This window comes from Arthrobacter sp. KBS0703 (genome assembly GCF_002008315.2).
In the GTDB taxonomy this organism is placed as follows: Bacteria; Actinomycetota; Actinomycetes; order Actinomycetales; family Micrococcaceae; genus Arthrobacter.
This window is the reverse complement of sequence record NZ_MVDG02000001.1, coordinates 283,436-509,051: the sequence shown is the minus strand read 5'-3', so window position 1 is coordinate 509,051 and position 225,616 is coordinate 283,436. Positions and strand designations below refer to the sequence as shown.

The 225,616-nt window shown below is 65.8% G+C and carries 214 protein-coding genes, 4 tRNA genes and 14 pseudogenes (1 of these 232 only partly in view); 89 read left to right on the top strand and 143 right to left on the bottom strand.

The features are described from left to right. A protein-coding gene (gene coaA, locus B1A87_RS02440) for a type I pantothenate kinase (RefSeq protein WP_185982208.1) crosses the window boundary here: on the top strand, window positions 1–461 show its final stretch. It extends 535 nt beyond the left edge of the window; the window shows 461 of its 996 coding nt (coding positions 536–996); its start codon lies off the left edge, out of view; the stop codon is at window positions 459–461. Window positions 462–466: 5 nt separating this feature from the next. Further along, window positions 467–652: a hypothetical protein gene (locus tag B1A87_RS02435; RefSeq protein WP_144275697.1), complete on the top strand. Its 186-nt coding sequence runs from the start codon at window positions 467–469 to the stop codon at window positions 650–652. Here B1A87_RS02435 and B1A87_RS23535 read toward each other — a convergent pair. Then, window positions 639–809: a hypothetical protein gene (locus tag B1A87_RS23535; protein WP_260680607.1), complete on the bottom strand. Its 171-nt coding sequence runs from the start codon at window positions 807–809 to the stop codon at window positions 639–641. The genes B1A87_RS02435 and B1A87_RS23535 overlap by 14 nt on opposite strands. 55 nt (window positions 810–864) lie before the next feature. Between B1A87_RS23535 and B1A87_RS02430 the strand changes: the two genes are divergently transcribed. Both B1A87_RS02430 and mscL read left to right on the top strand, forming a co-directional pair. Continuing rightward, window positions 865–1,413 (top strand): D-alanyl-D-alanine carboxypeptidase family protein, encoded by a 549-nt coding sequence (locus B1A87_RS02430; protein WP_144275696.1) that lies wholly within the window; start codon window positions 865–867, stop codon window positions 1,411–1,413. Between the two features lie 42 nt (window positions 1,414–1,455). After that, window positions 1,456–1,863, top strand: coding sequence for a large conductance mechanosensitive channel protein MscL (mscL, locus tag B1A87_RS02425; protein ID WP_078027200.1), 408 nt, complete (start codon window positions 1,456–1,458; stop codon window positions 1,861–1,863). Window positions 1,864–1,937: 74 nt separating this feature from the next. Here the strand turns inward: mscL and glmM are convergent, their stop codons facing one another. The 3 genes from glmM to rplM form a co-directional block, all read right to left on the bottom strand. Beyond that, the gene (glmM, locus tag B1A87_RS02420; RefSeq protein WP_078027201.1) at window positions 1,938–3,299 is read right to left on the bottom strand and encodes a phosphoglucosamine mutase; all 1,362 of its coding nucleotides are present in this window, start codon (window positions 3,297–3,299) and stop codon (window positions 1,938–1,940) included. Window positions 3,300–3,540: 241 nt separating this feature from the next. Next, window positions 3,541–4,047 (bottom strand): 30S ribosomal protein S9, encoded by a 507-nt coding sequence (gene rpsI / locus B1A87_RS02415; RefSeq protein ID WP_078027202.1) that lies wholly within the window; start codon window positions 4,045–4,047, stop codon window positions 3,541–3,543. 38 nt (window positions 4,048–4,085) lie between these two features. Further along, window positions 4,086–4,529: a 50S ribosomal protein L13 gene (gene rplM, locus B1A87_RS02410; RefSeq protein ID WP_078027203.1), complete on the bottom strand. Its 444-nt coding sequence runs from the start codon at window positions 4,527–4,529 to the stop codon at window positions 4,086–4,088. 307 nt (window positions 4,530–4,836) lie between these two features. Between rplM and B1A87_RS02405 the strand changes: the two genes are divergently transcribed. From B1A87_RS02405 to B1A87_RS02315, 19 genes are all read left to right on the top strand, one after another. Continuing rightward, the gene (locus B1A87_RS02405; RefSeq protein WP_260680606.1) at window positions 4,837–5,502 is read left to right on the top strand and encodes an A24 family peptidase; all 666 of its coding nucleotides are present in this window, start codon (window positions 4,837–4,839) and stop codon (window positions 5,500–5,502) included. A 272-nt stretch (window positions 5,503–5,774) separates the two neighbouring features. Continuing rightward, complete coding sequence (locus B1A87_RS02400) at window positions 5,775–5,981, top strand: Flp family type IVb pilin (protein WP_078027204.1); 207 nt, start codon at window positions 5,775–5,777, stop codon at window positions 5,979–5,981. Between the two features lie 93 nt (window positions 5,982–6,074). Next, window positions 6,075–6,464: a TadE/TadG family type IV pilus assembly protein gene (locus B1A87_RS02395; RefSeq protein ID WP_078027205.1), complete on the top strand. Its 390-nt coding sequence runs from the start codon at window positions 6,075–6,077 to the stop codon at window positions 6,462–6,464. Further along, entirely contained in the window at window positions 6,452–7,471 is a 1,020-nt protein-coding gene (locus tag B1A87_RS02390; protein WP_078027206.1) for a pilus assembly protein TadG-related protein, read from the top strand. The genes B1A87_RS02395 and B1A87_RS02390 overlap by 13 nt, the downstream gene beginning before the upstream one ends. A gap of 49 nt (window positions 7,472–7,520) precedes the next feature. Next, complete coding sequence (locus B1A87_RS02385; protein WP_260680605.1) at window positions 7,521–8,288, top strand: Flp pilus assembly protein CpaB; 768 nt, start codon at window positions 7,521–7,523, stop codon at window positions 8,286–8,288. Then, a complete protein-coding gene (locus B1A87_RS02380) occupies window positions 8,285–9,490 on the top strand; it encodes an AAA family ATPase (protein WP_078027207.1) in 1,206 nt (401 codons plus the stop codon). The genes B1A87_RS02385 and B1A87_RS02380 overlap by 4 nt, the downstream gene beginning before the upstream one ends. Next, window positions 9,487–10,983 carry a CpaF family protein gene (locus B1A87_RS02375; RefSeq protein WP_313902438.1) on the top strand — a complete coding sequence of 499 codons (1,497 nt, stop codon included), beginning with the start codon at window positions 9,487–9,489 and terminating at the stop codon, window positions 10,981–10,983. The genes B1A87_RS02380 and B1A87_RS02375 overlap by 4 nt, the downstream gene beginning before the upstream one ends. A gap of 2 nt (window positions 10,984–10,985) precedes the next feature. After that, complete coding sequence (locus tag B1A87_RS02370) at window positions 10,986–11,930, top strand: type II secretion system F family protein (protein ID WP_313902437.1); 945 nt, start codon at window positions 10,986–10,988, stop codon at window positions 11,928–11,930. A gap of 16 nt (window positions 11,931–11,946) precedes the next feature. Further along, the gene (locus tag B1A87_RS02365) at window positions 11,947–12,825 is read left to right on the top strand and encodes a type II secretion system F family protein (RefSeq protein WP_078027333.1); all 879 of its coding nucleotides are present in this window, start codon (window positions 11,947–11,949) and stop codon (window positions 12,823–12,825) included. A 270-nt stretch (window positions 12,826–13,095) separates the two neighbouring features. Continuing rightward, a complete protein-coding gene (locus B1A87_RS02360) occupies window positions 13,096–13,332 on the top strand; it encodes a Flp family type IVb pilin (RefSeq protein ID WP_078027209.1) in 237 nt (78 codons plus the stop codon). A gap of 72 nt (window positions 13,333–13,404) precedes the next feature. Further along, entirely contained in the window at window positions 13,405–13,641 is a 237-nt protein-coding gene (locus tag B1A87_RS02355; RefSeq protein WP_078027210.1) for a Flp family type IVb pilin, read from the top strand. Window positions 13,642–13,745: 104 nt separating this feature from the next. Then, window positions 13,746–14,120, top strand: a complete 375-nt coding sequence (locus B1A87_RS02350; RefSeq protein ID WP_078027211.1) for a TadE/TadG family type IV pilus assembly protein — start codon at window positions 13,746–13,748, stop codon at window positions 14,118–14,120. Further along, window positions 14,108–15,082 (top strand): TadE/TadG family type IV pilus assembly protein, encoded by a 975-nt coding sequence (locus B1A87_RS02345; RefSeq protein ID WP_078027212.1) that lies wholly within the window; start codon window positions 14,108–14,110, stop codon window positions 15,080–15,082. The genes B1A87_RS02350 and B1A87_RS02345 overlap by 13 nt, the downstream gene beginning before the upstream one ends. 1 nt (window position 15,083) lies before the next feature. After that, window positions 15,084–15,860, top strand: coding sequence for a Flp pilus assembly protein CpaB (locus B1A87_RS02340; protein ID WP_078027213.1), 777 nt, complete (start codon window positions 15,084–15,086; stop codon window positions 15,858–15,860). Further along, window positions 15,857–17,050: an AAA family ATPase gene (locus B1A87_RS02335; protein ID WP_078027214.1), complete on the top strand. Its 1,194-nt coding sequence runs from the start codon at window positions 15,857–15,859 to the stop codon at window positions 17,048–17,050. Before B1A87_RS02340 ends, B1A87_RS02335 begins: the two co-directional genes overlap by 4 nt. Beyond that, entirely contained in the window at window positions 17,051–18,670 is a 1,620-nt protein-coding gene (locus B1A87_RS02330) for a CpaF family protein (RefSeq protein WP_185982207.1), read from the top strand. 5 nt (window positions 18,671–18,675) lie between these two features. Next, window positions 18,676–19,608 (top strand): type II secretion system F family protein, encoded by a 933-nt coding sequence (locus tag B1A87_RS02325; protein ID WP_078027215.1) that lies wholly within the window; start codon window positions 18,676–18,678, stop codon window positions 19,606–19,608. Between the two features lie 7 nt (window positions 19,609–19,615). After that, entirely contained in the window at window positions 19,616–20,500 is an 885-nt protein-coding gene (locus tag B1A87_RS02320) for a type II secretion system F family protein (protein WP_078027216.1), read from the top strand. A gap of 105 nt (window positions 20,501–20,605) precedes the next feature. Then, on the top strand, window positions 20,606–21,070 hold the full coding sequence (locus B1A87_RS02315) for an Hpt domain-containing protein (protein WP_078027217.1): 465 nt from the start codon (window positions 20,606–20,608) through the stop codon (window positions 21,068–21,070). A 6-nt stretch (window positions 21,071–21,076) separates the two neighbouring features. On the opposite strand, the gene B1A87_RS02310 is transcribed toward B1A87_RS02315, so the two are convergent. Further along, a complete protein-coding gene (locus tag B1A87_RS02310) occupies window positions 21,077–21,865 on the bottom strand; it encodes a response regulator transcription factor (protein ID WP_078027218.1) in 789 nt (262 codons plus the stop codon). Window positions 21,866–22,201: 336 nt separating this feature from the next. Here B1A87_RS02310 and B1A87_RS02305 point away from each other — a divergent pair, with 336 nt between their 5' ends. Beyond that, entirely contained in the window at window positions 22,202–23,782 is a 1,581-nt protein-coding gene (locus tag B1A87_RS02305) for a HAMP domain-containing sensor histidine kinase (protein WP_313902436.1), read from the top strand. A 45-nt stretch (window positions 23,783–23,827) separates the two neighbouring features. Here the strand turns inward: B1A87_RS02305 and B1A87_RS02300 are convergent, their stop codons facing one another. From B1A87_RS02300 to rpsJ, 34 genes and pseudogenes are all read right to left on the bottom strand, one after another. Next, window positions 23,828–24,313: a sensor histidine kinase gene (locus tag B1A87_RS02300; protein WP_078027220.1), complete on the bottom strand. Its 486-nt coding sequence runs from the start codon at window positions 24,311–24,313 to the stop codon at window positions 23,828–23,830. A 99-nt stretch (window positions 24,314–24,412) separates the two neighbouring features. Next, window positions 24,413–25,261: a response regulator transcription factor gene (locus tag B1A87_RS02295; RefSeq protein WP_260680603.1), complete on the bottom strand. Its 849-nt coding sequence runs from the start codon at window positions 25,259–25,261 to the stop codon at window positions 24,413–24,415. A gap of 122 nt (window positions 25,262–25,383) precedes the next feature. Continuing rightward, entirely contained in the window at window positions 25,384–26,274 is an 891-nt protein-coding gene (truA, locus tag B1A87_RS02290; protein ID WP_185982206.1) for a tRNA pseudouridine(38-40) synthase TruA, read from the bottom strand. 31 nt (window positions 26,275–26,305) lie between these two features. After that, complete coding sequence (gene rplQ / locus B1A87_RS02285) at window positions 26,306–26,893, bottom strand: 50S ribosomal protein L17 (RefSeq protein ID WP_078027222.1); 588 nt, start codon at window positions 26,891–26,893, stop codon at window positions 26,306–26,308. 77 nt (window positions 26,894–26,970) lie between these two features. Next, window positions 26,971–27,981 (bottom strand): DNA-directed RNA polymerase subunit alpha, encoded by a 1,011-nt coding sequence (locus B1A87_RS02280; protein WP_056626606.1) that lies wholly within the window; start codon window positions 27,979–27,981, stop codon window positions 26,971–26,973. 130 nt (window positions 27,982–28,111) lie between these two features. Beyond that, entirely contained in the window at window positions 28,112–28,513 is a 402-nt protein-coding gene (rpsK, locus tag B1A87_RS02275; protein WP_011692779.1) for a 30S ribosomal protein S11, read from the bottom strand. A 102-nt stretch (window positions 28,514–28,615) separates the two neighbouring features. Next, the gene (gene rpsM, locus B1A87_RS02270) at window positions 28,616–28,990 is read right to left on the bottom strand and encodes a 30S ribosomal protein S13 (protein WP_003803743.1); all 375 of its coding nucleotides are present in this window, start codon (window positions 28,988–28,990) and stop codon (window positions 28,616–28,618) included. 173 nt (window positions 28,991–29,163) lie between these two features. Beyond that, window positions 29,164–29,277 carry a 50S ribosomal protein L36 gene (rpmJ, locus tag B1A87_RS02265; RefSeq protein ID WP_009358722.1) on the bottom strand — a complete coding sequence of 38 codons (114 nt, stop codon included), beginning with the start codon at window positions 29,275–29,277 and terminating at the stop codon, window positions 29,164–29,166. A 62-nt stretch (window positions 29,278–29,339) separates the two neighbouring features. Further along, a complete protein-coding gene (infA, locus tag B1A87_RS02260) occupies window positions 29,340–29,561 on the bottom strand; it encodes a translation initiation factor IF-1 (protein ID WP_011775571.1) in 222 nt (73 codons plus the stop codon). 210 nt (window positions 29,562–29,771) lie between these two features. Next, window positions 29,772–30,749 (bottom strand): P1 family peptidase, encoded by a 978-nt coding sequence (locus tag B1A87_RS02255; RefSeq protein WP_078027223.1) that lies wholly within the window; start codon window positions 30,747–30,749, stop codon window positions 29,772–29,774. Window positions 30,750–30,881: 132 nt separating this feature from the next. After that, entirely contained in the window at window positions 30,882–31,709 is an 828-nt protein-coding gene (map, locus tag B1A87_RS02250) for a type I methionyl aminopeptidase (RefSeq protein ID WP_078027224.1), read from the bottom strand. Window positions 31,710–31,836: 127 nt separating this feature from the next. Then, the gene (locus tag B1A87_RS02245; RefSeq protein ID WP_185982205.1) at window positions 31,837–32,406 is read right to left on the bottom strand and encodes an adenylate kinase; all 570 of its coding nucleotides are present in this window, start codon (window positions 32,404–32,406) and stop codon (window positions 31,837–31,839) included. A 5-nt stretch (window positions 32,407–32,411) separates the two neighbouring features. After that, window positions 32,412–33,722: a preprotein translocase subunit SecY gene (secY, locus tag B1A87_RS02240; protein WP_078027226.1), complete on the bottom strand. Its 1,311-nt coding sequence runs from the start codon at window positions 33,720–33,722 to the stop codon at window positions 32,412–32,414. A gap of 195 nt (window positions 33,723–33,917) precedes the next feature. After that, a complete protein-coding gene (rplO, locus tag B1A87_RS02235; RefSeq protein ID WP_078027227.1) occupies window positions 33,918–34,403 on the bottom strand; it encodes a 50S ribosomal protein L15 in 486 nt (161 codons plus the stop codon). After that, complete coding sequence (gene rpmD, locus B1A87_RS02230; RefSeq protein ID WP_078027228.1) at window positions 34,404–34,610, bottom strand: 50S ribosomal protein L30; 207 nt, start codon at window positions 34,608–34,610, stop codon at window positions 34,404–34,406. 3 nt (window positions 34,611–34,613) lie between these two features. Further along, window positions 34,614–35,345 carry a 30S ribosomal protein S5 gene (gene rpsE / locus B1A87_RS02225; RefSeq protein ID WP_078027229.1) on the bottom strand — a complete coding sequence of 244 codons (732 nt, stop codon included), beginning with the start codon at window positions 35,343–35,345 and terminating at the stop codon, window positions 34,614–34,616. Further along, entirely contained in the window at window positions 35,342–35,725 is a 384-nt protein-coding gene (rplR, locus tag B1A87_RS02220; protein ID WP_078027230.1) for a 50S ribosomal protein L18, read from the bottom strand. Before rplR ends, rpsE begins: the two co-directional genes overlap by 4 nt. A 2-nt stretch (window positions 35,726–35,727) precedes the next feature. Continuing rightward, window positions 35,728–36,264, bottom strand: coding sequence for a 50S ribosomal protein L6 (rplF, locus tag B1A87_RS02215; protein ID WP_078027231.1), 537 nt, complete (start codon window positions 36,262–36,264; stop codon window positions 35,728–35,730). 18 nt (window positions 36,265–36,282) lie between these two features. Further along, window positions 36,283–36,681 (bottom strand): 30S ribosomal protein S8, encoded by a 399-nt coding sequence (rpsH, locus tag B1A87_RS02210; RefSeq protein ID WP_056425243.1) that lies wholly within the window; start codon window positions 36,679–36,681, stop codon window positions 36,283–36,285. A gap of 82 nt (window positions 36,682–36,763) precedes the next feature. Then, entirely contained in the window at window positions 36,764–37,345 is a 582-nt protein-coding gene (gene rplE, locus B1A87_RS02205; protein ID WP_078027232.1) for a 50S ribosomal protein L5, read from the bottom strand. Continuing rightward, window positions 37,345–37,704 (bottom strand): 50S ribosomal protein L24, encoded by a 360-nt coding sequence (gene rplX, locus B1A87_RS02200; RefSeq protein ID WP_078027233.1) that lies wholly within the window; start codon window positions 37,702–37,704, stop codon window positions 37,345–37,347. Before rplX ends, rplE begins: the two co-directional genes overlap by 1 nt. A 3-nt stretch (window positions 37,705–37,707) precedes the next feature. After that, the gene (gene rplN, locus B1A87_RS02195) at window positions 37,708–38,076 is read right to left on the bottom strand and encodes a 50S ribosomal protein L14 (RefSeq protein ID WP_003803789.1); all 369 of its coding nucleotides are present in this window, start codon (window positions 38,074–38,076) and stop codon (window positions 37,708–37,710) included. Window positions 38,077–38,519: 443 nt separating this feature from the next. Then, a complete protein-coding gene (rpsQ, locus tag B1A87_RS02190) occupies window positions 38,520–38,825 on the bottom strand; it encodes a 30S ribosomal protein S17 (protein WP_078027234.1) in 306 nt (101 codons plus the stop codon). Next, the gene (gene rpmC, locus B1A87_RS24520) at window positions 38,822–39,157 is read right to left on the bottom strand and encodes a 50S ribosomal protein L29 (RefSeq protein WP_078027235.1); all 336 of its coding nucleotides are present in this window, start codon (window positions 39,155–39,157) and stop codon (window positions 38,822–38,824) included. The genes rpsQ and rpmC overlap by 4 nt, the downstream gene beginning before the upstream one ends. 2 nt (window positions 39,158–39,159) lie before the next feature. Then, window positions 39,160–39,576, bottom strand: a complete 417-nt coding sequence (rplP, locus tag B1A87_RS02180) for a 50S ribosomal protein L16 (RefSeq protein ID WP_078027236.1) — start codon at window positions 39,574–39,576, stop codon at window positions 39,160–39,162. Continuing rightward, on the bottom strand, window positions 39,465–39,776 hold the full coding sequence (locus B1A87_RS24850) for a hypothetical protein (protein WP_395940216.1): 312 nt from the start codon (window positions 39,774–39,776) through the stop codon (window positions 39,465–39,467). Before B1A87_RS24850 ends, rplP begins: the two co-directional genes overlap by 112 nt. A 19-nt stretch (window positions 39,777–39,795) precedes the next feature. Next, window positions 39,796–40,467 (bottom strand): annotated as a pseudogene (rpsC, locus tag B1A87_RS02175) (30S ribosomal protein S3); the annotation flags it as partial. Next, window positions 40,468–40,833, bottom strand: a complete 366-nt coding sequence (gene rplV / locus B1A87_RS02170; protein WP_003803798.1) for a 50S ribosomal protein L22 — start codon at window positions 40,831–40,833, stop codon at window positions 40,468–40,470. It lies immediately after the preceding pseudogene. A gap of 38 nt (window positions 40,834–40,871) precedes the next feature. Further along, window positions 40,872–41,153, bottom strand: a complete 282-nt coding sequence (rpsS, locus tag B1A87_RS02165) for a 30S ribosomal protein S19 (protein WP_011692805.1) — start codon at window positions 41,151–41,153, stop codon at window positions 40,872–40,874. Window positions 41,154–41,165: 12 nt separating this feature from the next. Next, on the bottom strand, window positions 41,166–42,005 hold the full coding sequence (gene rplB, locus B1A87_RS02160) for a 50S ribosomal protein L2 (RefSeq protein WP_078027238.1): 840 nt from the start codon (window positions 42,003–42,005) through the stop codon (window positions 41,166–41,168). Window positions 42,006–42,034: 29 nt separating this feature from the next. Beyond that, window positions 42,035–42,340 (bottom strand): 50S ribosomal protein L23, encoded by a 306-nt coding sequence (gene rplW / locus B1A87_RS02155; RefSeq protein ID WP_011692807.1) that lies wholly within the window; start codon window positions 42,338–42,340, stop codon window positions 42,035–42,037. After that, window positions 42,337–42,957, bottom strand: coding sequence for a 50S ribosomal protein L4 (gene rplD / locus B1A87_RS02150; protein ID WP_056626641.1), 621 nt, complete (start codon window positions 42,955–42,957; stop codon window positions 42,337–42,339). Before rplD ends, rplW begins: the two co-directional genes overlap by 4 nt. Window positions 42,958–42,961: 4 nt before the next feature. Continuing rightward, window positions 42,962–43,612, bottom strand: coding sequence for a 50S ribosomal protein L3 (gene rplC, locus B1A87_RS02145; protein WP_056626643.1), 651 nt, complete (start codon window positions 43,610–43,612; stop codon window positions 42,962–42,964). Window positions 43,613–43,629: 17 nt separating this feature from the next. Then, complete coding sequence (gene rpsJ / locus B1A87_RS02140; RefSeq protein ID WP_003803825.1) at window positions 43,630–43,938, bottom strand: 30S ribosomal protein S10; 309 nt, start codon at window positions 43,936–43,938, stop codon at window positions 43,630–43,632. Window positions 43,939–44,372: 434 nt separating this feature from the next. Between rpsJ and B1A87_RS02135 the strand changes: the two genes are divergently transcribed. Beyond that, window positions 44,373–45,821, top strand: a complete 1,449-nt coding sequence (locus tag B1A87_RS02135) for a GH1 family beta-glucosidase (RefSeq protein WP_078027239.1) — start codon at window positions 44,373–44,375, stop codon at window positions 45,819–45,821. Between the two features lie 8 nt (window positions 45,822–45,829). Here B1A87_RS02135 and B1A87_RS23525 read toward each other — a convergent pair whose 3' ends face one another. The 9 genes from B1A87_RS23525 to rpoB form a co-directional block, all read right to left on the bottom strand. Then, window positions 45,830–45,955, bottom strand: a complete 126-nt coding sequence (locus tag B1A87_RS23525; protein ID WP_260680601.1) for a hypothetical protein — start codon at window positions 45,953–45,955, stop codon at window positions 45,830–45,832. Between the two features lie 47 nt (window positions 45,956–46,002). Further along, window positions 46,003–50,067: a hypothetical protein gene (locus tag B1A87_RS02130; protein ID WP_144275695.1), complete on the bottom strand. Its 4,065-nt coding sequence runs from the start codon at window positions 50,065–50,067 to the stop codon at window positions 46,003–46,005. Next, complete coding sequence (locus tag B1A87_RS22780) at window positions 50,060–50,230, bottom strand: hypothetical protein (RefSeq protein ID WP_185982204.1); 171 nt, start codon at window positions 50,228–50,230, stop codon at window positions 50,060–50,062. The genes B1A87_RS02130 and B1A87_RS22780 overlap by 8 nt, the downstream gene beginning before the upstream one ends. Window positions 50,231–50,394: 164 nt before the next feature. Beyond that, on the bottom strand, window positions 50,395–51,585 hold the full coding sequence (gene tuf, locus B1A87_RS02125) for an elongation factor Tu (protein WP_078027241.1): 1,191 nt from the start codon (window positions 51,583–51,585) through the stop codon (window positions 50,395–50,397). Between the two features lie 247 nt (window positions 51,586–51,832). After that, window positions 51,833–53,947, bottom strand: coding sequence for an elongation factor G (gene fusA, locus B1A87_RS02120; protein WP_078027242.1), 2,115 nt, complete (start codon window positions 53,945–53,947; stop codon window positions 51,833–51,835). Between the two features lie 68 nt (window positions 53,948–54,015). After that, window positions 54,016–54,486, bottom strand: coding sequence for a 30S ribosomal protein S7 (rpsG, locus tag B1A87_RS02115; RefSeq protein WP_011692813.1), 471 nt, complete (start codon window positions 54,484–54,486; stop codon window positions 54,016–54,018). Between the two features lies 1 nt (window position 54,487). Beyond that, window positions 54,488–54,862 (bottom strand): 30S ribosomal protein S12, encoded by a 375-nt coding sequence (gene rpsL, locus B1A87_RS02110; protein WP_018773658.1) that lies wholly within the window; start codon window positions 54,860–54,862, stop codon window positions 54,488–54,490. Window positions 54,863–55,258: 396 nt separating this feature from the next. Continuing rightward, window positions 55,259–59,158: a DNA-directed RNA polymerase subunit beta' gene (locus B1A87_RS02105; RefSeq protein ID WP_078027243.1), complete on the bottom strand. Its 3,900-nt coding sequence runs from the start codon at window positions 59,156–59,158 to the stop codon at window positions 55,259–55,261. A 105-nt stretch (window positions 59,159–59,263) separates the two neighbouring features. Further along, window positions 59,264–62,770, bottom strand: a complete 3,507-nt coding sequence (rpoB, locus tag B1A87_RS02100) for a DNA-directed RNA polymerase subunit beta (protein ID WP_078027244.1) — start codon at window positions 62,768–62,770, stop codon at window positions 59,264–59,266. Window positions 62,771–63,169: 399 nt separating this feature from the next. On the opposite strand from rpoB, the gene B1A87_RS02095 reads away from it, so the two are divergent. Both B1A87_RS02095 and B1A87_RS02090 read left to right on the top strand, forming a co-directional pair. Then, window positions 63,170–64,369, top strand: coding sequence for an acetyl-CoA C-acetyltransferase (locus tag B1A87_RS02095; RefSeq protein WP_078027245.1), 1,200 nt, complete (start codon window positions 63,170–63,172; stop codon window positions 64,367–64,369). Further along, window positions 64,369–64,917 (top strand): aminoacyl-tRNA deacylase, encoded by a 549-nt coding sequence (locus B1A87_RS02090; RefSeq protein ID WP_078027246.1) that lies wholly within the window; start codon window positions 64,369–64,371, stop codon window positions 64,915–64,917. The genes B1A87_RS02095 and B1A87_RS02090 overlap by 1 nt, the downstream gene beginning before the upstream one ends. Before the next feature lie 135 nt (window positions 64,918–65,052). Here the strand turns inward: B1A87_RS02090 and rplL are convergent, their stop codons facing one another. The 9 genes from rplL to B1A87_RS02045 all read right to left on the bottom strand — a co-directional run bounded on the left by rplL (window position 65,053) and on the right by B1A87_RS02045 (window position 71,753). Next, window positions 65,053–65,427 carry a 50S ribosomal protein L7/L12 gene (rplL, locus tag B1A87_RS02085; protein ID WP_078027247.1) on the bottom strand — a complete coding sequence of 125 codons (375 nt, stop codon included), beginning with the start codon at window positions 65,425–65,427 and terminating at the stop codon, window positions 65,053–65,055. 78 nt (window positions 65,428–65,505) lie between these two features. Then, complete coding sequence (gene rplJ / locus B1A87_RS02080; protein WP_078027248.1) at window positions 65,506–66,093, bottom strand: 50S ribosomal protein L10; 588 nt, start codon at window positions 66,091–66,093, stop codon at window positions 65,506–65,508. Between the two features lie 351 nt (window positions 66,094–66,444). Continuing rightward, window positions 66,445–67,560 carry a GNAT family N-acetyltransferase gene (locus tag B1A87_RS02075; protein WP_078027336.1) on the bottom strand — a complete coding sequence of 372 codons (1,116 nt, stop codon included), beginning with the start codon at window positions 67,558–67,560 and terminating at the stop codon, window positions 66,445–66,447. 80 nt (window positions 67,561–67,640) lie between these two features. Then, on the bottom strand, window positions 67,641–68,732 hold the full coding sequence (locus tag B1A87_RS02070; protein WP_078027249.1) for a GNAT family N-acetyltransferase: 1,092 nt from the start codon (window positions 68,730–68,732) through the stop codon (window positions 67,641–67,643). Between the two features lie 177 nt (window positions 68,733–68,909). Beyond that, window positions 68,910–69,617, bottom strand: a complete 708-nt coding sequence (gene rplA, locus B1A87_RS02065; protein WP_078027250.1) for a 50S ribosomal protein L1 — start codon at window positions 69,615–69,617, stop codon at window positions 68,910–68,912. A gap of 178 nt (window positions 69,618–69,795) precedes the next feature. Further along, window positions 69,796–70,227, bottom strand: a complete 432-nt coding sequence (gene rplK / locus B1A87_RS02060) for a 50S ribosomal protein L11 (RefSeq protein WP_024365990.1) — start codon at window positions 70,225–70,227, stop codon at window positions 69,796–69,798. Window positions 70,228–70,358: 131 nt separating this feature from the next. Beyond that, a complete protein-coding gene (gene nusG / locus B1A87_RS02055; RefSeq protein WP_144275694.1) occupies window positions 70,359–71,198 on the bottom strand; it encodes a transcription termination/antitermination protein NusG in 840 nt (279 codons plus the stop codon). Window positions 71,199–71,312: 114 nt separating this feature from the next. Next, the gene (secE, locus tag B1A87_RS02050; protein ID WP_078027251.1) at window positions 71,313–71,597 is read right to left on the bottom strand and encodes a preprotein translocase subunit SecE; all 285 of its coding nucleotides are present in this window, start codon (window positions 71,595–71,597) and stop codon (window positions 71,313–71,315) included. Between the two features lie 83 nt (window positions 71,598–71,680). Next, window positions 71,681–71,753: transfer RNA gene (locus B1A87_RS02045), tRNA-Trp, on the bottom strand. 273 nt (window positions 71,754–72,026) lie between these two features. Between B1A87_RS02045 and B1A87_RS02040 the strand changes: the two genes are divergently transcribed. Continuing rightward, on the top strand, window positions 72,027–73,244 hold the full coding sequence (locus B1A87_RS02040; protein WP_078027252.1) for a pyridoxal phosphate-dependent aminotransferase: 1,218 nt from the start codon (window positions 72,027–72,029) through the stop codon (window positions 73,242–73,244). 85 nt (window positions 73,245–73,329) lie between these two features. On the opposite strand, the gene B1A87_RS02035 is transcribed toward B1A87_RS02040, so the two are convergent. Continuing rightward, window positions 73,330–74,016, bottom strand: a complete 687-nt coding sequence (locus tag B1A87_RS02035) for a response regulator transcription factor (RefSeq protein ID WP_078027253.1) — start codon at window positions 74,014–74,016, stop codon at window positions 73,330–73,332. Further along, a complete protein-coding gene (locus B1A87_RS02030) occupies window positions 74,013–75,470 on the bottom strand; it encodes an ATP-binding protein (protein ID WP_078027254.1) in 1,458 nt (485 codons plus the stop codon). The genes B1A87_RS02035 and B1A87_RS02030 overlap by 4 nt, the downstream gene beginning before the upstream one ends. A gap of 125 nt (window positions 75,471–75,595) precedes the next feature. Here B1A87_RS02030 and B1A87_RS24845 point away from each other — a divergent pair, with 125 nt between their 5' ends. From B1A87_RS24845 to B1A87_RS02005, 6 genes and pseudogenes are all read left to right on the top strand, one after another. After that, complete coding sequence (locus B1A87_RS24845) at window positions 75,596–76,414, top strand: PspC domain-containing protein (protein WP_395940215.1); 819 nt, start codon at window positions 75,596–75,598, stop codon at window positions 76,412–76,414. After that, on the top strand, window positions 76,415–77,170 hold the full coding sequence (locus tag B1A87_RS24840) for a hypothetical protein (RefSeq protein WP_395940214.1): 756 nt from the start codon (window positions 76,415–76,417) through the stop codon (window positions 77,168–77,170). A gap of 1 nt (window position 77,171) precedes the next feature. Further along, window positions 77,172–77,456 carry a hypothetical protein gene (locus B1A87_RS02020; RefSeq protein WP_078027256.1) on the top strand — a complete coding sequence of 95 codons (285 nt, stop codon included), beginning with the start codon at window positions 77,172–77,174 and terminating at the stop codon, window positions 77,454–77,456. A gap of 3 nt (window positions 77,457–77,459) precedes the next feature. Continuing rightward, window positions 77,460–77,714, top strand: a complete 255-nt coding sequence (locus B1A87_RS02015) for a PspC domain-containing protein (RefSeq protein WP_078027257.1) — start codon at window positions 77,460–77,462, stop codon at window positions 77,712–77,714. Between the two features lie 198 nt (window positions 77,715–77,912). Beyond that, the gene (locus tag B1A87_RS02010) at window positions 77,913–78,938 is read left to right on the top strand and encodes an ATP-dependent 6-phosphofructokinase (protein ID WP_078027258.1); all 1,026 of its coding nucleotides are present in this window, start codon (window positions 77,913–77,915) and stop codon (window positions 78,936–78,938) included. 161 nt (window positions 78,939–79,099) lie between these two features. Continuing rightward, window positions 79,100–79,843, top strand: a pseudogene (locus tag B1A87_RS02005) (GNAT family N-acetyltransferase). A 32-nt stretch (window positions 79,844–79,875) separates the two neighbouring features. Here the strand turns inward: B1A87_RS02005 and B1A87_RS02000 are convergent. From B1A87_RS02000 to B1A87_RS01975, 6 genes and pseudogenes are all read right to left on the bottom strand, one after another. Then, a pseudogene (locus tag B1A87_RS02000) lies at window positions 79,876–81,405 on the bottom strand (DHA2 family efflux MFS transporter permease subunit). A gap of 2 nt (window positions 81,406–81,407) precedes the next feature. Next, window positions 81,408–81,845: an ankyrin repeat domain-containing protein gene (locus tag B1A87_RS01995; protein WP_078027261.1), complete on the bottom strand. Its 438-nt coding sequence runs from the start codon at window positions 81,843–81,845 to the stop codon at window positions 81,408–81,410. Beyond that, a pseudogene (locus B1A87_RS24835) lies at window positions 81,842–82,965 on the bottom strand (YgfZ/GcvT domain-containing protein). The gene B1A87_RS01995 and the pseudogene B1A87_RS24835 overlap by 4 nt, the downstream one beginning before the upstream one ends. A gap of 91 nt (window positions 82,966–83,056) precedes the next feature. Then, the gene (locus tag B1A87_RS01985) at window positions 83,057–83,779 is read right to left on the bottom strand and encodes a flavodoxin family protein (protein WP_078027263.1); all 723 of its coding nucleotides are present in this window, start codon (window positions 83,777–83,779) and stop codon (window positions 83,057–83,059) included. A 122-nt stretch (window positions 83,780–83,901) separates the two neighbouring features. After that, window positions 83,902–84,534, bottom strand: coding sequence for an FABP family protein (locus B1A87_RS01980; RefSeq protein ID WP_078027264.1), 633 nt, complete (start codon window positions 84,532–84,534; stop codon window positions 83,902–83,904). Between the two features lie 170 nt (window positions 84,535–84,704). Further along, a complete protein-coding gene (locus tag B1A87_RS01975) occupies window positions 84,705–85,439 on the bottom strand; it encodes a permease (RefSeq protein ID WP_185982383.1) in 735 nt (244 codons plus the stop codon). A 368-nt stretch (window positions 85,440–85,807) separates the two neighbouring features. On the opposite strand from B1A87_RS01975, the gene B1A87_RS01970 reads away from it, so the two are divergent. From B1A87_RS01970 to asd, 13 genes and pseudogenes are all read left to right on the top strand, one after another. Next, on the top strand, window positions 85,808–86,506 hold the full coding sequence (locus B1A87_RS01970; RefSeq protein WP_078027266.1) for a response regulator transcription factor: 699 nt from the start codon (window positions 85,808–85,810) through the stop codon (window positions 86,504–86,506). 281 nt (window positions 86,507–86,787) lie between these two features. After that, window positions 86,788–87,759, top strand: coding sequence for a mycothiol synthase (gene mshD, locus B1A87_RS01965; protein ID WP_078027267.1), 972 nt, complete (start codon window positions 86,788–86,790; stop codon window positions 87,757–87,759). A gap of 105 nt (window positions 87,760–87,864) precedes the next feature. Continuing rightward, on the top strand, window positions 87,865–90,114 hold the full coding sequence (locus tag B1A87_RS01960) for an RNA degradosome polyphosphate kinase (RefSeq protein ID WP_078027268.1): 2,250 nt from the start codon (window positions 87,865–87,867) through the stop codon (window positions 90,112–90,114). Between the two features lie 10 nt (window positions 90,115–90,124). Next, window positions 90,125–91,091, top strand: a pseudogene (locus tag B1A87_RS24830) (NUDIX domain-containing protein). Continuing rightward, window positions 91,027–91,689, top strand: a complete 663-nt coding sequence (locus B1A87_RS01950; RefSeq protein WP_078027269.1) for a hypothetical protein — start codon at window positions 91,027–91,029, stop codon at window positions 91,687–91,689. The pseudogene B1A87_RS24830 and the gene B1A87_RS01950 overlap by 65 nt, the downstream one beginning before the upstream one ends. 145 nt (window positions 91,690–91,834) lie before the next feature. Then, a complete protein-coding gene (locus B1A87_RS01945) occupies window positions 91,835–92,266 on the top strand; it encodes a hypothetical protein (RefSeq protein ID WP_078027270.1) in 432 nt (143 codons plus the stop codon). Further along, window positions 92,244–93,047, top strand: coding sequence for a thymidylate synthase (locus B1A87_RS01940; RefSeq protein WP_078027271.1), 804 nt, complete (start codon window positions 92,244–92,246; stop codon window positions 93,045–93,047). Before B1A87_RS01945 ends, B1A87_RS01940 begins: the two co-directional genes overlap by 23 nt. Next, entirely contained in the window at window positions 93,044–93,628 is a 585-nt protein-coding gene (locus B1A87_RS01935) for a dihydrofolate reductase (protein WP_078027272.1), read from the top strand. The genes B1A87_RS01940 and B1A87_RS01935 overlap by 4 nt, the downstream gene beginning before the upstream one ends. 5 nt (window positions 93,629–93,633) lie before the next feature. After that, window positions 93,634–93,852: an NF038396 family protein gene (locus B1A87_RS01930; protein WP_078027273.1), complete on the top strand. Its 219-nt coding sequence runs from the start codon at window positions 93,634–93,636 to the stop codon at window positions 93,850–93,852. Between the two features lie 160 nt (window positions 93,853–94,012). Further along, the gene (locus B1A87_RS22775) at window positions 94,013–95,104 is read left to right on the top strand and encodes a WXG100 family type VII secretion target (protein ID WP_185982203.1); all 1,092 of its coding nucleotides are present in this window, start codon (window positions 94,013–94,015) and stop codon (window positions 95,102–95,104) included. 9 nt (window positions 95,105–95,113) lie between these two features. Then, a complete protein-coding gene (locus B1A87_RS01920) occupies window positions 95,114–95,767 on the top strand; it encodes a hypothetical protein (RefSeq protein ID WP_078027274.1) in 654 nt (217 codons plus the stop codon). Further along, window positions 95,754–96,155, top strand: coding sequence for a hypothetical protein (locus B1A87_RS01915; protein WP_078027275.1), 402 nt, complete (start codon window positions 95,754–95,756; stop codon window positions 96,153–96,155). The genes B1A87_RS01920 and B1A87_RS01915 overlap by 14 nt, the downstream gene beginning before the upstream one ends. A gap of 84 nt (window positions 96,156–96,239) precedes the next feature. Further along, window positions 96,240–97,370 carry an aspartate-semialdehyde dehydrogenase gene (gene asd, locus B1A87_RS01910; RefSeq protein WP_078027276.1) on the top strand — a complete coding sequence of 377 codons (1,131 nt, stop codon included), beginning with the start codon at window positions 96,240–96,242 and terminating at the stop codon, window positions 97,368–97,370. A 474-nt stretch (window positions 97,371–97,844) separates the two neighbouring features. Here asd and B1A87_RS01905 read toward each other — a convergent pair whose 3' ends face one another. The 9 genes and pseudogenes from B1A87_RS01905 to B1A87_RS01870 form a co-directional block, all read right to left on the bottom strand. After that, window positions 97,845–98,951, bottom strand: a complete 1,107-nt coding sequence (locus B1A87_RS01905) for a winged helix DNA-binding domain-containing protein (protein WP_078027277.1) — start codon at window positions 98,949–98,951, stop codon at window positions 97,845–97,847. 124 nt (window positions 98,952–99,075) lie between these two features. Then, window positions 99,076–100,142, bottom strand: a pseudogene (locus B1A87_RS01900) (UDP-N-acetylmuramate dehydrogenase). Between the two features lie 39 nt (window positions 100,143–100,181). Then, window positions 100,182–101,446 (bottom strand): annotated as a pseudogene (locus B1A87_RS01895) (MFS transporter). Window positions 101,447–101,460: 14 nt separating this feature from the next. Then, entirely contained in the window at window positions 101,461–101,898 is a 438-nt protein-coding gene (locus B1A87_RS01890) for a MaoC family dehydratase (protein ID WP_078027280.1), read from the bottom strand. A 2-nt stretch (window positions 101,899–101,900) separates the two neighbouring features. After that, a complete protein-coding gene (locus B1A87_RS01885) occupies window positions 101,901–102,362 on the bottom strand; it encodes a MaoC family dehydratase N-terminal domain-containing protein (RefSeq protein WP_078027338.1) in 462 nt (153 codons plus the stop codon). Window positions 102,363–102,406: 44 nt separating this feature from the next. Continuing rightward, window positions 102,407–102,631, bottom strand: coding sequence for a DUF3188 domain-containing protein (locus B1A87_RS01880; protein WP_078027281.1), 225 nt, complete (start codon window positions 102,629–102,631; stop codon window positions 102,407–102,409). A 19-nt stretch (window positions 102,632–102,650) separates the two neighbouring features. After that, a complete protein-coding gene (locus B1A87_RS24825) occupies window positions 102,651–103,031 on the bottom strand; it encodes a hypothetical protein (RefSeq protein ID WP_395940213.1) in 381 nt (126 codons plus the stop codon). Further along, the gene (locus B1A87_RS24820; RefSeq protein WP_395940212.1) at window positions 103,022–103,621 is read right to left on the bottom strand and encodes a hypothetical protein; all 600 of its coding nucleotides are present in this window, start codon (window positions 103,619–103,621) and stop codon (window positions 103,022–103,024) included. Before B1A87_RS24820 ends, B1A87_RS24825 begins: the two co-directional genes overlap by 10 nt. A gap of 27 nt (window positions 103,622–103,648) precedes the next feature. After that, window positions 103,649–104,512, bottom strand: coding sequence for a CoA ester lyase (locus B1A87_RS01870; RefSeq protein ID WP_078027283.1), 864 nt, complete (start codon window positions 104,510–104,512; stop codon window positions 103,649–103,651). Window positions 104,513–104,831: 319 nt separating this feature from the next. Between B1A87_RS01870 and B1A87_RS01865 the strand changes: the two genes are divergently transcribed. Continuing rightward, window positions 104,832–105,851: an ABC transporter substrate-binding protein gene (locus tag B1A87_RS01865; protein WP_078027284.1), complete on the top strand. Its 1,020-nt coding sequence runs from the start codon at window positions 104,832–104,834 to the stop codon at window positions 105,849–105,851. Window positions 105,852–105,913: 62 nt separating this feature from the next. Further along, the gene (locus B1A87_RS01860) at window positions 105,914–106,837 is read left to right on the top strand and encodes a TauD/TfdA family dioxygenase (RefSeq protein WP_078027285.1); all 924 of its coding nucleotides are present in this window, start codon (window positions 105,914–105,916) and stop codon (window positions 106,835–106,837) included. A gap of 104 nt (window positions 106,838–106,941) precedes the next feature. On the opposite strand, the gene B1A87_RS01855 is transcribed toward B1A87_RS01860, so the two are convergent. From B1A87_RS01855 to B1A87_RS22770, 6 genes and pseudogenes are all read right to left on the bottom strand, one after another. Next, window positions 106,942–107,910 (bottom strand): aldo/keto reductase family oxidoreductase, encoded by a 969-nt coding sequence (locus B1A87_RS01855; RefSeq protein ID WP_078027286.1) that lies wholly within the window; start codon window positions 107,908–107,910, stop codon window positions 106,942–106,944. Window positions 107,911–107,997: 87 nt separating this feature from the next. Next, window positions 107,998–109,736: pseudogene (locus B1A87_RS01850) on the bottom strand (glycoside hydrolase family 13 protein). 52 nt (window positions 109,737–109,788) lie between these two features. Beyond that, complete coding sequence (locus tag B1A87_RS01845; protein WP_078027288.1) at window positions 109,789–110,721, bottom strand: carbohydrate ABC transporter permease; 933 nt, start codon at window positions 110,719–110,721, stop codon at window positions 109,789–109,791. Further along, window positions 110,721–111,674 carry a carbohydrate ABC transporter permease gene (locus tag B1A87_RS01840; RefSeq protein WP_078027289.1) on the bottom strand — a complete coding sequence of 318 codons (954 nt, stop codon included), beginning with the start codon at window positions 111,672–111,674 and terminating at the stop codon, window positions 110,721–110,723. The genes B1A87_RS01845 and B1A87_RS01840 overlap by 1 nt, the downstream gene beginning before the upstream one ends. Before the next feature lie 25 nt (window positions 111,675–111,699). After that, window positions 111,700–112,857 carry an ABC transporter substrate-binding protein gene (locus B1A87_RS01835; protein ID WP_144275692.1) on the bottom strand — a complete coding sequence of 386 codons (1,158 nt, stop codon included), beginning with the start codon at window positions 112,855–112,857 and terminating at the stop codon, window positions 111,700–111,702. Window positions 112,858–112,924: 67 nt separating this feature from the next. Beyond that, complete coding sequence (locus B1A87_RS22770) at window positions 112,925–113,065, bottom strand: hypothetical protein (RefSeq protein ID WP_185982202.1); 141 nt, start codon at window positions 113,063–113,065, stop codon at window positions 112,925–112,927. A gap of 250 nt (window positions 113,066–113,315) precedes the next feature. On the opposite strand from B1A87_RS22770, the gene B1A87_RS01830 reads away from it, so the two are divergent. Then, window positions 113,316–114,518 (top strand): ROK family transcriptional regulator, encoded by a 1,203-nt coding sequence (locus B1A87_RS01830; protein WP_078027290.1) that lies wholly within the window; start codon window positions 113,316–113,318, stop codon window positions 114,516–114,518. A 25-nt stretch (window positions 114,519–114,543) separates the two neighbouring features. On the opposite strand, the gene B1A87_RS01825 is transcribed toward B1A87_RS01830, so the two are convergent. From B1A87_RS01825 to B1A87_RS01815, 3 genes are all read right to left on the bottom strand, one after another. Beyond that, complete coding sequence (locus tag B1A87_RS01825) at window positions 114,544–116,115, bottom strand: Na+/H+ antiporter (RefSeq protein WP_078027291.1); 1,572 nt, start codon at window positions 116,113–116,115, stop codon at window positions 114,544–114,546. A gap of 127 nt (window positions 116,116–116,242) precedes the next feature. Then, window positions 116,243–116,902 carry an NAD(P)H-binding protein gene (locus B1A87_RS01820; RefSeq protein ID WP_078027340.1) on the bottom strand — a complete coding sequence of 220 codons (660 nt, stop codon included), beginning with the start codon at window positions 116,900–116,902 and terminating at the stop codon, window positions 116,243–116,245. Between the two features lie 66 nt (window positions 116,903–116,968). Further along, window positions 116,969–117,529 carry a dihydrofolate reductase family protein gene (locus tag B1A87_RS01815; protein ID WP_078027292.1) on the bottom strand — a complete coding sequence of 187 codons (561 nt, stop codon included), beginning with the start codon at window positions 117,527–117,529 and terminating at the stop codon, window positions 116,969–116,971. Between the two features lie 247 nt (window positions 117,530–117,776). Here B1A87_RS01815 and B1A87_RS01810 point away from each other — a divergent pair, with 247 nt between their 5' ends. After that, complete coding sequence (locus B1A87_RS01810) at window positions 117,777–118,499, top strand: HNH endonuclease family protein (RefSeq protein WP_260680594.1); 723 nt, start codon at window positions 117,777–117,779, stop codon at window positions 118,497–118,499. Between the two features lie 92 nt (window positions 118,500–118,591). On the opposite strand, the gene yidC is transcribed toward B1A87_RS01810, so the two are convergent. From yidC to B1A87_RS01785, 5 genes are all read right to left on the bottom strand, one after another. Next, a complete protein-coding gene (yidC, locus tag B1A87_RS01805; protein ID WP_078027293.1) occupies window positions 118,592–119,419 on the bottom strand; it encodes a membrane protein insertase YidC in 828 nt (275 codons plus the stop codon). A gap of 127 nt (window positions 119,420–119,546) precedes the next feature. After that, window positions 119,547–119,620 (bottom strand) — tRNA-Met (locus B1A87_RS01800). Between the two features lie 61 nt (window positions 119,621–119,681). Next, window positions 119,682–119,753, bottom strand: a tRNA-Thr gene (locus B1A87_RS01795). Between the two features lie 223 nt (window positions 119,754–119,976). Next, complete coding sequence (locus B1A87_RS01790; RefSeq protein ID WP_078027294.1) at window positions 119,977–122,145, bottom strand: DEAD/DEAH box helicase; 2,169 nt, start codon at window positions 122,143–122,145, stop codon at window positions 119,977–119,979. Window positions 122,146–122,678: 533 nt separating this feature from the next. After that, a complete protein-coding gene (locus tag B1A87_RS01785; RefSeq protein ID WP_078027295.1) occupies window positions 122,679–123,332 on the bottom strand; it encodes an MOSC domain-containing protein in 654 nt (217 codons plus the stop codon). Between the two features lie 178 nt (window positions 123,333–123,510). On the opposite strand from B1A87_RS01785, the gene B1A87_RS01780 reads away from it, so the two are divergent. From B1A87_RS01780 to B1A87_RS01760, 5 genes are all read left to right on the top strand, one after another. Then, on the top strand, window positions 123,511–124,161 hold the full coding sequence (locus B1A87_RS01780; protein ID WP_078027296.1) for a Tat pathway signal protein: 651 nt from the start codon (window positions 123,511–123,513) through the stop codon (window positions 124,159–124,161). Further along, window positions 124,162–125,373 carry a glutathionylspermidine synthase family protein gene (locus B1A87_RS01775; RefSeq protein WP_078027297.1) on the top strand — a complete coding sequence of 404 codons (1,212 nt, stop codon included), beginning with the start codon at window positions 124,162–124,164 and terminating at the stop codon, window positions 125,371–125,373. Beyond that, window positions 125,370–126,899, top strand: a complete 1,530-nt coding sequence (locus B1A87_RS01770; protein ID WP_078027298.1) for an APC family permease — start codon at window positions 125,370–125,372, stop codon at window positions 126,897–126,899. Before B1A87_RS01775 ends, B1A87_RS01770 begins: the two co-directional genes overlap by 4 nt. A 9-nt stretch (window positions 126,900–126,908) precedes the next feature. Further along, window positions 126,909–128,129, top strand: a complete 1,221-nt coding sequence (locus B1A87_RS01765) for an acyl-CoA dehydrogenase family protein (protein WP_078027299.1) — start codon at window positions 126,909–126,911, stop codon at window positions 128,127–128,129. A gap of 102 nt (window positions 128,130–128,231) precedes the next feature. Further along, window positions 128,232–128,768 (top strand): isoprenylcysteine carboxylmethyltransferase family protein, encoded by a 537-nt coding sequence (locus B1A87_RS01760; protein WP_078027342.1) that lies wholly within the window; start codon window positions 128,232–128,234, stop codon window positions 128,766–128,768. Between the two features lie 34 nt (window positions 128,769–128,802). Here the strand turns inward: B1A87_RS01760 and B1A87_RS01755 are convergent, their stop codons facing one another. The 6 genes and pseudogenes from B1A87_RS01755 to B1A87_RS01730 form a co-directional block, all read right to left on the bottom strand. Further along, window positions 128,803–129,609 (bottom strand): SDR family oxidoreductase, encoded by an 807-nt coding sequence (locus B1A87_RS01755; RefSeq protein WP_078027300.1) that lies wholly within the window; start codon window positions 129,607–129,609, stop codon window positions 128,803–128,805. Then, window positions 129,606–131,009 (bottom strand): glycosyltransferase 87 family protein, encoded by a 1,404-nt coding sequence (locus B1A87_RS01750; RefSeq protein ID WP_078027301.1) that lies wholly within the window; start codon window positions 131,007–131,009, stop codon window positions 129,606–129,608. Before B1A87_RS01750 ends, B1A87_RS01755 begins: the two co-directional genes overlap by 4 nt. A gap of 204 nt (window positions 131,010–131,213) precedes the next feature. Then, window positions 131,214–132,607 (bottom strand): annotated as a pseudogene (locus tag B1A87_RS01745) (MFS transporter); the annotation flags it as partial. Further along, window positions 132,604–133,161: a helix-turn-helix domain-containing protein gene (locus tag B1A87_RS01740; RefSeq protein ID WP_260680593.1), complete on the bottom strand. Its 558-nt coding sequence runs from the start codon at window positions 133,159–133,161 to the stop codon at window positions 132,604–132,606. The pseudogene B1A87_RS01745 and the gene B1A87_RS01740, both read right to left, overlap by 4 nt. 62 nt (window positions 133,162–133,223) lie before the next feature. Then, entirely contained in the window at window positions 133,224–134,387 is a 1,164-nt protein-coding gene (locus tag B1A87_RS01735; protein ID WP_078027303.1) for a cystathionine gamma-synthase, read from the bottom strand. Between the two features lie 13 nt (window positions 134,388–134,400). Next, on the bottom strand, window positions 134,401–135,786 hold the full coding sequence (locus B1A87_RS01730) for a cystathionine beta-synthase (RefSeq protein ID WP_078027304.1): 1,386 nt from the start codon (window positions 135,784–135,786) through the stop codon (window positions 134,401–134,403). A gap of 119 nt (window positions 135,787–135,905) precedes the next feature. Here B1A87_RS01730 and B1A87_RS01725 point away from each other — a divergent pair, with 119 nt between their 5' ends. Together B1A87_RS01725 and B1A87_RS01720 are read left to right on the top strand one after the other, a co-directional pair. Further along, the gene (locus B1A87_RS01725; protein WP_078027343.1) at window positions 135,906–137,039 is read left to right on the top strand and encodes an SLC13 family permease; all 1,134 of its coding nucleotides are present in this window, start codon (window positions 135,906–135,908) and stop codon (window positions 137,037–137,039) included. 91 nt (window positions 137,040–137,130) lie between these two features. Continuing rightward, window positions 137,131–137,562 (top strand): VOC family protein, encoded by a 432-nt coding sequence (locus B1A87_RS01720; protein WP_078027305.1) that lies wholly within the window; start codon window positions 137,131–137,133, stop codon window positions 137,560–137,562. A 1-nt stretch (window position 137,563) separates the two neighbouring features. On the opposite strand, the gene B1A87_RS01715 is transcribed toward B1A87_RS01720, so the two are convergent. Beyond that, window positions 137,564–137,998, bottom strand: a complete 435-nt coding sequence (locus B1A87_RS01715) for a VOC family protein (RefSeq protein ID WP_078027306.1) — start codon at window positions 137,996–137,998, stop codon at window positions 137,564–137,566. A gap of 151 nt (window positions 137,999–138,149) precedes the next feature. On the opposite strand from B1A87_RS01715, the gene B1A87_RS01710 reads away from it, so the two are divergent. Continuing rightward, window positions 138,150–139,130 (top strand): DNA-3-methyladenine glycosylase, encoded by a 981-nt coding sequence (locus B1A87_RS01710; RefSeq protein ID WP_078027307.1) that lies wholly within the window; start codon window positions 138,150–138,152, stop codon window positions 139,128–139,130. Between the two features lie 82 nt (window positions 139,131–139,212). Here the strand turns inward: B1A87_RS01710 and B1A87_RS01705 are convergent, their stop codons facing one another. Continuing rightward, window positions 139,213–140,130: a hypothetical protein gene (locus B1A87_RS01705; RefSeq protein ID WP_078027308.1), complete on the bottom strand. Its 918-nt coding sequence runs from the start codon at window positions 140,128–140,130 to the stop codon at window positions 139,213–139,215. A gap of 131 nt (window positions 140,131–140,261) precedes the next feature. Beyond that, the gene (locus B1A87_RS01700; RefSeq protein WP_078027309.1) at window positions 140,262–141,938 is read right to left on the bottom strand and encodes an AMP-binding protein; all 1,677 of its coding nucleotides are present in this window, start codon (window positions 141,936–141,938) and stop codon (window positions 140,262–140,264) included. A gap of 103 nt (window positions 141,939–142,041) precedes the next feature. Here B1A87_RS01700 and B1A87_RS01695 point away from each other — a divergent pair, with 103 nt between their 5' ends. Beyond that, the gene (locus tag B1A87_RS01695) at window positions 142,042–142,320 is read left to right on the top strand and encodes a putative quinol monooxygenase (RefSeq protein ID WP_078027310.1); all 279 of its coding nucleotides are present in this window, start codon (window positions 142,042–142,044) and stop codon (window positions 142,318–142,320) included. Between the two features lie 102 nt (window positions 142,321–142,422). Here B1A87_RS01695 and B1A87_RS01690 read toward each other — a convergent pair whose 3' ends face one another. Continuing rightward, window positions 142,423–142,860 (bottom strand): co-chaperone YbbN, encoded by a 438-nt coding sequence (locus tag B1A87_RS01690; protein WP_078027311.1) that lies wholly within the window; start codon window positions 142,858–142,860, stop codon window positions 142,423–142,425. Window positions 142,861–142,960: 100 nt separating this feature from the next. Further along, a complete protein-coding gene (locus tag B1A87_RS01685; protein ID WP_078027312.1) occupies window positions 142,961–143,512 on the bottom strand; it encodes an acyl-CoA thioesterase in 552 nt (183 codons plus the stop codon). Between the two features lie 395 nt (window positions 143,513–143,907). Between B1A87_RS01685 and B1A87_RS01680 the strand changes: the two genes are divergently transcribed. Further along, window positions 143,908–144,840, top strand: a complete 933-nt coding sequence (locus tag B1A87_RS01680; protein WP_260680592.1) for a LysM domain-containing protein — start codon at window positions 143,908–143,910, stop codon at window positions 144,838–144,840. A gap of 58 nt (window positions 144,841–144,898) precedes the next feature. Next, complete coding sequence (locus tag B1A87_RS01675) at window positions 144,899–145,633, top strand: potassium channel family protein (RefSeq protein ID WP_078027314.1); 735 nt, start codon at window positions 144,899–144,901, stop codon at window positions 145,631–145,633. A gap of 127 nt (window positions 145,634–145,760) precedes the next feature. Here B1A87_RS01675 and B1A87_RS01670 read toward each other — a convergent pair. Both B1A87_RS01670 and B1A87_RS01665 read right to left on the bottom strand, forming a co-directional pair. Then, window positions 145,761–145,842, bottom strand: a tRNA-Tyr gene (locus B1A87_RS01670). 114 nt (window positions 145,843–145,956) lie between these two features. Further along, window positions 145,957–146,211 (bottom strand): hypothetical protein, encoded by a 255-nt coding sequence (locus B1A87_RS01665; RefSeq protein WP_078027315.1) that lies wholly within the window; start codon window positions 146,209–146,211, stop codon window positions 145,957–145,959. 204 nt (window positions 146,212–146,415) lie between these two features. Between B1A87_RS01665 and B1A87_RS01660 the strand changes: the two genes are divergently transcribed. Next, window positions 146,416–146,907 carry a YajQ family cyclic di-GMP-binding protein gene (locus B1A87_RS01660; RefSeq protein ID WP_078027316.1) on the top strand — a complete coding sequence of 164 codons (492 nt, stop codon included), beginning with the start codon at window positions 146,416–146,418 and terminating at the stop codon, window positions 146,905–146,907. A 154-nt stretch (window positions 146,908–147,061) separates the two neighbouring features. Here B1A87_RS01660 and htpX read toward each other — a convergent pair whose 3' ends face one another. Both htpX and B1A87_RS01650 read right to left on the bottom strand, forming a co-directional pair. Next, window positions 147,062–147,931: a zinc metalloprotease HtpX gene (htpX, locus tag B1A87_RS01655; RefSeq protein ID WP_078027317.1), complete on the bottom strand. Its 870-nt coding sequence runs from the start codon at window positions 147,929–147,931 to the stop codon at window positions 147,062–147,064. Between the two features lie 47 nt (window positions 147,932–147,978). Then, window positions 147,979–149,250: an MFS transporter gene (locus B1A87_RS01650; RefSeq protein ID WP_078027318.1), complete on the bottom strand. Its 1,272-nt coding sequence runs from the start codon at window positions 149,248–149,250 to the stop codon at window positions 147,979–147,981. A 76-nt stretch (window positions 149,251–149,326) separates the two neighbouring features. On the opposite strand from B1A87_RS01650, the gene B1A87_RS01645 reads away from it, so the two are divergent. The 6 genes from B1A87_RS01645 to B1A87_RS01620 all read left to right on the top strand — a co-directional run bounded on the left by B1A87_RS01645 (window position 149,327) and on the right by B1A87_RS01620 (window position 155,457). Next, window positions 149,327–149,794, top strand: a complete 468-nt coding sequence (locus tag B1A87_RS01645) for a Fur family transcriptional regulator (RefSeq protein ID WP_078027319.1) — start codon at window positions 149,327–149,329, stop codon at window positions 149,792–149,794. A 26-nt stretch (window positions 149,795–149,820) separates the two neighbouring features. After that, a complete protein-coding gene (locus B1A87_RS01640; protein ID WP_144275690.1) occupies window positions 149,821–151,329 on the top strand; it encodes a catalase in 1,509 nt (502 codons plus the stop codon). Between the two features lie 134 nt (window positions 151,330–151,463). Next, entirely contained in the window at window positions 151,464–152,669 is a 1,206-nt protein-coding gene (locus tag B1A87_RS01635) for a polysaccharide pyruvyl transferase family protein (RefSeq protein ID WP_078029270.1), read from the top strand. A 7-nt stretch (window positions 152,670–152,676) separates the two neighbouring features. Then, entirely contained in the window at window positions 152,677–153,615 is a 939-nt protein-coding gene (locus tag B1A87_RS01630; protein ID WP_144275689.1) for a DUF6541 family protein, read from the top strand. Between the two features lie 109 nt (window positions 153,616–153,724). Continuing rightward, the gene (locus B1A87_RS01625; RefSeq protein WP_144275688.1) at window positions 153,725–154,741 is read left to right on the top strand and encodes a DUF6541 family protein; all 1,017 of its coding nucleotides are present in this window, start codon (window positions 153,725–153,727) and stop codon (window positions 154,739–154,741) included. 77 nt (window positions 154,742–154,818) lie between these two features. After that, the gene (locus tag B1A87_RS01620) at window positions 154,819–155,457 is read left to right on the top strand and encodes a DUF2461 domain-containing protein (protein WP_078029272.1); all 639 of its coding nucleotides are present in this window, start codon (window positions 154,819–154,821) and stop codon (window positions 155,455–155,457) included. 37 nt (window positions 155,458–155,494) lie between these two features. Here the strand turns inward: B1A87_RS01620 and B1A87_RS01615 are convergent, their stop codons facing one another. The 6 genes from B1A87_RS01615 to B1A87_RS01590 all read right to left on the bottom strand — a co-directional run bounded on the left by B1A87_RS01615 (window position 155,495) and on the right by B1A87_RS01590 (window position 167,754). Next, window positions 155,495–157,048, bottom strand: coding sequence for an APC family permease (locus B1A87_RS01615; RefSeq protein WP_078029273.1), 1,554 nt, complete (start codon window positions 157,046–157,048; stop codon window positions 155,495–155,497). Between the two features lie 220 nt (window positions 157,049–157,268). Beyond that, window positions 157,269–162,758 (bottom strand): peroxidase family protein, encoded by a 5,490-nt coding sequence (locus B1A87_RS01610; protein WP_260680590.1) that lies wholly within the window; start codon window positions 162,756–162,758, stop codon window positions 157,269–157,271. 376 nt (window positions 162,759–163,134) lie between these two features. Continuing rightward, on the bottom strand, window positions 163,135–163,542 hold the full coding sequence (locus tag B1A87_RS01605; protein WP_078029274.1) for a DUF779 domain-containing protein: 408 nt from the start codon (window positions 163,540–163,542) through the stop codon (window positions 163,135–163,137). Further along, a complete protein-coding gene (adhP, locus tag B1A87_RS01600; protein ID WP_185982201.1) occupies window positions 163,542–164,564 on the bottom strand; it encodes an alcohol dehydrogenase AdhP in 1,023 nt (340 codons plus the stop codon). The genes B1A87_RS01605 and adhP overlap by 1 nt, the downstream gene beginning before the upstream one ends. A gap of 128 nt (window positions 164,565–164,692) precedes the next feature. Then, on the bottom strand, window positions 164,693–166,216 hold the full coding sequence (locus tag B1A87_RS01595; RefSeq protein ID WP_078029276.1) for an aldehyde dehydrogenase family protein: 1,524 nt from the start codon (window positions 166,214–166,216) through the stop codon (window positions 164,693–164,695). A gap of 140 nt (window positions 166,217–166,356) precedes the next feature. Further along, entirely contained in the window at window positions 166,357–167,754 is a 1,398-nt protein-coding gene (locus B1A87_RS01590; protein ID WP_078029277.1) for a helix-turn-helix domain-containing protein, read from the bottom strand. Between the two features lie 618 nt (window positions 167,755–168,372). On the opposite strand from B1A87_RS01590, the gene B1A87_RS23490 reads away from it, so the two are divergent. Together B1A87_RS23490 and B1A87_RS23240 are read left to right on the top strand one after the other, a co-directional pair. Further along, window positions 168,373–168,576 (top strand): hypothetical protein, encoded by a 204-nt coding sequence (locus B1A87_RS23490; RefSeq protein ID WP_260681015.1) that lies wholly within the window; start codon window positions 168,373–168,375, stop codon window positions 168,574–168,576. A 107-nt stretch (window positions 168,577–168,683) separates the two neighbouring features. Continuing rightward, window positions 168,684–168,866 (top strand): hypothetical protein, encoded by a 183-nt coding sequence (locus B1A87_RS23240; RefSeq protein ID WP_221937547.1) that lies wholly within the window; start codon window positions 168,684–168,686, stop codon window positions 168,864–168,866. Window positions 168,867–168,880: 14 nt separating this feature from the next. Here B1A87_RS23240 and B1A87_RS01575 read toward each other — a convergent pair whose 3' ends face one another. Then, entirely contained in the window at window positions 168,881–170,314 is a 1,434-nt protein-coding gene (locus B1A87_RS01575; RefSeq protein WP_078029280.1) for an FAD-dependent oxidoreductase, read from the bottom strand. Between the two features lie 143 nt (window positions 170,315–170,457). Next, complete coding sequence (locus tag B1A87_RS01570) at window positions 170,458–171,459, bottom strand: DNA topoisomerase IB (protein ID WP_078029281.1); 1,002 nt, start codon at window positions 171,457–171,459, stop codon at window positions 170,458–170,460. Between the two features lie 144 nt (window positions 171,460–171,603). Here B1A87_RS01570 and rarD point away from each other — a divergent pair, with 144 nt between their 5' ends. Next, window positions 171,604–172,653, top strand: a complete 1,050-nt coding sequence (gene rarD, locus B1A87_RS01565; RefSeq protein WP_395940211.1) for an EamA family transporter RarD — start codon at window positions 171,604–171,606, stop codon at window positions 172,651–172,653. Window positions 172,654–172,807: 154 nt separating this feature from the next. Here the strand turns inward: rarD and B1A87_RS01560 are convergent, their stop codons facing one another. The 3 genes from B1A87_RS01560 to B1A87_RS01550 form a co-directional block, all read right to left on the bottom strand. Beyond that, the gene (locus B1A87_RS01560) at window positions 172,808–173,647 is read right to left on the bottom strand and encodes a universal stress protein (protein ID WP_078029283.1); all 840 of its coding nucleotides are present in this window, start codon (window positions 173,645–173,647) and stop codon (window positions 172,808–172,810) included. Window positions 173,648–173,922: 275 nt separating this feature from the next. After that, window positions 173,923–175,296: a 4-aminobutyrate--2-oxoglutarate transaminase gene (gene gabT, locus B1A87_RS01555; protein ID WP_078029284.1), complete on the bottom strand. Its 1,374-nt coding sequence runs from the start codon at window positions 175,294–175,296 to the stop codon at window positions 173,923–173,925. A gap of 117 nt (window positions 175,297–175,413) precedes the next feature. Further along, entirely contained in the window at window positions 175,414–176,844 is a 1,431-nt protein-coding gene (locus tag B1A87_RS01550; RefSeq protein WP_078029296.1) for a gamma-aminobutyraldehyde dehydrogenase, read from the bottom strand. Between the two features lie 144 nt (window positions 176,845–176,988). On the opposite strand from B1A87_RS01550, the gene B1A87_RS01545 reads away from it, so the two are divergent. Then, a complete protein-coding gene (locus B1A87_RS01545) occupies window positions 176,989–178,422 on the top strand; it encodes a PucR family transcriptional regulator (RefSeq protein WP_078029297.1) in 1,434 nt (477 codons plus the stop codon). Between the two features lie 96 nt (window positions 178,423–178,518). On the opposite strand, the gene B1A87_RS24515 is transcribed toward B1A87_RS01545, so the two are convergent. The 3 genes and pseudogenes from B1A87_RS24515 to B1A87_RS24505 all read right to left on the bottom strand — a co-directional run. After that, window positions 178,519–178,839, bottom strand: a complete 321-nt coding sequence (locus B1A87_RS24515) for a CHAD domain-containing protein (RefSeq protein WP_313902435.1) — start codon at window positions 178,837–178,839, stop codon at window positions 178,519–178,521. 2 nt (window positions 178,840–178,841) lie between these two features. Next, window positions 178,842–179,654, bottom strand: coding sequence for a CHAD domain-containing protein (locus B1A87_RS24510; protein WP_313902434.1), 813 nt, complete (start codon window positions 179,652–179,654; stop codon window positions 178,842–178,844). A 161-nt stretch (window positions 179,655–179,815) separates the two neighbouring features. Further along, window positions 179,816–180,184 (bottom strand): annotated as a pseudogene (locus B1A87_RS24505) (metal-chelation protein CHAD); the annotation flags it as partial. 142 nt (window positions 180,185–180,326) lie between these two features. On the opposite strand from B1A87_RS24505, the gene B1A87_RS01535 reads away from it, so the two are divergent. The 3 genes and pseudogenes from B1A87_RS01535 to B1A87_RS01525 all read left to right on the top strand — a co-directional run bounded on the left by B1A87_RS01535 (window position 180,327) and on the right by B1A87_RS01525 (window position 183,077). Then, window positions 180,327–181,616, top strand: coding sequence for a CynX/NimT family MFS transporter (locus B1A87_RS01535; protein WP_078029286.1), 1,290 nt, complete (start codon window positions 180,327–180,329; stop codon window positions 181,614–181,616). Between the two features lie 6 nt (window positions 181,617–181,622). Continuing rightward, window positions 181,623–182,320: pseudogene (locus B1A87_RS01530) on the top strand (FadR/GntR family transcriptional regulator). Window positions 182,321–182,501: 181 nt separating this feature from the next. Next, window positions 182,502–183,077, top strand: coding sequence for a hypothetical protein (locus tag B1A87_RS01525; RefSeq protein WP_078029288.1), 576 nt, complete (start codon window positions 182,502–182,504; stop codon window positions 183,075–183,077). A 111-nt stretch (window positions 183,078–183,188) separates the two neighbouring features. Here B1A87_RS01525 and B1A87_RS01520 read toward each other — a convergent pair whose 3' ends face one another. Then, window positions 183,189–183,743: a hypothetical protein gene (locus B1A87_RS01520; protein WP_144275687.1), complete on the bottom strand. Its 555-nt coding sequence runs from the start codon at window positions 183,741–183,743 to the stop codon at window positions 183,189–183,191. Window positions 183,744–183,914: 171 nt separating this feature from the next. Between B1A87_RS01520 and B1A87_RS01515 the strand changes: the two genes are divergently transcribed. From B1A87_RS01515 to B1A87_RS23485, 3 genes are all read left to right on the top strand, one after another. Then, window positions 183,915–184,205 carry a hypothetical protein gene (locus tag B1A87_RS01515; RefSeq protein ID WP_078029298.1) on the top strand — a complete coding sequence of 97 codons (291 nt, stop codon included), beginning with the start codon at window positions 183,915–183,917 and terminating at the stop codon, window positions 184,203–184,205. A 76-nt stretch (window positions 184,206–184,281) separates the two neighbouring features. Further along, window positions 184,282–185,040, top strand: coding sequence for a DUF1206 domain-containing protein (locus B1A87_RS01510; RefSeq protein ID WP_260681013.1), 759 nt, complete (start codon window positions 184,282–184,284; stop codon window positions 185,038–185,040). Window positions 185,041–185,397: 357 nt separating this feature from the next. After that, entirely contained in the window at window positions 185,398–186,435 is a 1,038-nt protein-coding gene (locus B1A87_RS23485; protein WP_260680588.1) for an SRPBCC family protein, read from the top strand. An 85-nt stretch (window positions 186,436–186,520) separates the two neighbouring features. On the opposite strand, the gene B1A87_RS01495 is transcribed toward B1A87_RS23485, so the two are convergent. The 13 genes from B1A87_RS01495 to B1A87_RS01440 all read right to left on the bottom strand — a co-directional run bounded on the left by B1A87_RS01495 (window position 186,521) and on the right by B1A87_RS01440 (window position 200,614). Further along, on the bottom strand, window positions 186,521–187,987 hold the full coding sequence (locus B1A87_RS01495) for an FAD-dependent oxidoreductase (RefSeq protein WP_078029291.1): 1,467 nt from the start codon (window positions 187,985–187,987) through the stop codon (window positions 186,521–186,523). A 101-nt stretch (window positions 187,988–188,088) separates the two neighbouring features. Continuing rightward, window positions 188,089–188,886 (bottom strand): uroporphyrinogen-III C-methyltransferase, encoded by a 798-nt coding sequence (cobA, locus tag B1A87_RS23480; RefSeq protein ID WP_260680587.1) that lies wholly within the window; start codon window positions 188,884–188,886, stop codon window positions 188,089–188,091. Beyond that, on the bottom strand, window positions 188,840–189,322 hold the full coding sequence (locus tag B1A87_RS23475) for an NAD(P)-dependent oxidoreductase (protein ID WP_260680586.1): 483 nt from the start codon (window positions 189,320–189,322) through the stop codon (window positions 188,840–188,842). The genes cobA and B1A87_RS23475 overlap by 47 nt, the downstream gene beginning before the upstream one ends. A gap of 214 nt (window positions 189,323–189,536) precedes the next feature. Then, window positions 189,537–189,833 (bottom strand): putative quinol monooxygenase, encoded by a 297-nt coding sequence (locus tag B1A87_RS01485; RefSeq protein ID WP_078029293.1) that lies wholly within the window; start codon window positions 189,831–189,833, stop codon window positions 189,537–189,539. Between the two features lie 168 nt (window positions 189,834–190,001). Beyond that, entirely contained in the window at window positions 190,002–191,057 is a 1,056-nt protein-coding gene (locus B1A87_RS01480; protein WP_260680585.1) for an ABC transporter permease, read from the bottom strand. After that, window positions 191,047–191,772 carry an ABC transporter ATP-binding protein gene (locus B1A87_RS01475; protein WP_078029294.1) on the bottom strand — a complete coding sequence of 242 codons (726 nt, stop codon included), beginning with the start codon at window positions 191,770–191,772 and terminating at the stop codon, window positions 191,047–191,049. The genes B1A87_RS01480 and B1A87_RS01475 overlap by 11 nt, the downstream gene beginning before the upstream one ends. Window positions 191,773–191,836: 64 nt before the next feature. Next, complete coding sequence (locus B1A87_RS01470) at window positions 191,837–192,970, bottom strand: ABC transporter substrate-binding protein (RefSeq protein ID WP_144275906.1); 1,134 nt, start codon at window positions 192,968–192,970, stop codon at window positions 191,837–191,839. A gap of 147 nt (window positions 192,971–193,117) precedes the next feature. Next, complete coding sequence (locus B1A87_RS01465; RefSeq protein ID WP_078029981.1) at window positions 193,118–194,284, bottom strand: RtcB family protein; 1,167 nt, start codon at window positions 194,282–194,284, stop codon at window positions 193,118–193,120. A 491-nt stretch (window positions 194,285–194,775) separates the two neighbouring features. After that, a complete protein-coding gene (locus B1A87_RS01460) occupies window positions 194,776–196,197 on the bottom strand; it encodes a sulfate adenylyltransferase subunit 1 (RefSeq protein ID WP_260680582.1) in 1,422 nt (473 codons plus the stop codon). After that, entirely contained in the window at window positions 196,197–197,144 is a 948-nt protein-coding gene (gene cysD / locus B1A87_RS01455; protein WP_078029782.1) for a sulfate adenylyltransferase subunit CysD, read from the bottom strand. The genes B1A87_RS01460 and cysD overlap by 1 nt, the downstream gene beginning before the upstream one ends. Continuing rightward, window positions 197,141–197,929 carry a phosphoadenylyl-sulfate reductase gene (locus B1A87_RS01450; RefSeq protein ID WP_347032595.1) on the bottom strand — a complete coding sequence of 263 codons (789 nt, stop codon included), beginning with the start codon at window positions 197,927–197,929 and terminating at the stop codon, window positions 197,141–197,143. The genes cysD and B1A87_RS01450 overlap by 4 nt, the downstream gene beginning before the upstream one ends. Continuing rightward, window positions 197,926–199,665: a nitrite/sulfite reductase gene (locus B1A87_RS01445; protein WP_078029783.1), complete on the bottom strand. Its 1,740-nt coding sequence runs from the start codon at window positions 199,663–199,665 to the stop codon at window positions 197,926–197,928. Before B1A87_RS01445 ends, B1A87_RS01450 begins: the two co-directional genes overlap by 4 nt. A 157-nt stretch (window positions 199,666–199,822) precedes the next feature. Then, a complete protein-coding gene (locus B1A87_RS01440; RefSeq protein ID WP_078029784.1) occupies window positions 199,823–200,614 on the bottom strand; it encodes a sirohydrochlorin chelatase in 792 nt (263 codons plus the stop codon). Between the two features lie 60 nt (window positions 200,615–200,674). Here B1A87_RS01440 and B1A87_RS01435 point away from each other — a divergent pair, with 60 nt between their 5' ends. Then, the gene (locus B1A87_RS01435; protein ID WP_078029785.1) at window positions 200,675–201,346 is read left to right on the top strand and encodes a trimeric intracellular cation channel family protein; all 672 of its coding nucleotides are present in this window, start codon (window positions 200,675–200,677) and stop codon (window positions 201,344–201,346) included. Between the two features lie 14 nt (window positions 201,347–201,360). Beyond that, window positions 201,361–201,786 (top strand): hypothetical protein, encoded by a 426-nt coding sequence (locus B1A87_RS01430; protein ID WP_078029786.1) that lies wholly within the window; start codon window positions 201,361–201,363, stop codon window positions 201,784–201,786. Between the two features lie 151 nt (window positions 201,787–201,937). On the opposite strand, the gene B1A87_RS01425 is transcribed toward B1A87_RS01430, so the two are convergent. The 4 genes from B1A87_RS01425 to B1A87_RS01410 all read right to left on the bottom strand — a co-directional run bounded on the left by B1A87_RS01425 (window position 201,938) and on the right by B1A87_RS01410 (window position 206,416). Then, complete coding sequence (locus B1A87_RS01425) at window positions 201,938–202,777, bottom strand: type IV toxin-antitoxin system AbiEi family antitoxin domain-containing protein (protein WP_078029787.1); 840 nt, start codon at window positions 202,775–202,777, stop codon at window positions 201,938–201,940. A gap of 404 nt (window positions 202,778–203,181) precedes the next feature. Then, complete coding sequence (locus B1A87_RS01420) at window positions 203,182–204,282, bottom strand: polyprenyl synthetase family protein (protein WP_078029788.1); 1,101 nt, start codon at window positions 204,280–204,282, stop codon at window positions 203,182–203,184. 9 nt (window positions 204,283–204,291) lie between these two features. Next, window positions 204,292–205,626, bottom strand: coding sequence for a geranylgeranyl reductase family protein (locus tag B1A87_RS01415; RefSeq protein ID WP_139362931.1), 1,335 nt, complete (start codon window positions 205,624–205,626; stop codon window positions 204,292–204,294). A gap of 4 nt (window positions 205,627–205,630) precedes the next feature. Then, entirely contained in the window at window positions 205,631–206,416 is a 786-nt protein-coding gene (locus B1A87_RS01410; protein WP_078029789.1) for a demethylmenaquinone methyltransferase, read from the bottom strand. Between the two features lie 123 nt (window positions 206,417–206,539). Between B1A87_RS01410 and B1A87_RS24500 the strand changes: the two are divergent. The 4 genes and pseudogenes from B1A87_RS24500 to B1A87_RS01390 all read left to right on the top strand — a co-directional run bounded on the left by B1A87_RS24500 (window position 206,540) and on the right by B1A87_RS01390 (window position 210,738). Next, window positions 206,540–207,968 (top strand): annotated as a pseudogene (locus tag B1A87_RS24500) (isochorismate synthase MenF). Between the two features lie 252 nt (window positions 207,969–208,220). After that, the gene (locus tag B1A87_RS01400; RefSeq protein WP_078029791.1) at window positions 208,221–209,030 is read left to right on the top strand and encodes an ABC transporter substrate-binding protein; all 810 of its coding nucleotides are present in this window, start codon (window positions 208,221–208,223) and stop codon (window positions 209,028–209,030) included. 101 nt (window positions 209,031–209,131) lie between these two features. Next, a complete protein-coding gene (locus B1A87_RS01395) occupies window positions 209,132–209,923 on the top strand; it encodes an amino acid ABC transporter permease (RefSeq protein ID WP_078029792.1) in 792 nt (263 codons plus the stop codon). A gap of 11 nt (window positions 209,924–209,934) precedes the next feature. After that, window positions 209,935–210,738: an amino acid ABC transporter ATP-binding protein gene (locus B1A87_RS01390; protein WP_078029793.1), complete on the top strand. Its 804-nt coding sequence runs from the start codon at window positions 209,935–209,937 to the stop codon at window positions 210,736–210,738. Between the two features lie 107 nt (window positions 210,739–210,845). Here B1A87_RS01390 and B1A87_RS01385 read toward each other — a convergent pair whose 3' ends face one another. The 7 genes and pseudogenes from B1A87_RS01385 to B1A87_RS01355 form a co-directional block, all read right to left on the bottom strand. Then, window positions 210,846–211,811, bottom strand: a complete 966-nt coding sequence (locus B1A87_RS01385) for a type IV toxin-antitoxin system AbiEi family antitoxin domain-containing protein (protein ID WP_260680580.1) — start codon at window positions 211,809–211,811, stop codon at window positions 210,846–210,848. 189 nt (window positions 211,812–212,000) lie between these two features. Continuing rightward, a pseudogene (gene menD, locus B1A87_RS01380) lies at window positions 212,001–213,649 on the bottom strand (2-succinyl-5-enolpyruvyl-6-hydroxy-3-cyclohexene-1-carboxylic-acid synthase). 369 nt (window positions 213,650–214,018) lie between these two features. Beyond that, window positions 214,019–216,151: pseudogene (locus B1A87_RS01375) on the bottom strand (PhoX family protein). Window positions 216,152–216,311: 160 nt separating this feature from the next. Next, window positions 216,312–217,289 carry an o-succinylbenzoate synthase gene (locus B1A87_RS01370; protein WP_185982382.1) on the bottom strand — a complete coding sequence of 326 codons (978 nt, stop codon included), beginning with the start codon at window positions 217,287–217,289 and terminating at the stop codon, window positions 216,312–216,314. Between the two features lie 205 nt (window positions 217,290–217,494). Then, complete coding sequence (locus tag B1A87_RS01365; RefSeq protein ID WP_078029795.1) at window positions 217,495–218,154, bottom strand: class I SAM-dependent methyltransferase; 660 nt, start codon at window positions 218,152–218,154, stop codon at window positions 217,495–217,497. An 87-nt stretch (window positions 218,155–218,241) separates the two neighbouring features. Beyond that, window positions 218,242–219,618, bottom strand: a complete 1,377-nt coding sequence (locus tag B1A87_RS01360) for a sensor histidine kinase (RefSeq protein WP_078029796.1) — start codon at window positions 219,616–219,618, stop codon at window positions 218,242–218,244. After that, window positions 219,611–221,182: a BTAD domain-containing putative transcriptional regulator gene (locus B1A87_RS01355; protein ID WP_078029797.1), complete on the bottom strand. Its 1,572-nt coding sequence runs from the start codon at window positions 221,180–221,182 to the stop codon at window positions 219,611–219,613. Before B1A87_RS01355 ends, B1A87_RS01360 begins: the two co-directional genes overlap by 8 nt. A 533-nt stretch (window positions 221,183–221,715) precedes the next feature. Here B1A87_RS01355 and B1A87_RS01350 point away from each other — a divergent pair. From B1A87_RS01350 to B1A87_RS01335, 4 genes are all read left to right on the top strand, one after another. Then, window positions 221,716–223,314, top strand: coding sequence for a cell wall metabolism sensor histidine kinase WalK (locus tag B1A87_RS01350; RefSeq protein ID WP_078029798.1), 1,599 nt, complete (start codon window positions 221,716–221,718; stop codon window positions 223,312–223,314). Continuing rightward, a complete protein-coding gene (locus B1A87_RS01345) occupies window positions 223,311–224,144 on the top strand; it encodes a response regulator transcription factor (RefSeq protein WP_313902433.1) in 834 nt (277 codons plus the stop codon). The genes B1A87_RS01350 and B1A87_RS01345 overlap by 4 nt, the downstream gene beginning before the upstream one ends. A gap of 70 nt (window positions 224,145–224,214) precedes the next feature. Further along, on the top strand, window positions 224,215–224,679 hold the full coding sequence (locus B1A87_RS01340) for a hypothetical protein (protein ID WP_078029799.1): 465 nt from the start codon (window positions 224,215–224,217) through the stop codon (window positions 224,677–224,679). A 52-nt stretch (window positions 224,680–224,731) separates the two neighbouring features. Further along, window positions 224,732–225,052 carry a hypothetical protein gene (locus tag B1A87_RS01335; RefSeq protein WP_078029800.1) on the top strand — a complete coding sequence of 107 codons (321 nt, stop codon included), beginning with the start codon at window positions 224,732–224,734 and terminating at the stop codon, window positions 225,050–225,052. A gap of 38 nt (window positions 225,053–225,090) precedes the next feature. Here the strand turns inward: B1A87_RS01335 and B1A87_RS01330 are convergent, their stop codons facing one another. Continuing rightward, window positions 225,091–225,486 carry a hypothetical protein gene (locus B1A87_RS01330; protein WP_078029801.1) on the bottom strand — a complete coding sequence of 132 codons (396 nt, stop codon included), beginning with the start codon at window positions 225,484–225,486 and terminating at the stop codon, window positions 225,091–225,093. Between the last annotated feature and the right edge of the window lie 130 nt (window positions 225,487–225,616).

Sequence of the window (225,616 nt, the reverse complement as noted above, 5' to 3'; positions counted from 1 at the left end):
GCGGCGCCGAGGAAGTCCGCGCCCCCTGGTACTCGCACGTCACATATGACATCGTGCCCGGCAAGGAAGTGGTGGTCCGCCGCCCGGACGTCCTCATCGTCGAGGGGCTGAATGTCCTGGCCCCCGCGCGCCCCCGGCATGACGGCCGCCAGGGGCTGGCGCTGAGCGACTTCTTCGACTTCTCCATCTACGTGGATGCCAAGACGTCGTACATCGAGGAGTGGTATGTGGACCGCTTCCGGAAGCTCCGCTCCACCGCCTTCGCGCAGCCGGAGTCGTATTTCCACCGCTACGCGACGCTCTCCGACGACGAGGCCGAAGTCACGGCCCGCGACATCTGGAAGCGCATCAACGAACCGAACCTGGAAGAGAACGTGCTGCCCACGAGGGGACGGGCCCAGCTGGTCCTCACCAAGGAAGCCGATCATTCCATCCGCCGGATGCTGCTGAGGAAGGTTTAGCACACGTGTGCTACGACTGCTCCCCCACCATGGACCGGGATCCGCAACCGCCCAGCCGCCGGTCAATCGCCAAGCTGCTGGTCGCCGGCGCCGGGCTGTCCGCGCTGGCTGCGTGCACTCCGGAGGGCCAGGGCCCGGCATCCTCCGCCGCAGCGGGAACGGCCCAGGCCCTGTCTCTTATACACATCTAGATGTGTATAAGAGACACGCGCGCGCCGCGTCAGGCTCGGCCTCGGCGCCGGCGTCCTCCTCTGCGCCCGCGTCAGCACCGCCGTCGTCCGCATCCCCGGCAGCCTCCCCGTCAACGTCTGCGCCAGCGCCGCCGTCGGCCGCCTCCAGCCTGCCCAATCAATACTCGCTGACCGACCCCGCCAGCCCCTGGCTGTCTCTTATACACATCTAGATGTGTATAAGAGACAGCTATGTCCCCGCGGATCTGGTCCAGCCGCGCGTCGCCCTCGCCGTTTCCGGCGAGGCGGAACTGCTGAACCGCACGACGGCGGCTGCCGCGGAACGGATGTTTGCGGCAGCAGCGGCTGCGGGCGTGACCATGACGCTGGCGAGCGGATACCGTTCCTATGCCACACAGACCGCCACGTACAACGGCTACGTCAGTGCCCGGGGACAGGCGGCTGCGGACACCGCCTCCGCGCGGCCGGGCTATTCCGAACACCAGACGGGCTGGGCGTTCGACATCGGCGACGGCGGCGGCGCATGCAGCTTCCAGCCGTGCTTTGCCGAACAGCCGGCCGCGGTGTGGGCCAAAGCCAACGCCTACCGGTTCGGCTTCGTGGTGCGCTATCCGTTGATGCTGCATCCCATCACGGGGTACTACTACGAGTCCTGGCACCTCCGCTACATCGGGGTCGAGGCCGCCACGGACATGAAGAAGCGCGGAATCGGAACCCTTGAAGAGTACTTTGGGCTGAAGGCCGCGCCGGGCTACCCCTGACGGCCCGCCGCCAGGGCGCGGCTGTGCGGTAGTTTGGGTGCCATGCTTACTGGATTCAAGAAGTTCATTCTCAAAGGCAATGTCATCGATCTGGCGGTGGCGGTTGTCATCGGCACGGCGTTTAGCGCGGTGGTCGACGCCCTGGTCAAGAGCGTCATGATGCCGCTGATCTCGTTGCTGGTGGGGCAGCCTAAGTTTGACAATTTCCTGGCGTTCGGGGACGTGCGGATCGGCGTCCTGCTAACCGCGGTTGTTAACTTCCTGCTGGTTGCCGCCGCCATTTACTTTGTCATCGTCATGCCCATCAACCTCATGATCGAGCGCCGTAACCGCCGGCTTGGGATTAACCAGGACGTCAAGGAGGAAGCCGCCGAAGACCCGCAGATCGCGCTTCTCACCGAAATCCGGGATGCGCTGCGCAGCCAGTCCGGCGTCAATAAGGAACTTTAGCTACGAACGAAAAAGCGGTCCGCCTCCTGCAGTGAACTACGGGAGGCGGACCGCTTTTTGCATGCGCGGCTTTGTCAGTCGCCGACGAGCTCCAGGGCCAGCTCTGATTTAACAACCTGCGCCAGGCGCTCGGCGATGACCTGGGCGGTGTGCTGGTCGCCGGCCTCCACCATCACGCGTACAACCGGCTCGGTGCCCGAGGGGCGCAGGAGAACGCGGCCGGTGTCGCCCAGTTCCTCCTCGGCAAGCTTCACGGCTGCGGCAAGGGCTTCGTCGCCGTTGACGCGGGACCGGTCCACGTCCTTCACGTTGATGAGGACCTGCGGGAGCTTGGTCATGATCGTAGCGAGTTCCTTGAGCGGACGGCCGGTGAGTGCAACCTGCGCCGCCAGCTGCAGGCCGGTGAGGACGCCGTCGCCGGTGGTGGCGTAATCGGCCAGGATCACGTGGCCGGACTGTTCTCCGCCGAGGTTGAAGCCGCCAGCGCGCATTTCCTCGAGGACGTACCGGTCGCCGACGCCGGTTTCGCGGACGGCGATGCCGGCTCTGCGCAGGGCGATCTTCAGGCCGAGGTTACTCATGACGGTGGCCACCAGGACGTTGTCGGTGAGCTTGCCGGCGTCCTTGAGCGCGACGGCGATGATCGCCATGATCTGGTCGCCGTCCACTTCATTGCCTTCGTGGTCCACGGCGAGGCAGCGGTCGGCGTCGCCGTCGTGCGCAATGCCGAGATCCGCGCCGTGGGCAACCACGGCGGCCTTCAGGGGGCCGAGGTGCGTGGAACCCACGCCTTCGTTGATGTTCAGGCCGTCCGGCTCAGCGCCGATCACCACAACGTCCGCGCCGGCGTCCTTGAAGACCTGCGGCGAACAGCCACTGGCGGCACCGTGCGCACAGTCGAGGACAACCTTCAGGCCGTGCAGGTTGTGCGGCAGCGTTCCGAGGAGGTGGACGATGTAGCGGTCCTCGGCGTCGGAGAACCGCTGGATGCGGCCCACTTCGCCGCCCACGGGCCGGAAGGGCTCCTTGCCCATCTGTTCCTCAATGGCGTTCTCAACCTCGTCGGGGAGCTTCTGGCCGCCGCGGGCAAAGAACTTGATCCCGTTGTCCGGTGCCGGGTTGTGGGAGGCGGAGATCATCACGCCGAAGTCGGCATTCAGGTCGGCCACGAGATAGGCAGCTGCCGGCGTAGGCAGAACACCGGCGTCGTAGACGTCAATGCCGGAGCTGGAAAGCCCCGCTTCCACGGCGGCGGCGATGAACTCGCCGCTGGCGCGGGGGTCCCTCGCCACCACGGCCCGAGGCCGCGCACCGTCAGCGGTGCGTTCATGGCCAAGCACGACGGCGGCGGCCTGGGCCAGCTGCAATGCGAGCTCGGCAGTCAGTAGGCCGTTCGCCAGGCCCCGGACACCGTCTGTTCCAAATAATGTAGACATCGGGTCAAGTTTAGACGATGTGCGTGCCCGCCCCTGCCTCAGACGGCGCCAACACAGGGGTCCGCTGATGTTTGCCCAGCTCACCGCGACATCCGCCTTTTCACATCCGCCAGCCGCAGGGAGCTCGTTACGTAACCGAGGACGCGTCCCCTAAAAGCGAAGAAGCCCTTAACGGCAGAAGCCCGCCCCGCCAAATGGCGGGACGGGCTTCTGGAAGCGGTTGAACGCTTCGAAAGCGGATTTAGCGCTTCGAGTACTGCTGAGCCTTACGGGCCTTCTTGAGGCCGGCCTTCTTACGCTCGATGACGCGGGCGTCACGGCGCAGGTAACCGGCCTTCTTCAGGGTGGCGCGGTTGTTCTCGGTGTCGATCTCGTTCAGTGAACGGGCGATGCCGAGACGCAGGGCACCGGCCTGGCCGGAAATGCCACCACCGTGGATGCGGGCAATGACGTCGTAGGCGCCGTCAAGATCGAGGATCTTGAAGGGCTCGTTGACGTCCTGCTGGTGCAGCTTGTTCGGGAAGTAGTTGGCCAGCTCGCGGCCGTTGATGGTCCACTTGCCGGTGCCGGGCACGATGCGGACGCGTGCAACGGCTTCCTTGCGGCGGCCAACTGCTGCGCCGGCAACGGTCAGTGCCGGGCGTTCCTTCTTCGGCGCTTCTGCTTCCGCAGGACCGCTTTCCGAGGTGTAGCTGGTCAGGGTTTCCTCGGCCACGACGGCCTCGGTGGTCTCTTCGTTCTGAGCCACGGTTCTCCTTGTATAGATAAGTTGTTTGGTGGCCAGGACTACTGGGCGACCTGGGAAATTTCGAACGTCTTGGGCTGCTGGGCGGCGTGCGGGTGCTCTGCACCGCGGTAAACCTTCAGCTTGCCCAGCTGCTGTGCAGCGAGGGAGTTCTTGGGGAGCATGCCCTTGATGGCCTTCTCCACGGCGCGGACCGGGTTGGATTCCAGCAGCTCCGCGTAGGTGACGGAGGTCAGGCCGCCCGGGTAGCCGGAGTGGCGGTAAGCGCGCTTCTGCTCGAGCTTGGCGCCGGTGAGGGCAACCTTCTCGGCGTTGATGATGATGACGAAATCGCCCATGTCCATGTGGGGCGCAAAGGTGGCCTTGTGCTTGCCGCGCAGCAGGATTGCGGTCTGGCTGGCAAGACGACCAAGGACAACGTCTGTGGCGTCAATGACGTGCCACTGGCGGTTGATATCGCCGGGCTTCGGGGTGTACGTACGCACGGTGTTTGCCTCGTTCTTGTTCTGGCGTTCTTGTTTAGGTGTCACGAAAGGGTGTGCACCTACTATCTATGCGCTACCGGAACAGAGGTGAGGGCTCTATGAATCCAGTGGTCCCGGAGTCTCGAATGTGCCCGAGGAGTAGTTATCCTGCAACCGGATTCTCAGCGGGCACGCATCATCGAGAAAGGACACGCACAACGACTACCTAGAATAGCGCGAACCGGGCACCAGGGTCAAAATGGGGTATCCGGTGGCGGGGCTTGGACGCCCGCGCCAGCGCCGGGCCCGTTCCATGCCAGGAGTCTTTGTGTCCCTAGTAGGTATCACCAGCAGCGCCGCTCCTCTCTTTGTCCTCGCCATAGGACTGCTGGGCGTGCTCCTTGGAATGCTCTCCGAACGGCTCATCGCCAAGACCCTCCCCCGCCTTGGCGGGCTCCCTGGAATGAGGACAAGAATTACGACGGCGGTCCTCACCGGCGTTCTCTGCGCCGCCTTGGCGGTCCGGTTTGGAATGGACTGGTCGCTGCCGGCATTCCTGGTCCTTGGCGTGCTCGCCGTTCAACTGGCCCGCATTGATTTTGCCCACCATTTATTGCCGAATCCGCTCGTCCTGGCCCTGTTGTCGGCCGGTCTGGGCCTCTTCGTCCTCAGCAGCGCGGCCACTGCGGGCTGGGCCGAGCTGCTTCGCGCGGCCGCCGGCGCCGCCATCCTGTTCGTCGTCTACCTGATTCTGGCGATTATTTCGCCCAGCGGCATCGGAATGGGCGACGTGAAGCTTGCCGCCCCCGTGGGCCTGTACTTGGGCTACTTGGGCTGGAGCCAGCTGTTCTACGGCGGGGCCCTCGGGTTCGTAGTTGGCGGTATTTTCTCCGTCGTTTTGATTTCTTTTAGGCGCCCCGAAAAACCCGCCGAAGTGGCCTTCGGGCCCTCCATGCTGGCTGCCGCCCTGGGGCTGGTGCTGTTCACGTCCTAGCCGACCGCGGCACCCGGCTTTCGGCCGGCGATGGTGCCGGCCTAAAACTAAGTCCGGCTTAGTAATCCAAGTATTTTCCTGCTTGTAGATTCCCAATCTGAGTACCTTCTTTAGGGGCTACCTATGAGTCCCCCCGGAAACTCGGGTATGCCTACGCATTGTTGCCGGCGCGCCCCCGGTGGAATTCTTTAGCTATCGAAGCACCAACCCTTCGCGGAAATGGGGGGAGCCGGTGGTCGGTAATTAATTCCATCTACTCTAAGGAAAATACAATGACTACTCTCATGGTCTCGGTTCTTGCATTCGTCTCGGGAATCAAGGATCGGCTTGAATCCGAAAAAGGCGCCACCGCTACCGAGTATTCGCTGCTCGTGGCATTCATCGCATTCCTCATCATCGGTGGCGTCGGCGCCTTCGGTGGGGCCCTCAACACATGGTTCACGGATCTGGGCACCACCGTTTCCGGCTGGGCTAATTAGTAGTCGCCCAACGAACACCCCGTGTGCCGCGCCCGTCACGAACGGACGCGGCACACGACCCTAACCGGCTGTAACTATCACGGGGGGAATCCAGTGAACCGCAGCAACTTCAGAGCTAGAAGGCGCGATCGCGGCGCGGTTGCCGTCGAATTCGCCCTGGTGGCACCCCTTCTCCTGGCACTGATTGCCGGCATCGTGGAGTTCTCCCATGCTTACAACCTCCAGATCTCAGTAACCCAGGCTGCCCGCGAAGCCGCTCGCACCATGGCCATCGACAACAACCAGGGCGCAGCGGAGCTGGCCGCGGCCGCGGGCGCACCCGGGTTGAACACCGGGGACTTCGGATACTCCTTCACCCCGACCGCCTGCGCCGACGGCGAAAGCATTGCGGTGACCATCACGTATCCGGCAGCCACGCTGACCGGCATTTTTGGCAGCAGCCTTACAGTGACCGGAGTAGGAGCCATGCGATGCGGCGGCTGAAGAATTCCCGGACCGACCGTGAGCGCGGCGCGGCAGGCGTCCTGTTGGCCGTCATGATGCTCGTGCTCATGGGCGCGGGCGCACTGGCAGTGGACGTCGGCCAGATCTACGCCGAACGGGCGCAACTGCAAAACGCTGCCGATGCCGGCGCCATTGCGATCGCCCAGGCCTGCCACGCAACGGGATGTACGCAGTCCCAAGCTGAAGCCATCGCGCAGGACTTGGCCAACAGCAATTCAAACGACGCGTCGTCCAACGTGCTCCAGGTCGACATGTCCGTGGCCAACCAGGTCACCGTCAGAACAACCACCCGGGACGGCACCAGCGGGGCGGGCTTCCTGCGGCCCATGTTCAGTTCGGCGCTCGATGCGCCGCCTGCAACCGTGGGAGCTCACGCAACCGCAGCCCTGGAATTCCCTACACGCGGCTCGGGATTTCCTCTGGCCATTTCAAACCACTGCTACAACCTGTCGGACGCTGTTGCCACCGGAGCGGTGCAGAAGATCTCCTACAAGCCAGGCGGAACGTGCACCGGTCCGTCTGGGACTCAGATCCCAGGGGGTTGGGGTTGGCTGGACCGAAGCTCACCGTGCGTGGCAGTCACTCAAAACGGCAGCAATCACGTTGGATCGGACCCGGGCAACAATCCTCCCACTGACTGTCAAAACATCCTGACCGGATGGAAGGCCACCCTCCTTGCCGGCGGGGAGGTAGACGTCGCATTCCCCATCTTCGACAACGCCACAAACCAGGGACAAAACGGCCAATTCCACATTATTGGCTACGCAACCTTCAAGATCTGGGGCTGGAAGTTCGGCAACAACGGCGTTTACGAATTTCGCAATACGGCCGGCTCTCCGGGAATGACCGCATCTCTCGCATGCTCTGGAGGGAATAATCGCTGCGTTATCGGTCAATTCATTAAATTCGAGTCAATCGATTCCTTTAGCGGAGGGTCGGGTGGAGGAACGAACTTGGGAACCGTAATTATCAAGCTCATCGACTAAGGGCTAACGCATAGATAAACAATATTAGACAATTCTTAAGGGGAAAACCGTGAAAACTCGCCTACTGGGAGGCATTGCCGCGCTGATTGTGGCAATCATCGGAACCGTGTTGCTGGTCTCGTACGTGCAAAACGCTGACAAGCGCGCCATGGCCGATACCGAAACGGAAAGCGTCTACGTCGTCGAGAAGGCGGTCGCAGCCGGCACCGGCGTGGACAAGATGGCAGACGCCGTCGTCAAGAAGGAAGTTCCCAAGCTCGCCATCGCCGCCGGCGCCGTCACGGATCTGGGCGATGTGCACCAGAAAGTCACAGCCGTGGCCCTGATGCCAGGAGAGCAGCTTCTTTCAACGCGCCTGGTGGACGCCGACGCCTTCCTGGGGCCTTCCAGGGTGCAGGTACCCGCAGGCATGCAGGAGATCACCCTGAAGCTGCCCATTGAACGCGTGGTTGGCGGCAAGATTGCCGCGGGCGACACCGTGGGTGTCTTCCTGTCGGTAGGAGACTCCGGAGCGAAAGCCGGCGGCACACAGCTGACCTTCCACAAGGTCCTGGTGACGGCCGCCCAATTCAGCAACGGCAGCGCCGCCAAGCCGCAGGACTCGGCTGCCGAAGAGGAAGCCACCAAGGGTGCACTCACCGCGAAGAAGAGCAGTTCCTCCGACGACACCTACATGATCACACTGGCCCGCAACTCAGCTGATGCCGAACGAATCATCTTCGCCACGGAATTCGGCCACGTTTATCTCTCCAAGGAACCGGCGAACGCCGTCGAAGCAACTTCCGGCGTCGTGAACAGCGCAAGGCTGTTCCGATGAGCCGCTTCGTGCTCATCACACCGAATTCCGACTTCGAACGCCGGATGCAGCTGGCCGTGGCCGGCATGCACGGCTCCCTCCAAGTGTTCCAGGCGGACTACCTCCCCGAAGGGCCGCATGACTTCCTGCGGCAACTGGTCGGCGAACCTCCCGAGGTCCTGATTCTCGGCCCCGGGCTCCCTGTGGACGGTTCGCTGAAGCTGGCATCGGTGATGGATCTCCAGTACCCAGAGATCAGCGTGGTGCTGGTTGTTCCCGAAACCAAGGAAGTGGTGTTGCAGGCCATGCGCTCGGGCGTGCGGGACCTCCTGGATCCGGCGGCAGACCCCGATTCCATCCGCGTCATGCTGGAGCGAGCCAGCCTCGCGGCTGCCGGCCGCCGTCGGGGTTTGGCTCCCGGAACGTCCGAACACGCAGATCACGGCGCCGGCGGAAGGGTCATTGCGGTCATGTCCCCCAAAGGCGGGGTAGGTAAGACCACTGTGGCAACCAATCTGGCCGTCGGCCTTGGGAAGTCCGCTCCCATGGGCGTGGTTATCGTGGACCTCGACCTCCAGTTCGGCGATGTTGCCAGCGGGCTGATGCTGGACCCGGAGCACACCATCACCGATGCCGTGGTGGGAGCCGCCAGCCAGGACTCCATGGTCCTCAAGACATACCTCACGGTTCATCCGGCAGGCATCTACGCCCTCTGCGCGCCTCGGAACCCGGTGGAGATGGACAGGATTTCCGGTGAACACGTCACCAGGCTCCTCAACCAGCTCCGCGAGGAGTTTCACTACATCGTGGTGGACACCGCACCCGGCCTGGGTGAGCACGTCCTGGCGACGCTCGAGCAGGCAACCGATGCCGTCTGGATCTGCGGCATGGACATTCCGAGCATCCGCGGCCTCAAGACGGGTTTCCGCATCCTGGCCGAACTGAATCTGCTCCCGGAAAGGCGTCACGTGGTCCTCAACATGACGGACCGCAGGGCCGGCCTGACGCTGCAGGACATCGAAGCGACCATCGGCGCCCCCGTGGACGTCGCGCTCCCCCGCTCCAAAACGCTGCCCTTCTCCACGAACAAGGGTGTTCCCATCCTGCAGGACGGCAGCCGCGACGCCGCTAGCAAAGGGCTCCGCCAACTGGTGGAGCGATTCAAACCCAATTGGGAAGAAAGACCTCACAAAAAGCTGCACAGAAGGGCGGTAGTCCAGTGAAGAACCTCTCAGACCGGTTCCAGCACCTCCGTGGCGAGGCCCCGGCCCAACCCGAGGCGCCCAAGCCCTTCGAGGGCGTCTTCCATCCCAAGGTGGCGCCCGCCACCCTGGGGAAAAAGCACGAGGCCCAAACCGCTGAGGCCGCGGCAAGCGCGACGGCCGCATTGGAGATCCCACAGGTCGCATCTGTCGCAAGCGAGGCCCTGAACGCCCTCAAGGAGAGGGCTACGCAGACGCTCTTTGAGCGGTTGGGGTCACGCATCACGGATTCATCCCTTGAGGACGAGGAACTGCACCAGTTCGTCCGCGATGAACTGAAGGTCGTGGTCGACGAGGAGCAGGTACCGCTGTCCACGTCCGAGAGGCAGCGGCTCATCCGGGAAATCATGGATGACGTGCTGGGCCACGGGCCCATCCAGCGCTTCCTTGATGACCCCTCCATCACTGAGATCATGGTGAACCGCTACGACCAGGTGTATGTGGAACGCCAGGGCCGCCTCTTCCAGACCGACACGAAATTCGGTTCGGACGAAGCCTTGCGCAGGGTGATCGAACGCATCGTGTCCAAGGTGGGGCGGCGCATTGACGAATCGTCCCCGCTCGTGGATGCGCGGCTCGCCGACGGCTCCCGCGTCAATGCCATCATTCCGCCGCTCGCCGTCAACGGGCCTGCGCTCACTATCCGCAAGTTCGGCCGTGATCCGCTGACCGTCCACAACCTGATTTCGCTGGGGAGCCTCTCCCCGGAAATGGCGGAACTCCTTCAGGCATGCGTGCTGGCCCGGATGAACATCATCGTCTCGGGCGGTACCGGTACGGGCAAGACCACGCTCCTCAACGTTCTGTCGTCATTTATCCCAGTGGATGACAGGATCGTGACGATCGAGGATGCCGTGGAGCTCCAGCTGCAGCAGGAGCACGTGATCCGCCTCGAAAGCCGCCCGCAAAACATTGAGGGCAAGGGCGAGGTTTCGATCCGGGACCTCGTGAGGAATTCGCTCCGTATGCGGCCCGACCGGATCGTGGTGGGCGAAGTCCGCGGCGGCGAGTGCCTCGACATGCTGCAGGCCATGAACACCGGCCATGACGGCTCCATCTCCACGGTCCACGCCAACTCCCCCCGGGACGCCATTGCGCGCCTTGAAACGCTGGTCCTCATGGCCGGAATGGATATCCCGCTCCGCGCGGTCCGCGAGCAGGTCGCCTCCGCCGTGAACCTGATCGTGCACATCACCAGGATGCGCGACGGCTCACGCCGGGTCACCCACGTCACCGAGGTCCAGGGCATGGAAGGCGACGTTGTCACCCTCCAGGACGCGTTCGTGTTCGACTACTCGGCCGGCATTGACGCCAACGGACGATTCTTGGGCAAGCCGGTGCCCACCGGCGTACGCCCGAGGTTCACGGACCGTTTCGCCGAACTTGGCATCGAGATTTCGCCGGCAGTGTTCGGGGCATCCCTCCCCGGCGGTCCGCCGGCAAGGGGGCGATGACAATGTCAGGCGACACCGGCGTCTTCGTGGTCGCGCTGTTCCTGCTCTACCTCGCCATTTTCCTCACTTTTGGCGTGGCGCTCAGGCCCCGATCGGCACTTCCAATGTCCCGCCGTCGTCCGGATTCCCCCGCGCAGCCAACCGCCCTGACGCGGCTGACGGACCATGCAGTTGGGGCGCTGAACAAGGGCATCAAGAAGCGCGGCCCCGGTCTCTTGTCACGGCACCGGCTGGACGAATGCGGACTGAAGAAAGAGCCGGGCGACTACCTGCTCATGGCCGGCGTCATCACCCTCATGGCGGGGGTGTTCGGTTTCATGATTGGCGGCCTTTTCGCGGCTTTCCTCCTCACCCTGCTGACCCCGCTGATCCTCCATCTCCTGCTGAACTTCCTCGCCGGGCGGCGCCGGACGCAGTTCGACCAGCAGGTGCCGGACACCCTCCAGATGTTCGCCGGCGGCCTCCGCGCCGGGCACAGCCTTCTACGGGCTGTTGATGCGGCTGCCCAGGAGAGCCAACCGCCAATGTCCGAGGAGCTCAGCCGGATTGTCAACGAAACCCGCATCGGCAGGGACCTCGGAGAATCCCTGGCGGATGTGGCCCGGCGGACCAGGAGCGAGGATTTCCTCTCGATCTCGCAGGCCATCGAGATCCACCGCGAGGTGGGTGGCGACCTTGCCGAGGTCCTGGACCACCTTGGCGACACCGTCCGTGACCGCAATCAGGTGCGCGGCCAGATCCGTGCCCTGAGTGCGGAAGGGCGGATGTCCGCCATCGTCCTCATGGCGCTCCCGATTGTCATGTTCATAGGCCTCATGCTGTTCAACGACATGTACTCCCGGATCTTCAGCAGCACTTTGCCCGGCTACCTCATGATCGCGGCTGCAGTGGTACTGCTCACCGCAGGCGGCTTCTGGCTGCGCCGCATCATCAAACCGAAGTTCTAGAAAGTATGTGATCAGCATGCAACCTCTTGCTTACGCCGCGATCCTTGCGGTGATCGCGCCTCTGACGGTCATGACCTGGTTCGCCTTCACCGGCGACAGGGCCGGCCTGCGAAACATCCAGGCAAACCTCGGCCGAGCCTCCAAAGCCAAAGGGTCGGCACTCAGCATCAGCGAACAACTTAAACTGGTGAGCCAGCGGATCATGCCCAAGGGGTACGCTGGCTGGCTGGACAAGCAGCTGGCAGGCGCCGGACGCCCGAAGGATTGGCCGCTCGCCCGGCTGATCATGGTCAAGCCGATTTTGGCCTTTGCGGGCTCAGTGGCGGGATATTTGTTCTTTGCCGGGAGCCCGTCAGCTCAGCGGTTCCTCATGCTGCTGGGTGTTACGGCGCTCTGCTACTTCACCCCCGATCTGCTCGTTCGCAACCGAGCTCAGAAGCGCCGGGAAGCAATCCGCTTGGAGCTGCCCACGGTGCTGGACCAGATGCTCATCTCGGTGCAGGCCGGCCTGGGGTTTGAGGCGGCAATGGGCCGGGCCGGCACGAACGGCCATGGCCCCATGGCGGATGAACTCATCCGGACGCTGCAGGACATCCAGGTTGGCAGGTCCCGCAAGGATGCCTATCTCGCGATGTCTGAGAGAGTGGACGTGCCGGACGTCCGCAGCTTTATCCGTGCAGTTATCCAGGCTGACGCTTACGGCATCGCCATCGCCGGCGTCCTCAAGGCGCAGGCTGGGGACATGCGCATCAAGCGGAAACAGCGGGCCGAAGAACACGCGATGAAAATGCCGGTGAAGATGCTGTTTCCACTGATCTTCTTCATCCTCCCGACTTTGTTCATCGTGGTTCTGGGACCCGTCGCGCTGAATATCGCGGCGATGTTCACCGGCTAGGTCGCGGACGCGGCCGCCGACACCATGGTGTGTCAAACAAGACCGGACCCCCTCGGATCCCAGAGCCGAGGGGGTCCTTTTGTGCGCCCGCGCATTTTCGAAATGCCCGCAAAATGCAAAGTTGTCGCATGGTTAACGCAGGAAACGCGCAGCTTGGGAAAGGTTGGATCAGGATGTTGCAAGAACCGTATCCCTGCAACAAATGCGTTGCTAGCTTTTTTACAGAGCTGGTGTAGGACCAGCTTTCCTTCACTCGCTCAGGAGTTCAAAATGTTTGCTTTCTTCTCAAACACCGCAGCCCGCATTCGCCGCGACCAGAAGGGCGCCACCGCTGTTGAATATGGCATCATGGTCGCGCTCATCGCCGTCGTCATCATCGTTGCTGTCACGACTCTTGGTGGCAACCTCAAGGCAAGCTTCGACAGCGTCGCATGTACCGTCAAGGGCGGCACCATGGCAGTTGCTACAGGCGCACCGGCAGGCACCGCAGCTACCTGCTCCAAGTAGCGCTCCTTGAGCCGTGCACCCGATTATTCCAATATTGGGCCGGCTTCCCTTCTCTCGCTCAGGAGTATCAAAATGCTTGCTTTCTTCTCATACACTACAGGCCGTGTCCGCCGCGGTGAGAAAGGCGCTACCGCCGTTGAATACGGCATCATGGTTGCCCTCATCGCCGTCGTCATCATCGTCGCCGTCACGACTCTCGGCGGCAACCTGTCGTCGACCTTCGACAGCGTCGCCTGCTCGGTCAAGGGTGGCACGATGGCCGTTGCAGCAGGAGCGCCGGCAGGCACTGCCGCCACCTGCTCCAAGTAGGCCTGGCGCGAGGCCGAGTAGCGAAGGTTATGTCCTGCGCTACCCGGCCTCGCTTTCACTAGTCCGTGCGCTTCCCCAGCACATCCGTGGTAAGAGAGGCACCAATGGCCAAGGCATCCGAGCGTGGCGCCGTCGCTGTTGAGTTCGCACTTCTCGCCCCGGTGCTAGTTATGCTCTTGCTCGGCATTGCGGAATTCGGCCGGGCATACAACGCGCAGATCACCCTGACAAACGCCGCGCGCGAAGGTGTCCGTGTTATGGCGATCAACAATAGCCAGACCGATGCAAGAACCGCAGCGAAGAACGCGGCGGCCCTCCTCAACCCGGCCCTCGCGGACGGAAACGTCACTTTTAGTGCCCCGAGCTGCACGGTGGGGGCCCAGGTGAGCGTGACCATCAGCTACACGCTGAGCACCATGACCGGCATCGCGGGCCCCTTTCCGATGACAGGCAAAGGAACCATGCTGTGCGGCGGCTAACGGATTCACATGAGAGCGAACGCGGCGCCATCAGCGTAATCGTCGCCATCCTCTTGGTGGCGTTACTCGGTTTTGCGGCCATCGCTATCGACGTTGCTCGCCTGTACTCGGAACGTGCCCAGCTTCAAAACGGTTCTGACGCCGCGGCCTTCATGATGGCTCAGAAGTGCGCAAAGGATCTCAATGACGCTGAATGCTCAACGACTTCGCCACTGGCCGCCGATCTGGCCAACAAGAACGCCGTGGACGGACTCAGCAACGTCAAGTCGATTACCCTGGACAAAACAAACCGCAAGATCACGGTCACTGCCGGAGCAAAGGAAGTCGGAGGCGGTCCGAATGCTGTTTCGACGTTTTTTGCCCGGATCATGGGTATTCAGAGCGCTGAGGTTGTGGCCGAGTCACGGGTCGAATGGGGCACACCTTCCAAGGGGATAGTTGCAATGCCGCTGGCCATTGCCGTATGCAAGCTGAATCTGGCTGCAGGCGCAACCTCAGCCAGTGAACAGCTGATAGAGATGGGGTCCGGTTGTGGCACTATCCCGGGTGGATTTGGCTGGATCAATGATGCTTCGGATGCGAAATGTAGTGTCAACATTTCGGCCGGACAGTCCAATGACCCTGGAATCTGGTTCACCAGCGATACGGGCGCGAGTGCGCCTGGCGTTTGTGCCGCATCCGACCTCGCGGCGATGAACGATCAGACGGTCCTGATCCCCCTGTACGACATTGCCACCGGCAACGGCTCCAGTGGGAAGTACTACGTAAAGGGCTTCGCGGCTTTTCACGTTACCGGCTACCACTTTGCCACCGACAGCTGGACTTCGGGGGGCGGGAGCCTCCCCAACAAATCCATCCGGGGCTACTTTTTGAAGTTTGTATCCCTCTCTCAAGCCCTCGAACTCGGCAATTCACCGGATTACGGCACGGCCGTGGTCCGTCTTACCATTGGAGCACCCTAAAGTGAAGTCACGCCTACTCGCCGGAGCGGCCGCCGTGGTCCTTGCCCTTGTGGGCGCAATGCTGGTGGTTTCCTACGCCCAAGGTGCTGACCTGCGTGCCGTGCAGTCCCTCGATCCGGTGGATGTCCTCGTCGTGAAGACTGCAATTCCGGCTGGCACCCCGGTCGAGTCAATGAGTGGCTCGCTGGCAACCGAGAAACTCCCCGGAACTGCGGTGGCCAGCACAGCGTTGAAGTCACTCGACAAATCGGAGGGCAAGGTGGCAGCCGTGGCCCTCGTGCCAGGCGAGCAGCTCGTGGCTGAGCGATTGGTCGCGCCCGCGGAGCTCAAAGTCGACGGTGCCATCACGGTCCCCGCTGGCCTCCAGGAAGTCACATTCCAACTTCAGCCCGATCGCGTCGTTGGTGGCCGTCTGACCGCGGGTGACCACGTCGGGGTTTTCGTCTCACTCGAAAAGGGCGCACTGGCAGACAAACTGGATGCTGAGACCACCAAACTGACCGTCCGTAAAGTCCTTCTGACGGCTGTGCAACGCGCACCTGAAACCACGCCCACGATCCAACCGACTCCTTCCGCATCCCCCGACGTTAGTAGCGCCGACCCGCGCGACACCACACTCCCAGTCGGTTCCCTCATGCTCACGGTCGCGGTCAGCGACGTGGACGCGGCCAAGATCGTCTTCGCAGCCGAATTCGGTAAGATCTGGCTCAGCAAGGAACCCCTCAACGCCAAGGACAGCGGCCCACGGATCATCACGCGGGACGGGGTCTACAAGTGAGCCGCTTCGTCCTGATCACGCCCAATGCGGACTTTGACGGCCGCCTCCGGCAGGCAGTCGCCGGAGGCCTCCAGGGCGGCGTCCAGACTTTCTTCACGAATGTCCTGCCCGCAGGCCCCTACGATCTTTTCGCGCAGCTGAACCAGGAGAAGCCCGAAGTGCTCATCCTGGGACCGGATGTCCCCGTCGACGAGGCCCTCCGGCTTGCCACGGTGCTTGACGTCCAGGTGCCTGACCTCACAGTTCTTATGGTCAGCGAGCCTGATCCCACTTTCATCCTGCAGGCCATGCGGGCGGGCGTTCGGGATATCTTGAGCCCGTCAGCCGATCCGGCGCAACTCCGCGTACTGCTTGAACGCGCGTGCCAGTCGTTCGCCAGCCGGCACCGCGCTGAGCAGCCCAAGCAGACGGAAAACTCCAGAGGCACAGTCATCGGAGTCTTCTCCCCCAAAGGCGGCGTCGGCAAGACCACCATCGCAACCAATGTCGCCGTCGGCCTGGGCAAAATAGCTCCGATGAGCGTTGTGATTGTGGACTTGGACCTGCAGTTCGGCGACGTTGCCTCCGGGCTCTACCTGAATCCGGAACACACAGTGACGGATGCAGTCTCCCCGGCCGCAAGCCAGGACACGCTAGTGCTCAAGGCTTTCCTTACCGTCCACCCCTCTAGCATCTACGCCCTGTGCGCGCCCATCAGCCCTGTTGAGGCAGACCACATCACCCCGGATCAGATCACGCGGCTCTTGGAACAGTTGGCGGACGAGTTCCAGTACGTGGTTGTGGATACGGCGCCGGGATTGCCGGAGATAGGACTGGCTGCCATGGAAGCATGCACCGACGTGGTTTGGGTAAGCGCCATGGACATCCCCAGCGTGCGCGGACTCCGTTCCGGCCTGGATATTCTCCGTCAGTTGGATATCCTGCCGGAAGGTCGGCACGTGGTACTCAACATGGCTGACGCAAAATGCGGCCTAACGGTGCAGGACGTCGAGTCGACCATTGGCGCTCCCGTGGACGTTAGCGTTCCTCGTTCCCGCGCAGTAGCGTTCTCCACCAACCGCGGCGTACCCGTCCTGCAGGAAGCCAAGAAGGATCCGGCTGTCAAAGGCCTCAGCCAGCTCGTGGAACGGTTTAGCCCTGCATGGCAGGCCAAGTCTCAGCGGAAAACCCACCGACGGGTAGTGGTGTAGATGAAACTTTCGGAACGCATCCAGGCCGCTCAGGAGAAGTCGCAGTTCGGGGCCGCCCCGGCTACAACAGCCCTGACGGCTGTGCCCAGTGCTGCATCCGCCGTCACTTCGACTTCTTCGGCCCCTACGTCACCATCTGCCCCGCCCTTTCGGCCGCGTGCGACGCGTCACACGCCAGAAATCCATCCGCCCGCGCCGCATTCGGCTTCGCACGTGGGCGAAGCGACAGTGCCGCCGCCAGCATTGCCAGGAAAGTCTGCGCACGCAAAGCCTGTGCAGCCGACCGCCGTTGTGCAGACCGAAGTGTTCAAATCAAAAGTTCAACAGCCAGTAGACGTGTTCGCCGCTTTGAAGCAGCGGGCCGCGACGGCACTCTTCGAACGTATGGGCGCTCGGTTCAACGACTCAGCTCTCACCGAGAGTGAACTGCGCAGCACCGCCAGGGAAGAGCTCATCCGCATCATCGATGGCGAGCAGGTGCCGTTGACCGCGGACGAACGGACGCGGCTCGTGCGCGACGTGGCCGACGACGTGCTGGGCTATGGTCCGCTGCAACGGCTGCTGGACGATCCCGCCGTCACCGAGATCATGGTGAACCGGATGGACCAGATCTATGTGGAGCGCAAAGGCCAGCTGACGCTGACAGAATCCAGGTTCAGCTCCGAGGACCACCTGCGCAAGGTCATCGAGCGCATCGTGTCCAAAGTCGGGCGGCGCATCGATGAATCCTCACCGCTTGTCGATGCGCGCCTCGAAGACGGCTCCCGGGTAAACGCCGTGATCCCCCCACTGGCCGTTGGTGGGTCCTCACTCACCATCCGTAAGTTCAGCAAGGTGCCCTTAACTGTCCGGAACCTCATCGACTTCGGCACGTTGACTCCCGAGATGGCCGAACTGCTGAACGCCTGCGTCAAGGCCAAGCTGAACATAATCGTTTCCGGCGGCACCGGCACCGGGAAGACCACGCTCCTTAACGTCCTCTCCTCCTTTCTGCCAGCCAACGAGCGCATCGTGACCATCGAAGATGCCGTGGAGCTCCAGATCCAACAGGAACACGTGGTTCGGCTGGAAAGCCGCCCACCCAACACCGAGGGCAAGGGCGAGGTCACCATCCGCGAACTGCTCCGCAACTCCCTTCGCATGCGACCAGACCGCATCGTGGTGGGCGAGGTCCGTGGCGGGGAATCCCTGGACATGCTCCAGGCCATGAACACAGGCCACGACGGTTCTCTGTCTACCGTCCACTCAAACTCGCCCCGTGACGCCGTCGCCCGTCTTGAAACACTGGTCCTCATGGCGGGTATGGACCTGCCGCTGCGGGCCATCCGCGAACAGATCGCCTCCGCCGTCAACCTGATCATCCAGATTTCCCGCCTCAGGGACGGCACACGGCGCATAACGCACGTAACCGAGGTCCAGGGTATGGAGGGCGATATTGTCACGCTCCAGGACGCCTTCGTCTTCGACTACTCGGCCGGCGTGGATCAACACGGACGCTTCTTGGGAAGCCCCATTCCTACAGGCATCCGCCCGCGGTTCATCGACCGTTTCGAAGACATGGGCATCCACGTTTCGGCTGGGGTCTTCGGAGCTCCCCTTGCCACGACCGGAAAGCACTGACGTTCATGATTGTCACAATCGGGATCATCCTCGTGGTTACCTCGGTCGCGTTGGGGGGCGTGGCTGTACTAATTCCGCGTACGCCCACCGTGCCGCTGGACCGCCGCAGGCCGTACCGGACGGAGTCGGATTCGCAGCTGACCCGCTTCGCAGGTTCGGCAGTTCGAACAATCGAGCGATTCCTTGCCAAAAGGAACTTCCGGTACTTCAAGCGGGAGATCCTCGAGAATGCCGGCCTGCGCCTGAGCCAAGCTGATTTCCTGCTGCTAGTTGTCATCGGCGCATTCGTGGGTGCGCTCGTGGGGCTCGTCGTAGCCGGCCCCCTTCTGGCTATCCTCCTCGTGATGGCAGCGCCGTTCATCGGACACCTCGTTCTGGGCTTCCTGGCTGGCAAGAGACGAGCCAAGTTTGGAGACCAACTCGGAGATACGCTGCAATTGCTGTCCGGCAGCCTACGTGCCGGCCACAGTATCCTCCGCGCCATCGACGCAGCAGCCAACGAATCCCAAACGCCGACCTCAGAGGAAATGCGCCGGATCGTTTCCGAGACAAGTCTGGGCCGAGACCTGCTTGTCTCACTCAACGACGCGGCCGAACGTATGCAGAACGAGGACTTCGTCTGGATCTCCCAAGCCATCCAGATCAACCGCGAGGTCGGCGGAAACTTGGCCGAAGTGCTGGACCAGGTGAACGAGACCATCCGCGAGCGCAACGAAATCAAGGGGCACATCAAATCTTTGGCTGCGGAGGGTAAGTTCTCCGCCTACATCCTGATGGCACTGCCGGTGGGTATCGTGGCCATGCTCATGCTGGTCAACCCTGGCTACATGGACAAGATGTTCAGCACGCTCCTCGGCTGGATCATGGTAGTAGCCTCCGTAATCCTCATGACCATTGGCGGTCTTTGGATGCGCAAGATCATTGACCTGAAGTTCTGAGCCGGCTATGGATCCCCTCATCCTCCTCTCACTCGTCCTGATCTGCCTGCCGCTCGCCTACCTAGGCTGGTCTCTGCTCTCGACTGATAAAAAAGGCCACGCAGCGGCCCGTGACATTCTGTCCCGAGGCAGCCACCGGGCCGAAGTCGACAAGAAAACCAACACCGGACTCATCGAGAAGATCGGCCACGGCCTTACTCCGGCCGGCTACAGGCAAAAGCTCGATCATCTGCTGTCCCTCGCAGGCCGCCCGGCGAACCTCCCGCTGGGCCGAGTGCTCGCCGCCAAACCCGCTTTGGGGCTGGTGGGCGGACTGCTGGGTCTATACATCAGTTCCATCGCCACCACGCCGATCATCAAGCTCGTCGGGCTCTTCGTCCTGTTTCTTGGCTACTTCATCCCTGACCTGATGCTCTACAGCAAGGGCATGGAACGCCAGAAAGTCATGCAGTTGGAGCTTGCCAACACACTCGACCAGATGCTGATTTCCGTGGAAGCAGGTCTCGGCTTCGAGGGTGCCATGGCCCGTGCCGGTGAAAACGGCAAGGGCCCTCTGGCGGAGGAACTGGTCCGCACGCTTCAGGACATGCAGGTGGGCCGGAGCCGCCGCGAGTCTTATCTCGCCCTGGCTGAGCGGACGAACATCCCGGAGCTGCGGAGCTTCGTTCAGGCTGTGGTGCAGGCTGACACCTACGGCATCGCCATCAGCCGCGTGCTGCGGGTGCAGGCCAAGGTGATGCGTGTCAAGCGCCGCCAACGGGCCGAAGAGAAGGCCATGAAGCTTCCGGTCATGATCCTTTTCCCCCTGCTCTTCTTCATCTTCCCGGTACTTTTCATTGCCATCCTGGGCCCCGCCGTCATCAACACCATCGAGACGTTCAGTGGCCAGTAGGGTCGAATCTCCGCAGGTTTTCCCCCACCACAAGGAACCCGCAGGGTTTCCACAGGATCCAAGGTTGATCAGGTTTTTCACAAGGTCAGAAAGTAGCCTTAACGTATGTCCAATTCAGGTTCCAGTGCAGGCGACGGCGGCGCCAACGGCGTCTGCCTGCCCGCATCCGGACACCCCGAGGACGGGCAACAGGACGGCGCTCAAGACGACTCCCAGGAACCCGTCGTGGACCTGAGCGTCCTGCATGAACTGGAAGAGGAAATGGGCGGCACTCGCGTTGCCCACAACTTCGCGCGGGACTACATCAGCATCTGGGACAAGCGGCTGCGGTACCTTGAACGGTCCGTCGAAGACAATGATCCCGACGCCGCCATGGATGCTGCCTTGAGCCTGAAGAATTCCGCCCTGATGGTGGGTGCCACCCGCCTGGCCCGGCTGGCCATCGAAGTGCAGCGTCTCGTCAAATCCGGAGACCTCGCATGCGTGCGACGTTTGCTGCCGGCGGTTGCGCAAACTGGCGCGCTCACCGTCAGGGAACTAAAACTGGGGTACCTTCCGCCGGACAACTGATAGAATCTACTCCGCCCGCTTCGGCGCCAATCGGTACCCCACCCCGCGCACGGTGACCAGCCACCGGGGGTCCTGCGGATCCTCGCGGAGCTTGCGGCGCAAATTACCGATGTGGACCTCGACCGCCCGCTCATCAGCCTCGCTGATGTAGGTATCCTCGCGGTAGTACTCACCGCGCACCACACGCACCAGGTCCGCCCGCGTGCGGACGGCCCCCGTTCCGCGCAGGAGTTCGTGGAGGAGGTCGAATTCGCTCCGGGTCAGCCCCAGCGGTGTGCCGCCGAGGGAAACGGTCCGGGTCTCAGTGTCCAAGGCAAGTCCGTTGTGATGCAGCACCGTTCCCCCGTGGCGCGCAACGCCGGCGGCTGCGGAACCCGGTTCCGACGGCGACCCAAGCAGTGCCTCGGGCTCACCGACTGCGCCCTGCCGCGGCCGGCGCATCATGGCCGATATGCGGGCCCGCAGTTCGCGCGGCCGGAACGGCTTGACGATGTAATCGTCAGCGCCGCCCTGCAGCGCCGTGATGGTGTCCAGTTCCTCGTTCCGGCCCGTGAGCATCACCACGTAGGCGTCACTGAACTGCCGGATCCGGCGAAGCACCTCGAAGCCGTCAATGTCCGGGAGGCCGACATCAAGAGTGATGACGCTGGCCCGGCTCTGCCTGGCTATGTCCACACCGTCGCGGCCCGTAGCTGCTGAGTGCACCTCGAAGCCGGCCTGCTGAAGTACCGCATCAAGGAGATTACGGACGTCGGCGTCATCCTCAATCACCACGGCCACACCAAGATCGATCACTGCTGTCCTCAAATCCGGCAATACCACCGCACAGCCCAGCGCAATGCGGGAAGCGTTCCCAGAATACCTACGCTACAACGTGAAGTGGACTGGACACCCTTTATTCTCGATATCTTTTGGCCCGTTACCTTGCCGACACAACGGTCTCTGCGTTTGCTGAAGAATTGCCGTGCATAATGGGCTTCATGCCCTGGTTTATGCAGGCGCCGCCCTGCGGTGCGAAAAAACAGAATAGAAGGTGCCGCCGCAATGGGTGAGCAGCTGCTGGTCCGGGACACCGACCGTTTTTTCAGGCGCCTTGGGCCTCGTTTGCAGGTTGCGCTTTGCCAGCTTCCGGTGACGCTAATCCTTGGCGCGCTGGCGATTGCCGCCCCCGCGGTCTGGCCGACCTTGATAGACAACGGCGTGTTTATCGCGTCCATCATCCTGATGGTTGCATTGTTCCTTTCCTGTTTCCTGGTTCCGTGGGAACGGCTGCCAGCCAATGCGTACCTCGTAATACCAATTCTTGACCTTGTGGTGATCGGGCTCGCCCGCAATGGAGCGGTTCCGGCTGTTGCCGGACTAGCTGTGCTGGCCATATTCCCCGTGATCTGGTTGTCGGCATCGGGCGCCTACGCGCGGACGACGATTGTCCTGAGTTTCTTTGGGCCGTTACTCATCGCCATACCCACGGTGGTACAAAAGTTTCCCAGAATTTCACCTTCGGACATCGCCACGGTAATTCTGCTTCCGCTCATGATGTTGGCCGTATCCCTCGCAATCCGCTTCGCCAGCGCCAATGTCAGGGTGCAGCGCCTGCGGCTGGAGAAAAAGGACGCCGAACTCCGCGAACTGCTCGTCGAAAGCAGGAACCGCGAGCGGCTGCTCAAGACGGTGCTGGACACGATCGACGTCGGTATTGTCGCCGTGGACGCCGACGGCCACAAAGTGCTGGTCAACGGCCAGCAGAAGGATTTCCAGCAGGCTGCATCCACTGGCGCATCAGTCCCGGTCCCGGAATCCGAGCAGCTCCTGTTCGGCCAGGACAAGGTGACGCCGCTTCCTGCGGACAAGCGGCCCATACGCCGGGCGGTGGCGGGCGAAACGTTCGCGGACTACCTGGTGTGGATCGGCGAGGGGTCGGCGCAGCGCGCCGTTTCAACCGCTGCGCGGATTATCAAGAACGACGACGGCGGGTCCAGCGGCGCCGTCGTCGTCTACAGCGATGTCACGGGCCTTGTGGAAGCGCTGACCGCCAAGGAAGAGCTGATCTCCAACGTTTCCCACGAGTTCCGGAGCCCGCTGATGTCCGTCCTCGGCAACGTCGATCTGGTGCTCGATGAGGCGGATGGCCTGTCCTCCGCCGGCGTGCAGCGGCTCGAGGTGGTGCAGCGCAACGCCGAGCGGCTCCTCTCCCTCGTGTCGGATCTGCTGGTGTCGGCCTCAACCGTGCTGGCCGTCCATCCCCGGCGGACTGACCTGGCCGGGTTGATCGAGACCACCATCGGGTCCGCCCAAGCACAGGCCGATGCCACCAACGTCTCGCTCAGAGCCGACGTTCCGGTTCCCCTGTGGGCGCACGCGGATCCGCTCCGCATGGCCCAGGCCCTCGACAATCTCGTTTCGAACGCCATCAAGTATTCGCCGGACGGCGGTGCAGTAACCGTCCGTGCCAGCAGCACCGATCGCTGGGTCGAGCTGCAGGTCCAGGACACCGGGATGGGCATCAGCGAAGAGGAATCGGCCCGGATCTTCACGAGGTTTTTCCGCACCCAGGCCGCCCGGAAGGCTGAGATCCCCGGCGTGGGCCTCGGACTGTCCATTACCAAGACCATCGTGGAGCGGCACGGCGGGAAAATCTCCTGCGCCAGCACACCCGGTGCCGGCACGACGTTCACCGTTACTCTTCCGGTGGAAGGCGCCGCGGCACTGTAAGGGCGCTGTAGGCCAGCGCCGCCGCACTCTAACGCAGCAGAACGTTCAGTCCAGCGGCAGCGTTATGGTCACGCACGTTCCCCGGTCTCCGGACGAGTCGATGACCATCTGGCCCCCCACCGAGCCCACGGCCAGCCGCATGAGCCGGAGCCCCATCCCGGAATGCCTGCCGTGCGTGGCCGCGTGCACATCAAACCCGGTGCCGTCGTCGCACACTTTGAGCTGGACGGCGTGGCTCTCGGCGGGAAGGCTAACGCAGCCCAACCGGACCGTCACGGCGGATGCCTCCGCGAATTTGTGGACATTGCTCAAGAGCTCCTGCGCCGCCCGGTACAGCAGCGTCGCGGACTTCCGGTCGACTTCCATGCCGTGGTGCGGCGTTTCCAGGTGCACCACGACTCCGCGTTCGCGCAACGGAAGGGTCAATCGGTCAATCGCCCCCGCGACGCCAAGCGCATAGAAATCGACCGGATGCGTATCAGTAAGAACGCCTCGGACTGCGACAACCTCGTCGCTTGATAGTGATTTCATGCCTCTACCGTGCGCCTGCGCCCTTGGCATTTTCTTAGGCTTTTCCCAGTCACTCCCCTGTTTGCAGGGGCACATCTGGAGCGTCCCGGACACGCCCCGTCAGGCCAGCGTGTACCCGGACCCGCGGACCGTCTTGAGCCACCGGGGCCGCCTGGCGTCGTCCCCGAGCTTGCGCCGCAGGTTCCCTACGTGGGCCTCGATCAATCGTCCGGGGTCACGCGTGCCGGCGGCGGCAGCGCCGGGCTGTGCGGCTTCCTGCTGCACCAGCCCCAGCAGCCCGGCCAGTTCCGTTTTGGTCACCACGCCGCTGCCTCTTTCCAGAAGGATGCGCAGCAGATCGAATTCGGTCCGCGTGAGCGCCAGCGACCTGCCGCCAATGCTGGCCGCGCGTGTTGCACTGTCGATCCGCAGGCCCTTGTGCTCGAAACTGGAGCCGGCTGTCGCCGTCAAGCCCGCCGCCGCAGTTGCGGCTGTCGCCGTCGAGCCCTCCACCCCAGTTGCGGCAGTCGCCGTCGAGCCTGCCGTTGCCACCACGGGCAGAACCGACACCGGGGCCAACAGGGCCGAGCCCGGAACCGGCGCCACGGTTCGCAACCGCCGTGGCCGGCGCAGCATCCCGTCAATGCGGGCCCGGAGCTCGCGCGGGCGGATCGGCTTGACGATGTAGTCGTCAGCCCCGGCGTCGAAGCCCCTGATGGTGGCGCGGAGGCTGCTGCGGGCCGTGAGCATGATGATGTAGGTGTGGCTGAATTCCCGGATGCGCCGCGCCACCTCGTACCCGTTGATGTCAGGAAGCACCACGTCCAGCGTGACAGTATCCGGCTGCTTGGCACGCACCAGCTCAATGCCGGCCGCCCCGGTGGCGGCAAAGTGCACCTCGAAACCGGCATCCCCCAGCGTGGCCCGCAAAAGGGCCCGGACTTCCTCATCCTGTTCAATAACGACCACAACGCGACGATCATTCATCCCTTACCCCCTGTAAGGACCGCATGACTAAAGACTGCGCCTCAGCCTACTAGCTGCGTTCGGGAAATTGAGTCATGACCCTCAGAACGAGCTAACTTAAGGACTTACTCCCGCAGGGCCCGCGTCAGCTCGGCCCGGGCCAGCATCTCGTCGTCGGACGGATAGGCCACCTCTTCCAGCACCAGCGGGTGCGGCGCCGCCAGCACCGAACGGGAGTCACGCTTCCTGGCGAGCAACCGCTCGTGCAGCCAGCCCGGCGGTTCCACGCCCTCCCCCACATACAGCGCGGCCCCCACCAGCGCGCGCACCATGTTGTGGCAGAACGCGTCCGCCTGGACCGTGGCCACGATGACGCCGTCCTCGCCGCGGGCAAATTCGAAGCGCTGCAGTTCGCGGATGGTGGTGGACCCCTCGCGCGGCTTGCAGTAGGACAGGAAGTTCTGCAGGCCCAGCAGCTGCACCGAACCGGCATTAAGGAGGTCAACGTCCAGCGGGCTCTTGCGCCACAGCGTGTCGTAGCGGCCCAGCGGGTCCCACAACGCCTGACCGTCTGCGATGCGGTAGCTGTAGCGCCGCCACAGGGCCGAGAACCGGGCGTCGAAGCCCTCCGGGGCTATGGACACCTGGTGCACCACGATCGCACCGGTCAGGTCCCCCAGCCCCCGGCTGAGCGCGCCGCGGAGCCTGCGCAAGAGCGCGACGGCGGGATCGAGTTCCGCACCGCGGTTCAGTCCCACCCACTCGGCCTCCGTGAGGTCGAGGTGGACCACCTGGCCGCGGGCATGCACGCCGGCGTCCGTCCGTCCCGCGACGGTGACCCGGACGGGACGCCGGATAAGCAGCTCCAGCGCCTCCTCCAGGGTTCCCTGGACTGTGCGGAGGCCCGGCTGCAGGGCCCACCCGCTGAAGGGGCCGCCGTCGTACGCCAAATCAAGCCGGATACGCAAAAACCCGCCGCCCCCCAAAACGGGGGCCGCGGGTTTTTGGTCGTTCATAGACCTAAGTCTATGTGAAGGAATCAGCGAATTACTTCGCGTCCTTTGCGGACTCGTCAGCAGCTTCCTCAGCGGCCGGAGCCTCTTCGGTTGCAGCAGCTTCGGTCTCGGCAGCTTCGGCTTCCGGAGCAGCTTCGGTCTCAGCGACCTCAGCCTCGGCGGGAGCTTCTTCTGCGGCCGGAGCAGCAGCGGCTTCCTTCTTGTCGGCGTCGCGCTTGGCAGCGGAAGTAGCCTCGGCTACAACGGCCTGCTTGGCGGAAACCGGCTCGAGGACCAGTTCGATGACAGCCATGGGAGCGTTGTCGCCCTTACGGTTGCCGATCTTGGTGATGCGGGTGTAGCCGCCATCGCGGTTCTCCACTGCCTGTGCAATGTCGGTGAACAGCTCGTGGACGACGCCCTTGTTGCTGATCAGGCCGAGCACGCGGCGGCGGGAAGCGAGGTCGCCGCGCTTGGCGAAGGTGACCAGGCGTTCTGCGTACGGCTTCAGGCGCTTGGCCTTGGTGACCGTGGTGGTGATCCGCTTGTGCTCGAACAGTGCTGCTGCCAGGTTCGCGAGCATGAGACGCTCGTGAGCCGGGCCGCCTCCGAGGCGCGGACCCTTAGTGGGGGTAGGCATAATTGTTTCTCCTCATATGGAAGCCGGTGGGCTGCGCACAACATGGTGCATCCAGCCCGCCGGCCAAGATCTGCTTGTTAGAGCTCGTCGTCGCTGAACGCGGCGTCGTCCTCTTCGATGGCTGCGGCGCGGGCGGCCAGGTCGAAACCGGGAGGCGAGTCCTTGAGGGACAGGCCCAGTTCAACCAGCTTTGCCTTGACCTCATCGATGGACTTCGCACCGAAGTTGCGGATGTCCATCAGGTCAGCCTCGGAGCGGGCAACGAGTTCACCCACGGTGTGGATGCCCTCACGCTTGAGGCAGTTGTAGGAACGGACGGTGAGGTCCAGATCCTCGATCGGCAGGGCCATGTCTGCTGCCAGGGCAGCATCCGTCGGCGACGGGCCAATCTCGATACCTTCAGCTGCGGTGTTCAGCTCGCGGGCCAGACCGAACAGTTCCACCAGGGTGGTACCTGCCGAAGCAACAGCATCGCGCGGGGCGATGGCCTGCTTGGTCTCGACGTCGACAATGAGCTTGTCGAAGTCGGTGCGCTGCTCAACACGGGTGGCTTCCACGCGGAAAGTAACCTTCAGCACCGGCGAGTAGATCGAGTCAACCGGAATACGGCCGATCTCGGCGTCGCCGGACTTGTTCTGAGCTGCCGAAACGTAGCCGCGGCCGCGCTCGATGGTCAGTTCGAGCTCGAACTTGCCCTTCGAGTTCAGCGTGGCAATGTGCAGATCCGGGTTGTGGAACTCGACGCCGGCCGGCGGAGCGATGTCCGCGGCGGTGACGACTCCGGGGCCCTGCTTGCGCAGGTAAGCAACAACCGGCTCGTCGTGCTCGGAGGACACAGACAGGTTCTTGATGTTCAGGATGATCTCGGTGACATCTTCCTTGACACCCGGAACCGTGGTGAACTCGTGCAGCACGCCATCGATCCGGATGCTGGTTACAGCGGCACCGGGGATGGAGGAGAGCAGGGTACGGCGGAGGGAGTTTCCGAGGGTGTAACCGAAGCCCGGCTCCAGCGGTTCAATGATGAAACGGGAGCGGTTATCGGAGACGACCTCTTCGGAGAGGGTGGGGCGCTGTGCAATGAGCACTTAGGTTTCCTTTCGGCGAGCATCCGCTATATGACGCAACACAGGTGGTGGAAAATCGGTCTGAAGACTTAACGCGGCGGGCTTGCCCGGACCCGGTAAGGGTCCGGGCAAGCTCCGACTGCGGAAAGGCTTAGACGCGGCGGCGCTTCGGCGGACGGCAGCCGTTGTGCGCGGCGGGGGTGACGTCCTGGATGGAGCCAACCTCGAGGCCAGCGGCCTGCAGCGAACGGATGGCGGTCTCGCGTCCGGATCCCGGTCCCTTGACGAACACGTCAACCTTCTTCAGGCCGTGCTCCTGCGCACGCTTGGCAGCAGCTTCGGCAGCCATCTGTGCAGCGAACGGGGTGGACTTACGTGAGCCCTTGAATCCAACCTCACCGGCGGAAGCCCAGGAGATGACAGCACCGTTCGGGTCCGTGATGGACACGATGGTGTTGTTAAAGGTGCTCTTGATGTGCGCCTGGCCAAGCGCGATATTCTTCTTGTCCTTCTTACGCGGCTTGCGAACCGCGCCACGAGTCTTCGGGGGCATTTTTTCTCCTACAGAAAGTTATCGGGGGAAAGCGATCGCTTGTTCCCACCATTGCCGGGTTCCCTGAAATCGCGTCAGCGATTTTAGGGGGCAAATGGGGACTTAACGGGCCTTCTTCTTGCCGGCGACGGTACGCTTCGGGCCCTTGCGGGTACGGGCGTTGGTCTTCGTACGCTGTCCGCGTACGGGCAGGCCCTTGCGGTGACGCAGGCCTTCGTAGCTGCCGATCTCAACCTTGCGGCGGATATCTGCTGCCACTTCGCGGCGAAGGTCACCCTCAACCTTGTAGTTGCCTTCAATGTAGTCACGCAGCTCTACCAGCTGCGCATCCGTCAGGTCCTTGACCCGGACGTCAGCGCTGATGCCGGTGGCAGCCAGGGTTTCGTGTGCACGGGTCTTGCCCACGCCGTAGATGTAAGTAAGCGCAATTTCCAGCCGCTTTTCGCGGGGAATGTCTACGCCAGCGAGACGAGCCATAGTGGCAGTGCTCCTTGAATAAACCGGAGGTCGTAGGCAGTACACCCGCACTGTCAGTGCGGCCCCAGCCTCCGACCGGGGGTTAGCTGTCCGGGCTCATACGTCCCAGTTCAGCTTGTGCTGCCTTTATTTACTTGCGTGGGTTAGCAACCCAGGGATTCCCGGAAAGGGAATTAGCCCTGGCGCTGCTTGTGGCGCGGGTTCTCGCAGATCACCATGACCCGGCCATTACGGCGGATCACTTTGCACTTTTCGCAGATCTGCTTGACGCTCGGCTTGACCTTCATGGCGTTCCTTTGCGTGATAGCAGTTGGTCCGGCCCTCGGCAATTGCTCTGGCCGCCCAACGGTTACTTGTAGCGGTAGACGATACGACCACGTGTCAGGTCGTAAGGGCTCAGCTCCACCACTACCCGGTCCTCAGGGAGAATCCTGATGTAGTGCTGACGCATTTTTCCAGAGATGTGTGCCAGAACGACGTGCTTGTTGGTGAGCTCAACACGAAACATCGCGTTGGGCAGCGCCTCAGTCACTACGCCCTCGATCTCTATGACCCCGTCCTTCTTGGCCATATCCTCCGCTAACTGTTGTTTGCCGCAGCCCTCCGGATTGCACCGGGCATGACTACGGACGTTTTTTGATTTGATTGACCGTCGCCCTCCGGCCGCAAATGGGCGTGGCAGGGCAGACAACCAACAAGCAACATTACGGCATTTGGTCCGGAATGTTAAATCCAGCCATGTTAGCGCAGATCGCCGCCGTGCGCATCAAATCCGGACGCATCAGGAACCGTAGGCATCAAAAGTGCCCGCGGCCGTGGTCACGGCCGCTGCGCTGCGGATCCCGTCCAGGATCGCCAGGCGTACGACGTCGGCTGCCGCACTCTGCAGGGTGATGAGACTCACCTGCCGGACAGCCTGCGTCGTCCGGTCCAGGGCGGCCGCGCCGGTGGCGAGGCAGAACACCGTGTCCCCGTCCGCCAGCGTGTGGCTCGGGTTCAGCGCCCGGGCCAGTCCGGCGTGGGCGGCGGAAGCGGTGCGCTTACACTCGGCCGGGTCCAGCGCCGCGTTGGTCGCGACAACCACGAGCGTGGTGTTGAGCGGCGGCCGCCGATTGGGCTTGTCGAAATCACCGGGCCCGGCAGCTTCGCCCCGGGTCTCGGCAGGCTCAGCCGGCGGGGCGAACGGCAGGCCCAGCGCGTTCACTACAGCCAGTGCCCCGACCACCACGCCGTTCTCCAGCGTGACCGAAGCCGTGCCCACTCCGCCTTTGAATTTGCCCCGCCCGATGACCGCTCCGGTGCCGGCTCCCACGTTGCCGCGTTCGACGTCGTGCCCGTCCTTCTCAGCACCGGCGGCGGCTGCTGCCGCGTAACCCATCTCGGCGTCCGGGCGGGCGCTGAAGTCGCCTCCTCTGCCGAGGTCGAAGATGGCTGCGGCCGGGACAATAGGCACCACGCCGCCCTGGACTTCGAAGCCTCGGCGCTGCTCCTCGCACCAGCGCTGGGCGCCGTGGGCGGTCACCAGGCCGTAGGCGCTGCCGCCGGTGAGCACCACGGCGTCAACGGTGGGAACGAGCGTCGTCGGGTCCAGCGCGTCGGTCTCGTGGGTGCCGGGACCTCCCCCGCGGACGTCCACCGAGCCGACGGTCCCCGGCGGCGGCAGGACCACGGTCACGCCGCTCAGCCAGCCGCCGTCGTTCTTCTGCCGGTGCCCCACCCGCAGGCCCGGCACATCGGTGATGGATCCCGTCGCTCCCATGGGCACCATTCTGCCCCCCTGACGCTCCCCCTGCCGACGCCGGTAATGCCCCGCGATGCGCAAAATCCCTGTCGACACCGGAATTCCGGTGTCGACAGGGATTTTGCGCGTCATGAAGCCAAAGGCGGGTCGTCAGGGGATCGGAACCGGGACCACGCCCAGCGGCGCGAGCCGGGCCGCACCGCCGTCGGGCGCCGAAAGCACCCAGATGCCCTTCTCGTGGACCGCCACGGAGTGCTCCCACTGGCAGGAACGCTTGCCGTCCGTGGTGACCACAGTCCAGTCATCGTCCAGCACTGCCGTCTCGATGCTGCCGCGCACCAGCATGGGCTCGATCGCGAGGCACAGGCCCGGGCGGATCTTCGGCCCGCGGTGGCTGGTGCGGTAGTTCAGCACGTCCGGGGCCATGTGCATCTCGGAGCCGATGCCGTGCCCCACGTAGTCCTCCAGGATGCCCAGCGGCTTGCCGGGCACCGAGGACACGTAGTCGTCCACAGCGCAGCCGACGTCGCCCACGAACTTGCCCGTGGCGAGGGCCGCGATCCCCCGCCACATGGCCGCCTCGGTGACGTCAGAGAGCCGCTGGTCCTCGGGATCCACAGTTCCCACGATCACCGTGCGGGCAGAATCGGAGTGCCAGCCGTCCACGATCGCGCCGCCGTCGATCGAGATGATGTCCCCGTCCTGCAGCACCTTGGACCCCGGGATGCCGTGGACCACTTCCTCGTTGACGGAGGTGCAGATGGTGGCCGGGAACCCGTGGTAGCCCAGGAAGTTGGACTTGGCGCCGGCTTCGAGGAGCACGGCCGCGAACGCCTCGTCGAGCTGCTTCGTGGTGACTCCCGGCGCGGCGGCGGCAACAGCCGCGTCCAGGGCGCGGCTCAGCACCAGCCCGGCCTCGTGCATGGTCCGCATCTGCGCGTTCGTCTTGTATTCAATCCGGGGCTGGCCGAATGCCATCAGCGGTCTTTCCTCTCGATGTGCGGCCGCCGGCTTGACTGCCGGGCGGCGCTGGCCCCCTGCGGGGCTAAAAAAGCCGGAGGCCCCTCCCAATGAACCGGGAGGAGCCTCGTAGCGTTAGGACAACTCAGGCTGCCTGAGCCTCTTTGATGGCCTGCATGACGCGGTCGGTGACTTCGTCAATGCCGCCGATGCCGTCAACCTGGGTCAGGATGCCGCGCTCGGCGTACTTGGCCACGACGGGTTCGGTCTGCTCGTGGTACAGATCCAGCCGGTGGCGGATAACGCCCTCGTTGTCGTCGCTGCGCCCGGTTTCCTTGGCGCGGCCCAGGAGGCGGTGGACGAGTTCCTCGTCGTCGGCGGTGAGCTGGAGTACGACGTCGAGCTTCTGGTCACCGTTGGCCAGGATCTCGTCGAGGTAGTCAACCTGCGCCGTGGTGCGCGGGTAGCCGTCCAGCAGGAAGCCGTCCTCGACGTCGGCCTCGCTGAGGCGGTCGCGGACCATCTTGTTGGTCACGCTGTCCGGAACAAAGTCACCGGCATCCATGTACTTCTTGGCCTCGACGCCCAGCGGGGTCTCGCCCCTGACGTTTGCCCGGAAGATGTCGCCGGTGGAAATCGCAACGACGCCGAGGCGGTCCGAGATGCGTTCCGCCTGGGTACCCTTGCCGGAGCCCGGAGGTCCGATAATCAACATTCTGGTCATCGCAATAGCCCTTCGTAGTGACGCTGCTGTAGCTGCGCGTCAATTTGCTTGACGGTTTCCAGGCCAACGCCCACCATGATCAGGATCGAGGTGCCACCGAACGGGAAGTTCTGGTTCGCGTTGATCAGCACGAGCGCCACCAGCGGGATCAGTGCCACAAAGCCAAGGTAGAAGGCGCCGGGCAGCGTGATCCGCGACAGGACGTACTGCAGGTAATCCGCGGTCGGCTTGCCGGCACGGATACCCGGAATGAAGCCGCCGTATTTCTTCATGTTGTCCGAGACCTCTTCAGGGTTGAAGGTGATCGCGACGTAGAAGTAGGTAAAGAAAACGATCATGGCGAAGTAGAGCGCCATGTAGATGGGGTGGTCACCGCGGGTCAGGTTGTTGTTGATCCACTCAACCCACGGTTGCATCTGCTCCCCCGCCTTCGGCTGGTTGAACTGGGAGATCAACGCCGGCAGGTAAAGCATGGACGAGGCAAAGATGACCGGGATAACGCCAGCCATGTTCACCTTGATGGGGATGTACGTGCTGGTGCCGCCCACTGTGCGGCGTCCGATCATCCGCTTCGCGTACTGCACCGGAATGCGACGCTGGGACTGTTCAACGAAGACAACCAGCGCGACGGTCAGCAGGCCGATGGCGAGGACGAGGAAGAACGTTCCCGGGCCCTGCGCGGTCCAGATAGCGCCCAGCGACGTGGGGAAGCCGGCGGCGATGGCCGTGAAGATGAGCAGCGACATGCCGTTGCCCACGCCCTTCTCGGTCACGAGCTCGCCCATCCACATGATGAGGCCGGTGCCGGCCGTCAGCGTGATGATGATCAGGATCGTAGTGATGATGCTGCTGTCCGGGATGATGGGCAGGTTGCAGCCAGGCAGCAGCTGCCCGGAGCGTGCCAGGGAAACCAGCGTGGTGGCGTTCAGCAGGCCCAGGGCGATGGTCAGGTAACGCGTGTACTGCGTCAGCTTTGACTGGCCCGAGGCGCCTTCTTCATACAGCTGTTGGAAACGGGGAATGACCACCCGGAGCAGCTGCACAATGATGCTGGCCGTAATGTACGGCATGATTCCCAAAGCGAAGATGGAGACCTGCAGCAATGCACCGCCGCTGAAAAGATTGACGAGCTGGTAGATCCCGCCCTGGGTCTGCCCGTTCGACAAGCATTGCTGGACATTCTGGTAGTTCACACCAGGCGAGGGGATGAAGGCTCCCAAGCGGAAGATTGTGATGATTCCCAGCGTGAACAACAACTTGCGTCGCAGATCAGGCGTTCGAAAAGCCCGGCCGAATGCGCTAAGCAAGCGTCCTCCTCAGTAGTTAATAAGTCTTGTGATGCAGGTCAATAAACCCAACAACCGAGTCTAACGGTTGATTGCGCCATGCGAACAATCCGAACGACCTGCAGATATGAAAAACTCCCGGCACGGGGGCCTCGGCCCCCGTGCCGGGAGTTTGCGCAACGGGCATCTGCCACATCGCCCTGAGGGATAAATCCCTTAGAGAGCGGTGGTGGTTCCGCCTGCTGCAGCGATCTTTTCAGCGGCACTGGCTGAGAAGGCGTGGACGGTGACGTCAACCTTGACGGTGATGTCGCCGGTGCCAAGCACCTTCACGGGCTGGTTCTTGCGAACGGCACCCTTTGCAACCAGGTTCTCCACGGTGACAGCGCCACCTTCCGGGAACAGCTCGTTGAGCTTGTCCAGGTTTACAACCTGGAACTCAACCCGGAACGGGTTCTTGAAGCCGCGCAGCTTCGGCAGGCGCATGTGCAGCGGCAGCTGGCCGCCGGCAAAGCCAGCCTTGATCTGGTAGCGGGCCTTCGTACCCTTGGTACCGCGACCAGCGGTCTTACCCTTGGAACCTTCACCACGACCAACACGGGTCTTGGCGGTCTTGGCACCCGGGGCGGGACGCAGGTGGTGAACCTTCAGCGCGCTCTGCTTGTCAGCAGCTGCGGCCTCAGTGGTTTTCTTCTCTGCCATTTACTTCGCCTCCTCTACCTTTACCAGGTGCGGAACCGTGTTGAGCATTCCAACGGTCACGGCGTCGGCGGTGCGGACAACAGTCTGTCCGATCCGCTTCAGGCCGAGGGACCGAAGGGTGTCGCGCTGGTTCTGCTTGCCGCCAATGGCGGACTTGATCTGAGTGATCTCCAACTGAGCGTCGGACGGAATCAGGTTTTTAGCCATGACTCAGACACCTGCCTTCTGGTTCATGAGAGCCTTCACCATTGCCGGCGGAGCGATCTCATCGAGCGGGAGGCCGCGGCGTGCTGCCACTGCTGCCGGCTCTTCGAGGCGCTTCAGGGCATCAACGGTCGCGTGAACGATGTTGATGGCGTTGGAGGAACCGAGCGACTTGGAGAGGATGTCGTGGATGCCCACGCACTCCAGTACTGCACGGACCGGGCCACCGGCGATAACACCGGTACCGGCGGAAGCCGGACGCAGCATGACGACGCCTGCGGCGGCCTCACCCTGAACGCGGTGCGGGATGGTGCTGCCGATACGGGGAACGCGGAAGAAGGACTTCTTGGCCTCTTCAACGCCCTTCGCGATTGCGGCAGGAACTTCCTTTGCCTTACCGTAGCCGACGCCGACCATACCGTTGCCGTCACCAACGACGACGAGTGCGGTGAAGCTAAAGCGACGACCACCCTTGACGACCTTGGAAACGCGGTTGATGGTGACAACGCGCTCTACGAACTGGCTCTTCTCGGCTTCACGGCCGCCATCGCGGCCACCACGGCCACCACGGTCGCCGCGGCCCTGGCCACGGTCGCCACGCTCGCCACGACGAGCGCCACCACGGCGGTCATCGGCAGCAGCTGCGGGGGCAGTGGTCTCAGTGGCCTCAGCAGCTACGGCTTCAGGCGCCTTCTGATCTGCAGACACAGTGTCCTTTTCCTTGTTTGCTTCCGTCACAGTGACAGCCCACCTTCACGTGCACCGTCAGCGACGGCGGCGATCCGGCCGTGGTACTTGTTACCACCACGGTCGAAGACAACAGCTTCGACCCCGGCAGCCTTGGCGCGCTCGGCTACGAGCTCACCAACGCGCTTGGCCTTGGCGGTCTTGTCACCGTCGAATGCACGAAGGTCGGCTTCCAGTGTGGACGCGCTCGCTACGGTCAGGCCCTTGGTGTCATCGACAACCTGGACGAATACGTGGCGTGCGGAGCGGTTGACGACCAGGCGAGGACGTACAGCCGTTCCGGAGATGCGCTTGCGGATACGAAGCTGGCGGCGGCTGCGCGAAGCAGACTTGCTCTTGTTCGTACGCTTCTTGTTAATTGCGATGGCCATGGTTACTTACCAGCCTTTCCGACCTTGCGGCGGATGACTTCGCCGGCGTAGCGAATGCCCTTGCCCTTATAGGGGTCCGGCTTACGCAGCTTGCGAATGTTGGCAGCAACCTCGCCGACCTGCTGCTTGTTGATACCTGAGACAGAGAGCTTGGTCGGCCCCTCTACTGCAAAGGTGATGCCGGCCGGAGCCGAAACGTTAACCGGGTGGCTGTAACCGAGAGCGAACTCAAGGTCAGATCCCTTGGCCTGAACGCGGTAACCGGTACCGACGATTTCAAGCTTCTTCTCGTAGCCTGCGGTGACGCCCTGGATCATGTTGGCGATCAGGGTGCGGGTCAGGCCGTGGAGTGAACGGGAGGCGCGCTCGTCGTTCGGGCGGGCGACAGTCAGGGTGCCATCTTCCAGGGCGACCTCGATCGGGCTGGCCACAGTGTGGCTCAGCTCGCCTTTGGAACCCTTGACGCTGACGACAGAGCCGTCAACCTTGACCTCAACGCCGGCAGGAACGGTGATGGGGAGACGTCCAATACGTGACATTATTCTCTTCCTTTCCCGTTACCAGACGTAAGCGAGGACTTCGCCGCCCACGCCCTTCTTGCCGGCCTGCTTGTCAGTCAAGAGGCCGGAAGAGGTGGACAGGATTGCGACACCCAGGCCACCGAGCACGTGCGGCAGGTTGGTGGACTTTGCGTATACGCGCAGTCCCGGCTTGGAAATACGACGAACACCGGCGATTGAACGCTCGCGGTTCGGACCGAACTTGAGCTCGAGAGTCAGCTTCTTGCCGACTTCAGCGTCTTCTTCTTTCCAGGAGGCGATGTAACCTTCAGCCTTCAGGATGTCGGCAACGCGTGCCTTGAGCTTGCTGTAAGGCATAGACACGGAATCGTGGTATGCCGAGTTTGCGTTGCGCAGACGCGTAAGCATGTCTGCGACAGGATCTGTCATTGTCATTTGGGCTCTTGCCCTTCCTCGTAACGGTTTCCGCCACCCTGTTCCTGAGGAACCAGGGAGGCCGGACCTTTTACGTAGCTAATTAAGCTTCGGTTTTGAACGGGAAACCAAGCGCCTTGAGCAGCGCGCGGCCTTCGTCGTCGGTCTTGGCGGTGGTCACAACCGTGATGTCCATACCGCGAACGCGGTCGATGGAATCCTGGTCGATCTCGTGGAACATAACCTGCTCGGTCAGACCGAAGGTGTAGTTGCCGTTGCCATCGAACTGCTTGCCGCTGAGGCCGCGGAAGTCACGGATACGCGGCAGAGCCAGCGTGACCAGACGGTCCACGAATTCCCACATGCGGTCGCCACGCAGGGTTGCGTGTGCGCCGATGGGCATGCCTTCGCGCAGCTTGAACTGTGCGATCGACTTACGGGCCTTGGTTACCTGCGGCTTCTGGCCGGTGATCAGGGTGAGGTCGCGGACAGCGCCGTCGATCAGCTTGGAGTCCTTGGCGGCATCTCCAACACCCATGTTCACAACAACCTTGACCAGACGGGGAACCTGGTTAACGTTCTGGTACTTGAATTCCTCAAGAAGCGTGTTCTTGACGGAATCCGCGTACTTGGTCTTCAGACGAGGAACGATCTTCGTTGCCGGAGTCTCGAGAGTCTCAGTCATTAGATGTCCTTCCCTGAGCTCTTGGCCACGCGGATGCGTACTTCGCGCTGCTTGCCGTTGCGCTCAACGGTTTCAGTGCGGAAGCCGACGCGGGTGGGCTTCTTGGTGGACGGGTCAACCAGAGCCACGTTGGAAATGTGGATCGGGGCTTCAACAACCTCGATGCCACCAGTCTTGGTGCCGCGCTGCGACTGACCGACCTTGGTGTGCTTGGTTACGCGGTTGACGCCTTCAACCAGCACGCGGTTGGTGTCGGTGAACACGCGCAGAACCTTGCCCTGCTTGCCACGGTCGCCGCCGCGCTCAGCCTTGGCGCCAGTGATGACCTGAACCAGGTCACCCTTTTTGATCTTAGCCATGGACTAGAGCACCTCCGGAGCCAGAGAAACGATCTTCATGAACTTCTTGTCACGAAGTTCACGACCAACCGGTCCGAAGATACGGGTGCCGCGGGGGTCACCGTCGTTCTTCAGGATCACAGCTGCGTTCTCGTCAAACTTGATGTAGGAACCATCCGCACGGCGGCGTTCCTTCTTGGTACGGACGATGACAGCCTTGACGACATCGCCCTTCTTTACGTTGCCGCCCGGGATTGCGTCCTTGACGGTAGCGACGATGACGTCGCCAATGCCTGCGTAGCGACGGCCAGATCCACCGAGAACGCGAATGGTAAGGATTTCCTTAGCACCCGTGTTGTCGGCGACCTTGAGTCGCGACTCCTGCTGAATCACTATTTACTCCTTGCGTCGCGCCGGTTCTCAGACCGAAAATCTTCCTACGGAATGAGCCTTGCGGAACGGTTGATCGGGGTGTCTCTTGACCTGCCTGGATTTTGCCAGACCAGGCCTAAACGCCCGTGCCAAAAACATTTGCTTCCCAAGCCCATCCAGGCGCAAGGGGGCACTATGCCGTGGCACGATTGTTTACGAGGTTTGCTGACGGCGCACAGAAGGCGCCATACAAACTCAATATCCTAGCACATCGCGGACCCAGCTCCATATCACAGCCCCAGCCCGTTGTCACAGCCGTGAAGGCTCCGCTGACCGCACGACGACGTCATGCACCGCAGGCTTTTGGCTTGCCGGAAGAACCTGCCGGACAACGCGGAAACCCCCGCTCCCAAAGGGAACGGGGGTTTCCGGTACAGCGGCTGTTGCCAGCGAGGCTGCAGGTGTTACTTAGCCTTCTCGAGGATCTCCACGAGCCGCCAGTTCTTCGTGGCGGACAGCGGGCGGGTCTCGGCGATGACAACCAGGTCGCCGATGCCGGCGCTGTTCTCTTCGTCGTGAGCCTTGACCTTCGAGGTACGGCGGATGACCTTGCCGTACAGGGCGTGCTTCACGCGGTCTTCAACCTGGACAACGATGGTCTTTTCCATCTTGTCCGAAACCACGTAGCCGCGACGCGTCTTACGGTAACCGCGCTGCTCAGCCGTAGCTGCCGTAGCAATTTCCGTCACGTTCTCGTCCTTTTCACTCACTTGGCGTCCTCCTCGGTCTCAGCCTCGGCCGGCTTTTCAGCCTTCTCAGCCTTGGCTGCGGACTTCTTGGACTTCTTTTCTTCCTTGGCTTCCACAACCGGTGCGGCAACCTCGGCACGAATGCCCAGTTCACGCTCACGGAGAACGGTGTAGATGCGGGCGATGTCCTTCTTTACCGCGCGCAGACGACCGTGGTTCTCCAGCTGACCGGTGGCTGACTGGAAACGGAGGTTGAACAGCTCCTCCTTAGCCTTACGGAGTTCTTCAACGAGACGCTCGTTATCGAATCCGTCCAGCTGTGCAGGTGCAAGTTCCTTTGACCCAACTGCCATTTCTATTCACCACCTTCGCGACGCACAATGCGTGCCTTCAACGGGAGCTTGTGGATCGCCAGGCGCAGGGCCTCGCGAGCTACCTCATCACTGACACCGGACAGTTCAAAGAGAACCCGACCCGGCTTGACATTCGAGACCCACCATTCCGGAGAACCCTTACCGGAACCCATACGGGTTTCGGCAGGCTTCTTCGTCAGAGGGCGGTCCGGATAAATGTTGATCCAGACCTTGCCGCCACGCTTGATGTGGCGGGTCATGGCAATACGAGCAGACTCGATCTGACGGTTCGTGACGTAAGCCGGGCTCAGGGCCTGGATACCCCACTCACCGAAGGAGACCTTGGTGCCGCCCGTAGCAGCGCCGGAACGACCCGGGTGGTGCTGCTTACGGTGCTTGACTCGACGTGGGATAAGCATTTAAGCCTGTCCTCCTTCTGCTGCCTGTGCCGGTGCGGCAGAAGCGGCCTCGGCTGCCGGAGCCTCTGCAGCAGCAGGTGCTGCTTCGGCTGCCGGACGGTCGGTACGACGGCGGCGGTCACCACGGTCAGCGCCTGTCTCTTATACACATCTAGATGTGTATAAGAGACAGGTCGCCGCCACGTGTCTCTTATACACATCTAGATGTGTATAAGAGACAGGAGCAGCAGCTGCCTGCTGAGCCAGTTCCTTGGAGGTGACGTCACCCTTGTAGATCCAGACCTTCACGCCGATGCGGCCGAAGGTGGTCTTGGCTTCGTAGAAGCCGTAGTCGATGTTCGCGCGGAGGGTGTGCAGGGGCACACGGCCTTCGCGGTAGAACTCCGAGCGGGACATTTCAGCGCCACCCAGACGACCGGAGCAAGCGATACGGATACCCTTGGCACCGGCACGCTGTGCGGACTGCATGGCCTTCTTCATCGCACGGCGGAAAGCCACGCGGGAAGTCAGCTGCTCAGCAACGCCCTGGGCAACAAGCTGTGCTTCCATCTCGGGGTTCTTGACCTCGAGGATGTTCAGCTGAACCTGCTTGCCGGTGAGCTTTTCGAGCTCGCCGCGGATGCGGTCTGCTTCTGCGCCGCGGCGGCCGATAACGATGCCCGGACGTGCCGTGTGGATGTCCACGCGGACGCGGTCACGGGTGCGCTCGATCTCGACCTTGGCGATACCGGCGCGCTCCATGCCAACCGACATGAGCTGGCGGATGCGGATGTCTTCGCGAACGAAGTCCTTGTACCGCTGGCCGGCCTTGGTGCTGTCAGCGAACCAGTGCGATACGTGATCGGTGGTGATGCCGAGTCGGAACCCGTGCGGGTTTACTTTCTGTCCCACTTAGCGAGCCTCCTCTTTCTCCGGGGTAGCGACTACCACGGTGATGTGGCTGGTGCGCTTCTTGATCTGAAATGCACGACCCTGAGCACGCGGCTGGAACCGCTTCATGGTCGGGCCTTCATCAACAAACGCTTCGCTGATGATGAGGTCACCTTCGTCAAACGCCACGCCGTCGCGGTCCGCGAGGACCCGTGCGTTGGAGATTGCCGACTGAACTACCTTGAATACCGGCTCAGAAGCTGCCTGGGGGGCAAACTTCAGAATTGCCAGAGCCTCGTTCGCTTGCTTACCACGAACAAGGTTGACGACGCGCCGGGCCTTCATAGGCGTTACGCGGATGTGACGCGCAATTGCCTTGGCTTCCATTGCTTTCCTTCTCTCGTCTTTGACGTAAGTGCAGGCGCCTAGCGGCGCTTGCCCTTACGGTCGTCCTTGACATGGCCGCGGAATGTCCGCGTGGGAGCGAATTCGCCGAGCTTGTGCCCGACCATCGACTCAGTGACAAACACCGGAATGTGCTTGCGTCCGTCATGCACGGCGATCGTGTGCCCGAGCATGTCGGGGATGATCATCGAGCGGCGGGACCAGGTCTTGATGACGTTCTTGGTGCCCTTTTCGTTTTCCCTGTCCACCTTCACAAAGAGGTGCTGGTCAACGAAAGGACCTTTTTTCAGGCTGCGTGGCATGTGTCCAGGCTCCTATCGCTTGTTCTTGCCAGTACGACGACGACGCACAATAAGCTTGTCGCTCTCTTTGTTCGGGCGGCGGGTGCGGCCCTCACGCTTACCGTTCGGGTTGACGGGGTGACGTCCACCGGACGTCTTACCCTCGCCACCACCGTGCGGGTGGTCAACCGGGTTCATGGCGACACCACGGACGGTCGGGCGAACGCCCTTCCACCGCATACGGCCGGCCTTGCCCCAGTTGATGTTCGACTGCTCGGCGTTGCCGACCTCGCCGATCGTGGCGCGGCAGCGCACGTCAACGTTGCGGATTTCGCCGGAAGGCAGACGCAGCTGGGCGAAGCGGCCTTCCTTGGCGACGAGCTGAACAGACGCTCCAGCGGAACGGGCCATCTTGGCGCCGCCACCCGGACGCAGTTCAACTGCGTGGATAACGGTACCCACCGGGATGTTGCGCAGGGGCAGGTTGTTGCCGGGCTTGATGTCAGCGTCGGCACCTGCCTCTACGAAGTCACCCTGGGACAGCTTGTTCGGGGCGATGATGTAACGCTTGGTGCCATCAACGTAGTGCAGGAGGGCGATGCGAGCCGTACGGTTCGGATCGTACTCAATTTCGGCAACGCGGGCGTTGACGCCGTCTTTGTCGTGGCGACGGAAGTCGATCAGACGGTACTGGCGCTTGTGCCCACCACCCTTGTGGCGGGTCGTGATCTTACCGGAGTTGTTACGGCCACCCTTTTTGGGCAGCGGACGTACCAACGACTTTTCCGGCGTCGACCGCGTGATTTCGGTGAAGTCCGCTACGCTCGAGCCGCGACGGCCCGGTGTAGTCGGCTTGTACTTACGGATTCCCATAATTTATTTCCTCGTTAAAGTGGTCTCCGCTACGCGAGCGGACCGCCGAAGATGTCGATAGTGCCTTCTTTGAGGGTCACAATGGCACGCTTGGTGTTCTTGCGGGTACCCCATCCGAATTTGGTGCGCTTGCGCTTACCGGCACGGTTGATGGTGTTGATCGATTCGACCTTGACGGAAAAGATTTTCTCCACGGCCAGCTTGATCTCGGTCTTGTTCGAGCGGGGGTCCACCAGGAAGGTGTACTTGCCCTCATCGATCAGGCCGTAGCTTTTTTCCGAAACAACGGGTGCAAGCACGACGTCGCGCGGGTCTTTGATGGTGGCTGCGCTCACTTGGCATCCTCCTCGTTCTTTGCAGCCTTGTCAGCAACGAATGCTTCGTAGGCAGCCTTGGTGAAGACTACGTCGTCAGAAACGAGAACGTCGTAGGTGTTCAGCTGGTCTGCGTACAGAACGTGAACTTCCTCGAGGTTGCGCACAGACAGTGCAGCAACATCGTTGGCGCGCTCAATGACAACGAGCAGGTTCTTGCGCTCGGAGACGCCGCGCAGCGTTGCCAGTGCTTCCTTGGAGGACGGCTTGTCGCCGGCAACCAGGTCAGCAATGACGTGGATGCGTCCGTTACGGGCGCGGTCAGACAGTGCGCCGCGCAGTGCAGCAGCAATCATCTTCTTGGGGGTCCGCTGGCTGTAGTCACGCGGGGTGGGACCGTGGACAACGCCACCGCCGGTCATGTGCGGAGCACGGATCGAGCCCTGACGGGCGCGGCCGGTACCCTTCTGCTTGAACGGCTTGCGGCCTGCACCGGAAACTTCGGCGCGGGTCTTGGTCTTGTGGGTACCCTGGCGAGCAGCAGCGAGCTGTGCAACGACGACCTGGTGCAGCAGCGGCACGTTGGTCTGTACGTCGAAGATCTCTGCAGGCAGGTCAACCTTGACAGTGCTAGTCATTGAACTAGGCTCCCTTCACGGCGGTGCGTACGAGTACGACCTGGCCGCGGGCGCCGGGGACGGCGCCCTTGATCAGGAGCAGCGACTTCTCGACGTCAACCGCGTGAACAGTGAGGTTCAGCGTGGTGTGACGAACGGCGCCCATGCGGCCGGCCATTTTCATGCCCTTGAAGACGCGGCTCGGGGTGGATGCGCCACCGATTGAACCGGGCTTACGGTGGTTCTTGTGGGCACCGTGGGAAGCTCCAACGCCGTGGAAGCCGTGACGCTTCATAACACCGGCGAAGCCCTTACCCTTGGTGGTGCCAATAACGTCGATCTTCTGGCCGGCTTCGAAGAGCTCTACGGAGAGCTCCTGGCCCAGCTCGTAAGAGTCAGCATCTGCAGTGCGCAGTTCGACGACGTGGCGGCGAGGCGTGACGCCTGCCTTTTCAAAGTGACCAGCCAGCGGCTTGGTGACCTTGCGGGGATCGATCTGGCCGTAGCCGATCTGAACGGCGACGTAGCCATCAGTCTCTGCATTGCGCAGCTGGGTGATGACGTTCGAGTCAGCCTGGACAACAGTGACGGGGATGAGCTTGTTGTTCTCGTCCCAGACCTGGGTCATGCCGAGCTTCGTGCCCAGCAGGCCCTTTACGTTACGGGTTGCGGTCATAGTCTCTCAGCACCTCCCTACAGCTTGATTTCGATGTTCACGTCGGCCGGCAGGTCGAGACGCATAAGCGAGTCAACAGCCTTCGGCGTGGGGTCGATGATGTCGATCAGACGCTTGTGCGTGCGCATTTCGAAGTGCTCGCGGCTGTCCTTGTACTTGTGCGGAGAGCGGATAACGCAGTACACGTTCTTCTCCGTAGGCAGCGGCACGGGGCCCACTACCGTTGCGCCTGCGCGCGTGACCGTCTCAACGATCTTCCGTGCTGAAACGTCAATGACCTCGTGGTCGTATGACTTCAGCCGGATGCGGATTTTTTGTCCCGCCATGTCGCCTGACTCTCTTTCAGTAAATGCTGCTCTGTTTACTTACCTGTTGTATGTGGCTGCCGAAGCATTTGAAGTCGTAACTACCACCCGCCGCACAAGCTGAATCCGGAAGAATCCGGGTTCCTCAACCTGCCGGCGTAACCGACCCCCGCGGTCGGGCGTGTCGCACCTTCGAAGCGTGCGAGCCCGCAGTTCCTTGGGGAGTGGGTTATGTTTGGACTTCCACCTGGACCCTGGCACCCGGCATTATCCGGATCGGGACGCGAAGAAGCGCTTGAACAACTCATCTAGTATGCCGGATTTTATGGTCGGATGCGAATCAGGCCGCTGACCGGCCCGCCGCCCCGGCCCCTGTCCCGCTCCCCCGGTCCCCCGGCCGGCCGCCTGACGGGGCAGTCATTGCCTTCGGCAATCTTCGAATGGATGATAGGTGAATGGCCGTGCAAAATGCTGACGCCGTTAACACTGCCTCCGTGCAGGACCTCGCCGGACGCCTCAGGCCCGATTTTACGCTCGGAGTGGCGGCTGCCGCGTTCCAGATCGAAGGCGCCCTGGCCGCTGGCGGCCGAGGGCCTTCAGGCTGGGACGCCTTCGCGGAGAAACCCGGAAGCATCATGAACGGCCATTCGCCCGCCGTCGCCTGCGATCACTACAACCGCGCCACCGAGGACGTCGCCCTCATGAAGGACCTGGGCATCGACTCCTACCGTTTCTCGATCTCGTGGCCGAGGGTCCAGCCCGACGGGCGGGGCGCGTTCAACACACAAGGCCTGGATTTCTATGACCGGCTGGTGGACCAGCTGCTGGCGGCCGGCATCTCCCCCATGGCCACCCTGTACCACTGGGATACGCCGCTCCCCCTCGAGCACAGCGGCGGCTGGATGAACCGGGCCACGGCCGAACGCTTTGCGGAGTACGCCGCCGCGGCGGGAAAGCGGCTCGGCGACCGCGTGGCGCAGTGGGTCACGCTCAACGAGCCCGTGTCCGTGACGCTCAACGGCTACGCGCTGGGCGTGCATGCGCCCGGGCGGGATCTCCTGTTCAACGCACTGCCGTCGGTCCACCACCAGCTGCTGGGCCACGGGCTCGCCGTCCAGGCGCTGCGGGCAGGTGGCGTGACCGGAGGAATCGGCGTCACCAACCTGCATTCCCCGGTGCGCCCGGCATCCCGGAAGCTGACCGACCGGCTGCTGGCCAAGGTGTTTGACCTTGTCTTGAACCGCGTCTACGCGGATCCCATTCTTCTGGGCCGCTATCCGAAGCCGCCCCTGGCCGCCCGGCACTGGTTCAAGTCCTTGTCCAAGGCGTCCGACGACGACCTCCGCCTGATCAGCCAACCGCTGGACTTCTACGGCGTGAACTACTACTACCCGGTGAAGGTCGCCGCCGGGCAGGGCCCGCCTGACACCCCGGCGGGCACGTCCCATGCCATGATGCGGGTGCCGTTCCATCTGGCGGCCTTCCCCGAGTACGCCACCACGGGGTTCGGCTGGCCGGTGGCACCCGAGCACCTGGGCATCCTGCTGCGCGAACTCAAGGACCGGTACGGCGCAGCCCTGCCGCCGCTCTACATCACGGAAAGCGGCGCGAGCTTTCCCGAGCCCGAGCACGTGACCGGCCCCATCGCCGACTCCAGGCGCATCGACTACCTGGCTCATCACCTCGACCAGGCCGTGGCTTCCACCGCACCCGGCGGCATTGCCCATGACGTGGAACTGCTCGGTTACTACGTCTGGACCCTGATGGACAACTTCGAATGGGCGGCCGGGTACTCGCAGCGCTTCGGCCTGGTGCACGTGGACTTCGAAACGCTGAAGCGAACGCCCAAGAAGTCCTTCTACTGGCTGCAGTCCCTTAGCCGGGCCAGGAAAGCCCTGGCCTGAACACAGCGTTATTTGTTCTTGTTGGCCCTGTTGATGCGCTTTGCGCGTTCAATCTCGTTGCGGAAATTCTTCTTCGCCCAGAAGGCGCCAGCCACAACCGCTACGACCACGATCAGGAAAATCAGCCATTCCATGATGTGCCCCTCTCTTTGCTTGCAACGATATCAGGGCAGCGGCTTCGCTATTCCGTGCCGGCGGGCCTGCTGCGGCTGAGCCGCCAAATCGCCAGCGCGATGAGCCCCACGGCGATCAGGGCCAGCAGAACGTACGTGTACTGGCGCATCGCCCACATGATGCAGAGCGTCACTCCGGCGGCACCCCACCACACAAGCATCCGCTCGCCGTAGCCGAGCCCAACCACCAGAAGCGCGGCAAAGAAGGCCAGCACCCACAGCTGCTGGGCCGCATCTCCGCCGAAAATCACCAGGACGCCGCTCACCGAGAGCAGACCGGCGGCCAGGCCCTGATACAGCCGCCCGCCGTCGTGGAGGCCGGCCCGGTACCGCAGCACGCCAAGCACCGCGGCCAGGACGACGTACCACTGCGCCGTCCAGAAGGGATCGGGCCACGAGGAATGCGGCCAGAACGACGCATCGAACCGGTTCCCGTTCAGCTCGGCTGGCCCTGCAGGGAGAGCCCCGCCAAAGAGGGCCGCGCGCTGGACAGCAGCGGTCACCGCCAAGGAACCCAGCTCCGCCGCGAGCCTGCGCGCCCGCACTGGCACCTCGAGCCAAATCACGACGGCGGCCATGGCCACCAGCGCCGCGCCGGCCCAGGATGTTGCGCTGTAGGCCAGTCCCGCCAGACCCGCGACGGCAAGGCCCGGGACTGCCGCGGCGACGAGCGACAGGGAGCGCACGTCCCGGCCGCTCTCCGTTGACGGATCCTGCGCTGAGCGGGCCGGGGCAGGGCGGCCAGCCGGTGCCTGCAGTGCGCGGCGGGCCAATTCAGCCGAGTAGAGTGCGGCCGCCGCGGTTCCGCAGCCTGCAAGCCAGGGCAGGTAGAACCCCCAGGGGCCGGAGACGTCCGCGAAAATCTCGTCAACCGTCATGGTGGCCCCTGCCAGCGCGGCCAGGACGGCCGGCACGTAGAAGCCGGGCAGGCCTTCCACATGGGATGCCGCGAAGCACGCCGCGGCCAGGCCCACCACGGCCGCCCCGGCAATCCAGTCCGCGGCTGGCGGGGCCAGCATGGCCGATGACGTCCCAAAAGAGCCCGCCGCCGCCAGCCACAGCCAGCGGTCAACACCACCCGTATTCCGGTCCCGGCGCAGTATGCCGCTGGCAGTGGCGGCCACGGACAGGCCCAGCAGCAGCACGGCGACGCCTTCATGGCTCAGCACCGGCGCGGACAGCAGCACGGTGGGATCTCCCGACGCCGGAAACCTCAGCAGGGGCCCCAGCGCCACCACGGCGAACAACGCAGCGTACAGCCCCAGGTAAACAGCGCCCCGCGCGGCGAACAGGCGCCCGGCCGCGGCGACGGAAAGCAGCAGCAGAAGGAGGGTCAACAGCAGCACCCAGCGTCCGCCGTCGTCCGCCCCTGATCCCGCCCCGAAGGGCCGCGCAACGTAGGCCAGCGGCAGTGCTGTCTGCCCGGCGAGGGTGACCCATACGGCTGCCTGCTGGAAAGGCACCTCGGCCAGCCGGTGCCGCATGAGCCAGCGGATGACGTGCTGGGCCGCGAAGACGAGCGCGAATGTCACCGCGACAACCGTGGGCGAGGCCGAGACGTCGTAGCTCAGCACCACCGCCAGGGCAGCGGTCAGCACCCGGGCGGCAGCGAAATAGCCGCCCCGCAGAAGCCGGTCCTGCACCGCGGCCACCATCACCGCACTGAACGCCGCGAAGATACCCAGCAGCATCTCGATCCCGGGGAGGCTCTCCCGGCGCAGCAACAGCAGCACCGCAAACGCGGAGGGGGCGAAGGCCACTGCCCATGGGTGGGCCCGCAGAATGTAGCCCGCCGCCGCCGCGCCGCCGGCCAGGAGCAAGGTTGTGAAAGTCACCTGCCACGACCACGCGGCTTCCGACCCGGCCGCCCTGCTGCTCAGCTCGGCGATCATGACAGCCGCCGCCTGCAGGGCAAGGACAGCCGCGGCGTCGGCAAACACATGCCTCGGAACCGGGCCGCGCCACCCTTCCCGGAGGGGAACGATCAGCTGGAGGACGAGTGCCACGGCCAGGACCGTAACGGGCGCCAGCGCTTCCCCGCCCACCAGGACGGGGCCGCCCACCTGCTGAACCTGATGGAACACGGTGAGCGTCAGCACCGTTGCTGACGCCCGGCTCATCCACCAATAGCAGCGCCGGGGCACCGGCCGGGAAGTCCTGGCGGCCGTCGCCGCAACGTAGGCGGTGACCAGCAGGAGCATGGCATTCCCAAGGCCGAAGGAAACGGCGTCGAACGCCAGCGGCGCGGCCACCGCTGCAACGGCCAGCGGCACGGCCTCGGCGACCGACAGTCGCCAGGGCTGCCCGGCTTCCAATCGGGGGAACAGCAACAGGCCAACCGCCAACGACGTGACGAGCTGCGCAGCGATGGCGGTGCCGGCGAGGTGGCCGTCCCCTATCGGCGTGGGGAAGGATTCCTGATGGCCCAGCGTCAGAACTGTCATGGCTGCAACGCCTGCGCCGGTGAAGCAGGCCAGGCTGGTCTCAGGCGTGAGGGTCCGCATGCGCGTCCGGATCAGCACAGCTGTGGCGAGCTGCTGCAGCGCAAGGACCAGGCACAGCGCCAGGACGCCATACGAAGACCGGGCGTCGTTGTCCTCGCCGACGACGGCGGCGGTCAGAACGGGGGCTGCCAGTGTCACGGTGACGCGGGCGGCAAGGACGAAGTGGTGGCGCAGCACTTCCGCGGCAGGGAGTGCACGGACGGCCCAGAAAGCCGCTCCGGCAAGCAGCAGGCCGGTGAGCTGCCACGCTCCGAGCCAGTCCGCCAGCAGCCCACCCATGACCAGCGCTGCGGCCGGGGCCCACTCCGCTTCTCCGCGCAATTTCCAGGCCAGGACTCCGCCGGTGGCCAATGCCAGCAGCGCAGGAGCCCACAGCGGAAGGCTTCCCGCTGCGGGCGCATGTCCGAAGAAGTCGTCCTGGCGTTGCGCCAGCGCAAGGACCACTGTCAACAGAAGCTGCAGCCCAAAGGTGATGAGCGTGTCGAGCCGCCAACCGCGGTGGTGCACGAGGCCGGCGAGCCGCGCCGGTAGCCGCCCGGCAGCCAGGGCCGCCAACAGCACCTGGACGGACAACGCCACGACGGCGGCGGCGATGGCGGCGCTCCCCCGGTCAGTCAGCTCCCAGACGGCGGCGGCTGCCGCTAGGGTCAGGCTGGCCCGGGCGGCGATGAACTGCGGCCGGCGGAACATAGCTCCCGGCATCATGGAGATCACGACGAAATAGCATCCGCACATGGCCATGATCCGGGCGTAGTCACCGCGTCCCAGCACCAGCGGCACCAGGGTGGCAGCCACGGCGACGGCCGGGACGATAAACGGATGCAGCTCAGCAAGCGGCCTGACGTAGACCGGCGGCACCCACTTCGGCCTATGGATGGCCAGCACCGTGAAGCAGACAGCCACCCCTATCAGTGCCGTGAAGTACCAGAGGAGCGCTCCGCCAAGAACCGACACTCCGGACCAGGCCGTGGAGACCACGATAGTCATTGACAGATAGACGAGGACACGGCTCTCAAGCCTGACGGCCGCCAGGACATAAGCGGCCGTGCCCACAACCGACGTGACCAGCCACGAAAGGGGGCCATTGTGAACAGCAAGGCTGAACATGGCCAGGCCCGTCACCGGGATAAGTGCCAGGCCGGTTCCGGAGAAGGCGACGGCGGCAGGCTTCAGCCGCGGGGCTTTGGCATGCAACACCAGGCCGGCCGCGTAGAACAGCGCCATGATGGTGCAGGCACCCGCAAAGCGAAGCGGCACGGGCAGCCCGGCACCGATGAACAGAGCACCCGCCGCCACGAGCAGCAAGCTGGCGATGTAGAGCGTGACGTTGATGTTCTGCTGTTCGCGCCGCGCCCGGAGTGCCTGCCGATCGGCCAGTACTTGGGCCTCATCGCGAGCGGGAACAGACGGATACGCGGGCAAAGCGGCGGGCGGAAGCCGGAGCGGGCCGCCCGCCGGCAGCCTCGGCTGGCCGGCAGGCGCCGGGGGTCCGGGGTGGACAGCCTTAGGTTCGGCGCGGGCAGGCGCCGGAGCCTCGGCGCGGGCAGCCGGCGGCTGTCTCTTATACACATCTAGATGTGTATAAGAGACAGACGGTAGGCTGCTGCTGGCTTGACCGGGTCGGCCGGGCGGCCGCGGGCTTCGCCGCGGAACTCGCCAGGGCGTCTCGCCACCCTTGCACATGGCCTGCCCTGAAGCCGGCACGGTATGCCTCGTCCGCGGAATTCCACATGCCGGTGCCTCCAGGAGGGTCATTAACGGCGCAGCCTGCTCCGCACGAATTAATCCAATGAATGGATTAAGCATAGCAAAAAACAGCCCCGCTGCTAGTGCAGCGGGGCTGTTTAGAAGATCATGTCAGGCCGGAGCCGGACATCGACCCATGATCAGCAAGTACTACTTGATGATCTTGGTAACGCGTCCCGAACCAACGGTGCGGCCGCCTTCGCGGATAGCGAAGCCGAGGCCCTCTTCCATGGCGATGGGCTGGATGAGCGCAACGGTCATCTCAGTGTTGTCGCCAGGCATAACCATTTCCGTGCCTTCCGGCAGGGTGATAACGCCGGTTACGTCCGTGGTGCGGAAGTAGAACTGCGGGCGGTAGTTGGAGTAGAACGGGTTGTGACGTCCGCCTTCGTCCTTGGAGAGGATGTAGACGTTAGCCTCGAAGTCGGTGTGCGGGGTGATGGAACCCGGCTTGACGACAACCTGGCCACGCTCTACGTCATCGCGCTTCAGACCGCGGAGCAGGAGGCCACAGTTCTCGCCGGCCCATGCTTCGTCGAGCTGCTTGTGGAACATCTCGATACCGGTGACGGTGGTCTTCTGAACCGGGCGGATACCGACGATCTCAACCTCAGAGTTGATCGCGAGGGTACCGCGCTCGGCGCGACCCGTCACAACGGTGCCACGACCGGTGATGGTGAAGACGTCTTCGATCGGCATCAGGAAGGGCTTGTCACGGTCACGTACGGGGTCCGGAACGGACTCGTCGACTGCTTCCATGAGGTCCTCGACGGACTTGACCCAGACGGGGTCGCCTTCGAGAGCCTTCAGACCGGAAACGCGCACAACCGGAGCGTCGTCGCCATCGAAGCCCTGAGCCGAAAGCAGCTCACGAACTTCCATTTCAACGAGGTCCAGCAGCTCTTCGTCGTCGACCATGTCGGACTTGTTCAGCGCGACCAGCAGGTAGGGAACGCCAACCTGGCGGGCAAGCAGAACGTGCTCGCGGGTCTGAGCCATCGGGCCGTCAGTGGCGGCAACCACGAGGATTGCACCGTCCATCTGTGCAGCACCGGTGATCATGTTCTTGATGTAGTCAGCGTGACCGGGAGCGTCTACGTGTGCGTAGTGGCGCTTCTCGGTCTGGTACTCAACGTGAGAGATGTTGATGGTAATGCCGCGCTGACGCTCTTCGGGAGCAGAGTCAATCGACGCGAAGTCGCGCTGCTCGTTGAGAGTCGGGTACTTGTCGTACAGCACCTTGGAAATGGCGGCCGTCAACGTCGTCTTACCGTGGTCAACGTGACCAATGGTACCGATGTTAACGTGCGGCTTAGTCCGCTCGAACTTTGCCTTTGCCACAGGTTCCTCCTAGAACGTTTTCAAATGACTTACCCTTCGACCGCGCTTGTCGCGGCAGAAACTCCAGTAAGTCTACTTGGGGGGCTTTGGATTGGTGAAATTGCAGATTCAGGAACTAATACTAGTCCCTCGAGCCTGTTCGCACAGACGGCCGGAAACCGGGCTGGCCTGGAACCGGCCGCCTGTACCAGGTGAACTTCCGCTACCGGAAACGCACCCGAGTTTGTCGCTTCGAAAGTCCGGTGGACTATTCGCCGCGGGTCTTCTGGATGATCTCGTCGGCAAAAGCCTTCGGGACCTCGGCGTAGCTGTGGAACGTCATGGAGTACACAGCGCGGCCCTGGGTCTTCGAACGCAGGTCACCGATGTAACCGAACATGCCGGACAGCGGGACGTGAGCACGGATGACCTTGACGCCCTGGGCATCTTCCATCGACTGCATCTGGCCACGGCGAGAGTTGAGGTCACCAATAACTTCACCCATGTATTCCTCAGGGGTGCGGACCTCTACATCCATCAGCGGTTCGAGCAGGATGGGGTTCGCCTTACGTGCGGCTTCCTTGAAAGCCATACGTCCGGCAATCTTGAACGCCATTTCCGAGGAGTCAACATCGTGGTACGCGCCGTCAATCAGCGTCGCCTTGATGCCAACGACCGGGTAACCGGCCAGGACGCCGTCGTTCAGTGCATCCTGGATACCGGCGTCAACCGACGGGATGTACTCGCGCGGGACGCGGCCACCAGTGACCTTGTTCTCGAACTCGTACAGCTCGCCGTCGGAAGTGTCCAGCGGCTCGATCGCAATCTGGATCTTTGCGAACTGGCCCGAACCACCGGTCTGCTTCTTGTGCGTGTAGTCGTGACGCTCTACAGCGCGCTTGATGGTTTCGCGGTAAGCGACCTGCGGCTTGCCAACGTTTGCCTCGACCTTGAACTCGCGGCGCATGCGGTCCACCAGGATGTCCAGGTGGAGCTCGCCCATGCCGGCGATGATGGTCTGGCCGGTGTCTTCGTTGAGGGAGACCTGGAAGGTCGGGTCCTCAGCGGAGAGCTTCTGGATGGCCGTGGAGAGCTTCTCCTGGTCACCCTTGGTGTTCGGTTCGATGGCAACCGAGATCACGGGCTCCGGGAAGCTCATGGACTCGAGGACGATCTGGTTGCTGGAGTCGCACAGGGTGTCGCCCGTGGTGGTGTCCTTCAGACCGATGGCTGCGTAGATGTGGCCGGCGGTAGCGCCCTCAACAGGCATTTCCTTGTTGGCGTGCATCTGGAACAGCTTGCCGATGCGCTCCTTCTTGCCCTTGGTGGAGTTGACCACCTGTGCGCCTGCTTCCACGTGACCGGAGTACACGCGGATGAAGGTGAGCTGACCGAAGAACGGGTGCGCAGCAATCTTGAAGGCCAGAGCCGAGAACGGATCCTCGGATGAGGGCGCGCGGGTCAGTTCCTTCTCTTCGTCGCGAGGATCGTGACCGATCATTGGCGGGACGTCGAGCGGGTTCGGCAGGTAGTCGACAACTGCATCGAGCATCGGCTGAACGCCACGGTTCTTGAACGCGGAACCACAGAAGACCGGGTAGATCTCCGAGTTGATGGTCATCTTGCGGATGCCAGCCTTGAGCTCGTCGATGGAGATCTCTTCGCCCTCAAGGTACTTCTCCATGAGTTCTTCGGAAGCTTCGGCAACGGTCTCGACGAGAGTCGCGCGGTATTCCTCGGCCTGGGCCTTGAGGTCTTCCGGGATCTCGCGGATCTCGTACTTGGCGCCCATGGTGACATCACCCTTGGCGTCGCCCGGCCACACCAGTGCGCGCATGTAAAGCAGGTCCACGACGCCGATGAAGTCGTTCTCGGCACCGATGGGCAGCTGCATGACGAGCGGCTTGGCACCGAGGCGGCCGATGATGGTGTCTACGGTGAAGTAGAAGTCAGCACCGAGCTTGTCCATCTTGTTGACGAAGCAGATACGCGGAACGTTGTACTTGTCAGCCTGACGCCAAACAGTCTCGGACTGCGGCTCAACGCCTTCCTTGCCATCGAATACGGCAACTGCACCGTCGAGGACGCGCAGGGAGCGCTCAACCTCAACCGTGAAGTCCACGTGGCCGGGGGTGTCGATGATGTTGATCTGGTTGTTTTCCCAGAAGCAGGTCACGGCGGCAGACGTGATGGTAATGCCGCGTTCCTTTTCCTGTTCCATCCAGTCGGTGGTCGAAGCGCCGTCGTGCGTTTCGCCGATCTTGTGGTTCACACCTGTGTAGAACAGAATGCGCTCGGTGGTGGTGGTCTTGCCGGCATCGATGTGGGCCATGATGCCGATGTTGCGGACCTTACTAAGGTCTGTAAGCACGTCCTGTGCCACGGTGTCTCCCTTTCGGATGGACTACGCGTTCGCCGCCGGCTCAACGAGCCGGCGGCGTACGGGAAGTTTTACCAGCGGTAGTGTGCGAAGGCCTTGTTCGACTCGGCCATCTTGTGGGTGTCTTCGCGACGCTTCACAGCGGCACCGAGACCATTCGAGGCATCCAGGATTTCGTTCTGGAGGCGCTCAGTCATCGTCTTTTCGCGGCGGGCCTTGGAGTAGCCGACCAGCCAACGCAGGGCGAGGGCAGTGGAGCGGCCCGGCTTGACCTCAACGGGAACCTGGTAGGTGGCGCCACCGACACGGCGGGAGCGAACCTCGAGGGAAGGCTTGACGTTCTCCATGGCCTTCTTGAGGGCAGCAACGGGGTCGCCGCCGGACTTGGCGCGTGCACCTTCGAGGGCACCGTAAACGATGCGCTCTGCGGTGGACTTCTTGCCGTCAACCAGCACCTTGTTGATCAGCTGGGTGACCAGCGGGGAGCCGTAAACGGGATCTAGTACGAGCGGCCGCTTGGGGGCCGGACCCTTGCGAGGCATATTACTTCTTCTCCATCTTTGCGCCGTAGCGGCTGCGGGCCTGCTTACGGTTCTTGACACCCTGGGTATCGAGGGCGCCACGGACGATCTTGTAGCGGACACCGGGGAGGTCCTTCACACGACCACCACGAACGAGCACAATGGAGTGCTCCTGGAGGTTGTGGCCTACACCGGGGATGTAGGCGGTGACTTCAATGCCACCGTTAAGGCGCACACGTGCGACCTTACGCAGAGCCGAGTTCGGCTTCTTCGGGGTGGTGGTGTACACGCGGGTGCAAACACCGCGGCGCATCGGGCTGCCGTTAAGCGCGGGAGCCTTGGTCTTTTTGACCTTCGGCGTGCGGCCCTTTCGGACCAGCTGGTTAATCGTAGGCACTTTCGTGTTCTCCGTTTTATCCGGAGCGGCCTCTTACAGCCGCTCTCCTTTTGCTTTGCCCCGCCGCCCGAGCTTTGAAGAAGTCTCCAGAGCAGCTGAGGCGAAGCCTTAATAGTCGGATCGCACACATGGGGAATGACTTGACTCTCGTCTTCAAAGGTCCCTAGGCATGCAAAAATGTGGCATACGTTGCACAAGAACCCTGCAAACCGGAAACGTCGCTCTGGTCCGGCCTTTCGGCTGTCCCGGCGCTCTCATCCACTGCCACAATAACAATTGGTCACAAGTCTAACATGGACAGCCGCCAGACCTTAATCGGCGCGGAATCCGGGGACTAAAGAGCCCCGCTCCCACAGCTGTGGAAACGGGGCCCTTCAGTTCAGGATGACTGACTCGTTAGCGGAAGTCGTTGCCGAGGTCGTAGTCGTCCAGCGGGATGGCGTGGAACTCAGGAGCACCGTCGCCGCCCAGGGTGTCGTAGGAGAAGTCGCTGAATGCGCTCGGACCGGTGAACAGGTTGGCCTTTGCTTCTTCAGTCGGTTCCACCGCGATCTCGGTGTAGCGCGGGAGACCCGTGCCGGCCGGGATGAGCTTACCGATGATGACGTTTTCCTTGAGGCCGAGCAGCGGATCGCTCTTGCCTTCCATGGCCGCCTGCGTCAGGACGCGGGTGGTTTCCTGGAAGGAAGCTGCGGACAGCCAGGACTCGGTGGCCAGCGACGCCTTGGTGATGCCCATGAGCTCAGGACGGCCGGAAGCCGGCGTCTTGCCCTCGGAGACAACGCGGCGGTTGGCATCTTCGAAGCGGCTGCGTTCGGCGAGCTCGCCGGGCAGCAGATCCGAATCGCCGGACTCGATGACCGTGACGCGGCGCAGCATCTGGCGGACGATGACTTCCACGTGCTTGTCGTGGATGCCAATGCCCTGGCTGCGGTACACGCCCTGCACTTCGTCCACAAGGAACTTCTGTGCCGCACGCGGACCCATGATGCGCAGGACCTGCTTCGGATCGACCGGGCCGTTGATGAGCTTCTGGCCCACCGTGACGTGCTGGCCGTCTTCGATCAGGAGGCGTGAACGGCGCAGGACCGGGTACGCAATCTCTTCGGAACCGTCGTCCGGAGTGATGACCAGGCGCATCTGGCGCTCGGACTCTTCGATGGTGATGCGTCCGGCTGCTTCCGCAATCGGCGCCACACCCTTCGGAGTACGTGCTTCGAAGAGCTCCTGGATACGGGGCAGACCCTGGGTGATGTCGTCGCCACCGCTGGCGGAAACAGCACCACCGGTGTGGAACGTACGCATGGTCAGCTGGGTGCCCGGCTCACCGATGGACTGTGCGGCGATAATGCCCACTGCCTCACCAATGTCGACAGTCTTGCCCGTGGCCAGTGAACGGCCGTAGCACAGGGCGCAGGTGCCGACGCTGGACTCACAGGTGAGCACAGAGCGGACCTTGACCTCGGTGATGCCGGCTGCGAACAGCTCGGCGATCACGACGTCGCCGCAGTCAGTGCCGCCGGCTGCCAGGACGTTGCCCTTGGAGTCAACGACATCCACGGCCAGCGTCCGGGCGTAGGCACTGTTCTCGACGTTCTCGTCCAGAACCAGTTCACCGTTGGCGTCGGCGACGGCGATGGGCGTCACCAGGCCGCGCTCGGTGCCGCAGTCCTCTTCGCGGACGATGACGTCCTGCGACACGTCCACCAGACGACGGGTCAGGTAACCCGAGTTGGCGGTACGCAGGGCGGTGTCGGCCAGACCCTTACGGGCACCGTGCGTGGCGATGAAGTATTCCAGCACCGACAGGCCCTCGCGGTACGAGGACTTGATCGGACGCGGGATGATCTCACCCTTAGGGTTGGCCACCAGGCCACGGATACCCGCGATCTGACGGACCTGCATCCAGTTACCACGTGCACCGGAGGACACCATGCGGTTGATGGTGTTCATCGGCGAGAGGCTGTCACGCATTGCCTGGGCAATCTCGTTGGTTGCCTTGTTCCAGATCTCGATGAGTTCCTGGCGACGCTCGTCGTCGTCGATCAGGCCCTTGTCGTACTGGCCCTGGATCTTGGCGGCCATGGTTTCGTAACCGGCGAGAATTACCGGCTTGTCCTTGGGCACCTCGATGTCGGAGATGGCAACCGTGACGCCTGAACGCGTGGCCCAGTAGAAGCCGGCATCCTTCAGGTTGTCCAGCGTTGCCGCCGTGACGACCTTCGGGTAGCGCTCTGCCAGGTCATTGACGATCCGGGACAGTTCGCCCTTGTCGGCAACGTCCTCAACCCACGGGTAGTCCTCGGGCAGGGTCTCGTTGAAGAGGACCTGGCCAAGGGAGGTCTCGACCAGCGCGGTCTGACCCGGCTCCCAGCCTTCAGGAGCTTCCCAGCCCGGGTAAGGGACAAAGCCGTCAAGACGGATCTTGACCTTGGAGTTCAGGTGCAGCTCGTGCAGGTCGTAGGCCATGATGGCTTCCGAAACCGAGCCGAAGATCCGGCCTTCGCCAGCTGAACCGACACGCTTGGTGGTCAGGTGGTAGAGGCCGATGATCATATCCTGCGACGGCAGGGTCACCGGACGGCCGTCAGACGGCTTCAGGATGTTGTTCGAGGAGAGCATCAGGATGCGTGCCTCAGCCTGGGCTTCGGGGCTCAGCGGCAGGTGGACTGCCATCTGGTCGCCGTCGAAGTCAGCGTTGAAGGCGCCACAGACCAGCGGGTGAAGCTGGATTGCCTTGCCTTCAACAAGCTGGGGTTCGAACGCCTGGATGCCGAGGCGGTGCAGGGTAGGTGCACGGTTCAGCAGCACAGGGTGCTCGGTGATGATCTCTTCGAGAACGTCCCAGACCTGCGGACGGTAACGCTCGACCATGCGCTTGGCCGACTTGATGTTCTGCGCGTGGTTGAGGTCAACCAGGCGCTTCATCACGAACGGCTTGAAGAGCTCCAGAGCCATCTGCTTGGGCAGTCCGCACTGGTGCAGCTTCAGCTGCGGGCCGACGACGATGACCGAACGGCCGGAGTAGTCGACGCGCTTGCCGAGGAGGTTCTGGCGGAAACGGCCCTGCTTGCCCTTGAGCATGTCGCTCAGGGACTTCAGCGGACGGTTGCCCGGTCCGGTGACGGGACGGCCGCGGCGGCCGTTGTCGAAGAGGCTGTCAACAGCTTCCTGAAGCATGCGCTTCTCGTTGTTGACGATGATCTCCGGAGCACCCAGGTCAAGCAGTCGCTTGAGTCGGTTGTTGCGGTTGATCACACGGCGGTAGAGGTCGTTGAGGTCGGAGGTCGCAAAGCGGCCACCGTCCAGCTGGACCATCGGGCGCAGTTCCGGCGGGATCACCGGGACGGCGTCCAGCACCATGCCGAGCGGGCTGTTGTTGGTGGTCAGGAACGCGTTGACCACCTTCAGGCGCTTCAGGGCGCGGGTCTTGCGCTGGCCCTTGCCGTTGGCGATGATGTCGCGCAGTGAGTCCGACTCGGCCTGCATGTCGAAGTTTTCAAGGCGCTTCTTGATCGCTTCGGCACCCATGGAGCCTTCGAAGTACATGCCGTAGCGGTCGCGCAGTTCGCGGTAGAGGCCTTCGTCGCCTTCGAGGTCTGCGACCTTGAGGTTCTTGAAGCGGTCCCAGACCTGCTCGAGGCGCTCGATCTCGGCGTCGGCACGCTTGCGCACGTTGGCCATCTGGCGGTCGGCGGAGTCGCGGGCCTTCTTCTTGTCGGCAGCCTTGGCGCCTTCGCCTTCGAGACGGGCAAGCTCGTTCTCGAGGTCGCGGGCGATCGTGGCGATGTCGGAGTCGCGGTTGTCGATCAGCTGCTTCTTCTCGATGTCGTGCTCAACCTGCAGGTTGGGCAGTTCCTCGTGGCGGCTGTCGGTGTCGACGCTCGTGATCATGTAGGCAGCGAAGTAGATGACCTTTTCGAGGTCCTTCGGTGCCAGGTCAAGGAGGTAGCCCAGACGGGAGGGAACACCCTTGAAGTACCAGATGTGGGTTACAGGCGCAGCCAGTTCAATGTGGCCCATCCGCTCACGGCGCACCTTGGCACGGGTGACCTCAACGCCACACCGCTCGCAGATGATGCCCTTGAAGCGCACGCGCTTGTACTTGCCGCAGTAGCATTCCCAGTCCCGGGACGGGCCGAAGATCTTCTCGCAGAAGAGGCCGTCCTTCTCGGGCTTGAGCGTGCGGTAGTTGATGGTTTCCGGCTTCTTAACCTCGCCGTACGACCAACCGCGGATGTCTTCCGCGGTGGCGAGGCCGATCTGCATGAGGCCGAAGGAGGATTCGCTGGACATATGGTCCCTGTTCTCTCTTGTTCTCTAAATTCTGAAGTCTTGGGTTACGGGAAGAGGGAGGTGAGGTCCGACGGCGGGTGGTGACCCGCCGTCGGACGTCACCTGCTAAACCTCTTCTACGGAACTGGGCTCTGCACGAGACAGATCGATGCCCAGTTCTTCCGCAGCCGTGAAGACTGCGTCATCAGAGTCACGCATTTCAATTGTGGTTCCGTCCGTGGAAAGCACTTCCACGTTCAGGCACAGCGACTGCATTTCCTTGATCAAGACCTTGAAGGACTCAGGAACGCCCGGCTCCGGGATGTTCTCGCCCTTGACGATGGCTTCGTAGACCTTCACACGACCGTGGATATCATCCGACTTGATCGTGAGGAGCTCCTGGAGCGTGTAGGCGGCGCCGTAAGCTTCGAGCGCCCACACTTCCATTTCACCGAAGCGCTGGCCACCGAACTGTGCCTTACCACCCAGCGGCTGCTGCGTGATCATGGAGTACGGACCGGTGGAGCGCGCGTGGATCTTGTCGTCCACCAGGTGGTGGAGCTTCAGGATGTACATGTAGCCGACCGAGATCGGATCCGGGAACGGCTCGCCGGAGCGGCCGTCGAACAGGCGGGTCTTGCCCGAGGAGTTGATCAGGCGGTCACCGTCGCGGGTCACGTTGGTGGAGTCCAGCAGACCGGTGATTTCCTCTTCACGGGCACCGTCGAAGACCGGCGTTGCAACAGTGGTCTGGCCACTTTCGCGCGGCAGGTTCGGCAGCTGCTTGGCCCACTCAGGCTCGCCTTCGATCTTCCAGCCGGTCTTGGCAACCCAGCCGAGGTGCGTTTCCAGCACCTGGCCGACGTTCATACGGCCCGGAACACCCAGCGGGTTCAGGACGATATCAACGGGGGTACCGTCGGCAAGGAAGGGCATGTCCTCGATCGGCAGAATCTTGGAGATAACACCCTTGTTGCCGTGACGGCCGGCGAGCTTGTCGCCGTCGGTGATCTTGCGCTTGGCAGCCACGTAGACGCGGACCAGCTGGTTGACGCCCGGGGGCAGTTCGTCGTCGTTGTCGCGATCGAAGACGCGCACGCCGATGACCGTGCCGGACTCGCCGTGCGGAACCTTCAGGGAGGTGTCGCGCACTTCGCGGGACTTCTCGCCGAAGATGGCGCGGAGCAGGCGCTCTTCCGGGGTCAGCTCGGTTTCACCCTTCGGGGTGACCTTTCCGACCAGGATGTCGCCGGCTTCAACTTCAGCACCGATGTGGATGATGCCGCGCTCGTCCAGGCCAGCCAGGACTTCCTCGGACACGTTGGGGATGTCACGGGTGATTTCCTCGGCACCAAGCTTGGTGTCGCGGGCATCGATCTCGTGCTCCTCGATGTGGATGGAGGAAAGAACGTCCTCAGCCACGATGCGCTGGGACAGGATGATGGCATCCTCGAAGTTGTGGCCTTCCCATGACATGAATGCCACGAGCAGGTTCTTACCGAGGGCGAGCTCGCCCTGGTCCGTTGCCGGGCCGTCAGCAATGATGCCACCGACTTCCAGGCGCTGGCCTTCGCTCACCAGAACACGGTGGTTGTAACAGTTGCCCTGGTTGGAACGGGCGAACTTGTTGATGCGGTAGTTGGTTTCCGTGCCGTCGTCGTTGAGCATGATGACGAGTTCAGCGGAGACCTCGGTAACCACACCTGCCTTCTTCGCGATGACAACGTCACCGGCGTCGACAGCAGCGGCGCGCTCCATGCCGGTACCGACGAACGGCGCCTCGGAACGGACCAGCGGCACGGCCTGGCGCTGCATGTTGGCACCCATGAGTGCGCGGTTTGCATCGTCATGCTCGAGGAACGGGATCAGGGCAGTTGCCACGGACACCATCTGGCGCGGGGAAACGTCCATGAACTGCACGTCGGCTGCGGGAACGAGAACGGGCTCGCCTCCACCACCGCGGGCACGAACCAGGACGGTCTCTTCAGCGAACTTCTTGTTGGCGTCGAGCGGAGCGTTGGCCTGTGCGATCAGGACCTCTGCTTCGTCGTCGGCCGTCAGGTACTGGACCTCATCGGACACGACGCCCTCGGCAACGAGACGGTACGGGGTCTCGATGAAGCCGAACGGGTTGATGCGTCCGTAGGAAGCCAGCGAACCGATCAGACCGATGTTCGGGCCTTCAGGGGTTTCGATGGGGCACATACGTCCGTAGTGGGACGGGTGAACGTCTCGGACTTCCATGCCTGCGCGGTCACGGGACAGACCACCCGGGCCAAGCGCGGAGAGGCGGCGCTTGTGGGTCAGACCCGAGAGCGGGTTGTTCTGGTCCATGAACTGGGACAGCTGGGAGGTTCCGAAGAACTCCTTGATGGCTGCCACCACAGGGCGGATGTTGATCAGCGTCTGCGGCGTAATGGCCTCGACGTCCTGCGTGGTCATACGCTCGCGGACGACGCGCTCCATGCGGGACAGGCCGGTGCGGACCTGATTCTCGATGAGCTCGCCGACGGCGCGGATGCGGCGGTTGCCGAAGTGGTCGATGTCATCGATCTCGACGCGCAGTTCGTGGTCCTGGCCGTCGCGCTTGCCCGTGAGGGTCTTCTCGCCGGCGTGCAGCGCAACCAGGAACTTGATCATGGCGACGATGTCTTCAACGTGCAGGACCGAAGCTTCCTTGTCACCAAGGGAGCGGTCGATGCCAAGCTTGCGGTTGATCTTGTAACGGCCGACCTTGGCCAGATCGTAGCGCTTGGAGTTGAAGTACAGGTTGTCCAGCAACGACTGGGCAGCCTCGACGGTGGGCGGCTCGCCCGGTCGCAGCTTCCGGTAGATGTCCAGCAAGGCGTCTTCGCGGGTTTCGGTAGCGTCCTTCTCCAGCGTTGCGCGCATGGAGTCGTACTGGCCGAACTCCTCGAGGATCTGGCCTTCGGTCCAGCCGAGGGCCTTCAGCAGCACGGTGACCGACTGCTTGCGCTTACGGTCGAGGCGGACGCCGACCTGATCGCGCTTGTCGATCTCGAGCTCGAACCATGCACCGCGGGACGGGATGATCTTTGCCGTGAAGATGTCCTTGTCGCTGGTCTTGTCAGCGGTGCGCTCGAAGTAGGCGCCCGGTGAACGGACCAGCTGGGAGACGACGACACGCTCGGTGCCGTTGACGACGAAGGTGCCCTTCTCGGTCATCAGCGGGAAGTCACCCATGAACACGGTCTGCTGCTTGATTTCGCCCGTGTTGTTGTTCATGAATTCAGCCTTGACGTACAGCGGTGCCGAGTACGTTGCGTCCCGGTCCTTGCATTCAGCCATGGTGTACTTCGGGTCAGCGAACTCCGGATCGGAGAAGCTCAGGGACATGGTGCCCTGGAAATCCTCAATCGGGGAGATCTCTTCGAAGATGTCGGAAAGACCGGAGGTGGTGGCGACGCTGAGGTCGCCTTCTTCGACGGCCTTCGCTACGCGTGCCTGCCAGCGTTCATTTCCGACCAGCCAGTCGAAGCTGTCCGTCTGCAGGGCAAGCAGATTCGGAACGTCAAGAGGTTCGTGAATCTTTGCGAATGAGAGTCGGCGAGTGGCACCATCGGTGCTTGCCGTGTTAGCGGTTTCGTTATTAGAGGTGCTCGAGGCGACCAAGAGGGATCCTTCCACAGACCTTCAGGCGTTTTCAGATCTCCCCCGCTATGCACCCTGCGGAGTGACTCCGCAGTGCTACCATCCGGTTCCGCTATATGACCCGGGACCTGGTCTGCCCATGCTGGTGACGTTGTATACGGCACATTGATGGAGCAGCTGCCAGGCGAAGCCCACCGCTATATGAAGGCTGAAGGTAAACAGGGAAGACGCAAATATCTACGATACGGCAAAACATCGCGTGTGTCTACCCCACTTCCCAGCAGATTGCAAGCACCGTTGCCGAGGGCATCTATCCCCCACCGTGCCGGAATTCAGCCTGCCGCTGCAGCGTTTGAATGGATAGGTGACCGGGCTCACGATAACCTAGGCGTACATCCACACAGATCGGAAGAGACAAACATGAGCAATTCCGCGGACAACAACGATGTTGTCATCCTGTCCGGCGCGCGCACACCGCAGGGCCGGCTGAACGGGCAATTGGCGAGCTTCACCGCCGTCGAACTCGGGGCCCACGCCATCAAGGCGGCCCTTGCCGCGAGCGGGGTTGAGGCGGAGAAGGTTGACGCCGTGATCATGGGCCAGGTGCTCCAGGCCGGTGCTGGCCAGAACCCTGCACGGCAGAGCGCGATCGGCGCCGGGATCGGCTGGAACGTGCCCACGGTGACCATCAACAAGGTCTGCCTTTCGGGCCTCACCGCCGTGATCGACGCCGCGAGGATGATCCGCAGCGGTGACGCAACCGTCGTCGTCGCCGGCGGCCAGGAATCCATGACCCGGGCCCCGCACGTCCTGCCGGGCTCGCGCCAGGGCTGGACCTACGGCGCCATCCAGGCCCTCGACGTTGCCGCCCACGACGGCCTGACTGATGCGTTCGACGGCCAGTCCATGGGCCTGTCCACCGAAACCAAGAACCTCACCCTGGGCATCGACCGGGCATCGCAGGACAACGTCGCCGCGCAGTCGCACCAGCGCGCGGCCATCGCGGCCAAGAACGGGATTTTCGACGACGAGATCGCACCCATCAGCGTCAAGCAGCGCAAGGGCGATCCGGTGGTTGTGGCCGCCGATGAAGGCGTCCGGCCCAACACGTCCGTTGAAACCCTGGCGGGCCTCCGCGCCGCGTTCGTCACCGACGGCACCATCACGGCCGGCAACTCCTCTCCCCTGTCCGACGGCGCCTCCGCCCTGGTGCTGACCTCCCGCAAATTCGCCGAGGAGAACGGACTGGAGTACCTCGCGGTCGTCGGCAAGCCGGGACAGGTGGCCGGTCCGGACAATTCCCTGCACTCCCAGCCCTCCAACGCCATCCGAAACGCCTTGGACCGCGCCGGCTGGACAACAACCGATCTGGACTTCATCGAAATCAACGAGGCGTTCGGGTCCGTGGCCGTGCAGTCCCTCAAGGACCTGGACTACCCGCTGGAGCAATGCAACATCCACGGCGGCGCGATCGCCCTGGGCCACCCCATCGGCGCCTCCGGCGCGAGGCTGGCGCTGCACGCTGCACATGAGCTGAAACGGCGCGGCCAGGGCAAGGCCGCGGTTTCGCTCTGCGGGGGCGGCGGGCAAGGCGAAGCCCTCCTGCTGTTCCGGGACTGATGACCGGCTCGGCAGCTGCCGGCTCAGCGGGCAGCTCCGGCAGCTCCGGCACGTCCGGCACTGCCGGCACCGGGGCGGACGGCGCCGGCAGGGAGCGATTCCTTGCCGACGCCGCCGCCCGCGGCCTGGAGGTCGAGATCGTGGAGCGGCTTGCCGCCCACAGCCTGGAGGAAGCGGCGCGGATCCTCGGGATCGCCCCGGCGGACATCGTGAAGTCCCTCGTGGTGAAGCATAAGGACGGGACTTTCCTGTTCGCCCTCATTCCCGGTGACCGCCAGATTTCCTGGCCCAAGCTGCGCAGCCTGGTGGGGATCAACAAGCTGTCCATGCCGGCGGCCGACGTCGCCTTCGAAGCCACGGGCTATGAGCGCGGGACCATCACGCCGCTGGGCAGCACCACGGCCTGGCCTGTCTATGCGGACAGGAACATCTCGGGCAAGCGCATTTCCATGGGCGCGGGCCAGCACGGCTACAGCGCGTTCGTGGACGCGGACGCCCTGACCGCGGCGCTCGGCGCAGTCATCGCGGACATCAGCGACCCCAACTAAGTCCCCGAACAGCAACGCGGGGTCACTTGCGGCCCAATGAACCCACCGGATTGGGCCGTAAGTGACCCCGCGTTGCTCTTAAATGCAGGAATCCCCGCCCACCGGAGTGGACGGGGATTCCAGGAAGAGCCTGTGTTACTTGAGGGTAACGGTGGCGCCGGCAGCCTCGAGCTGCTCCTTTGCCTTCTCGGCAGCTTCCTTGGTGACGCCTTCGAGGACGGCCTTCGGAGCGCTGTCGACAACGTCCTTGGCTTCCTTCAGGCCCAGGGAAGTGATGGCGCGAACTTCCTTGATCACTGCGATCTTCTTGTCGCCAGCAGCTTCGAGAACGACGTCGAATTCGGTCTTCTCTTCGGCTTCTTCAGCAGCACCGGCAGCCGGGCCAGCAACGGCAACAGCAGCAGCGGTAACTTCGAAGGTCTCTTCGAAGAGCTTGACGAACTCGGAGAGCTCGATGATGGTCAGTTCCTTGAAAGCTTCAATGAGCTCTTCGTTGGTGAGCTTCGCCATGGTGTGGCGTCCTTCCTATAGGTGGTGCTTGGCGGCCTGGGCCGTTGCCTTCACACCGGAGTCTGATTTGAAAGAGAATTAGTTCTCTTCGGTGGCTGCGGCTTCGGCCGGAGCTTCGGTCTCTGCTGCTGCGGCCGGGGCTTCTTCAGCGGCGGGCGCTTCGGCTGCTGCCGGTGCACCGTTCTCTTCTTCAAGCTTGAGGCGCAGGGCGTCAATGATGCGTACAGCAGCGGCAGCAGGAGCCTTGAGGATCCCTGCAACCTTGGCGAGCTGCAGCTCGCGGGACTCGAGTGCTGCCAGGGCAGCAACTTCGCTGGCGTTAAGTGCCTTGCCCTCGAAGTAACCGGTCTTGATAACCAGCTGCTTGTTGGCCTTGGCAAAATCCGTCAGGCTCTTGGCCGCTGCAACTGCGTCACCCTTGATGAATGCGATTGCAGTGGGGCCGGCGAGCTGGCCGTCGAATGCTTCGACACCAGCTTCCTTGGCTGCAATGGCGGTCAGGGTGTTCTTGACGACCGAGTACTTGGTGTCCTGGCCGAGAGAAACACGCAGCTGCTTGAGCTGTGCAACAGTGAGCCCACGGTATTCGGTCAGGACAGCGGCGTTCGATTCCTTGAAATCGTTAGTGATCTCAGCTACTGCTGAAACCTTTGCAGGCGTTGCCATAACCCTCCTTCCGGGGATAGTGCCGGTATACCGGGTCCCCGCTCAGGTGAGCTAAAACTAAAAACGCCCCGCGCAGATGCACGGGGCTTGGCTCAACACAGTTTTTACCGTGGAGCTTTGCTTCGTTCACCTGCGCCGGCCGCCCTATGTTCAGGGTCCTTCGTCCGGAAACCCACTGGTTCTCCCGCACACAACTGCAGAATTGAGCAATGCTCAGGAGAGTGGATTTCCAACAACCGACGGTCTTTGGTAGGTCCAGCTTACGTGAACCGGCGCCGGTCCGCCAAATCGGCCCGGTGACAAGAAGCAACCGGTGACCAGCCGCAACCGGCGCGGCTCGGCTCGCACGGCTCAGCTGGTGCTGGGCCCCAGGTCCGGAAGCTCCTTCTGCCAGATTCCGGTGACGCCCGCCGTCGTGAACCCCAACTGGCGGTTGACCGTCAGCAGGTACCGGTTTTCCGGGGCGTTCCAGGTGTAGATCACGCGCGCGTCCGGGAACTGCTCCGTCAGCCGCTCCATGTTGGCCACCTTGATGAGCAGGCCGAGCTTGTTGCCCCGGTGCGCCTGCAGCACCACAGTGTCGTCTTGGAACACCACGTCCTGGCGTTGCGCCAGGACGCTGATGGTGGTCAGCCCCACCAGGGTACCGGTGGCAATGTGTTCGACGGCGGTGACAACCGTTCGCCGTCCCTGCGCGATGGTGACTTCCTCTGCTTCGCGCAGTATCCGCGCGTCGAACACCATATTGTCCTGTTCGCCCACGGCGCCGGGTTCGACGTCCCCGCCGGCCTGGTTTTCGAGGACCGCAACGGCCTCCAGCCACTGCTCGGGGCAACGGTCCGTCCAGTGGTGCAGGCGGTAGCGGCCGTTGTTCGCTTCCTCGGCCTCGGCCTCAAGCTCCGCCACGAGCTTGCTGTCCAGTGGGAGGGCACATGAGCTGAACTGCTCGATGTGCTGGAGCGTGTAGCCGGTGCGCCGGGCGAATTCCACCTCGCGGCTGCCCAGCGGCACGAAACCCTGCCCCGAACCCGGCACCAGCTGCTCGGGTTCGAATTCGTGAAGGGAAGCCCCGGGGTGGTTGGTGTCCACCAGGATCATCGAGCGGCCCTCGTCGCGGGCAAACTGTTCGGCCGCCTCCAGCAGCTGCCTGCCCACGCCCTGGCGCTGATACTCCGGCAGGATGTCCAGGGTGAACTCCGCGAGGTCCTGATTGTCGGCCAGGGGCAGTGCGATGTCCACCGTGCCCACTATGGTGCCCTCGATTTTGGCCACGAGGATGATCTGACGCTCGTAGGGATCGTCGAGTTCGAGGAGCTTTTCCAGTGGTGCGTAGGCAAGGTCGTCGCTGCCCCACGTCTGCATCCGGACCTTGCGGCCTACCTCGACGGCGGCCAGGAAGTCCGCAGCATCGGGCGCGTCAATGGAATCCGGGATCCACAGCTGCTCGATCCGCACTTCACTTGCCATCATCCCAGCCGTTTCCGCCGCTCGCCCTTCCAGGCCGCGGGCTCAAGTCCACGCGGTGTGTCGTCGCCAGCATATGCCGGTTAGTGCCGGCGCTGCCACTCGCCGTCGTACCCCGCCGGGCGGAACCCCAGGGCAACATTGATGGCGAGCATGCGCTCATTCTCCGCGGCGTTGAACGTGAGGATCCGTTCCACGGAGGGATGCGCCTCCATCATGCGGCGAAGGTTCAGCACCTTGACCAGCATTCCCAGGCGGTGGCCCCGGTGCGGCTTGGCAACCAGGGTGTCGTCCTGCTGCCCCAGCCAGGGCTTCGACTCGGAGTACTGCAGCACCGAATACGCGGCGAGCTCGCCGCTGGCCCTGTGCCTCGCCACCGCCACGAGCGACTCCTGGCCGGTCTGCTTCCATTCGTCCTCGACGTGCCGGACGCGTTTGGCGTCCCACACCTCGGGGTCGTAATGGAGCGCCCCGGAGGGGCTGTCCGTACTCATGCGCGACATGAGCACGGCGAGCTGGTCCACGTATTCGTCCGGGCAGCTGTCCGTCCAGGCGAGGAGCTCGTACCGGTCACCGGCTATCGAGCGCGCGTCGCGCTCAAGCGCGTCCAGGGCCGCTTCCGACGGCGGCATGTCCAGTGCGCTGAAGCGCGTCACCTGTTCCAGTGCGTAGCCAGCCGCCGTGGCAAATCTCACCGCACGCGAATCGGCTGGAATGCCGCCCGTCCCGGTTCCGGGTTTCAGGATGCCGGCGCCGTCCGGATCAAACCCTGCAACGTGTTCGGTGAAGCTTTGAAGGGTACTGCGGCCGTGGCTGGCAGCGAAGGACTCGGCGTGCCGCAGGAGCGCCCGGCCGATGCCCCGGCCAGTGAAATCGTCCAGCACGTCCACGTGCACCATGGCGTCCTGGAGATTTTCCTGCTGCGGCAGACTGACCCACGACTTCGCCACCATGCGCCCGTCCAGCCGCACGAAGTAGGGCCGAACGTGCTCGTATTCGTCGTCGCGCCACGCTTCAAGCCGGGCCTCCCGCGGCATGGCGCGGTCAAGGTTTCCCCAGGTCTGCAGCACGACGGCATCAGTCAGGTCACTGAATTCGACGAAGTCCGCGGCGTCCGGAGAAGCGAGCGAGGAAGGCAAAACAAGCGGCTCTATGCGGTATGGGGGCGTCGTCACGGGATCAGCCTAGCCGCACGGTCTTCCAGCCTCCAGAGCCTGCGGCGTCCGGCAAAGCCCGGCAGCGCCCGACAGCGCCGCCCCCGCGGCGTCCGGACGCAAAGCAAAGGACCGCCCGGCGCAGTGCCGGGCGGTCCTTTGATGCCTGCCGGATTACCGGCGGGTGTTTCGCGAGGATTAGACCTCGGTCAGCACCTTGGTGACGTTGGGGTCGACGGAGATGCCGGGACCAAACGTGGTGGCAACAGTCGCCTTCTGGATGTAGCGGCCCTTGGAAGCGGACGGCTTCAGGCGAAGCACCTCTTCGAGAGCGGCTGCGTAGTTCTCGGCCAGCTTGACGGCGTCGAACGAGACCTTGCCGATGATGAAGTGCAGGTTGGAGTGCTTGTCGACGCGGAAGTCGATCTTGCCACCCTTGATGTCGTTGACAGCCTTGGCGACGTCAGCGGTCACGGTGCCGGTCTTCGGGTTCGGCATCAGGTTACGCGGACCCAGGACCTTACCGAGGCGGCCAACCTTGCCCATGAGGTCAGGGGTGGCAACGGCGGAGTCGAAGTCGGTCCAGCCGGCTGCGATCTTTTCGATCAGGTCGTCGGAACCAACGAAGTCGGCGCCGGCAGCGATTGCTGCCTCAGCCTTGTCGCCCGTTGCGAAGACGAGGACGCGGGCAACCTTACCGGTGCCGTGCGGCAGGTTAACGGTGCCGCGGACCATCTGGTCAGCCTTACGCGGGTCTACACCCAGGCGGAAAGCGACCTCAACGGTGGCGTCGAACTTGGACGGGTTGGTGTCCTTGGCCAGCGTCACTGCCTCGAACGGCGCGTAGAACTTCTCCGCGTCGATCTTGGCGGCGGCTGCCTCATATGCTTTGCTGCGCTTTGCCATGCTGCTTATTCTCCTTGTGCAGTTGTGGTCTGCGGACCGCGCTGGGCCCTGCCACAGTTGGATGATCCGGCGTGGATCTCCAACATTTCAATGTTTCAGTGGTGCCGGTTTCCCGGCGGTGCTGCCCGGCGTCGTCGTCGGTTTCCCGAACCCGGCGCCGCATCAGCGGTGGGGGAAATTAACCCTCGACGGTGATACCCATGGAGCGGGCGGTGCCGGCGATGATCTTCGCTGCGCCTTCGAGGCTCGTGGCGTTGAGGTCTTCCATCTTGGTGGTGGCGATCTCGTTGACCTGGGCCTGGGTCAGCTTGGCAACCTTGACGGTGTGCGGCGTGGGTGAACCCTTGGCAACGCCTGCAGCCTTCTTGATGAGTTCTGCAGCCGGCGGGGTCTTGGTGATGAACGTGAATGAACGGTCTTCGTAAACCGTGATTTCCACGGGGATAACGTTTCCGCGCTGGGCTTCCGTCGCAGCGTTGTACGCCTTGCAGAATTCCATGATGTTGACACCGTGCTGGCCAAGCGCAGGACCGATCGGCGGGGCCGGGTTGGCGGCACCTGCCTGGATCTGCAGCTTGATGAGGCCGGTGACCTTCTTCTTGGGAGCCAATGTAGGGTCCTTCTCTCAATTGCGTCCTGGGACACAGGAGCGTGCCTCAGGTGGTTGACCGCCATGGCGAGGCGGTCTGCCGTCGAGGAACTGCTAAGCGGGCAGTTCCGGGACGAATTCTAGGGGTATTGCTAGATCTTGGTGACCTGGTTGAACGCCAGGGTGACCGGCGTTTCGCGTTCGAAGATGGACACCAGCACCACGAGGGTCTGGGAATCAATCTTGATCTCGGAGATCGTGGCGGGGAGGGTCTCGAAGGGACCTTCCTTGACGATGACCGATTCGCCGACCTCGAAGTCGACGTCCACGGGAGCGGCGGCGTGCCTGACCGGCTTGCCCTTCTCGGCCTGCTCTTCTTCGAAGACCGGCGCGAGCATGGAGAAGACCTCGTCGAGGCGCAGCGGGACCGGGTTGTGGGCGTTGCCCACGAAGCCGGTAACGCCCGGGGTGTGGCGGACCGCGCCCCAGGAGGCGTCGGTCAGGTCCATGCGGACCAGCACGTAGCCGGGGATCCGGACGCGGTTGATGACCTTGCGCTGGGCGTTCTTGATCTCAACGACTTCTTCCATCGGCACCTGGATTTCGAAGATGTAATCTTCCATGTCCAGGGTCTGGATGCGCGTTTCAAGGTTGGCCTTCACGCGGTTCTCGTAACCCGCGTAGGAGTGGATGACGTACCAGTCACCCTCCTGGCGGCGCAGCTTGGCCTTGAACTCCTCGGCGGGATCGACATCGGCCTTCGCGGCGGCGGCTGCCAGGGCGTCTGCCTCATCGGCGTCAGCTTCCTCGGAGTCAGTTTCGTCATCCGCTACATCTGCATCGTCGTCGGCGTCAGCGTCAGTTTCGGCGTTAGCGGCGCCGTCGGAATCGGGTGCAGCAGACTCAACCTCAGACCCTTCAACGGCCTCGGCCGATGCGTCCTTGGTTTCATCCAGCTCAGTCTCAGTTACCTCGAGCTCCTGCTCAGACACTTGGTCTCCTGCTTCCTCATTGCCTAACATGCCTATTTAAATGGCTCAATTCCGCACACTCCGCAGTCCGTTCCGTTTCCGGAAGGATCCCGCGCAGTCTGCGGACCGATCGCCTTAGCGGTCCTTGGCGCCTGTACCGCCGAAGACCCAGCTCACCGCGGTCCCGAAGCCCAGGTCCAGCAAGGTGACGATGACCATCATGATGACCACGAATACCAGCACCACGAGCGTGTAATTAATCAGTTCCTTGCGGGTGGGTGCGACAACCTTCTTCAGCTCGCCGATGACCTGGCGGATGAAGAGTGCGATTCGAGCGAAGAAGCCAGCCTTGGCGGCTTTCTTTGCGGGGCGGCCCTTGGAGCTGCTTGCAGCTGTTTCGGTCACCTGTTCCTCACTCATCCTCGCAAAATGTCGGATTACCCGGTCCTGAACTGAACCATGGTTGCTGCGCTTGCTCCGGCTTTCCGCCGGAACAGCTTGCGCAGGGCAGACAGGACTCGAACCTGCAACCTGCGGTTTTGGAGACCGCTGCGCTACCAATTGCGCCACTACCCTATGGATCAAAAACCGATCGAGGCCGCGCTTCACCCAAGGATTCCTGAGGCGCACGTCATCATCGTGTTTTCAACACCGGAGAACTAGTCTACGCAACAACTTCGCGTACGTCGAACCAGCCTCGTTTCGGACCGTTCTGCGGCGGTGGATTCCTGACTGCGCCGCAGTCACAAAGCCATGCCCCACCTCGAACGATCCGGTGAACAGCATAGAGTAGATTCCGTCGAATTCCACCATTCAGCTAACCAGCTGCAAGCGAAGAACGGACCTGCCATGTCTGCCGCCCGCGTTTCCAAACGCATTTCCGCCATTGCCGAATCCGCCACCCTGGCTGTCGACGCCAAGGCCAAGGCACTTAAGGCGGCCGGCCGGCCCGTGATCGGTTTCGGCGCCGGCGAACCGGATTTCCCCACCCCGGGCTACATCGTCCAGGCCGCCATCGAGGCCGCCAGCCAGCCGAAGTACCACCGCTACTCCCCCGCCGGCGGCCTGCCCGAGCTGAAGAAGGCCATTGCCGAGAAGACCCTCCGGGACTCCGGATACAAGGCCGACGCCTCCCAGGTGCTGGTCACCAACGGCGGCAAGCAGGCCGTCTACAACACCTTCGCAACGCTCGTGGACCCGGGCGACGAAGTGATCGTTCCCACGCCGTTCTGGACCACGTACCCCGAAGCCATCCGCCTCGCGGGCGGCGTGCCGGTGGAGGTCTTCGCCGGGCCGGAACAGGACTACCTGGTGACCGTGGAGCAGCTCGAAGCGGCCGTCACGGACCGCACCAAGGTCCTCTTGTTCGTCTCGCCGTCCAACCCGACGGGCTCCGTGTACTCCCCCGAGCAGGTGGCGGAAATCGGCCAGTGGGCCGCAGCCAAGGGCCTGTGGGTTGTCACCGACGAAATCTACGAGCACCTGACGTACGACGGCGTTCCGTTCACCTCCATCGCCACGGCCGTCCCCGAACTGGGCGACAAAGTGGTGATCCTCAACGGCGTGGCCAAGACGTATGCGATGACCGGCTGGCGCGTGGGCTGGATGATCGGCCCGGCCGACGTCATCAAGGCCGCCACCAACCTGCAGTCGCACGCCACGTCGAACGTGTCCAACATCCCGCAGATCGCTGCCCTGGCAGCCGTGTCGGGACCGCTCACCGCCGTCGACGAAATGAAGGTCGCCTTTGACCGCCGCCGCAAGGCGATCGTTGCCGGACTTAACGCCATTGACGGCGTTGAATGCCCGACGCCGAAGGGCGCCTTCTATGTCTACGCGGACGTCCGCGCCCTGCTGGGCAAGGAATTCCCGACGGCGAACGGTCCGGTCAGCCCCTCGACCTCCGCCGAACTCGCGGCGCTGATCCTGGACGAGGTGGAGGTTGCCGTGGTGCCCGGCGAAGCGTTCGGTCCGTCCGGCTACCTGAGGCTGTCCTACGCGCTGGGCGACGACGACCTCGCCACCGGGGTGGAGCGCCTCCAGGACTTCCTGGGCAAGGCGAAGTAGGCCGTCCCAAAGCCCCGATGCGCTGTCACTTGTGGGCCTTATTGCCGCGGCAAAAGGGCCCTAAGTGATAGCGCATCATTTGGTTTTAGAGGAGCCGGCGCTCGGCCGCCCACTTGGTCAGTTCATGGCGGCTGGAGAGCTGCAGCTTCCTGAGCACCGCCGACACATGGGTTTCCACGGTCTTGATGGAAATGAACAGCTCCTTGGCCACTTCCTTGTAGCTGTATCCCCGGGCGATGAGCCTCATCACCTCGAGCTCGCGGGCTGAGAGCTTGTCCAGTTCGTCGTCGGCAATGTCCGCGGGAGCGGTGCCGAAGGCGTCCAGTACGAAGCCGGCCAGCCGCGGCGAGAAGACGGCGTCGCCGCCGGCAACCCTGTAGATGGCGTCCGTGATCTCCGTCCCCGAAATCGTCTTGGTCACGTAGCCGCGCGCGCCGGCACGGATCACGGCCACGACGTCCTCCGCCGCGTCCGACACACTGAGGGCCAGGAACGTGGTGGTGCCCCGAAGCGCCGCTGAGCCGGCGATGACTTCACGCCCACCTCCGCCCAGGCCGCCGGGCAGGTGGACATCGAGCAGCACCACTTCCGGGCGGGTCCGGCCGATCACCTCGATGGCCTGCTCCACCGTTCCGGCCTCGCCGACCACCTCAATGCGCGGGTCCAGGTCCGCCTTCAGGCCGGAGCGGAAGATGGCGTGGTCGTCCACGATCACGACCCGGACGCTCCGTCCCGGATCCCCGGCCGTGCCGCCCAGTGCTGGAGTGCTCATGACTTCCCTTCCCCGTTGTCCTCCGCGGCCGCAGGCAGCTTGAGCCGGACCTCCGTGCCGTCAGGACTGCTGTTGATCTGGGCGGTTCCGCCGTGCCGCTTCATTCGGCCAATAATTGACTCCCGGACGCCGAGCCTGTCCGCCGGAACCGCGTGGAGTTCGAATCCGGAGCCGCGGTCCTTGACGAATACTTCCGCGCCGCCGTCGGACACCTCCAGATAGACGGAGACCGGTCCGCCGCCATGGCGGGAGGCGTTCAGCATGGCTTCCCGGCTCGCCTGGACCAGCGCCTCATGCCTGTCGGTCATGGCCGTGTCGCCCACGCTCACGACGTCCACCGCATTGCCGAGGCCGTCCTCAACCTCCGCCGCGGCCGCCTTGATCCTGTCCGAAAGCTGGCCGGCGTCCCTGGCCGGGTCCCTGAACAGCCAGCCTCGCAGTTCGCGCTCCTGCGCTCGGGCCAGCCTCACCACATCGTGTTCGTTGGCGGCCCGGCGCTGGATCAGCGCGAGGGTCTGCAGCACTGAATCATGCAGGTGGGCGGCGATCTCCGCCCGTTCGGTCTCGCGGACCCGGCCGGCGCGTTCGGTCTCAAGGTCGCGCCAGAATTTCAGGCCCCAGGGAAGCAGCACCAGCGCCACCCCGCCCAGGACGGCCACGGACGCCAGCAGAGCCAGCCAGGTCTGCTCCCAGGAACCGGACCCGGACACCATGACCAGCACTCCGGCCACCACCAGCGCGAGGCCGGCGGCCAGCCGCGCCCATCCGCCCGCCTGGTCCGCCTTGGTCTTGTCCACCAGCCCGGCGCGGCGCGTTTCGTCGAGTTGCATCCAGGCGATGGCGGCACCGCCGAGGATGGCAGCCGCCGGGATCAGGGTCCCCAGCGGCACTTCGACGCCGAGAAGCCTGGCGATCAGGATCGCGGCAACGAGCAGCAGCCCGGCGCCAAGCAGAATCTCCTTGCCGTAACGCATGTTGCGGACGCGGAACCAGGCACCGGTGCCCGGTACAGCAGCAGGTGCCGGCGGCTGGGAGGAGGGCCCGGCGTCGTACTGTGCGGACGGCGCGGGAGCCACAGCAGGGGTATATACACCCGGCTCTGCGGCGGGCGCTGGTCGGCCCGGGGGCGGCCAAGCCGGACCGGGCGAATACGCACTGCTCCACACCGAAGGGTCGACGACGGCGGCGGGATGCTGCGGCATGCTCACCGCGGGGGCAATGGGCGACGCCGGCCGCCGGGCGTTGCGCTTGGCGCTCTCGTCTGCGGTGGGCACCATGATCCACAGCCAGCCATAGAAGACCAGGCCTGCCCCGCCAGCGAGCGCGGCCACGGCCATGCCGATCCGGACCATGCGCACCGGCCAGCCCAGGTGGTCCGCGAGGCCCGCGCACACGCCGGCGATAACGCGGTCGCTGCTGCGGACCAGCGGCGGGCGGACGGGGACTGTGGTCATGCATCAATCCAAACACGGATCAGGGTTTCGGAGGCCCGTTTTGAGGGTGGACCGGGGGTAAGTCAGGGACGGCTCAGGGTCTTCCCCAATAGAGGGACCATGGCCCCGCACGGCAGGATCGAAGTATGAACTCGCACAACCCCACCCCAGCTGAAGGGCAGCAGCCCGCCAACCCGTCCGACGACCAGTCCGGACCCGGTTCCGAACCTCTGCGCGAACCCGGAACCACCGATTCGCAGGCAGAACGTCCCACCGAGGCCCTGCCGGGGCAGCCGACTGAGCAGCTGCGGCCGTCCCTCGGTGCCACGCAGGAAATACCCGGCACCCCGCCGCCGGGCGGTCCCGGTTTCGGCGGTCGGGGTGCTCCCGGCTACGGCCGGCCACCCCAGCAGCTGAACTTCTTCGACTGGATCCGCAGCCAAGGCATCCACCGCGGACGCGACCGCTGGATCGGCGGCGTCTCGAGCGGCATCGCGGAGCGCATGGGCATCGACCCGCTGATCGTACGGGGCGTGTTCATCGTGCTGACGCTGTTCGCCGGCATCGGCGTCCTCCTGTACGGCCTCGCCTGGGCACTCCTGCCCGAGCCGGACGGCCGGATCCATACCCAGGAAGCGGGCGCCGGGCGCTGGACCAGCGGCATGACGGGCGCACTCATCACCACCGTCCTCGGCCTCACCGGCATGGGGGGCGGATTCTGGGGCTGGGGACACGACGGCTTCGGCTTCTTCTGGACCCTCTTCTGGGTGGGCGGCGTCATCTACCTCATCTACTTCCTCTCGCAACGCAATAGGAACCCCATTGGAGCAGCTATGAACACCACCCAGGCCGGCGCCCAGCCTGCCCCCGGATACGCTGCCCCCGGCAGTGCCCCGGCGGCAGAAGCATTCGCTGCCGGCACACAGGCCGCCACCGCCCAGCACCTGTCTCTTATACACATCTAGATGTGTATAAGAGACAGAGAGACAGGCCAGGGACATGTCCCGCCCGGCCCATACGGCGGCGGGTTCGGCAGCGTTCCGCCCCGCGGACCAGCCCCGGTGCCGGCTCCTGTGCCCGCTCCGAAGTCAAGGCCGAACGGCCCCGGCGCACCCGTCGTCGCCATTACCGCAGGCCTCGCCTTGCTGGTCGGCGGGACGCTCAAGGCCCTCGACGCCGGCAACGTCATCGATCTCGGCGACTCCGCCAACGCCGTGGTGTGGGCCAGCGGCGCCGCTGTCCTTGGCCTGGGCATCCTCCTCTCCGGCCTCAGAGGCAGGACGTCGGGGATCCTCGGATTCTTCGCCGTGGTGGCACTGATCGTCGGCGGCATCTTCAACACCGTGCCGAACGGCGACCGTTTCCGCTTCCAGAACGCGGACTGGAACCCCGCCAGCATCGAACAGGCACGCGAGGGCTTCCAGATCACCGGAGGCCGCGGGACTGTTGACCTCACCGGCCTGAACCTGAACCCGCCCCTGGGCACCGACGTCGTGGTCCCCCTCGACGTGACCGCCAGCAACGTGACGGTCGTCATCCCGCGCACGGTTCCAGTGGACGTCAGGGCAGACATGACGCTGGGCAACCTCAACGAAGGCGCGGACAGCCGCAGCGGCATCACCTCCCGCCAGAGCAGCTACAACGCTGATAAGCCCGGCGCCCGCCTGATCCTTCAGATCGACGGAACCGTCAGCAACATCACCATCCAGGAAGGCAACTGACATGAGCAGCCATGACCCCGCCCCGAAGACCTCGCCCGTGCCGGAATCCGTCGCAGCGGACCGCCGCGATCCCTCTTCCTCACCGGCCCGCGTCGGCACCATCGTCTGGGGGCTCGTGGTGCTGGCCCTGGCCGCGCTCATCATCATCTCCCAGCTGGGGCTCGTGGCACTGAACGGAACCTATGTGCTGATCGGGCTGATGATCGGGGCCGGCGCCGCGCTGGTGATCGGCGGCCTGCTCTCGGCCCGCGGACGTGACAACAGCCCCACAAACGGGAAGTCTTGAACCATGGAAAAATTCTTCAGCATTGTCAGGGGCCTTGGCCTGAGGCGCGGACCGCAGCGCTGGCTGGGCGGGGTGTGCGGCGGAATCGCCGAGAAACTGAACGTGGACGTTGCCTTCGTCCGGATCGGCTTCCTCCTCTTCTGCCTCCTGCCGGGACCGGCCGTCCTGTTGTACCTTCTGGCGTGGCTCATCCTGCCGAACCAGAACAACGGCATCGCGCTCGAGTCCTTCCTAGAAAAGCGCGCCATGAACCGGTAGGGACCGCCGAAAGGCCGGTGACCGCCGTCGACCGCTACCCAGTGCCCCCGTTCCCACCGGAGCGGGGGCACTTATACGTCACACCAGGGCGCGGTGTAACCGTTTGTGTCCTTCCCCACACCGCCCATTAGACTCTAGGGTGAGCTCAGCGTGGCGCTCTGCCTGTATACCTTCGAACCAGGATTTGAGCCGAGAAATATGAAAATAGGAATCCTCACCAGCGGCGGCGACTGCCCCGGACTGAACGCCGTGATCCGCGGCGCCGTCCTCAAGGGCATTGCCATCCACGGCCACGAATTCGTGGGGTTCCTCGACGGCTGGCGCGGAGTGGTTGAGGGAGACATCATTCCCATTCCCCGCACCGTGGTCCGAGGCATTGCCAAGCAGGGCGGCACCATCCTGGGTACATCCAGGACCAACCCGTTCGATAACGGCGGCGGACCCGAGGTCATCAAGGCCCACATGGACCGGCTCGGCATCGACGCCATCATCGCCATTGGAGGCGAAGGAACCCTCGCCGCGGCCAAGCGCCTCACGGACGCCGGACTGAAAATCGTCGGCGTGCCCAAGACGGTGGACAACGACCTCGACGCCACGGACTACACCTTCGGCTTCGATACCGCCGTCCAGATCGCCACCGAGGCCATCGACCGCCTGCGGACCACGGGCGAGTCCCACCACCGCTGCATGATCGCCGAAGTCATGGGCCGCCATGTCGGCTGGATCGCCCTGCACGCGGGAATGGCCGCCGGCGCCCACGCCATCCTGATTCCGGAGCAGAAGGTCAGCATCGAGCAGATCGTCGAGTGGGTCAACGAGGCCCACGACCGCGGCCGCGCGCCCCTCGTCGTCGTCGCCGAAGGCTTCGTGCCGGAGCACATGGAATCACCGCACTCCGAGCGCGGCCTGGACACCTTCGGCCGTCCCCGGCTCGGCGGCATCGCCGACCAGCTGGCCCCCGAGATCGAGGCCCGCACCGGGATCGAGACCCGCGCCACCATCCTCGGCCACATCCAGCGCGGCGGCGTCCCGTCCGCCTTCGACCGCGTGCTGGCCACGCGGCTGGGCATGGCCGCCATCGACTCCGTGGTCGAGGGCCGCTGGGGCACCATGGTCTCGCTGAACGGAACCGACATCGACCACGTCGGCTTCGAAGCAGCGCTCGGCAAGCTCAAGACCGTCCCGCAGCACCGCTACGACGAGGCCGCGGTCCTCTTCGGCTAGGCCCCGCTCCGCTTCGCCCGAACGGGCAGTTAAGGCCCTCTTTTCCGATTGTGGAGGGCATTGACTGTCCGTTCGCGCTAGTTAATGCGGTGACGGCGGGGGCCTAAGTGCCCTTGCGCGCTGGTTGATGCGGGGGCGGCGGGGGTCGGTAGGCTTGGGGCATGAGTCTTGAGCCCGGTTCCGCCGCCATCATCCAGCTAGCCTGGGCGCGCCGTTTGGGGCTCGACGACGGCGCTTTCGCCCTCGCCTTGGAAACCGGGGAACGGCTCACGAGGGTCGACGACACAGCGCGCGCCGTCCAGTTCGTCCGCCTCTTCGGCAGCTCCGCCCTGGTGGGTCCGCAATGGGCGCTGGACGCCGCCGTCGGAATCGCCGATGAAGAGATGGCCCAGCACGTCACCCTGCTGACCATCACCCGCCGGCACGGCGGCCACGGCCTGGGCTCGGCTGCTCTCTTCTTCGCGGACGACCTCCCGCTGCTGCAGCCCGCCGAGGAACTCACGGTGTCGCACGGCAACCCCGAGGCCGTCGAACTCGAGAGCCTCTGCCCGCCGGACGACATCAACGAGGTGGGGCTCTCCGACCTCGAGAACCGCTACACGATCCTGCATGACGAGGACGGCCGCAAGGTGCCCGTGGCCTGCGGCGCCTACTCGGAATGGGAAGGGATCCTGGCCCACATGGGCGTCCTCGTGGCGCCGCAGTGGCGGCGCCTGTCTCTTATACACATCTAGATGTGTATAAGAGACAGTTCCCTGGCGGCCTCGATCGCCGCGCACGAAGCCCTGGCCTCCGGGCTGACGCTCCAGTGGCGCGCCGACGTCAGCAACAAAGGCTCGCTGGCCACGGCACGCAGCCTGGGCTTCTCCACCGGCGGCATCCAGACCAGCGTCCTTCTCGGCTAAGGACGCCTGCCCGGCCGAGGACGCCCGCCGGGCTACGGTGTCCTGGCGTCGGAGCTCTCTGCTTTTGCCGGTTGCTGGCCGCCCCAGCCCTGCACGGGCTTCGGGCGGGCAAAGAACAGCGCAACTGCCGCGCCGAGCACGATCACGGCCGCGGGCAGCATGATGGACTGGCTCATCGCCGTCGAGAACCCCTCGTGCAGGGCCGCCGGGCAGCTGGCCGCCGAAGCTGACCTCACCGGCCCCGCCCGGCCCTCCCGCAGCACCGGGAGCCGGCGGAAGTTCGGCCGCGAGATGTGTATAAGAGACAGCATGAGGACCGCAATCGCGGCGCTGCCCAGGACCGCCCCGATCTGGCGTGTGGTGTTGTAGACGCCGGCCCCGGCTCCCGCCTGCCGCGGCGGCAAGTTGCGGGTGGCCGTTGAACTGAGGGGCGCCCAGATCCCGGCATTTGCGAAACCGAGGACCGCGCTCGGCAGCAGGAACAGCCACACCGGAGTGTCCGGATGCATGAGGGCGGAGTTCCAGAACAGCGCCACCGCCATGAGGAGCAGCCCGCCGGAGGTGATGTACTTCGGGTTGACACGGTCGATGATGCGGCCCACCACCGGTGCCAGGCCGCCGGAAATCAGCGCCATGGGGACCATCATGAGGGCCGACTGCGTGGGGGTCATGCCCCGCACCATCTGGTAGTAGAAGATCAGGGGCAGGCCGAAAGCCGTGACCGTGAACCCCACCGTGGTGATCCCGATGTTGGCCAGCGAGAAGTTGCGGTCCTTGAACAGGGAGAGCGGGAGCAGCGGCTCGCCCTTATTAACAGCCTGCCAGCCGACGAACAGCGCCAGCACCACGATTCCGCTGATGATCAGGCCCCAGACCGTCACGGGGCCCGTGATGGTGCCCCAGTCGTACGTCTCGCCTTCCTGGAGCCCGAACACGAGCAGGAAAAGCCCGACGGCGCTGAGCACCACGCCGGGGATATCGAACCTGTGCGGGTGGGTGGTGAGGGACGGGACCAGGCGCCAAGCGAGGATAAAGCCCACAATTCCGATGGGGACGTTGATGAAGAAGATCCATTCCCAGCCGAGCCCGTCCACCAGCACGCCGCCGAGGATGGGACCCACCAGCGTTGCCACGCCCGCGGTGGCGCCCCACAGGCCCATGGCTGCGCCGCGCCGGTCCGGCGGGAAGATGCGTGTGATCACCGCCATGGTCTGCGGCGTCATCAGGGCGGCGCCCAGGCCCTGCAGGACGCGGGCCGCAATGAGCATGTGGACGGTGCCGGACAGGCCGCACCAGAGCGAGGCGAGCGTGAACACGACGAGACCGGAGAGGTACAGCCGCTTGGGGCCGAACCTGTCACCCAGCCTCCCGGTGATGAGGAGGGGAACCGCATAGGCCAGCAGATAGGCACTCGTGACCCAGATGACGGCGTTGATGTCCGTGTCCAGCCCTGCCATGATGCTCGGGTTAGCGACGGAGACGATGGTGGTGTCGATCAGGATCATGAAGAACCCGATGACGAGGGACCAGAGGGCAGGCCACGGCCTGGTTACATTCTCCAACGTCAGCCCAGCAGGGCTTTGATGTCGGCCCGGGCGAACATCTCCGCGGCCGCGCGGGCGGAGGGGGTGCCGGCGTCGGGGTCCGCACCGGCGTCGAGCAGCACGCGGGCAACGTCTGTGTATCCCTTGAAGACAGCTCCGGCCAGCGGGGTCTGCCCGCGGTCGTTGGCGCTGTTCGCGTCGCCGCCGTGGTACAGGATCAGCTGAACGGTCTCGGCGTGGCCGTGGTAGGCCGCGAGCATGAGCAGCGAGTCACCGGCGGCGTTCGTCAGGGTGGCTGGCGCGCCCGCGTTCAGGTAGCTGCGGAGCACCTCCGTCTCGCCGTTGCGGGCCGCGTCGAAGAGGGTGTGCGCCAGGGCGAGGGTTTCCTCGTCGGGCTGCGACTGGCTTGGCTGCTGGGACGGCGCTGGTTCCGCTCCGGGTGCGGTGGAATCTGTCACTTGTGGGTCCCCCTCAGGAATCCGGTCTGCCTGCCGACCACCTGGCCGGCGTCGGGAGCCACGATCACTTCCTGCGCGGCTATGTACGGTTCGGTTCCGTCCATGACGGTCAGTATTTCATCCGGCGCGACGGAACGCTTTATGACGGCCAGCGCGATGGGGCCCATCTCGTGGTGCTGGGCCACGGACGTCACGGTCCCCACCTTGCGCTCCCCCAGCAGCACTTCGCTTCCGGGAGCAGGCATGGTGTGCTGCGAGCCGTCGAGCTGGAGGAACACCAGCCGGCGCGGCGGGTGGCCGAGGTTGTGGACGCGCGCGATGGTCTCCTGGCCCTTGTAGCAGCCCTTGGAGAGACTGTCTCTTATACACATCTAGATGTGTATAAGAGACAGGTCCAGTTCGTGCGGAATGGTCTTGTCGTCGGTTTCGGCGCCGAGCCGCGGCCGCCACGCCGCCACGCGCAGGGCCTCGGCTGCCGAGACTCCGGCCAGCGGCCGGTCTGCCCAACTGTCTCTTATACACATCTAGATGTGTATAAGAGACAGGCCGGCACCAAGTATTCGAACCACGGGCGTTCGGCGCCCGGATGCTGTTCCTCCGCGACTACCGAGTACGCGTACCCGCCGGCGCCGACGTGCGGCCACGGGTCCTGCCAGACCTTCAGGCCGGACCACTCGGGCACCGCCCTGGTGGATCCGAGCACGGCCCAGGCGTCCGAGACGTCGGCGATTTCGACGCGCAGCATGAACTTCATCTTGTTCAGCCACTCCGCCAGCGGGGCAGACTCGGCGGCCTCGACGATCAGCCAGGTGGTCCCGCCGTCGTCCACTACCCGGGCATCGAATTCGATGCGTCCCTGGATGGTCAGGAGCAGCAGCTCGCTGGACTCACCGGGCTGGAGGTTGGTGACCTGCTGGGAGGAGAGCGTGTTGAGCCAGCTCAGGCGGTCGGGTCCGGAGACGGTCACCACTCCGCGGTGGGACAGGTCGACGACGGCGGTACCGGCCGCGAGGGCGCGCTGCTCGCGCAGGGGCTCACCGTAGTGGGACGCGACGCCGGCGTCGGGACCGGCCGCCTCGACGGCTCCCGGGCGCGACAAAAGAGGGCTCTTGATAGTCATATGAAGGGAACGTCCTTGGCTTGGCGGGTATTCCGGTCTGTCGGAATCGGGGACCGGTTTTCGGGCAGCCACGGCGACCAGGCTGGTTCGCTCAGCGGTACTCCGGGTTTTCGAAACCGAACTTTGATCCGGCTTTCCATTCTTCCGGAAGGTTGCCGTAAGCGGGAATCCCGCCGGCATCCTTGAGCATCCGGGCATGATGCAGGAGGTTCCACGTCATAAACGTGGTGTTCCGGTTGGTGAAGTCGCTCTCCGGCCCGCCGGACCCCTCATCCAGATAGCTGGGGCCGGGCCCCACGGGACCGATCCAGCCGGCGTCGGCCTGCGGCGGGATGGTGAACCCGATGTGCTGGAGGCTGTACAAGACGTTCATGGCACAGTGCTTGATCCCGTCCTCGTTGCCGGTGATCAGGCAGCCGCCCACCTTCGGGTAGTACGCCCACTGCCCCTTCTCATTAAGCTCCCCCGAATGGGCATAGAGCCGCTCGATGAGTTTCTTGGTCTGCGACGAGTTGTCCCCCAGCCAGATGGGCCCGGCCACCACCACGATGTCCGCCTCTTTAACGGCGGGATAAAGCTCGGGCCATTCGTCGGTCTCCCAGCCGTGCTCGCGCATGTCCGGATACACGCCGCTGGCGACGTCATGATCGACGGTGCGGATGACCCGCGTGGCCACGCCCTGCTTCTCCATGATCAGCCGGCTCACGGCGATCAGGCCCTCGGTGTTGCTCTTTTCGGGCGAACGCTTGAGGGTGCCGTTGAAGTACACCGCCTTGAGGTCGCTGTAGTCCGCCGGGCTTGTCGCTTCATCCATGTGGTGCTCCCTGGGTCGCTGCGGGCAGAGGAATATGAGACCTCAGTCCAACGTAGCGGAGGGGGACGTCCGGCGGAACAGAGCCAGCGGCTCCGACTGTCAGGAAACCGGTGGGATACCTGTCAGGAAACCTTCCGCAGGAACGCCGAGGCGTGGGCCTCGAGGCCGTTGCCCGGTTCCGACGAGGCCTCCCGCGCCGTGGACGAGCCGGTGGCGACGTCCCAGCGCCAGAGGAGGTTCCCGTCCACCAGGCCGAAGATCCGGGTGGCGGCGCTGTACTCCTTGGAGTGGCTGCCCCGCATCACCATGTCGGTGCTCAGCTGGATCTGCGGCCCCTTGATCTGCCCGTAGTAGAGCTCCGAGATCCCGCCCGGATGGGCTATGGAAACGGAAATATCGAATCCGCCGTCCGTGTTCCGGAGGGCCTCCACCTCGTCAGCGCTCTTGAGCGCCGGAACAATGTCCCCGGGGACCAGCCCGGGGCCGCTGTCTGCGTCAATCTGCTTGCGCTCAAGCGCCCAAAAGCCGGTCTCGACGGTGAGAGGCCGGAGTTTGGTGCCGTCGTCGTCGGTCAGCCAGCTTTCCGCGCGGTACTGAAGGTACGGCAGACCGTTCTGGGTGAACGACACGTGCTGGAAAAAGTGTTCTGAATCTTCATCGCCGGACCCGAGGCGGCCGCTGCCCTCCCACTCACCAATGAGCCAGGAAAGCGGAACCAGTTCGGGGGTCAGGTCTGTGGGAATCTCAATCGGCACAGCTGTTACCTCTGGAAAGTGCTAGCAGGGAAAGCGGTTCTACTTCTGGCCTTTGAACAGGCGGTAGACCACAAAACCGGCAAACCAAGCCATGGACAGGCTGGCGACGCCCAGCAGGACAAGGAAGAAAATTTCATATGCAAGTACGGACATGATGCCATCCTAACGCGTCAGGAGATGAGTAGTTTGTCTATGAAGTAAGCCAACGAACCGACGGCCAGGACGGGCGCAAGACCCATGCCCAGGGCGGCCGGAAAGTTCAACGGGATCCCGCGGAGGGTCACAAGCCGGCGGAAGCTGACCAGGACCGCCCCCACTACAACGCCGAACACCGCGGCAGGCAGCACGGCGATGTCGGAAAACACCAGACCGGCCAGGGGCCCGGCCAGCCCTGCCAGGACGATGCCCAGCGGGGCAATGATCCGGTCAGGCCAGCGGATGAGGCCGGCGAGCAGCGCGACGGCGGCGCTTACGCCGGCAACCAGCAGCATCTCCTTGACGCCATTGAACCGTGCCCCCGCGATCCAGCCCGCTCCCAGGCAGGAGAGGAGGACGCCCACGCAGCAGCCCAGAATCGATTCCAGCCGCTGCGCCTGGCCGGTCCCTCGAATCAGCTGGACCACGAACACAGCCGAGACACCCAGGGCGATGAAACCGGGGGTCCAGTCGAGGTAGCCGGGGGCGGGTACGACAGCGGCAGCCACCGCGGAGCCGGCACCCGGCAGGCCGATCACGGCCGCCAGGGTTTTCTTGGCGGGTATCCCGAGATAGTGCGGCCAGCCGACGCCGACGGCCAGGGCAACAACGACGGCGACAGCCAGGAGGACGTCCGGAGTCCGGAACACGCTGGCGATGAGGGTGGCCAGGCCGGCCAGGCCAATGACGCCGATGCTCCAGGACTGCAGTGTACGGCCGGCGGCTGCCGGCGCGCTCACCTCAGGCGCGGCCATGGCGTACTCATCTCTGACTCTGCACTCAACTTCGCTGCGTCCTCATCCTGGCTATGCCGTTGACGGGCAGGGCATCACGCCCTGACGGTTTCAATCCTGCCTTATGTGACTGCCATATGTCGCAAATGAGGCGCGCTGCGGGCGCGGGTCAGTGTCTGTCAGGGGGCCGTTAGGTATACTCAAAGCTCAGCTACGCTTCCTGCGACGGGAACCGGACGCGCTGGTCTGCCAGCGCTGCCGCCCCGCCGCAGCCAGCACAGTACCGGCCGGTGAAAGCCCGGTTCAGTCGCCCAATGATGCGCGGACGGCCCCTTGGAGGAACAATGTCGCACATCCTGTTACTGACGAACAGCACCGGATCATCGGTGGACATTTTGCCTGCCTTGGAGCTCTTGAACCACCGGGTGCACATCCTCCCCGCCGAGCCCACCGCACTGCTTGAAACGGATCCCTGCGACATCGTGCTGCTGGATGCGCGGAAAGACCTCGTGGGAGCCCGCTCCCTGACGCAGCTCCTCAAGGCGACCGGCCTCAGCGCACCGCTGGTCCTCATCCTCACCGAAGGCGGCATGGCCGCCGTGTCTTCCGCATGGGCCGTCGACGACATCGTGCTGGACTCCGCGGGGCCCGCCGAGGTGGAGGCGAGAATCCGGCTCTCCGTGGCCAGGGCCGTCCCGGAGAAGGAAGACCTTCCCACCGAAATCCGGGCTGCCGGCGTCGTCATTGACGAGGCCAGCTATACGGCGCGGGTCAACGGCGCCGCCCTAAACCTGACCTTCAAGGAATTCGAACTCCTCAAGTACCTGGCGCAGCACCCCGGCCGGGTGTTCACGCGCCAGCAGCTGCTGACCGAGGTGTGGGGTTACGACTACTACGGCGGCACCAGGACCGTGGACGTCCACGTCCGTCGCCTCCGGGCCAAGCTCGGCGCCGACCACGAGAACCTGATCAGCACGGTGAGGAACGTCGGCTACCGGCTCACCTTGGTGCGGCAGCAGGAGGACGAACTCACCGAGGCCTGAGTGCCTCAAGCCCGGCTCGGACTCTTGGATTAACGCAGAACGGCTTGGATTAACGCAGAACGGCCCGGACTCTTTCGAGTCCGGGCCGTTCTGCGTTGCTGCACTTGCTCAGTGGAGGACATACGGGTCGAACGTATCGAGGCCACCCCAGTGGTGGATCCCCCCTGCAAACTTCCTCCTGAAAACCAGTTCAGGAAGCCGGATGAGATAACGACTATACGGGCCGGCGGAGCAGGCCACAAATCGGGCGACTCCCCCTGCCGGGCGTATAGCCTTACAGCATGAGTCCTGCGCATCCGGAGAACTGGCCCGTACTCGTCGTCAAAGGCGGTGGCGATGAAGAGCTGCTGCGGGACATCAAAACCCTGCTGGCGGCCGCCGAAGAATCCGACGGCAATCCTTCCATCTCGGAACAGACCCTCGTGACGCTCCGTGCCGCGGATACGGGCCCCCACTCGGTGCTGACCCTGGCCCTCTATGCCCCCGATGAGGACTCCGATCCCGTCACGGGACAGGACCTCGCAGGTTTCGCCGTGGTGGTGGACGAGGCAGACGGCACGGGCGTGCTCGAAATCGCCGTCCATCCCAGTTACCGGAACCAGGGCGTCGCAGACCGGCTCGTGGGGACTCTGAGGTCTTCGCGCGGATTCGACGGCCTGCGGGCCTGGTCCCACGGCAACCACGAGGCAGCAGCGGAGCTCGCAGCCCGCTACGGTTACGGCCCGGTCCGGGAGCTGTGGAAGATGCGGCTCACCACCGCGGCGGCTGACCTGCCCGACGTCGTTCTTCCGGACGGTGTGGCGCTCCGCGCCTTTGTGCCGGGCAAGGACGAGGACGCCTGGCTTGCGGCCAACCGCGCCGCCTTTGCGCACCACCCCGAGCAGGGCTCCATGACCCGGGCCGACCTCGAGGCCCGCATGGAGGAGCCGTGGTTCGACCCCGCCGGGTTCCTGCTGGCCGAGGACCGCGAGGGGCGGCTCCTTGGCTTCCACTGGACCAAAGTGCACCCCCGGCACGGCAGCCACCCGGCGATCGGCGAAGTGTACGTAGTGGGCGTTACGCCGGCCGCGCAGGGCATGGGCCTGGGCAAGGCGCTGACGGTGGCCGGAATCAGGCACCTCGAGCAGCAGGGGCTCCACGCAGTAATGCTGTACACGGATGCGGAAAACGCCCCGGCCGTTTCGCTATACCGGCGTCTCGGCTTCACACGATGGGACGTTGATGTGATGTACGGGCCGCTCGCCGGACGTTAATCAAGTCATTCGACGCACAGGCCGGACCCGCTGAAATCTGGGGGTCCCGCCGGAGCGAAAGCTTGTAAGGTTGAAGCTAAATCCCGTCAGCATCAAGGAGAGCGCATGCAACCGGAATCCGCCGGCACAGCCACCACCGAAATCACGGCGGCCCCCGCGCGCGCCCGTTTCGGTTCCTCCGAGGTGCCGGCGTCCCGCGCCACCCAGGACCGGATCGACATCCCGGAATTCGCGGCCATCCTGGAGCCCGAGGGCGAGATCAGCCCGGACCGGTTCCTCGACCGTGAACTGAGCTGGCTGGCCTTCAACTCCCGCGTCCTCGAGCTTGCGGAAGACCCCGACCTGTACCTTCTGGAGCGGGTCAGCTTCCTGTCCATCTTCGCGTCCAACCTCGATGAATTCTTTATGGTGCGCGTGGCCGGCCTGAAGCGACGGATCGCCACCGGCCTGGCCGTCCCCTCCCCTGCCGGCCTGAGCCCGGTCCAGGTCCTCGAGCAGATCGGCGACGCCGCCCACCGGCTGCAGCAACGGCACGCCCGGGTCTACGCCGAACAGATCCGGCCCGCGCTGGCCTATGAGCACATCCACCTCATGCACTGGGACGAACTCGACGACCAGGCCCAGCACCGCCTCAGCGCCATGTTCGCTGAAAAGGTCTTCCCCATCCTCACGCCCCTGGCCGTGGACCCGGCCCACCCGTTCCCGTACATCTCCGGGCTCTCGCTGAACCTCGCCGTGGTGGTCCGGAACCCGGTCAGCGACAAGGAACTCTTCGCCCGCGTCAAGGTGCCTGACCAGCTGCCGCGCCTGATCTCCGTCGACGGGCCGCGGGCCGGATCGGTGCCGGGCCGTGTTGCCCGCTTCATCGCCCTTGAAGAAGTTATCGCCGTCCACCTGGACCAGCTGTTCGCCGGCATGGAAGTCCTGGAACACCACACCTTCCGTGTCACCCGCAATGAGGACGTGGAGGTCGAGGAAGACGACGCCGAAAACCTCCTGCAGGCCCTCGAGAAGGAACTGCTGCGCCGCCGGTTCGGTCCGCCCGTCCGGCTCGAGGTCACCAATGACATCAACCCGAACATCCGCGCTCTCCTGATCCGTGAGCTGGGCGTGGAAGAATCGGAGGTCTACTCCGTTCCGGCGCCGCTTGACCTCCGAGGGCTGTCCGTGATTGCCGGCATTGACCGCGCGGACCTGCACTACCCCAAGCACGTGCCGCACACCTCCCGGTACCTGAACGAATCCGAAACGTCCAAGGCCGCGAATGTCTTCGCTGCCATGCGCCGCCGGGACATCCTGCTGCACCACCCCTACGATTCGTTCTCCACCTCCGTCCAGGCCTTCCTGGAACAGGCAGCGGCGGATCCGAAGGTCCAGGCCATCAAGCAGACCCTATACCGCACGTCCGGGGACTCACCGATCGTTGATGCGCTCATCGACGCCGCCGAGGCAGGCAAGCAGGTGCTGGCGCTCGTGGAGATCAAGGCCCGCTTCGACGAGCAGGCCAACATTTCGTGGGCCCGCAAACTCGAACAGGCCGGAGTCCACGTGGTTTACGGCATCGTGGGCCTGAAGACGCACTGCAAGCTGTCCCTCGTGGTCCGCCAGGAAGTCGACGGACTGCGGCGGTACTGCCACATCGGAACGGGCAACTACCACCCCCGCACCGCCCGCTACTACGAGGACCTGGGGCTCCTGACCGCCAACGAGCAGGTGGGCGAGGACCTGTCCAAGCTGTTCAACCAGCTCTCCGGCTACGCCCCGAAGTCAACGTTCAAGCGGCTCCTGGTGGCTCCGCGCTCCGTCCGGTCAGGCCTGATCGACAGGATCGAAACCGAAATCCGGAATGCCCGGGCGGGCATCCCGGCGCGCGTCCAGATCAAGGTCAACTCCATCGTGGACGAGGCCATCATCGATTCCCTCTACCGCGCGTCCCAGGCGGGCGTGAAGGTGGACGTCATTGTCCGCGGCATCTGCTCCCTGCGTCCGGGTGTTCCCGGGCTGAGCGAAAACATCACCGTGCGTTCCGTCCTGGGCCGCTTCCTGGAGCATTCACGCGTGTTCGCCTTCGCCAACGCCGGCGACCCCGTGGTCTACATCGGCTCCGCGGACATGATGCACCGGAATTTGGACCGCCGCGTCGAGGCACTCGTCCAGCTTGCCGGCGGCGAGGACACCACCTACGTCACCGATCTCCTGGCCCGGTACATGGACCCAGAGACATCCAGTTGGCACCTCGACAGCCTTGGAGAATGGACGCGCCACCACGATGGCGAGGACGGCAGGAAACTTGACGACGTCCAGTCTTGGCTCCTGGCTTCACGCTCCCGCCAGCGCGCCCTCGCCCGGCGGTAGGACCCGGCCTTTGAAGAGCAGCGACTCACCCATACAGGATCAGACCGATCACCCGGGAGAGCCGATCGCCATCACGGCGGCCGGCGCCCTGCCGTGGCGCGTGAAAAAGGACCAGCTGGAAGTCCTCCTGATCCACCGGCCCCGTTACGACGATTGGTCCTGGCCAAAGGGCAAGCTCGACGCCGGCGAAACCGTGCCCGAATGCGCTGTCCGCGAGGTGGAGGAGGAGATCGGGCTGCACGCACCCTTGGGGATTCCGCTTCCGCCCATCCACTATCACGTTTCGGCAGGCCTGAAAGTGGTGCACTACTGGGCGGTGGAAGTGAGCGGGACTCCCCTGCGCCCGGACGGCAAGGAAGTGGACAGCGTCATGTGGTGCAGTCCTGAGCGGGCAGCGTCTATGCTGTCAAACCCCTCCGACATCGGGCCCCTTGCTGTCTCTTATACACATCTAGATGTGTATAAGAGACACCTGGCCGCTGGTTATCGTGCGCCACGCCAAGGCCAAGCCGAGCTGTCTCTTATACACATCTAGATGTGTATAAGAGACAGCCACCGGGCTGCGGCAGGCCCAGGCCGTGCGCCGGCTGCTGCGGGTATGGCAGCCGTTGCGTGTGGTCAGCAGCCCTTGGGAGCGGTGCGTGGCCACGATCGCGCCGTACGCCAAAGCTGCCGACGCGAAGGTAAAGCTCGTGGACGCGCTGACCGAGCACCGTCATGCCCGGAACCCCCGGAAAACGGCGGCCACCGTTGAATCACTCTTCGACAAGCAGCGCGCGGTGGTGCTGTGCACCCATCGGCCCGCACTGCCTACGGTGCTGAACCAGCTCGGCGTGTACATGAACACGAGGCTGAGGGGCCTGCTTCCGGGGTCCGACCCATACCTGGCGCCGGGGGAAATGGTGATCTGCCATGTGGCCCACGGCAGCAAGAGCAAGATCGTGGCTGTGGAGCAGTTCAAACCCTTCGACGACTGAGGCGTCCGGGTCCCCTTCCATCGCGCACGTTTTTGTCACAGCGCTGCAGGATCCGGCGGACATCCTGCCGGCCCTGGCCTGGCCCATCCTGGGCTGCCTCGGCATCCACGCGATCGGCCAGTTGAGCTACTACGGACCCCGCAGTGCGCGGCATCCTACGACAACCCTGCCGGAGCGGCCCGTGAAGGGCTTCCTGCCGGCGGCCCTCGCACGGACCGCGCTGGGTATTTTCGCGGCGTCCGCCGGCACCATCGCGTGGGCGGCGACCCAGCCGCCGTACAACCCGCTGCCTTACTCATCACAGCCCGACGCCGGAGGCGGCTTCACCACCGTCGGCGGCGACGGGCGCATTGCCGGCACGGAACTGGCGGCCTGCCTGGCCGGCGCCCTGCTGGTGCTGGCCGCCGGGACGAGCCTTCTGCTGTGGCTGGTTTCCCGGCGCCGAGAGCTGGAACGACTCGACGCCGACGACAACAAGGTGATTCGAACAATCGCGATGAACCGTCTGCTCCGGACGTCCGCCACCATGGCTGCGGGGCTGGCGGCCATTGCCGGGAACTTTGCCTGCCGCCCGGATCCGTCCAGCACCACGGCGTAGACCAACGCCGCCGGCCTCGGCGCGGTGGCGGTGCTGCTGGCCATGTGGTGGTGGCGGCCTCCCCGGCTCCCCAGCCTGCACCCTGTCCTCCGGACCCGGCCGTCGGGGTGCCTTCCGCGGCTGGCCGCGCCAGCTGGTGAGCCCGGTGCTGATCACCGCCGCCGTCGTTGCGTCCCTGCTGTTGGCGGTCGTGCTGGCGGTGACCGCATCCGGCGAGGCCGCCCTGGGCCGGCCACCCAGCTGGATTCCGACGGCGGCAGCAACGGCCGCCGTCGTCCTCGCCGCCCTGCCGGCGGCCTTCGCCGTTCGCCGCCGCCACGGGATCGGCACGCCGGAGCGCGGCCTGGACGCCGTGCTGCGCGCCATCACGGCATACCGGATCGTCCGCACCCTGGCCGCGGTCCTGGCCGCAGAGGCCGGCGGCCTGCTGATAACGGCGAGCCCCGCCTCCGATGACGGATCCCGGAAGCCGTGCGTTGTTGTCCGAGACACAGAGCCGGGACCATTACGGGGCAAGAACTGTCCCGGCCGGTATGGCCGATTAGACTGGACGCGTGAACACCCCTACGCCCTATGAAGACCTTCTGCGCGATGTCATGGCCAACGGCACGCACAAATCGGACCGCACCGGAACGGGCACCAGCAGCGTGTTCGGGCGCCAGATGCGCTTTGACCTGAGTAAGAGTTTCCCGCTGATCACCACCAAGCGCGTGCACTTCAAGTCCGTTGCCGTGGAGCTGCTGTGGTTCCTGCGGGGCGACACGAACGTGAAGTGGATGCAGGACCAGGGCGTCACCATCTGGAACGAATGGGCTGACGCCGACGGCGAACTCGGACCGGTGTACGGCGTCCAGTGGCGCAGCTGGCCCACCCCGGACGGCGGCCACATCGACCAGATCGCGGAGCTCGTCCAGAACCTGAAGGCCAACCCGGATTCACGCCGGCACATCGTGTCCGCCTGGAACGTGGCAGAGCTCAAGGATATGGCCCTGCCTCCCTGCCACGCGTTCTTCCAGTTCTATGTGGCCGGCGGCAAGCTTTCCTGCCAGCTGTACCAGCGGTCCGCGGACATGTTCCTGGGTGTGCCGTTCAACATTGCCTCCTACGCCCTGCTGACCTGCATGCTGGCGCAGCAGACCGGACTTGAGCCCGGCGAATTCGTCTGGACCGGCGGCGACGTCCACATCTATGACAACCATATGGACCAGGTCCTGAAGCAGCTGGACAGGCAACCCTACGACTACCCGCAGCTGAAGATCACCCGGAAGCCGGATTCGATCTTCGACTACACGCTGGACGACTTCGAAGTGGTCGGATACCGGCACCACCCCACGATCAAGGCGCCGATCGCGGTATGAGCACCGAGGAGATCATGGACCCGCAGGCCTTCAGCGAAGAGATCGCTGCAAACACAGCCGGAATCGGACTGATCTGGGCACAGACCACGTCCGGAGTCATCGGCAAAGACGGCGGCATGCCCTGGAACCTGCCGGAGGACCTGAAACACTTCACCAAGGTGACCAGCGGGCACCCCGTCATCATGGGCCGCAAGACGTGGCTGTCCTTCCCGGAGAAGTACCGCCCGCTGCCCAACCGGACCAACATCGTCATTACCCGCCAGGACGGCTGGGGCGAGACGCCCCAGGCGGAGGGCGCCGTCGTCGTAAAATCCCTGGACGACGCGCTGCTGGAGTCCCAGTTCGCGCCCGGTTTTGAGATGGTCTGGATCCTGGGCGGCGGCGAAATCTTCAAGCAGTCCACTGACCTCGCGAACGTTGCCGTTGTCACCACCATCGACGTCGAGGCCGACGGCGATACGCACGCCCCGGAGCTCGACGGCGCCTGGGAGCCGGGCGCACCGGTACCTGACAAAGGCTGGCTGACGGCAGCAAACGGCACCCGCTACCGGTTCACCAAGTGGAACCGCAGGGAAGGCTAGGAATCATGCTCAGAAAACCGGAAACCCTCTTTGTGCTCGGCTACATGCTGTTGCCGCTGCTGGCCCTGCTGTCCGCGATCGTTGGCCTGACCATGATCCTGGGCGGCAACAAAGTAGCCGGCATCATCGTGCTCGTCGTGGTGACCCAGGTGTTTGCCTTCGGAGCCTTCTTCGCGCTGCGTGCCCGCAAGAGCGCCCTGTTGGAGGAGACGGACCACCAGTAGTCCCCTGCCCTGCTCCGATGAGCGGGCCCACTCCGGCAGCAGCCGGCCGGCGATGGGGAGCGCTGCCCATCGCGGCCCTGGCCGGCCGGAACTAGAGTGGTCCAAGGATTCAGCAGCCAGCGCGCACAACGGGCGCACAGATATTGGGGGTAGATGCCACGTGGCAGGTGACTTGTGGGGCGCGGATGTTGCCCAGCTGCGCACGCTCGCTCAGCAGTTCGGGAAGGTCTCCGACAACCTGCTGCAGACGTCGACGCAGCTGACCAACCAGATCAACAACAACCCGTCATGGAAGGGCAACGACGCCAGCCAGTTCCGCTCCGATTGGAACGGCAGCCACCGGGCTCTTCTCCAGCAAACAGCGGCGCGGCTGAAACAGGAATCCCGGAAGCTCCTGGAGAACGCCAACGAGCAAGAAAAGGCCAGTGACGGCGCTCCTGGCTCCGGCGGCGGACCGGGCACCATCAGCGACCCCGGCGGAACGCTGGCAGGGGTGGCGGGCGGCCTGTTGCTTGGCGGCATAGGCGCGCTCAAGAGCGGCATGACTATCCAGAAGTTCATCAAGGCACCGCTCACACTGGCCAAGCACTTCGGCCAGTACGGCTGGGTGCTGAAGAACCAGCGGGCGGACTTCATCAAGTCGCTGACCAAGGGCCAGCACCGGCTCGGCGGCCCCGTTTTTGATAGCCGAAACCTGTTCCAGACCACCAAAGGGAACAAGGCTCTTGAAGGACTTCTGAAGGACTCGTCGAAGGCAAACCGCGGTATCGGCGTCATCGATAAAGCTTCGGACATTGCCTCGCTGAAGAACCTGAACAAGTACATTGGGCCGCTGAAAAATCTTGCGCCGATATTGGAAGAAAAGCCCTGGATCGCTGCGGGATCGAAAGCTGAGTGGCTAGGCAAGTCGGGCCTCGCCCGGGGACTCGGATGGACAGGCGTTTTGTTCAGCGCCTCCGACTCGGTGAAGAGTTTTTCCGAGGGGGACGTCAAGGGCGGACTTGTTGGCGTGGGCAAGACAGCCCTCGGCGTCGGCTGCTTCCTGCCGCCTCCGGCCGGGACCGTCTGCCAGGTCGCCAGTGTCGGTATCGCCATTTACGAGAACTGGGACACCATCAGCAGCGTAGGCAAGAACATCGGCGAGGGTGTCGTCAACGCCGTGAAGGATCCCGGTAAGTTCGTCAGCGATACGGCGGATACGCTGAGTGATGGCGTCAAGTCCGTGGGCAATTTCCTCGGAATCGGTGGATAGGAGACCAGCATGACTGTTCAGGACCACACACAGCAGGAGCCGCGGCTCGGCGTTGACGTCATCGGCTTCGGCGTGGGCGAGTTTGCCTATTTGCTCAATGTATTCGAAGGGCCGGCACGGGACCGGTCCGTCAGCGTTTTCCGTGCCGAGGAAATGGTGGACGATGTTACGTTGGCCACGGCCGGCGCGTCGTCGCTCATGGCCCGGGACATGGCTACGGTTGATGAGGACGGCGACCTGGGCGTGACCGGAGTCGCGGCCGCAGTCGCCACAGCCCTCGGAAAAGCGAACCGTTGGACCGAAATCACCCTTCTGACCGGCGAAGCCGTGGACAACGTGGCTCTCCTGGAAGCACCGGGGGTATCCCTGATGCTTCAACCCCGCCTGCTCGGCACCTGGTTCGTTTTTGCCCAGGACCCCGCCATCACGTCGGCGGAAGCGACGCTTCGAGTCGTGCGGCAGCATGTCAAACAGAACCACGGCGGTACCGCATATCTGGTCTTTAAGACCCTGGGGTCCGAACAGCACCTGCTGATCCGGCGTGAAGGCGACGCCTGGACTACCGGCGTCCCGGATTTCGACAAGGATGAGGTCGCCGAAACCGCTGGCCTCGACGACGCGGGGCTGCTCGCTGCGATCGAGGATGCCCGTGGCGCGGCGTAGCCAGGGAGTTCCGCAGGACCCCGGCTATGTGCCGTCCCGCCCTTCAGACGACCAGCTGATCTACCGCAGGGCGGAGAACGGCGAGATGGTCGGCTACACGCCAGCCGAATACGGAGTCCGCAAGGACGACGGCGGCGGCCTCGTCAAACCGGTCAACAGCTCCGGCGGACTGCTCTTCCTCGCCATCCTCCTCACTGCCTGCCTGGGGGGCCTCTTCTACGGCGTGGTCCAGATCGCCATCCAGGGTACGTGGCACATTCTTGGCGAAGTATGGTGGGTCTTTCCCGCATGCCTCTACCCCTTCACTTTCGCTTGGATCAGCTATTTCAAGGAGCGCCGGGCACAGAAGCTGCGCAAAGCCGCCAATCTTGCCCGCCCGGTCGAGTAGCTCCACCCTTCTGACGGGTCGGGCCTAGCCAGGGAGTGACGTAACCGACTGCGTCCTTCCGGGTCCAAAGTCTAAACTGGCCTAATGACTACAGCAGCTACTCCGTCCGTTGGACTGGTGGGTTGGCGTGGCATGGTCGGTTCCGTCCTGATGCAGCGCATGCAGGATGAGGGCGACTTCGCCAACATCAACCCGGTATGTTTCTCCACCTCAAACGCGGGAGGTGCCGCCCCGTCGTTTGCTGACGGGGCCGGTAAGCTCGAGGACGCGTTCGACGTCGAGACTCTCGCCAAGCTGCCGATTATCGTCACCGCCCAGGGCGGGGACTACACCAAGCAGGTCCACGGCGAACTCCGCGGCCGCGGCTGGGACGGCCTCTGGATCGACGCCGCATCGACGCTGCGCATGAACGACGACTCGATCATCGTGCTGGACCCGATCAACCGCGATGTCATCGACAAAGGCCTCGCCAACGGCACCAAAGACTTCATCGGCGGCAACTGCACTGTGTCCTGCATGCTGATGGGCCTTGGCGGACTGTTCAAGAACGGCCTGGTCGAGTGGGGCACCTCCATGACCTACCAGGCTGCTTCCGGCGGCGGAGCGCGGCACATGCGCGAACTGCTCAGCCAGTTCGGCACGCTCAACGCCGCGGTCAGCACCGAACTGGACGACCCGGCGTCGGCCATTCTCGACATCGACCGCAAGGTCCTGGCCCACCAGCGCTCCGACATCGACGCCACACAGTTCGGCGTTCCGCTCGCCGGCTCCCTGATCCCCTGGATCGACGCGGACCTGGGCAACGGCCAGTCCAAGGAAGAGTGGAAGGCGGGCGTTGAGACAAATAAGATCCTCGGCACCTCCGATGAAAACCACATCATGATGGACGGCCTGTGCATCCGGATCGGCGCCATGCGTTCGCACTCCCAGGCGCTCACGCTCAAGCTGCGCGAAGACCTGTCCGTTGCCGAAATCGAGAAGCTGCTCGATGAAGACAACGAGTGGGCCAAGGTTGTGCCCAACACCAAGGAAGCGTCGATGGCCGATCTCACCCCGGTGGCGGCATCCGGCACCCTGGACATCCCGGTGGGCCGTATCCGCAAGCTGGAGATGGGCCCGCAGTACATCAGCGCCTTCACCGTGGGCGATCAGCTCCTGTGGGGCGCAGCCGAGCCGCTCCGGCGCATGCTGAACATCGCCACCGGCACTCTCTAGCCACCGGCTCTCTTTAGCCACAGGCTCAGGCGGCCCTGCCCCGCTGATCGGCCCTGCCCGGGGCCGCTCATGCGGTGCGGGGCCGCTTTTGCGTTTCAGCCCGGGCCAGGGTGGCCAGTAGCCGGCGCCTAAGCTCCGCCGGGGCATCCAGGTGCTGCCACTCGAGGCGCAGGAAGGTCCATCCTTCCTCAGCCAGTGCGTTCTCGCGGGAACGTTCCGCCAGCAGGGCCTGGTCTGGTGGCAGAGTTTGAATAGTCCGTGGCGACGTGTACCAGCGGCCCGGCTTTCCAGACCTGGCACAGGTGCAGCCGCGCGGCGCTTGTATGGCTGTAGCAAGCCGTCCCTCCTGTGGATTCATAGTGCGCCTGGATCCGGAGGCTGTCCCGTTCCCAAGGCGCGATCCGGTTCCAGTGGGCACTTCTGACGTAGGCACCGCGCCGGAGCCGGATGAGAGCTCCGCCCGCACCGCTGCCGTCAGGCCGCGAGGAACCGCTCGTACCGCCCGGCGGCCTTGTTGAAGGCGGCCAGGGTGGCCGGGCCCGGGGGCTTGGCCGCGTCGAAGGGAACAGGCACGACGGCAGCCGCCCGGCCGTTCCCCTGCCTCCCCCACGTCCCGATCACCTCGCCGCCGGCCACGATGGCCTTCTTGAACACCCCGTTGCCGCCGGGGACGATCTTCTGGGCGTGTTCCGGCGGCAGCACGAGGCTCCGGTCGGTGTAGCCGAGGACGAATTCGTCGAACCCCGGAAGGGCCACGACGGCGCGTTGCCCCGGCACGCCTTCGTCGAGCAGCGCGGCCGTCTCCGGCGAGAGCCAGTAGCTTGTTCCGTCAAATTCCAGTTCCACCAGTTCCCCGCTGACCGGGGCCAAGGCGGCCCGGGCCTCCGTGAGCGTGGTGTTGGACCACCACGCGAAGTCCCGCACCGTCGCGGGCCCGTGGCTGCGCAGATACCTCAGCAGGAGCTCGGCGAGGCCCTCCTCACGGCCGAGGTCACGGGAAGTGGCGATCCACCCGTCGAATGCCACGAACTTCTGCTGGTTCCCGTCCAGCGGACCGGGCACCAGCGACGCACTCTGGCACAGCATCCAGAGCAGATGAATGCCCCGCTGCGCCGTGGTGGCCTGGCCGGCCGTCTCAAACGCGGCGAACAGCTGCTCGCGGCTGACAGCCCGGCCGCCCGCGACAAGGCCGAGCGCGACGTCCCGGCAGACTTTAACGTCCGTGCCGGAGATCTCCAGTTGCCGGTGCCGCCCCGAGGTGCCCTGGACCATCCGTCCGGTGGTGATGTTCAGGATCCACCGCAGGTCCTCCGGAGCCAGCAGGTGCAGGGTGCCGCGCATGGGCCACGATCGCACCACGGCCCCCGAGTCCAGGGCGGCGCGCACCTCGCCCACACCGGTGCCGGGAACACGCAAGCCCACGGCCCACAGCGCCGACTGCAGGTCCTGCGCCTGCATGGCCGTCATCGATCGGACTGCCTCCGGCACGCTGGAAAACCCGCCACCCAGCAGTCCCTGCGAGGCCATCCTCAGACGGCCCATGACTTTCGACGTGACGCGGGTCTTCGTAGCTGCTCCCATGGCCCCATCCTAGGACCGGCTGCGGGCCGGCGTCCGCCTGTCTCTTATACACATCTGCGCGCCACGGCGGCATGCAGGACGGCCGTCGGCCGTGACGCGGGTTCCGCGTGGAGGTCTACCCTGGCTAGAGCGCCACGCCGATCAGCAGCGGCTCCGGGTGGAGTTCAATGCCAAAACGCCCGACGACGCCGGCGCGCACCTCGCGCGCGATCGCCAGCATGTCCGCGGCGCTGGCGGAACCCCGGTTAGTGATGGCCAGGGTGTGCTTGGTGGAAAGCGAGGCCCTGCCGCCGGAGACGCTGCCGCCTCCAGGCCGAAGCCCTTGCCGAACCCGGCCTGGTCGATCAGCCAGGCGGCAGAGAGCTTCACGAGGCCGTCGGAACCGGCCGGATACTGCGGCGCGCTCTCCGGGAGGCCGGCTGCTACACCGGCGGGGACGATGGGGTTGGTGAAGAACGAGCCGGTGGAGTAGGTATCGCGGTCGGCGGGATCCAGCACCATGCCCTTCGATGCGCGCAGCCGGAGGACCTCGCGCCGGACGTCGTTGGCGTAGGCCCGCTGGCCCTGCTCGACGCCGAGGACCCTGGCCAGTTCGGCGTACCGGATGGGCGCGCTCATCCGGCCCAGCGGCAGCTGGAACTCGACAGTGAGCACCACATAGCGCGGGGAACCGTTGACGGTGGTCTGCTTAAGGATGGAGTCCCGGTAGCCGAACTTGAGCTCCGAGCTGGTGAAGGTCTTCACTGCGTTGCGTTCCCGGTCCCAGGTGCGGACCGCCGCGATGGTCTGCGCAACGTCCGCGCCGTACGCGCCCACGTTCTGCACCGGCGTTGCGCCGGTGGCGCCGGGAATGCCGGACAGCGCTTCGATCCCGGACCACGCGTGCAGCACCGCGTGCTGCACCAGGGCATCCCAGTTGTGGCCTGCCTGGACCACCACCGCCACACCGCCGCAGGAGTCCTCGGCGTTAACCTTGAACCCCTCGGAGGCGATCCTGACCACCGTCCCGGGGAACCCGTCGTCGGAAATCAGCAGGTTGGAACCGCCGCCAATAATCAGCACCGGTTCCCCCGCCGCGTCTGCCGTCCGCACGGCCTCGATGATCTCCGCTTCCGTGCGGGCCTCGATGTAGTTGCCGGCGGGGCCGCCGACGGCAGCCGTGGTCAGGTCGGAAAGCATGGTGGGAGTCACCAGTCCAGCTTATGGGAAGTTACGGAACCCAAGGGAACACTAGGAAATCTTCCGCGCCACCGGAGACAGCAGGAAGCTCACGACCAGCACGGCCATGACGGCCAGCAGGGAATGCAGGATCCCGACATGCTCGGCCAGCAGCCCCAGCAGCGGCGGGCCGCAAAGGAACGCGCCGTACCCGATGGTGGACACCACGGAGACGCGCGCCGCCGCTTTCGTGGGGTCGTCGGCGGCTGCGGACATGCCGACCGGGAATCCCAGCGATGCCCCGAGCCCCCAGACGGCGAGTGCGGCGTACGCGAGCCAGGGAACGGGCGCGAAAACGAACAACGCCAGCCCCGCCACGGCCAGCGAGGAGCACCAGCGCATCACGGGAACCCGGCCGAACCGGTCCAACGCCACGGTGCCGGCAAACCGGCCGATGGTCATGAACGTGACGAAGATCCCGTAACCGGCGGCACCGGCGGCGTCCGACTGGTGGTGGCCGTCGGCGAGTGCCAGCGCCACCCAGTCCCCGCCGCCCCCTCCGCGAGGGCAAGTCCCAGGACCATGACGCCGAGCAGCAGCGTCCGCTTGTCCCGCCAGGCCTGTGCGATCTTGCGCTTGTTGTCCAGCGGAGGCTCCTCGGCCTCCGACCCGGCCCGGATGATGGGCAGCGGGCCGGTGGAGGGTCCTCGAAGTTGTCGGGCCGGTACGTGGAGCCGTACACCACGGGCGTGGCGTCGGCGCGGAACCAGCCGCCGCCGTCGTCACCGAAACGGCCACGACGACGCCGGCGGCCGCGAGGTGCCAGAACACCGGCATGCCGGAACCGGCCGCCCAGGCCCCCAGCCCGGCACCTGCCACGGTGCCCAGGCTGAACGCGCCGTGGAGGCGCGGCATGATGTGCCGCCCACGGCCCGCTCCACGGCGGCCCCCTCCACATTGGAAGCAGTGTTCCAGCTCGCCGTGCCCAGACCGATCACCGCCAGCCCGGCGGCAACCGTGAACGGGCTGGCCAGCACAGACGTGCCAAATCCCGCCAGGACCAGTCCGATGCCCACCATGACGCTGCCGGTGCGGATGGTCCGCTTGGAGCCGAGCCGCAGCACGATCAGCCCGGAGGCGGACACCGAGAGAAACGAGCCGGCCGTCATGCACAGCAGGAGCAGCCCGATGGTCCCGGGCGTGAGGTTCAGTCCGTCGCGGATCGCGGGCAGGCGGGACACCCAGGAGGCGAAGGCGATGCCGCTGGCGCCGTACGCCACCACCACCGCGTTGCGCCAGAGGGTGACCTCCCGCGCCCGGACTGCGGTTGAGCTCAAGAGCGGATCACGTTTCAGGACACCTTGACGAGGGCCTGGGCCTTCACGAGGACTTTCTGCCCGTCAAAGACCACGGCGAGGTCCACGCGCGCGGTGCGTGCCTCGGCGTCGAGCGCCCCGATGGCGCCGGTCACTTCGATGAGGGCGCCGGCGGCGCCGGTTCCGGTCGTGTCGGCCACCAGTACCGGCTTGGTGAAGCGGGTCTGGTAATCGACGACGGCGGCGGGGTCGCCTGCCCAGTCGGAGACGAGCTGCACGGCCGCTCCCATGGTGAACATGCCGTGCGCGATGACGCCCGGGAGCTCCACGCCGGTGGCGAAGGCTTCGTTCCAGTGGATGGGGTTGAAGTCGCCGGACGCGCCGGCGTACTTGACCAGGTCCTGCCGGGTGACGTCGATGCTGCGGGCGCCGATGTCCTGGCCGACGCTGAGTTCTTCGAATGTTGGGCTCATGGCTACTGTCCCTCTCCGCGGACCAGGATGGATGACTTGGTGGTGGACACGGGCTCGCGCCCGTCGCCGTCCGTGAGCGCAAAGATCTCGGCGCGGGTGGTGATCATGGCGCCGCCGCCCATGGCACGGACGCCGTCGACGTGCAGCTCGGCCACGAGGCGGTCGCCGGCGAAGATGGGGCGGTGGTGGGTGAAGCGCTGGTCTGCGTGGACCACACGGGAGAAGTCGATGCCGGCCTCCGGGTCCTCGATCAGCTGCGCGTCGGCTCGCTGGGCGATGATGATCGCGAACGTGGGCGGTGCAACGAGGTCGCGGTGGCCCAGGCCCTTCGCGGCGTCGACGTCAAAGTGGGCGGGGTGGGTGGCCTTGACCGCGCGGGCAAACTCGCGGATTTTCTCGCGGCCGACGTCGTACACCTCTGCGGCAGGGTAGCTTCGGCCCTGCAGATCCGGATTGATAGTCATGGCCTCAAGCCTATCGGGGTCGCCGCGGACCACCCAGTACGCGGCTACTTCCGGAGGTTCTTGCGGACCTGCTGGCCCCGGATCACCATTCCGGCCATGTGCAGCACGAGCCCGAGGCCGATCACGGGCAGCGACGCCACCATGAGCCCCTGGTTGTGCGCGGCATTCCCCGCAATGTTGAGGATGATGCCTGCGGCGATCAGGCCCATCGCGCTGAAAACCAGGACTTTGTATGAGGCGGGCGCCGAGGCCCAGAATTCGTTCAGCACCGTGCCAGTTTACCCGGCTTCAGAACAGGGCCTCCTGCACGGCGGGCACCTCGGAGCTGAACTCGCCCGGCTCGATCAGACGCGCCTTCAGCAGCCCCAGGTTCACCACGAAGTCCAGCTCCGAGCCCTCGATGCCGGCCAGTCCGTGGCTCCCGCACAGCGCCCCGAGCGTGAAGCCGTGGCTGCCGCCGTCCATGCTGTGCGGGTAGGCGTGCCGGGCCGACGCCGCGACCAGCCCGGCGGCCTGCGCGGGCCGGACCCACTGCTCGTCCACGACGCCGAAACCCCCGACGGCGGTGCCCGCCAACAGCGTCCTGACTTCTTCCGCCAGGCGGCGGTTCAGTTCGTCGAGCCGCCGCCGGGCAGCGGGTCCGTCAGGGCGGCTGTCTCTTATACACATCTAGATGTGTATAAGAGACAGGACCGGACCTGCTGGGCGAGTCCGGCTTCGCGGGTGACCATGTCCTCAAGGACCCGCACCACGCGGCCGTCCTCGGCGAGTGCAACGTACCGGGCAACCACGGCGCCCTGCTCGGCCAGCCGGTTCCACTTCCGGGGCTGGGATGCCGTCCCGATTTTGCTGGCGCCGTGGGCAAACGTGGCCACGTACAGCCAGTGCGGCTGCATAAGGTAGCTTCGGAGCCCAGGCGGAACCCGGCCGCCGCGGTGGAAATCGTGGATGAGCCGGGAATCGTCCACCACGAAACAGCGCTCGCACTGGCTCCCCCGCACCGCCGGGAACCGGCCCGGGCACGGCACATGCTCCCGCTCCGCCGCGGAGAAGACCTTGGCATGCCCGAGGCAGTGCTTTCCGCTGTCGGCGACCCGGAAGCCAAGCCGCGCACCGGCGTCGAGCCTTAACTCGCTGAACCCGCCCTCCGGCGAAAGCTGCTGGAGGCGCAAAACGGGCCGGCCGCCATCGGACGTCCCGGAAGCGGCAGCCGGACCATCCCAAAAGACCCCGTGCACCAGATAGCGGGTATCGGTCACGGGGCCTCCTGAAGGTGCTGCTGCGGGCTAGAGCGCGGGCTGCACCCCAAAGGCTACCGCGAGCTTCATGATCTTCTCGGCGCGGCCCAGGCGGGGCAGGTCGGAGCCGTCGCGGATGACGCGGCCGTTGGCCTCGAAGTCGGCCATGAAGTCGGTGGCCCAGGCGACATCCGACGGCGTGGGGCTGATGACCTCGTTGATGACGCTGGTCTGGTCGATGGCCAGGCAGAGCTTTCCGGTCATGCCCATCATCACCGTGATGCCGGTCTGCTCGCGCAGGATGGGGTGGTTGGTGCCGACAGTGGGGCCGTCGATGGGGCCGGGCAGGTTGCCGACCCGGCTGGCCACCACGAGCTTGGCGCGCGGGTAGGCCATCGCCTCGGGCGTGGCCGCCATGCCCGTGTCGCGGCGGAAGTCGCCGGACCCGAAGGCGAGCCGGAACGCGCCCTGCGCCTTGGCAATGTTGTTGGCTTCCTCGATGCCGAGGGCGCTCTCGACGAGCGCGATGACGGGCGTCTTGCCGTCCATGCGGTGGAAGGACTCGGTGACCTGGTCCGCGGATTCGGTCTTGGCCAGCATGATGCCGAGCAGTCCGGGCGTGCCGCGGAGGCCGGCGAGGTCATCGGCCCAGAAGGGGCTGATGGCGTCGTTGATCCGGACCCAGGCCTGGCCGCCTGCGGTCAGCCAGTTCACCACGTTCTCGCGGGCTGTGTCCTTCTGTGAGGGATCCACCGCGTCCTCGATGTCCAGAATGATGGAATCCGCGCGGGATACCGCCGACTGGTCGAAGAGCTCGGTTTTCATTGCGTTGACCAGTAGCCACGAACGGGCGATTTCGGCGGGGATGTTGCGTTCGTGCCGGGTGATCTCGGCAGTGGAAGAAGACGTCATATACCTACCGTATCCGGCCTGCACCTGCTAAGGCGAAGATGACCGGTCCCCGGCGGAGACCAATACGAACAAAAGCGGGAGTCTACGGCGCGGGAGGCCGTTCCGCGTGCCGTCCGTCACGGGGATTCATCGGCCGAAACACGGCGCCTCATGACCCTGCGTTGCGCGGTATTTCAGCGGATTTCCAAGGGTTTCCTGCCGTGACCGGGCCGCTTTCCTGCGCCGGCCAAGTGCGCTTACATCGATCCATCGGGCCGCTGCGGCGGCCGGCAGTAACCCTGGCCACAGAGCCAGCCAAGCAACCATCGAAGGAACCCCCATGAAACGACACCTGACCATCCTGAGTGCTGCGGCCGCCGTCGTCATCGCCCTGACGGTGTCCGGCTGCGGTGGCCCCTCGGTGGCCGGCACCGGCGCCCCGGGCGCCACCGAGGTCAAGGAGCTCCGGTACCAGGGCTGGGCCAACACCGTGACCCTCCCCGAACTGGCCCAGGATCTCGGCTACCTGGGCGATGTGAAGCTGAACTGGGTGGGCAACACCATCAGCGGCCCGCAGGACATCCAATCCGCGGCCACCGGCCAGACGGACTTCGGCGGCGCCTTCGCGGGTGCCGTGGTGAAGCTCGTCGAGGCCGGGGCACCGGTCAAGGCCGTCATCAACTACTACGGCGAAGACAGCAAGACCTTCAACGGCTACTACGTGAAGGCGGACAGCCCGATCCGGACGGCCCGGGACTTCATCGGCAAGAAGATCGCGGTCAACACCCTCGGAGCGCACTCGGAGGCCGTGATCAACACCTACCTCAGGAAGAACGGGCTCAGCGCGGACGAGATCAAGCAGGTCCAGCTCGTGGTGGTGCCGCCCAACGACACCGAGGAAGCTATCCGCCGAGGACAGGTGGATGCAGGCTCACTGGGCAGCATCCTCCAGGACAAGGCCATCGCCAACGGAGGGCTGCGGTCCGTCTTCAGCGACTTCGACCTGTTCGGCAGCTTTGCCGGCGGCCCCTACGTGCTCCGGGGAGACTTCATCGCCCAGAACCCCAACACCACCCGGACGTTCACCACGGGCGTCGCGAAAGCCATCGAGTGGGAACGCACCACGCCGCGCCAGGAAGTGATTGCGCGCTTCACCAAGATCCTGAAGGAGCGCGGCCGCAATGAGAACCCCGCCGCCCTGCAGTACTGGAAGAGCGTGGGCGTCCCCAACAAGGGCGAAATCAAGGACGAGGACTTCACCCGCTGGAACGAATACCTGAAGTCGGTGGGCATCATCAAGTCCGACCTGGATCCCAAGAAGCTCTACACCAACGAGTTCAACGGACTCATTTCCAACTAACACACCGCCAGATACGCACCGCCAGTAACCCACCGCCAGCGCCACCACAGTAAGGAAGAACAATGACCGTCATTACCGAAACCAAGCTCGAATTCGCCAAGCTGGGCTCCCGCATCGGGGCCGAGATCCGCGGCCTGGACCTCAGCGGGGACCTCTCCGCCGAGACTGTCGCCCAGATCCGCGCGGCACTCAACGAGCACAAGGCCCTGGTGTTCCGGGAAGCCAACATCCTCACCGACGAGGCACAGGTGAAGTTCGCCAGCCACTTCGGACCACTCACGAAGGCCCACCCCACGGTCGCATCCGTAGAGGGCGAGGAAAACGTCCTGCCGGTGGACAGCGAGAACGGCTCCGCCAACAACTGGCACACGGACGTCACGTTTGTGGTCAACCCGCCGCAGGCCTCCACCCTGCGCAGCATCGACCTGCCGGCGTACGGCGGCGAAACGCTGATCGCGTCCTCCGGTGCCGCATACCGCGACCTGCCGGATGAACTGCGCAACTTCGCTGACACGCTCTGGGCAATCCACACCAACGACTATGACTACTCGGTGCCCAAGAACCTGGAGCATGCCAACGCCGAAGAGCGCCGCAAGGAGTTCACCCGGCTCAAGTTCGAGACCGCCCACCCCGTGGTGCGTGTCCACCCGCTGACCGGCGAGCGCGGATTGTTCATCGGGGGCTTCGCGCAGCGCCTGCGGATCGTGGGCCTGTCCAACACCGAGTCCAGGGACATCATCCGGCTGCTGCAGGCCTACGTCACCCGGCCCGAGAACGTGGTGCGGGTCAACTGGGAGCCCAACCAGCTGGTGCTCTTCGACAACCGGATCACCCAGCACTACGCTCCGGACAACTACGACGGCCAGCCGCGCAAGCTCAACCGCGTCACGATTGCCGGCGACATCCCGGTGGGCGTGGACGGCACGCAGAGCCAGGCTCTGAAGGGCGACTCCTCCACGTATTCGGAAGTCGCCCCGCTGAACTAGCGGCCCCCAGCCCAACTAGGTCGCAGTTAATGTCGTTTTGAACGCTCATAACGACATCTACTGCGACCTAGTTGGGTTAAGCGGGGCGAATGAGCGGGCCGGGGTTAAGGGATGTTGGTTCCCCGGGCCGTGACCCACAGCTGGTACCACTCGGCCCGGGTCATGGCTTCGGCCGCGCGGGCGGCCCCGGCACAGGCGCGGATCCGGTCCGGATTGGCGGTTCCGATGACCGGCGCGATCCCTGCCGGGTGCCGCATGAGCCACCCCAGCAGCACGGCTTCGGCCGTGGTTCCCTTGTCCCGCGCCATGTCCGCCAGCAGCGCAGCCGTGGCGGCCTCGGCAGGTGTGGGCCGTTCGGGCGGATTCCCCGTGTAGTGCCCGCGTGCCATTGCGCCGTAGGCCTGCAGGGTGATCCCCTGCCGTGCGCAGTATTCGATCGTGCCGTGGGGGAAGCTGTGATCCGCCGATTCCGGGTGGTTGACGAGCACCGTGCTCTCGAGCCAGGACCGCTTCAGCAGGCTCATCTCCAGCTGGTTGGCCACCACCGGCGTCTCCAGGGCGTCCTGGAGGTACGCAATCTGCTCGCCGGACATGTTGGACACGCCCAGCGCCCGCACCTTGCCTTCCGCCATGAGCTTCCCGACGGCGGCCGCCACCTCGGCCGGGTCCATCAGGGGATCCGGGCGGTGCAGCATCAGGACGTCCACGTAGTCCGTGCGCAGGCGCTCGAGGCTGCCGTTCACGCGCTCAATGATCGAATCGCCGCTGAGATCGTAGTGGGTTTCCAGTCCGCGCTCGTTGAGGCGGATGCCGCACTTGGTCTGCAGCCGGATGCGCTCGCGCAGGCCCGGCGTTGACGCCAGCACCTCACCGAAGACAGCCTCGGACTTGCCCCGGCGGTAGATGTCCGCGTGGTCGAACAGTGTGATGCCTGCATCCAGCGCCGCGTCGACGGCGGCAGCGGCCTCCTCCACGTGGTGGACGTCATGCGGTTCGTCGGACCATCCGCCGCCAAGGCCCATGCAGCCGTAGATGAGCTCCTGCGCGGACGATGGAACGTTGTGATCAGTCATTGCTTCACTCTTTCATGAGTCGCGGCAGACGCACAGGTGGCGGCGCCCCGGCCGGGCACCGCCACCTTTACTTGTTGTTGAGTTATGTCAGCGCAGCCAGGCCGTGGTGTTGGCGGGCAGCCTGCCCTCTTCCAGCGGGGCGCTGCTGACCAGCACGGTCCCGGCGGGAAGCTCGACGGCGGTGTCGCCGAAGTTGGTCACGGACTGCCAGCCGCCGGGGCGGCTGAAGTGCAGGACCTCCGGGTTGCCGGTTTCGATCCATTCCAGCTCTTCGTCGGACTGCAGTTCCCGGCGCAGCTTCAGGGCCGTGCGGTAGAGCTCCAGGGTGGAGCCTTCGGTGCCGTCCTGGGCGTCGACGGCGTACTTGCTGAACCAGTCCGGCTGCGGCAGGTGGGCCCCGCCGTCGCCGAAGCCGAAGGAGGTCCCCTCAACCTTCCACGGCAGGGGCACGCGGCAGCCGTCACGGCCTACTTCGACGCCCTTGTTGCGGAAGAACGACGGGTCCTGGCGCTCGGCGTCGGGGATGTCCGCGACTTCCTGGAGGCCCAGCTCCTCGCCCTGGTACAAGTAGGCGGAGCCGGGTACCGCGAGCATCAGCAGCTGTCTCTTATACACATCTAGATGTGTATAAGAGACAGGGCGCGGCGCTCGCCGAGCGCCACGTCCAGGTCCTCTTCGGGGCCGCCGGCCAGCAGCCAGTCCTTGCCGTCCTGGCCCTTGGCGTGCTTCTTGGCCTTGGAGGTCTTCGGCAGGCCGTAGCGCGTGGCGTGCCGGACGACGTCGTGGTTGGAGAAGACCCAGGTGGAGGACGCACCGGTGGCGGCCGCCTCGGCGAGGTTGCGGGCGATGATTTCCCGGAACTCCTCGGCGTCGAAATCGGCCTGCAGGAGGTCGAAGTTGAACGCCTGGCCCAGGCCCTCGGGGCTCGCGTAGCGCGGCCGCCGGGTGGCGTGCACCCAGGCTTCGGCAACGGCGGTGCGCGGCGGGTTGTACTCGTTGAAGACCTCGCGCCATTCGGTGTAGACCTCGTGGACTTCGTCGCGGTCCCAGAACGGGTGCGAGCCGTCATCGAAACCGTCGGTCCCGGTGTTGGCCGCGCTCAATTCCAGCTTGGACAGCAGCGGTTCGGTGAGGTCCTTGGTCAGGGCGTGCGCCACGTCCACGCGGAAGCCGTCCACGCCGCGGTCGGACCAGAAGCGCAGGGTCTTGAGGAAGTCGTCCCGGATTTCCCGGTTGGCCCAGTTCAGGTCTGGCTGCTCCTTGGCGAAGATGTGCATGTACCACTGGCCGGGGGTGCCGTCCGGTTCGGTGATGCGCTCCCAGGCGGGTCCGCCGAAGACCGAGTCCCAGTCCGACGGCGGAAACTCGCCGTTCGGGCCCTTGCCGTCACGGAAGATGTAGCGGTCACGCGCCGCGGAACCCTTGGGGGACGCGAGGGCTTCCTTGAACCATTCGTGCCGGTCCGAGGAGTGGTTGGGGACGATGTCAGCGATGAGCTTGATGCCGGCGGCGTGCAGGGCCGCTGCCATCTCGTCAAAGTCCTCCAGCGTGCCCAGCTTGGGGTCGACGTCGCGGTAGTCGTCCACGTCGTAGCCGCCGTCGGCGAGCGCCGACGGGTAGAACGGGCTGAGCCAGACGGCGTCGATTCCCAGCGATTTCAGGTACGGGACCTTGGCCGTGATGGCCTTGATGTCGCCCAGGCCGTCCCCGTTGGAATCGGCGAAGCTGCGCGGGTAGATCTGGTAGACGGATGCCTGACGCCACCAGTTCGGATCGGCCAGACGGTCGGAATCGGACAGGGTTGCCAGTGTGGCAGTGGTGGACAAGGGATGATCCTTTTCTTGTGGTTGGGGTTGTTGCTGGACTGGGTTGATGGGTCTATTTAACGGCCCCGCGCATGACTCCGGAGAGTACCCAACGCTGGGCCAGGATGTAAACCACCAATGTGGGGGCCATGGCCATCAGGTAGGACGCGAACGCGAGGCTGTAGTTGGTGTTGAACTCGCCCTGGAACAGCATCTGCACCACGGGGAGGGTCTGGAGGGAGGGGTCGGCGATCATCATCTGGGGCAGCAGGAAGTCGTTCCAGGAGCCGAGGAAGGCGAAGATGCCCACGGTCGCGTTCATGGGGGCCAGCAGCGGGAAGATGATCTTGCGGAACACCTGCCACGTGGTGGCGCCGTCCATGCGGGCCGATTCCTCCAGCTCCACCGGGATGGAGCGGACGAAGGCGATGTAGAGCAGGGTGTTGAACGAAATCCCGCCGAGCACGTGCAGGAACACGACGCCGGCCGGGTTGTCCAGGCCAAGGAGTGCGGTCTGCTTGATCAGCGGCAGGATGATCACCGGGAGCGGGATGAACATGGCCGAGAGCAGGTAGATGAAGGAGCCGCGGAAGAACCTCCGGTTCCAGTTCCGCGCGATGGCGTAGGCCACAAGCGAACTGCTGGCCAGCGAACCGAGGACGCTCAGCACTGTGACAAAGGCGGTGGACATGAACGCCCGCGGGAAGTCCGTGGAAACGTAGGCCGCCGAGAAGTTTTCCCAGTTCATCGGCGTGGGCCAGGCCAGTCCCGTTCCCGTACCGATCTGGTCCGGTGACTTCAGCGCCATGGCCACGGTGAAGTACAGCGGCAGCAGGACCGTCAGCGAGGCCACGATCATCAGCGCGGTGAGCCACCAGTTGACCTTGTAGCCCTCGCGGCCGGAGCGGCGGGGGCGTCGGGGGCCGCCGGAGAGGCCGGAGCGGCCGGCCTTGCGTGCGGGAGCCGCGGCTACGGCCAGGGTGTCGGAAAGTGTGGAAGCGGTCATTAGAGTGAAACCCCCCGGCGCTGGATGAGGCGCAGCTGGATGACGGAGATCAGCAGGGTGATCAGGAAATAGATGACGGCGTTGGCCATCTGGTAGGAGTAGTCGCCGCCGGTAAAGCCGGAGAAGATGCGCATCGCCACCGACTGGGTTGCCATGCCGGGGCCGCCACCCGTGAGTCCCACGATGATCTCGTAGGTCCCCAGGAAGCCCTTGAACCCCAGGATCACATTGATCACGAGGTAGCCGAGGATCAGCGGCAGGGTCAGGCTCATGAACTGCCGGAAACTACCCGCGCCGTCGAGGTCAGCGGCTTCGTACACTTCGGACGGCACGCTCTGCAGCCCTGCCAGGTAGATGATGGTGGCGCCGGGGGCCGCCTGCCACACCGTGACCAGCACGATGGCGAGCCAGGCGAGGTTCTCGTTGGCGAGGATGCTCGTGGCGAGCGGCGTCACACCGAGCCGCTCAGCCAGCACTGGAAGGGTGTTGGAGAACAGGTAGTTGAACACGAAGGACACGATCAGGGCCGACAGCACCATGGGGATGAAGAACACGGTGCGGATGCCCGTGCGCCACTTGATCTTGGCGTTCAGGCCCAAGGCGATCGCCAGGGCCACGACGTTGACCACCACGGTGGTGGCCAGGGCGAAGACGAACGTGAAGATGTAGGACTGAAGGACCGCCGGGTCCTTGAAGATGTTGACGTAGTTGGACAGTCCGATGAACTTCCAGTCGCCGTAGCCGGCGTAGTTCGTGAGGCTGAAAAAGACGCCCACGAGGGCCGGAAGGGTGATGAAAAAGGCGAAGAGTGCCAGGACGGGAACGATCATCCAGTAGTACGTGGGATCGATTCTGTTCCCGGACCGGACGGTTGTGGTTTTGGCGGAGGCGGAAGTCGGTGCGTTGCGTCCTGCGGGAGGGGCTGTCTGGGCCACCCGGGATGTTGCGGTCATTGGGGCTCCTGGAGTCGGGCGGGTGTCAGACGGCGGTGCGCTCGGCAACGCGCCGCCATTCGTCGTCGAGGGCTGTGAGGAACTGTTCGCCGTTCTTGCCGTACACAAAGGACTGGACGTAGTTGTTCAGCGGCACGGACGGCGGGAAGTAGGTGCCGGCGCCCTGGTAGTAGCGTGCTTCCTTGACGGAGGCGCCCAGCCCGCTGATCTGCGGATTTTCGACGGCGGGAGCGTCCTTGAGCGGGGAGAACGCGGCGTTCTTTTCGTTGTAGGTGTTGACCACCGACGGCTCCAGGAGATAGTTGACGAACCGCTGCGCAGCGGCCATGTTGGGCGTGTTGCGGGTAATGGAGAGCGCCATGTCCACATTCACGCGGGCTTTGGTCTCCTCCGGGTTGTTCGTCACCGGCAGGGGGAAGCTTCCGAGCCGGATCCCCTTGTTCGCTGCAACCAGCTGGGACAGAGCCCACGGGCCCTGCAGGTACATCGCCGCCTGGCCCTTGGAAAACGCGGCGTTGCCGTCTGCGTAGTTCTTGCTGGCTGCGCCGCTCTGGGCGAAGGACGCCAGCTGCAGCATCTTTGGCAGCGCCGGGCCGAAGTTGTTGGCGAAGGACTCGGGCGCGTCAGCTGTGATGGCGGCGCCCCTGGCATTGAGCTTCGAGAAGAAGTCCGCAACATCCAGCGAGCCGCCGGCGACGTAGTCGAACATGCCCTGCGCGAGGGTCCAGGGATCCTTGTACGTGCCGTAGATCGGCGCGATGCCTGCTGCCTTGAACGTTTCGCAGGCGGCAACAAACTCGTCCCAGGTGGTGGGGACCGCCACGCCCTTGGCCTCGAAGATGTCCCTGTTGTAGATGACCCCGGCTGCCGCCAGCGAGAAGGGCAGGGCGCTGACCTCGTTCCCGTTGTACTGGCCCCAGGAGCTGATGAGCTCCTGCATCTTGGGATCGATGGTGGCGGTCACCGGCATGCCTGAAAGGTCGGCGAAGATGCCTTTCTTGACGAAGTCGGCGGTGGCCTGTGCGAATCCGCGGGTGACGACGTCCGGCGGATCGTTGCGGACCAGCCCGGGAACAAAGTTGCCTTCGTTGAAGTCCTGGATGACCCGGATGTCCGGGTTCAGTGCCTCGAAATCCTTGATGACCTGGTTGAAGTAGGCCACCACCTCGGGCTTGTTCTGCATGAACCGGAGCGTGGTCACGCCGTTTTGGGTGCTGGGCGCGGCGCCGCAGCCGGGCGAGGGCTGTCTCTTATACACATCTAGATGTGTATAAGAGACAGCCAGCGAGGCCTGCGAACTTCAGCAGCGCGCGCCTGCCAACCGGCGCGTTCCCGCTGAGCGCGGCATTTCCGCTAACCAGGGCGTTCCCGCTGAGCGCGGCGGCGCTCACGGGGCGGATACCGACGTGAGCGGGGGCGGGGACTGGGAAGGCTTGGGCTGGAGGGGCCGGGGTGGTCCGGGCGGGCAGTGCTTCAGGATGCTGTTCACGGTTGCTCCTTTGCAAAAGGGGTGAAGGTCTGGTTCTGGAAGGCAAAGCCGGTGGTCGGCGGCCGTCCGGCCCACCATGCTCAAAGTTTATATAGAATCTAAATTTAGTTCCTCAAGTATTATGTGGTGAAAAGCACAAGGAGGTCAACACCATGCCCGAGATGACGGCGGCCACGCCCCAGCTGTTGCGGCGGGTGAGCGCCGGGGCTGTCCTGGATTTCATGCGCGCCTCCCAGGCCGTGACCGTCACCGACGTCATGCAGGCCACCGGCCTTACCCGGGCGACCGCGATCTCGGTGTGCGAAGACCTCATGCATCGGGGCTGGATCCGGGAGCTGGAAAACCAGCGTGCCTTCGGCGGATACCAAAAGGGCAGGCCGGCCCGCAGGTTCGAGCTGAACGAACGCGGCGGCTACGTCCTGGGGATGGACGTGGGCTACTCCAAGGCCACGGTGGTGGTGTCCGATCTCCGCGGCAAGGTCCTGGGACGGTCCAGCCAGCCGTTCGCGCTGGCCGAGATCACCGCCGAGGAACGCGTGGCCATGATCGACAAGACCGCCATGGTGGCCCTGCACAGCGTGGGCGCCTCCCCCGACTCCGTGCTGGCCGTCTGTGCCGGCATCGCCGCTCCGGTGGACCGCAAGGGAAACGTGCTGGCGGCCCAGCAGTTCTGGGGGCTCTTCGACGTCGGGCTTAAGGCCGCGCTTCAGGAGCTCCGCGGGTGGACGGTGCTGCTCGAAAACGACGCGAACCTCGCCGCCCTGGGCGAGCGCTGGCGCGGGGCGGCCGAAGGCGTGGACGACGTCGTCGTCATCCTGGCCAGTGAGCGTGTCGGTGCCGGAGTGCTCGACGACGGGCGCCTGCTGCATGGCATCGGCGGCGGCGCCGGCGAACTGGCGTTCCTCGACATGGTGGAGGGCGTGGGAAACACGTTCGGCATCGCCGCCCTGGCCAGGGAGTGGGCGGAGGAGGCGCTGGCCGGACCAGCGAGGACGTCACTCCGCGAGCACGCCAAGGAGGGCGTCGAACCCGAACACGTCTTCGCGGCCGCCGCCGCGGGAGACACCGTGGCCCTGGGAATCCTGGACCGGCTGGCCGAGCGGATGGCAAGGATCATTGGCGCCGTCGCCACGATCATCAACCCGGAACTGGTGGTCATCGGCGGGGCCGTGGCCAACTCGGCGGGCGTCTTGCTGGCGCCCATCGCCCGTCACCTCAAGGAGTTCACCGCGACGGCCCCGAAGCTGGCGGTTTCGCCGCTGGGCGACTCCATCGTGACGGTGGGGGCCGTCAGGTGCGCCCTGGATTACGTGGAGAAGAACACCCTGGACCTGGAGCTGTCCCTGCCGGCCTAGGCGCTGTCCGTCCTCCGCCGCCGACTCATTCCGGCATGATCATGGTGCGCAGGTCCAGCTGGCGCAGCACCCGGTCCGCCACTTCCGGATCCATGTCCGACTCGCTGCGGGCCGCCACGACCTCCTGGCGGGCGGCGTCCAGGGCGATGGTCTGGACCGTGATGGCCAGCTCCCGGCCGCGCTCGCGCTTCTCGGCCAGGCTTTCGTTCTGCAGGCTGCCGTCCAGGAGTTCGGCGTGCAGGCGGGTCATTTTCTCCTTCACCAGCGCCACCTTCTCCGGCGGCAGCTCCTTGACGAGCTCGTGGTCCTTGAGCGCAGCCACCGCGGCCGCCTGGGCTCGCCTGGCCAGGAGGCGGGCCGCGTCCCGCTCCTCCGTGCCGTCCTGGGAGGCCTTCAGGACCCGCATCAGCCACGGCAGGGTGAGCCCCGGCAGCACCAGCGTGGCGAGCAGCACGGCGCAGGCTATGACCAGCAGCTCGTCCCGCGCCGGGAACGGCGTGCCGTCCGCGAGGGTGAGCGGGAGTGCCAGTGCGAGCGCCAGTGTGGCGAGGCCGCGCATGCCGCACCACGTCAGGATGAGGACCTCCTTGGCGGACGCGGGCTGCAGCAGGTTCTTGCGCTTGCGGGCGGACAGAGCCAGCAGGCCCAGCCAGCCGAACCGCACCGCGAACACCAGGATGCAGACCACCACTGCGGTGCCCACCATGCCGAGGATCCCGGAGCCTTCCGTGCGGATGACGTCCTGGATTTCCAGCCCCACGAGGCCGAAGGCCAGCCCGGTGACGAGGAGTTCCACCACGTCCCAGAAGGCCGTCCGCGTGACGCGTTCGGCGGCATCCTGCGGGCGGGAGTGGCGCTGCATCTCCAACGCCGTCACCACGACGGCGATCACGCCGGATGCGTGGAACTCTTCAGCCAGGATGTAGGCGGCGAACGGCACCACGAGGGTGACTGCGCTGCGGGCCACCATGGACTGCACCAGCCTGGTGATCAGCGCGGTCAGCCAGCCCATGGCGATCCCGACCACCACGGCAAGGGCAGCTCCCACCACGAACTTGAGGACGACGTCGGACCCCAGCTTGGTGCCGGCCACCGCGGCGGCCACTGCGGCCTGGAAGATCACGATGGCGGCGGCGTCGTTGAAGAGGCCCTCACTCTGGAGCACCGTGATGAGGCGCCGCGGCATGTGGACGCGGCCGGCCACGGATTCGACGGCCACGGGGTCAGGCGGGGCCACCATGGCGCCCAGGGCGATGGCGGCCGGGATGCCGATGCCCGGGATCATCAGCCATGCCGCGCCCGCGACCACCGCCGTGGAGATCACTACGAGGGCCACAGCGAGCATGATGAGCGTTCGCCAGCGCACCCGGAACACGGCCCAGGAACTGCGCTGGGCCGTGGCGAACAGCAGCGGGGGCAGGAAGATCGGCAGGATGAGCTCGGGCGGGATCTCAAGGTCCGGAAAGCCTGGGATGAACGTCAGCGCCACGGCGAGGATGAGCATCAGGACCGGGTAGGGCAGCCGGAGTCGGTCTCCCAGGCCCACCGCCACCACGGTGGCGAGCAGGAGTCCGATGATGAGTGCCAGCTGGTCCATGTGCTCACTTTCCCCGGAGTGTTGGGCCTGCACCGTCCCGTGAACGGGGCGCAGGCCGTGCCTTTCCACAATACCGGGAACACCGTGCGGCCTTTTCGACGGCGGCTGGCCTCCGCCGCGCCGGCCGCTACTTCACGAGTTCCAGCGCGGCGGCGACCGGGAGCGTGCCGTCCCGGAATTCGATGGTCTTGCCGGCGATTCCCGGCAATTCGAGCACGGCCGCCACGACGATCGCCACATTGGCGCGCGAAGTCTCGGCGCCCTGCCAGGAGTTATCGGGGTTGACGTCGATCAGGCCGTTCCCCGGCCCGTTGGTGAGCTGGCCGGGGCCGAGGATGGTCCAGTCCAGGCCCGTGCCGCGCAGGTATTCATCCGCGGCGGCCTTGGCCTCGGCATAAGCGAAGAAGCCGTTGTCCTCGGGGACGCCGTGGTCCGGTCCGGCGCCGAAGTACGACACCATGACGTAGCGGCCCACACCTGCCTCCGCCGCCGCATCCATCGACCGGATGGCGGCGTCGCGGTCCACGGCGTAGGTGCGCTGCGGGGCCCCTCCCCCAGCACCGGCGGACCAGACCACGGCGTCGTGGTTCCGGAGCGCGGCGGCGATTTCCGCCGTCGTCGAGTTTTCAACGTCCAGGACCGACGGCGAGGCGCCGGTGGCCGCGACGTCGGCGGTGTGGTCCGGGTTGCGGATGAAGGACGTGACGCTGCGCCCCTCTTCCGTGAGGAGGGCGGACAGGTGGAGGGCCACTTTGCCGTGGCCGCCGATGATAGCGATTCGGGTCATGCCACCCATTGTGTCCCAGCCTGCCCGGGAGCCCCAGTCCCGCCGCCGCCGCGGCGCGGCCAGGCGTCAGGTCCGGTTCCGGTAGCGGAGGTAGACCACACCGTTCCCGAACCGCCTTTCGTCGAGCAGTTCGAGCCGGAGCCGGACGTCGTCCGGGAAGAACTTCTTGCCGCCGCCAACCGCCAAGGGCGAGACGAACATCTGGAACTCGTCCACAAGGCCCGCCCGGATGGCCGAGGCGGCGAGGTCCGGACCGCCGATGATCAGGTCCTGTCCGGCTTCCGCCTTGAGCCGCCGGACGGCGTCGGCGTCGAACTCGCGCTCAATCTTGGTCCGTTCGGTGGACGGCTGGGCCAGCGTCCGGGAGAAGACCACTTTGTCGGCCGCCTTCCACAGCTGCGCGAAATCCTGGACGTAGTCCGGCTCCCCGGCGAAGGCGTCCGGATCCTCCCACGCGGCCATCACCTCGTACAGCCGGCGGCCATAGAGGTGGGTCCCCACCGGGCGCAGCAGCTCGTTGACCAACGTGTGCACCTCGGCGTCGGGTTCGCCCCAGTCGAAGTCGCCGTCGCGGTCCGCCACGAAGCCGTCCAGCGACATGATGAGCGAGTAGATCAGCGTGGCCATGGCGGCCCTCCTGTGTTCGGCGGCGGACTTTTCCCGGGCGGGCAGCCGCAAATCCGACCCTAGGTTCGGTATGGCCGGATGGCAACAGGATGGCGCTGGCGCGCACCCGCTCATGGCCCTCCGCAGCATTGGCACAGGTTTGGATCAAGACCTGATCAAGGGCCCGCTTCCCGAGCTTTTCCGCTGTCATGCTGGTCTTCGCATCAATCAGTGCGCATCAGATTTTCATTACTCACATGGGGGAATCATGCCGTCAGGCCGGTTCAAACACGTCCGGATTCGGGCATCACTAGCTTCACTCTTCGGCCGGGCGGCCCTGGGCAGGTCCCTCGCCGCCTCGGGCCTGGCCGCGGGACTTCTCCTCGCCGGCCTCGCCGTGCCGGCGGAAGCGGCCACCTACTACTCGGCGACGCTGCGCACCGCGGCGCGGTCGCTGCCGGTCGCGGCCGAAAACAACGCAGGCTACGACCGGACCCGCTACTTCGGCACGTGGCTGGACGCCAACCGCGACTGCCAGAACACCCGCGCCGAGGTCCTCCTCCAAGAAGCGAAGGCCGCCGCGACGTACACCACCACCCGGAAGTGCACGGTCCGCACGGCACGCTGGGTGACCACCTGGGATAACCGGACGCACTACTCCGCCACGGCCGTGGAAATCGACCACACGGTCCCGGTCCACGAGGCATGGGGCTCCGGGGCGCGCTTCTGGTCGCAGGCGCGGCGGGTGGCGTTCTACAACGATCTGGGCGACGCGCGCTCCCTGAATGCCCAGACGGCGGCCCTGAACTCCGCGAAGCAGGCTCGGGGACCTGAATCGTGGATGCCGCCCGCCAACAAATGCGCCTACATCGGCCAGTGGATCGCCGTGAAGATCCGGTGGGGCCTGCGCGTGGACAGCGTGGAGAAGGCCGCCCTGATCCGGTATGCCGATTCATGCCCCAACGTGATGGTGAGCGTCACCAAAGTCTGACGCCGGTCCTGCAGGAAGGCCCCGCACCGTCCGACGGCGGTGCGGGGCTTTTTCTTGCCGGTTTAGGGGCGTCGGCTGGTCTCCGTCGCGGGTCACCCCGGGCGCGGGACGTCACCGTGGCCTGGCGCCGGCGGGCCGGTGACAACGCGGTGCTGCACCATGGTCCACAGGTTGGAAACGGTCCAGTAGATCAGGACGCCTATGGGAAAGACGACGCCGCCCACCCCGAACACGATCGGCAGGATGTAAAGCAGCACCTTCTGCTGCCGCATGAAGGGGCTGGCCATGGCGTCATCGGGCATGCTCATGGCCATGATGTGCTTCTGCGTGACGAACTGCGCGGCCGTCATGGTCAGGATCATCACGATGGTCAGGATGGTGACCGCTGCCTGGCTGCCCCCGGCACCTCCGTGCAGCAGCGAGGCCGACAACGGTGCGCCGAAAATGCTTGCCTCGTCGAACTGCGCCACCTGGTCGCGGCTCATGGCACCGATGCCCCTGCCCTGGCCTTTGGCTGCGGTGATCCCGGAGAGCACCTGGAAGAGGGCGAAGAAGAACGGCGTCTGGATCAGCAGGGGCAGGCAGGCGGAGAAGGGGTTGGTGCCGTGCTCCTTGTAGAGCGCCATCTGTTCCTGGGCCATGGCCTGCCGGGACAGCGGATCGGTTTTGCCCTTGTACTTGTCCTGCAACTTCTGCAGGTCGGGCTGCAGAAGCCGCATCCGGCGCTGCGCCTTGATCTGCTTCAGGAACACGGGAATCAGGGCGGCCCGGATGACCAGCACCAGCCCGATGATGGACAGCGTCCAGGTCCAGCCGCTTGCCGCCGGCATGCCCGCGAAGCTCAGGCCCTCATGGATGCCCACCATGATGACGGACACAAGCCACTTGAACGGAAACATGATTGTTTCGAAGAGGTCCACTGATATCCCCATTCGCCAGTGCTGCCAAGCTACGGGGAAACGTGGTTCTTGTCACGGTCCCGTGTTGCAGGCGGAACTGAAGACAGAAAAGCCCCCGGAACCTTGCGGATTCCGGGGGCTTATTCTGTAGCGGTGGGGAGGCTCGATCTCCCGACCTCACGATTATGAGTCGTGCGCTCTAACCAACTGAGCTACACCGCCACGAATGAGAAAAACCTGTGTCAAGCCGGTCAAGACCGCCTTGACACAGGCCCTCATTCAGAGCCCCCCACCGGAATCGATCCGGTGACCTCGTTCTTACCAAGAACGCGCTCTACCACTGAGCTAGGGGGGCAACGAGTAAATACTCTACCGGAAGAGTTCCCACTCAACAAATCGGCGGGAGGGCGCCTCCGGAGCCGCCGAAACAGTTGCACAGGAAGGATTTTTGTGGCCTCGAAAATGCCCTTTTCGGCCCTTCGCGAGACCGGATTAAACAGGTATGGACCGGCTCGAAAGCCGGTCCATCCCTGTCAATTCAACACTGCTGCCAGGGAGCTACTCCCCCGGGCCGGTGGTTACCACTTGCCCTTGCGGTTAAAGCCGCCCTGTCCGCCTTCGTTGCCGTGGCGGGGCTTGCGTGAGCCGTCGCCGTGACCGCCGAAGCGGGAGTCGCTGGCCTGGCCGCGGGTGGCGCCGCTGTCAGCGCCAACGGTGCGCTCCGAACGGTCGCTGTACGAACGGCCGCCGCGGTCAGCGGAGGAACGCTCGCCGTCGCTCTTGCGGAATTCCTTCTTGAACCCGCCGTTGCCCTTGAAGTTGCCGCCACGGTCTCCGCCGCCGGAGTAACCGCCACGGTCGCCGCCGCGGTTGCCCTGGTAACCGCCGCGCTCGCCGCCGCCACCGGACGGCTTGCGGCCGTTGTCCAGCTCGAGGTGGATCAGCTCGCCGCCGATCCGGGTGCGGGACAGGGCCTTGAGCTGATCGGCGCTCAGGTCCGCCGGAAGCTCCACGAGGGAGTGGTCCGAGCGGATGTCGATGCCGCCGATCTGGGCCGAGGAGATGCCGCCTTCGTTGGCAATGGCGCCCACGATGGAGCCCGGCATGACGCGCTGGCGGCGTCCGACGGCGATCCGGTAGGTGGCGTTGCCCTCGGTCAGCGTGCGGGTCGGGCCGCGGGAGCCGAAGCCGTCCTTGGAGCGTTCGCGCTTCTGGAACTCGGGAGCTGCAGGCAGTTCCTTGACCAGGAGAGGCTGTCCGCCCTGTGCCATGACGGCCAGTGCAGCGGCGATCTCCGCAGCCGGAACGTTGTGCTCTTCCTCGTAGGACGCGATCAGGTCGCGGAACGCTGCTACATCTTCGGACTCGAGGGTCTCCGTGATGCGCTCGGCGAACTTGCCCAGGCGCAGCGTGTTGACGGTCTCGGCGGTGGGCAGGTGCATCTGCTCCACCGGCTGGCGGGTGGCCTTCTCGATGGAACGCAGCAGGTACTTTTCCCGCGGGGTCATGAAGAGAACGGCGTCGCCGCTGCGGCCTGCACGGCCGGTGCGGCCGATGCGGTGGACGTAGGACTCGGTGTCGTGCGGGATGTCGTAGTTGATCACGTGGCTGATGCGCTCAACGTCAAGGCCACGGGCCGCGACGTCGGTGGCCACCAGGATGTCGATGCGGCCTTCCTTAAGCGCCTCGACAGTCCGTTCGCGCTGCTGCTGCGGGATGTCACCGTTGATGGCGGCAGCCTGGAAGCCGCGGGACCTCAACTTGTCGGCCAGGTCCTCGGTGGCCATCTTGGTGCGCACGAAGGCGATGACGCCGTCGAACTCTTCGACCTCGAGGATGCGGGTCAGCGCGTCCAGCTTGTGCGGGCCCATCACCTGCAGGTAACGCTGGCGGGTGTTGGCGCCGGTGGTGGTCTTGGACTTCACCGAGATCTCGGCCGGGTTGTTCAGGTACTGCTTGGACATCCGGCGGATCTGGCTCGGCATAGTTGCGGAGAACAGTGCAACCTGGCGGTCCGAAGGCGTCTGCTGGAAGATCTGCTCCACGTCTTCGGCGAAGCCCATGCGGAGCATCTCGTCAGCCTCGTCCAGCACGAGGTACTGCAGCTCGGACAGGTCCAGGGAACCCTTGGCGATGTGGTCGATTACACGGCCGGGGGTACCGACAACAACCTGGGCACCGCGGCGGAGGCCGGAGAGCTGGGGGCCGTAGGCGGAGCCGCCGTAGACCGGGAGGACGGTGAAGTCGTCGATGTGCTTGGCGTAGGAGGTGAAGGCCTCGGCAACCTGGAGCGCAAGCTCGCGGGTCGGGGCGAGAACCAGGGCCTGCGTCTTGCGGGACGGGCCGTTGAGGTCGTGGAGCTCGGCCAGGCGGGACAGTGCCGGTACTGCGAATGCTGCAGTCTTACCGGTGCCTGTCTGGGCGAGGCCCACGACGTCGCGGCCTTCAAGCAGCAGCGGGATGGTTGCTGCCTGGATGGGGGAAGGCTTTTCGTAGCCGACGTCCTGCAGGGCGGCGAGGACGCGGCCGTCGATGCCGAGATCGGCGAACTTCACGCCTTCTTCTTCGGCTTCCTCAGCCTTGGCTGCGGGTGCGGCGGGCGCCTCTTCAGCCTGGGCTTCGGCGGGCTCTTCGGCCTTGGCAGGGGTGGGCTCTGCTGCGGGGGCAACGGCCTCAGTGAATTCGACGGTCGCGGTGTCGGCAGTCGCCGTTTCGGTCTCGATGGCGTCGTTGTGATTTTCGGGCATAGGGAAGTTTCCTCATCCATAGGGGGCCAGGCGGCACAACCCGAGGTGAGCGGAGCCGCAGTACTTGTGCCGTGGTTGCCGGGCATACATTGACCGGCCGGTCACGTAGAAGTCCGGCGCTTTCGCAATCCCGTGGCAGGACTTCCCGCTGCATCTCTTGGCTGCTATCCCAGCAGTCTGTACAGCGTTTTCTTTAGCCGGCTCTCCCTATGAAAATGCCCGCTTCACATTTGCGGACTCCAACACTTGCCAGTCCTGCCTCAAAAATTGGGCAGGAATAAGGGATTTCCGGAGTGGGGGATATTTCAAGTGTAGGGCATAGATCCGCGCCTGGGTAACCGGGGCGCCTCAGACGGCGGTGAGCTTGCACACACGGGCGGCGGCCAACCCGCGTTTTCGGCCGTGCTTCAGCGGATTCGCCGCAGATTTGCACCGTTTTCCGGCGCCGCTGGATCCGGCTTCCGCGCCAACCCAGGGTTCCCCGGCACCGGGGCTGCCGAAAGCGGTGCAGAAATACCCAAAGCTGGGAGGGGTTAGCTTCCCACCCGGCGCAGCAGCTTCTCGAATTCGTCGTGGTACTCGGGCTGGAGGCGGATCTCGCCGTCCGCGTCGGCGTCCCGGAGGGCCTCCATGGCTTCGACGTCCGGCTGGCTGAACCACCGGCCGATTGTCACCCCGTGGCTGGGAACGAACAGCCGGTGGATGTGGTCGCCGGCCTGGATCGAGCCGGTCCGGATCACCCGGAGGTACGTGCCCACGCGGCCCGCCTCGGTGAAGCGCTTGACCCACTGGGCCTCCCCCATGCGCCGCTGGAATGCAGCACACGGCACGCGCGGCGAGGTGACCTCGACTTCGACATCCAGGCCGATCTTCCAGCGCTCACCGATCACCGCGCCGGTGGTCTCGATGCCGGCCACCCTCAGGTTTTCGCCGAAGATTCCGGGCGGCAGTTCGCGCTGCAGCTCGCCGATCCAGTAATCGGCGTCGGCCTGGGAATAGGCGTACAGCGCCTGGTCTTCGCCACCGTGGTGGATGCGGCTGGCCTGGATGTCGCCGTGCAGACCCAGCTTGTGCACCTTCACCGGTCCGTCCACCGGGCGCTTGTCAATGGCCGTGACGCCAACGCTCCCTTCATCAGGAAGGAGCTGGTGTACCCGGCAGACGGCAAGCAGAGTGGCGGTGTCCATGGCAACAGTCTAGGTTCTCGGCGTTCCCGGTGCCCTGACCTGCCGGGAAGGAGTCCTGCCAATGGGCCGTCCTGTCCGATTTTGTTCGCCGCCCGAGCATGCAGCTACTAGGCTTGCTGCAGGATTTCACTGGCCCGCGAGCGCAGGCGCTCAACAGCATGGAACAGCAGGGGGAACCATGGACCCGGAGAAGGACCCGCAGCAGGAACCCGGCGGGGGCCGCGGCGAGAACGCGTCCGGCGCCGGGCCCGCCAAGCCGCCGCCCTGGCAGGTACCCAAGCCGGAGCTTCACCCTGAGCTGCTGAACCAGGGCCAACAGGACGAGGGTCAACAAGGCAAGGGCCCGCAGGCCAACGGCAATCAAACCCAGGACCTCCCCCAGCCGAGTCCCATCATCGACCCCTTCGCCCGGGAGCGCGAGCGCGAACTGGCCTCCGCGGCGGCGAGGAAAAAGCGGTCGCAGCGCCGCACCGTCGTCGTCGGCTTGGGTGTGACAGCACTGCTTGCCGGCACCATCACCGCGATCGTGGCGAGCAACGAACAGGAAGCCGACTACGCGCAGGTCTGCTTCAACGACGAAACCGGCGAGCGGGTGGAGGACACCCAGTGCAACAGCACCGCTGGCCGCAGCGGCGGCCTCTACGCGTGGTATTTCTATTCCCGCGGCGCCAGCGTTCCGGCCGTGGGGCAGAACCGCTCGGCCTATCCGAGCTTCACCAAAACGGTGCCGCAGGGCGCCAAGACGTCCACGGGCTACAGCACCAAGGGCGGCACGGTCAGCAGGGGCGGCTTCGGCAGCAGCTCCAAGGGCGGAAGCACGGGTGGCTAGGTGAAGCGCTTACTGTCGGAGCCCCGGCCGGACTGGAAACAGAAAATCGAGGAGCAGGGACTGGTCTTCTCCACCACCGCCCTGCCCGGCGGCAAGAAGATCGAGTACTGGAACGAATCCGCCTACTACGAGTTCACCATGGACGAGGTGGAAGCCCTCGAACAGACCGCCGAGGAAATGCACGCGATGTGCCTCGAGGCGGCGAAGTTCCTGGCAACGGGCGCCATGGGGCCCGTCGGCATCGGACCGCAGGCCCTTGAGCTGGCGGCGGAATCCCTGCAGGCCGGCGACATGGACATCTACGGCCGCTTCGATTTCGTCTATGACGGCCAGGGCGGCGCGGCCAAGATGCTCGAATACAACGCGGACACCCCCACCGGGCTGATTGAGGCCGCGGTGGCCCAGTGGTTCTGGCTGCAGGACGTCTTCCCGGAGAAGGACCAGTGGAACGGCATCCACGAGGCACTGATCCGCCAGTGGAAGAAGCTGCAGTACCGCACCGGCATGAGCACCCTGCACATTGCGCACTCCGAAGCCGAGGAATCCGGGGAAGACTGGATGACGGCGGCCTACATGCGGGACGTGGCCAGCCAGGCCGGCTGGACCACCATCGGCATCAACATGTCCGACATCGGCTGGGACCCCAGCCTCAACCGCTTCGTGGACCTGGACAATTTCATGATCAGCACCATCTTCAAGCTGTACCCGTGGGAGCTGATGATGAAGGAGCCGTTCGGCCACCGCCTGCTCCAGCGCGCCCACAATCCGCGCTGGGTGGAACCGGCCTGGAAGATGCTCCTCTCCAACAAGGCCCTGCTGGCCGCCCTGTGGCACTTGTATCCGGACCACCCGAACCTACTGCCTGCGTATCTCAATGAGCCCGGCCCGCTGAAGGAGTGGGTGGCCAAGCCGCTGCACGGCCGCGAGGGGGACAACATCAGGATCCACGCGGAGGGCATCAGCATGGAACAGCCGGGCGGGTACGGCCGCGAGGGCTGGTGCTACCAGCAGTTCCACTCCCTCCCGGACTTCGACGGCAACCATCCGGTCCTCGGCCTGTGGGTGGTGGACGGCGAGTCGGTGGGCTGCGGCATCCGCGAATCCGACGGCCCCATCACCGATTACTTCTGCCGCTTCGTCCCCAACACCATTGACGCGCCGGCACCCCTGAGCGTCCAGGCCCACTCCAGCAAGGCAGGTATCGCCCTATGAGCACCGGAACCACGACGGCGGGAGGCGGCACCGGGGGCCGGTCCCGCGACCCCGTGCCCTCCAAGGGACTGCACGCCGGGATCCTGGACCTGGGTGACTCCGTCATGCTGGGACTGGCCTCTACCGCTCCGGTCTATTCCCTGGCCGCGACGCTGGGGCTGATCGTGGCCGTGAACGGGAACTACACACCCCTGATCCTGCTCTTGGGCTTCATTCCGGTGCTGTTCATCGCATACGCCTTCCGCGAGCTCAACAGCGCCATGCCGGACTGCGGCACCACCTTCATCTGGGCCCGGCGCACGTTCGGCCCCTGGGCGGGCTGGCTGGGCGGCTGGGGCGTGGCGCTGGCCGGCATCGTGGTCCTGGCCAACCTCGCCCAGGTGGCCGGGCAATACCTGTGGCTGCTCATCGGCGACGGCTCGATCGCCGAGAACAAGCTCGTGGTGACGGCCACGGGCGTGGTGTTCATCCTCTTCATGACCCTGGTCAACTACCGCGGGATCCGGCTGGGCGAACATGTCCAGCGCGTCCTGACCTACGTCCAGTACATCTCGCTGGGCATCTTCGCCGTGGCCATCATTTTCAGGATCACCGGCGGGACCCCGGAGGGCCAGGCCTTCGACATCGAGTGGTTCAACCCCGCCGGCGCCTTTGCCGATCCCGGCGCGGTGGTGCACGGCGCCCTCCTGGCACTGTTCATCTACTGGGGCTGGGACACCTGCCTGGCCGTGAATGAGGAAACCGAGAACCCGTCCACCACCCCGGGCCGCGGCGCCGTGATCTCTGCCTTCGTCCTCGTGGCCATCTACGTTTCCGTGGCCCTCCTGGTGATGATGTACGCCACGGTGGGCACGGAGGGAATCGGGCTGGGCAACAGCGAGAACCAGGCCGACGTCTTCCTGGCCATGAAGGACGTGGTCCTGGGACCGTGGGGGTGGCTGATCGTCGTCGCGGTCCTGGCCTCCGTGCTCTCCTCCACGCAGACCACCATCCTGCCCACTGCGCGCGGCACGCTGTCCATGGGCGTCCACGGCGCCCTGCCGCCGAAGTTCGCCGAAGTCCACGAGCGCAACCAGACGCCCGGTTTTTCCACGCAGGTAATGGGCGGCGCAGCGATCGCTTACTACGTGGCCATGAGCTTCCTGAGCGAGAACCTGCTGTCCGATTCGATCAGCTCCATCAGCCTCTTCATCGCGTTCTACTACGCCCTTACCGGCTACGCGTGCGTCTGGTACTTCCGTGGCACCCTTCGCGGGTCCGCCCGCAATCTGTGGTTCCGCGGCGTCCTGCCGCTGCTCGGGGCCCTGATCCTGACCGCGGCCTTCTTTGTCTCCGCGGCACAGATGTGGGATCCGGCGTACGGGGACACGCAGATCTTCGGCGTCGGCGGGGCCTTTGTCAGCGGCGTGGTGCTCCTGGCGCTGGGCGCGGTGCTGGCCGTGGTGTGCCGGTTCCTGCCGTCCACGCGGGACTACTTCCTGGGCACGCAGCAGGTCTACCCCCGTCCCGCAGATACTGCGCCGTAGGATGCTGCCATGAGCAACGACGACCTTGACCCCGCCGCAGCCACGGCCGAGTTCGGGCTCCCCGACCCCTCCGACGTCCTGGACCTCGATTCACTGCTGACTCCCGATGAGCTGTTCCTCCGGCAGCGGATCCGCGACTTCACCGACCAGCAGATCCGCCCGGAGATCGCCGAGTGGTACGACCAAGGCATTTTTCCGCGGCATCTGCCGGCGCAGCTTGGCGAGCTCGGCGTGCTGGGCATGCACCTGGAGGGCTACGGCTGCCCGGGGCGATCCGCCGTCGAGTACGGCCTGGCAGCCATGGAGCTGGAGGCCGGCGATTCCGGCATCCGCACGTTCGTCTCCGTTCAGGGATCGCTGGCCATGACCGCGATCCACAGATGGGGTTCGGAGGACCAGAAGGAGGAGTGGCTCCCCCGCATGGCGGCGGGTGAGGTGATCGGCTGCTTCGCGCTCACGGAGCCGACGGCCGGTTCGGACCCGTCGTCGATGGCCACCTTCGCCCGTCAGGACGGCACCGGCGCCGACGCCGGCTGGATCCTGGACGGCTCCAAGCGCTGGATCGGACTCGCCTCCATTGCCGACGTCATGGTGGTCTGGGCCAGGACCGACGACGGCATCCGCGGCTTCCTCGTGCCGGCCGGCACCGCCGGCGTCAGCGCCGCGCCCATCGGTCAGAAACTGTCGATGCGCGCCTCCGTTCAGTGCGACGTGACGTTCGACGGCGTGCTGCTGGGACCGGAGGCGCTGCTGCCGGGCGCGCGCGGACTCAGCGGGCCGTTCTCCTGCCTCAACGAGGCCCGGTACGGCATCGCCTGGGGAGCCATGGGCGCGGCCCGCGACTCCTACGAGGCGGCCCTGAACTACGCGGCGGAGCGGCAGCAGTTCGGCCGGTCGCTGGCGGGCTACCAGCTCACGCAGGAGAAGCTGGTGAACATGCTGCTGGAAATCCAGAAGGGCACTATGCTGGCGATGCACCTGGGCCGGCTCAAGGATGCCGGCAGGTTGCGGCCCGAACAGATTTCATTGGCCAAGCTGAACAACGTCCGTGAAGCCATCAAGGTGGCCCGCGAAGCCCGGACCATCCTGGGCGGAAACGGCATCACCCTGGACTTTTCGCCGCTGCGGCACGCCGCGAACCTGGAGTCGGTGCGCACCTACGAGGGGACGGACGAGGTCCATACGCTGATCCTCGGCCAGCACATCACGGGATTGCCCGCCTTCAGGTAGCGTTCCGGCCGGGTGCCCTTGCCCCCGCCTGGTTCCGGCAAGCTCAACCAGCGGAGGATCCGCCCCTTGTCCCCGCCACCGCCGCGGTCCAGAATGGCCAGCATGGCAGCTTCCGGGGATACGAAAAGTGAGAGGCGGCGGGCGGCGGTCGGCACGGCAGTGTTCGCCCTCGCACCGGCGACGGCCGCGGGCCTGGTTCCGTGGCTGCTGACACGCTGGCGAGTGCAGCGGCCGGTGCCCGGCGGGGCACCCGCCCAGCTCGTCGGGGCCCTAATGCTGGGGGCAGGCGCGTCCGTGATCGCCAATTCCTTCGTCCATTTCGCCGTGGAAGGCGTCGGCACCCCGGCGCCGTTTGCGCCGCCCAAGCATCTGGTGGTGGGAGGCCTGTACAGGTACGTGCGGAACCCGATGTACGTGGCGATCGCCGCCGCCGTCACCGGGCAGGGCCTGCTGCTCGGACAGCCCAAGCTGTTCGCGGCCGCCGCCTTGGGTGCTGGCCCAGTCGCGGCCTTCGTGAAGTTCTATGAGGAGCCCACGCTCGCCAAGAAGTTCGGTGCTGAGTACCAGGTGTACCGCGAAAATGTCCCCCGCTGGGTTCCGCGGCGCACGCCCTGGCGGCCCGTTTCCGGACGGGTGTAGGCTCCGCGCCGCTGCAGGACGGGCGGCAAGGCGCTCAGGCCGAGAAGCCGCCGTCGGCCTTGATCCGCTGGCCCGAGACCCAGCGGCCCGCCGGGGACAGCAGGAAGGCCACCATCCCGGCAACGTCGGCAGGTGTCCCCAGCCGGCCTCCGGGCTGGCGCCGGGTCAGCTCCTCGCGGACCTGCCGTGTCATCCAGCCGGTGTCCACCGGCCCGGGGTTCAGCACGTTGGCGGAAATCCCCATGGGGCCAAGCTCCCTGGCGGCGGCAATCACGATCCGGTCCAGCGCACCCTTGGAGGCGCCGTACGGAAGGTTGAACGCCGTGTGGTCGCTGGTCAGCGCGACCATCGCGCCGCCGTCGTCCGCTGCCTGCCGCGCGAAGGCGGCGATCAGCTGCCAGCTGGCCCGGGTGTTGACGGCGAAGTGGCGCTCAAAGCTTTCGAGCGTGGTGTCCAGGATTCCCGAGTCGACGGACTCCGCGTGGCTGAGCACCATGCCTTGGATGATGCCCGCCTGTTCGGCGACGTTCGCCATCAGCCAGTCCACGGCCTCCGGATCCTGGAAGTCCGCGGGCAGGGAAATCACCTTGGCGCCGATGGCCTCCAGCTCCGAGGTGAGCCGTTCGACGTCGTCCGGCTGGATTCCCCAAGGCATGCGGGCATCGAATCCCTGCCAGTACGTCAGGACCAGGTCCCAGCCGTCCGCCGCGAGCTGACGCGCGATGCCGGCACCGATACCGGCCAGGCGGCCGACGCCGGTCACCAGGGCGGTCTTGCGCTGGGGCTCGATCGGCGGGGCCTGCAAATGTTCGGCCTCCAGAGGCTCGGGCGTCAGGCTCATGCCGGCAGCTCCGTCAGCGAGCCGCGCCGCAGCACCACGAGCCAGCAGGCCAGGATCGCCAGCGCACAGAACACGCCGGTGCTGGAGGCCATGATCCACAGCCCGGGCGTCTGGACGTTGAGGTTTTCGGCCCCGAACAGAGTGCCGATGACCTTGGGAGAGAAGAGGAACACCATGACGGATGCGCCCAGGATCCCTCCCATGAGCCAGCGCGTCATGCGGTGGCTGTGTGGCGTCTCGCGGAGGGTCCATGCGAAGGCCGGAAGCACGCCGGCCATCCAGACCCAGTGGTGGGACCACGAGACGGGGCAGATCAGGAGCATCGTGAGCGCGGTGGCGGAAATGGCCAGCACCCTGGCGCCCTGGTCGCTGGCAGCCTTGATGACGGCTGCTCCCAGGGCCACCACCAGCAGACTCAGTGCCAGCCAGGGCACGGTGACCCCTGCCTCGGGAACGCCGAAATGGAGCAGCGCACCCTTGATGGACAGGTTGTCCACGTAGCCGGCGCCGCCTAGCCGGGAGGTGTCGGGCAGCATCTGGAGCCAGAACTGCAGGGACTCGGCAGGGCGGATGAGCCAGCCCAGCAGCACCGTGGACGCGAAGCCGGCGGCCATGTTCAGCAGTCCGCGCCAGTCCTTGCGCATCAGGAAGTACAGGCCGAAGGCCAAAGGTGTCAGCTTGATCCCGGCCGCGACGCCCACCAGAAAGCCGCTGCCTGGAAGCCCGCGGCGCCACTTCGGGTTGCCGGCCAGCAGGTCCGCCGCCACCAGCCCCAGGAGCAGGATGTTGATCTGGCCGAACACCAGCGTCTCCCGCCACGGGCCGAGATTCATGATGGCCAGAAGCAGCACCACGGCGCCTACCCGGTTCCGCAGGGAGCGCCTGGCGGACGGACCAAACGTCCCGCGCCAGCCGGAATTCCCGTTCCAGAACCGGACTCCCAAAGCGGCGACCCAAGCCGAAACCGCCACTCCCCCGACGTTGAAGAGCAACAGGGCTGACGCCTGGGGCAGCAAGGCGAGGAGGCTGAATACAAGGGCAGCGAACGGCGGGTACGTGAAGGCAAGCTCCGGGCCACCTGCCCATTGCAGGGTCGGACTGTAAAGCCCCGACGGCGCCAGGCCGGCCTCGTTCAGGATCTTGCCGGCGAGCCAGTAAACGCTGAAGTCCAGGCCTTCCTTGCCCCACGCGCCAAGCCGCGAGGCGATGAAAATGGCAGCCGCGGCGACGACCAGCAGGGTGACGATTTCGGCGGCAACTGCCGTCGCCCATGGCCTTCGAAGGAGCCCCGCGGAGCCTGCCCCGGACCCTTCGTGCGGGCCGGCGGCCGTGGCATCTTGCGTTAGGGCCGTATCTTCTGTTTGGGCCTTGTTTTTTGTTTGGGCGTCAAGCAGAGCCATTCACTGTCCCCCAGATGCGTGAACCTGTGTGGTTTAGCCTCCGGGACGCACGTCGCGTCATGCCGCAGGACCAGCACCCGCAAGGGCGCTGCGGCAAGTCTACCGAAGCGCCCCGATCCATCCGCTCAACGACGCACGCGGATGCGGACGCGGCCGAACCTCACGCCGCGGCCGTACGTAGATGTGTATAAGAGACGCCGCACCGGCTGCCACCGGCGCGGACCGGCGCTTCCCGGCGTCCTTGCGGATGGTGGCGCTGATGATGGCTGCGATGGTGCACATCGCGGCCGCGCCGAACCAGGCGTAAGTGTACTGGCCGGTGGCGTCGCGGATGGCTCCGGCGGCAAGCGCGGCCGCGGCTGCGCCAAGCTGATGGGCGGCAAATACCCAGCCGAACACCACGCTGCCGTCGGCACCGAACACCTGGCGGCAGATGGCGGCCGTGGGCGGCACGGTGGCCACCCAGTCGAGGCCGTAAATCACCACAAACACGATCATGCTGGGCTGGACGGTGGCGCTCAGCAGCAGCAGCGGCAGCACCAGCAGCCCGATCCCGCGGAACTGGTAGTACACGGCCAGCAGGATCCGCGGGTTGAAGCGGTCCGTCAGCCAGCCGGAGGCGATGGTGCCCAGGATGTCGAAGATCCCGACGACGGCAAGCAGTCCCGCCGCGGTGGTCTCCGGCATGCCGTGATCGTGCGCGGACGGGATGAAGTGCGTGCCGATCAGTCCGTTGGTGGTGGCGCCGCAGATCGCGAAGCCGCCGCGAGCGCCCAGAACGTGCGAATCCTGCTGGCGCGCCTGAGGACCTGCAGCGCACGGACGGCGGCGTTGCGGCTCGGTTCGGCGGCACCCGCGGCGGCCGGCGCAGCGTGGGAAGCAGCAGCGGCGGCTGTCTCTTATACACATCTAGATGTGTATAAGAGACAGCCGTAAGGCAACGCCCCGACGTCGGCCGGCGAGTTCTTCAGGAACTTCAGCACCAGCGGAACCACTGCCAGGGCGCCGGCGGCGATCAGCAGGGATGCCTGCCGCCAGCCCGGATCCTGGGCCAGCATCGCGATGAACGGCAGGAAGACCAGCTGGCCCGCGGCACTCCCGGCCGTCAGGATGCCGATCACCAGGCCGCGGCTCTTCGAAAACCAGGTGTTGGCGATGGTCGCCGCGAAGACCAGCGCCATGGAGCCGGTGCCCAGCCCGATCAGCAGGCCCCAGGTGAGGAGGATCTGCCAGGACTGGTTGACCAGCACCGTCAGGGCGCTGCCGGCCCCGATCAGCACGAGCGCGACGGCAGTGACGGCGCGGATGCCGAACCGTTCCATAAGAGCCGCAGCGAACGGTGCCGTCAGGCCGAACAGCACCAGGTTGATGCTGACGGCGCCGGACAGGACCGTGGTGGACCAGCCAAACTCCTGCTGGAGCGGCACCATAAGCACGCCGGGCGCGGCACGGAAGCCCGCCGCACCCACGAGCGCCAGGAACGCCACCGCGGCCACCATCCATGCGGGATGCAGGCGGCGCTTCCGGGACGGGCCCGGAGGGATCGCTGCCTCTTGGTCTTCGTCGTTGCGGGCGGCGGTCGCCTCGGGGTTGCTCATGCGGCTGTTCCTTTGTGTCCGGGTGAGTCCATAAGGTGGGTGTCTGCTTGCGCGCGTTCGGGGCGTTCGCGGGCGGTTGCCAGCGGCACCGGGTCCTCGGTGCGGGTCAGGCTGTGCCAGCTGGTGTTCTCCGCCGTGAGCCGCTCACCGCACTCCGTGCAGGTGTCCGCGGAACCGGTCCGCTGCCCGCAGGACGAATGGATGACGTACATGTGGGCGCGGCCGGATGGCGCCGGGAGGTGCTTTTCGGACCAGATCACGACGGCGTTCAGCACCGGCAGGGCGTCCTCGCCCTTGGCGGTGAGCACGTACTCCTGGCGGGTGCGGCCGCCGTCGTCATACGGTTCCTTGGCCAGCAGTCCGGACTCCACGAGCGCGGCGAGCCGGCGGGTGAGGACCGAGTCCGCCACCTGGAGGCACGTCTTCATGGCGTCGAAGCGGCCGTTGCCGAAGAACACCTCGCGCAGCACCAGCATGCCCCACGGGTCGCCGAAGATATCGAGGCCGCGGGCCATGCTGCAGTTGCGCTGGGACCAGTCAGAACGGAGTGCCATACACCGAGGCTAGCTGACTTTCTTGAAGAAAGCCAGAGGGGATGCGTTGGAGCGGTCCGCCGTTACTTGATGAACGTGAAGGCGTGCTCGAGGTCCGCGATGAGGTCCTCAACGTCTTCGATGCCGCACGAAAGCCGGATGAGGTTCACGGGGACGGCCAGCTCGGTGCCCTTCACGGAAGCGTGCGTCATCTCCGACGGGTAGTTCATGAGGGACTCGATGCCGCCAAGCGACTCGGCCAGGGTGAAGACGGAGGTATTTTCCGCGACGGTGCGCGCCGCAGCCTCGCCGCCCTTGAACTGCACCGAAATCATGCCGCCGAATTTCTTCATCTGCTTCTTGGCAAGGTCGTGGCCGGGGTGCGAGGGCAGTCCCGGGTACAGCACGGCCTCCACCTCGGGGCGTTCCAGCAGCCATTCGGCCACGGCCTGGGCGTTGTCGCTGTGGCGGTCCATGCGCACGCCCAGCGTCTTGAGGCCGCGGGTGGTGAGGAAGGCATCCATCGGCCCGGACACGGCGCCAACGGCGAACTGCACGAAGCCGATCTTCTCCGCGAGTTCGGCGTCCTTGACCACGATCGCGCCGCCCACCACATCGGAGTGGCCGCCGATGTACTTGGTGGTGGAGTGGACCACGACGTCGGCACCCAGGGCCAGCGGGGTCTGCAGGTAGGGCGACGCGAAGGTGTTGTCCACGATCAGGAGGGCGCCGGCGTCGTGCGCCACCTTGGCGAGAGCCTCAATGTCGGTGATCTTCATCATGGGGTTGGAAGGGGTCTCCACCCACACGAAACGGGTCTTGTTCGCGGCCACCGCCGCGGCGACGGACGCGAGATCGGACATGTCCACGGGGGTGTTGCCGATGCCCCAGTCCCCCAGCACACGGTTGATCAGGCGGTAGGTGCCGCCGTAGGCGTCGTTGCCGAGGACGATGTGGTCCCCCGGCCGGGTGAGGGCACGGATCAGCGAATCCTCGGCCGCCAGGCCGGAGCTGAACGAATAGGCGTGAGTGCCGCCCTCCAGTGCGGCGAGCTGCTCCTGCAGGGCGTCGCGGGTGGGGTTGCCGCCACGGCCGTACTCGTAGCCGTCGCGGAGGCCGCCGATGCCGTCCTGGGCGTACGTGGAGCTGAAGTGGAGCGGCGGCACCACGGCGCCGGTGCGGGGCTCGAAGGCCTGTCCGGCGTGGACGGCGCGGGTGTTGAAACCTTGGTTTTCAGAGACTGACATGGGGCTCCTTGGACTAGTTGCTGAGGTACGCGAGGAGGTCGTGGCGGGTCAGGATGCCGATGGGGGCGCCGACAAACGTCACCATCACGGTGTCGACGTCGGACAGCAGCTCACGGGCCGCCGAGATGGTTTCCAGCGAGCCGATCACCGGCAGCCGCTCACCCATGTGCTCGGCGATCTTGTCCGTCAGCTTCGCCTCGCCGCGGAACAGTTTGGCCGTCAGGGTGCGCTCATCGACGGCGCCCAGGACCTCGCCCATCACCACGGGCGGCTCCTGGGACAGCACAGGGATGTGGCTGACGCCGTACTCGTTCATGATGTTGATGACGTCGCGGACGGTCTCGTTGGGGTGGATGTGGACCAGGTCCGGCAGTTCGCCGGTCTTGGACTTGATGACCTCGCCCACGGACGCTTCCTCGCCGCCGGAAAGGAAGCCGTAGGAGCGCATCCACTGGTCGTTGAAGATCTTGGCGAGGTACCCGCGGCCGGAGTCCGGCAGGATCACCACCACCACCGCGTCCTCGGGAAGGTCCTGCGCGGTCCGCAGGGCGGCAACGACTGCCATGCCGGAGGATCCGCCCACCAGCAGGCCCTCCTCGCGGGCCAGCCGCCGGGTCATGGCGAAGGAATCGGCGTCGCTGACGGCGATGACCTGGTCCGGAACGGATTTGTCGTAGTTGGCGGGCCACATGTCCTCGCCCACGCCTTCGACGAAGTACGGGCGCCCGGTGCCGCCCGAGTAGACAGAGCCTTCGGGGTCCGCCCCGATGATCCTGACCCGGCCGCCGTCGGACTCCGCACGGTTCGCGGAGACTTCCTTGAGGTAGCGGCCGGTGCCGGTGATGGTCCCGCCAGTCCCGGCTCCGATGACGCAGTGCGTGACCTTGCCGTCGGTGTCCCGCCAGATCTCGGGTCCGGTGGTTTCGTAGTGGCTGAGCGGCGCAGCGGGGTTGGAGAACTGGTCCGGCTTGTAGGCACCGGGGATCTCGGTGACCAGGCGGTCCGAGACGCCGTAGTAGCTCTGCGGGCTGTCAGGGGCGACGGCGGTGGGGGTCACCACCACTTCGGCGCCGTAGGCCTGGAGCACCGCGCGCTTGTCCTCGCCCACCTTGTCCGGCACGACGAAGATGCACTTGTAGCCTTTTTGCTGGGCCACGAGGGCCAAGCCGACGCCGGTGTTCCCCGAGGTGGGCTCGATGATGGTGCCGCCGGGCTTGAGCTTGCCGTCGCGCTCGGCTTCCTCGATCATCCTGGCCGCGATGCGGTCCTTGATGGAACCGCCGGGGTTCACGTATTCCAGCTTCACGAGGACAGTGGCTTTGAGGCCGTCGGTGACGTGGTTGAGCTTGATCAGCGGGGTGTTGCCGATAAGGTCCAGGACGGACTGGGCGTACTTCATGGGTACAACTTACCGTCTTGACCGCATGCGGTCCTCCTGGCACCTTTCGGTGCGAAGATTATGCGGTGAAGCCCCCGCACCTGCCGAAGAACCTGCGGAGTTACCTATTGCCCGGCTTCATGCTGGCTGCAGGCGCCGGAGCGCTCGCCGCCGGGTTCCTGCCGTGGGATTCGTTCCAGCAGATGGCCGGACGCACCGTTCCCGTTCTCGCCTTTGTGCTGGCGATGACGGTGGTCACCGAACTGGTGGACGACGCCGGGCTGTTCCGGGTGGTGACAGACCGCATCGCCGCGCTGGGCCGGGGCAGCGTCTTCCTGCTGTGGTTGCTGGTGCTTGCCCTGTCCGCCGTCGCCACCGCGTTCCTGTCGCTGGATACCACCGCCGTGCTGGTGACCCCGGTGGTGGTGCTCCTGGCGGTCCATGCCAGGATCCCTCCGCTGCCGTTCGCCTTGAGCACGGTGTGGCTGGCCAACACGGCGTCGCTGCTCCTGCCCGTCTCCAACCTCACCAACCTGCTCGCGCAGGGGAGGCTTTCACTGACTCCGCTGGGTTTTGCCGGGCTGATGTGGGCACCTTCGCTGGTGGGCGTCCTGGTGCCCGCCCTGCTGCTGTGGCTGGCGTTCCGCAAGGACCTTCGCGGGCGCTACGGCCCGCAGCCGGCGCACTGGGTGCGGGACCGGACACTGCTGCGGGCCGCCGGCGGAACACTGCTCGTGCTGCTCCCGGCGCTTGTTTCCGGCGTCCCGGTGGCGATTCCCGCCTTGGCCGCGGCAGCGTTCCTCCTGGTGCTGTTCCTGTGGCGCCGCCCTTCCGCGCTGCGCTGGTCCATGCTGCCGTGGCGCCCGCTCATGCTGACTGCAGGGCTGTTCATGGTGGTCGAGGCCCTGCACTCGCACGGCCTCACGCAGGCGCTGGCCCCGGCGGCCGGATCGGGCGAGGCCTTCCCGGAGCTGCTGCGGCTGGCCGCGCTGGGAGCCGGTTCCGCCAACGTCGCCAACAATCTTCCCGCGTACCTGGCCCTGGAGCCTGTGGCCGGGTCCCCGCTGCGGCTGGCAGCCCTGCTTATCGGAGTCAACCTCGGGCCGCTCGTGTCGCCGTGGGCTTCGCTGGCCACACTGCTGTGGCACGAGCGGCTCCAGACCCTCAACCTGCGGGTCCGGTGGGGCGGCTTCGCCCTGGCCGGCGTCGTCGTGGTCCTGCTGGCGCTGCCGCTGGCAGTGCTTGCGCTCTGGCTGTGCAACGGGATGCCCTGAATTCTTGGCCCGGGCACTCTAGCCAAGGGCGGCGCCGACACGGCAAGCTGACAACGCATCCTCCATCAGCTTCGACGAAAGGAACCCTGCCATGGACTGGACCCTCGAAGTGGTGCTGCTCCCGGTGAGCGACATCGGCCGCGCCGTGGAGTTCTACCGCGACAAGGTGGGCTTCAACCTTGACCACGACACAAAAAACGAACACATGCATGTGGTCCAGCTGACGCCGCCCGGCTCTGGCTGCTCGATCGTCATCGGCGATCTCCCGTCGCAGAACGAGATGGCGCCCGGGTCCATGCGCGGACTTCAGCTGGTGGTTTCGGACGCCCGGGCCGCGCGCGACGAACTGCTCGGCCGGGGAGTGGAGGCCAGCGAGATAACCGTCTTTGACGAGCGCGACGGCGGCACGTTCTTCGGGTTCAGCGACCCGGACGGCAACACCTGGGCCGTGCAGGAACTGAAGGTCCGTGCCCAGAAGCCGCTGATCCCGGTGGCGGCCCGCGGGCGCTTCGGCGAGGAGTAGCTCAGCCCGTTGCGCCCTCCGCGGCTCCGGTTTCTCCGGTTTCTCCGGTTTCTCCGGCCGGAAGGTTCTCCCAGAGTCCCATGACGTTGCCTTCGGTGTCCTTGAAGTAGGCGTAGAAACCCATGCCCGGGATGGCATCCTTCGGCTTCACCGTGGAACCGCCGAGCTGCTCGACCGCCCGCAGGGTGGCGTCGATGTCCTCGACGTCTACCGTGATGACCGGAGTGGTCAGGTCGCCTTCCCTGGCCATCATGCCGCCGTTGATGGCTCCGGGCACGGTGGGCCGGCCGGTCTTTTCGTCCATCGGGGTGGTGATGACCACGTTGTAGTCCATTTCCGGCATGGGATCGATCCGCCAGCCGAGGGCCTGGCTGTAGAAGTTTCTCGCCCGGTCCTGATCGTCCGCGGGGATTTCGAAATGCACCACTCCACCCATTGCACTCACCTGACAGTTCGAAGGGACGGCGCGGCGGCCCCGCGCCACACCTGGGATTGTAGTCCTCCGCACCTCGCGGGATAAGGCCTGATTCCAAGGTCCGCCGGCAGCGGCGGCCCGCGGTGTCAGCGGTCCGTGGGACGATGATTCCATGACCATCACGGACGTCCCCGCCAGCGTTGCAGCTGCCGCCGACGCCTCCCTGCGGTGGCATCCCGGGGGTCCCTACAACCTGCGCCAGACTCTGGGCACGCTCATGCGCGGCAACGGAGATCCCTCATTTTCTTCCCGGCCGGAAGGCTTGTGGATGGCGTTCACGACGACGGACGGTCCGGTCTCGCTGCGGCTCACCAGCGCCGAGACGGGACCGGAACCCTACGTCGATGCGCAGGCGTGGGGCCCCGGCTCCGCGGCCGCCCTCGCCGGCGTGCCCCGCCTGCTGGGCGCCGAGGACGACTGGTCCGCATTTGACGAGGCCAGGTTTCACGCGACGCTCCCCCGTATGGTCCGGGAAGCCCGACGCCGGAACCTCGCCGTCCGGCTGCCGTCCACCGGGCGAATGGTTGATTCCCTCGTGCCCACCGTGCTGGAGCAGAAGGTCACCGTCATCGAGGCCCGGCGCGGCTACCGCTATCTCATGAACCGCCACGGCACGCCGGCCCCGGGGGCCGGCACCGTTGCACCGGCCGGGCTGCTGGTCCAGCCCACTCCCGGGCAGTGGCTGCGCATCCCGTCCTGGGAATGGCACCGGGCCGGAGTGGGCCCCCAGCGTTCGGCGACGGTCATGCGGGCCCTGCGTTCCGCCGTCGCGCTTGAACGGCTGGCCACGCTGCCGGCGGCGGAGGCTGCCGGGAAGATGCAGACCATTCCCGGAATCGGCGAGTGGACGGCCGCCGAGGTGGTGCAGCGGACGCACGGCTGTCCGGACTCGATCGCCGTGGGCGATTATCATCTGGCGGCCGACGTCGGCGCCGCGCTGACCGGCCGGCGGACGGACGACGCCGGCATGCTTCGGTTGCTGGCGCCGTGGCAGGGGCACCGGCAACGCGTGGTCCGGATGATCGGGCTCAGCGGTTTCCGGAAGCAAACCTTCGGGCCGCGGATGACCATCCAGGACCACCGCCGGCACTGACTCCGTTTTCCCTAACGCAACGCGGGGTCACTTCGCGCCCAATCCCCCGCCTCCATTGGGCCTCAAGTGACCCCGCGTTGCCTTAGGCTGAGCGGCGCTTCGCACTTTTGACCCGTCTGATCACGCTCTGGAATCCGTCCTCCAAATCGTCGGCGTTGACCTTGAAGTAGGACCAGCCCGCACTAATGAACGCCTCGTCGCGACGGTTGTCCCGGGACTGCTGTTCCCGCGAAAGGTGATGAGCGCCGTCGTACTGCAGGGCGATCCGGAAGCGCCGGTACCCGAGGTCGGCAGTCGGCGACCAGGCGTCGTAGGGGTCAACGCGCAGCTGCAGTTCCGGTTCGGGCAGGTGGGCATCCAGCATGGCGAGCCGCAGGAACGTTTCCGGGTAGGAGTCCGCCCCCACACGCATCTCCTCGAGTGCCTGCCGGGCCTTCTCCACGCCCTTCATGTTCGGGTGCTGCCGGATGAGCAAGCGCAGTCCGTCCTTGTAGGCGTACGGCGTGGTCCGGCCTTCGAAGTTAGCCCTTGGAAACCTGATGAGCTGATCCCCCATCGCGATGACGTACCTGAGTGGCAAGACGGCCGCCAGGTCCAGCCAGGTCCGCGGCGGCAGGGACATGGGAATACCGTCGCGCTTCCCGATCTCGCCGGGAATCACCCGGACCCGGTGGCCGGTCACTCCGACTCGGCGCACCCGCGGCAGCTCATGCGGCTTGCTGAGATGAACAATGTCCCCGTCCATCCACGGCGGAAGCCCCAATGAGGTGAGCTCCGCCGCGGTCTGATGGGACACCCAGGCTCCCGGCGTCGCCGCTGCCAATACCCTGGCACGTTCCCGCAGTTCGAGTTCCCGGCCCTGCGGCAGATAAATGAGGCGGCCGCCGTCGGCCAAGTCTCTGGCGCGCAGCCGTTTCGCGGGAACGCCCAGCGCCCTCGATTCGTACACGGTAAAGGGCAACTGGTTCAGGGTGTCGGGTAGCGGTGTTGACCGGGCCATGGGAATTATTCTGGCTGCTCGTCGACGCCTTTAAGAGTTATCCACAGCCCGACTTCACCACCCTGCAACGCGGGGTCAGATATCGCCCAATAGTCCCCTTCAATGGGGCGTTATCTGACCTCGCGTTGCTGTCAGAGCCCCAGCCGGGCCACGGCCTCCTGGCGCATCTCCACCTTGCGGATCTTGCCGGAGACGGTCATGGGGAAGCTTTCGCGGACGTCCACGTAGCGCGGGATCTTGTAGTGGGCCAGCTTCCCGCGGCAGAACTCGGCCAGGGCGGCGGCGTCCAGCGGCGCGGCGCCGGGGTTGAGGATGATGCAGGCCATGAGTTCCTCGCCATACTTCGCGTCCGGGACTCCGATCACCTGCACGTCCTGGATCGACGGGTGCGTGTAGAGGAATTCCTCGATCTCGCGCGGGTAGATGTTCTCGCCGCCGCGGATCACCATGTCCTTCATCCGGCCCTCGATCACCACATAGCCGCCGTCATCCATGCGCGCCAGGTCCCCGGTGTGCATCCAGCCGTCGGCGTCAATTGCCTCGGCTGTCTTGTCCGGCTGGTTCCAGTACCCCTGCATGACCGCATAGCCCCGGGTGCACAGTTCACCGATCTCGCCGCGCTCCACCACGTCACCCGTGGCAGGGTCCACGATCTTGCTTTCGAGCTGCGGCATGGTCCGGCCCACGGTTTCGGTGCGCTGCTGCATCGTGTCCCCGTCCCGGGTCATGGTGGACACGGGCGAGGTCTCGGTCATGCCGTAGCAGATGGCCACGTCCCTCATGTTCATCTCGGAGATGACCCGGTTCATGACCTCGATGGGACAAAGCGAGCCAGCCATGACCCCGGTCCGGAGCGTGGAGAGGTCGTAGGACGCGAAATCGGGCAGCGCCAGTTCGGCGATGAACATGGTGGGCACCCCGTACAGCGAAGTGCCGCCGAAGTCCTGCACCGCTTCAAGCGCCGCGGCCGGCGTGAAACCGCGCCCCGGGATGATGGTCGCTGCGCCGTGGCTGAGCGCGTTCAGGTTTCCGATCACCATGCCGAAGCAGTGGTAGAACGGCACCGGAATCACCACGCGGTCGTGCTCGGTGTACCCGAGCAGTTCGCCGATTGAGTAGCCGTTGTTGAGGATGTTGTGGTGGGTCAGGGTGGCGCCCTTGGGGAATCCCGTGGTTCCGGAGGTGTACTGCAGGTTGATGGGGTCGTGCGGGTCAAGCCCCGCCATGCGGGCCTTCAGCCCGGAATGCGCGACGGCGTCCGCCCGCTTGAGCAGCTCGGCGTACGTCAGCTCCCGGTCATTTTCGGGGTCGCCGGCGGTGAGCTCGGCGGAGCCGGCATCCGGCAGGAACACGAGTTCGCTCAGGTCCGGGCATGCGGCGAGCGCCTGCCGCGCCATCCCCACGTAGTCGCTGTTGCGGTCCGACGGCGCCGTGACGAGCATCCGCATGCCGTTTTGCCTGACCACAAACTCCAGCTCGTGGCTGCGGTAGGCCGGATTCACGTTCACGAGGATCGCCCCGATCTTCGCCGTGGCGTACTGCAGGATGGTCCATTCCGCGCAGTTGGGGCTCCAGATGCCGATCCGCTCCCCCTTCCCGACGCCCAGGGCGAGGAGCGCACGGCCGACGCGGTCGACGTCGTCGTTCAGTTTGGAGTAGCTCCAGCGGCGGGCGTCGGCGCCAGGCACAGCCGCCGCCTCGATCAGCGCATCGTGAAAGGGGAACTGGGCCACCACCCGCTCGAAGTTGTGGCCGATTGTCTCCTCGAGCAGCGGGACGTCAGTGTCCCCGGCTGTGTATGCGCGCATGATGGCACGCTATCAAGAGGCCCCGGGCAAGAGAAGCGCAATAGTAGGGTGTCCGGCGTAAAGAGAGCGGGGCCTGCGGGCGGCGGCCGGTATTGTGAAATCCATGAGTGCACCCATCGACCTGCAGGCAACGTTCATCCCCAACGACGGCGAATTTTTCCGCGTGAAGCTCGCCTTGGAAATCGCCATTGACGAGGTAGTCAACGAGCCCGGCTGCATCCAGTACGAGCTCACGGAAGCCACCGAGGAGAAGCTGGTCCTGACCGAGCAGTGGGCCTCCGAAGACCACCTGGACAAGCACTCCAAGGGCACGGCCGTCCAGGACCTCAACGAATCCCTCAGCGCGCTGCTGGCCGAACCGGTCCGCCTCGAACGCCTCTAGTCCCCTCAGCCAAGCAACGCGGGGTCACTTCGCGCCCAAAGAATCCGGTTCAATGGGCGCGGAGTGACCCCGCGTTGCTTGGTGCTGTTGCTGCCGGTGCGCTTAGAAATCCGGGATCTGCGTGCCGTCCTGCGTGCCGGAGCCCGTCGCCTTGCTGCCGCCGTCGGCTGCTGCCGCTTCGGCCTGCGAGCGCGCCACGTGGGCATGGACTTCCTCCATGTCGAGCGCCTTGACGGCGTCGATCACCTGCTCCAGCTGCGGGGCGTTGAGCGCGCCCGGCTGGGAGAAGACGAGGACCTTCTCGCGGAAGGCCATCAGCGTGGGGATGGATGTGATGCCGGCCTCTGCGGCCAGCTGCTGCTGGGCTTCGGTGTCCACCTTGGCGAAGACGACGTCGCCGTGTTTTTCCGAAACGGCGGAGTATGTGGGCCCAAACTGCTTGCAGGGACCACACCATTCGGCCCAGAAGTCAACGAGGACGATGTCGTTGCCCTCGATGGTCGATGCGAACTGTTCACCTGTGATGTCAACGGTAGCCATGGTTCAACGGTACGCGAGGAGCGTTAGTTAGTCCTCCTGGAGGCCGGTTTGTTCGCTCCCCGCGTCACCGGGAATATTGCCGACGGCGGCGCCGTCACGGTTAACGTCCGGCCCAATCATGCGGGGCCGGCCGCCGTGCGCTCGGCAACGCAGTGTCCAGCCGCCAGCCGTGAATCCAATCGGGCAGTTCCAGTCCCGCCGGCGGCTGGCCGAACTCCGCGAGAATTTCCTCCTGGGTCACGGGACCGCCCTTGCCCACGAGGCGCGTGGCGACATATGCACGGGCATAGATCTCGCCCTTCACCACCATGCGCTGCTCGAAGTAGATGGCCTTGGCGTCCAGCCCGATGATCTTGGTTTCGATGGTGTATTGCTGCCAGAGCTGGAGGGACCGGCGGAACGCTATGGTCTCGCCGGCAGCCACCGGGCTCCAGCCCCGCCGTCGCATTTTCTGCCAGGTTCCGCTCCTCACCATCAGGTCGAAACGGCCCAGGTCCATGAGCGAGAAATACATGCCGTTGTTGACATGCATTGCGATGTCTATGTCCGTTGGGAGCACGCGGAGTGTCACGGATGCGGAATCCCAGACGCTGAGGGACGGGCGTTTGGCGGAGGTGAACAGCATCAGGAGTGTTCGCAGGAGCAAGTGCATGGCGACTATGTTACCCGCCAGTAACAACTCCCGAAAGACCCTCTGTCTGCGGCGCCGGCCCACGCGGTGACCTGCGCGCGACAGCCGAATCCGAGTGTTCCCGAGGGGAAAAAGAGGTAGCAACTACTCGTGCGGCGCCCTGTCGGCGCTTCGTACACTCGAATCAGGCTGGGGCCGGCACGTTAGCGAGCGTGCTTCACACATGAATAGCGGTCATGCGCCCCACATGCCACGCTCCCTCCTTCCTGGTCAGAGCCCCTCTTTGTTCTGCGCATCACCGCCCGGCGAGCGTCCGGTCACCCGGCAGCGCACGAACCAAGGGCACGCCATGAACCCACAGGAAGATGCAGGAACCCAGGAAGACCCCGGCCCCCTGGACGATCCAACGATCCAGCTTGGCCCTGCCGGCCCGGTCCCGCCTGGGCACCGGACGCCGCAGGGCCCGGCTGATCATCGCCGCCGCCGCCGTCGCCGGAGGTCTGCTCGCAGCCTCGGCAGTGGTCAACTCCGTGGCGGCCCCCGGAAACGGCGTTGCAGTAGCCGTCGCCAGCCCTGCTTCACCGGCGGAGCCTGCTCCCTCCGCCAGTCCGACGCCGTCCGTTACGGCCGCGGCGCCGGTCGCCGTGGCGCCGCCCGCCAAAGCCGCTCCGGTCAAGGCTGCCGCCGTCAGGGTTCCGGCGAAGGCTGTTAGAGTTCCGGCCAAAGCGACGGCGGCCAAGGTTCCGGCCAAAGCTCCGGCCAAAGCTCCGCCCACTGCCAGAAAGGCGGCCCCGGCCGCTGCTACCAACACGTACACCGTCGTGGCGGGCGACACGGTGGGCACCATCGCAGAGCGGTTCGGCGTCGATGTGAACGGCATGCTGGCCGCCAACGGCTTTGGCCCGTACTCCGTCATTGTTCCCGGGCAGACCCTGAAGCTAACGGGCCTCGCGGTGGCAGTGCCGAAGGCGGCGGGAGCACCGGCGCCAGTGCCAGCGCCTGCACCGGCCCCCGCACCGGCGGTGCGGACCATCTATGTGGCCGGATCTGGCGGGCAAGCGCTGGTGGACAGCTGCATCGGCCCCATCCACTTCACCCCCACTGACGGTTATTCCCTGTTCATCACCGAGCACGATTTCTGCGGAGGCTGGGCGCGCTTCTCGGGCATCGGCGTGGGCGAGAGGGTGGACATCCCCGGCTACGGATCGTACACAGTGGCTGGCCGCGGCCAGGTGCCCAACCCGGGCACGACGAACGATGTCGCGGCGGTCTTTGGAGGGTTCCCCCGGGCTGTCCTGCAGACGTGCATTCCCGGGACCACCCAGATGCTGGTCATAGCCCTCAACTAGCGGCAAGGCATGACGAGTGGCTGCCGCGGCCACGGCAGCCACCCGTAATATCGTCCCTATGACGCAGCAACGCTACCGGGACCTTGCCGAGTGGCCGCTGATGGGGACAGCCATCGTGTTCCTCGCGGCCTATGCCTGGCAGGTGGTCGGCCGGATGGAAGGCCGGGGCGCCGAGTGGCTCGAGGTCACCATGTGGGCCACCTGGGGCATCTTCGCACTGGACTACGGCGCGAATCTGTGGCTGGCGGAAAACCGCCGCCGCTGGTTCGTCCGCAACCTCCACGAACTGCTGATCGTGGCGCTGCCCTTCTTCCGCCCGCTCCGGCTTCTACGGCTGGTGACCCTGCTGTCGGTGCTGCACCGCACAGTGGGTGAAACGCTGCGGGGCAGGGTGGTCACGTACGTGGCCGCATCCGCCGCCCTACTGGTGTTCGTGGGGGCGCTGGCGGTGCTCGACGTCGAGCAGTCCGCTCCGGATGCCAAGATCCTCACGTTCGGCGATGCTGTGTGGTGGGCGGTGGCCACCATCACCACAGTGGGCTACGGGGATATTTACCCCGTCACCGCGCTGGGCCGAGTGGTGGCGGCTGCCCTGATGATGAGCGGGATCGCCGTCCTGGGCGTGGTGACTGCGTCCATCGCCTCGTGGCTGGTGCAGCGCGTCGAAGAGAGCACCGGTGCCGCAGCGGAATCGGCCGAACGGCCCGTCCTTGCGGAGGTGGGTGAGCTCGCGGCGGAAGTGGCCGCGCTGAGGCGCGAAATTGCCGAGCTCCGGCGGGACCCCACTCCGTAGGGTTGCCACCAGTAGCCGGCCGGACCGCCCGCGCGACAGTAACCGGCCTGACCGCGCCCGCTCCCCGACCGAAAGCGAGAAACAAAAAACCTCCGGAACCAGTAGGTTCCGGAGGTTTTTCAAAACGTGGCAGATGAGGGATTCGAACCCCCGTAGGCGTTGCCAGCTGATTTACAGTCAGCCCCCTTTGGCCGCTCGGGTAATCTGCCGAACTTCAAAAAGAAGATCACCGCATTGTTGTTTCAGCACCGCGGCAAGACAACCTTACAGAACTTCCGCCCAAGAATCGAATCGAGGCACGAAGGGCACAAACAGCCCGGAATTCAGGCTTCTCCGAGGATGCGACCGGCGAGTTTAGCCTCGAACCGGACGGCCTGGTCCTCGGTGATCTGGTTCAGCTGCACCGCCCGCTGGAGGTCGGCGTGCACGCCTTCGAGCCTGGACGATGAGTCGGCCACGGGGCTGAGAATAATGGATGCCGCCACTGCGGCTGCGGCCACAGACGATGCGGCGGCGGCGATGGTTACTGCGGCTGCGGACGTGGATCGGGTGACGTAGCGGGCGGCCTTGTGGGTCATTGCTTTCCTTTCGGAGCGGCTTCCAACTCCTACAACTTTGCGCGCAGAAGCTTCGTTCCCGCCTCGCCTCCGCTGTGAGTGAACTGTGAATGCCGCGGCAACTTCACATCAGCGCCAACCGTACTACGCTGGAATCCAGATATTCAGGCGCCTGCCCGGGCCCCGCACGGCCCGGGCGAAGCACCCACCAGCAAAAGGAGAATCATGGCAGGCGAGTCCACATTCGACGTCGTAAGCAAGGTAGACAAGCAGGAGGTTGCGAACGCGCTGCACCAGGCGCAGAAGGAACTGGCCCAGCGGTATGACTTCAAGGGTGTCGGCGCCGAGGTCGATTTCAGCGGCGAGAAGATCCTGATGAAGGCGAACTCCGAGGAACGCGTCCTGGCTGTCCTGGACGTGCTGCAGTCAAAGCTCATCCGCCGCGGGATTTCGCTGAAGTCGCTGGACACGGGCGAGCCCTACGCATCCGGCAAGGAATACCGGCTGGAGGCCACCATCAAGGAAGGCATCGCGCAGGATCTGGCCAAGAAGATCAACAAGCTGATCCGCGACGAAGCCCCGAAGTCCGTCAAGTCGCAGATCCAGGGTGACGAGCTCCGCGTGACCTCCAAGTCCCGCGACGACCTCCAAGCCACCATGGCGCTGCTCAAGGACTTTGACGAGGCGGACCTGCAGTTCGTCAACTTCCGCAGCTAAGGCGCGCCGCCTGACGCGCACCCCCCCCTGGCGACGCGCAGCTGGCCTAGCCACGCGCATGTTGCCCCTCGCTACGGTTATTCCGGCCGCGCCAGGTCATTTGCGCGTCGCCAGGTGAGTCGCGCGTCGCCAGCAGGAAGTACGACGGCGGCGCTCAGCCGAGCGGCCTTCCCGCCATCCGCTCCAGCCGGGCGATCCGGTCCTGCATGGGCGGGTGGGTGGCGAACAGCCGGCTCATGCCGCCGCCGCGGAACGGATTCGCGATCATCAGGTGCGAGGTGTTGACCAGCTTCTGGTCCTGCGGCAGCGGTGCCAGCTGGACGCCCTGGTGGATCTTGCGCAGGGCGGAGGCGAGCGCCAGCGGGTCGCCGGTCAGCTGCGAACCGTCCTCGTCGGCGTCGTACTCCCTGGTGCGCGAGATGGCCACCTGGATCAGTGACGCCGCGAGCGGTGCCAGCAGGGCCATGGCGATGAGGGCAAGGGGGTTCGAGTTGCGGCGGTCACCGCCGCCGAAGAACAGCAGCATCTGGCCCACGGAGGTGATCACGCCGGCCACGGCAGCTGCCACCGATAATGTCAGGATGTCGCGGTTGTAGACGTGCATGAGCTCGTGGCCCAACACGCCGCGGAGCTCCCGCGGGGTGAGCATCTGAAGGATTCCCTCGGTGACGCACACGGCGGCGTTCTGCGGGTTCCGGCCCGTGGCGAAGGCATTGGGCGCCGGGGTGGGCGAGATATAGATGCGGGGCATCGGCTGATTGGCGCGGGCGGAGAGTTCCCCCACTATCTCGTACAGCTCCGGGGCCTGGGCCTGGGACACCGGGTAGGCCTGCATGGCCCTCAGCGCGATCTTGTCGCTGTTCCAATACCCGTAGGCGGTGGTTGCGATGCCGATCAGCGCCATGATCCAGATGGGTGCCGCGCTGCGGGAATTGACGCCGATCAGGGCGCCCAGGCCCAACAGCACCGCCCACAGCACACCGAACAGCGCCGCGGTTTTCAGGCCGTTGTAGTGATTGTGCACTTTCGCCTCCACAGTTCGTGACGTCGGTCCCGACTCCGCCGGCGTCGCTACGGAACCGGGTTCCCGGCGTCGTACTTCAAGAAGCCGGACTGCCAACGCGCCGCCGCCCAGGCAACCACGATGCACAGGAGGCCGCCGATCAGCAGGACCCAGCCCTCACTTAGAATTTTAGTGCCGCCGCCGGCCAACATGTCGCCCACCCGGGGACCGCCTGCCACCACCACGATGAAGACGCCCTGCAGGCGGCCGCGCAGGTGGTCGGGCGTGGCTGACTGCAGGATGGTGGTGCGGAAAACGGCGCTGACGGAATCCGCGATGCCGGCCAGGCCACAGCACAATGCGGCGGGAACCAGCCAGGCCGTGACGCCCTCTGCGCCCGACCTCCCGGCCAGGACCACCACCAGTCCGAACGCCGCGATGGATGCTCCCCACCCCATGACGGACCAGACCACGGCGCTCCCCTGCCGCCGGACGCCGCCCAGCGGCCCGGAAAACAGCCCTGCCAGGAAGGCGCCGACGGCCGTGGAGGCCAGCAGGATGCCCACTGTGGTTTCGCCGCCTCCCACCATGAGGGCGCCCACGGCAGGCAGCAGCGCCCGCGGCTGGGCAAGAATCATGGCCACGAGGTCGATGACGAACGTCATGCGCAGGTTGGGGCGGGTGCCCAGGAACCGGAAGCCCTCGACCACCGACCGCAGCCCCGCCCGGCCCGCCTCCTTGCCGGGCGGCATGGCCGGAAGCCTCAGGAGCGCCCAGAAGGCGAACGCGAAACTCACCAGGTCCAGGGTGTAGGTCCAGCCGAATCCGACCGTGGCAACGAGCACCCCGGCCAGCAGCGGACCTGCCGTCATGGCCAGCCCGAACGTGACCATGCTGAGCGCGTTCGCCGCCGGGAGGAGTTCTTTGCGGACCAGGACGGGAATGATGGCGCTGCGGGCCGGCTGGTTAATGGCCTGGGCGCCGCTCTGCACGGCCACCAGCGCGTAGAGCAGCCAGACGTTCCCCACCTGCAGCCAGGCCTGGAGGGCCAGTCCGCCCACGGCCGCCCACATTACCGAGGACGAAAAGAGGGCCACCTGGCGGCGGTCGTGCGAGTCGGCAATCGAGCCGCCCAGTAGCCCGCCGACCACCAGCGGAACCAGTGCGAAGATGCTCAGCAGCCCCACATAGAGGCTGTCGTGGGTCAGCCGGTAGACCTCCAGGCTGACGGCCACCAGCGTCAACTGGCTTCCGATGTTGGAGATCGCCGAGCCGGCCCAGAGCCTGCGGAAGGTCGGGCTTTCGCGCAGCGGAGTGATGTCGGCCAGTAGTTTCCCCACCCGGCAACTCTAGCCTCGCAGGGAACTTAGCCCAGCCTTATTGTGATCTAGTCAAAATAAGTGGTTGAATGGAACCATGACGGAGCACCCGGAGAGCCACGAAGCATGGGCCGCGGCCCTGCGCGCCCACGGCCGCCGGGTGACCAAACAGCGGCTGGCGGTGCTGGCCGCCGTCGAGCATCACCCCCACTCCCCGGCAGAAAGCATCCTGTCCGCGGCGCGCGAGGAGCTCCCGGAGCTGACCGCCCAGTCCGTCTACGTGGTGCTGGGCGACCTCACCGACCTGCACATGCTGCGCCGGTTCGAACCCCCGCACTCCCCCGCCCTGTATGAAACGCGAGTCGGTGACAACCACCACCACGCCATCTGCATCAGCTGCGGCCGGGTGGAGGACGTCGACTGCGCTGTCGGCCACGCACCATGCCTGACCCCGCACTGGAACGAGGATTCCCATCCCATGACCATCCAGATCGCCGATGTGATGTACCAGGGCATCTGCGGGGACTGCCAGCGGGCCCAAAAACTTCCTTCTGAACGCAACTGATAAGTAATCAAGAAAATAGGAGAAAGATGACTTCGAACATCTCTGCGCCCGCCGTGTCCACGACACAGTCCGGCGCTCCCGTCACGTCCGACGCCCACTCCCAGGCAACCGGTGCCGACGGCGCCATCATCCTGACCGACCACTACCTGGTCGAGAAGCTGGCCCAGTTCAACCGCGAGCGTGTCCCGGAGCGTGTGGTGCACGCCAAGGGTGGCGGCGCATTCGGCTCCTTCAAGGCCACCGAGGACGTCTCCAAGTACACCAAGGCCGCGTTCCTGCAGCCGGGCGTGGAGACCGGGATGCTGATCCGCTTCTCGTCGGTCGCCGGCGAGAACGGCTCCCCCGACACCTGGCGCGATCCCCGCGGCTTCGCCGTCAAGTTCTACACCTCCGAGGGCAACTACGACCTCGTCGGCAACAACACCCCGGTGTTCTTCATCCGCGACGGCATCAAGTTCCCGGACTTCATCCACTCGCAGAAGCGCCTCCCGGGCACGCACCTCCGCGACGCCGACATGCAGTGGGACTTCTGGACCCTCTCCCCCGAGTCCGCGCACCAGGTCACCTGGCTCATGGGCGACCGCGGCCTGCCCGCTTCCTGGCGCGAAATGCAGGGCTACGGCTCGCACACCTACCAGTGGATCAACGCCGAGGGCGAGCGCTTCTGGGTCAAGTACCACTTCAAGTCCAACCAGGGCGTGAAGTCCATGACCGGCGACGAAGCAGAGGCGCTGGCGGGCTCGGACGCGGACTTCTACATCCGCGACCTGCAGGAAAACATCGCCGCCGGCAACTTCCCCTCCTGGGACCTGCACGTCCAGGTCATGCCGTACGAGGACGCCAAGACCTACCGCTTCAACCCGTTCGACCTCACCAAGGTGTGGCCGCACGCTGACTACCCGCTGATCAAGGTGGGCACCATGGAGCTGAACCGGAACCCGGAGAACTACTTCGCGCAGATCGAGCAGGCCACCTTCGCGCCGTCGAACTTCGTCCCGGGCATCGCCGCCTCGCCGGACAAGATGCTGCAGGCCCGCATCTTCTCCTACGCTGACGCACACCGTTACCGCGTGGGCACCAACCACGCCCAGATCCCGGTGAACCAGCCGAAGAACCAGGTCAACAACTACAGCCAGGACGGCGCCGGGCGTTACCACTTCAACGCCCCGTCCGTTCCGGTCTACGCCCCCAACTCGGTGGGCGGTCCGGCTGCCGTTGAGCCGCAGAGCCCGGCCGGCGGCTGGGAGAACGACGGCGCGCTGACGCTCGCCGCGCACTCCCTGCACGCAGAGGACGGCGACTTCGTCCAGGCCGGCGCGCTGTACCGCGAGGTGTTCAACGACGGCGAGAAGGCCCGCCTGCTGGAGACCATCACCGGCGCCGTGGGCGGCGTCAAGAGCCCGGGCATCAAGGAACGCGCCATCCAGTACTGGACCAACGTGGACGCCGAACTCGGCGCCAAGCTCCGTGCCAACCTGGGCGCAGCCCCCGCCGGCCCCAGCTCTGACGCTGAGGCCGCAAACAAGATCGGCTAACAGCCTTTCCGCCTGACAGGAACCCCGCCGCGGCACTGCCGCGGCGGGGTTCCTGCGTCCGGGGCGCGTCATCATCCTCGGGCCGCTGCCGCCGAGAGCACCTTCCCCGCCCGCGGGGCGATATAGTCGTCAACATGCAGCCGGGCCCCATTTATCTGATCGGCCCTTCGGGCAACCCCAATTTCGGCGACGAGTTCATCGCCGCCGCCTGGCTGAAATACCTGGCGGCGGAACGGCCCGACGCCGACGTCTGGCTTGACTGCCCCCAGCCCGGCCTCGCCCAGATCCTGTTCGAAGGACTGCATCCGCGCCTGCGCGTCACCAACACGCTGTGGCGGCTGGTGCACGACACCGCCGACATGCCGCTCGACGCCGCCGCGGAAACTATCAGGGCGCGGGTTACCGGACTGGGCTCCCCGTCCTACGACCTTGGCCTGCTCAAACTGCGGGAAGCCGAATCCCTGCACCTCATCGGCGGCGGCTTCATCAACGAGAACTGGTCCCACCACGCCGGTCTGGTAGTGGCCATGCGCGCCGTCCACGGCCTGACCGGCGCCCGCCTCATCGCGACCGGCCAGGGTCTCATGCCGCTGCTGACTTCAGCCCCGGCCGAGATGCCGCTGTTCCAGGGGTTCACGCACGTCACTGCCCGGGACGAAGCGGGCGCCACGGCCTACGGCATCACCCAAGGTCTGGATGATGCGTTCCTCGGCGCGGCCGACGAAATCGCGCGTGGTGCAGCCGAACCGGGCCTCTACGTCTGCATCCAAAGCGACACCGCCGATCCGGAACGGTTCGAGGCAGCCGTGAACATCGCAAGGGACGCCGTTGAAAAGGCGGCCGGCGAGGGAACCAAGGCCTATTACGTCGAGGCCATCCCCGGCGCTGACCGCGCGGCCTACGACCGGCTTGCCGATCTCATCCCGGAAGCACGGTTCCTGCCGTTCCTGCACATCTGGGAACACGGCCTCCCGCTGTCCGAAAACCAGACCTGGGTGACCAGCCGGTTCCACTTCCACCTGCTGGCAGCCGCCGCGGGGGCCCGCGGAGTCGCCGTCGGCATGAAGAAGGGGTACTACGACGTCAAGCACGAGTCGCTGACCGCGCTGGGAAGCGGCTGGCCGCTTGCCCTGGACAGCGACTATCCAGGGATCCCGCAGCAGCGCGGATCCCTGCGGGACGCCCTGCCTGCACTCGTGGCGCAGAAACGCGCCGAGGCCGGAGGGATCTATCCGCCGCTGACCGGCCAGACCGGATCCCTGACAGCCGGCGCCGCCAAGCTTTTCAACAAAGCCGTGGCCGCTCCGCTGAGGAACAAGATCCGGCCCGGAGCGCGCTGACACGCCCATGCTCCATTGGCTTGTTGAGCTGCTTCCACATGCTCTGACCGTTGTCCTCCTTGTCGCCGCATTTTTCCTGCCCGGGCTTCTGGTGCTCCTGCCGCTGAAGCCCGGCTGGCCGGCAGCCACCGCCCTCAGTCCGGCCATCACCCTGCTGGTCTTCCTCGCCGGATCCTTCCTGGCGGACGCCGCGGGCGTACCCTGGAACGCCGCCACGGCCGCCGTCATTGCTGTGCCGCCCATCCTGGCCGCCTGGCTGGCAGGGCGCCGGTTCGGCTTCCGCACACCCCTGTCGCCCGCCGGCCTCGGTTGGCCGGCGAAAATTGCCATCGTCGCGGGCGTAGCGATGGGTTCCGCGGTGACCTGCCTGGCGCTGCTCCGCGGAATCGGCGACCCCGCCACGGCCTCGCAGGGCTGGGACCCGATCTTCCACCTGAACGTCCTGAGGTGGATCCAGGAATCCGGCAGCGCCACCCCGTGGGGCGTGGCCCCGATATTCGGCGCCGGCCCGCCCACGTACTACCCGGCGGGCTGGCACAGCGCGGTGGCGCTCGTCCCGGGCAGCGTATCGGAAGCAGCCAACCTGTCCTCAATCGTCATCGGCGGCATGATCTGGCCGATCGGCCTCACGTTCCTGGCCTCCGTCGTCCTGCCGCGGCACCCTGCGGCCTGGGCACTGACGCCGCTGATCGGGGCCTCGTTCGTCAGCTTTCCCTTCTCTCAGCTCCTCCGCAGCGGCCAGTGGCCCAACGGTCTCGCCACAGCACTGGTCCCGGCCACCCTGGCGGTGACGGTGGTTCTCCTTCGGCGCCTGACCGCTAACGAGCAGGTCGGAAGGCAGGCCAGGGAGCTGGTCCTCCTCGCCGTCCTCGCGGCCGCGCTCCTTGGCGGCTGCGTCGCCGCGCACCCGAGTGCCGTCTTTGCCCTGTCTCTTATACACATCTAGATGTGTATAAGAGACAGGCGCGCCTGCTGCCGCTGCTGGTGCGGGCAGCACGCCGCCGTCGCCGGCGTGCCGGCGCTGCGGCGGCCGTGTCTCTTATACACATCTAGATGTGTATAAGAGACAGGTGGCGGCCTATTCAGCACTGGCCAACTCCCGGCTGCTGGCGGGCGTGATGGCCTACCGGCGGGCGGTGCGGGCCGAAATCCCGGATTCATTGGACCTTGCGTTCTTCGACCTTCCGCGGTTTCCGGCGCTCTCCCCGCCAGCCCCGGACGATTTCAACCTCGCGGTTGGGCTGCTGGTGATCGTCGGCGCGGCTGTTGCCGTCTTTGTCCGGGAGGCGAGGCCGCTCGCCATCTCCTGGCTCGCGTTTGTGGCACTCTATGTGCTGGCCGCCGGACCCGAGAACGGGCTACGGTGGCTGACCGGCTTCTGGTACAAGGACACGCAGAGGATCGCCCCCTTCATCGCCATGACAGGGAGCCTGCTGGCGGCCCTGGCTGTCGCCGTGGCCGCGAGGGCAGCCAGACGTGCGGTGTCAGCGCGGCTGACCTCTGCCCGAACCGGCGGCAGGTGGCCTGTTGCGTCAATGCTCGTCGCCCTGCCCGTTGCCGTCCTGATCTGCGGAATCTACTGGGGATCGGGGAGCTACCGGTCGGTGGAGCGCGTGGCGGTGGCCGCACAGAACTACGTGGTCTCCGACAAGCCCGGATCCGGCGTCCTCTCCAAGGGCGAGCAGGCCTTCATCGAGCGCGCCGGTGCGATGCTTCCGGCCAACGCCGTGGTGATCGGCGACCCGTTCAACGGCGAAACCTACTTCTACACCCTCACCGGACGGCATGTGGTGTACACGCAGCTGGGCGCCCCGACGGCCGGGAGTGCGGCCAAGGAACTGCTCCGCACCGGCTTCAACCGGCTGCGGACTGACAAGTCCATCTGCGAGGCCGTGCTCAAGGTCGGCGCCACGCACTTCTATGAGGACTCGCCAGGCTCGGCGCACGGCAGCGCCAGCCTGAAGCGATGGCCGGGCTTTTACAATGTGCCCACCGGGCTGGGCTTTGAAAAGATCGCGTCCGACGGCGTCCGCGCCCTGTACCGGATCACGGCCTGCAACGAGCCGCGGTAATCCGGCGAGTCGCCCGTTTTTCCACATACGCGGCCGCGCCGGTGGCCCGCAGTCATGACGGTGCCTAGGCTTCAGTCATGAGCACATTCGAGGGCATCCCCGCAGCCACTGCGGCGGCGTTCTACGCCGAACTGGAAGAGAACAACACCCGGGACTGGTGGCAGGCCCATTCAGCCGTGTACCAGGAGTCCGTCAGGGAGCCCCTCAGTGCGTTGCTGGCCCGGCTGGAGCCGCAGTTCGGGCCCGGCAAGATCTTTCGGCCCAACCGTGACATCCGGTTCTCGCAGGACAAATCACCCTACAAAACCGCCCAGGGCGCGTTCGCTTCGTTTCAAGAAGGCCTGGGCTACTACCTGCAGCTGAGCGCTGACGGCTTGCTCGTCGGCGGCGGCTACCACTCCCATTCACCGGCCCAGCTGGCCCGCTACCGGAATGCCGTCGATGCGACGGGCACCGGCGAGCAGCTGCAGCACATTGTGGACGCCGTCGCCGCGGCAGGGTTCACGGTTGAAGGTGAAAAGCTCAAGACCGTGCCGCGGGGTTTCCTGCGGGAGCACCCGCGCGCGGAGCTGCTCAAACACAAGTCGCTTTCCGCCAGCGTCGCCCTGGGGCAGCCGGACTGGCTGTCCTCCCCGGACGCCGAAGGTGAGATTGCGAGGCTGTGGGACCAACTGCGCCCGCTGGTCGACTGGGTCGGGCGGAACGCCGCTCCGTGAACGACGTTCCGCCCGGCAGGGTGAGACCTGCGGCAGGTCAGACCTTCGTCAGGACATCCCGGTCGTCCTCGTCGTCCGCGAGGCTCGCGGCCGGGCCGTCCACCGCGGCTTTGGCGCCGGCGAACTTCTCGTTGAGCCGGGAGTGCCGCTGCCCGTAGGCGAAGTAGATCGCCAGCCCAAGAACGAGCCAGATGCCGAAGAAGATCCAGGTCTCAACGGCCAGGTTGGTCATCAGGTAAAGGCAGAGAACGGCGGAAACGACGGGCAGCACCTTCCCGAACGGCACCCGGAAGGCAGGCTTCAGGTCCGGGCGCTTCTTGCGCAGCACGAGGATGCCCAGGCTGACCATCACGAACGCGGACAGCGTGCCGATGTTGATCATTTCCTCGAGCAGGTCCACGTTGGTCAGCCCGGCAACCACGGCGACGGCGGCACCGCATATGACCTGCAGGCGGACCGGCGTTGCTCGCTTTTCGCTGGTCTTGGACAGGGACCGCGGCAGCAGGCCGTCGCGGCTCATGGCGAGCACAACGCGGGAGAGACCCATGAGGAGCACCATGATCACGGTGGTCAGGCCCACCAGCGAGCCGAAGGCAATTACCTTGGCAGCATCGGTGTTGCCGACGGCTTCGAAGGCCGTGGTGAGCGTGGGGTTCTTGACTTCCGCGAGTTGCTTGTAGGAAACCATGCCCGTCAGGGCCAGCGACACCAGGATGTAGAGCAGCGTGACGAGGGCCAGGCCGCCGAAGATTCCGCGGGGCAGCGTCTTCTGCGGGTTCTTGACCTCTTCCGCGGAGGTGGCCACCACGTCGAAGCCGATGAAGGCGAAGAACACCAGCGCCGCGCCGGCAAAGATGCCCAGCGTCCCGTACTGCGCCGGGGCCGCGCCCGTCAGGAATCCGAAGAACGACTGCTTCATCACGTCGGCCGCACCGGTGCTGGCGGTGGGCTCCGAGGCGGGCACGAAGGGGGTGTAGTTCGAGAGCTTGAGGTAGCTGAAGCCGACCACGATCACGAAGATCACGACGCCGATTTTGATCAGCGTGAAGATGTTGCCGACGCGGGCGGAAAGCTTGGTTCCAAGCACGAGCAACACGGTGAAGATGGCGACGATGAGGAAGGCGCCCCAGTAGAGGTCGACTCCGCCAAGCGAGATGGCGGGCGGAATGTCAACGCCCATCAGGGCAAAGACCTTGCTGAGGTAGATGCCCCAGTACTTGGCAATTACGGCGGCGGCAGTGAATAGCTCCAGGATGAGGTTCCATCCGATGATCCAGGCGAGTACCTCGCCCATGGTTGCGTAGGTGAAGACGTAGGCTGATCCTGCCACCGGGATGGCGGTGGCGAACTCCGCGTAGCACATGATCGCCAGGGCGCACGTGACAGCGGCAACAGCAAAGGAGACCGTCACTGCGGGGCCGGCGAAGTTCGCCGCGGCTTTTGCGCCGACCGAGAAGATGCCGGCGCCGACAGCAACTGCCACGCCCATGATCATCAGGTCCCACGTGCTCAGGGAGCGCTTGAGCTTACGTCCGGGCTCATCGGCGTCGGCCATCGACTGCTCGATGGATTTGGTCCGGAAAAGATTCATGAGGAGTCCACAATCCTGGTTGGGGTTGGAAACAGACCTATCAATCGTAGTGTCCATCCAGTGGACGGCCATATTTGTCCCGCATGGTGAGACGCCGGGCACGCAAAACCACACCCGGCCCTCCCCGCGCTGCGGCTGCGCGGTGTGTGGAGGGTCGGGCGTGGTGTCTTGAGAGGATGGCTGGCGGCTCCTTGCGGGAGCCGCCAGCCGGCCTGGTGAATTACACGGCACCAGTCCTGAACGTCCAGGAGCGGAAGGCCAGCGGGTTGCCCGCCAGGTCCCGGACGGAGGACGTAGCCACGGTGTAGGTGGTGTTTGCCACCAAGGTCGACGACGGGTTCAGCGTCGCCGTCCGCGTTGCCGCGTTGTAGGTCACGACCGCCGTCACAACCGGTCCGGTGGTGCCTCCGCGCCGCAGCACCACAGTTCCGGTGCTGACGCCCGTCACGGGCTCGCTGTACCGGACGGTGATGTTGGCTGTCCGGCTTACGTTCGTCGCCCCGATAGCCGGAGTGACTGCGATAACCGTTGGAGCGGGGCCGGTGGTGAACTGCCATGACGGCGGTGCTGCCATGGTGTTCCCTGCCGTGTCCCGGATCGATGAGAATGCCATGTTGTACGTGCGGTCAGCCAGCAGGGTCGCGTTCGGGTTGACCGTCACCGTCCTGGTCGCGTTGTTGTACACCACGGTGGCCGGGATCGGAGTTGCGCTGCCGTTGAGGCGGAGCACCACCGTGTTCGTGCCGACATTCGCCACTGACTCACTGAAGGTCGCCGTGATGTTGGCCGTCTGGCTGACGGACGTGGCACCCAGAGCAGGTGTCCTGGCGGTGATCGTCGGGAGCACAAACTCGGTCCGCGGTGTGGTCAGCGCCGAACGGGCCGAGGGTGCGCCCGTTCCTGCGGCGTTGATCGCCGAGACGTCGAAGGTGTATCCGGTTCCGTTGATCAGGCCCGTCACCGCGCTGCTCGTGATGTTGCCAACAATGACCTCGCGGGTCGGAGTGGCACTTGTTCCCACGAAGACGCGGATCCGGAACTGCGTGACCGCGGCGCTGGGGACAGCCGGCGGGGCGGTCCACGTCACCGTAACCTGGGCATTGCCGGCCGTTGCCGTGCCGATCGCCGGAGCGCTGGCAAGGACGGGAGCAGCCGGGGTGACCGCGTTGGACAGTGCCGAGAAGGCGCTGGCGCCGATTGCGTTCACTGCCCGTACCTGGAACCGGACAGGCGTTCCGTTGGCCAGACCCGTAACCACCAGGCTGGTGGAACCGGCGTCTGCCGTCTGAAGTGCGCCTACCTGGGTTCCGGCCGCGTTGACCACCCGCACCTCGAAGCTGGTGGCAACGCCGCCTGCTGCCGGGGTGAAGTTGACCGTAGCCTGGCCGCTGCCGGTAGCAGCTGCCGCGCCGATGACGGGAGCGGCGGGTGCAACAGAGTCTGCGAACACCAGCCGTTCAACGTTCCGCAGGGTGTCGGTACCGTCGGTGCCCACGTTGTCGGTCACCGTGGTGGTCGACCCCGGTGAGCCAAGGACGCCGGTCCCGCCGGTGGTGGTGACCGTGTAGTCAGCCGCCGGGCCGGTGAACACTGCCGAGTCGGTGCCGCCGGAGCCCGTGAGGACCTCGCGGACCGCCACGATGTTGCCGGGGTTCACGGTGCCTGCGAAGACAGCTTCCTGGAGTGTCGGTCCCGTCAGGTTGCCGTTGGCGTCCTTCTGGTACCGGCTGGCCATGGCGCTCTGCCCCAGCCCTTCAATGCTGGCGCTGCCGATCTCGCTTGCCGGATCGGCCGCGTTGGTGCGGACACTGAGCCGGACACCGAGGTACCGGTCGCCGTCGATGATGTCGTTGGCGCCGCGTCCCTCCATGAGGTCACTGCCGCTGCCGCCGAGGAGGATGTTGCCTTCGCCCCAGACGTTCGTGCCGGTGAGGAGCGGGCAGTCCTTGGACGCCGAGGCGGCCACAACATCGGATGTCAGTGTCGGGAAGGTCGTCACCAGGTCGCCGAGGCCGGCAATCCGGTCCACGCCGGCCTGATCCAGCACGTCGCATCCAATGAACCCGGCACCGCCAACGGCGCTCGGAACCAAATCGTCACCGCGAAGCTTGTCGTCGAGTTTGCCGCCGGAGAGCGCTTCAACCTCGTTGAACTTGTCGCGGACGCCCACCGTCAGAATGTCCAGCGGAGGGATCGGGAGAGCCAGGTCAAGATCCTGTGCCTGTGGGTCGCCCTGACCGATCTCCCAGTCGTAGCCCGAGGCTCCAGCGACTTTCTCGATGCCGGGACCGCCGACGCCGATGTCGTCGCCGCCCTCCATGTCGTAGTCGTCGTCGCCGCCCTGACCGACGAGGATGTCGTGTCCTGGCTTCTGGGAGTCATCCAGGAAGAACAGGTTGCCGCTGTCTCCCTGCATCAGGTCCGGCTGGTCGCCGCCCTCTTCCCAGTCATCGCCGCTGTCGCCGAATGCGGCGTCAAGGCTCTCACCGAGCATCACGAAGTCGTCACCGGCTCCGGCGAAGGTCTCGTTGGCGTTGGCTCCACCGTTCGTGAAGTCCTTGCCGTCGCCACCCATGATGATGTCCAGGCCGGGTCCTGCGTCGATCGCGTCGTTGCCGGGTCCGCCCTTCGGGACGTCGTCACCGGCGAGGTCGGTGATGATGTCGTCGCCGTCGCCACCGAGCGCGACGTCGGCTCCGTCGCCGCCTTCGATGACGTCGTTGCCTTCACCGCCCCAGAAGGTGTCGTTGTCGTTACCGCCGTAGATACGGTCAACGCCGGCCGTGCCGTTGTAGACACTCTGTCCGTTGATGCCGGAGGGGTCCACGGTGTTCCTCGCGCGGTACTTGATGGTGCCGTCCGGCATGCGGATCAGGAGATCCGCCTCGCTGCAGTCTGTGTCCGGGTCGTCCACCACGGTGTTGCCGGAGGTTGTAAAGCCGGCGGTGGTGCCTGCCAGCTTCTTCAGTTCGAACTTGCAGTCGGCCGTCGCGAACGCATCGGCCTTCAGGCTCTTGACGTTCGTGTTGCGCATCATCAGTTCGGCGAACGAGTTGCCTTCCAGTTGCGCCCTCAGGTTCATGCCGGGGGTGCGCGCCAGGTAGTACAGGCGGTCGCCGTTCTGCAGGTTGGTCAGCTGGTTCTCGAAGACGTAGTTGAACGTACTGCCCAGCAGGCCGCCAAACAGGTTTGTCCGTTCTGCAAGGCCGCCGACCCAGAGGTCGACGTTGTCGAGGCCGGTAATCGAGGTCGTGCCGGTGTTGGCCCAGGCGTCCGTGCTGTTCATGAACGCTGCGGCGTCTGCCGGCGGGACATCCGCGGCTGCGGGGCTGACGATCAGCCGCGCGGCCTCCCGCTTGCCCGCCAGCGTTGTTGCGCCGGTGATGGACGGGTGCAGGCCGTAGGCAGCGACGAAGTTGACGAGCGACTCCGGGTGCTTGAGGTTCTCGCCGAAGTCGACCCAGTTGGTGTAGGGCTTCAGCTGGCCGTCATTCGTTGAGTTGAAAAGCTCCCGGCGAAGGACGTTCAGCCGCGGGATTCCTTCAGAACGGGCCCGCGTCATGTTGATCGTCGGAAGGTCCAGGGGCAGGCCCAGCAGGTTGTTGCGGAGCGTGTCGGTCACGAACTCATCCAGTTCGTTACCGGCCTGGTCCGACATCCCCATGATGACGCTTCCGGCAGCCTCTTCCGAGGTCAGCGGCCCTGCAGGACCGCCGTTGGTGTACTCCGGCGGGTTGAGGAAGCCGTGGAGCAGCGAAATGTCGTTCTGGCTGCCCCTCGTGTCGTCCGACGTTCCGAACACCAAGTCGGCGCCGGCGCCGTCCTCGTTCCTGCGAGAGATCGTTTCGGTCAGCATGGAGTGGCCGAAGCGGTACACGGCGTGGGCGAATTCCGCCTTGATCGCCGGGTTGAGCTCCGTCTGGGTGAAAGCAAACGGCTCAAAGGGGTTGATCGCAGGCTGAACCTTGCGGGCGAACTCCTCGAAGACCAGGTGCTGGTACTCCATCTCCGTGATGAACCGGGCGGCCTGGAAGAGCCGCTCACCGTTCCAGCCGTCTGCACCGGCGGCCAGCTTCCACTCGGCCAAAGCAGTAACGCCGCTTGGCGAGGTATCGGTGGTCAGGACGTTCTCGATGTCGCCGACGAGCCGATCGTGCTCGGAGTGGAAGATCTGGTGGATGGTGGTCAGGCCGATGTTCTCGTTGACCCGGCCGTCACCGGCGATGAAGTGCGCATTCAGCATCTCGTCGTCGTAGGTGCCTGCCGGCTGGCTGGCGAAGTCGGCGGATGCCGTGGTGTCGGCGTCCGGCGCCGGCGTCACCCGCGGTGTTGCCGGGTTGTTGTCGGTGTCCTGGGGACTCGGGTCCGCGTTGTGCGCGATGTCCGTCAGGAACGGGGTGTCAAAGTACTTGACGTTGGCAGGGACCGGTACGGTCTCGTCTACCGCTGCCGTCGACGGGTCGTCGAGTCGTCCCTCGACAAGACCGGTCGCCGTAACATACTGCGGCAGGCCGCGCGCCGGGCCGGGAATGAACTTGCCGTACGCGTCCGCGGCGATCATCGGGACATTCAGGACGTCCTTATCTTCGAGCCTGAGACCAAGCAAGGTCTTCGCCTGAAGCTTGGTGGTGGTCCAGGTGGCCATGCCGCCCGCGGTGGGGCCGGCCGGTCCGCCGAGCAGCTTGCCCGTGGCGACCGGCCTTCCGGCGGTGTTGTTAACATACTCGCGCAGGAATACCTGGTGCGAGGAGTGCGAGGTGTAGGTCTGGCTCTGGTCGACCCAAGGCGAGTCCGTGTTGTTCGCATCCTGGATGTCGTCAGCGCTCTCATCGGCAGGGGTTGCGGGGTTGTCGCCCAAGACGCCGTCCGGACCGGGTTGGTTCTGGCCACGGGTCAGCACCATAAAGCGCAAGTTCGGGTTGAGGTCGTCCGCGTTCCCGAAGACGTGGTCCGGGCCTGCGATCAGCGGGTCGTCATCCTTCAGCGGAACGAAGACGGTACCGCCGCCCTTCACAGTCTGGTCAACGCCGTGGTCAAAGAACTGGCCGAAGAGCGTGAACATCGAGTTGTAGGGCGGTGAGAGGCCGACGTCGGTGGTCACGTTCGGGATGAACAGCGTGCTGTGGGACGGCACGCAGTCAACGGGATCACCAGCGACAGGCGGATCGGCCAGGGGCTGCGGGTCCGTCGTGCAGGGGACGACACCGGTGTTGCCCTGCGTCCTGACGGGGTTACCGGCCGCGGCGACCGCAGCCGGGTTGGTCGAGGTCTGGTCCACGATCAGGTTGCTGATCACGCGCGGCTCGGAGTCGAAGACGTTGCCCTTCTTCTGCGCGTAGCTCGTGGGCTGGGAGGGGCCGAACGCGGGAGGCGAGTTCTCTGCGCCCTTGAAGACCGGGGTGGTCAGTCGCGGGAACAGTTGGTCGGCCGCACCGAACGTCTCCTGGCCGGCCTGGAGGTTGTTGCATGACCCGTCGACCGTCCGCAGCCCCTGGGAGACCAGGGGGCTGGGGATTTGGTTGGGGCCGGTGCCGATCAGCGCACCGCAGGGGCCGGTGGCAGAGGTCGTGTTGGCCACATGGGCTTCAGCGATCTTGATCTGCTTCAGGATGAAAGAGAGATCGGAGGGGGTGATGGTAAAACCCTCCCCAACCGGCGCCTGCACGGCGTTGGCCGCGACCACGGGCAAACCCATGGCGATTGGCATCATCAATGTGGTTACTGCTGCCACCGTCCGGAAGGAGATGGCCTGCTTGCCGTGCTTTTTACGTCGTTGACGTCGGTTTGTTGGTGGATCGGTGGGTGAAGCGGATCGACTTTGATCCGCCCCCCCGTCTGAATTCCATGCTGAGATTTTCATGGCACACCTGCCGCTAGGAGGGATGTAACCGTGCCATCGTGCGATGGCTGGCCCGTGAAAACCTTGTGGCAGCAATCTTCTTCCCGCTGATTGACCTGTTCAGCCACCCAAAATTGGGGGTTCCCAATCGCGGCATTAATATGCAAAGCCCGGGTGGGGCCGCTCATTCGCGGCCCCACCCGGGCTTACATGGCGTGGAGTCTTGCTGGAACGTGTGGCAGCCGGGTCAGACCGGCCAATCCATGAGAGTGGAACGGATCAGGAACCGCTTGCCTTCCGGGGCCTCGACCGAAAAGCCGCTCCCCCGGCCCGGCACCACATCCACTGTCAAATGGGTGTGGCTCCAGTAGCTGAACTGCTCCCGGGACATCCAGAACTCGAGGGGCTGCGGCTCCACGCCGCCGGCGATGTCGAACAGCCCTAGGAGGACGTCCGCTTCCGCGGTGATGAACTCCCCCGCCGGATAACACATAGGCGAGGAGCCGTCGCAGCAGCCGCCGGACTGGTGGAACATGAGCGGCCCGTGCTGGCCCCACAGCTTCCTGAGCAGTTCCACGGCCTCGGCCGTGAGCGCCACGCGGGACATGTCCTCTCCGGGCAGCGTCACTGCCGCGTCTAGTCTCGCCTCCATCATCAGTACTTGATGACGACGCGGCCGTCGATCTTGGCGTGCTTCATCTCGTCCAGAACGGCGTTGACCTCGGAGAGCTCCCGGGTGGACACCGTGGGGTGGATCTTGCCCTCCGCGTAGAACTCGAGGGCTTCCTCCAGGTCCTGCCGGGTACCCACGATTGAGCCGCGGACTGTCAGGCCCTTGAGCACGATCTCGAAGATCGGCGCCGGGAAGTCGCCCGGCGGCAGGCCGTTGAACACGATCGTGCCGCCGCGGCGGGCCATCCCGATCGCCTGTCCGAACGCTGACGGGTGCACGGCCGTGACCAGGACTCCATGGCAACCTCCGGTTTCACGTTGGATGACTTCGGCGGGATCTTCGTGCAGCGCGTTGACGGTAAGCTCCGCACCGTGCTTCTTGGCCAGGGCGAGTTTGTCGTCCGCGATGTCCACGGCGGCTACCCGCAGGCCCATCGCCACTGCGTACTGGACGGCAATGTGCCCGAGTCCGCCGATGCCGGAGATGGTGACCCACTGTCCGGGCCTGGCTTCGGTCATCTTAAGGCCCTTGTACACCGTGACGCCGGCGCACAGCACCGGGGCGACTTCAACGGGGTCCGAGCCCGCCGGTATGCGGGCGGCAAAGCGCGTGTCCACGAGCATGTACTCCCCGAAGGAGCCGTCCACACTGTAGCCGGCGTTCTTCTGCGCTTCGCACAGCGTCTCCCAGCCGGTGCGGCAGTACTGGCAGTCGCCGCAGGCGGACCATAGCCAGGCGTTGCCGACGAGGTCTCCGACGGCAAGGTCGGTGACGCCCTCGCCCAAGGCAACCACTTCGCCTACGCCTTCGTGGCCGGGGATGAACGGCGGTGTCGGCTTGACCGGCCAGTCGCCCTCCGCTGCGTGGAGGTCTGTGTGGCAGACGCCGGTGGTGATGACCTTGATCAGCGCCTCGCCCCGGCCCGGGGCGGGAATGGGGAGGGTCTGGATCTGAAGATCCTTGCCGAACTCGGTTACTACTGCTGCTTGCATTGTCGTCGTCATTGGCGAAATCCTTGCGTTGATGAAGCGTTGGTGCGGTGGAGGTGGTGCTGCCTTCCTGAGGGGTGGCCAGGTGGTGCGGGCGGGGACGGATCGGTGCTAATCCATCCCCGCCCTGGCTAAACAGCGGCTTAGAAGAAGCCGAGCTTGTTCTCGTTGTAGCTGACCAGCAGGTTCTTGGTCTGCTGGTAGTGGTCCAGCATCATGGAGTGGTTTTCACGTCCGATGCCGGAGGACTTGTACCCGCCGAACGCGGCGCCGGCCGGGTAGGCGTGGTAGTTGTTGACCCAGACGCGGCCGGCCTGGATCTCGCGGCCCGCACGGTAGGCGACGTTGCCGTTCCGCGACCAGACGCCGGCGCCAAGCCCGTAGAGGGTGTCGTTGGCGATGCCCATGGCGTCGTTGTAGTCGCTGAATCGCGTCACGGACACCACCGGCCCGAAGATTTCCTCCTGGAAGATCCGCATCTTGTTGTGGCCTTCGAAGACGGTGGGCTGGACGTAGTAGCCGCCGGCCAGGTCGCCGGGCAGTTCGGCCCGGGCGCCGCCGGTGAGCACCTTGGCGCCCTCCTGCTTTCCGATGTCGATGTAGGAGAGGATCTTTTCCAGCTGGTCGTTGGAGGCCTGGGCGCCGACCTGGGTTTCGGTGTCCAGCGGGTTGCCCTGGATGATCTTCTCCACGCGGGCAACGGCGTCGGCCATGAAGGAGTCGTAGATGTCCTCCTGGACGAGGGCGCGGGACGGGCAGGTGCAGACCTCGCCCTGGTTGAAGGCGAAGAGCGTGAAGCCTTCCTGTGCCTTGTCGTAGAACGCGTCGTTGGACTCGGCAACATCGTTGAAGAAGATGTTGGGGCTCTTGCCGCCCAGTTCCAGCGTGACGGGGATCAGGTTCTGGCTGGCGTACTGGCTGATCAGGCGCCCGGTGGAGGTCTCGCCGGTGAAGGCGATCTTGCGGATCCGCGGGCTGGAGGCGAGCGGCTTGCCGGCTTCGACGCCGAAGCCGTTGACCACGTTGAGCACGCCGGCCGGCAGCAGGTCGCCGATGAGTTCCATCAGGACCAGGATGGAGGACGGTGTCTGCTCGGCGGGCTTGAGCACCACGGCGTTGCCCGCGGCGAGGGCCGGCGCGAGCTTCCAGACGGCCATCAGGATGGGGAAGTTCCAGGGGATGATCTGGCCAACCACGCCGAGGGGCTCGTGGTAGTGGTAGGCGGTGGTGTCGTCGTCGAGCTGCGAAAGGCGTCCCTCTTGGGCGCGGACGGCGGAGGCGAAGTACCGGAAGTGGTCCGCCGCCAGGGGGATGTCCGCGTTCAGGGTCTCGCGGATGGGCTTGCCGTTGTCCCACGATTCGGCGACGGCCAGCATTTCGAGGTTCTCGTCGATGACATCCGCGATCTTGTTCAGGATGGCGGCACGTTCGGCGACGGACGTCTTGCCCCACGACGGCGCAATCTTGTGGGCCGCGTCAAGGGCCAGCTCGATGTCCTCGGCCGTGCCGCGGGCCACCTCGCAAAAGACCTTGCCGGTGACGGGCGTGATGTTTTCGAAGTACTGGCCTTTGACGGGGGCAACCCACTCGCCGCCGATCCAGTTCTCGTAGCGGTCCTTGAACGTGACCTTCGAACCCTCGGTACCGGGCTGTGCGTAAACGGTCATTGCTGGCTCCTTTGCTCTGCAACATGGTGGCGATCCGCATGGTGATCGCCGTTGCACCCAGCGTAGGAGCGTGGAGGTTGCAGGCAGGTTGCAACCGTGTGAGCCAGCTCACGTAGAACGTTGCGCCCGCAATGCGCCGGTCAGGCGCTCAGTTCCGTTTCCATCCGTTCAAGATCGGCGACGACGGCGGCCCGCTTGGGCGAGCGCGGCGGCAGCAGCTTGAGGGCGGTCAGCCGGACGCCGACGTCGTCCCTCGCCTCGGGCAGTTCCGCATACTTGAGCAGCGACTCCGCGCTGCCGTCCGTCAGGACGGCCTCGCGCAGCAGCGCGGACACGCGGTCGCGAAGCTCCACGATGCCCGGCGCTTCGGACCGGGGGAGCACAGCCCCGCGGTAGATCTCGAGGGCGATCCTGTGTGCGCCGCGCTGGAGGCAGTTCAGCACCTGGCCGCTGTCCGGCAGGAGGTCCATGGTCAGCTTGTACGGACGGGACTCCGGGACCGCCGCAGGGCTGAGCTGCTGGAGGATCTTGCGGAGCCGCACCATCTCGGCGCGCAGTGTGATGCTGGAGCCGTCGCCCGGATAGAGCAGCGTGCTGAGCTCCTCGGCGCTGAGGCCGTTGGGGTGGGTGCTCAGCAGGGCCAGGATTTCGCTGTGCCGTGCCGACAGTGCCACGGTCCGGCCCTCGATGCTGAGCAGGGCCTGGTCCCGGCCCAGCAGTTGCAGGCTGTTGCGGTACAGGCTGCCTTCCGGCGCAGACCCGGGCTTGGCAGCGGAGCCGGGGCTCCGCCGTCGTGCGGGCGCCTTCGCCTGGGCAGCCGCCAGCTGGAGCCGTTCGACGCGCAGCTGCGCCTGCGCCGCGGCCACGGTGGCTTCCACGAGGGACAGCGTGTGGGGCGCCACTGCCGATTCCGTGCCGGTGATGTCCACGACGCCCAGCAGTGCACCCGAATCCGGGTCCTGGAACGGGACGGCCGTGCAGCTCCACGGGTGGACGGAACGTTTGTAGTGCTCGGCACCGGAGATCTGGATGCCTCTGCCGAGTGCGAGCGCGGTTCCGGGGGCGCTGGTTCCCACCTTGGCCTCGGACCAGTCCGCGCCGGGCACGAACATCATGCCCTCCGCGCGGCGCTGCATCACGGGGTCGCCTTCCACCCACAGCAGCCGGCCCACTTCATCGCCGACGGCAACCAACAGGCCGCTGTCGTGGCTGGGCTGGATGAGGAGCTTGTGGATCACGGGCATGATGGTGGCAAGGGGGTGCTGGCGGCGGTAGTCCTCCAGCTCTTCCCGGTCCATGGCCAGTGGCGCCTCGGGGACGTCCGGGTTGGCCTGCAACCTGACCGAGCGCTGCCAGGATTCGCGGATTAGGCGGCGGAGTCCGGGAATCTCCTGTGTCTGCGGAAAAGCGTGGTTCTCCGGCATGCCCGGTTGGCGTTCCAGTTGCCCGTCCAGGTATTCGTGGCCTGCCAGGGCACGCCGCTGGATTAGCTCCGTGGCCTCGCCGCCGGACATTGCCGGCTGGATCAGGTTCTTCATCGAACTCCCGTATGACACACTGCTCGCACCTGCCGCCGCCTTCTGGCGGGGCTGCCCGGCGCTTCCCGTCAGGGGGCGCGCTCCATCAAAGGAACACGTCATGTCAAGCCAGTCTAGCCTCGCCCGGACTCGCCCGTCACGCCCCGCCGGAGCCGGACGGCGCTATTGAGCCGCCACCGGGGTGCTCAGCTCAACGAAGGTGCCGTCGGGGCAGCGGAGGTAGGACACCGTCTGGCCCCACGGCCTGGCGGAGGGTTCGAACAGGGGTACAGCGCCGGCGTCGACCGCCCGCCGGAAGTCCTCCTCCACCGATTCGGTGAGCAGCGCGACCTCGAAGCTCATGTCCGTGGCGCGGCCTGGGCGGAGGCCCCGCGGGAGGTGGGACTGGCCGGCGTCGTACGACGCGAACGCGAGTGTGGCGCTGCCGGTCTCCACTTCCCCGTAGTTCGTGCCGTAGCTGATCTGCGTTGGCAGCCCGAAGGCTTTGGAGGAATGTGACATGGACCAGGATGAGCTGCTCGCCCGGGGGTTCGAGGCGCACCGTGGACATCTGCGCTCGGTGGCGTACCGGATGCTGGGCTCCCCAGCGAAGCGGACGACGCCGTCCAGGAGTCCTGGCTGTGGCTCAGCCGTGCGGACACGACCGGCGTCGAGAACCTGCGCGGCTGGCTGACCACGGTGGTGGGACGGGTGTGCCTGGACATGCTGCGGATGCGCCGCGCCTGCCAGATGTGTATAAGAGACAGCCGCCATTGCCGGCCGCTCCCCCCGCCGCGGTGCGGCAGCTCGCCAGCCGCGCCCGCCGCCGGGTCCCGGGGCTGAGGCTCAGGGCTCCGGGGTTTCAGGGGCACCGCCCGACGCCGCGGCCGCCGGCTTCGGCACCGAGGGCGCGGACGGGGCGCACGCGGTGGCGGTCACGTTCTCCGGCCGTGCGCAGGGCCGTGGAACTGGCGCTCATCGACGGCGTCGCCGGTGCCGTGTGTGGGGCGCCCGGCGGCCAGCCGCGCGTCGTGTTCGGCTTCACCCTGGCGGGCGGACGGATCGCGCGGATCGATATCCTGGCGGATCCCGGCGTGCTTAGCGGGCTGGACCTGGAGTTTGTGGACCGGTAGGAAGCGCGAACGCGTCAGCCGCGGGAGATCTCGATCATTTCCTCGCGCGGGACAACCTTGATGCGTTCACGCACGACGCCGTCGGACGCCGCTGATTCCGACCACGCCGCGCCGAGGGCTGCTTCGTGCGCGTTCAGCCTGTTCCAGCCCTCCCACGTGGTGTATTCGATGCCGCGTTCTTCCAGCAGGTCGATGATCGCCTGCGGGTCGGGGTTCTTGGCCGGCGGCAGCGTCAGCCGGTCCTCCAGGAGGAAGCCGATGGTTTCCAGGGCATCGCCCTTGGTGTGACCGATGAGGCCCACCGGGCCGCGCTTGATCCAGCCGGTCGCATAGATGCCGGGAACGGGGTTGCCTTCGGCGTCCAGGACACGGCCGCCCTCGTTGGGGATGACGCCGCGCCTGGCGTCGTACTCCAGCTCATCCAGCGCGGAGCCGTGGTAGCCGATGGCCCGGTACACGGCCTGCACCGGGTAGTCGACGAACTCCCCCGTGCCCTTGACGTTTCCGGTGCCGTCGAGCTGCATGCGCTCGAACTTGATGCCGGAAACCTTGCCGGACCCGCCGTCGTCGTAGATCTCCACCGGGCTGTGCAGGAAGTGCAGGTGCAGGCGGCGCGAAGACGGTTCCTCAGCCTCGGCGTGCTCCTCCACGAGCCAGTTGGTCATGGTGTTCACCATGGTCTTGGTCTGGTTGTTGCTGCGGATCGCGTCATCGGAGGCCTCGTCGAACTCGAAGTCCTCGGGATAGAGCACGATGTCGACGTCCTTGGCGTGGCTGAGTTCCCGCAGCTCCAGCGGCGTGAACTTGACCTGGGCCGGGCCGCGGCGGCCGAACACGTGGACGTCCGTCACGGGCGAGTTCTTCAGGCCCTGGTAGACGTTGTCCGGGATCTCGGTGACCAGGAGTTCCTCGGCGTGCTTGACCAGCATGCGCGCGACGTCCAGCGCCACGTTGCCGTTTCCGATCACGGCGATTTCCTTGGCGTCCAGCGGCCAGTCACGCGGGACGTCCGGGTGGCCGTCGTACCAGGACACGAAGTCCGCGCCGCCGAACGAGCCTTCAAGCTCCACCCCCGGGATGTCCAGGTCGGCGTCCTTGATGGCCCCCGTGGAGAAAATCACGGCGTCGTAGAAGGAACGGAAGTCGTGCAGCGTGAGGTCCCGGCCGTAGGTGACGTTGCCCAGGAAACGGATGTCGCCGCGGTCCAGCACCTTGTGGAGCGCGTTGACGATGCCCTTGATGCGGGGATGGTCCGGGGCCACGCCGTAGCGGATCAGGCCGTAGGGCGCGGGGTAGGCCTCGAAAAGGTCGATGCTGACCTCAAAGTCCCCGTCCTTCACCTCGTTGGACTTGGTCAGGATGTCCGCAGCGTAGACACCGGCGGGTCCGGCGCCGACGATCGCAACGCGGAGTGGCCGTTTGGCGGCGGATTCAGCTGAGTTGGACACCGGGAGCCCTTCTGGAACGGGAGACTGCGCCCGATCAACGGGGCGCACAGTTGTCAATTCTAATTGTCCGCCGCATTCCGCGGTGAACCCGTGACGCGGGGCGTCAGCAGGGCGTCAGTGGGGTGGGGCGTCAGGGCAGGGCGTCAGCCACCGCCGCCGCGCAGGGCCACCACCTCGCCCTCGCGGTACAGCAGGGCGCGCAGTTCCGACTCCACCGACTCCAGCCTCTTGGGGTCGATGGTTTCGCCGGACGAGAAGTGGTCCAGCAACCGGGGGTCGACGTAGCTCTTCCGCGCGATCGACGGCGTGTTCCCCAGCACGGCGGCCGCGTCCTGTATGGCGGTGCTGATGACGCCCTTCCGTGCCGCCACGGTCTTCTGCGGACCGCCCTGCGCCAGGCCGACCGCCGCTGCGGCAGTGCCCCGCAGCGTCCTGAAGTCCTTCGCGGTAAAGTCGGAGCCCGTGCGTTCCTTCACGTAGCCGTTGATGTCGGCGCTGGTCAGCGGATGCCAGGTCCGCCCGTCCTTGTACGCCAGCAGCCGCGCGTTGCCGCCGCGCCTCTTGAGGACCCGGACCAGGGCGGCCAGGTCCTCGTCGACGATTTCGGACTCCCAGGTCTTGCCGCTCTTGGCCGGAAAACTGAGCTTCAGGCGGTCCTTGCGGACGTGGACGTGGGCGCAAAGCAGGGTGGCCAGGCCGTGGCTGCCGTTTTCGTTGGTGTAGCGCTCGGAGCCGACACGCAGCGATCCGCTGTCCAGCATCCTGAAGGCGGCCGCCAGGACACGTTGCCGGGTGACGCCGTCGCTCCTGAGATCCATGGTGACGAGCCGGCGCGCCGCCGGCAGGGACTCCGCGAGCTGGAGCGCACGGTCGAATTTCACCCGGTCTTTACGCTCCCGCCACTCGGGATGGTAGATGTACTGGCGCCGCCCCACGGCATCCAGCCCCGTGGCCTGGATGTGGCCGTTCTCAAACGGCGCAATCCACACGTCCGTCCAGGCCGGCGGAATGCCGATGCTTTCGAGGCGGTCCCGCACGGGCCCGGGCGGCAACGTGCTGCCGTCGAGGTCGCGGTAGCTGAAGCCGGTTCCGGCCGCCACCCTGCGGTATCCGCGGCCGGTCGCGTTGCTGTGGCGGAGCCTCATCGGGCCGAATCCCGCCGGTGCATCATGCTCATAATGGCAAGCCTACTGACTATTTCGGCGCTGTAGGCAAACACGGTTCCGCGGAAGCGGAATACCTGCCGCCCGGGTGGTGTTATTGGTCTTGTGCCTACCCCCAACGGATCCGTGTCCTCCGCTGTCCCCGCTGCCGCCCGTCCCGGTGCAGCACCGTCCGGCGTGGTCCGCCCCGGCAGTGCCGCTTCCGGCAGTGGCCAGGCCGGTAAGCCAGGCGGCCTGAAGTCCGTGGACAAAGAGACGACGGCGGGTGTCCTGTTCGGCATCGGCGCTTACGGGCTGTGGGGCCTGCTTCCCCTGTACTTCTACGTGCTCCAGCCGGCAAGCGCCGTCGAAATCGTGGCAAACCGGGTGGTCTGGTCCCTGCTCTTCTGCACGCTGCTGATCACGGTCACGCGGACCTGGCGGGTCCTGGGTGCGGCGTTCCGGAACCGGTCCGTGCTCCTTACCCTGGCGATCGCGGCCGGGCTGATCGCCGTCAACTGGCTGACGTACACCTACGGCGTGACCACCGGGCAGGCCGTGGAAGCCTCACTCGGCTATTTCATCAACCCCCTCGTGTCCGTCCTGCTCGGCGTGTTCGTGCTCAAGGAGACGCTCCGCCCCCTGCAGTGGGCCGCCGTCGTCATCGGTTTTATTGCCGTGATTGTGTTGACGTTTTCCGACGGCAAGCTGCCGTGGATCGCCCTCACGCTGGCCGTCAGCTTCGGGCTGTACGGGTTCGTCAAGAAGCGGGTGGGGCCGCGGGTCGATGCGATCACCAGCCTCACGGTGGAGACGATCGTCCTCGCTCCGCTGGCGGCCGCCACCATGATCTTCCTGGCGGTCAGCGGCAGCGCCTCGCTGGCGAGCCACGGCGCCGGGCACTTCTGGCTGCTCGTCTCGTCCGGCGTCATCACCGCGGTGCCGCTGCTGTTCTTCGGTGCGTCCGCACGCCGGCTGCCCATGACCACCATCGGACTGCTGCAGTACTTCGCACCGGTGCTGCAGTTCATCGTTGCCCTGGCGGTGTTCCACGAGGCCATGACCCTGGACCGGTGGATCGGGTTCGGCGTCGTGTGGCTGGCGCTGCTCGTGCTCACCGTGGACATGCTGGCCGTCGCGCGGAAGAACTCCGTGGCGAAGAAGCAGTCCCTGCGGGCAGCGCGAGCGAACACCTAAGCCCTCGCCGCACCCGCCCTGCTCAAACACCTAAGCCCCGCCGCACCCGCCCTGCTTCGGCCCCTCACCGACCCACCCCAGCGCGAACCAGCACTTAATGCCCTGTTTTCCGCCGTTTGAGGGCGTTATCTGCTGGTTCGCGCTCTGGGTGGGCTCAGAGTTCGTGGGCTGGGCCGACCCGCTCGTAATCCCGCGGGACAACCACCATGGGCACCGGCAGGGCACGCAGCACCTTGTTGGCCGTGCTGCCCAGGAACATGCGGTTCTTCTGGGCCAGGCGCGAGGAGCCCACGATCAGGACCTCGCCCTCGTCCCATTCCAGGCCGTCAATGGCTTCCTCGATGGTGCGGCCGTGGGCCACGATCACGCTGGCGCCATGGCCCCCGGGCAGCTTTCCGGCGGCGTCGGCCAGCACGGTGTTGGCATGGATGTGTGCGGCATTGACGGCCTCGCCGGCATCGCCCGCGGCGTCCAGTTCCACGAGGGAGACCAGGCGAAGGGGAACGCCGCGCCTCTTTGCCGAATCGATGGCAACGTCAATCGCGGCGTCGGCCCCGGCGCGCCGGCCAACAGCCAGGGTCAGCCGGGTCACCGGCGCTTTCCGCTGGTACCCCCGGGGCGCCAGGGCCACCGGAACGGGCGAGGCGTGCAACAGGGCGTTGGCCACGCTGCCCACCGAGTACCGCTTGAACAGGCCGTTGCTGGCCGCGCCCACCACGATCAGCCCGGCCTTGAACTCCACCGCGGCATCAATGAGCCCGCCGGCAGAGGACTCCCCTTCCCGGACATGGAAGTTGACCTCGAGCCCCTCGGGAACCTGGCCGAGCCCCTGCCGTTCGGCCGTCTGCACCTCCTGCTCGGCGGCGCTCGGGGCGCCCTTCTTCACGGCATAGACAAGGTCCAGCTGTGCTCCCTGGGCCATCGCCATGGATGAGGCCAGGGCGACGGCGTCCGCGCCGCGCTCGGTGGGTGTGTAGCCGACTACGTATCGCATGCGAAACCCCTCTTTGGGTCGGGGCAGGCGGCAGCGCCGCCCGGATTCCCGGCGTCGCTGCCCGGCCTGCGTTCTCTGGTGCAGTGGTGGGACTGACTCTACCCGCGGAAACGACGGCGGGCCGGGCACCTGTGAAAGTGCCCGGCCCGCTGGTGTGCACAGCTCAGTCCGCACAGCCCGGCGCAAACCGGCAGATAATGCCCTGTTCGGCGCCTGCTGAGGGCGTTATCTGCTCGTTCGCGCTTCTGTCTGGCAGCGCTTCAGTCTGGCAGTGACTACGCGTTGGCCTTGATGGCCGCGGCCAGTACGTCGAGGCCGTCCGTCAGGAGCTCGTCGCTGATGACCAGCGGGGGCAGCAGGCGGATGACGTTGCCGTAGGTGCCGCAGGTCAGGATGATGACGCCTTCCTTGAGGCAGGCGGCCGCCACGGCCTTGGTGAGCTCCGGGTTGGGCTCCTTGGACCCGGCCTGGACCAGCTCGATGGCCAGCATCGCGCCGCGGCCGCGGATGTCGCCGATCACGGAGCCGTCGGTGCCGCCGGGAAGCTCGCCGGCAAGCTCGCGGAGGCGGCCCAGCGCCAGTTCCTCGATGTGCTTCGCCCGGGCGTTGAGGTTGTATTCCTTCATCGATCCGATGGACGCCAGCGCCGCGGCGCACGCCACCGGGTTGCCGCCGTAGGTTCCGCCGAGGCCGCCCGGGTGGACGGCGTCGAGCAGGTCGGCCCGGCCGGTGATCGCGGACAGCGGCATGCCGCCGGCGATCCCCTTGGCCATGGTGATGATGTCCGGGACAACACCTTCGTGATTCACGGCGAACCACTCGCCGGTGCGGCAGAAGCCGGACTGGACCTCGTCCGCGATGAAGACGATGCCCTTTTCCTTGGCCCACGCGGCGATTGCCGGCAGGAAGCCGTCGGCCGGGACGATGAAGCCGCCCTCGCCCTGGATCGGTTCGATGATGATCGCGGCGACCGAATCGCCGCCGATCTGCTTCTCGATCATGGTGATGGCGCGCTTGGCGGCCTCCGCACCCGTGATCGAGGGGTTTTCCTCGCGGTACGGGTAGCTCATGGGCATGCGGTAGACCTCGGGGGCGAACGGGCCGAAGTTGGTCTTGTACGGCATGGCCTTGGCGGTCAGCGCCATGGTCAGGTTGGTGCGGCCGTGGTACGCGTGGTCAAACGCGACGACGGCGTCCCGTCCCGTTGCGAGCCGCGCCACCTTGACGGCGTTTTCCACGGCCTCCGCACCGGAGTTGAAGAGGACGGTGCGCTTCTCGTGGTCGCCCGGGGTGAGGCGGTTCAGCTGCTCGGCGACCGCGACGTAGCCTTCGTACGGCGTGACCATGAAGCAGGTGTGGGTGAAGTGCTCCACCGCCTCCTTCACGGCGCCGACGACGGCGGGATCGGACGCGCCGACGCTCGTCACGGCGATGCCCGAGCCGAGGTCGATGAAGGAGTTGCCGTCGACGTCGTGGATGATGCCGCCGTCGGCGTCCGCGACGTACACCGGAACGCTGGAGGCGACACCGGCGGCAACCACTGCCTTGCGGCGTTCGGTCAGTGCCACGGACTTGGGGCCCGGGAAGTCGGCCTGGACGCGCCGCTTCTGCTCGAGACGGTAGGTGATTTCGCTTGCGGTGGTGGTCATGGGAATGCCTTTCTGGTGGGTGCCGGTCCGGGTCTCGACTAGCTCGACCACCGGGTGCTCTTGTTGCGTGGGGGCGGTCTCGACAGGCTCGACCACCGGAGTTGTTGGGCGACGCAGTTATGCGTCCAGCGCGCTCATGACGTGCTTGATGCGTGTGTAGTCCTCGACGCCGTACATGGAGAGGTCCTTGCCGTAGCCGGACTGCTTGAACCCGCCATGGGGCATCTCGGCGGTGAGCAGGATGTGGGTGTTGATCCAGACCGCGCCGAAGTCGAGGTCCCGGCTGAGCCGCATGGCCGTGCCGTGGTCGGATGTCCAGACGCTGGACGCCAGGGCGTAGTCGACGTCGTTGGCCAGCTCCACGGCTTCCTGCTCCGTGCTGAACTTCTGCACGGTGATGACCGGGCCGAAGGTTTCCTTCTGCACGATGTCATCGGTCTGCTTGGCGCCGGTGATGATGGTGGGCTCGAAGAAGAAGCCCTTGTCGCCGGCGCGGTGGCCGCCGGTCTCGATCCGGCAGTTCTCCGGCAGGTGCTCCACCACGGACGTGACCGCCTTGAAGTGGTTGACGTTGTTCAGCGGGCCGAAGTAGTTGTCTTCGTCGTTCTGCGAACCGGTGTGCAGGGTCTTGGTGTGCTCCACCATGGCTGCCACCACGTCGTCGTGCACCGAGTCCTCGACCAGCACGCGGGTGATGGCGGTGCAGTCCTGGCCGGCGTTGAAGAAGGCGAACTCGGCGATGGCCGCCGCACTCTTCTTGATGTCGGCGTCCTTGAAGACGATGGCCGGGGCCTTGCCACCGAGCTCCAAATGGGCGCGCTTGAGGCCCTTCGCGGCACCGGATGCCACGGCGATGCCGGCGCGGACGGAGCCGGTGATGGACACGAGGCCGGGGACCTTGTGCTCCACCATCATGGAGCCGGTTTCGCCGGTGCCGAGGATGACGTTCAGGACGCCGGCCGGGAAGATGTCCTTGGCCAGCTTTGCCAGCACCAGGGTGGATTCCGGCGTGGTGTCAGAGGGCTTGAGGACCACGGTGTTGCCGGCGGCGAGCGCGGGGCCGATCTTCCAGATGGCCATGAGGAACGGGTAGTTCCACGGTGCCACCTGGGCCACGACGCCGATGGGCTCGCGGCGCACGAAGGAGGTGTGGCCTTCGAAGTACTCGCCGGCCGACTTTCCTTCGAGGATGCGGGCTGCGCCGGCGAAGAAGCGGAGCTGGTCGGCGCCGGCGGCAACTTCCTCGGACGCGATCAGCGAACGGACCTGCCCGGTGTTGCGGTGCTGCGCCTCGACGAGTTCGTCGCTGTTGGCCTCGATGGCGTCCGCAAGCTTGAGGAGCATGAGCTGCCGCTGGCCGGGCGTGGTGTGCTTCCAGGTCTTGAAGGCGTCCTTGGCGGCCGCCATGGCGGCGTCGACATCCTCCGCGACAGAGATGGGCGACTTGGCCACCACTTCACCGTTGGTCGGATTCACGATGTCAAGCAGTCCGGTGCCGGCGGGCGTGACGAATTCGCCGTTGATGAAGTTCTGCAAGGTTTGAACCACGGTGTACAACCTCTTTTCGTACGGAATGATGTGATGCGGCTGCTCCGAGCCTATGCCAGCCCGGCAAGCCGGGGAATAGCCACCTGCACACCCTTGGCCGGAAGCTTTAGTGCGATCGGCCAGCATCCGGCTACCCTTGATGTCATGGCAATTTCCCTGGCGGCGCTGCTCGCCGTGCACTCCCTGGGGCTCAAGAAAGCCGGACTGGCCGAGACCACGTCCCACCAGGACATCCACTGGGTGGCGGTCACCGAGCAGGAGGATCCGCAGCGTTTCCTCAACGGCGGCGAACTGGTGCTCACCACCGGCATGCGGCTGCGCAGCGCCCCGGAGCAGCGGCGCTTCGTCCGGCAGGTCCAGCGCGCCGGCGCGGTGGGGATCGGGTTCGGCGTGGGGCTGACGCACGACGCCGTTCCGCCGGCCCTGATCGCCGAAGCGAACCGCTGGGGCCTGCCCGTTGTTGAAGTCCCGTATGAGACGCCTTTCATCGCCATCGGCAAGCTTGTGGCCGACGCACAGTCGGCCGACCATTACTCGAAGCTGGAGCGGCTCATAGCCGGTCACCAGATCCTGGCCCGGGCCCTCCTCACCGGCGGCGGCCTGGCCGATCTCCTCCGGCATCTGGGCGGAATGCTGCGTACGGACATTGTCCTGACCCAGTTCACGGCCCAGCTCTATAACAGCACCGCCGAGGCGCCGTCGGCGGATTCCTGGGCGTCGTATCCGATTCCCACCGGCCGCCGGGACGCGTGCACGCTCTGGGTGAAGCAGCCGTTCGAGGATTCGGGCATCGTGGGATACGCCCAGAACCTGATCAGCGTGGAGCTCAACAACATGGTGAAGCAGCGCCAGGCCGAGCGGGCACTCTGCGGCCAGGTGCTGGAGGACGTGATTCACGGAAAGCTGGACCCGAGCGAGGCCACCCGCCGGCTCGCCGGAACGGGCATCAACAGCACCCGCAAGAACGTGGTGATCCTGGCAGGCTCCGAGGCGCACCACAAGCAGCTGGTTACCTCATCGCTGCCGCGGGCCTTCGAAAAGGCGGTGACCGCCGTCGTCGGGAAGGACCTGATTACGGTGATTCCCGACGACGGCCGCGGCGCCACGGCGCTGGCCAAGAGCCTCAGCGACCACCTGGCCGAGGCCGGCATTCACGCGACGATCGGGATCGGCGGCGCCTACACGAAACCCAACGGGCTGCGCTGGAGCTACTTCGAGGCGCGCGACGCCGCGAGCCACGGGCTCCCTGTCAACGAGCCCGAACGGCTCAGCCTGACGTCCCTGCTGCTCGCGAGCGAGGACGTGCCGCTCGCGGACATGGCCAACGAATCGCTGACTCCCCTCCGGACCTTCGATGCCGCCCACGGCGCCGAGCTGATGGCCACGCTGGAGAGCTACCTGAACAACAACGGCTCGGTGGCGGCCGTGGCCGAGGCCCTCACGCTGCACAGGAACACGGTCCGGTACCGGCTCGCGCAGATCACCGAACTCACCGGCTACGACCCCTCGGTTACCGCCGACCGCGTTCAGCTGTGGCTGGCGCTGGCCGTCGCGCGGCTCGGGGCCAGGCACGCCTGACGCCCCGCGTTCCGATCCGCCAGCCCACTGCAACGCGGGGTCACTTTGCGCCCAATCCGGGGGCCACATTGGGCGTAAAGTGACCCCGCGTTGCGGCTATTTGACGCCGCGCTTCAGGAGCCTGCCGGCCTTCCTGCGCGCCTTGCGGTACTTGGATTCTGCTGCGGCGGCGATGCGTTCCTCCCGCTCCAGCAGCGAGTTGTAGGCCAAGGCCACGGGCTCCGGAAGGTCCGTGGCCGAGCCGAGCTTTCCGAGCACGTCCCGGGCGATGACGCTGTCGTGGTGATCGCCCAGGATTTTCTGCTGCTTGTGCGCCGCCTTGGCGAGCTTCGCGGCACGCTTGCCATAGACCGGTTCCACAGATTCTGCGGCGTGCCGGACCCGCTTGGCGTCCTTGCGCACCTGTCTCTTATACACATCTAGATGTGTATAAGAGACAGCGCGGCGTCGCGGGCCGGGCCCTCCGCGGACCGCATGGCGGCCTTGTGGGCACGGCGCAGCCGCCGCACCGTCCTGTTCACCCGATTGCCCGCTACCTTTCGCGCCGGCGACGACGCGAGGGGCCCAGCCGGCGGATGGTCACGGAAGTCCTCGAGGTCGTCCAGGAGCCGGAAGTAGCGATCGGTCAGGAGGACTTCCTGTGCTTTCCGGTAGCCGGCGTTGAACCGGGTGCCCAGTTCGCGTTCCACGCGCTCCTTCACCACGTCCGCGGCCTGCTCCGGCGGGAGCTCGGCGGCGTGCTGCCGCAGCCGTTCCAGCATGACTTCCGCGTCGCGCGGAGTGCCCAGGATCCGGGCAATCCACTGCAGCTCGTCCCTGAGCCGGTGGGCCGCCGCGCCGCCGAAGAGTTTGCGGTAGACCGACAGGGCCGACCGCATCCGGCGGGTGGCCGAGCGCATGGCATGCACCGCGTCCGGCTCCTCCAGCCGAACGCGGGGATCCTGAGCCAGGATTTCGTCGATCTGCCCGCCAAGGTACGCGGTGACGACGGCGGACGCGGGCCATTTCTTGGCAGGCTTCTTCTTGCCGGATTTCTGTGCGGGATTCTGTGCGGGATTCTGTGCGGACTGCGCCGTTTCGTCGTGCGCGCCCTCCGGCTGCTGGGGCCATGCCTCCCCCAGTGCCCGCCCCAGTTTGGACGCATGCACTGCGGGCCGTGCGCCCGCCGCTGCCAGGCATGCCGCGGCGTCCGCAAAAGATCCGGCTTCCCGTGCACGAGTTCGAGTTCCCATTCGCGCCACTGCAGCTTCCGCGCGGCGCCGGCCTGCCCGGCACCTTCCTGCCCCGCCCAGGTCAGTGCTCCGGCGTCCACGTGGTCGTCGGCAAGGTCGGCGAGGTGCACGCCGTCGTGCCCGTAGAGGGCGAGCGTGGTGCGCCGGGTGTCCAGCCGGGCCACCGGCGCCAGGCCGGAGCCCCGGAGGTGCACGTGCAGGTGCGCCAGCAATGTGTCAGGCACGACGTCGGCCTGGCCCAGCGGCGCGTGGATCTCGCGTCGCTGCTCGGCTACTGCTGCCGCCCCGGGCCTGGCGCTTGCGGCAGTATAAGAGACAGGCCAGCCGGCGTCGGACCCGCCGGTCCGGCGCCGCAGCGTGATGCGGCGGGCGGCAAGGGCCAGGTCCTCCGTATCGAAGTAGACCGCTTCCAGGTGCGCCTCGTGGGGCTCCCCCACACGCCCGACCCACGGGATGTCTTCAAGGGCCGGCAGCGGAGCCGCGGCATCGACGTCGTACTTCTTCTCGGTTTCAGTGCCCTCGGCAGTCATGGCCGCACGGCGTCCTTTCCCAGCGGCGGGCCGCTGAGGCCCGGATGTCTCGGTGGCCCGAGTCTATTCCCCGGACCGCAGCGCCGCGAGAGGTTGGCCACAAAACCCTAGACATCAAACGTCTAACGTCTAACCTTAAGGAATGGCCACCACTTCTTCTGCTCCCCCCGCGACGGCACCCGGCCTGCCGAGGCCGCGTGCCGCCGTCGTCACCGGCGTAATTGCACTCGTGCTGATCGGGCTCAACCTCCGCGCCGGGATCACCGGGGCTTCGGCACTGCTGCACGACCTTCAGCTGTCCCTGGGCTACGGACCGCTGGTCGCGTCGATCATTCCGTCCATTCCCACCCTGTGTTTCGCGGTGGCAGGGGCGGCAACGTCGTGGCTCACGGGCAGGCTCGGCGTCGAGAAGTCCATCCTGCTGTCCCTCGCGATGCTGGCGGCCGGGCTGCTGGTCCGCGGTGTTCCGTCGACCGGCATGCTGGTGGCCGGCACGGTGCTGGGGATGTCCGGCCTCGCGGTGTGCAACGTTGCCATGCCGTCCTTCATCCGTGAGCATTTTGCCCGCCGCACATCCCTCATGACCGGGCTGTACACCGTGACCATGACCAGCGGCGCCACGGTCACCGCCGTTGTGGTGGTGCCGCTGGCCCAGGCGCTCGGCTCGCCGTCCGCGGGTGTGGGCGCCATCGGGTTCATGGCGGTGGCCGCCTTCCTGGGCTTCGTGCCAGTGGCCCTGCACGCGCACCGCAACAGCGTCCGGAAGACTGCCGGCCATGTCTCTCCGTGGCCGTTGCTGCGCACCAGGAAGGGACTTCTGATCACCGCGATCTTCACGCTGCAGGCACTGCTCGCCTACGCGCTGCTGAGCTGGTTCCCCTACATGCTGACCACCATGGGGCTGAGCGCGGCGGACAGCGGCCTGATGTACGGGCTCATGCAGCTCGTCTCCGTCCCGGCCGGCATGGTGCTGATCGCCACCGGTTCCCGCCCCGGCATGCTGCGGCCCGCCTTCTACCTGGCCACGCTCGCCATGGCCGCCGGGGTGGCGGCACTGCTCGTCCTGCCCGTTGCGCTGGCGGTCATCCCCGCCGTCCTGCTGGGCTTCGGCCTGGGCATTTTCCCGCTGGTCATGGTGATCATCAGCCGCAGCGGGCAGAGCACGGCCGAGACCACGGCCCTCTCCACCCTGGCACAGTCCACCGGCTACCTCCTGGCCACGGTCGGACCGTTCGGGATGGGCCTGCTGCACAGCGCCACCGGCGGCTGGACGCTGCCGCTGGCGCTCCTGCTGGCCATCGCCCTGGTCCAGATCGTTGTGGCCCATCTCCTGAGCGGCGGCCGCATGGCCAGGCCTCCGGTTGCTGCCGGGCCAACTGCCGCGCCGGCGGCCGGAACAACTGCCGCGCCGGCGGCCGGAACGAAGGAATAGGACGCCATGACCCTGAGCACCTCGCACCGCCCGCCCCTGGCGGATGAAATCACCGCCAAACTCCGGGAGATGATCCACTCGGGCGAGTGGCCGCTGCAGCAGCGCATCCCGTCCGAAACCGAGCTCATGGCCGGGTTGGGCGTATCCCGCGGAACCCTGCGGGAGGCCATAAAAGCCCTGGCCCACAGCGGAATGCTCGAGGTGCGCCGCGGCGACGGCACGTACGTCCGCGCCACCAGCGAGATCTCCGGCGCCGCGCGGCGGCTGTACCAGGACCACAAGGATGAGCACATCCTCGAAGTGCGCGTGGGGCTGGACACCCAGGCGGCACGCCTCGCCGCCAGGCACGCAACTGCCGGCGACGTCACCGCCATGAGCTGTCTCTTATACACATCTAGATGTGTATAAGAGACAGGGATTTTCTGGCACGCGGCCGACTACGCGCGCTGGGCGGCGCGGACTGGGGCTTCCACGAACGCGTGGCACAGGCCTCCGGCAACCCGCTCCTGCACGAGCTCTACGTCAGCTTCGGCGGCGTCTTCCACAACGACCTGCTGAAGCAGCAGCGGCGCAGCGGCTTCAACGGGCTGCCGCACGAGGGCCATGGCGAGCTGGTGGACGCCATCGAAGCGCACGACTGCGACGCCGCCGTCGCCAGCGTGCACCGGAACCTCAACTCGTGCGCGGAGTGGCTCCGGGAGTAGCGCCGTTATCCCGGCCGCTGCCCCGCCAATTGGGGGGCCCGCCAGAGGGGTCTGGGGCAATTTTGTAGGGTTTTCCCAAGGTTTTCGCGGGGTCGCCGTTTGATGCTCGTACCAGCGGTTTACCCAACGGCAACACCGGGCCGGCCGTGGAGTTAGTCCTTCAAGCCTTTGGAGGTAGACCGTGGCGTACAGCGCGTCGGCCGGCAATGTAATAAAGCCCGTCGCACACAAGTCATCCCGGCGCCTGGTTGCCATCCTGTGCGTGGGCGCCACTGCCGCCTGGACCCTGGCCCTGGTGTCGGGAACCTACGTCACCGCCGAGGGCCCCCTCCGGGTCCTGGCTGTTTCCTCGCACATCCTGGCGATGGTGGTCGCCTTCGGCGCCATCCTGCTGGTGGACTGGCACGGTTTCCTGTGGCTCATCGGCAGGCGAAAACTCTTCGAAACCATTCGGCTGGACGATGCCGCGAGCCCGCTCATCTGGACGGGCATCGTCGGGCTCCTGTTCACCGGCGTGTTCCTGAGTCCCAACCTGTCCAACCCCCTGACGCTGATCAAGCTCGGCGCCGTGCTGGTCCTCATGCTCAACGGCATCATGCTGATCCCGCTCATGCGCCGCCTGCTGGTCATGCCGCCCACCACTACGTTCGGTGCGCTGACGCCGGGCCAGCGGTTCCACATGCTCTCCTGCCTGGCCATTTCACAGGCATGCTGGTGGACGGCAATAACCATCGGGTTCGTCAACGCCGAGTTCTGAGGCGTCCGACGGCGGCCCTCACCTCTGGCGGCCGCCGTGGCCGGGCGCGACGGCGGCCGGGCAACTAAGGTGCCCGGCCGCCGTCGACCTTTAGAGAGGTCGCCCTGTCTCTTATACACATCTAGATGTGTATAAGAGACAGCCCTTGAGCACGTTCACGGGCCGCTGCATCTCGCCGTGCTTGGCGCCAAGGACGATGACCCAGGCGGCGAATACCGGAATGGCCCACTGGAGTGCCTTGAGCTGCTTCTGGGCCGACTGCAGTTCGCCGGAGGCGCCGGCGCGGGGCTCGGTGGCGCCTTCGGCACCCTGGCCAGCCAGCTTTTCGACTTTCTTGCCCAGCACACCGGCATACAGCGTGACCGCTGCACCCGCCAGGGTGACGGCCGTCTTATAGATGGTGTCCGCGCCAACGCTGTCCTGCTTGGCGATGCGCTCCTTATTTTCCCAGGCGATGGCCAGGTCCGCCGCGAGGTGCGCGGCGAAGGCGGCGGTCTGAATCGGAGCCCATTTCATCCAGCCGCGGCTGGAGAGCCGCGTGCGTTCAGCGGGGTCCCGGGCTTCCGCAGCCGCCCCGTTGAGGCCGATGGCGCCCATGAGCGAACCGCCGAACCACGCCGCCGCCGTCAGGTCGTGAACGGACCGGGCCAAAAGATTTCCTGCCATGTTGTGCTTCCTAACGTAGAGATCAAACCTGCGAGGTGGATCAGTGGCCGCCGCAGCCGGCTGCGCCTGGGGTCGCCTGCAGACCAAAGTCATGCTGTATGTATAGTAAGCACACTTACTAACGTTACGGAAGCCCGTCATATCGGCCGTCCTGTGCGTAAAATCAACGCCATGGGATCAACTGGAACACTGTTCGGCTGGGCTTTCGGGGACTCCGCGCGCGAGGACGATGCCGCGTACGTCAGCGAGCTCAAGCGGGAGGCCCTGGACAACGCCACGGAGGCCGCGAAGTCCAAGGGCTTTGACGTTGAGCCCGGTTCGGAGGTCTTCACCGTCCTCAGCGCCGGCGATGCGCTGGTGGATGTGGACACGGCACCGGACAGCCTGGTGGTTCGCTGCACGGTGAAACTCGTGGGCGAGGGAGCGGACAAACTCCACGCCGAAGGGCCGATGAACGGATAACCGGGCAGCGGCGGAAGAGGAGTCCACCATCGGCGAAGCGGCGGACGTCGCAGAGGCGGCGTCGAACACCAAGGTGCTGGACGTCGTCGCGCGTTCAGGCTTTGCCGTGATGGCCCTGCTCCACATAGTGGTCGGTGCCATCTCAATCGCCCTGGCGCTGGGACAGCCCGGTCAGGCCGAAGCCACCGGGGCCATCGAGCAGCTGGCGGCTAATCCATGGGGCCCAGCCGTCATGTGGGCGTGCACGATCGGCTGCGCGGGCCTGGCCCTTTGGCAGCTCAGCGAGGCGACCCTCCGGGCCCGGCGCAAGGCGCGGAAAGAACGGGTGGGAAAGCTGGTCTCCTCGGGGTTTCTCGCGGTTGCGTACGGCAGCGTGGGGCTCACCTTCGGCGGCTTTGCCGTGGGGCTGCGGGGCGACTCGGGCGAGACGACCCGGGACATCAGCACGGCCCTCATCAGGACCCCCTTTGGCGTGCCGGTGCTGGGTGCCCTGGGCCTGACTGTGATGGGCGTCGGGGTCTATTTTGTGGTGAAGGGTCTCCGGCGCGGTTTCAAGGAGGAACTCTTCCGCTTTGAGGGCACACGGCGGGGAAGGATCATCGATTCACTGGGCGTGACAGGGCACGTGGCCAAGGGCATCGCCCTGAACCTGGCCGGGCTGCTGTTCGTGATCGCGGCCGCCAAGCAGTCCCCCGAAGAATCCACCGGCCTGGACGGCGGCCTCAAGGCGCTTCGCGACCATCCCTACGGGCCGTACCTGCTGGTGGCAATCGGCGCCGGCTTCATTTGCTACGGCATTTTTGCCCTGGTTCGGTCAAAATTCGGCAGGATGTGAGTCATGAGCAGGCGCAGTACGACGCGAGACTTCCGTGAGCTCGCAAGACAGGCAAGCGACATCATGCGCAGGTCGGGGACCGTCCCCCCACCAGGTAGCAGGTCACGCGGTTCTGAGCCGACAAAACTGCTACCTGGTCGGGCGGATCCGGGCGAACGGGCCGCGGATCTCGCCGGGCAGGCCTTCGCCACCATTTTCCGCGCCATCAAAGCCGTTCGTCCTGTCCGCCCGATCCATCCACGGGGCATCAGCCTGGTCGGTGAGCTCACCCGAACAGGTGCTGACGGGCGCGCTGCCAGCGGTATCCCCCGTGCACGAAGCGGGATCGCCTGGCTGGACGCCGCCGGAACGGAGCACGTGCAGGCTCGTTTCTCCCGCTCCGTGGGCCTGCCGGAAGCGCTGCCGGACATTCTCGGTCTGGCCCTCCGCTCCGGTTCCGCCGACCAGCCGGCGGACATGTTGTTCGCCTCGACGGGCTGGGGCTTCCCCGCCCGGTTCGTGCTGATTCCGAAGCTGGACGTCGGCTCCGCCCGATTCACCACGCTGATGCCCTACCAGGGTGCGGACGGACCCGTGCTTCTGGGGCTGCGGACACTCTCCCTGCCGTCCGGAGCCACGGGCCGGGCCGATACCGGCGGCAACTTCAAGGATTCACTGGCCGACGGCGAATGGTCCTTGGCGCTCTCCTTTGCCACGCCCGCCGGCAGGTGGGTCCCCGCCGGAGTGCTCCGGCTGCGGGCAGCCCCGGCATCCGGGGACACGCCAGCCCGTTTCGATCCCTTGGAGCATCCGCTGCCCGGAGCCGGGACCTATCCGTGGGCGCGCCGGCTCCGGGAACGCTCTTACCGCGCGGCCCGCCGGGCTGCGCCGCCAATGGCAACACCCCGGAAGACCCGGCAGAAGGCCGGCCGGATCTCAGCAACCGGCCAGCACGACCCGGATGAAAGGAACCCCATGTCAACCGTCACGCAGGTCTTCAATTCGCCGGCAGCAGACGTCTGGAAGGTGTTGGCCGACGGCTGGCTCTACTCCGGCTGGGTTGTGGGCGCGTCGAGGATCCGCTCCGTGGACGCCCACTGGCCGGAAAAGGACGCGCGGCTCCATCATTCCGTGGGGGCGTGGCCCCTGCTCATCAATGATTCCACCAGGGTCGCGGCTGCCGATCCCGGCCGGAAGCTGGAGCTGATCGCGCGCGCCTGGCCCGTCGGCGAGGCCAAGGTGGTCATCACCCTCGAAGACCTGGGGCCGCAGTGCCGCGTCACTATCGTCGAGGACGCCGTCCGCGGACCGGTCCTCGCGGTTCCCAAGGCGCTGCGGGTTCCGCTCATTAGCCTGCGCAATACGGAGACGCTGAAGCGGCTCGAACTCATGGCCGCCGGGGGCGCGGGAGCCTAGCCGCCGTTACAGCAAACGCGGGGTCACTTGACGCCCAATCCGGTCGGATTATTGGGCGCGAAGTGACCCCGCGTTGCGGAAAAAGCTAGACGCTGGCGGCAACTCCGTCGCGGGAGATGGCAACCATGTCCTCGCGCGGCACAACCTTGATGCGCTCGCGCTTGACCTCGACGCCGTGCGATCCGCCGGCCGCGGTGGCCTCGGCGCCCAGGGCGAGTTCATGTGCGTCCAGGGCGAGCCAGCCTTCCCAGCTGGTGTACTGCACGCCGCGGCTTTCCAGGAGGTCGACGACGGCGCTGGCGGCGGGTGCCTCTGCAACCGGCAGGTTCTCGCGGTCTTCCAGCAGGTACGTCACGGTTTCCAGGGCGTCGCCCTTGGTGTGGCCGATCAGGCCCACGGGGCCGCGCTTGATCCAGCCGGTGGCGTAGATGCCCGGAACGTGCTCGCCGGACGCGTCCAGCACGCGGCCGCCGGCGTTCGGGACGACGCCCTTTTTGTGGTCGAATTCGATCTCCGGAAGGGCTGAACCGAAGTAGCCGATCGCGCGGTAGACGGCCTGCACCGGGTAGTCGACGTACTCGCCGGTGCCGCGGGCGTTGCCCGTGCCGTCCAGTTCGGTGCGTTCAAACTTCATGCCGCTGACGCGCCCGGGGTTCTCGGCGTCGTCGTAAATCTCCACCGGGCTGTGCAGGAAGTGCAGGTGCAGGCGGCGGGAGGCCTTGAGTTCGGAGAGGTCCTCGGGCTGTTCGGCGATCCAGTTGGTGAGCGTGCCCACCATGGTCTTGGTCTGGTTGTTGCTCTGGATCTGGCGGTCGGATTCCTCGTCGAACTCGAAGTCCTCCGGGTACAGGATGATGTCCACGTCCTTGGAGTGGGACAGCTCGCGCAGTTCCAGTGGGGTGAACTTGACCTGGGCGGGGCCGCGGCGGCCGAAGACGTGGACGTCCGTGACCGGCGATGCCTTCAGGCCGGCGTAGACATTGTCCGGGATCTCGGAGACCAGGAGGTCGTCCGCGTGCTTGGACAGGACGCGGGCCACGTCCAGGGCCACGTTGCCGTTGCCGATCACGGCGATTTCCTTGGCGTCCAGCGGCCATTCGCGGGACACGTCCGGGTGGCCGTCGTACCAGGAAACGAAGTCCGCGCCGCCGTAGGAGCCGTCCAGCTCGATGCCCGGGATGTTCAGGTCGGCGTCCTTGATGGCGCCGGTGGCGAAGATGACGGCGTCGTAGTGGGTGCGCAGGTCCTCGATGGAGAGGTCCGTGCCGTAGTCCACGTTGCCGAAGAAGCGGATGTCGCCGCGGTCCAGGACCTTGTGCAGGGCGTTGACAATGCCCTTGATGCGCGGGTGGTCCGGTGCAACGCCGTAGCGGATCAGTCCGTAGGGGGCCGGGTAGCGGTCAAAGAGGTCGATGCTCACGGTCAGCTCGCCGCTCTTGACGGCCTCGCTCTTGGTGAGGATGTCCGCCGCGTAGACGCCGGCCGGGCCGGAGCCGACGACGGCCACGCGCAACGGGCGGGCAGCGGTTCCTACGGTGGTGCTGGTTGACACGGCTGTGTTCCTTTTCTTCGGTCCCGCCCAACTGGGTAGCAGCTGACGTCGATTTGACGGCTCAGAACGGCGTGAGCTGCTACCTGGTTGGGGAACGGGGGCTAGGGGGTGAGAACGCGGGTGGTGCTTGTACGGGGCTTGTTGGGGCTGGTGGTGCTGTAGTCAGCGGTCTTGAAGTGCGACGGCGCGAAGGGGCTCACGCGGACAACGTCACCTATGACGATCACGGCAGGATTCGCGACGCCGGTGGCCTCGGCCTGGTCGGCGATGGTCTCGACGGTGCCGATCGTCACGCGCTGGTTCGGCAGGTAGCCGTTCTCCACAATACCAACCGGCGTGTCCCGAGGCATACCGGCGAGGACCAGGGCGGCCGCCGATTCGCGCAGCTGGCCCACTCCCATGAGGAGCACCACGGTGTGGTCCGCGCGGGCCGGAACCTCGGACAGTTCCTCGTGGCCGGTCACCACACTGAAGCCCTTGGCCAGGCCGCGGTGCGTCACGGGAATACCGGCCGCGGCGGGCACGGAGATGGCGGATGTTACGCCGGGAACCACTTCAACCTCGACGCCGTGCTGGCGGCAGAACTCCGCTTCCTCGCCGCCGCGGCCCAGGACGTAGGGATCCCCGCCTTTGAGGCGCACCACGCGGTGGCCGGCAAGGGCTTCGTCCACGATGATGCGGTTGATCTCGGCCTGCGGCACGGGGTGGTGGCCCGGCGTCTTGCCGACCTCGATGATGCGGACATCGGGGGCCAGTTCGTTGAGCAGTTCGCGCGGGCCCAGGCGGTCTGCGACCACGACGTCGGCCTGGCCCAGGAGCCGCCGGCCGCGCACGGTGATGAGCCCCTGTCTCTTATACACATCTAGATGTGTATAAGAGCCGCCGCCGACGAGGGCCACGGAACCGGCAGAAGCCGCGTTTGTCGAAACGCGGCGCCGCGGCGCAATGGCAGGTCGCCGGTTTCCAGCGCGGTGGCGACGGCGTCGCGCAGGGCCATGGCGCGGCGCGGGTCTCCCCGGCGTTCACGGCGATTTTGACGTCATCCACCACGGCGACGGCGGGGGTCCAGGCTGCGGAGGCTTCGTGGTCGGAGGCGTTGACGCACCAGACGCGCTGTGCCTCGGCGTCGGCCGAGACCTGCGCGTCCACGGCGGGATCGCCGGTGGCGGTCTGACGAACCAGACGCCGTCGACGTCGGAAGAAGAGTAGGTGCGGGGTTCCCAGGTGAGCAGGCCGGCGCCGGGCGAGTTCGCGGAGCCCGGCGGAGGCGTCAGGAGCCACCACGGTGACGCGGGCACCGGCGTCGAGCAGGCCCTTCGCGCGGCGCGTGGCCACGGGCCCGCCGCCCACCACCAGCACGGGGCGGCCGAGCAGGCGCAGTGTCTCTTATACACATCTCCGTTGGGTAGATGTCCTGAATTGCCATGAATCAACGGTAGGGCCGCGTCACATACCGGACCAACGGCGCGGAAACACCAGTTCACGTAAGGTAACGCTGCGTCACATAGGTGCGGGGCGGCGTACGGCCGCCCCCGCCCCGCGCGGGCCGCTACTTCACGGCGATAAGCTCAATGGGCCGGATGTACGGATCCATGGCGAGCAGGGCCGGACCGTATTGGCTCAGGGCGGCGGGAATGGCCCCGTTGAGGTGGGCCTGCCGGTCCTCCTCGGTGTCAAAAGTGTCGAAAATGCCGAAGGTGTCCTCGGTGACCCGGAATGCGTACCAGGTCCTGGTGCCCGGCTCGGTGAGCACTATCTCGCGGCCCCCGCTGAGGAAGTCCCAAACTTCCTGTTCCTTCCCGGGCTTGGCCTCAACCAGTGCCAGCAAGCCAAATTTTGGTGCCACGGCTATCGCCTCAAATCGTCGTCAGGATGGGCCTGGTGCCGTCCTAACCGTGAGTCTAGGCACGCGGCATCGGCGGAACAAGGTTCCGTCAGCCGCGGCGAAAGGACAGCAGAAAGCCCGACGGCGATGGTCGCCGTCGGGCTTTCTGCTTGGTGTGGCTGAGGTGCTTTAGCGGCTGCTGCCGGCCAGGAGGCCGCGGCGCTGGAGCAGGCGTTTCTCGATCGGCGCGAAGACGAGGAGTTCGATCAGGATGCCCACGGCCAGGATCAGCAGGATCGCGGACATCACGATGGTCATGTCGGCGAGGTCGCGGCCCTGGTTCAGCATGGAGCCGAGCCCGAAGCCGATGGTGCCGCCCACCGCGATGATTTCCGCGGCCATGAGCGAACGCCACGAGAACGCCCAGCCCTGCTTGAGCCCGCTGAGGTACCCGGGAAGGGCAGCGGGAAGGATGATCTGCACGGCCATCTGGAAGCGTGAGGCGCCCAGCACGGTGCCCACGCTTCGGTACTGCGGCGGGATCTGGTCCACGCCGGAGATCAGGCCGTTGATGATGGACGGGATGGCGCCCATGAACACCACGAAGTACACGGTGGCGTCCGTGAGGCCGAACCAGATGATGGCCGCCGGCACCCACGCCACTGACGGCAGCACCTGGAGGCCGGAGATGAGCGGACCGAATGCCCTGCGCAGCGGTGCCACCTGGGCCAGCAGCAGCCCGATGGGCGTGGCGATGGCAACGCTGATGAGGAAGCCCACGAGCCCGCGCTGCAGCGAGGTCCACACGGCTTCCTGCAGCGAACCCTCGGCCCAGAGGGTGCCGAACTGCTCCGCCACATCCAGCGGGCCGGGCACCAGGTCGCGGCGCTTGAGGCCGAGCGAGACGTAGGCCTGCCAGATGATGACGAGCACCACGAGCGCCGCCACCGGCAGCAGGATGCGGCTCCAGTCGACGCGGGCCTTGCGAAGGGCGTCGGACTGCAGCGAGTCCAGCCCGGATTCGAGTTCGCGAAGGTCAGCGGAGCCGGTGGAGGACCGGGTCAGGGCGGCGTGGACTTTGCGCGTCTCTTCGTGCGCCCCGGCTGAGCCTGTGCCGCCGGTTGAGCCTGTGCCGGCGGTTGTCGAATCGTGCTCGCTGATTGAGCTTGCCGAAATCGGGGTCTCGGCCAGCGGGGACTCCGTTGCCCGGGGCGTCTCGGCCACGGGAGATGAATTATTTGGCATGGCGGCGGATCTCCTCTCGCAGCCGGGCGGTGATGACCCCGGTCAGCTGTCCGGCAAGACCGGCGTCGGTACGGTGTTCCTCGGTGACGTTCCATTCCTGCACCACACGGCCGGGCCGGGAGGACAGCAGGAGCACGCGCTGGCCCAGCCGGACGGCCTCGCGGACGTTGTGCGTCACGAACACAATGGTGCGGCCGGTTTCCTTCCAGATGCGTTCGAGCTCGTCGTGCAGCAGGTCGCGGGTGATGGCGTCCAGCGCTGCGAACGGCTCATCCATGAGGAGCAGCTGCCGGTCCTGGGCCAGGGAGCGGGCCAGGGACACGCGCTGGCGCATGCCGCCGGAGAGCTCGTGAGGGCGCTTGTCCCCGGCCTCGGCCAGGTGCACTAGGTCCAGCAGTTCGTTGGCCTTGATCCGCCGCTCAGCCTTGCCCACGCCGCGCAGCTTCAGGGCGAGTTCGATGTTTTCCCGGGCCGTCAGCCACGGGAAGAGGGCGGCGTCCTGGAACATGAAGGCGGCACCGTCGCTGGGCACCTCAAGGGCGCCCGACGTCGGGACCTCGAGTCCCGCCATGATGTTCAGCAGGGTGGACTTGCCGCAGCCGGACGCACCGAGGAGGGCGACGAACTCGCCCTTGCCGATGGTGGCGTTGACGTCGTCCAGCACCGGGGCGCCGTCGCCGAAGCGTTTGCCCAGGTTTTCCAGTACGACTGGCATGGTCCCGTCCTTTGTTCGTGGTGCGTGGTGCTTGGTGCTTCGAGTGCAGTGGAGCGCGGCCCGGCTAGTCCTGGCCCAGCCCTGCCGCGGAGGTGTGTTCCGCGGATACCGTGTTCAGCGTGGTGAGGTCGAAGATGCCGTTGATGTCGGCCTTTTTGGTGGTGCCGGCGTCCACGCCGTCCTGCAGGAGCTTGGTGAACGTGCCGGCGAGCGGGTCTACGGTGAACACGATGTTCTGCAGCGAGCGGTCGATGACGTCCTGCGGCAGCGCCTTCCCGGAGTCCTGCTTCAGGGCTGCGTTCACTACCGCGGCCTTCTGAGCGGCCGGGGTATCGTTGAGCCACTTGACCGCTTCGACGTGCCCCTTGAGCAGGCCTTCCACGGTCTGCGGGTGCTCGGCGGCGAACTTCTTGTTCACGATCAGGACGGTGGTGGGGAACGCGCCCGGTTTCCCGGTCAGCGAACCGTCCCACAGGTCCTTCTCGTCCACCAGGACCTTCGCGCCGGCCTGGAGCACCAGCCGGGAGGCCCAGGGCTCGGGCAGCCACGCGCCGTCGAGCTTGCCGTCCTGGAACAATTTCAGCGTCTGGGCGTTCTCGGTGGGGTTGATCGCCACGTCTCCGCCGCCGTCGGTGTTGGTCTTGTAGCCCTGCTTGCCCAGCCAGGCGCGCAGCGCCACGTCCTGGGTGCCGCCCAGCTGCGGCGAGGCCAGGGTCTTGCCCTTCAGATCCGCCGCGGTCTTGATCCCGGGCTTGACCACCAGCTGCGCCCCGCCCGAGGCGGCGCCGGCGATGATGCTGATGGACTCGCCCTTGCTCTTGACGAAGGAGTTGATGGCCGGGTTCGGACCGATGTAGGTCGCATCGATCGCGCCGGCGTTCAGCGCCTCGATCGCCGCGGGGCCGGCGTTGAACACCTGGGTGGAAAGCTTGGTGCCGCCCAGGTTCTCCTTGATGAAGCCCTGCTTCACGCCCACCAAAGCGGCGGCGTGGGTGATGTTCCCGAAGTAGCCCAGCTTCAGCTCCGCGGCCGGGCCGGCGGGGGACGTTGACGCGGCAGTGGCGTCGGAACCCCGCGACACAGCCGAGGCCACTATGGCTCCTACGCTGATCAACAGGACCAAACCAAGGGCCAGGGCGATCTCAAGGGTGCGCCTGCGCTTGGGCACTTGGCTTTCGCCGGCCACAATGCGGGTCATACCCGGCCTGGAACTAGTCATGAATTCACCATAGGGAGTGTCATAAACCCGGTTCAATGAGCCGGAAACCGGGGGTCATGCAGGTTCATGCAGCGTCACATTCGGCCACACAAATCTCCATGCCCCCGGCGAACCCGAAATTAGGGCTCAGTCCCCCTTGACATTGATGAGCTGCCGCAGGCGGTGGCGCACCTTGACGAGGTCTTCGGCGTCACGCATCACCTGGTCGATCGGCTTGTACGCCGCCGGGATCTCGTCCACGAAGGCCTCCGTGGCGCGGAATTCAATGCCCTGCATGGCCTCCTTCAGCTCCGCCAGCGAGAAGGCCTTGCGGGCCGCGGTCCGCGAGTACTCCCGCCCGGCCCCGTGCGGCGAGGAATTCAGCGAGACGGCGTTGCCGAGTCCCTCCACCACGTACGACGCCGTGCCCATGGACCCGGGAATCAGGCCGGGGTCCCCGGCCTCGGCCCGGATCGCGCCCTTGCGGGACACCCAGACAGACTTGCCGTAGTGGGTCTCCTGCTGGGTGAAGTTGTGGTGGCAGTTGATCCGCTCCCTCTCCTTCACGCGGCCGTCCACCCACTCGCTGAACTGCCGGATGACGCGGTCCATCATTTCCTCGCGGTTCAGCAAGGCGAAGTGCTGGGCCCACCGCAGTTCCTTGATGTACCGGGTGAACTCGGGCGTGTCCTCCTCCAGGTAGGCGAGGTCGGGGTCAGGCAGCGTGACGCGCTTCTGCCGGGCAACACCCTGCGCCACCTTGATGTGGTGCTGCGCAATCCTGTTGCCCACGCCCCGCGAGCCCGAGTGCAGGAACAGCCAGACGGCGTCCGTCTCGTCCGCGCACACCTCGATGAAGTGGTTGCCCGATCCGAGCGAGCCAAGCTGCAGTTCCCATTTCCCGGTGTACTGGGCCGGGTTGAATCCCGCCTGTGCGGCGAGCTTCTCCAGCTCGGCGATCCGCGGCGCCGCCGTGGCCGCGACCTTCCGGTTGTTATGGCCGGCGGACAGCGGAATGGCGCGCTCAATCGCCTCGCGCAGCCGCTTCCGGTCGCGGGGCAGTTCCTTCACGGAGTACTGGGTCCTGACCGCGATCATGCCGCAGCCGATGTCCACGCCGACGGCGGCCGGGATGATGGCGCCGAGGGTGGGGATGACGGATCCGACCGTGGCGCCCTTGCCAAGGTGTGCGTCGGGCATCAGCGCCAGATGAGGGTAGATGAAGGGCAGCCGGGAGGTTGCCAGGGCCTGCTCACGGGTCTTGGCGTCCAGGATGGATGCCCAGTTGATGAGCCGGCTGTTGATGGTTTCCACGATTTCCTCTCGTCGGGCCGTTCCGCGGTGCGGCGGCACGGGCACTTCGGTGGAACTGGCGTTCCGGTCAAACAAAGAGGTTCGGGTACTGTCCGGATCCAAAGACAAAAGCCCCGAACCATTGCTGGTTGCGGGGCTAAGGGCCTGCTGGATGCAGGCTCTAACTCACAATCAACCCATGGCGACGGCGGGTGGCGGGTAGCTGTTCTGCGGCAGCACGCAGCAGCGGCAGGAGCGCTTCCTGTCGCTGCGTTAACTGCACGCTGCTCGCCACTTTGTCCCCGCACTGTTCGCGGCCCGAAGGCCTGCCATGGAGATGTCCCGTTTCGGGGCCATCAGGGAGAAACTATCGTGCACGGGACGGCGGCTGTCAACAGTCCGCCCGGCACGGAACCGCCACCACTCGCGCCTGCGGGAATGCCGGAAGGCCCCGGTCCGGATAATTCCGGGCCGGGGCCTTCCGGTCGCCAAGCCGATCAGCGGCCAAACGATCAGATCGAGTAGCGCTCGTCCTCGTGGTCGCCCGGGTGGTCCTTGACCAGGCCCGCGGCGAGGGTGTTGCCGTCCAGGGGATCGATCACCAGGAACGCGCCAGTGCGGCGGTGGTGCAGGTAGTTCTCCAGCGGCAGCGGGGCGGCGAGCCGGAGCTGCGCGTGGCCGATGTCGTTGAGTTCCAGGCTGGACGCGCCTTCGAGCTTGAACGTGGCGAGGTCCAGCTTGCCGCTGACGCTGCGGACCAGCGCCTGGACCGTGCGGGTGCCGTGCTTGACCAGCACCTTGGCGCCCTCGCGGAGCGGCTTCGGGGACAGCCAGCAGAGCGCGGCGTAGAGGTCGGCCGAGCTTTCGCGGACCGTGCCAGCTGCGGCGATCGTGTCACCGCGGGCGACGTCGAACTCGTCGGCCAGGCGGATGGCCACGGACTGCGGCGCGGTGGCTTCGTCCAGTTCCGCGCCGGCAAAGTCGATGCCGGTCACGGTGGTGGAGCGCGGGTCCTGGCCGGGGGTCAGCACGCTGACCTTGTCCCCCACCTTGACCGAGCCTTCGGTGATCTGCCCGGCGTAAGCGCGGTAGTCACGGTACTTCTCGACGTCGAGTCCGCCGGCCACCGCATCGGGAGCCAGCGCGCCCTGCGGCCGGACCACCAGCTGCACCGGGAAGCGGAAGCTCTCCAGATGGCTTTCCAGCTCGTCCGCGGCGGGCAGGGTCTCGAGCACTTCGAGCAGGGCCGGGCCGGTGTACCAGGGGGTGCGCTCCGAGCGCTCCACCACGTTGTCGCCGTCGAGCGCGGAAACCGGAACCACCAGAAGGTCGGTGATGCCGTCAGCGCCGAGGCCGAGCTCGCGGCCCACCCTCTGCACGTCCGCCTCGATCTCGCGGAACACGCTCTCGCTGAAGTCCACCAGGTCGATTTTGTTCACGGCCACAATCACGTGGGCCACACGCAGCAGCTGCAGCACGGAGAGGTGCCGGCGGGTCTGCTCCAGGACACCCTTGCGGGCGTCGATGAGTACGACGACGGCATCCGCGGTGGACGCGCCGGTCACCGTGTTCTTGGTGTACTGCACGTGGCCGGGGCAGTCCGCCAGGATGAAGCTGCGGCGGTCCGTGGCGAAGTAGCGGTAGGCCACGTCGATGGTGATGCCCTGCTCGCGCTCGGCACGCAGGCCGTCGGTCAGCAGTGCAAGGTCGATGCCGCCTGCCGAGCCGCCGAATCCGCGGTCAGCGGACGTGCGGGCCACGGCGTCCAGCTGGTCGGCGAGGATCGCCTTGGAGTCGTGAAGGAGGCGGCCCACCAAAGTGGACTTGCCGTCGTCGACCGATCCGGCGGTGGCGAAGCGGAACAGCGAGGCATGCGCGAGCGGTGCCTCGTCAAGAAGGGCAGCCGCGCGGGCGGTGTCGATTTCGGTGCTCATTAGAAATAGCCATCCTTCTTGCGGTCTTCCATGGCGGCCTCGGAGATGCGGTCATCCGCACGGGTGGCGCCACGTTCGGTGATGGTGGAGGCGGCAACTTCAATGACGACGTCGCGCACCGTGGCGGCGGCCGACTCAACGGCGCCGGTGCAGGACATGTCGCCCACGGTCCGGTAGCGGACGGTCTTGGTGATGACTTCCTCATCGGGGCGGGGCTGCGAAACCTCGCCCACTGCACGCCACATGCCGTCGCGGGCAAAGACCTCGCGGTCGTGGGCGTAGTACAGGCCGGGCAGCTCGATGTTTTCGCGCTCGATGTAGCGCCACACGTCCAGCTCGGTCCAGTTGCTGATGGGGAACGCACGGACGTGCTGGCCCACGGTGTGGCGGCCGTTGTACAGGTTCCACAGCTCGGGGCGCTGGTTGCGCGGGTCCCACTGGCCGAACTCGTCGCGGAGGCTCAGGATGCGCTCCTTGGCGCGGGCCTTGTCCTCGTCGCGGCGGCCGCCACCGAAGACGGCGTCGAACTTGTTGCGCTGGATCGCGTCCAGCAGCGGGACGGTCTGCAGCGGGTTGCGGGTGCCGTCGGCGCGCTCGGCCAGTTCGCCGCGGTCGATGAACTCCTGGACGGAGCCGACGACGAGCTTCAGGCCCAGTCGCTCAACGGTGCGGTCGCGGAAGTCGATGACCTCGGGGAAGTTGTGGCCGGTGTCCACGTGCAGCACGGGGAAGGGGACCTTGCCCGGCCAGAACGCCTTGGTGGCCAGGTGCAGCATCACCACGGAGTCCTTGCCGCCGGAGAACAGCAGCGCGGGCTTCTCGAACTCGGCAACCACCTCGCGGATGATATGAATCGCTTCGGATTCGAGGGTGTCCAGGCTGGAGAGGCGCGTTGAAACAGCTGCGTCGTTCACCAGGGTGGGCTCCTCAGTTAGGAAAGTGCTCATACGTGTAGTCCGCATTCTGTCTTGTTGGTTCCTGCCCAGCGGCCGGCGCGGGGATCGTCGCCGGGGGCCACCTTGCGGGTGCACGGCTGGCACCCGATCGACGGGTAGCCCTGGGAGAGGAGCGGGTTGACGGGAAGGAGGTTGTCATCGGAGTACTGCACCAGCTGGTCGAAGGTCCAGGCGGCCACCGGGTTGACCTTGACCAGGCCGTTGGCTTCGTCGAACGTGACCAGCGGGGTGTTGGTGCGGGTGGGGGCTTCGTCGCGGCGGACGCCGGTGAACCAGAGTTCGTAGCCGGCGAGGGTGCGGCGCAGCGGGGCCACCTTGCGGAGCGCGCAGCACTGGGCGGCATCGCGGGCGAAGAGGTCCTTGCCCAGGAGCCGGTCCTGCTGTTCCACGGTGTTCTCGGGAAGCACGTCCACCACGTTGACCCGCAGGTTCGCGGCCACTTCGTCGCGCGTGGCGTAGGTCTCCGGGAAGTGGTAGCCGGTCTCCAGGAACAGGACGTCGACGCCGGGAAGCTGGTCCGCGACGAGCGCAGGCAGGACGGCGTCGGCCATGGAGCAGGCAACGGCAACGGCGGGCAGCTCGAAGTTGCGCTCCACCCAGGCGATGACGTCGCGGGCGGGGGCGTCCCAGCCGAGCTCTGCGGCACCGGCCTCGGCCAGGGCCTTGAGCTCCTCGACGGAGCGCTTGGACACGCTCGGCACCTCAGCACCGCTGGTGGCGACGGGGGTTTCGACCGGCTCAACCACCGGGTCAATCCCAAGTGCGTGCTTGCTCACTGGAGTGCCTCTTCATCTGCCGCGTGGGCCCATTCGGCGAAGGTCTGCCCTTCGGCGCGTTCGGCCACGAACTTCCGCACCACGCGCTCGACGTAGTCCGGCAGGTCCGCAACGTACACTTTCAGGCCGCGGACGGTACGTCCCAGGCCGGCCTCTTCGCGGTCCGAGGAAGCCAGCCCGCCGCCCAGGTGGACCTGGAAACCCGGGGAGGGGTCGCCGTCGGGTGTGGGGAGCATCATGCCCTTAAGCCCGATGTCCGCGGTCTGGATGCGGGCACAGGAGTTGGGGCAGCCGTTGATGTGCAGGGACAGGGCGTGCGGCAACTGGCCGCTGTCGGCCAGGTCCGCGAGGCGGCGTTCCAGTTCGGCGACGGCGGTGGCGGCAGTGACCTTGGTCTCCACGATGGCCAGCTTGCAGTATTCGATGCCGGTGCAGGCGATGGTGCCGCGGCGGAACACTGACGGCCGGGCGGAGAGACCCAGGGCGTCGAGCTCGGCCACCAGTGGTTCAACCTCGTCCTTGGGGACATCCAGCACCACCAGCTTCTGGTGCGGCGTGGTGCGCAGGCGGCGGGAGCCGCGGGCTTCGAGGGTGTCCGCGAGCTTGACCAGCTGGGTGCCGGACAGGCGGCCGGCCAGCGGGGTGGCGCCGATGAAGAACTTGCCGTCCTTCTGTTCGTGCACGCCCACGTGGTCGCCCGGGGTGGTCGGCTTGGGCGCGGCCGGACCGTCGGCCAGCTTGTAGCCGAGGTATTCGTCCTCGAGGATCTGGCGGAACTTCTCCGGGCCCCAGTCGGCCATCAGGAACTTCAGGCGCGCCTTGGTGCGCATGCGGCGGTAACCGTAGTCGCGGAAGATGCTGGTGACGCCGAGCCACACGTCGGCTGCCTGTTCGGGCGTGACGAACGCGCCGAGGCGCTTGCCCAGCATCGGGTTCGTGGACAGCGCGCCGCCTGCCCAGAGGTCGTAGCCGATGCCGAGTTCGGGGTGCTTGACGCCCACCAGGGCGAAGTCGTTGATCTCGTGCACCACGTCCTGGCTGGGGTGCCCGGTGATGGCGGTCTTGTACTTGCGCGGCAGGTTGGACAGCAGCGGGTTGCCGATGAACCGTTCGCCCAGCTCGGCGATGAGCGGGGTGGGGTCGATGATTTCGTCCTTGGCGATGCCGGCCACGGGCGAGCCGAGGATGACGCGGGGCACGTCGCCGCAGGCTTCGGTGGTGGACAGGCCCACGCCCTCAAGGCGAGTCCAGATCTCCGGGATGTCTTCCACCCGGATCCAGTGCAGCTGGATGTTCTGCCGGTCGGTGAGGTCGGCGGAGTCGCGGGCGAAGTCGACCGAGATGTTGCCGATGACGCGCAGCTGCTCGGTGGTGAGCGCACCGCCGTCGATCCTCACGCGCAGCATGAAGTACTTGTCTTCGAGCTCGTGCGGCTCAAGCGTGGCGGTCTTGCCGCCGTCGATCCCGGGCTTGCGCTGGGTGTAGAGGCCCCACCAGCGGAAGCGGCCGTGCAGGTCCTGGCCCGGGATGGAGTCGAAGCCGTCCTTGGAATAGATGGACTCGATACGCTCGCGGACGTTGAGTCCGTCGTCTTCCTGCTTCCAGGTTTCGTTGGCGTTCAGCGGGGTGGTCCCGTCCACCTTCCACTGGCCGTGAGGCTTTGCAGCGGGGCGGGAGGCGCGGGCTGGGCGCGCGGGCTTTTCCGTGGCCGCTCCGGCTAGAGCTGTATCAGTCATGCATCGACTGTAGGGCCGCCCGGAAACACGTCACAAAGGCTCCGGAAACGCTAAGTCACCTAGGGAAATATTTCGTCATGAATCGCCGGAGGGCCTTGAACGGGCCGCCCGGCTGTGCATACCCAGATGTGTATAAGAGACAGCGCCCGGCGCGGCGTCAGGCGGCGGCGGTGTGCGCGGCCAGCGCGGCGTCGTAACGCTCCAGCGCGATCTCCGCCAGCACCGGCGACGGCAGCAGCGGCGCCGTCACGAGGTCGGCGCCGGCCTTGGCGAGCTGGTCGTGGAAGAAGCCCGGCGCCAGCAGGTACGACGCGACAACCACCCGGCCGCCCAGGTCCACTGCCCCGGCGGACTCCCCTGCCCCCGCGCCGCCCGCGGCTTCCTCGCGGAGCATGGCAACGGCCTCGGGCACTGAGGGCTTGGCGGACGCGCCGTAGGCGGCCACGATCCGGTTGGACCGGAGGGCTCCGAGCTGCTCGGCGAGCTTCTCAACACTTACCGCGGCGTTGGGGTTCGAGGAGCCGGCGGCGGCCAGCACGATCGCGTCGTTGTCCGTGACGCCCGCCTCGCGGAGCCGCTGGTCCAGCAGCGCGGCCAGGCGGGGGTCGGGTCCCAGCGGGGCGGCGGCCAGGGTCCCCGGCCGGCTCTTGACGGCCCGGGCGATGTCCACCTTCACGTGATATCCCACGCTCAACAGCAGCGGCACCACAACAGCGGCGGCTGCCGATCCGCCGTCGGCCTCTCCCCCGTTGCCGGACACCTCGCCGGACGCCTCGGGAAGTCCCGCCACCACGTCCACCAGATCGGGCTGCTGCACGTCCACGTATGCCTCGCGGACGTCGAGTCCGGGCCGGAGCGCGGCGATGGCGTCGCGGAGGGCGTTGACCTCGGCGGCCCCCTGCGCGTTGGAGGTCCCGTGGGCACAAGCGATCATGATCGGGCTGTTCATACGGGCTAGCGTAACGTTGGAGCCGCACTGTCCGCCCCTTGAAATTAGCCGGGACGCTCCATGACATTCCCTTTTGACATCGCCCTGGTTTGGCTGGACCTGGCCGGCGTCTTTTTCTTCGCAGTCTCCGGCTCCCTGCTCGCGGCGCGGAAACAGTTCGACATCATCGGCTCCCTGCTGCTCGCGTCCCTGGTGTCGCTGGGCGGCGGCGTGATCCGCGACATCATCATCAACTCCGGACCGCCGGCGGCCTTCACCAACCCCGCGTACCTCGCGCCGCCGCTGCTGGCCACGGTGCTGGTGTACTTCCTGTTCTCCAGCGTGCAGCGCTTCACGTCGCTGCTGACCCTGTTCGACGCCGGCGGCCTGGCCCTGTTCTGCATTACGGGCACGCTGAAGGCGCTGTCCTCCGGGATGAATCCCGTCGCGGCAGTGCTGCTGGGGGTCACGACGGCGGTGGGCGGGGGCCTGCTGCGCGACATCACCGCCAATGAGGTGCCACAGCTGTTCGATGCCAGGGACCTCTACGCCCTGCCCGCGTTCACCGGCGCGGCGCTGACCACAGTGCTGTGGGTTTCGGGGTCATTCAATGCGCTCTCCGCGTGTGCCGTGGCGGCCGTTGTTTTCACCTTCCGCGTGCTGGCCTGGCGCCGCTCGTGGCACGTTCCGCTGGCCGTGCGCGGGTGGCACCGGCTGGGGCTGGACAGCGGCAATTCGAGGGGCCGGGATTAGCTAGGATAAGAGCCATGACTGACATGTTCCTCGAGAAGTTCCGCGAGCTAGTTCCGAAGTATCTCGAAGACGAATGGCAGGAAGAGGACGGGCTACCGGCCGACGAGCTCGATTCCGCCCTTGCCGAGCATCAGTTCACCATCCCGCTTGTGCTCCGCGAGTTCTACCTGGCCCTCGGCGGCTGCGAGGACCTCATGGAGGCCTACCACTACTTCTGGGACCCCGAGGAACTCGAAGTGGACGACGACGGCTTCCTCATGTTCCTTGAGGACGAGGAAGAGCAGTTCACCTGGGGCTTCCGCGTGGCCGACCTCAGCGTCCCGGACCCCATCGTGTACCGCCGCAACAACCTCCGCGGCCAGTGGAAGAGCGAAGAAGGCACGTTCTCGGAATTCGTGTTCGACATGTTCGACTGGGCCTTCAACGAGGACGACGACTAAACCCTGTCCGGCCGCACCCTCGCCTTGGTTGCGGCTGCGGGCCGTCCTGACCCTGTTTGGCCGCCGACGGGCCGCGGCTCGCCGCTGGGCCTGCGTGTCTTGGGACCCAGGGCGGCAAAGAGGGTCACGACGGCGGCACTCACCTGGGGGGTCACTCGGGTGCGAACCTTCCCAATGCCCGCAGACGGAGCACCGCCAGGACCTGTTCCACCATGGCCTCGGGGTGATACACCACGTCGTCGTAGTAATAGCGCAGTGTGAGACGGCCCCCGAGCATGCCGGCATTGTTCCGCCGATTATCCTTCTTGACCTGCCGGGGTTCAAAGTGCGTGGAGCCGTCCAGTTCCACCACCAGACATTCCTCAACCAGGCAATCCACCTCGCCCACCCCCGGGAGGTGGACGTGCATACGGACCTTGAGGCCGGCGCGGATGAAGTGCGTATGGGCCAGTATCTCCAGCACGGAGTCCGCTCGCGGAATCAACAGATCCAGCACTGCCCGGGCGCGGCCGTTCCTGTTCCCGACGAGTTTGCTCCGCAGGAAGTCGGAGGAAATCTGGCCTCGGCCGGTGGCTGACTGCACTAAGGCCAGCGCTTCGAGCTCCGGCAGGCACCTCATCGCATGAAGAAGCACATCAGCCAGGCCCGCCACCGGATAGGCCGGGTCGGGGTCGTGCGTACACGGTGCATGGTCAATCACCCCCGGCTTTGGAACACCGTTGCCGCAGCTCAGGTGCACTTCTTGCGGCGGATGCAGGGCCCACAGGCTGTAGAACCGCGCTGCCGACACACAGGTGAGCCGGCTGTTGTACCTGAAGGCGGCCAGGACGCCGTCGTCCGCGTTGTGCAGCGCGTACACTCCCCGCAGCGGCCGGTGCAGGCGCCCGGCGTCAACGCCAGCCTCGAGGGTGCGCCGGAGGAAGCCGGCTCGCATGAGCTCGCTTCTCCGGGCCGCTCCCCCGCGTCGCGCCAGGAAGGTCTGAAGGTCCATTACTCCACAGTCCCTGTACTCGGCGGGGATGGGGAGCCGTGGACTTACCTATGTGCACAACCCAACCCGGATCCGTCGTGACCCACTTCCCCGGACGACTGCTGACGGCGCGCCACCCCATCGGCGTGTACTCCAAGGACGGAGACCAAACAAGGTCAGGACGGCGCGGCAGGGCAGCCCAAGCAGTGTGACACGCCCATTAACAACAGATTTGAAATGTGTGACAAAACTGTCATAGACTGTTCACGGATCCACTAAATGCCTCCGGTGGATCTGATGCGAACGGAGAAACGGCCCCGGTTCCACGCAGCGTATGACTCGTAACGCTGCAGGGAACCGGGGCCGTTCCGTTTGAGCCACCGAGGCCAGCCAAGCCGGGCGAATCCGCCCGGGCGGCCAGGGCCTTAGCTCGCGCGGTCCACCACGGCCCGGGCGAAGCTGGTCAGCGAATCCTTCACGACGCCCTCGGGCAGCGGCGCCAGCGCGGCAATGGCCTCGTCGGCCCACGCGCGGGCAACGACCCAGGACTCGGCGGTGACGGGGTGCTCGCGCAGCCCGGCAACGGCGTCGGCGAGGGCTGCGTCGGAGGAGAGGTCGCCGTCGATCAGCTTAAGAAGTTCGACGGCGGACTGGTCGCCCTGCGTCGCGGCGTTGCGCAGGAGCAGAACCGGCAGCGTGGGGACGCCCTCGCGCAGGTCGGTTCCCGGGGACTTGCCGGACTTGACCTTGACGCCGGTGACGTCGATGACGTCGTCGGCCAGCTGGAAGGCCACGCCCACCTTTTCGCCGTACTGCACCAAGACGTCCTCGTAGGCTTCGTCGGCGCCGGCAAAGATCGCACCGAGCTGGCCCGAGGCCGCCACCAGGGAGCCGGTCTTGTCTGCGATGACCGACAGGTAGTGCTCAACCGGGTCCTCGTCCGGGCGCGGGCCCACGGTTTCGTGCAGCTGGCCCAGGCACAGCCGCTCGAAGGTGCGCGCCTGGATGCCCAGGGCGCGGGAGCCCAGCTCGGAGACGAGGATGGAGGCGCGGGCAAAGATGAGGTCGCCGGTGAGGACAGCCACGGAGTTGCCCCAGACCTCGTGCGCCGTGGGGGCGCCGCGGCGGAAGGGCGCGGAGTCCATGACGTCGTCGTGGTACAGCGTGGCCAGGTGGGTCAGCTCAACCACGACGGCGGCCTGCACCACGGCGGGCAGCGACGCGTCACCGAGGTGTGCGCAGAGCAGGGTCAGCAGGGGGCGGATGCGCTTGCCGCCGGCTTCCACCAGGTGACGCGACGTTGCGTCTGCCAGGGGGTCGGAGTTGGCGATGGCCTCGCGCAGCTTCTTCTCCACGCGGGCCAGGTTGTTGGTGATCGCAGGCCCGAGTTCGGGGTCGCCCGCGATGGCCGCGAAGCCTGCCGGCAGCTGGAGCCCGGTGGCGATGGCGGTGGTGTTGAGGCTGGGTTCGGAGGCCGGCAGGCCATGCCCGGCGTGCGTCCAGCTGTGGTTCGCGGAGTTGGTCACGGGTTAACCCTAACTTTTTGTTGCGGAAACCGCTGATTTGAGGCCTGACGGGGCATGGGCGGACGTATTGGAGGTGGCGGGCACCAGCAGTTCCAGGACCCGGATCACGCGGTCTTCGAAGCCTTTGGCGGCCGGATCGGTCAGGTTGGCCAGGAGCCGGACCACGAAGCGCATGAGCACGGGGATAGGCATTCCGGTCCGCAGTGCCAGCTTCATCACCGCGGGCTTACCGATCAGCGCGGCAAAGGCCCTCCCGAGCGTGAAGTGCGAACCCCACTGCTCGCGCACATAGTCCGCGTACCCCGCGAGGCGGGCGTCGGCGTCGTGCGCGGTCCAGCCGGCAGACGCGGACCGGGCCCCGGCGTCGATGATGAACTCGGCCGCAAAGCGGGCGGACTCCATGGCATAGGAGATGCCCTCGCCGTTGAACGGTGACACCATGCCGCCGGCGTCGCCGAGGAGCAGCAGGCCCGGCGAGTAGTGCGGCGTGCGGTTGAAGCCCATGGGCAGGGCGGCGCCACGAATCTCGCCCACCTGGTTCTCCGGCGTGAAACCCCATTCGGCGGGCATGCCGGCGGTCCATTCGCGGAGCACCTGCTTATAGTCCAGCTTGCCGAATTCCTTGGACGAGTTGAGGATGCCGAGGCCGACGTTGGACGTGCCGTCGCCCACGCCAAACACCCAGCCGTAGCCGGGCAGTAGCTTGCCGTCGCGGCCCGGGAGCTCCAGCCAGCCCTCCATCCAGTCGTCGTCGTGGCGCGGGGAGGTGAAGTACGTGCGCACCGCGACGCCCAGGGGGCGGTCATCGCGTTTCTGGATGCCGAGGGACACGGCGGTGCGGGTGGAGTTGCCGTCCGCAGCGAGGACGACGTCGGCGGTAAAGTCGCGCGTCTCCCCCGTCTTGCGTCCGGACTCGTCGAGGAGCGCTGCGCGGACGCCGGACACGCGGCCGTCCTCGCCGCGGAGGGCTTCGGTGACGCTGTGGCGTTCCAGCACGACGGCGCCCGCAGACTGGGCGTGGCGGGCCAGTTCTTCGTCGAAGCCGAGCCGCGTGCGGATCAGCCCGTACTGCGGAAAGTCGGACACCTCGGGCCAGGGCAGTTCGATGGAGCGGCCGCCGGCGAGCAGGCGCAGGCCCTTGTTCCGGCGCCAGCCGTCCGCTTCGGGGTGCGGCAGGCCGAGCTTCTGGACCTCCCGGACAGCCCGCGGGGTGAGGCCGTCGCCGCACACCTTTTCGCGCGGAAAGCTGGTTTTTTCCAGCACCGTAACGTCGATGCCGGTCTTGGCGAGGTAGTACGCGGCGGTGGACCCGGCCGGGCCCGCGCCGACAATCAGTACCTTCACAGTGTCAGCGGGCGGATCGCGGGATGTTGCGGCGCAGCTTGGCCACCGGGCCGGTGTGGGCGGCGATGGCGGCAGCCCCGCCGTCGGGGGTGGAATCGAGGGGTTTGTGGGCGCGGTGGACCGCCACGATGCCGCCGCTCAGGTTGCGGTACGTGACGCCTTCCCAGCCGGATTCCTGCAGCCACGCCGCGAGGTGGTCCTGGTCCGGCCAGGCGCGGATGGATTCGGCGAGGTAGACGTAGGCGTCCGGGTTCGAGGACACCTTCACGGCGATGGCCGGGAGGGCCCGCATGAGGTATTCGGTGTACATGGTGCGCCACAGCGGGACCACGGGCTGGGAGAACTCGGCGATGACCAGCTTGCCGCCCGGCTTGGTCACCCGGAGCATCTCGGCCAGGGCCTTCTTGGGCTCGTTGACGTTGCGCAGGCCGAAGGAGATGGTGCTGGCGTCGAAGGTGTTGTCCGCGAACGGCAGGTTGGTCGCGTCGCCGGCGATGAAGTCGATGTCCGGGCGGCGGCGCTTACCCACCTTGAGCATGCCGAGCGAGAAGTCGCAGGCCACCACGTCTATGCCGGCATCGGCATATGGCTCGCTGGAGGTTCCCGTGCCGGCCGCAAGGTCCAGCACGCGCTGGCCGGGCCGCACATCCATGGCCTCGACCACAACCTTGCGCCACCGGCGCGTCTGCCCCATGGACAGGACATCGTTGACGACGTCGTACTTCGGTGCGACGTCGTCAAACATCGTGGCTACTTCGTCCGGACGCTTATCCAAGGATGCTCGGTTCACCCTGACATTGTCTCAAATGTTCTGCAGACTCCGTGACCATGGGCTGCACGGCGTGGTGGGTGGTGGTGGAGATACTGCAGATCACCCGGGGGACGCAGTGAAAACGAGTACTGTTGACCCATCATGACCAGAACGCTCCGCACCTTGACAGTCCCTTTGGATGGAGAATCGACTCCCGGGGGGCTGCCGTCGTATCTGGTGCGGGACGACGTCCTCTGCTGGACCCGCCGCGAGGCCGGCCTGGTGGGCTTCGGCGAGGTGGCCCGGTTCACGGCCACGGGACCCGAACGGTTCCTCGAGGCGGACATCTGGTGGCGGCACCTGGTCATCGAAGCCGAGATCACCGACCACGTGGAGTGCCCCGGCACCGGCCCGGTCGCGTTCGGCTCGTTCGCGTTCTCCAAGGTTTCCGCCCACGAGTCCCGGCTGATCGTGCCGGAGATCGTGGTGGGCGTCCGTGACGGCCGCACCTGGCTCACCCAGATCAAGGCCGACGACGGCGAACTCACCGAAGCGGGCGCCCTCGCCGCACTGGCGGGGTGCTGTCTCTTATACACATCTAGATGTGTATAAGAGACAGCCGGCCCCTTCCGGGGCTCCCGGCGCCGCTACCCCCGGCCGCGACATGCCCGGCGGCGACCTGCCCGCGGACGCACAATGGCTGTCTCTTATACACATCTAGATGTGTATAAGAGACAGTCCGGGACCCGCCACGCTGGAGACCGGTTCCCTGAGCGAAGCGGACTGGATGGCCGCCGTCGCCGCCGGGGTTGCCGAGATCCGCACGGGCCGGCTGGAAAAGCTGGTGCTGGCGCGGGACGTGGTGGCCACGGTGCCGGAGGGCGTCAATGCGGCGGAGGTGCTGCGGCAGCTGGCCGTGCGGTACCGCGAGTGCTGGACATACGGCGTAGACGGGCTCGTGGGCGCCACTCCGGAGATGCTGATCCAGGTGGAGGGCCGCACTGCCCAAGCGCGCGTGCTGGCGGGAACCCTGGACCGGCGCGATGCCCTGGGCGAGGCCGGGCTGCCCCTGGACTACGCCGAGCGGGTCCTGGCCGGCTCCGAGAAGCAGCGGCACGAACACGAGATCGCGATCCAGTCGCTGACCACCCAGCTTGCGCCGTTCTCCGAGGCCATGAACGCACACAGCGAACCGTTCATCCTGGAGCTGCCCAATGTGTGGCACCTGGCATCGGACGTCAAGGCTGAGCTCACGGAGGTAGAGGGCCACGTCCCCACGTGCCTGGCCCTGATCAATGCGCTCCACCCCACGGCGGCCGTGTGCGGCACCCCCACGCAGGTGGCCGGTGCACTGATCCGCAAGCTCGAGCATTTGGACCGCGGGCCGTACGCCGGGCCGGTGGGGTGGCTCGATGCCGCGGGGAACGGCGAATGGGGCATCGCCCTGCGCGGAGCCGTTATCGAATCGCCGAACACCGTCCGGTTATATGCCGGCTGCGGAATAGTCGAGGGGTCGCACCCGGAGGCCGAGCTGGCGGAGACGTGGGCCAAGTTCCGCCCGATGCTGGAATCGCTGGGCATCAGAAGCTAGCGCGGTCCCCAGCTGCCGCCCCGGCTGCCGGCCTGGAGTGCAGGCGGCGCGGGACTGGGCTACAGGGGCGGGGTGGCGTAGATTGACAAGAGTCCGGGATTCCAGACACGCGACGGCGCCAAGGTCTTGATATCGGGTGTGATTTAGTTATCCAATAGTGAAACTAAGTTTCCTGTGATGCATATCTCTTATTCAGAGATACACTATAAGCCGCTTTAGACCCGCATACTCCTGCAACAAAAGGTAAGAAACATGCAGCTCAAGTCCCTTGCCACGGCCAAGCTCAGCGCGAAGGCCGCCGCGATCCTCGCTGTCGGGGCCCTCAGCCTCACCGCATGCGGCGGTGGCGGCTCGACTCCCGCGGCAAGCAGCAGCACTGGCAGCGTTCAGCTGATCAACGCCGGCAAGCTCACTGTCTGCTCGGACATCCCCTACGAGCCGTTCGAATTCCAGAAGGACGGCAAGAACGTCGGCTTCGACATGGACATCGCGGCCGAGCTCGCCAAGGACATGAAGGCGGAGCTCAACGTGGTGGACAGCTCCTTCGAGGCCATTGAGACCGGAACGGCCCTGACCCAGTGCGACGTCTCGATCTCCTCCATCTCCATCACCGACACCCGCAAGTCCGTCATGGACTTCTCCAGCCCGTACCTGAACGATGACCTGACCCTGGTTGCCACCGAGGCTTCCGGCATCACCAACATCGACAGCGCCAAGGGCAAGAAGGTGGGCGTCCAGCAGGCCACCACCGGTGCGCAGTACGCCAAGGACAAGGGCCTCGACGCGCAGCAGTTCGAGGACACCGGCCTCCTGGTCCAGGCGCTCAAGGCAGGCACCATCGACGCCGCGCTCGGCAACCAGTCGGTCCTCGGCTACGCCATCAAGGACGATGCCAAGATCAAGCGCGTCGAAAACTACGCCACCGGTGAGAAGCTCGGCATCGCCATCAAGAAGGGCAACACCGCCATGGCCGATCAGGTCAACTCGACCCTCAAGCGCCTGACTGACGACGGCTCCTTGAAGAAGTTCGAGACCACCTGGTTCGGCGAAGCAGCCAAGTAGCCAGCGCTTCGGCCTGAGACCTTCGCAGCCGGGGCCCCGTTCAGGATCTGCTTAGCAGTCCGTGCGGGGCCTCAACTGCGCAAAACGAATGTGAGCACACCATGGCAATGACCGCACGTCAACGAGCCAAAGTCAGTCTGTACATCCAGGCCGGAATCTTCATCGTGGCCATAGCCGCGCTGATTCTTGCCACGGACTGGAAGACCGTAGGCAACAGCGTCTTCAACTTCGGCAAGATCGGCCCGATGTTCCCCGGAATCATCGTGGTGGGCCTGAAGAACACCCTGATTTACACCGCCTTGGCGTTTGTCGTCGGCCTTTCGGGCGGCCTCCTGCTGGCACTGATGAAGCTTTCCACTTTCCCCGTGTACCGCTGGATCGCCACCGGCTACATCGAGTTCTTCCGCGGCGTCCCGGCGCTGCTGGTGTTCATTGCGTTCGGCTACGGCGTCCCCCTGGCCTTTGGTGTCTCCTGGGACGTCAACGTTGTGGTGATGGTGTCCCTCGGCATGGTTGCATCCGCCTACATCGCAGAGACCCTCCGCGCCGGCCTGCAGGCCGTCCCCAAGGGACAGATGGAAGCCGCGCGGTCCCTTGGCATGCCGATGTGGCGGGCCATGGTCACCATCGTGATCCCGCAGGCCTTCCGGATCGTGCTGCCGCCGCTGACCAACGAGGTCATCCTGCTGACCAAGGACTCCTCGCTGATCTACGTGCTGGGCCTCACCGCCTCGCAGTACGAGCTCACCAAGTTCGGCCGCGACGGCATCTCCAGCCTGGGCGCGGGCCTCACGCCACTCCTGGTGGCCGGTGCGTTCTACCTGGTGATCACCATCCCGCTGAGCCTCCTGGCCCGGAAGTTCGAAAGCCGCTCCGCGCGGACCAAGCGATAGGCAGAGAAGTCATGAACGACGTCGTAATTCCCTCCCGCAACCACAGCGGGCCCGTCCATGCCGCCGGAGTCTCCATCAAGGACCTGCGCAAGTCCTACGGCTCCAACGAGGTCCTCAAGGGCATCAGCCTGGATGTTGCCCCGGGTGAGGTTGTCTGCCTGATCGGCCCGTCCGGCTCGGGCAAGTCCACGCTGCTGCGCTGCGTCAACCTCCTGGAGCAGCCGAACGAGGGCACCATCCACGTGGGCGGCTTCGAGGCCACGGACCTGGACGTGGACATCGACAAGATGCGCCGCAAGGTGGGCATGGTGTTCCAGCAGTTCAACCTGTTCCCCCACCTGAACGCGCTGCGCAACTGCAGCATCGCGCAGACCAAGGTGCTCAAGCGCTCCCAGGCCGAAGCGGACAAAGTGGCCCAGGCCAACCTTGACCGCGTGGGCCTGGGGCACCTCGCGGACCGATTCCCGGACCAGCTCTCCGGCGGCCAGCAGCAGCGCGTGGCCATCGCCCGGGCGCTGAGCATGGACCCGGAGCTGATGCTCTTCGACGAGCCGACCTCGGCCCTGGACCCGGAGACGGTGGGCGACGTCCTCTCCGTCATGCGGAACCTGGCCAAGGAAGGCATGACCATGCTGGTGGTCACGCACGAGATGGGCTTCGCCCGCGAAGTGGCGGACCGCGTGGTGTTCATGGACGGCGGCGTGGTGGTGGAGGAAGGCGTGGCCGAACGTGTCATCAGCAGCCCCATCCAGGGCCGCACCAAGGAGTTCCTCAAGCGCGTGCTCGACCCGACGCACATCGAGATCTCGGAGTAGGTTTTCGCCTGGCGCTGCGCTTTTCGGCCGGCGCTGCGCAAATGCCCTGACGCTACTGGAATTCCGGTAGCGCCGGGGCATTTGCGCGTCATGGGGCAATTTGCGCATCAGCCGGCTGACCGAGCACGACGGCGGGGCACGCCGGCCGCCGCCAGCTTCCGTTCCAGCCGCCCGGGGGTCATCAGGTCCGGCCAGATCCACCGGACCACGGCACGTCCGGTCGCCCGGATCCTGTCCTCCCTGTACTTTTCATCGACCACGGCCTGAGACGGGCTCCGGCCCTGGAGGTACGCGGGCTTCACATACTTGTCGACGCCGTCGAACTCGCCGGCGACCCTCACGCCGCCCCAGTAATAGTCCGTGTAGCCAACGAGCCCGTCGGCATCGCGGACCTCGTACTGCAGGACGGGCGGCTCAAAACCGCCAACGCGCATGAGGGCACGGCCGTACGACTCTCCCGCCGAGCCGGAGAGCGGGTCCGCGAAGTCAACGGCCGCCGCGATCCTGCGGGCCGCCGCGGACTTGTAGTTTCCTTCTACTCCGGCCAGAAGCGTTTCCTTGGACAAAGCCGGTAACCCCCTCGCCGTGTCCGGCCTGAGCACGTGGTCCAGCGGCACAATGGCCTCGGCAAAGGTCGTGAACGCCGCCAGATCCAGGACGGTGCGTACCCGTCCGGTGACCAGCAGTCCCTCGCGCCGGACCGCCGTCAGGCCTGCCGGGTCTGCGTAGTGCCGCCGGACACCGGCACGGGACCGGCCGCCGTCGTTCTGGAGGGTCAGGGCGTGCACTTCCTGCCGGCCGACCGTGGGAATGCCCCAGACGCTGGCTGCGGAATGGCGGGCAAACACCGTGGGCGCACCGCAGGTCTCCGCTGCCGCATTCACCCGCAGCCGGTACTGCTCCCAGGGTTTGAGGGCATGCCATGCTGCCCCATCCACGTAGACGCCGTGCCGAATCCTGACCAGCGCACCGGCGCTGGAGCGACGCGCGAGGTCCTTGGGTGCCAGCCCCTGCTGGATGTGGTCACGGGCCAGAATCAGCCGCGGTAAGCCGGTCATGGGCAGTTCGCTCATGGATGGAACATTCGCACCTTTGGGCACGGCCGAACAGCGGAAATCAGGGCTATGTGGAAATCCGTCCGCCGCCCGCTGATGACGCGCATCCTGCTCCGCGACGCGCCTCCTGCTTCGCGACGCGGACCTTACCCGGCGCCCATGGAATTCCCGTAGCGCCGGGTATTTTCTGCGTCGCCAGGCGGAAAGCTACTCCGCGAGCACACCCTCGACGGCTGCGCTGACCGCGGCCTTGATCCGCCGGTGCAGCGCCCGCAGCTCGTGCCGGTCCGTGCGAACCTCGATGATGCTGCGGCCCGCGAACGGTGCGGCAAGCGCTTCGGCCAGTCCCGCCGTCGTACTGACCGCGCAGTGCCCGACGCCGTACGCTGCGGCGAGTGCCGCGATATCCACTGAGTGGGGGGTGCCGAAGAGGCGTTCGACGGCGTCTCCGTAGCCGCCTGCCTCGGCCACCGCGCCGTGCTCCAGGAGGCTGAAGATGGCGCCGCCGGAGTCGTTGAGCACCACGATCCGGAGCTGCGGCTCTCCCTCGCCGGCGCCGAGGAGCAGGCCGCCGGCGTCGTGCAGGAACGTGACGTCGCCAAGGAGCAGGGTGGTTTCCTGGCGGCCGCCCAGTGCGATGCCAGTGGCGGTCGAGATGGTGCCGTCGATCCCGGCGAGGCCGCGGTTGGCGAAGACGGTGGCGGCCGGTTCCGGGACGGGCTGGCCGGCGAGGTCGACGTCACGGATGCCGTTGGAGGAACCGAGGACCAGCTGGCCGCGGGAATGCTGCCACACCAGGGCGCCCACCGACGGTCCCGTTGCGGCGTCGGAGGAGGCGAGCACCCCGTCGACGGCATGCTGGGCCGCGGCGCCGGCGAGCAGCCACGCGTCAAGCCAGGCCGAGGAGCGCGCCCCGCGAACTCGGCGAGTTCGGTCAGGCTGGCGATCGGCGTTTCGCGGCGTCGCCCGGGCTCGTACCAGGCCACCGGAACGGGTTCGTAGAGGGCGGCGGGGACATCGGTCCGGGCCAGCAGCGCCGAGACGGGCCGCGAAAGTGTGGGGCGCCCGAAGACCACGACGCGCTCGATCGGCAGCACCGAGTCCGGTCCGAAGTGCTCGAGGAGCAGCCGGTACGGGCCTACGGCGTTCGGGCCGAAGCGTGAGTTGGACGACGGCTCGGCCAGCAGCGGCAGGCCATGGGCGCGGGCGAAGGCTTCGGCGACGGGCCCGGCGTCGTGCCCGGCCAGCACCACGGTGCGCAGCTCCGGGAGGTCGGCCGTGGCATGGGTCAACGTCATGGTGAGCGGCTCGGTGGCGATCCGGAACGTACTGCGGCCGTGCTGCTCCGGCAGCCGCTCCCCCGGCTCGGGAACCAGCGGATCCCGGAAGGCGAGATTGAGCTGGACGGGCCCTGGCGGCGTGTCCTCAAAGGCCCCCGTGGCCGCTGCCAGGGCGGTATCGACGGCGCGCTGCGGGCTGTCGCCGGCGGGCACATCGACGGCGAAACGCACGTGCTCGCCGAAAAGGTCCAGCTGGACGGTGGTCTGGTTGGCGCCGGTTCCGCGGAGCTCCTCCGGCCGGTCGGCGGAGACCACCACGAGCGGCACGGCCGCGTGGTTGGCTTCCATGACTGCGGGCATGAGGTTTCCGACGGCGGTCCCGGACGTGGTCAGCACGGCAACCGGTGCTCCGGTGGCCAGCGCGAGACCCAAGGCGGTGAAGCCGGCCGAGCGCTCGTCGATCCGGACCAGCAGCTCCACCTTCCCGGCCGCTGATGCCTCGGCCAGCGCGTACGCCATGGGCGCGGAACGCGAGCCCGGGGCAACCACGACGAACCGGACACCGCCGTCGAGCATTGCAGCGACGGCGACCCGTGCCGCACCCAGCGAGGTCAGCGTGTGCTGCGGCCCTGCGGCGGGGTTCACGGTTGCGGCTGGGTTCACCGTTGCGGCGGGGTTCTCGGCAGCGGCGGCCAGCGCGGCGGGGTCACCGGTACCCAGCGCTGGTGCGGGATCGGCGGTGGAAGGCTCGGTCTGGTCCTCGGAAGTCACCGAACCAGTCTGCCACCATCCAAACCCTGCATCACATCCTGCCGCTTAACCCACGATGCTCCTGCACCTCGGCGGCGTGAGCAGCTTGAAGTGCAGGAGCATTGGGCACGAGCCCGCAGGAAGCGCCGGAGGGCGAGCCAAAAAGCCCGCCGCAAGTGGGAGAGACCGGGAACCCTAGGCCCCGATGCGGGAAACCTGGATCACGGCCGGGCGCGGAGCGCGGACCTGGCCGGGCTTCGGCGCGGCACCTGCCGGCACGTAGTCCGGGAAGTACGAGTGGGGCTCCGCGAAGGTGCCTTCCTCGCCCGGGTGCTGGACGGAGACGAACACGTGACCTTCGTCGTCGTGGACGATGGGGCCGCAGGTCTCGGCTTCGCGCGGCACGGCCAGGAACTGTTCGACGCGGCCGCGTTCTGCGCCCTCCACCGTCACCTTGAACAGGCCGTCCGCACGGCCGATGCCCGAGGGGGCGCCGTCGGTGGAGATCCAGAGGTTGCCCACGGAGTCGAACGCCAGGTTGTCCGGGCAGGAGATCGGTGAGACCTGGCCAGCCGGGAAGCCGGAGAAGTAGGTGACGTCGCCCTGCGCCGGATCGCCGCAGACCATCAGGAGGTTCCAGGTGAACTTCCGTGAGGTCTGGTCGCCGGTCTCGGTGATTTCCACGATGTGGCCGTCGCGGTTTTCGTTGCGCGGGTTGACCTCCGTGGCGCCTTCCTTGCCCGGCTTGCCGCGGTCCGAGTTGTTGGTGCAGGCCACGTAGACCTTGCCGGAGCGCAGGCTCGGCTGGACGTCCTCGCAGCGGTCCATCTTGGTGGGGCCCACCTTGTCCGCGGCCAGGCGAGTGTACACAAGGACTTCCTCGACGCTCATGCCGGCAACCATGGACTTGCCGCCGACGACGAGGGGGAGCCATTCGCCCTTGCCGTCGAAGGAACCGTCGGCCGGAACCGTGCCCGTGCCGTCGATCTCGGCGGCGGGTGCGTCGCCGCTGAACTTGGCAACGTACAGGTCACCCTCGGCGAGGAGCGTCATGTTGTGCTTGCGGTCGCCCTCGCGGTACTTGGCCTTGGAGACGAACTTGTAGAGGTAGTCGAAGCGCTCGTCGTCGCCCATGTAGGCCACCACGTGCCCGGACTTCGCCAGGATCACGTTGGCGCCCTCGTGCTTGAATCGGCCCAGGGAGGAGTGCTTCTTCGGCGTGGACGTGGGATCGAACGGGTCGACTTCCACGATCCAGCCGAAGCGGTTGGTTTCGTTCTCATAGCCGGGGTTGTTGGCGTTGAAGCGCGGGTCGTCCAGTTCCCACTGGCGGGCCGTGGGCTTGTTGGTGAGACCGTAGCGCTTGTCCGAGGCGGACGTGCCCGGGGCCACGAAGTAGCCGTTGAAGTTTTCTTCGCCGGAGAGGATGGTGCCCCAGGGGGTGGTGCCGCCGGAGCAGTTGCCGAGCGTGCCCTTGATCCAGCGGCCTGCGGGATCGGCCGCGGTCTTGACCAGCGGGGAACCCGTCACGGGGCCGGTCAGCTCGTAGCGGGTGCTGTTCAGGTAGCGGCGGTTGAGGCGGGCGCCCTTGACGTGGCTCCACGGCGTGCTCTTGTTCTTGCGCTCCAGCTCCACAACCGTGAGGCCGTGGGCTGCGGCACCGACGGCACGCATCTCGGCGGCCGGCATGGTGGCCGGGAACATGATGTTCTCGTTGGTGTACTCGTGGTTTGCGAACAGGACCGCACGGCGTCCCCTGCTGCCCGGGATCTCGAGGATGTCCGAGTAGTCGTTGTTGTAGCCGAACTGGCGCTCCTGGGCCGCGGCCGTCTGGTGCGCGAGGTCGAACGCCGGGGCGTCGTTGAAGATGGGGTCGCCCCAGCGGATGACGGGCTGCCAGGTGAAGCCGGCCGGCACGGTCACGGCGTCGACGTCGGATGCGACGGACGGGATGGCCGTGAACTGCAGCTTCGAGGCGCCTGCACCGTATCCCCTGTCTCTTATACACATCTAGATGTGTATAAGAGACACCCGGCGTCGGCCACTGCGGTTTCGGAGGAGTTGAGCGCACCGCCGAGTACGACGGCGAGCGCGCCGGCGGCTGTCTCTTATACACATCTAGATGTGTATAAGAGACAGGCCCAGGGCGGCGCGGCGCGACAGCGTGGTGGAGGCGATGTCACGGAAGTAGCTGTTGGAGCTGGTGTTGCAGACGTCGCCCGCGCAGGCGTTGTCGCACTTGAGGGCGCACGTGACAGGGCTGCGCTTGCCTTTGGTGTGGCCAAGCATGGGCAGCAGGGCAAACTTGCGTCCGGGGATTTCAGACATGGAGAGAGACCTTCCAAGGTGTGAGATGCGGTCCCGCCTACCCTCCTAGGGGTGAGATGCGGTCTCGCCCACCCTGTCAGCGTCAACCAAAGATGAGAGGACACTCTGGTTAAGCGCTGGTGAACATCAATGGCCCGAACGATGCCGCCCGGACCTGGCGTCACGCAAGCTCGGCGTAGGCCCGGGCCAGCCGCGCGAGCCACCATTCCCTCCGTTCGGGAGCAGCGGCATACTGCTCAAGCAGCCCGTCGTCGGCGGCCACATCGCGAAGGCGGATGGCGCCGTCGTCGGCCACCAGTGAATCGGTGGTGACGTCCGCGGCGAGCAGCGAGACCGTCCCCAGTCCGCAGGCGTAAGGCAGTTCCGGCAGCGCCGCTGCGAGCGCCAGCCCTGCGCGGATCCCCACCGAGGTATCCAGCGCGGAACTCACGACGGCGGGCATCCCTGCCTGCGCCACGATTTCCAGGGCGCGCCGCACTCCCCCCAGCGGTGCCACCTTCACCACGATCAGGTCGGCGGCGCCGGCGCGGGCCACCTTCAGGGGATCCTCCTCCTTGCGCACGCTTTCATCGGCGGCGATCAGCACGGGCACGCCGTCCGCGCGGAGCCGGCGCCGGACTTCCGCCAGGCCCTCGATGTCCGGCACGGGCTGCTCCGCGTATTCCAGCCCGGCGGCGGCGAGCCGGGTCAGGGCGTCCACCGCCGCCGGCACGTCCCAGCCCCCGTTGGCATCCACGCGGATGGCAGCCTCCGGCAGCTCGTTCCGGACGGCGGCAACCCGGGCGGCGTCGTCGTCGAGGGACTGGCCGGGTTCGGCAACCTTGATCTTGACCGCGTCCACGCGGCCGAACCGGGCCAGGATTTCCGGCACCCGCTCGGCTGGAACGGCCGGCACCGTGGCATTGACCGGGATGCTGGCCCGCAGCGGCTCAGGGAAGCCGTGCCAGCCCGCTTCGATGGCCGACGCGAGCCAGCGGGAGGCCTCGGCATCGCCGTATTCGGGGAAGGCACCGAACTCGCCCCAGCCCACGGGCCCGCGCAGCAGCAGCGTTTCCCGCTCAAGGATGCCGCGGAACTTCACCCGCATGGGCAGCGCCACCACGCGGGCGCCGTCGAGCAGTTCCTCAAGCGGCGGCATCGCGCTTAGGGGCAGCAGCGGAGAAGCTTGGGACTGCGGGAGCTTGGAGGCCCCGGAAGGCGAAGCGGCAGGCATGATGTCACTGTACCGGTGGGTCCGGACGGTCACTCAGCGCCAATGCGGCTATTGGACAGCCCAGCCAAGGAACCGGTGCAGGCGCCCCAGGCCGCCGTCAACGAGCAGCCGCCCTCACGGCGCACAGCCCTCAGCGGGCCGGGCTCGTCGCGTGGCCCAATATGTGGGCAACCCTCGGCGCCAGCGGATGGCCTCCAAACCCGAAGCGCTCGTTGTCCAGGACACGGAAACCGGCGGCGGTGATAGCTTCCAGCGTGTCCCGGTTGGGGTGGCAGCCGCCCGCAACCCGCTGCCAGGCCGGGGTCAGCAGGTCCTCGGCCGCGGCCAGGACCGGGTTCCCGGATCGGACGTGCTCGTAGTAGGCGAGCGTTCCGCCCGGACGCAGCACCCGGCGGATTTCCGCCAGCACCCTGGCCTGGTCCGCGACGCTGCACAGGACCAGGCTGGTGACCACGGCATCCGCGCCCGCATCGGGAGCCGGGATCTGCTCCGCCACTCCGGCCACCAGGACAACAGGCACGGGAGCCGATTCGGCCCGCCGCCGGGCCAGGGTCCTCAGGTAGTCGTTGGGCTCGATGGCCAGGACGCCGGTCACGGTTCCCGGGTACAGCCCGAACGATGACCCCTCCCCCGCACCGATTTCGATGACGCTCCCGCGCAGGCCGGACAGCAGCCGGCGCCGGTGCTCGGTGCCTCCGCGGCGGTTCATGCCGACGACGGCCCGTGCGTAAGCGCGCGCGAACCGCGTGTGCTGCAGCCCGGCCGGCCCTTCGGATGCGTTCGGGGTCATCAAGGGAACTCTTTCTGTGCGGCCCCCACGCCGGGTTTTACGCCGGCCCCCACGCCATTGGAGAGGTCGGCGGCTTATGGGCCGGCGCTAAGGCACCGGCTGCGGCACGTCCCGCAGGACAGCATCCATTTCTGCACCGAATCGGGCGATCACTGTGGTCCCTCGCCCGGGAGCGGACATTACCTGAAGTGTACCGCCGGCCTCGCCGATAGTGTCCTGCATGATGCGCAGGCCGAAGTGGCCTTCCGGCGACCCGAGGCTCTGGTCGAAACCGCAGCCGTCATCGTGGATGCGGATTTCGGCGCGGTTGCCGTCCTGGGTGAGCCGGAGCTGGGCTGTGGCCGCCTTGGAATGCTTGGCCGTATTGGCCAGGGCCTCCCGTGCCACGCGGTAGAACAGGGCGGCACGGTCCCTGTCCAGCTCGCACTTGGGCGGCAGCTCGAGTTCGAGGCTGATGCCGCGTTCCTCCAGCGGATCGCCCAGCCTCGCCAGTGCCCGGCTGAGCCCCAGCCTGTTGAGGTCCGGCGGATACAGTTCGGTGGTCATCGCCCGGAGGCTGCGGACGTTGTCCTGCAGGATCCTACGGGCGTCGGCGAAGAGCGCACGCTGCGGCGCGGGGCCGTGGCGTTCCTCGGATTCCAGCACGTAGGACAGGCCCGAAAGGTCCTGGATCACTTCATCGTGAAGATCCCGGGCAATGCGCTGGCGCTCCAGCTCCGAGGCCTCGATGGCCCGGCGGAGCAGGCGGCTCCGTGCCGCCTCGTACGCCTGAATCCTTCGGGCCAGCCGTACAGCCGGGAAAAGCTGTGCCAGCTGCAGCACGCCCAGGGCCAGGAGGAACGGCGGTGCCATGCCGAACAGGACCGAGGCCTGCTCTTCCCGGACTCCGTCGTCGTCATAGTAGGCCTCGAACACCAGCCGCTTGCCGTCCGGGGCGGTGACGGGCACATAGACCTCCACCAGCTCCTGCTGGGCCGCATCGGGCGTGTTCACCTCGTCCTTCTGCACCTCAAGGTTGGCCGGCACGTGACCTCCAGCCAGCACCTCCGTGGCCTCATGCGGAAGTTCGAACTTTTTGCCGATCAGCTTCGGGTCGTCCGAGTACACAATGCGCCCGTCCTTGTCCCACAGCCGGATCTCGAAAACCGAGGTTTCCCCCATCCAAGGACGCAGACGTTCGTCAAGGCGCTCCACCGCCGTCGGGTTCCCCGAGAGGACTTCCTCGTCCAGCAGCGGCCCCACGACGTTGTTCGCCAGGTGGTCGGTGGCGTCCTTCGAGTTCTGCAGGGCGTGGCTTTCGGCCTCGGACCAGATCCAGAAGGCCACCGGAGTGGTGACGATGACGAGGGCAACCAGGCCCATGAGCAGGAACCGCCGGACGGCCTTGAAGACCTCGGAATTCTCGGACGCCGGCGATTCAAACGGATGGAACAGGGCAGGCCTTCGAAGGGACGGCCTAGCCATGGGACGGCTGCTCAAGCATGCCGCGCCGTGACGCTTCCATTACCGATTCCAGCTGCGAATGGGTGCCCAGCTTGGCGAAGATTGCCTTCACGTAGCCGCGGCAGGTGTTAAGGGAGATGTCCAGCTTGCTGGCCACTTCCTTGGAGCCGTGACCGCCCGCCATCAGCCGAAGCACATCGAGCTCGCGCGGCGTCAGCACGGGTCCGCCCGGTTCCATGGTCCGAACGGCCGGAGCCGGCTTTGGCGTGCTCATGCCCAGCTGGGCCACGAGGGACGGGTGGACCACCATGTTCCCGGCCCGCGCATACCGGAGCGTATCCAGCAGCGTGGACAGCGAGCCGCCCTTGGGCAGGAAGGCGCAGATGCCCATCGATGCCGCGGTCCGCAGCGCCTCCGGGGTCGGGTCGCCGGTCAGCATCACGATCCGGGTGTCCGGTGCATCGGCCAGGATGCGGGCAGCGGCGGTGAGGCCGTCGCCGTCGGGCAGGTGGTAGTCCATGATGACGACGTCGGGCTTGAGCGCCATGCTCTGCTCCACGCCGCTCTTGGCGGTGGTGGCCGAGGCCACGCTCCGGAGGTCCGGCTCGCGGTCCAGGGCGGCGGTCAGCAGCTCGGTGAACGTGCTGTGGTCGTCGATGGTCAGGATGCTGATTTCCCGGGTGCTCTGCACGGACAGCGCCGGCAGCGGCGAGTCGCCGTCGGACATCTCAGAAGTGTCGGCTTCGCTGGCGGCGGTGGCCTGCAGCAGCCTGGCATGGGCATCGCGGAGGGCACGTCCCGGCAAGCAACCGATCTCCTGGTCCATGACCCGGCGGCAGCGGCCGTAGGCCCGCAGCGCTTCCATGTACTGGCCGGATTCCTCCAGACCCAGGACCAGTGCGGTCCAGGCCCGCTCGTTGATGGGATCGTCCAGCAGCAGTTCGCTGGCCAGGGCCACGGCGCGTTCGGGCTGCCCCACGGTGACGGCAGCTTCGGCGGCACGGGCCTTGATGCTGGCAACACGGGCCGAGTGCAGTCCGCGTTCCTCTTCCGCCCAGCCGGCCAGGAGCTCATCGCCGAGCAGCGGCACCGAGGCGATCTCCAGTGCCTTCTCCAAGAGCCGGAAGGACTCCTCCGGGTTGGCGTGCCCGGCCTGCTTCAGGAGGTCATCGAACCGGTCCAGGTCAAGGTCAACCATGGTGCGGTCAATCATGTAGCCGCCGGTGACCGTGCGGAGCGCGCCGCCCTTGCCGGAGCCCGGCTGCAGGTGGCGGCGGAGGACGCTGACGTAGCTTTCGAGGGTGGACAGGGCCTCGGCCGGAGGCTGCCCGTTCCACAGGACGTCGATCAGGTGGTTCTTGGAGACCGGTGTGCCCAGCTTGAGCAACAGGATCTCGAGCACCTGCCGGGGTTTGGGACCGCCCAGCTCATGGGACCCGATGACCGCGTTGCCGCGGCGGACCCGGAGCGGACCCAGGATGTTGATGGCCAGCCGTGCTGACTGCCCACCCTCCAAAGTCGGCGGGTACTCGTCTTCGCGTGCCCGACCCGACCAGCGAGTGTCCTCTGCAACTGTCTGAACCATCTTGTGCACCTACTATCCCCATGAACTGCATTCCCCATGAATGGCTTGTCCTCATACTTGTCACTCGGCCAAGTAGGGGCACGAGTAGCGAGTACTCGATTTTTGCTGAGGGGACTACTTGGATGCTTTTGCGTCCTGGTGCGAGCACCTGTCTTTGGCGCCCCGGCGCGACCCTAAGTACTTGGGGTTTGGCACCCGTTGGGGGTGCAGAAACACCAAGTTTTTCCCAAGAACACGGGGCTAGTTTCGTATTACCGCAGTTCCAGCGGTGGTACGGCGATCCTCGCCCCCGGAGGACCGCCAAATAACCATGAAATGGGTGATCCAATGACACGGACCATGGCCGTGGCGGGTACAACCAAGTATTCCGAGTACCCGGCGTTGAGGGGCGTTCCGGGCGACTTCCGCGGCCAAAGATTTTTTGCCGAACGGGCAATTTCATGTTCGGCGTTAACCTACCCGCAGGTAATCCGGCGGCAGATACCCGCACAGGTGGCCCCGCCGGCACTCCGTCGACGTCCACAGGCAGAACAATGAACCCGGCCAGCGCGCTGCGGGCGGAGGTCCACTCCGTCCGGTTCCGGGTGCTGGCGACACTGCTGGTGTTCATGGCCGTAGGGCTTTTCGTCTCGGGCGCATTCACCCACGCCGCGCAGCTTAAAAACCTCAATGAGCACGTCAACCAGGAACTCCAGATGCCCAGCAAGAACCTGGACCGTCTGGCGCAGCGGGGCCGGCCGAACACCGGCGGTGCGGCATACTCCTCTCTGGAGGAGCTGTTCACCACCTACCTGCGGGGCGGGTCGCCCGGTGGCTCCGAGTCCGTCATGACCATGGTCCGCGGCGGCAGCATCATCCTGCCCATCGGGAAGCAGCCCACCAAGCTGAATTCGCAGCCGGTCATCCAGCGCGTCTGGGAGTGGCGGGTTCCCGGCCAGACGGTCCTGAGGGACACGCAGATTGACGGCAGGCAGGTCAGGCTCGCCATCACGTCCGTCTCGGTGAAGGGCCGCCCCGACCAGGGGCTGATGGTGGTCTCCAACGAGATCGGTGCACAGCGCCAAGAAATCATCCAGTCCATGTGGATCTACGGCCTTGCGTCGTTGGCAACGCTGGCGCTGGCGGGCGTGGTGGGGTACCTGGTCACCGGACGGCTGCTGAGTCCTGTCCGGCGGCTGCGGGAGGCGACCCAAGGCACCACGTTCGAGGACCTCACCAAGCGCGTCGAGGTGCCGGCCAGCACGGACGACGTCGCCCAGCTGGCCATGAACTTCAACCACATGCTGGAGCGGCTGGAGTCCGGCTTCGAGAACCAGCGCCGCTTCGTCCACGATGTCAGCCACGAACTCCGGACACCCATGACCATCATCCGCGGCTACCTGGAACTGCTCCGCGCCGGCGATCCGGCTGACGTCGACCAGACACGGGATTTGCTCCTGGACGAGCTGGACCGGATGCAGGAGCTCGTGGATGACCTGCTGATCCTGGCCCGCAGCGGCCGTCCAGACTTCATTTCCCCGGATTGGATCGAAACCGACGTCTTCCTGGTAGCCGCGCTGAACCGCGTCAAGGTCCTCGGCGAACGCCGCTGGCAGCTGGATGCCCAGCCCGGAGGCCTGGTCCATGCGGACCGGCGCCGGCTGACGCAGGCCGTCGAGCAGCTCGCGGCGAACGCCGTGAAGCACACGTCGGAGACGGACCGGATTTCGGTGGGGGCTGCTTGGGCGGAGAACGACGACGACGACGCTCAGCACGGCCCGCGGCCCGGCCTCGCCAAAAACCTGGAGATCTGGGTCGCGGACACCGGGGCGGGCATTCCCGCCGAGGACCACCAGCGCATCTTCGAGCGGTTCGGGAAGGGCACGAATTCCGCCGGCACCGAGGGCTCGGGCCTGGGCCTGTCCATCGTCAAGGCCATTGCCGAGGCCCACGGCGGCACGGTCCGGGTGGAATCCGAGGTGGGCAAGGGGAGCCGCTTCGTGCTGGTCATTCCGTCCGGAGGCGGCGACAGCAGCGGCGGCGAAGAAGCCAGCGGTGAGGCGGACAGCACAGCCGGAAAGGCCGTCCAATTGCACGTGAGGAGGCCGTCGTCGGGCGCTACGATCCTGACCCAGGCCGGAGGCAAGCCGTGACGCGGATCCTGATCGCCGACGACGAGGTCCGCATTGCGGCGTTCCTCGCCAAGGGCCTCACAGCCGCCGGTTACACCACCACCCAGGTGTTCGACGGGGTGAAGGCGCTGGACTATGCCACCTCTGGCGAGTTCGACCTCCTCATCCTGGATATCGGGATGCCGCGGATGGACGGCCTGTCGGTCCTCAGGAACCTCCGGGCCATGCACTCCACGGTTCCGGTGATCGTCCTGACGGCGGCAGACAGCCTGGAAAACACGGTGGCAGCGCTCGACGGCGGGGCGGACGACTACATGACCAAGCCGTTCAGGTTCGAAGAGCTCCTCTCCCGCGTCAAGCTGCGGCTGCGCGGGACCCAGGGCATCACCGCCACGCCGGCCCTCGTCTGCGGAGACCTGACCCTGGACGTGAACCTGCGCACCGCGGAAATCAGCGGACGCGTGATCGACCTGTCCGCGCGGGAGTTTGTCATGGCGCGGACCTTCATGGAGAACGCAGGCAGGGTTTTGAGCCGCGAGCAGCTCCTCAGCCGCGTGTGGGGTTACCACTTTGAAGGTTCCTCGAACGTCGTGGACGTCTACGTCCGGTATCTGCGGCACAAGCTCGGCGCGGAACGCATCCAGACCATCAGGGGCGTGGGCTACCGCCTCATGTGCACGCCGGCACCACAGGCGGAAACCCACGCTGGCACCGAACCCGGCGGCGAAGCCGATGCTGAAACGGGCGCCGAAACCGGGGAAACCGAAGGCTCCGGTGACCCGTACGGGGACGTATCCGGCAACAAAGACCGCAACGGCGACCCCAACGGCCAGGAGCGTGCGGCCGTCTAGCGGCGCATGAGAAGACTCTCATCCGCGTCTAATACTTGCCTCACCTTCGCACCTCAGAGTGGAAACACCAATGAGGGAAGGCAAGCCGATGAAGAAGTGGTCGTTGCTGAGCATTCCGCTGGTCGGGCTTGCCAGCATTTCGGTCTGGGCCCAGGCCGTCGCCGGGGCACCGGCTGACCAATTCTCCGGCGTGGTAGTGCGCGAGCCGGTACTCCGCGACTCTAAGCGCCCCGGCCAGGTCCCGATTCCCCAGCCCAATGCCACCTCACCCACGCTCAAGTCCGGCCCGCTCAGCCCCGCCACCTCGCCTGCCACAAAGGCCGCCGAGGCGCCGGACGCCACTCCGGAAGACGGTGTCATCGTGGAGCGCGTGGAACCGGCGCAGGTCACCTCCCCCGCGGTGCCTCCCACTGACGACTCAACGTCCTCAACGGACGACTCATCGCACAGCAACGACTCGACGTCGGGCACCGTCCCCGACCACAACGGCGGTCTCTCCGGAAACAAAGGCACCGGAGGCGGCAGCAATGACTAAGCGCCCACGGCGGCAGCCTGAATCAGATTCCCCTCTCGTGAAGGAGCCCGTGATGCACACCGAATTTCGTGATCTGTACGAACCCATTCCGCCGGAGCGGCTGGGTCACGCCGGAGGGGGCCAACTCTTCCAGCCCTCAACCGTCAGCGTCGACGATTCGGAACTGCATCAACAGGTGCTGGACATCATCCAGGGTGTCTTGTCCACCGCCGACCCCCGGTCCGACGTCCGGCGCCGGCTGCTGCGCCACCTTGCGGAGAATCCGGGGCATCCGGAGCAGGCACTCCTGGATCACCTGCGGGACAGGAACCGCCGCGGCGGGCGCTCGCAGCGCACTCCCGGGCGCGGCCCAAGCATGGACCCGCACGCCTAGCGGCCCGCAGTTAGCGGAAGCACACAAAGCGGAGGCGATCAGAACAGCAGCAGCACAAAGCCGCCCACCGTGCACAGAATGCCCACCGCGGTGAGGATCCAGCCCAGGATCAGGACAGTGTTGTCATGCTTGGGAGGACCAAGGCTCCAGCGGGAGGGGTGGCAGAGGTCGTAGTGGAGGTCCACCTCGTTGCCTGCCACGAGTCCCCGCGCAACGTCGGCGTCCACGAGGGTCTGGCGCGGCACGTTGTCCTGGTCGGTCCAGCGGAATCCGGTGAATCCTCCGGCGGTGTAGACCTCGCCCGTGGTGCTAGTCCAGACGCAGCGCCGCCGGGCAATGATCAGGCCCCAGACGAGCAGCGGTAAACCGGGCACAAACCCCACCCACGTCATCAGTTCAAGGATGGGCCCCAGCGCATCCACCAGTCCGGCCATGCTCCAACTCTATCGGCCGGCCGGCGCCGAAAGGGACGTTCCGGGCGTTAGTCCGCGGGGACAGACCGGTCCTCCGGGCACCCACCCGGCGGACAGGCGCCTCCCAGCAAACTGTGACACCCTTGTGACG

What these genes read in the sequence shown, in the direction of transcription:
- B1A87_RS01865 (WP_078027284.1), top strand. Translation starts at nt 104,832, where the DNA reads ATGAAACGACACCTGACCATCCTGAGTGCTGCGGCCGCCGTCGTCATC.
- B1A87_RS01640 (WP_144275690.1), top strand. Translation starts at nt 149,821, where the DNA reads ATGACTTCGAACATCTCTGCGCCCGCCGTGTCCACGACACAGTCCGGC.
- B1A87_RS02400 (WP_078027204.1), top strand. Translation starts at nt 5,775, where the DNA reads ATGACTACTCTCATGGTCTCGGTTCTTGCATTCGTCTCGGGAATCAAG.
- B1A87_RS22780 (WP_185982204.1), bottom strand. Translation starts at nt 50,230, where the DNA reads ATGTGGAATTCCGCGGACGAGGCATACCGTGCCGGCTTCAGGGCAGGC.
- rplB (WP_078027238.1), bottom strand. Translation starts at nt 42,005, where the DNA reads ATGGGAATCCGTAAGTACAAGCCGACTACACCGGGCCGTCGCGGCTCG.
- B1A87_RS01645 (WP_078027319.1), top strand. Translation starts at nt 149,327, where the DNA reads ATGACGGAGCACCCGGAGAGCCACGAAGCATGGGCCGCGGCCCTGCGC.
- B1A87_RS02350 (WP_078027211.1), top strand. Translation starts at nt 13,746, where the DNA reads ATGGCCAAGGCATCCGAGCGTGGCGCCGTCGCTGTTGAGTTCGCACTT.
- rplF (WP_078027231.1), bottom strand. Translation starts at nt 36,264, where the DNA reads ATGTCACGTATTGGACGTCTCCCCATCACCGTTCCTGCCGGCGTTGAG.
- B1A87_RS01770 (WP_078027298.1), top strand. Translation starts at nt 125,370, where the DNA reads ATGAGCACCGGAACCACGACGGCGGGAGGCGGCACCGGGGGCCGGTCC.
- B1A87_RS24840 (WP_395940214.1), top strand. Translation starts at nt 76,415, where the DNA reads ATGTGTATAAGAGACAGAGAGACAGGCCAGGGACATGTCCCGCCCGGC.
- B1A87_RS01630 (WP_144275689.1), top strand. Translation starts at nt 152,677, where the DNA reads ATGCTCCATTGGCTTGTTGAGCTGCTTCCACATGCTCTGACCGTTGTC.
- adhP (WP_185982201.1), bottom strand. Translation starts at nt 164,564, where the DNA reads ATGACGACGACAATGCAAGCAGCAGTAGTAACCGAGTTCGGCAAGGAT.
- B1A87_RS01860 (WP_078027285.1), top strand. Translation starts at nt 105,914, where the DNA reads ATGACCGTCATTACCGAAACCAAGCTCGAATTCGCCAAGCTGGGCTCC.
- B1A87_RS01440 (WP_078029784.1), bottom strand. Translation starts at nt 200,614, where the DNA reads ATGAACAGCCCGATCATGATCGCTTGTGCCCACGGGACCTCCAACGCG.
- B1A87_RS02330 (WP_185982207.1), top strand. Translation starts at nt 17,051, where the DNA reads ATGAAACTTTCGGAACGCATCCAGGCCGCTCAGGAGAAGTCGCAGTTC.
- B1A87_RS01385 (WP_260680580.1), bottom strand. Translation starts at nt 211,811, where the DNA reads ATGAGCGAACTGCCCATGACCGGCTTACCGCGGCTGATTCTGGCCCGT.
- B1A87_RS24510 (WP_313902434.1), bottom strand. Translation starts at nt 179,654, where the DNA reads ATGGGAACTCGAACTCGTGCACGGGAAGCCGGATCTTTTGCGGACGCC.
- B1A87_RS02355 (WP_078027210.1), top strand. Translation starts at nt 13,405, where the DNA reads ATGCTTGCTTTCTTCTCATACACTACAGGCCGTGTCCGCCGCGGTGAG.
- rpmD (WP_078027228.1), bottom strand. Translation starts at nt 34,610, where the DNA reads ATGGCTAAAAACCTGATTCCGTCCGACGCTCAGTTGGAGATCACTCAG.
- truA (WP_185982206.1), bottom strand. Translation starts at nt 26,274, where the DNA reads ATGAACGACCAAAAACCCGCGGCCCCCGTTTTGGGGGGCGGCGGGTTT.
- B1A87_RS02135 (WP_078027239.1), top strand. Translation starts at nt 44,373, where the DNA reads ATGGCCGTGCAAAATGCTGACGCCGTTAACACTGCCTCCGTGCAGGAC.
- B1A87_RS01760 (WP_078027342.1), top strand. Translation starts at nt 128,232, where the DNA reads ATGGCAGCTTCCGGGGATACGAAAAGTGAGAGGCGGCGGGCGGCGGTC.
- B1A87_RS01855 (WP_078027286.1), bottom strand. Translation starts at nt 107,910, where the DNA reads ATGACTGATCACAACGTTCCATCGTCCGCGCAGGAGCTCATCTACGGC.
- B1A87_RS02105 (WP_078027243.1), bottom strand. Translation starts at nt 59,158, where the DNA reads ATGTCCAGCGAATCCTCCTTCGGCCTCATGCAGATCGGCCTCGCCACC.
- secE (WP_078027251.1), bottom strand. Translation starts at nt 71,597, where the DNA reads ATGAGTGAGGAACAGGTGACCGAAACAGCTGCAAGCAGCTCCAAGGGC.
- B1A87_RS01695 (WP_078027310.1), top strand. Translation starts at nt 142,042, where the DNA reads ATGAGTGCACCCATCGACCTGCAGGCAACGTTCATCCCCAACGACGGC.
- B1A87_RS01520 (WP_144275687.1), bottom strand. Translation starts at nt 183,743, where the DNA reads ATGGCAGGAAATCTTTTGGCCCGGTCCGTTCACGACCTGACGGCGGCG.
- B1A87_RS02010 (WP_078027258.1), top strand. Translation starts at nt 77,913, where the DNA reads ATGAAAATAGGAATCCTCACCAGCGGCGGCGACTGCCCCGGACTGAAC.
- B1A87_RS02015 (WP_078027257.1), top strand. Translation starts at nt 77,460, where the DNA reads ATGGAAAAATTCTTCAGCATTGTCAGGGGCCTTGGCCTGAGGCGCGGA.
- B1A87_RS02360 (WP_078027209.1), top strand. Translation starts at nt 13,096, where the DNA reads ATGTTTGCTTTCTTCTCAAACACCGCAGCCCGCATTCGCCGCGACCAG.
- B1A87_RS01710 (WP_078027307.1), top strand. Translation starts at nt 138,150, where the DNA reads ATGACCATCACGGACGTCCCCGCCAGCGTTGCAGCTGCCGCCGACGCC.
- B1A87_RS01360 (WP_078029796.1), bottom strand. Translation starts at nt 219,618, where the DNA reads ATGGCTAGGCCGTCCCTTCGAAGGCCTGCCCTGTTCCATCCGTTTGAA.
- rplX (WP_078027233.1), bottom strand. Translation starts at nt 37,704, where the DNA reads ATGGCTAAGATCAAAAAGGGTGACCTGGTTCAGGTCATCACTGGCGCC.
- B1A87_RS01390 (WP_078029793.1), top strand. Translation starts at nt 209,935, where the DNA reads ATGAACGACGTCGTAATTCCCTCCCGCAACCACAGCGGGCCCGTCCAT.
- B1A87_RS01970 (WP_078027266.1), top strand. Translation starts at nt 85,808, where the DNA reads ATGTCGCACATCCTGTTACTGACGAACAGCACCGGATCATCGGTGGAC.
- B1A87_RS01595 (WP_078029276.1), bottom strand. Translation starts at nt 166,216, where the DNA reads ATGACCGTTTACGCACAGCCCGGTACCGAGGGTTCGAAGGTCACGTTC.
- B1A87_RS01765 (WP_078027299.1), top strand. Translation starts at nt 126,909, where the DNA reads ATGAGCAACGACGACCTTGACCCCGCCGCAGCCACGGCCGAGTTCGGG.
- B1A87_RS23525 (WP_260680601.1), bottom strand. Translation starts at nt 45,955, where the DNA reads ATGGAATGGCTGATTTTCCTGATCGTGGTCGTAGCGGTTGTGGCTGGC.
- B1A87_RS02325 (WP_078027215.1), top strand. Translation starts at nt 18,676, where the DNA reads ATGATTGTCACAATCGGGATCATCCTCGTGGTTACCTCGGTCGCGTTG.
- B1A87_RS01430 (WP_078029786.1), top strand. Translation starts at nt 201,361, where the DNA reads ATGACTGACATGTTCCTCGAGAAGTTCCGCGAGCTAGTTCCGAAGTAT.
- rplP (WP_078027236.1), bottom strand. Translation starts at nt 39,576, where the DNA reads ATGCTTATCCCACGTCGAGTCAAGCACCGTAAGCAGCACCACCCGGGT.
- B1A87_RS01400 (WP_078029791.1), top strand. Translation starts at nt 208,221, where the DNA reads ATGCAGCTCAAGTCCCTTGCCACGGCCAAGCTCAGCGCGAAGGCCGCC.
- B1A87_RS01340 (WP_078029799.1), top strand. Translation starts at nt 224,215, where the DNA reads ATGAGGGAAGGCAAGCCGATGAAGAAGTGGTCGTTGCTGAGCATTCCG.
- B1A87_RS01730 (WP_078027304.1), bottom strand. Translation starts at nt 135,786, where the DNA reads ATGAAGTACGCCCAGTCCGTCCTGGACCTTATCGGCAACACCCCGCTG.
- rplA (WP_078027250.1), bottom strand. Translation starts at nt 69,617, where the DNA reads ATGGCAAAGCGCAGCAAAGCATATGAGGCAGCCGCCGCCAAGATCGAC.
- rplL (WP_078027247.1), bottom strand. Translation starts at nt 65,427, where the DNA reads ATGGCGAAGCTCACCAACGAAGAGCTCATTGAAGCTTTCAAGGAACTG.
- B1A87_RS01675 (WP_078027314.1), top strand. Translation starts at nt 144,899, where the DNA reads ATGACGCAGCAACGCTACCGGGACCTTGCCGAGTGGCCGCTGATGGGG.
- B1A87_RS01740 (WP_260680593.1), bottom strand. Translation starts at nt 133,161, where the DNA reads ATGGCACTCCGTTCTGACTGGTCCCAGCGCAACTGCAGCATGGCCCGC.
- B1A87_RS01700 (WP_078027309.1), bottom strand. Translation starts at nt 141,938, where the DNA reads ATGCGCGCATACACAGCCGGGGACACTGACGTCCCGCTGCTCGAGGAG.
- rplC (WP_056626643.1), bottom strand. Translation starts at nt 43,612, where the DNA reads ATGACCGCAACCCGTAACGTAAAGGGCCTGCTGGGCACGAAGCTCGGC.
- B1A87_RS01930 (WP_078027273.1), top strand. Translation starts at nt 93,634, where the DNA reads ATGCTCAGAAAACCGGAAACCCTCTTTGTGCTCGGCTACATGCTGTTG.
- B1A87_RS01905 (WP_078027277.1), bottom strand. Translation starts at nt 98,951, where the DNA reads ATGGGAGCAGCTACGAAGACCCGCGTCACGTCGAAAGTCATGGGCCGT.
- gabT (WP_078029284.1), bottom strand. Translation starts at nt 175,296, where the DNA reads ATGACCACCACCGCAAGCGAAATCACCTACCGTCTCGAGCAGAAGCGG.
- rpsG (WP_011692813.1), bottom strand. Translation starts at nt 54,486, where the DNA reads ATGCCTCGCAAGGGTCCGGCCCCCAAGCGGCCGCTCGTACTAGATCCC.
- B1A87_RS01425 (WP_078029787.1), bottom strand. Translation starts at nt 202,777, where the DNA reads ATGGACCTTCAGACCTTCCTGGCGCGACGCGGGGGAGCGGCCCGGAGA.
- B1A87_RS02095 (WP_078027245.1), top strand. Translation starts at nt 63,170, where the DNA reads ATGAGCAATTCCGCGGACAACAACGATGTTGTCATCCTGTCCGGCGCG.
- B1A87_RS02020 (WP_078027256.1), top strand. Translation starts at nt 77,172, where the DNA reads ATGAGCAGCCATGACCCCGCCCCGAAGACCTCGCCCGTGCCGGAATCC.
- B1A87_RS01725 (WP_078027343.1), top strand. Translation starts at nt 135,906, where the DNA reads ATGCTGGCTGCAGGCGCCGGAGCGCTCGCCGCCGGGTTCCTGCCGTGG.
- B1A87_RS01335 (WP_078029800.1), top strand. Translation starts at nt 224,732, where the DNA reads ATGCACACCGAATTTCGTGATCTGTACGAACCCATTCCGCCGGAGCGG.
- B1A87_RS01755 (WP_078027300.1), bottom strand. Translation starts at nt 129,609, where the DNA reads ATGAGCCTGACGCCCGAGCCTCTGGAGGCCGAACATTTGCAGGCCCCG.
- B1A87_RS01810 (WP_260680594.1), top strand. Translation starts at nt 117,777, where the DNA reads ATGCCGTCAGGCCGGTTCAAACACGTCCGGATTCGGGCATCACTAGCT.
- B1A87_RS01735 (WP_078027303.1), bottom strand. Translation starts at nt 134,387, where the DNA reads ATGTCAGTCTCTGAAAACCAAGGTTTCAACACCCGCGCCGTCCACGCC.
- B1A87_RS01705 (WP_078027308.1), bottom strand. Translation starts at nt 140,130, where the DNA reads ATGGCCCGGTCAACACCGCTACCCGACACCCTGAACCAGTTGCCCTTT.
- B1A87_RS01815 (WP_078027292.1), bottom strand. Translation starts at nt 117,529, where the DNA reads ATGGCCACGCTGATCTACTCGCTCATCATGTCGCTGGACGGCTTCGTG.
- rpsS (WP_011692805.1), bottom strand. Translation starts at nt 41,153, where the DNA reads ATGCCACGCAGCCTGAAAAAAGGTCCTTTCGTTGACCAGCACCTCTTT.
- B1A87_RS24825 (WP_395940213.1), bottom strand. Translation starts at nt 103,031, where the DNA reads ATGTGTATAAGAGACAGCCGCCCTGACGGACCCGCTGCCCGGCGGCGG.
- B1A87_RS01885 (WP_078027338.1), bottom strand. Translation starts at nt 102,362, where the DNA reads ATGACTATCAATCCGGATCTGCAGGGCCGAAGCTACCCTGCCGCAGAG.
- rplV (WP_003803798.1), bottom strand. Translation starts at nt 40,833, where the DNA reads ATGGAAGCCAAGGCAATTGCGCGTCACATCCGCGTAACGCCTATGAAG.
- B1A87_RS02390 (WP_078027206.1), top strand. Translation starts at nt 6,452, where the DNA reads ATGCGGCGGCTGAAGAATTCCCGGACCGACCGTGAGCGCGGCGCGGCA.
- B1A87_RS01470 (WP_144275906.1), bottom strand. Translation starts at nt 192,970, where the DNA reads ATGACCCGCATTGTGGCCGGCGAAAGCCAAGTGCCCAAGCGCAGGCGC.
- B1A87_RS02035 (WP_078027253.1), bottom strand. Translation starts at nt 74,016, where the DNA reads ATGAGCACTCCAGCACTGGGCGGCACGGCCGGGGATCCGGGACGGAGC.
- B1A87_RS01780 (WP_078027296.1), top strand. Translation starts at nt 123,511, where the DNA reads ATGGACCCGGAGAAGGACCCGCAGCAGGAACCCGGCGGGGGCCGCGGC.
- B1A87_RS02040 (WP_078027252.1), top strand. Translation starts at nt 72,027, where the DNA reads ATGTCTGCCGCCCGCGTTTCCAAACGCATTTCCGCCATTGCCGAATCC.
- rplJ (WP_078027248.1), bottom strand. Translation starts at nt 66,093, where the DNA reads ATGGCAACGCCTGCAAAGGTTTCAGCAGTAGCTGAGATCACTAACGAT.
- rpsM (WP_003803743.1), bottom strand. Translation starts at nt 28,990, where the DNA reads ATGGCTCGTCTCGCTGGCGTAGACATTCCCCGCGAAAAGCGGCTGGAA.
- cysD (WP_078029782.1), bottom strand. Translation starts at nt 197,144, where the DNA reads ATGAGCACTTTCCTAACTGAGGAGCCCACCCTGGTGAACGACGCAGCT.
- rplO (WP_078027227.1), bottom strand. Translation starts at nt 34,403, where the DNA reads ATGGCAGAGAAGAAAACCACTGAGGCCGCAGCTGCTGACAAGCAGAGC.
- B1A87_RS02370 (WP_313902437.1), top strand. Translation starts at nt 10,986, where the DNA reads ATGTCAGGCGACACCGGCGTCTTCGTGGTCGCGCTGTTCCTGCTCTAC.
- rpsH (WP_056425243.1), bottom strand. Translation starts at nt 36,681, where the DNA reads ATGACAATGACAGATCCTGTCGCAGACATGCTTACGCGTCTGCGCAAC.
- B1A87_RS02030 (WP_078027254.1), bottom strand. Translation starts at nt 75,470, where the DNA reads ATGACCACAGTCCCCGTCCGCCCGCCGCTGGTCCGCAGCAGCGACCGC.
- B1A87_RS02320 (WP_078027216.1), top strand. Translation starts at nt 19,616, where the DNA reads ATGGATCCCCTCATCCTCCTCTCACTCGTCCTGATCTGCCTGCCGCTC.
- B1A87_RS01985 (WP_078027263.1), bottom strand. Translation starts at nt 83,779, where the DNA reads ATGGATGAAGCGACAAGCCCGGCGGACTACAGCGACCTCAAGGCGGTG.
- mshD (WP_078027267.1), top strand. Translation starts at nt 86,788, where the DNA reads ATGAGTCCTGCGCATCCGGAGAACTGGCCCGTACTCGTCGTCAAAGGC.
- infA (WP_011775571.1), bottom strand. Translation starts at nt 29,561, where the DNA reads ATGGCCAAGAAGGACGGGGTCATAGAGATCGAGGGCGTAGTGACTGAG.
- B1A87_RS01480 (WP_260680585.1), bottom strand. Translation starts at nt 191,057, where the DNA reads ATGCCAAATAATTCATCTCCCGTGGCCGAGACGCCCCGGGCAACGGAG.
- B1A87_RS01610 (WP_260680590.1), bottom strand. Translation starts at nt 162,758, where the DNA reads ATGATGCCAATCGCCATGGGTTTGCCCGTGGTCGCGGCCAACGCCGTG.
- B1A87_RS01890 (WP_078027280.1), bottom strand. Translation starts at nt 101,898, where the DNA reads ATGAGCCCAACATTCGAAGAACTCAGCGTCGGCCAGGACATCGGCGCC.
- B1A87_RS02075 (WP_078027336.1), bottom strand. Translation starts at nt 67,560, where the DNA reads ATGGCAAGTGAAGTGCGGATCGAGCAGCTGTGGATCCCGGATTCCATT.
- rpmJ (WP_009358722.1), bottom strand. Translation starts at nt 29,277, where the DNA reads ATGAAGGTCAAGCCGAGCGTCAAGCAGATCTGCGAAAAGTGCAAAGTG.
- B1A87_RS01845 (WP_078027288.1), bottom strand. Translation starts at nt 110,721, where the DNA reads ATGACCGCTTCCACACTTTCCGACACCCTGGCCGTAGCCGCGGCTCCC.
- B1A87_RS01960 (WP_078027268.1), top strand. Translation starts at nt 87,865, where the DNA reads ATGCAACCGGAATCCGCCGGCACAGCCACCACCGAAATCACGGCGGCC.
- rpmC (WP_078027235.1), bottom strand. Translation starts at nt 39,157, where the DNA reads ATGGCAGTTGGGTCAAAGGAACTTGCACCTGCACAGCTGGACGGATTC.
- B1A87_RS01920 (WP_078027274.1), top strand. Translation starts at nt 95,114, where the DNA reads ATGACTGTTCAGGACCACACACAGCAGGAGCCGCGGCTCGGCGTTGAC.
- B1A87_RS01330 (WP_078029801.1), bottom strand. Translation starts at nt 225,486, where the DNA reads ATGGCCGGACTGGTGGATGCGCTGGGGCCCATCCTTGAACTGATGACG.
- B1A87_RS01825 (WP_078027291.1), bottom strand. Translation starts at nt 116,115, where the DNA reads ATGGACCAGCTGGCACTCATCATCGGACTCCTGCTCGCCACCGTGGTG.
- B1A87_RS01665 (WP_078027315.1), bottom strand. Translation starts at nt 146,211, where the DNA reads ATGACCCACAAGGCCGCCCGCTACGTCACCCGATCCACGTCCGCAGCC.
- B1A87_RS01620 (WP_078029272.1), top strand. Translation starts at nt 154,819, where the DNA reads ATGAGCACATTCGAGGGCATCCCCGCAGCCACTGCGGCGGCGTTCTAC.
- B1A87_RS01395 (WP_078029792.1), top strand. Translation starts at nt 209,132, where the DNA reads ATGGCAATGACCGCACGTCAACGAGCCAAAGTCAGTCTGTACATCCAG.
- B1A87_RS01350 (WP_078029798.1), top strand. Translation starts at nt 221,716, where the DNA reads ATGAACCCGGCCAGCGCGCTGCGGGCGGAGGTCCACTCCGTCCGGTTC.
- B1A87_RS02380 (WP_078027207.1), top strand. Translation starts at nt 8,285, where the DNA reads ATGAGCCGCTTCGTGCTCATCACACCGAATTCCGACTTCGAACGCCGG.
- B1A87_RS01720 (WP_078027305.1), top strand. Translation starts at nt 137,131, where the DNA reads ATGGACTGGACCCTCGAAGTGGTGCTGCTCCCGGTGAGCGACATCGGC.
- B1A87_RS01545 (WP_078029297.1), top strand. Translation starts at nt 176,989, where the DNA reads ATGGCAATTTCCCTGGCGGCGCTGCTCGCCGTGCACTCCCTGGGGCTC.
- B1A87_RS02300 (WP_078027220.1), bottom strand. Translation starts at nt 24,313, where the DNA reads ATGAAATCACTATCAAGCGACGAGGTTGTCGCAGTCCGAGGCGTTCTT.
- B1A87_RS01535 (WP_078029286.1), top strand. Translation starts at nt 180,327, where the DNA reads ATGGCCACCACTTCTTCTGCTCCCCCCGCGACGGCACCCGGCCTGCCG.
- rplQ (WP_078027222.1), bottom strand. Translation starts at nt 26,893, where the DNA reads ATGCCTACCCCCACTAAGGGTCCGCGCCTCGGAGGCGGCCCGGCTCAC.
- B1A87_RS02255 (WP_078027223.1), bottom strand. Translation starts at nt 30,749, where the DNA reads ATGGGAGCGACGGGATCCATCACCGATGTGCCGGGCCTGCGGGTGGGG.
- B1A87_RS01355 (WP_078029797.1), bottom strand. Translation starts at nt 221,182, where the DNA reads ATGGTTCAGACAGTTGCAGAGGACACTCGCTGGTCGGGTCGGGCACGC.
- B1A87_RS01750 (WP_078027301.1), bottom strand. Translation starts at nt 131,009, where the DNA reads ATGGCTCTGCTTGACGCCCAAACAAAAAACAAGGCCCAAACAGAAGAT.
- B1A87_RS01475 (WP_078029294.1), bottom strand. Translation starts at nt 191,772, where the DNA reads ATGCCAGTCGTACTGGAAAACCTGGGCAAACGCTTCGGCGACGGCGCC.
- rplR (WP_078027230.1), bottom strand. Translation starts at nt 35,725, where the DNA reads ATGGCCATCGCAATTAACAAGAAGCGTACGAACAAGAGCAAGTCTGCT.
- B1A87_RS01785 (WP_078027295.1), bottom strand. Translation starts at nt 123,332, where the DNA reads ATGGACACCGCCACTCTGCTTGCCGTCTGCCGGGTACACCAGCTCCTT.
- B1A87_RS01590 (WP_078029277.1), bottom strand. Translation starts at nt 167,754, where the DNA reads ATGAAGAACCTGATCCAGCCGGCAATGTCCGGCGGCGAGGCCACGGAG.
- B1A87_RS01370 (WP_185982382.1), bottom strand. Translation starts at nt 217,289, where the DNA reads ATGCCGCCGCTTGAGGAACTGCTCGACGGCGCCCGCGTGGTGGCGCTG.
- B1A87_RS01835 (WP_144275692.1), bottom strand. Translation starts at nt 112,857, where the DNA reads ATGCAGAACAAGCCCGAGGTGGTGGCCTACTTCAACCAGGTCATCAAG.
- B1A87_RS01690 (WP_078027311.1), bottom strand. Translation starts at nt 142,860, where the DNA reads ATGGCTACCGTTGACATCACAGGTGAACAGTTCGCATCGACCATCGAG.
- rpsJ (WP_003803825.1), bottom strand. Translation starts at nt 43,938, where the DNA reads ATGGCGGGACAAAAAATCCGCATCCGGCTGAAGTCATACGACCACGAG.
- B1A87_RS01685 (WP_078027312.1), bottom strand. Translation starts at nt 143,512, where the DNA reads ATGCACTTGCTCCTGCGAACACTCCTGATGCTGTTCACCTCCGCCAAA.
- asd (WP_078027276.1), top strand. Translation starts at nt 96,240, where the DNA reads ATGACTACAGCAGCTACTCCGTCCGTTGGACTGGTGGGTTGGCGTGGC.
- B1A87_RS01445 (WP_078029783.1), bottom strand. Translation starts at nt 199,665, where the DNA reads ATGACTGATACAGCTCTAGCCGGAGCGGCCACGGAAAAGCCCGCGCGC.
- B1A87_RS01830 (WP_078027290.1), top strand. Translation starts at nt 113,316, where the DNA reads ATGCCCGAGATGACGGCGGCCACGCCCCAGCTGTTGCGGCGGGTGAGC.
- B1A87_RS01935 (WP_078027272.1), top strand. Translation starts at nt 93,044, where the DNA reads ATGAGCACCGAGGAGATCATGGACCCGCAGGCCTTCAGCGAAGAGATC.
- B1A87_RS24850 (WP_395940216.1), bottom strand. Translation starts at nt 39,776, where the DNA reads ATGTGTATAAGAGACACGTGGCGGCGACCTGTCTCTTATACACATCTA.
- B1A87_RS01365 (WP_078029795.1), bottom strand. Translation starts at nt 218,154, where the DNA reads ATGACCCCGAACGCATCCGAAGGGCCGGCCGGGCTGCAGCACACGCGG.
- B1A87_RS01615 (WP_078029273.1), bottom strand. Translation starts at nt 157,048, where the DNA reads ATGAATCTTTTCCGGACCAAATCCATCGAGCAGTCGATGGCCGACGCC.
- B1A87_RS01435 (WP_078029785.1), top strand. Translation starts at nt 200,675, where the DNA reads ATGACATTCCCTTTTGACATCGCCCTGGTTTGGCTGGACCTGGCCGGC.
- B1A87_RS02090 (WP_078027246.1), top strand. Translation starts at nt 64,369, where the DNA reads ATGACCGGCTCGGCAGCTGCCGGCTCAGCGGGCAGCTCCGGCAGCTCC.
- B1A87_RS01605 (WP_078029274.1), bottom strand. Translation starts at nt 163,542, where the DNA reads ATGATGGAGGCGAGACTAGACGCGGCAGTGACGCTGCCCGGAGAGGAC.
- glmM (WP_078027201.1), bottom strand. Translation starts at nt 3,299, where the DNA reads ATGTCTACATTATTTGGAACAGACGGTGTCCGGGGCCTGGCGAACGGC.
- B1A87_RS01715 (WP_078027306.1), bottom strand. Translation starts at nt 137,998, where the DNA reads ATGGGTGGAGTGGTGCATTTCGAAATCCCCGCGGACGATCAGGACCGG.
- B1A87_RS01950 (WP_078027269.1), top strand. Translation starts at nt 91,027, where the DNA reads ATGTGGCCCACGGCAGCAAGAGCAAGATCGTGGCTGTGGAGCAGTTCA.
- B1A87_RS01635 (WP_078029270.1), top strand. Translation starts at nt 151,464, where the DNA reads ATGCAGCCGGGCCCCATTTATCTGATCGGCCCTTCGGGCAACCCCAAT.
- B1A87_RS01515 (WP_078029298.1), top strand. Translation starts at nt 183,915, where the DNA reads ATGGGATCAACTGGAACACTGTTCGGCTGGGCTTTCGGGGACTCCGCG.
- B1A87_RS01460 (WP_260680582.1), bottom strand. Translation starts at nt 196,197, where the DNA reads ATGAGCACCGAAATCGACACCGCCCGCGCGGCTGCCCTTCTTGACGAG.
- B1A87_RS02430 (WP_144275696.1), top strand. Translation starts at nt 865, where the DNA reads ATGTGTATAAGAGACAGCTATGTCCCCGCGGATCTGGTCCAGCCGCGC.
- B1A87_RS02315 (WP_078027217.1), top strand. Translation starts at nt 20,606, where the DNA reads ATGTCCAATTCAGGTTCCAGTGCAGGCGACGGCGGCGCCAACGGCGTC.
- mscL (WP_078027200.1), top strand. Translation starts at nt 1,456, where the DNA reads ATGCTTACTGGATTCAAGAAGTTCATTCTCAAAGGCAATGTCATCGAT.
- B1A87_RS01870 (WP_078027283.1), bottom strand. Translation starts at nt 104,512, where the DNA reads ATGACGTCTTCTTCCACTGCCGAGATCACCCGGCACGAACGCAACATC.
- rplD (WP_056626641.1), bottom strand. Translation starts at nt 42,957, where the DNA reads ATGACTAGCACTGTCAAGGTTGACCTGCCTGCAGAGATCTTCGACGTA.
- rpsK (WP_011692779.1), bottom strand. Translation starts at nt 28,513, where the DNA reads ATGCCCCCGAAGACTCGTGGCGCGGTTCGCAAGCCGCGTAAGAAGGAC.
- map (WP_078027224.1), bottom strand. Translation starts at nt 31,709, where the DNA reads ATGGCATTCGGCCAGCCCCGGATTGAATACAAGACGAACGCGCAGATG.
- B1A87_RS02365 (WP_078027333.1), top strand. Translation starts at nt 11,947, where the DNA reads ATGCAACCTCTTGCTTACGCCGCGATCCTTGCGGTGATCGCGCCTCTG.
- B1A87_RS01660 (WP_078027316.1), top strand. Translation starts at nt 146,416, where the DNA reads ATGGCAGGCGAGTCCACATTCGACGTCGTAAGCAAGGTAGACAAGCAG.
- B1A87_RS01790 (WP_078027294.1), bottom strand. Translation starts at nt 122,145, where the DNA reads ATGCCCGAAAATCACAACGACGCCATCGAGACCGAAACGGCGACTGCC.
- rplE (WP_078027232.1), bottom strand. Translation starts at nt 37,345, where the DNA reads ATGACTGAGACTCTCGAGACTCCGGCAACGAAGATCGTTCCTCGTCTG.
- B1A87_RS01820 (WP_078027340.1), bottom strand. Translation starts at nt 116,902, where the DNA reads ATGACCCGAATCGCTATCATCGGCGGCCACGGCAAAGTGGCCCTCCAC.
- B1A87_RS01840 (WP_078027289.1), bottom strand. Translation starts at nt 111,674, where the DNA reads ATGACCGCAACATCCCGGGTGGCCCAGACAGCCCCTCCCGCAGGACGC.
- B1A87_RS01560 (WP_078029283.1), bottom strand. Translation starts at nt 173,647, where the DNA reads ATGCGATACGTAGTCGGCTACACACCCACCGAGCGCGGCGCGGACGCC.
- B1A87_RS02245 (WP_185982205.1), bottom strand. Translation starts at nt 32,406, where the DNA reads ATGTTGATTATCGGACCTCCGGGCTCCGGCAAGGGTACCCAGGCGGAA.
- B1A87_RS01570 (WP_078029281.1), bottom strand. Translation starts at nt 171,459, where the DNA reads ATGAGGCTCCGCCACAGCAACGCGACCGGCCGCGGATACCGCAGGGTG.
- B1A87_RS24845 (WP_395940215.1), top strand. Translation starts at nt 75,596, where the DNA reads ATGAACTCGCACAACCCCACCCCAGCTGAAGGGCAGCAGCCCGCCAAC.